This window comes from Cupriavidus sp. OTU4054, assembly GCF_038440175.1.
Lineage (GTDB): Bacteria > Pseudomonadota > Gammaproteobacteria > Burkholderiales > Burkholderiaceae > Cupriavidus > Cupriavidus pauculus_D.
The window spans coordinates 1-187,021 of the sequence record NZ_JASATF010000013.1 but is presented as its reverse complement, the minus strand read 5'-3'; the positions used below and the strand labels follow the sequence as shown (position 1 = coordinate 187,021).

Here is a 187,021-nt window from a genome sequence, read left to right as displayed (position 1 = left end):
TACGCTTCTGATTCACGCACCGCATGACGACCGAAGACGACCCGTGCTGGTATCTGTACATGCTCGAATGCGAAGGCAATTCGATCTATACCGGTATTACGACGGACGTGAAACGGCGCTATGCCGCGCATGTCGCGGGAATCGGCGCGAAATACACGCGTGCGCGCAAGCCCGTGCGATTGCTCGGGTGGATGCGGTTTGCCACGAAGTCGGAAGCGCTGCGCGCGGAGATCGCTACCAAGCGAATGACGGCCGCGCAAAAGCGCGCCTTCTGCGCGCAACTCGAGCCGCCTGAACCCGAACAGACATAAAAAAACGCCGGCTTGCGCCGGCGTTTTTGCTTTCTGCTGCTGCGTCGCTCAGACCAGGGTCAGCGTGACGTCGATATTGCCGCGCGTCGCGTTCGAGTACGGGCACACCTGGTGTGCGGCCTCGACCAGCTTCTGGGCCGCTTCGCGCTCGATGCCGGGCAGCGAGATCTTCAGTTCGGCCTGGATGCCGAAGCCGGCCGGGATCTGGCCGATACCGACCGAGCCGTCGATCTTGGCGTCGGCGGGAATCGCGATCTTCTGCTGGCCGGCCACGAAGCGGATCGCGCCCAGGAAGCAAGCGGAGTAGCCTGCGGCAAACAGCTGCTCGGGATTCAGGCCGTTGCCGGCACCGCCCATTTCCTTCGGTACGGCGAGCTTGACGTCGAGCTGGCCGTCGGACGTGACGGCGCGGCCGTCGCGGCCACCGGTGGCAGATGCATGGGCGGTGTAAAGGACTTTGTCCAGCTTGGTCATTTCTTGCTCCTGGTTCGTCGCCTAAAAAGGGCAGGTTGAAGTCAAAGATTTCATCGACGCCGCACACGCGGCGTTCATCCATCGGTCCGCGCGTTCTCCAGCGTAGACCGCAATGCCTGCAAACGCAGTGTCAGCGTCTGAATTTCTTCAATCGAGCACTGTGTTGCACATAACAACTTCTCCGGAATTCCCCGCGCACGCTGGCGAAGCTGCCAGCCCGCGCCGGTAAGGGTCACGAGCACGCGGCGTTCGTCCGCGGGATCCCGCTCCCGGGTGACCAGCGACATCGACTCGAGCCGCTTGAGAAGCGGGGTCAGCGTGCCGGAGTCCAGCGACAGGCGATGGCCCAGTTCCGATACGCTCAGCTTCTCGCGCTCCCACAACACCATCATGACCAGATACTGCGGGTAAGTAAGTCCAAGCTCACCGAGAATGGGCTTATATACCTTGGTCATGGCCAGCGAGCTCGAATACAGTGCGAAGCAGAGCTGCTGATCCAGCAGCAGCAGCGAATCGGGCTCGGAGGGGCGGGTGTCGATGTCCATGTGAGATATCTTATACGCAATTCAATTGTGTGCAAGATAAATTTTGCGATGCCCGCATCGCGCGCAGGGTTGTTTGGGCCCGCATCCGTTCTTTAAGTGTGATTTAAGTCTGCGTCCCTAGGATGACACTGTCGCGCCGGAATCCCCCGCGCAAAGGACATCAGAAAGGAAGAAGACCATGATCCGCCAGACGCTTGCTCGCTCTGCCTTCGGTATCGCAGCACTCGCCGCCATTGCCGGGGGCTACACGTATCTGCAGAAGGAAGTCATCACGCCGGGATATGCCGCGCCGGCGCCCATCGTTGCGTCGTCGTCGCCCGTGGCCGTCGCTACGCCGACGGACTTTTCGTCGATCGTTGACCAGTACGGTCCCGCGGTCGTGAACATCAGCGTGACGGCGCGCGCCCAGCGCACCTCGGCACAGGGCGCGAACATCGACCCCGACGATCCGCTTGCCCAGTTCTTCAAGCGCTTCGGTCCGCAGTTCCAGGCACCACAGCAACAGCAGCCGCAGCTCGTGCGCGGGCTGGGCTCGGGCTTTATCGTGAGCCCCGACGGCCTGATCCTGACGAATGCCCACGTGGTCGACAACGCCACCGAGGTGACCGTGAAGCTGACCGATCGCCGCGAGTTCAAGGCGAAGGTACTGGGCTCCGACCCGCAGACCGATATTGCCGTGATCAGGATCGACGCGAAGGATCTGCCGACCGTGCGTCTGGGCGATCCGTCGAAGGTGCGCGTCGGCGAGCCTGTGGTGGCGATCGGCTCGCCCTACGGTTTCGAGAACACGGTGACGGCCGGCATCGTCAGCGCGAAATCGCGCTCGCTGCCCGACGACACCTATGTGCCGTTTATCCAGACCGACGTGGCCGTGAACCCCGGTAACTCGGGCGGTCCGCTGTTCAACCAGCGCGGCGAGGTGATCGGCATCAACTCGCAGATCTATAGCCAGACCGGCGGCTACCAGGGCCTGTCGTTCGCGATTCCCATCAACGTCGCGACGAAGGTCGAGGAACAGCTGGTGGCGCATGGCAAGGTCACGCGCGGTCGTCTCGGCATCTCGGTGCAGGAAGTCAACCAGGCGCTGGCGCAGTCGTTCAACCTGCCGAAGCCCGCGGGCGCGCTCGTCAATTCGGTGGAGCCGGACAGCCCCGCGGCGAAGGCTGGCCTCAAGCCGGGCGACGTGATCGTGCAGCTCGGCAACGACGTGATCGACCATTCCGGCGATCTGCCCGAGCATGTGGCCGATATCAAGCCCGGTACCGAGACGCAGCTCAAGGTCATCCGCAAGGGCGAGCCGATGACGCTGTCGGTAAAGGTGGGCACGGCCAAGGACTCCGCGGTCGCGCAGAAGTCGAACCAGAACGACGCCGGTGGCAAGCTGGGCCTGGCCGTCCGTCCGCTGACGCCGAACGAGAAGCGTGACAGCGGCATCGATGGCGGGCTCGTCGTCGAGGACGTGGCGGGCCCCGCGGCGCGGGTCGGCATTCAGCCGGGCGACGTCATCCTGTCGCTGAACGGCACGCCGATCAACTCGGCGGATCAGCTGAAGTCGCTCGTGTCGAAGGCGGGCAAGCAGGTGGCGCTGCTGGTCCAGCGCGACGATGCGCGCATCTTCATCCCGCTCGATCTCGGCTGATCGGGACGCCTCGGGTGACGCGGTTTACGCTGCACCCGAGGCAGGTATACGTCCCGTATACGCTGACGTATACGGGACGTATACATACCCGCAAAGCCTTGCCAGAGGCCGATTCCAAGGCAACAAAACACACCCGAAGCGCGCGCGAACAGGTATGATCTCGACTGCGATGCATGAAGCGTGTGGTGATTTCGGTCACCACGTCTGGTTCCTGCTGAATCGACAGAAGAAGGAAGTCTATGCAGTTGGATTTCAACCGCGCCCCCCTGACGTCCGGAACCACTCCAGGTACCGAGCGTGCCCGGCAGTCGTCGGGCAAGTCAGCGGGCAGCGCAGCGTCTCCGCGCAGACGCAGGAAGGTCGAGCCGCCTCATTGGGAGCGCGGCTATCGTTCCCACTACTACCGTAACGATCGTGGCGAGAAGCTCGGCGAGGTCCGGCTGTCCGATCGCGGTGAATTGCCTGTTGTCTATCGATGGGCCGCCGGCAACTACTCGGGTGCCGAGGGTTCGCTCGTCCATGCGCGTGCGCGCGTCGAGGAAACCGTTGGCTTCGGCATGCGGCAACTGTCGCTGTTCTGATCCACCCCGCAGGCCCAAGCGGACTCGCCTAGTCGAGCCGCCGTTGTAAGAGCATGAACACTGCCGCGACCAGCGACAGTGCGGCAATCAGCCGGTAGAGATCTCCGCAGGCCACCAGACGCGCCTGTTGTTCCACGATCATGCCGAGCTCCGCCAGCGCGCCCGCATGCGCCTGACCCGTACCGAAGCCGCGCGCCATCAGCGCGGACTGCGCCGACTGTACCCATTGCGCGGTTTCCGCCGGTCTCTGTCCCAATGCATGCATCAGTTGGTCACTGACCGCGAACTGCCGGTTCTGCAGCAGTACCGCTCCCAGCGCCGACGCAAATGAACTTGCCACCTGCCGCAACAGGTTCTTGCTGCGATAGCCATGGCCGAAGTCGTCCGCGCTCAGTGAACGGAACGTCAGGCCCGCGATCGGGATGATGACCATCACGCCGAACAGGCCCTTGCCCAGCAGCCCCCACAGGATGGCCGACGGGCCGACCTCCGGGGACAGGCGCGAGAAATACCAGGCCGAGGCGGCCATCACGATCAGGCCCGCGACCATGACGGGCTTTTTGCGCGGCAGCCGCCGCGAGACCTGCAGGTAGATCAGGATTCCCATGAGGCTGATGCCGGCCGAGAACGTGTTGAGCCATCCCGTGGTCGCCAGCGGGATGCGCAACGCCTGCTCGGCCAGGACCGGGAACACGTAGCTGCTGAGATTGCTGATCAGGTAATAGACGAAATACATGGCGAGCCCGGTCAGGTAGACCGGGTCGCGCAGGCCACGCAGGCGTAACAGGGGTGCGGCGTGGTGCCATTGCCGCCAGAGGAACGTCCCGAGCAGCAGAAGGGCGAGGCTGGCCACGGCGGCGAGCCGCAGCGGATGCGAGAACAGATCGAACCGGGCGACCGCCAGTGCGGACTGGAGTGCCACGATGGCGGCACCGAACAGCAGCAGCGGACCCAGCGCGAGGCCTTCGTTGTCGCTTTTGGTCTCCGCATCGGGGAGCAACCGCCACGCACCGATCGCGGCGACGATGGCAAACGGCAGCACGCCGAAGAACACGTCCTGCCAGACGCCGCGCTCGATGAGCTCGGCCGCGAACGCCGGCGCAAGCGCCGATGCGGTAAAGATTCCGAGCATGAAGATCTTCAGCGCGCGCGGTCGGTCCGCGGCGCCGAACAGCACGTTCACGAGAATGCGGCAGCTGGTGAACAGCGCGCCGCCACCGAAGCCCTGGACGAAGCGTGCCATGACCATTTGCGGCAGCGACACGCTGGTGCCGGCCCCGATCGTGCCCGCGATAAACACGAGCAGCGCGCCGGTCAGGTAGCGGCGATAGCCGAAGCGCCGCGCGAACCAGTTCTGCTTGAGGATCATCAGCATGCTGCCGATGGCGTACGCGGCCTGCACGAGCGCGAAGCTGCGCGGGTCCGCGTTGATCCCGCCGACGATATGCGTCGACGCGAAGACGAACATGATGTTCTCGAGGAACTCGACGCCCGTGGCAAGCCCGAGCAGGATCATCAGCAGCGTCTGCCGCCGACGGTGGGTCAGCCACGGCATCACGACTGTCCGGCGTCGGCTTCCAGCGCGGCGAGGGTCTGGTGGAGCTTGTTGAGCGAGCGCGTGGCGGCGGCCAGTCCGCTATCGCCGAACGGCGCCCAGGCCTGGCCATAGGCCGCATGCACGGCGGGAATCGCGCGATCGAGCAGGCGCTGCCCCGCTGCCGTGAGGCTGAGTTCGAGGCTGCGCCGGTCCTGCGTGGAGGCCGTGCGGCGTACCAGCCCGCGTGCCTCGAGGCGGTCCACGAGGCGGGTCATCTGGGTGCGTGTGGCATCGATCGCGACGCCGAGTTCGGACGGAATGGTCGGCTCGCCGGCATCGATGGCGAGCATGCTGAGCACCAGATACTGGCCGAGGTCGAGATCGAACTGCGCCAGTGCGCGCTCGATGTGATTGCGCAACAGCCGGGCGGACCGGAGCAGCAGGCGAGAAGCGAGGATAAGGTCGCGTGGCGCCTCCGGGTGCTGCTCGCAGAAGCGGTCGATGCGGCGTTCGAACGACATGATTTTATTTCATCCGATATAATTACGGATGAAATTATATGCATCCCCACGCGGCATTGCAATCCGCGATGGCGTCAGCGTTGCCGGAGGGAACGGATGACATCGCGCAACGCACGATGGAGCGCGGCCAGACTGCCTCGCCCCACCGCGGGCGGCGCGCCGTAGCGCAATCGCACGTACTCGGCCGTGAACGCATGGAGCGCGGGCGCGGCCTGCGGCATGGCCGCGGCGGCACGCCGAGCATAGTCCTGGGGGCCTTCCGCCGCGCCACGCTCGTAGCCACGTTTCGCGAGTTCGCGGCAGAAGCGTGCGTAGAGGGCCTGGAGCGGGTCCAGGCGCTGGCGGCGCAGCCACAGCGGGATCAGCCCGAGCAACGTGAGCGCGGCCAGCCCGACCATCAGGATCTGCGGCAGGCGGTCGTCCATGCCGAACTGCCGCAGCAGCGACATCTGGCGCGCGCGGTCGTAGTCGAGGATCCAGCGCTGCCATGTGTACATCAGTCCATCGAGACCCCAGCGCAGGTCGCGCAGCCAGCCCGGCGCGCGCAGCGAACGGACCGCGTCCGCTTCATCGCCGGCCAGTGCCGCATCCACGCCCTGTTCCACGCGGCTTGGCGCCACCGCGCTGGTCGGGTCCACGCGCACCCAGCCGCGGCCATCGATCCAGACTTCGGCCCACGCATGGGCATCCGACTGCCGCACGATGTAATGCCGCCCGATCGTGTTGTACTCGCCGCCCTGGTAGCCCGTGACCACGCGCGCGGGGACGCCGGCCGCGCGCATCAGGAACACGAAGCTGCTGGAATAGTGCTCGCAGAATCCGCGATGGGTATCGAACACGAACGAATCGACCTGCTGGCTGCCGAGCGGCGGCGGGGACAGCGTGTAGTAGAACGCCTCGCCCGCGAAGACGCGCAGCGCGGCCTGCACGCGTTGCCACGGGTCGGGAAACTGCTCGGCCCATCGTGCGGCGAGCGCGCGGCTGCGCGGGTTGCCGTCGGGCAGTTCCAGGGCCAGGGCGCGGATGCGCGGGGGCAGTGTCGCGGGCGGCTCGGTGCCACGGTCGAACGCCGAGCGCGCACGGTAGCGGACGGGGCGGTCGATGGGTGCGCGCGCGAAGAACTCGCCGTCGTAGGAGATCCGCGCCTCGGGCATGCCCGATAGCGCGACGCCACGGTCGAGCAGATAGAGCCACGATTGCTGGCTCGCCTCGAGCGTCACCGAGTAGTCGCGCATGCCCGGCGGCGCGGCCGCATCGAGGGCATCGTCGCGCAGCGCGGGCGCGGCGCGCATCAACCGCTGCTGCTCCAGCGTCCGCCATTGCTGGCCATCGTAGCGCCACAGCACGAGGGCGCGCCAGTACAGCGCGCTTGGCGGCAGCGGGTCGCCGGCCATGTCCGCGCGAAACGCGATCTCGGTGGAGCGGATCAGCTCGCCGATACTGCCGGGGCGCATCGTATCCGTAATGCCGGTCTTCCCCGTCGACTCCGATTGCGGCAGGCGCCAGAGCGGATGATCGAGGCGCGGGAACAGTACGAACAGGAAGAGCGCCCACGGCAGGCCGATCAGCGCCATGCGCCCGAGCAGCGGCCAGATCGCGAGCCGGCCGCGTGCCTCGGGATGGTGAAGCAGGAGCCAGTTGCGCAGGACCCATGCGCCGATGGCCATGCTGTACAGCGCGAGCCAGAACGGCTGGTCCGATAGATAGAGCGTCAGCAGCAGATAGAACGAGAGCTGCGTGACCATCGTGGCATCGGATAGCGCCCGGCATTCGAGCAGCTTGAGAATGACGAACGCGCCGAGCAGCGCGACGCAGAGATCGCGCCCGAGGCTCCCGCCTGCCTGCCAGACCAGCGCGGCGGCGGTGGCGAGCACGAGCATGGCGATGACCGCGAGCATCGTGCGCGACGGCAATGGCGCGCGCTGGCGCCACAGCAGCCAGCGCCAGGCCATGAGCACGACCAGAAGCAGGCTGACCGAGACCGGCAGCGTACGCGCCTGCGGCGCAAGCACCAGAGCGAGCTGCCCCATCAGCATGCCGTGTTCCTGATGCGCGAGCGGCCGAAGGCGGGCAGTGGTCATGATGCCGGACGCTCGGGCCAGAGCGCGAGTGCTTCGAGGCAGGCGCGTCGATGCGCGGCACCGTGGCCCGGCGGGATTTCCACGGCGGGCAGGCGCAGGCCGACGTCGAGGTCGTCGCCCGCGGCCAGCACCCACGCGCAGAGGCGGGACAGGCGAGCCTCCGTGTCGAGCCCATCGGGCAGGGCATGCCAGTCCAGCCAGCAGGCGGGGTCGCGCGGCGTCTGTCCCGTGCGGCTCATCCAGCGTCCCGTGCGCGCGCTGTGCTTCCACGCGATACGGTGCAACGGATCGCCGGTGCGGTAGCGGCGCAGCTGGTCGATGCCGTCGTCCGACGCAACGGAGAGTGTGCCGTCCTCGGCGTCGTCGGCGCGCGCGAGCAGTGGTAGCGGAGGCGCGCCGGCTTCCGGGGCGGGATACACGAGCGTGGCGAGCGGCAGGTCCGCATAGCTCCAGACGCGGAACAGGCCGAACGGAAAACGGCTTTCGAGGGTGACGCGGGGCAGGGACAAGCGGCCCCTGCGCGTTGCCGGAAGGCGCAACGCCAGCGCGCCGCTGGCCTGCGCATCGAGCGTCAGCGAGGCGGCTTCCGTCGGCACGGTGGATGCGGTGGAGATTGCGGACGGTGCGGCCGATGGTGACAATTTCCCGCGCGGCAATTTCGCGCGAGGCGTCCGGGCGGCGTTGGCGCGCGCCTCCACGCCGATGCGCGCGGTGTCGTCGCGGTTATCGACCTGCAGCGCAAACACGGCCGCATCGCCGACGAACGCGGGCGCAACCGCGCCGGCGCCGACTTCGAGATCGAGCAGATTGCGATATGCGGTCCACATGCAGGCCATGACGATTCCGATGAGCAGAAACGTCAGGGCAAAGCCAAGGCTGATGTTGTAGTTCAGCGAGGTCATCAGCATGGCGAGCAGCAGCACCGCGAATGCCATGCCGCCGCGCGTCGGCAGGATATAGAGCTGGCGGCGATGCAGCGTGACGACGCCGTTGACGGGCCCATGCGAACGGCGCAGCCAGTCGCCGGGGCTGCGGGGGCGACGCGGGCGCGCGGACGTGTTGGGAGATGTCGACGTGGACATGGCAGCGGCGGCGCGGGCGGAATGGAAAACGCGTTGGCGTTCGCGCGCGCTCAGGGAATCGATACCGATGCGAGCAGACGGTCGACGACCGCGGCCTGATTCGCGCCCTTGCCGGCGCCCGAGGGCAGCAGGCGATGGCCGGCCACGGCCGCGAACACGGCCTGCACGTCTTCGGGCACGACCATTTCACGCTGATCGAGCAGCGCCCATGCGCGCGCGCAGGCCAGCAGCGCAAGACCGCCGCGCGGCGACAGGCCGGCCGCGAAGCTGCCTTCCGCGCGCGTGGCATGCACCAGCGCCAGCACGTAGTCCACGAGCGCGGGCGCGGCATAGACCTTCGCGGCCGCGGCCTGCAGCGCAATCACCTGCTCGGCATTCATGATCGGCGCGGCCTCGTTGGCCGATGCCCCGCCGAGGTAGAGCACGCGCTCGAACGACGGGTCGGGATAGCCGAGCGAGATGCGCATGGTGAAGCGGTCGAGCTGCGATTCGGGCAGCGCGTGAGTGCCGATCTGCTCGAGCGGGTTTTGCGTGGCGATGACGAAGAACGGCGCCGGCAGCGCGTGCGTGGCGCCGTCGTGCGTGACCTGATGTTCGGCCATCGCCTCGAGCAGTGCGCTCTGCGTCTTGGGCGGCGCGCGATTGATTTCATCGGCGAGCACGAGTTGCGCGAAGACGGGGCCGCGATGGAAACGGAACTCGCCAGCATCGCGCATAAAGACCGAGACGCCGATGAGGTCCGCGGGCAGCAGGTCGCTCGTGAACTGCACGCGCTGATACTGGAGGCCGAGCGTACGGGCCAGCGCATGCGCAAGCGTGGTCTTGCCAACGCCCGGTACGTCCTCGAGCAGCAGGTGACCGCCGGCCAGCATGCAGGCCAGGGCGAGCCGGACCTGGCGCGGTTTGCCCAGCACGATGCGGCCGAGTTGCTGTTGGGCCTCGGCGAGCGAGGCGAGAATCCTTGGGCGGGCAGTCACGTTGGCCTGTCTTCTGACGGTCGGGACGTCGATCGGAATAGCGGGCGGTTTAAAACATACCCGCCCATTGTAGCGGCGGCCCGAGCCGGGCGAACGGTCTGCTTCCGCACGCATGGTGCAATTGCCACAACGACGCTCCGGGCCGCCTCGCGGCCCAGGAATGCGAAGGCGGGATGACCGCAATTTGCGCGTGCGCACGCTGGTTCTGGCATCATCGGTGTGTTGGCGCCCGCCAGCTTTTTCAGATTGCTCTTATCCGCTGCAATGACTCTTCCGTTAGAGGACGCTTCTGACGCGTCCGTGTCCCTGGAATTCGACTCTTCCGCGCCGCTGGCCGATCGCGCTGGTCTGGCGAGTCTCGCGCGTGCCTTTCATGCGGGCGGTTATGTGATCCTGCGCGGTTTCGCGAGCGAGGCGCAATGCGCCGGCCTCGAAGCCGTGACGCGCGAACACCTGGCGGCCGCGGTGCCGCCCGTGGAGTTCGAGGCCGATCTCGGCTATCCGGGCGCGCCGGCCACGCGCCAGGCGACGGGCGGCGCGACCGTGCGCCGGCTGCGACAGGCCTACGGACGGGACGAGGCCTATCGCCGCTGGGCCGCGGATCCACGCATCGTGGCAACGGTGGAGGCGCTGCTGGGCGAGCCCGCGCGGCTGACCCTCGCGCACCACAACAGCGTGATGACGAAGCATCCGTACTACGGCAGCCAGACCGGCTGGCACCGCGACACGCGCTACTGGTCGTTCGTGAGTCCGGAACTGGTCACGGTATGGCTGGCACTCGGCGACGAGGATGAACGGAATGGCGTGCTGCGCGTGATTCCGGGCTCGCACAAGGCGAAGCTCGAACCGGCACAGCTGGATCCGGCCGAGTTTCTCGTGGAGGCACATCCGGCCAGCCAGCAGCTGCTGCGTGGCACCGTGCCGCTCGCGCTGCATCGCGGCGACGTGCTGATCTTCGACAGCCGGCTGTTCCATAGCGCCGGACGCAACGAGTCGGATGCGGTCAAACTGTCGATAGCGTTTGCTTACTTCGGCGCAAGCAACCGCCCGGTGGCCGGCTCGCGTTCGGCGGAGTTCGGCAGCGTGGAGCTGCCCCCGGCCGCTTACTGAGGCCCGCGACGGGGTCAGGTCCGCAGCTGGACCAGCCCCGAGATCTTTTCCGAGGCCTCGAGCAGCGGTGGCAGGAAGCGCTCGACCATTTCCTGCGCGCTCGTCCGGTTGGCCTGCCCGCTGATATTGATGGCGGCGATGACCTGGCCCGACCGGTTGCGGATCGGCGCGGCCACGGATACCAGTCCTTCCTCGAGTTCCTGATCGTTCTGCGCCCAGCCGCGCGCGCGAATGCCCGCGATCAGCGTCTTCAGGGCGTCGATATCGGTGACCGTGCGACGCGTGCGCTGGCGCAGGTCCGACGCGCGCAGTACCCGGTCGAGTTCCGCTTCGTCGAGGCCCGCGAGCAGGACGCGGCCCATCGACGAGCAGTAGGCGGGCAGCCGGCTGCCGATCGACAGGTTGATCGTCATGATCTTGCGCGCGGGTACACGCAGGACGTAGACGACCTCGGTACCGTCGAGCACGGAGATGGAGCAGCTTTCGTGGACCGACTGGGACAGCGCCTCCATGATGGGCTCGGCCAGATTCCAGAACGGCATGGAGGTCAGGTAGGCAAAGCCCAGGTCCAGGATCTTGGGCGTCAGGCGGAACAGTCTGCCGTCCGCCTGCACATAGCCGAGTCCGGCCAGCGTCAGCAGGATGCGGCGGGCGCCCGCCCGCGTCAGCCCGCTGGCCTGGGCAATTTCGGTCAGCGTCTGCGCGGGATGCTGGGCGTTGAAGGCGCGAATGACGGATAGCCCACGCGCAAACGATTGCACGTAGCTGTCGCTGGGTTTCTCGGTGGCGGCGCCCTGCGGCGCGCCCGGTTCGTGGTCGGCTTGGCTCGCCATCGATCGGAAAGTCGGGTCAGAAGGTGGATTCGCAAGCGAACCGCCGCGCCGGCATGGCACGGAAAGGCCGAAATCGTAGTGGAAATATGCGCGACTCGCCAGTCTCGGCTGTCCGCATCGTCCCGCATTGTGCCCCCGGCGCTTGCGCGCGTATCGCTCTCCCTCATAATGTGCGTTTGCACAACGTTGGTAGCACCCGGTGAACGAAACAATCCAGTGGAATGATTGGGAGGCGTTCTGCTGCGTGGTCGAGCAAGGCACCTTTACCGCGGCCGCCGCGCAACTGGACTGCCCGAAGTCCCGCGTCTCGGCGGCGGTGGCACGGCTGGAAACGGCAATCGGCGCCAAGCTGCTCGAGCGCACGACGCGCCGCATGCGGCTGACCGACGCGGGCGGCGCCGTCTATCGCGACGTGGCGCCCTTGTTCGCGCGATTACGCGAGATCCGTCAGGAAACGCTCGCACGCGAGGAACGCGTGCAGGGCATGCTCCGCATCGCCACGCCTTACGAGTTCGGGGCTCAGCAGCTGGGCGGCGTTATCTGCCGCACGCTGGCCGCCCATCCGGCACTCGATATCACGGTGGAAATTTCCCAGGGTCTGGTCGATCCGATTCGCGAGGGGTTCGATATTGCCTTCGTCACCGTGGAGTCGGACCTGCCCGACTCGGGCACGATCGCCCGCCGCATCTGGCACGTGGAGCGCGGCCTCGTGGCGGCGCCGTCGCTGGCGGCAAGCCTGCCCGCGCAGATGCAGCCCGAAGACCTCTCCAATATGCCGACGCTGGCCACGCCGGGCGCGACCTTCTGGGAGTTCACGCGCGATGGCGAGCGGGTCTCCGTGCCGATTCGCCCGCGCATGCAGACTTACAACGCCGAACTGCGGCTGCAGGCCGCGCTGTCCGGCCTAGGCATCGCGCGCGTGCCGATGACTTACGCGGAGACCGAGATTTCGCAGGGACGACTCGTTCGGGTGATGCCCGATGTGCCGTTACCGCCACTACGAGTATTCGCACTACTGCCCGACCGCCGGCTCCAGCCGCGCAAGGTGCGCGCATTCATGGAAGCGATCGAATCGATGATGGGGGAAGAAGAGGACGGTGCCGCGGTGAATCCGGGACTGACCTGATAGGGGGACGGAGGATGCGGGGGAGGGGATGCTGGGGGGAGGCGGGCTGCCGAGCCGTGCTGCACTCGCTGTCCGCCTCTCACCGTGGCCCGCTCCGGGCAGGGAGCGGTCAAGCAGGCCTCGGACGCTGTCGCGTCCTCGGCGTGGCGCGGTCAGGCGCCTTCGGAAAACGCGTCGCGACGTTCCGTGACGGTGCGGGCACCGTCGCTGTACGGGCTGCGCGGCTCGCTGACCGAACGTGCGCCATCGGTGAAGGTGCTGCGGGGTTCGTTGACGCCACGCGCGCCGTCGGTGTACGGATCGCGGGTGCCAACGTGGCCGATGCTGCCGTCGAGACGGGCGAGATCGGTCAGGGGTTGGGCGGCGTTGGCAGCGGCGCCCATGGTGAGGCCTAGAGTAACGAGCACAGCCGCGGCCGTGCCCTGGAGCTTGGAGAGAGTCTTCATTGTCGTGCTGGTCCTACTGTATTTTTGTGGAAGCATCGTGGTTGGGTGCCACGGTGGCTGTAATGTAGGCGCCAGCACGCGCGGGAAAAAGGGGTAATCCTCGACAGTCTGTCCAGCTCCCTGAACAATCAGTAAAAACCCTAAAAGTCTTTAATGTATGTGCTTTTTAGGGCGCTTTAACGGCTTCCCGGGAGCTGCCTCAGACACTTCCCAAACTCAGGCGCGCGAGGACCATCAGCAGGATCTGCGCGATCACGAACAGGATCAGCGGCGAGATATCGAATCCGCCCAGACGCGGCACCACGCGGCGCAGCGGACGCAGCAGCGGCTCGGTCAGGTGGTAGATGGCCGGCGCCACCGGCGACTGCGGGTTCACCCACGACAGGATCGCCATCAGCAGCGTGACCCACATGATGAGGCTGATGCCCCACTTGAGCACGTGCAGGACGGCAATGGCGAGGATCACGGGCAGGAAGCCCAGCGGATCGCCCTCGTACACGAGCGTGCGGCAGACCAGATAGACCACGGCGGTAAGCCAGGCCGCGATCAGCGTGGCCCAGTCGATGCCGCCGAAGCCGGGGATGATCCGGCGCAGCGGCCGAACGAGCCAGTCCGTGATCTGGAACACACCCTGCGAGACAGGATTGCGCGAAGGCAGGCGGGTCAGCTGCATCCACAGGCGCAGCAGCAGCGCCATGCCGAACAGCGTGAAGACGATATCGAGCAGGAACGTGACGATTTCCGTGAACATTCGGCGGATTTCCGGTGGGTAGTGAAGGTGTCTACGACCGCACAGATTCTGCCACACCTCGCTATGCGCGCGACCGCACCGGACGTAGCAAATGCGCCCCCTATAATGGGCGACCTCTACAACGCCACGCCGTCTGGTGGCGCACATCCGCCGACACATGACACGCAAGACCGCCGCACCGCTCACCAAGCAGGAATTCGAGGCATTGTCTGACTTCCGCTATCAGCTGCGGCGCTTTCTGCGCTTTTCGGAAGATGCCGCGCGGGGCGAGGGGATGACGGTACAGCAATATCTGCTGATGCTCCATATCCGCGGCTTTCCGGATCGGAACTGGGCCTCGGTGGGCGAACTGGCCGAGCGGCTGCAGACGCAGCAGCACGGCGTGGTCGCGCTGGTCAATCGCTGCGAGGCCGCGGGCCTGGTCACGCGGAAGGTGAATGCCGACGATCGGCGCATCGTCGAGGTGCATCTGCTGCCCAAGGGCGAACGCAGTCTGAATCGTCTTGCCATGCGTCACCGCGCCGAGCTCGAATCGCTGCGTAACACGTTCCGGGTGGCGCGGATTACCGCATTCAACGACGAGGGCGAGGAGGGGGACGCCTGACGGCATCGCGCTCCTCGCCCTCGTGCGCCCGATCGGAAGGCTCCTAGCTCAGGTGCTGGGACAGGAAGGCCAATGCGCGCCCGTGGGCCAGTGCGGCCGAGGGTTGGTGATAGGACCCGCGCGCCCAGCAGTTGAAGCCGTGATCGGCCTTTTCGTAGACGAACACTTCCGTGTCCGGCTTGCCTTCGACGGCGGCGCGGATGTCGGCGACCTGGTCGAGCGTGATATGCGCGTCCAGTGCGCCGAAGTGGAACTGGGCCGGCACGCTCAGCTTGGGCGCTTCCGCGAGGTTCGCGTGGATGCCGCCACCGTAGTAGGGCACCGCGGCATCGACGAGACCGCGCGCGGCCGACAGATACGACAGCAGGCCGCCGAAGCAGTAGCCCACCGCCGCGACCTTGCCGCTGCCACCTAGTTCGGCGCGCAACGCGCGCACCGTGGCCGCGATGTCCGACACGGCCGCGTCGACGTCGGTGGCCTTGCGCAGCGCGAATGCCTGTTCCATGTCGGCGCCGGCATAGCCGAGCTCGATGCGCGGGGCCTGGCGCCAGAAAATGTCCGGTGCGAGGACGACGTATCCATCGGACGCGTACTGGTCCGCAACCGAGCGGATATGTTCGTTGACGCCAAAGATTTCCTGGATCAGCACGATGCCTGGGCCATTGGCCTGCTTGCCCGCGGGGGGCAGGCTCAGATAGGCGTCGAAGCCGCCATCGTTCGTTTCCACTCGAATCCAGCGGCTATTGGGCGTGGTTGCCATGTGTCAGTACTCCGGGGTTTGAACAGGACTGCAGGGACGAGTGCGCAAGTGTGCCACGTCATGTCGCATGCATGTTTGGACGTATTCCGAGAGGCAAGACGCGACGTCTATGAGATTGTGACGACCCGTTACATTCATCGATGTCTTGCTCATGCCGCTCATGTTGAATCGTCAGTGCATCTCGCCGTTTGCCACGCTGCTCGGCGCAGCTTGTGTATTGCCCGGTTTTTCCACGCAGGCCCACGCACAGCAGTCGGGCCAGCCGCAGGTGTCCCCCGGTAACGGCTCCGCGTCGCGGCTGCTGCGGCGCGACCAGCTGATCGAGAATCAGCAACAGGAACGTCTGCAGGAAGATCAGGAGCGCGCGCTTCGCGCATTGCCGGAACCGGAAGGGGCCGACCTCGACGCGATGTCCGGGCAGACCGAAGCCAGTCGGCCCGACGATGCGGGGACATGCCGCGAGGTCACGCGCATCGCGCTCACCGGCGATGTGGAGCGGGTGGACGCAGCGGCGCTGACGCGGATGCGGCAGACGTACGAGAACCGATGCCTGAGCGCTGCGGATCTGAATGCGATGATCGTGGAGCTGACGCGGTCTTTCATCCTGCGCGGCGAGGTGACCACGCGTGCGTATCTGCCCGAGCAGATCGCCGACGACGGCACGCTCGAGATCAACGTGATCCCGGGCGTCATCGAACGGTACGACGTGGACAGCGACCGCGCGAATGCGGTCTGGCCGCCGGGCGTGTTTGCGGCGCGGCCGGGCGAATTGCTCAACCTGCGCGACGTGGAGCAGGCCGTCGAGCAGATGAACCGGCTGTCTTCGAACGATGCGCGCGTGGGGCTGTACCCGGGTAGCGAGCCCGGGCAGACCATCGTGAAGGTGACCAACCGCGGCACGCGGCCCGTGCACCTGTACACATCGTTCGACAATATGGGTACCAAGGCGACGGGCCGCAACACGTTGTCGGCGACGATCACGGCGGACAGTCCCTTCGGCTTCAACGAGCTGTTCGCGCTGACGCGCCGGCAGTCGGTGTTTCCGCTCGAAGGCAGCCATCGGTCGGAAGCCACGGCGTTCCAGATGCAGGTGCCATACGGCTATCACACGGCATCGATGCAATGGAGCCGCAGCAATTACCTGAACACGGTGACGTTACCGCGCAGCGGACGCAGGATTCAGGTCGAGGGCCGTACCGATGTGTTCGGCGTGAGCGACGACTGGATTGTCTACCGCGACGCGATGTCGCGGGTCTCGGTATCGGGGCGGCTGGCCCTGCAATCGGGCCAGACGTGGATCGCGGGGCTGCCGATCGGCGTCAGCGATCGGGATTTCACGTTTGCCGATCTCGGCGTCGGCGTGACGACGCGGCGGTTCGGCGGCATCTCCACGGCGCGTGTGGGCGCCGTACGCGGATTGGCGATGATCGGTGCGTATCACGATCCCGCGGGACTGCCGGACGACGCGCCCCATGCGCAGTTCCAGAAATTCACGCTGTCGATGACCCATGCGCGACGGCTGCAGCTGGGCAGGCAGGCGCTGGTGCTGTCCGCGCAGTTCAGCGGACAGTATTCGCTGAACACGCTCTACGGGTCGCAGCAACTGCTGATCGGCGGTCCCGGTACCGTGCGAGGTTTCATGGACCATTCGCTTGGCGGGGATCACGGCTACTACGTGCGGACCGAGGCAAGCGTGCCGTGGCAGGTCCTGCAAGGAACGCATAACGTGCGGGGACGCGTCTATGCGGGGCTGGACTGGGGCAACGTGATCAACCGCAATCCCGCCGCGCGCTCGGGCGCGCTGACGGGCGTGGCCATTGGCGTGGGCGCGACGTGGGGACGACGTGGGAGCGTACTCGGTATCGATGCGTCGCTGTCGCGCGCGCTGCGGGCGCCGTCGTCGAGGATGCGTGAAGGGACGCTGCTTGGCGTCCGGGTCAGCTGCTCGATCTGAGGCCGGCAAAAAAAAATGCCGGAACCCGACGGGGACGGGTTTCCGGCATCGGACCGCCCAGGGCGGTCGCAGTACTGCTGATCGTTGCTAGCGGGTGAAGCTTGTCGGTGAAGCTCGTTAACAGCGCAATGTCGTTACCAGCGCAATGTCGCTACCAACGCAATTGCACGTTCCTGGCGCCCGGGCTCAGCGTGGCTCGCTTGGAGGCGCCTTCATAGGTCGCCACGACCTGATACGACGCGCGGGGTCCCTTGATCAGGCAACGCGGGCCGTCCGAGGTGAACTCGGCGACCTGCTTGCCGTTGCGCAGCAGCTTGACGTTGACATCGGCCAGGTACTCGCCATTGCTGCCCTTGGTGAAGAGCAGCCCCATGTCGTAGTGACTGGCTTCCGAACGCAGCTGTTGCTGTTCGTCCTGTGCGACACCGCCGCACACATAGGTAAACGGCCCCGATGTGGCCGTCGTGAGATCGGCTTGCGCCGCGACAGGGAGCGTGAGTGCGCTAGCGGCCGCCGCAGCCAGCGCCACGCGCTTGAAAACGGTTTTCATCTGCAATGTCCTCTCGCGGTGTACGCACCGTAGTACGCCGGGCCGCTGATGATCATGGCTCTAGTAGATAACGGCGGGCACAGCTCGTATGTCGGTGTTTCGCTGAATTTTTCGAGGGCGCACGGCGTTGGCGTCGTGCGTTTTCGCACGATCCGTGTCGGGTCGGCAAGACCTGACGCCGGGATTCGCTTCCCGGCGGGCATGGGCCCTCGGCCGAGGGTGCGGCGGGGAGGGGACGTCAGTATTCGGACGACTGGCGGAAGCGCGTGTTCCAGTTGTCCGTGTAGGCGCGCACGATTGCCGCGTCGCCGCGGATGAGCATGCCGTTCTCGGCGTTGCGCTGCTGCGCGGCCTTCGTGAAATTGAAGGAGCCCGTGAATACGGCCTGGTCGTCGAACACCATGACCTTGTTGTGGGCGATGGCGGGCTTGGTGTCCACCACGACGGGAATGCCCGCGTGCTTGAGGAACGTGGCGCTCGTGTAGCGCTCGGAGGTCTGGCTCTTGTCCACGATCACGCGCACATCGACGCCGCGGCGGTGCGCGTCGGCGACGGCTTCGGCGATGGCCGCGTTGGTGAACGAGTACGCCTGGATCAGCAGCTTGCGGCGCGTCTTGCCGATGGCATCGACGATCATGTCCTGGCAGCTTGGGCCGTCCGGGACGAAGCACAGCGTGTAGCTGCTGCCCGTGGCGAACGGCGCGGGGCGCGCGGCGGGCGTGCCGAGGGCATCGGCCAGGCTCTCGAGCGACGAGGCGAGTCGGGCCTGGGCGGTGGTGGCGCAGGCCAGCAGTGCGACGGTGACGAGGAGGCGGGAACGCAGGCGGGGCTTGAGGAAGCTGAGGGATCTGAGGGAGCTGAGAGTTGCGGGCACGGCGATTGAGTCGATTGGCAGGATGTTCGAAAACCGGCCCGCAGGGTAGCAGGCCGTGTCTGCCTGGGCAATATCGATCACACCTGCTTACGTGTTGCCTATGATGGAAAGACATCCAACCAGATAGGAGTTCTCATGTCGAACCACACGTACAAGCTCGTCGAGATCGTCGGAACGGCGCCCGATGGCACGGACGCGGCGATTCGCAGTGCCCTGGCGAAGGCCAATGAGACGATCAAGCATATCGACTGGTTCGAGGTCATCGAGACGCGCGGGCATGTAGTCAATGGCGCGGTGGCGCACTTTCAGGTGACCCTGAAGATTGGGTTCCGTGTGAATTGATTGGCCTGGGGAGAGGCGGGCCCTCCCGGCCGCTCTCCCTCAATCAAACTGATACGACCACAGCAAATTGATCCGCGGTGACCGGTGGCTCGCGTTGACCGGTTTGTCGCCGACCGGCTGAGCCAGCGAGATATCCATCGAGTAGAAGCGGCGGTCAGAGAAGCGCAGGCCGAGGGCGACCGAGGCGAGGCTGCGGTGGGACAGCGAGAAGCTGTTGGAGAACACGCGCGCCATGTCGTACGCGATGAACGGCTGCAGCGTCTTCAGGTACACGAAGTCCACCGCGAACATGCGGTTGATTTCCGCGGAGGCACCGAACCCCTTGTCGCCCGCGACCTCGCCGGCCGGATAGCCGAGGCCGAAAAAGCGGCCGCCGAAGCTGATCTGCTCGCTCGACGCGAGCTTCTGCGCGCTGTACTGGCCGGCCGCCGAGAACGCGACGCCGAAGCCGAGCGGCAGGTCGTTGGCCTGCGAGACCAGCAGGCGCGTGCGCACGAAGCTCAGATCGTTCTGATTGTTCTCGCGATTGGCGCCAAGGCCGTCGATGCCCTTGAACACGCCGAGCGTGGCGCTGCGCGTCACCCCTTCCCCACGAAACTGGTAGGCGAGCTCCGCGCTGGCCACGCGCACGTTGGTGCCCAGCGTGACCTCGCGCCCGGCGCCGGGCTGCACGGCCTGGGTATAGCGCTCGAACTGTTCGTTGAGGTAGAAGCCACCGGTGCCCGTGAGCGTGTGGCGGTTGCTGAGGATGAACGGATAGCTCAGCGAGGTGCCGACGCGCTTGCTGTCGTTGACGTAGCGCGATTCGAAGCCGATGGGCGCAAGCGTGGAATTCTGCGGGTTGCCGCGATAGTGCGAGGCGTACAGCTTGGCGAGCATCCCCTCCGTGCCGATCGGCTGCGCATAGCTGGCCGCGTAGTACTCCTCGCCGTTGGGCCCCTTCGGATAGAGCGCCGACACCGAAATCTGTTCGCCGAGCGGCGTCAGGCTGTTGGTGGTCGCCGTGGCGATGCCGCGGATACCGGGCGACACGTATTCCAGGCCCGTGCCAAACGTGAACGGCTTGCGCTTGACGTCGAGCACCATCTCCGAGGCACCATCGGTGGTGGTCGGCGGCTGCACGGTGGCGGCCACCTGCATGCCGGGCTGCTGCGCAAGCACGTTCACATAGTGTTCGAAGCTTTCGCTGCGCAGCGGACGATCCTTCTTGAGCTGTTCCGCGATCTTGCGCAGGCGGCCCTCGGACGGGCCAGGCTTGCCCTGCACCGTGACGTTGGAGACGTAGCCTTCGACCACGGTGACGAGCACATTGCCGTTCTCGAACGCCTGGGCCGGCACGAAGGCGAACGAGAGCGGGTAGCCCGCTTCCTTGTACATCGCGGTGACCTCTTCCGCGGCCTTGAGCAGTTCCGCGACGGTGATCTCGTGATTGGCGAGCGGCGCGAACTTGGCGGCGATCTGGTCGAACGGCAGCGTCTTGACGCCTTCGATCTGGAAGCGGCGCGGCGTGAGGCGCGCGGCGAGCAGGTTCTGCAACGCGTTATCGGGCCGTTCGACCTGGACGGTCACGTTGCTTTGCGGCGGCTTCGCGGGTGCAATGCTCGGCAGAGTTTGGGTGGGATCGCCCTGGACAGGGCTGCGTTCGGCGAACGCGGGCAGGTGATGGCAAGCACCGACGCCGATGATGAGCGCGGCGACGCGATGGCGTGTACGCATGGTAATACCCCAGAAAAAATAGACTGCATGCCGGCTGTGGATTGGCCACGTGTCGTGTGGCCCAGCCGCGGACTTCGCCCGGCAGGGGTGCCGTTCCCTCCTGCCGGTTCTGCGAAGCCGCTGCCGTGCTGCGGAGTTGCCGTGCTGTGGATTGCCGCGGATCAGCGCTTGCCGCCGAGTGCGCCGGTCACGCCGCCGACGAGACCGCCGACGAGGCCGGTCACGGGTGCCAGCGGGTTGGCGGTGCTGCCCGAGCCCGATCCGCCGGTGCCGCCCGCGGGCGCGTTGCCGCCGGTAAGCGCGCTGGTCACGCCGCTGACGAGGCCGGTGACCGGTGCGAGCGGACCGCTGGCCGCGCCACCGTTTGCGCCGCCGGTGAGCGCGCTGGTCACGCCGCTGACGAGGCCGGTGACCGGTGCGAGCGGACCGCTGGTCGCGCCGCCGTTTGCGCCACCGGTCAGGCCGCTGGTGAGACCGCTGACGAGGCCGGTGACCGGTGCAAGCGGACCGCTGGCCGCGCCGCCGTTTGCGCCACCGGTCAGGCCGCTGGTGAGACCGCTGACGAGGCCGGTGACCGGTGCAAGCGGGCCGCTGGCCGCGCCGCCGTTGGCGCCACCGGTCAGTCCGCCGGTGAGACCGCTGACGAGGCCGGTGACCGGTGCAAGCGGGCCGCTGGCCGCGCCACCGTTCGCACCACCGGTCAGACCGCCGAGCAGGCCCGTGATCGGGGCGAGGGGATTGCCGCCGCTGCCGGTACCGCCGGGGTTGTTGACGATGCCGCCGACCGACGCGACCGTGTTGCCCGCGCTGGTCACGATGCCGCCCACGCTCGAGACCACCGGCGTATTGGTATGGGTGATGGTGTTGCCGCCATTGGCGAGCGCGCCGCCCAGCGCGCCAAGCAGCGTGCTGACGGGAACGCCGAGGCCGGTGGCGGCGCCGACGTTCTGCGTGGTGCTGGTCAAGGCCGAGGTCAGCGGCACGATCGCCTTGCTGACGCTGCTCGTGATCTGCTCGACCGGCCCCGTGGAGAGCGCGGTACCGAGCTTGTCGCCGACCTTGTCGACCACGCCACCGACTTGCGTGACCAGGCTGCCCACAGGCGTGGTGACCGCGCCGAGCGGCGCGAGCGCGCCGGTGCCGAGTCCGGCCACCGCGCCACCCGCATTGCTGACCGCGCCGCCGAGGTTGCTGACGACGTTGCCGGTGCTGGCAACGGTCGTGCCCAGCGGGTTCGCATTGTTGGGCATGTTGCCGAGGCCGTTCTTCACGCCCGTGCCGAGCGCATCGACCGCGCCGCCGACGGAGGTCAGTACGCCGCCGAGACCTTCCTTGGTCTGCGTCGAGACGACGGGCAACGGTGCGTTCTTGACCTGATTGCCGATATCGGTGACGGCGTTGCCGATGCTATTGACGATGTTGCCCGCGTTGTCGGCGACGGTGCTGGTCGGCGTCTTGACGACGGTTTCACCGCCGTTGTTGCCGCCGTTGTTGCCACCGTTATTGCCGCCGTTGTTCCCACCGTTGTTGCCGCCATTGTTGCCACCGTTATTGCCACCGTTGTTGGCGCTGTCGGTGCCGCCACCGGTGCCGCCGTTGCCGCCACCGATGGTGCCGGTCGAACCGTTGCTGCCGGACGTGCCCGCGGTGCCCATCGAGGTGGAACCGCTGCCGCTCGCGCAGCCGCCCAGTGCGAGCAGCGCGCCGACCAGCGCGGCCAGCGCCACCTTGTTGGCGATGGGGTGACGGATCTCGTTGTGATTGACCTGGTTTGCTGCGTGCTTCGAAGCACGACGTTGTGCGTTGCGCATGACCGTATTCCTTTTTTGATTTACCCGACAAAGGACTCACGACGCTCGTTGCCGCTGTTGTGCCCTGCATATGGCGGCGCGCCGTACCCGTATGCCATTAGCGCAAGCGATGTGCCAGTGGACGGTGTCCGTACCGCTTCTGTGGGGGGTGGTCGCTGGAAGCCGCCTGCGACAAGGCTTTGCGCGGCATCGGTCAAACGCGCGCATCAAGCGGACGGTGCCGGCGCGGCCCGCGCATCGCGTTACGCGTTACGTAACGGCGCGGTGACGGCGAAACACGTTTCGTGACACGTAACGTCCGCGCGGCGGCCATCGCGATGCGGCGGCACGCGGTGGCGATATGCCAGAGAGCCGCCTGTCACAAGGGCTGGCGACCCGCGGCACAGGATCGTTTGAGACAAGCGTCAGCGCTTGGCACGCGCTTTGCGGAACAGGGTCCGCGAAATTCGACAGCGCATCGATGAATGCAGCGTCGCCGATCCGAACGGGTGGTCGGCCACGTAGATGTCGATCGAGCATTAAAGCCGCGCGGGATCCATAGCGAAAGAACACCAAAGGAGAACAATCATGAAGGTCACGACCCACCGTCCGATGAATGTGATGGCCGTCGCCAGCGCGGCGGCTCTGCTCATGCTGGCTGGCTGCTCCTCGAGCGGCAATGGCAGCGGTGCGAATCCGGGTAATCCGAACCAGCCCTCGACGCCTTCCAATCCCACGCCCCCCGCGCAGACGCCGCAGACCACGCCTGTCGGCCAGGTCGGCAACGGTGTGGGCAATACCGTGGTGGCCACGGGCAATGCCGTGAGCGAGATCGGCAAGCAGTTGCAGGATGCGAACCTCCCGCTGCTGCCCGATGCCACGCAGGACGCGACCGGTGGCGTGTTGATCAAGGCAGGCGAGACCGTGGCCACGCTGGGCGGTGGCGTGCGCGATGGACTCGGCAAGATCGGTGCGGTGGATAACCCCGTGGGCGTGACCGTCGGCAATACGGGCAACGTGGTCGTGAAGGCCGGCGAGACGGTATCGAGCGTCGGCGATGTCGTGAAGTCGCTCGGCAGCGATCAGCTCGCTCCGCTCGCGCCGGTGGTGAATCCCGTGGGCGGCGTCGTGCAGAAGGTCGGCGACGTGGTCCAGACCGCTGGCGGCAAGCTCGGCGACGCGCTGAGCAACGGCCCCGTGGCACAGGTCACGACGCAGGTAAGCAAGGTGATCGTACCGCTGACCACGCAGGTCACGAACGGGACGCAGACGGTGGGGGCGGCCACGGGACTCGGCGCGCCGGTGAACACGTTGCTTGCCACGCTCGGCGGCACCGTTGCGAGCGGCGGCAGCATGCTGACGAATACGCATGCGCCCGTCGTATCGCCGCTCGGCGGTGTGGTGACCGAACTGGGCAAGACCGTGGCGGTGGCCGGTGTGGTCCTGCACGGCAATGGCAGCGTCGGCGGTAATCCGCTTGGCGGCCTGTTCAATAACCTGCCGCTTTCCGGTTTGACGGGTGGCCTCGGCGGCCTCGGTGGTTCGGGCAGCGGGAGCGCCAGCCCGCTCGCGCCGGTCACGGGTCTGCTGGGCGGATTGACGGGCGGTCTCGGGAACGTGACGGGCGGTGCGACGGGTGGAAGCGGGAGCGCCAGCCCGCTTGCGCCGGTCACCGGTCTGCTCGCGCCCGTGACGGGCCTGGTTGGAGGCCTGACGGGCGGGCTCAAGGGTGCCGCGGGCAGTGCGACGGGTACGGGCACGAGCGGACAGACGGCACTCGGGTTGCCGAATCTGCTCGGCCTTGCGCGCTGAGTGGCATTTCGCTCATCAGGATTTTCCCTTAACGACTACTTTACGGTGCGCTGTCGTCCTTACCCCGCGCGGCGCATCCTTTTATTCGCAGCATGCAGCGTTCCGGCTCTTAAAGTCCGGACGCTGCACTTTCTCCATGTCTCAGCCCCGTTCTTTAACAAAATGAGTATTCAGCGAGGGCTTACTCTCGCGCGTACTCCGTGCTTCAAACGCTTGTCTGTGCGTATGCTCACACTCGCATAGCTCGAATGGGGGGTATGTCTACGACAATGCATGTTTTATAAATTCTCCACCAGCGAGAAAAACGTCAAAAGTAACTAACCAATTAGAGTTAGTACGGGACTTACGGGGTAAATAACAGCAGCGCTGGGGTCGCGAGTTGTGTTTTTTCACGTCGGGAGTGAAATCATGAAAAAAGTGCTGGCGCGCTTTCAACGACAACAACGCGGTGCTACCGCGATCGAATACGCCCTCATCGTGGGTCTCGTGGCGCTGGGCATCGCCGTCGGCGCGAAGCAATTGGGCACCGATATCAGTTCGGGCTTCACCACGCTGGGCACCACCGTCAAGAATATGATGACTGGTACGTCGACCGGTTCTGGTTCTGGCAGTTGACCACACGGGCCCCTCGCGTGAACGCATGAGCGTCACGCACACCTTGTCGCGCTTCTGATCTTCCGACAGACGTTCGCACGTTTCGCGTGCGAGTGCGGGGGGGCGTGCGTCCTGCGTGTGCGTTACGTCCATGCCTTCACGTCGATCCGCAAGAACGTTTTCTCATTCAGGGTCCGCGCCACCGGTTTGGCGCGCGGCGGTCTTACGACCGGGTGAAGCATGTCACGAGTTGGAAACCGGAACCGGGAAAACCGGAGCCGGCGCCGCACCGCGGGGGTTGCGGCGCTGGAGTTCGCCATCGTGCTGCCGATGCTGATATCGGTAGTGCTGGGCATTGTCTATTACGGCGTTGTATTTGCTCTGCAGCAGGCGCTGACGCTCGCTGCGGCGGAAGGCGCGCGCGCTGCGCTGCGCTACCCGCTGGCATCGAACGGCGGCAACGCGGGGTCGACGGTGGGGCCACGCGTGCTCGCCGCCGCGCAGACTGCACAGGCAACGCTGCCGGTTTCCATTCGTTCGCTCGTCAATAGCGCAGATATCGCGCAGGCCATTGCATGTACAGCGCCTGCCGGAGCCGTCTGCGTGCGCGTGACCCTGAACCTGCCTACTAGGACGTTGTTGCCGACGCTGCCGCTGGTCCCAGTACCGGCGACGCTCACTGGCAGCGCGACCGTGCAGCTTTCGCCGGATACATGACAACAACGCCGGGTCTCAAAAGGGTCGATGCATGAGCAGCAATACCATCCGAATCATCGCGGTCTGCCTGCTCGTGCTGGCGGGCCTGTTGGCGCTGCTGGCGTGGCAGGTGGGCCGCCAGAGCACGCCCGTGGCGCCGCAGACGGGGACCGTGGCCATGCATCCCGTGGTGGTCACTACGCGCGCGGTCGAGGCCGGCAAGCCGATTACCGCCGATGCCGTGCGGATCGAACAGTTGCCGATCGATCCCGGCGGCGCCTATCGCGACACCACGCGCGTCGTGGGACAGGTGCCGCTCGTGGCGCTGGGCGCGAATGCGCCCGTGCTCGAAAGTCAGCTGCTGGCCGGTCTCGCGCGCCAGGTGCCGGAGGGCGAGCGCGCGGTGGCCGTGGCGGTCGATGAGGTGATCGGCGTGGGCCATCAGGTCCAGCCCGGCGACTACGTCGATGTGTTCGTGGTGATGCGCCGCGACTCTCAGGAGATCGCGGAAAGCCAGGCGCGCATGCTGCTGTCCCGGCTGCGCGTGCTGGCCTACGGTCACGGTGCGGTCAACGAAGCGCCGCCACACGAGGCGGAGCAGATGATGACGCGCCGCGACGGCGCGAAGACGGCGGTACTGTCCGTGCCCCTCGCCGCGGTGAGCCAGCTCGCGCTGGCCCAGCAGGCGGGGCGTCTGATGCTGGCCCTGCGCAATCCGAAAGATCCGGAGATGCCGAGCGACGGGATGTTCCCCGAGCCCGCGGGGGTGCTGAAGGCGCGCGCCGGCGTGCCCGCGGAAGCGACGCATGCCCCCGCCGATCGCGCGATTGCGGGGGTGGCGCTGGCCGGCATGATCGGCAGCCCGCCGGCCGCGGTCCGCCCCGTGCCACCCGCTGCGCAACCGGTGCCGGTTGCCGCCCCGGTGCGCCGCGAGGCCGCAACGACGACCCGGACTTCCGGCGTGGAAGTCATCCGCGCCGGCAAGCGGGATATCGAATAACACGAGTCGCACGGTATGCCTACTCATCCTTTCGTTGCCTTGCGATCCGGTGCTTCGACGCTCGTTGCCGCATCGCTGGCGCTATCGCTGTGGTTGTCGCTGTCGTTCCCGTTGTCGCTCGCGCTCGCGGCATCCGCTCGCGCGCAGGAAGCCGCTACCGGCACGCGCTCGATGCGCATGCTCGCCGGGGCGCAACAGGAAATTCGTCCCGGCCCCGCGCTCGAACGCGTGGCCGTGAGCAATCCGGCCGTGGCCGATGCCCTGCTGCTCAAGCACCGCAGCGGTCCGCCCTCCGTGCTCGTCGTCGCCAAGTCGCCCGGTATCACCGACCTGATGATCTGGGCCGGCGGCACACCGATCAGTTATTCGGTACAGGTGGATGCGGTAGCGCCCGACCGGGGTGGCGCCGATGTGAGCATCTCCACCGCTGGCGCCACCATCAGCGGGCAGTCTCCCGACGCGGCCGCGGCGGCGCGCGCGCAGGGCGCGGCACGCATGGCCACGTCGAATGGCAAGGCGGCGGACGGCAAGGCCGATGCGAAGGGCGGACTCATCGTCGATCGCTCGACGGTACCGGTCTCCGGCACGGTGCAGGTCGACGTGAAGGTCGTGGAGATCAGCAAGACCATCATCAAGGAAGTGGGCCTGAACTTCTTCAAGCAGAACGGCGGCTTTGCATTCGGCTCGTTCAGTCCGACCAGCATCACCAAGATCACGCCGAGCGGGCAGGGTACGGATATCGAGGGCACGGTGCCGATTGCCAGCGCGTTCAACCTGATTGCGGCCTCGGCGTCGCGCGGCCTCTTTGCCAACCTGAGCATTCTCGAGGCCAACGGGCTCGTGCGCGTGCTGGCGGAGCCGACGCTGGTCACGCTGTCCGGACAGAGCGCGAGCTTTCTCGCGGGTGGCGAGATTCCGATTCCGGTGCCGCAGGCGCTCGGGACCACGACGATCCAGTTCAAGCCGTTCGGTATCGGGCTGACGGTGTCGCCGACGGTGATCTCGAACCAGCGCATCGCGCTGAAGGTGGCGCCCGAAGCGAGCGACCTCGATCCGTCGCGCGGCATCCAGATCAACGGCGCCTCGGTGCCGGCGATCGTCACCCGGCGCGCGGACACGATGATCGAGCTCGGCGATGGCGAGAGTTTCGTGATCGGCGGGCTCGTGAGCCGCAACACCGTGAGCAATGTGAGCAAGGTGCCGTTCCTCGGCGACCTGCCCGTGATCGGCGCATTCTTCAAGAACCTGAACTTCCATCAGGAGGATCGCGAACTGGTCATCATCGTGACGCCGCACCTCGTGAAGCCGATGGCCAGGGATGCGCCCGCGGTGGCAGCCGTCGGCAACGATGGCACCACGAAGGCGAACCCGAACGTGTGGGGGCGCTTCATGGCCGGGGAATACGTCGATCCGACGTTGCCCGGCTTCTCGCGATAAGGATCGGGCACCGATGATGCAGCGAGACGTGGAGATCGATTACTTCCTGATGAACACGCGGCGCGACGATGTGCGCCAGTGGCTCGGGGGCGCGCTGACGGGACTGGGCGCGCTCGTGGCCGAAGACGGTTCGCACGAGTCGTTCGTGGAACAGGTGAGCGCGATTCGCCCGGGCCTCGTATTCCTCGACTTCTCGGGGGCGCATGCGCAGGTGTCGGGACGGCTGGCCGAGCATGTGGTGCGCCTGTTCCCCACGCTGCCGCTCGTTGCCGTGGGACACGCGACCGAACCGGAAGCCATGCTCGTGGCGCTGCGCGCGGGCGTGCGCGACTTTATCGACCTGCGCGGGAATCCGGCCGATGCCACGGCCGTGGTCAAGCGCCTGATGTTGCCGCGCTCGCAGGTGAAGGCCGCGGAGCCGACGCGGCGGGGCGGCATCGTGGCCGTGCTCGGCGCAAGGGCCGGCGTCGGCGCGACGACGCTGGCCGTGAACCTGGCCGCCACAGCACGCCGCGGCGCGTCGTCGGAAGTCCTGCTGCTGGACCTCGGCCTGCCCGTGCGCGATGCGGCGCTGTACTGCAACGTCACGCCCGAGTTTCATTTCGTCGAGGCGGTGCGCAACCTGCGGCGATTCGATCAGGTGTTCGTGCAGACCGCGCTCGCGCATCAGGCCAACGGCGTCTCGCTGCTGCCGCTGCCGGCCACGCTGGGCGAGCTGCGCGATATCTCGTACTCGGAAGCGCTCGCCCTGCTCGAACGGCTGCGCGCCTTTTTCGATCTGCAGGTGATCGATCTCGGCGGCTTTACGAATATCGACTTCATGGCGCAGATCGTCAATGCGGCGGATCACGTGATGATCGTCGTGGAGCAGAGCCTCGGCGCGATCGTGTCCGCCGCGGAGCTGCTGCAGGAACTGAAGAAGCGCGAGATCGAGCGCGACGACCTGCGGCTCGTGGTCTCGCGTTTCGACGCGCGTCTGGGCGTGGATGCGGCGCAGATTGCCGATCGCGTGGGGGTGCACGCCGTGGACACGCTGCCCGAGCGGCGCGAAGCGCTGCTGCTGGCGACCAACCGCGGCGTGGTGCTCGCGGACGACTTGCCCGCCGACCCGTATGTACGCGCCGTGGAGGCGCTCGCGGTACGGCTGGGCTATCAGGCGGGGCATGCGGCCGATCGCGGACTGCTGGCCCGGATGAAGGAGAAACTGCCCGATGGTTGGCGCGCGCCGCGCGGCAAGCGGGCTGGGAACTGACATGACGCAAGCGATCGAATTCTCGGACAACGCCGCTGCCCCGTTTCCTGCTTCGCAGGAATTCCATACGATCAAGGAGGCCGCGCACGAGCATCTGCTGACGCGCATCGAGGAACTCGGTGCGGAGTTCGGCCGGTGGTCGCGCGTGGCGATCCAGCGCTTTGTCGACCTGGAGCTGGAGAGCTTCACGCGGCTGCGCCGCATTCCGATCAACGAAGTGGAACTGCGCCAGATTTCCGAAGCGCTGACCAAGGAGCTGGCCGGCTTCGGGCCGATCGAGGATCTGCTCAACGACCCCGCCGTGGAGGACATCCTCGTCAACGGCGCGATGGACGTGTATGTGTCGCGCCATGGGGTGCTGGAACGCATTCCCGTGCGCTTTGCCGATGGCGGGCATCTGCTGCGCATCGTGCGCCGGATTCTCGCGCCGATCGGCCGCCGGCTCGACGAGTCGAATCCGATGGTCGATGCGCGCCTGCCCGACGGGGGCCGCATCAACGTCATCATTCCGCCGCTCGCGCTCGAAGGGCCCGTGGTGTCCATCCGGAAATTCCGCAAGGACCCGCTGACGCCGGCCGACCTGCAATCGCTCGGCACGATGAACCCCGAGATCTGCGAGCTGCTGGAAGCCGCGGTCAAGGCGCGCTGCAATATTCTCGTCAGCGGCGGCACGAGTTCGGGCAAGACGTCGCTGCTCAACGCGCTGGCGACGTTCGTGCCCGTGACCGAACGCGTGATCACGATCGAGGACACCGCGGAACTGGCGCTCAATCACCCGCACGTGGTCCGGCTGGAGAGCCGGCCCGGCGGGTTCGAGGGCACGGGCGTGGTGACCATTCGCGATCTGCTGCGCAACAGCCTGCGAATGCGGCCGGACCGCATCATCGTCGGGGAAGTGCGCGGCGGCGAGGTGCTGGAGATGCTGCAGGCGATGAGCACGGGCCACGATGGCTCGATGGGGACGATCCACGCGAGCAGCCCGCGCGAGTGCCTGTACCGTCTGGAGATGCTGGCGGGCTTCGCTGGGTTTCAGGGTAGCGAGATCAGCCTGCGGCGGCAGATTGCCAACGCCATCGACTTCATCGTGCAGATCGGCCGGCTGTCCAACGGCAAGCGCCGCATCCTGTCGATTACAGAAGTCACCGGGCTTGGCGACAACATCATCTCCACGCAGGAGCTGTGGCGCCACGAGCCCGTGCAGGGACCGGACGGCAGCGAGACCGACCGCTGGCTCTCGCTCGGCCTGATGCCCCATTCGCCGAAGCTGGCGCGCATGCGTCCGGCCGGCTTCATGCTCGACGACCGCTTCGATGTCTAGCGCCAGCCTCCTGCTCGCGGCCATCGCGCTGGTGATTCTCGGCGCGGGCCTGCTCATGCTCGCGACGGCACGCGCACGCGCGCAGGCCGAGGGGGCGCGCGCGCATTTGCAGGCGCAGACCGAGCAGGTGCGCGCGCGTTACGCCACGCCGGTGGAGCCGGGTCCGCAGGCCAGCGCGCGCGATCTCAAGCGGCGCTGGACCGAGCTGCTGCGGCGCGCCGATCTTGCCGATACGCGGCGCACATATCTGCGCTTCGGCGTGCCCGCGGGCGTCGCGATCCTCGTCGGCGCGATGCTGGGCGGCACGATCGGCGCGGTGGCGATGCTCGTCGTATCGGGCGCGCTGATCGCGTTTTTCGTATCGCTGCGCATTCGGCGCATCAAGCACCGCATGCTGCGCCAGTTGCCGGGCTTTCTCGATGGCGTGGTGCGGCTGATGGCGATTGGCAGCAGCGTGCCCGCCGCATTCCAGAACACGGTGGTCAACACGGAAGCGCCACTGCGCCAGTGCCTCGTGCAGGCGATTCATCTGCAACGCGCGGGCAAGGAGCTCGACCAGGCGGTGCAGCAGGTGGGGCGCGTGTATCGCCTCGACGAACTCGTGATGGTGGCGGCCGTGCTGCGGCTGGCCACGCGTTATGGCGGGCGCGCGGACGTGGTGATGGAGCGCACGGCGACCTTCATGCGCGATCACGAGGAAGCGCAGCGCGAGCTGCTGGCGCTGTCGGCGGAGACGCGGATGTCGGCATGGGTGCTCGGGCTGCTCCCGCTCGTGATGGCCGGCGCCCTGTTCGTGATCAATGCGGGCTACATCCTGTCGATGTGGCAGGACCCCGCGGGCCGCGCCATGCTGATTGCCGCGGGGGGCCTCGAGATCGCGGGCGTCGCGCTGCTGTATCGGCTGGCCCGATCGATTTAGGGAGCACGACCATGACGATGACGACACTGGTCTCGCTCAGCCTGCTGATGGTCGCATGCGCGGCGGGGCTGCTCGCATGGCCGCTGTTGCGGCAGTGGCGGCAGCGCTCGCGCGCGACGCGCACGATCGACTCGGCGCTGCAGCGGCAGGCCGGTGCTGCAGCGCCGGCGGCGTCCGCCACGGCGGCCGGCGTTGCGGCCGCTGCCAATGCAGCCGCCGCCACGAGCGCCACGGGCGCCACGAGCGTCGCGGGCACGGCGCTCGGCGGCAAGCTCGGCAACTCGCTCGGGAAGACGATCCAGACGCGCTTCAACCAGCGCTGGCTGGAGTCGCGCATCGGCCGCGCGGTGGTGACCGAGGAAGAGCAGGCGCTGCTCGAGCAGTGCGGCTACTACGGCGTGCGCGCGCGTGCCGTGTTTGGCGGGCTGCGCGTGGCGCTGCCCATCGTGGCGGCGATCGTTGCCGTGATCTGGCAGCTGCCACGCGGTAGCGATGCGGCGCTGACGTGGGGATTCGTTGCATTCGCTTTCGGGTTCTTCGCGCCCAAGCTCTGGCTGCGCCGGCGTGCCAAGGCGCGGCTCGCGCAGGTCGACGAGGAACTGCCGGTCCTGATCGACATGCTGCGATTGCTGCAGGGCGTGGGCATGTCGATCGACCAGAGCCTGCAGATCATCGTGGTGGAGTTCGGCAATCTGCTGCGCGTGCTCGGCCCCGAGCTGCATCGCGCGAACCAGCAGTTCGCCTCGGGCCGCTCGCGCGAGCAGACGCTGCTGCGCATCGGCCGGCTGTTCGATAGCGAGGACCTGAAGGGCTTGATCACCCTGCTGACGCAGGTGGACCGCCATGGCGGTGGCGTGCAGGAGCCGCTGCGCCAGTTCGGCGAACGTTTGCAGGTCGCGCGCAAGGCGCGCATGAAGGCAAAAATCGGCCAGTTGACCGTGAAGATGACGGGCGTGATGGTGGTGAGTCTGCTGCCGGTACTGCTGATCATCACCGCGGGACCGGGCTTTCTTGGCGCCATTCGGTTATTGGCACAGATGGGTGCGGCACGATGACGATGAAGAGCATGGCACGCGCGATGGCCGCGATGACGACAATGGCCCTGCTGGGCGGCTGCGCCGGGCTGGGGGCCGGTTCCAACAGCGCCGAGCGGATGGCCCAGCAGGCCGAGGCACAGATCGAGCTCGCGAAGCTGCGCGACAAGGAGGAGCGTGCCGAGTACAGCGACAAGGCCGTGTACCTGGGCCTGATCGGCCGCATGCAGCAGGAGGGGCTGTATTACGCGTCGCTGGCGCATATCGACGCCTATCAGCAGCGCTTTGGCGCGACGCCGGAACTCAGGTTGCTGCGCGCCGATGCATTGCGCGAGACGGGCCAGGACGATGCGGCCACGCAGGCCTATCGCGATCTGACCGGCACCGATCGGGCGGCGCGGGCCTACCACGGGCTGGGATTGCTTGCGGGACGCCAGGGCGATTTCACGCGGGCGGTGATGGCGTTGCGGCAGGCCGCGACGCTGGATCCCGTGAATGCGCCCATCGCGAACGACCTTGGCTATGCGTTGATGCGCGGGGGCGCGTTGCAGGAAGCGAAGGTGCCCGTGATGCAGGCGCTTCAGCTCGACGGGACGAACCCGCGCATCGTCAGCAATGCCGCGGTCTGGATGATGGCGGACGGCAAGCGCGCGCAGGCCACCGCGATGATGCAGCAGGCGAACCTGCCCGAGAACACGCGTGCGGCGATTCGAAAGGAAGCCGATCGTATCGCGCGCGCGGCACAGGCGCGGGCCAATGCCATGAGTGGCCCGGCGGGCAAGGTCGCGGCGGGGAAGCCGCTGGCCATGACCGACGCGCGCGGCGCGCTATCGGGAATACAACCGGGAATGCAACCGGGGATCCAACCGGGGGCACAACCCTGATGCCCGGCCTCCATCGCAACAGGACATCCGCCATGAACCTTGCCACCCGCCTCCGAACCTTTGCCGCCCCGGCCGTTGGGCTAGCACTTGGCGCGGCGCTTTGCCTGCCCGCCACGCCGGCATTCGCGCAGCAGCCGGCGGCCGATGCCGCGCCCCCGCCGGTGCGGATGGCGCCCATCGCCGAGCGCAACGATACGCGCGCGCTGCTGCAGATCCAGCGCTCGGGCGCGCAGGCGGGCCCCGGCCTGCCGATGACGGGCGAGCAGGCCGCGCTTGGCTACGAGCGCTATCTGGAAAGCTTCCGCTACGCGATACCCGAGTACTTCACGAGCCAGGCGACGGGCAGTCCGCTGCGCGGCGGGTCGGGCAGTCAGTCGTTCGGGCAGGCGTTGGGACAGTAAGGACGGCCGGTCATGCACGCCACGTTCGCCTCCAGGACCTTCTCCGCTCGCGGGAGCGGCGCATGTTGCGCGCGTGCGCGGCAGCGTGGCGCCGTGAGCGCGATGGCGGTGATCCTGATGGCGACCATCGGGGTGGCGGCGCTGGTGTCGATCGATATCGGGTATGTGTTCTATGGGCAGCGGCAGCTGCAGAAGATAGCGGATCTGGCGGCGGTGTCGGGCGCGCAGCAACTCAAGCGCGCGGCGGATCTTGCGACGACCAGCGCCAGCGTGATGGCGGCCGTGCAGGGCACGGCGACGCAGAACGGCTACAAGCCTGCGGTGACGACGTCGTGCGGCGATGTGGCGAGCGGCGCGGCGGATGGCATGCGCGCGTGCCTCGGGCTCTGGGATCCGGGCAATCCAGCGAATGGCGACAGCAGGCGGCATTTCAATTCGGGCTACAACCCGGCGACGGTCTCGGCCAACGCGGTGCGGGTGCAGGCGACGATGACGTTGCCGGTGTTGTTTGTGTTTCCGGGGTCGAGTGGGCGGCAATTGCGGGCGGAGGCGATTGCGGCGGGGAGTCCGCCGGTGGCGTCGTTCTCGCTGGGGAGCGGGCTTGTGGATGTCAACACGGCCAACGGCCTGCTGGGCACATTGCTCGGCCCGAATGTCGTCGTGAAGTTCTCCGCGGCCGACTGGTCCGGACTGGTCGGCTCGCAGATTTCGCTCGAGCAACTGCGTATCGCGGCGGGCGTGGGCACGATCAACCAGCTGCTGGGTCTCCAGCTTTCGCTGCGCGACTTTTATGCGCTGGTGCTGAAGGCCGCCAACCGCGACGCGCTGCTGAGCACGGCGCTGGGCACGCCGGCGACGACACTGGGTGTCGGGGGGGTGGGGGCGGCCGTGAGCCTGGCGAAGCTGCTGGACCTGGGCGTGCTGGCCCCGGCGGCCTCATCGGCGGCCGAGGTGGGGCTGAACGTTGCGTCGCTGATCGCGCTGGCGGCGCAGATTGCGCGCGGCGATTCTTCGGTGGCGTTGAATCTTCCGACCCTGAACGTTCCGGGCATCCTGTCTGCCAGCACGCGGCTGCTGGTCATTGAACCGCCACAGGTAGCGGTCGGACCTGTCAGGCAGACATCGGGCTCCACGCAATGGATCACGACGGCCTCCACCGGGCAGCTTGGCCTGGACGTCAATGTGCAGGCCACGACGATCAAGCTTGGCACGCTGGTCGATGTCTCGGTGCAACTGCCGTTGCGCGTGCGGGCGGCGACAGCGACTGCCGATCTCACCGCGCTGCAGTGCGCCGCAGATGCCACGCAACGCCGCGCAACCGTCGACCTTGCCCCGCGCGTGGCCGACCTCTGCATTGCCGACCCTGATGGCGGCAAGGGTTGCGCTGCCGTGGGCAAACCGGTGACGCTCGGCTCGGTGAAGGTGCTGGGCATTCCGCTCGCGGCGCTGACTGGATACGTGAACACCGTGAGCGGTGCCCCCCCGACGAAATCATCGGTAACGCTGGCACCGGGTGGCACCCAGACCATGCAGGCACCGATCCCCGTGGCGACCCTCGTAAAAGGGTTGCTCGATAGCCTCGAATTGAACCTGGCCGTTCTGAGCCTGCCTTTGCCGGTGGTGAAGACCGACATCCTGTCGCCGCTGCTGGCGCCGGTCGGGAGCCTGCTGGACCAGCTTTTGTCCGCGACGTTGCCGGCGCTAGGCATTCGCCTTGGCAATGCCGACCTCTGGATGAATGGCATCGATTGCAACAACGCCGAACTGGTGTACTGAAACGAAAACGAAATCATGAAAGCCGACCGCTGGGCCTACGAGAGCCTCGAAGTCTATGTCTGGGAAGGCAAGTACGAGATTGCCGACCGCGTCGCGCGCTTTCTCACGCCGCTTGGGGTCGATGTGATTCGCGCTGGCGCGCTCGAGTCGTTTCCTGCCGAGCCGCGTACGAAACCCTGCGTGGCCGTGATCAGTGCATCGGCGATCGGTACCGCGAAATTCACGCTCGAGTGGGAAGCCGCGCATGGCATGCCCGTCGTGTGGGTCGCCGCGCCCGATCGCGAGGTCGACCCGGGTCGCTTCCCGGCCGAATACGCCCATATCCTGCCGCACGATTTCTCGGGGCCGGACCTGCGCACGCAGATCGGCAAGCTGATGCCCCAGCTGCTGGCCGCATCGGAGACGGGGCCCGACGTCGCGGACCTCGTGGCCGGATCGCCCGCGATGCTGCAACTGCTGCAGCAGGTGGACACGTTCGCCGACTTCGACAGCAACGTGATGCTCTATGGCGAGACCGGCGCGGGCAAGGAGCGCATTGCGCGCCTGTTCCACGATCGCAATCGCACGTACGGCAAGGGACCGTTCATCGCGGTGAACTGCGGCGCGATTCCCGATGGACTGTTCGAATCGCAGTTCTTCGGCCACGCCAAGGGCGCGTTCACGGGCGCGATGTTCGCGCATCGCGGGTATTTCGAGCAGGCCAACGGCGGCACGCTGTTCCTCGACGAAATCGGCGACCTGCCGCTGTTCCAGCAGGTCAAGCTGCTGCGCGTGCTCGAGGAGAACGCATTGACGCGGCTGGGATCGGCGCTGCCGGTGAAGCTCGACTTCCGCCTCGTCGCGGCGACCAACAAGGACCTGCGCGAGGCGGTAGGGCAGGGCAAGTTCCGCGCGGACCTGTACTTTCGGCTGGCGGTGATCGAGCTGCGCATTCCGAGCCTCGAGGAGCGCGGTGCCGCGGACAAGGTGGCGCTGCTGCAATCGTTCATGCGCCATATGATGGGCGCCAAGCGGTTCGACGTGCTGCCGCCGATGCCGGACTGGCTCAAGGGCGCGGTGGGCACCGCGTTCTTCAACGGCAACGTGCGCGAGCTGCGCAACCTCGCCGAGCGCGTGGGGATCACCGTGCAGCAGTGCGGTGCCTGGGACGAGGATCGCATCCGGCCGTTGTTCCGGGGCCTGCGTCCCGGCGCGTTCGATGGCGGCGAGCGTCCGGCCGAGTCGCGCGGCGATGCCGAGGAGCGGCGCCGCATCATCGCGGCGCTGGACGCGAACGGATGGCGCCGGCAGGACACCGCGACCTGCCTCGGCATCAGCCGCAAGGTGCTGTGGGAGAAGATGCGCAAGTATCAGATCGTCGACAGCGAAGCCGCGGACAACGAAGTGGAATCCGCCTGAGCCGCGGCGTGACGTTATGATGCGGCACTCGTGTCGCGAATGACGTTGCCCAAGGAATCAGATTGCGCTTTCTCCACACCGCCGACTGGCATCTCGGTCGGCTGTTCCATGCCCGTAGCCTGATCGAGGATCAGGCCCATGTGCTCGACCAGTTCGTCGCCCTTGTCCGCGACGCACGGCCAGACGCCGTGCTGATCGCGGGCGACGTGTACGACCGCGCGGTGCCCCCGCCGGACGCGGTGGCACTGCTCGACGATGTGCTGGCGCGCATTGTCGTCGGCGAGCGTGTGCCCGTCGTGATGATCGCCGGCAACCACGACAGCGCCCAGCGGCTGGACTTCGGCGCGCGGCTCATGACCGGACAGGGTCTGCATGTGGCGGGACGCGTGGGCGCGCAGGCCAGCAGCCTCACGCTGCGCGACGCGCATGGCGACGTCCGCATCTATGCGATCCCCTACGCGGAACCGGCCGTCGTGCGCGACGCGCTGGGCCTCGAACTCCCGCATCACGAGGCGGCGCTGGGTGCCCAGCTGGCTGCCATTCGCGCCGCGCATCCGGCGAACACGCGATCGGTGGCCGTGGCGCACGCGTTTGTCGTGGGTGGCGCGGCCAGCGAATCGGAGCGTCCGCTCTCGGTCGGCGGCAGCGGTGCCGTCGCGGCCGGCGTGTTCGACGGCTTCGACTATGTCGCGCTCGGCCACCTGCATCGCCCGCAGACGCTGGGCACGAATGTCCATTACTCGGGGTCGCTGCTCAAGTATTCGCTGTCGGAGGCGGGCCACGCCAAGAGCGTGTCGCTGGTGGAACTCGACGGGGCAGGCGCGGTGCGCATCGAGCCGATCGCCCTGCGTCCGATGCGCGATCTGCGGCTGTTGCGTGGCGAACTGGCCACGCTTATCGCCAGCGCGGCGGATGACCCTTGCCGCGACGACTACATTCATGCGGTACTGACGGATGCCGGCGCGCTCCTCGATCCGATGGCGCGGCTGCGGCAGGCCTATCCGAACGCGCTGGCCATGGAGCGCGCGGTGCTCGCGCGCAGCGGCAGCGCACGCGAGGCGGGACGCCGCCTGCGCGAACTCGATACCGGCGCGTTGTTCGCCAGCTTCTTCCGCGAGGTGGCCGACGCCGACCTCGACGTGGACCAGCGCCGTACGCTGGACGACCTGCTTGCCGCAATGGCGGCATCGGAAAGGGAATCGGCATGAAACCGCTGCACCTGAAATTGCAGGCGTTCGGTCCGTTCGCAACCAGCGAGTCGATCGATTTCACCCAATTGGGGGACCAGGCGTTCTTCCTCATTCATGGCCCTACCGGCGCTGGCAAGACGACGCTGCTCGATGCGATCTGCTTTGCGCTGTATGGCGACACGTCCGGTGGCGAGCGGGATCCGCGCGATATGCGCAATGCCAATGCCGATCCGGCGCTGCGCACCGAAGTCACGCTCGAGTTCGCGCTGGGTTCGCAGCGCTACCGCGTCACGCGTTCGCCCGCGCAGGAGCGTCCGAGCCTTCGTGCGTCGGGCACGCTCGTGCGCGAGATTCCCAAGGCGCAGCTCGACGCGCTGGCCGAGGAGCGCTGGGTCAGCAAGGCGACCCAGCCTGGCCGCGTCAGCGATGCGGTGCGCGAACTGCTTGGGTTCGACAGCGCGCAGTTCCGGCAGGTCATCGTGCTGCCGCAGGGGCGGTTCCGCGAACTGCTGACCGCGAAGTCGCAGGAACGGCAGGCGATTCTCGAGCGCCTGTTCCAGACCGAACTCTATCGGCGCGTCGAGGAACTGCTGAAGGAGCAGGCGGCGGGCATCCGCCGCGAGGCCGATGCGATTTCGCTGCGCCGGAAGACGCTGCTCGATCAGCATGCGCTGGCAACGCCGGAGGCGCTGGCCGCGCGGATCGCGGGGCAGCAGGATGCACTGGCGATGCTCGACCGGCAGGAGCAGCTTGCGCGTGCCGATAGCGATGCGGCACGGGCTGCGTTGAGCAAGGCCGAGATCGAGGCGCAGCAGCTCAAGCGCTGGAAGGACGCGGAGGAAGCGTTCGGCAGGCTCTCCGCGCGGCGAGAGGCGATGGTTGCGGAGCGCGCGCGGCTGCGCACGGCGCAGCGGGCGGCGCAGGTGTCGCCAATGGCCGAACATCTGGCGGCGATGGCGCGCGATCAGGCCGAGGCGCGGGAAGCGCTGGCCCAGCGCGAGCAGGAGGTGGCGACTCATTCGACGGCCGCGCGCGCGGCGGCCGAGGTGCTGGCCGGCGAGCAGGGCCGTGGCGAGATGCGCGTGGCGCTGCAACGCGAGATTGCGGCGCGGGAGGCGATGCTGCCGCGCGCGCGGCAGATGAGTGCGCTGCAGGCGCGGCTGGCCGATGCCACGAAGGCGCTGGTGGGCGCGACGCGTGCGCGCGATACGGCGACGGCGGCGGTGGCGAAGCATCTGGAGCGTCAGCAGACGGTCTCGGTCGATCTGGAGCGTGCGCGGGCGGAGGCGATACCGATGGCCACGCTGACGTTGCAGCGCGATCAGGCGGTCGAGCAGCAGACGCGGCTGGCGCAGTACGCGGCCGCGCGTGCGCGCATGCCCGGGTTGCGTGAGGCGCTGGCGGCGGCCGAGCATGCGCATGTTCGCGCGGTGAGCGCGCGCGATGGCGCGCGGCAGGCGCTGGTGCACGATGAACGGGCCTGGCGCGCGGGACAGGCCGCGCGGCTGGCGAGCGACCTGGCGCGCGGCGCGCCATGCCCCGTATGTGGCGGCACCGAGCATCCGTCGCCGGCGGCGCATGCGGAGCTGTTGTCGATCGGCGACGCGCAACTCGATGCGAGCCGGGATGCGCTGCATCGGGCGGACGAGCAGGTACAGGCGACCGCTACGCGCCGGCATGCTGCGTATGGAGAGCTGGCGCAGGCCGAGGCACGGCTTGCGGATCTCGCGGAACTGGCACGGCTGCAGCCGGCGCCGGCTGTGGCCCGGATGGACGATGCACCCAGCGCGCCCAACGCGTCCGATGACGACATTGCCGCCGCCGCGCGGGCGATCGATGGGGAGGTGGCGCGGCTGACGGACGCGCTCAAGGTCGCGGCGCAAGCGGCCGCGCGGTTGCCGAACCTCGAGGCTGCGCATGCCGATGCGCGTGGCGCGCACGAAGCCGCCGTCGCGCAGGCGCGCGAGGCCGAGCACGTCGCGCAGCAGCTTGCGCAGGCCGCCGCGCAACTCGAAGGCGAATGGCGTGGCGCTTGCGAGCAGGTGCCCGAGGACTCGCGCGACCCGGTCGCGCTCGAAGCCGCGCTCGCCAAAGCGCGCGAGCGTGCGCTGGCGCTCGAGCAGGCATTGCAACGCGCGCAGATGACCGAACGCGATGCCGCGTCGCAGCTGGCCGCCGCCGTGGCCGCGCTAGACGCCGCGCGTACGCAGCTGACGCAGACCGACGCGCGCCACGTGCAGGCGCAGGCGTCGTTCGTCAACGCGATTGCCGCCGCGGGCTTCGACAGTCTCGAAGCCTGGCAGACCGCATGCCTGCCCCCGGCCGCGATGGTCGCCCTCGACGAGGCAGTACGCGATTTCGAGCTCGAGATCGCCCGTGCCGCAGACCGCCGCGAACGTGCCGAGGCCGAAGCGAAATCGCTGCAACCGCCCGACCTCCCGGCCCTGCAGGCCGCACGCGACACCGCCGCCGCCAACCTCGAGGCCGCAATCCGCCAGCGCAGCGAACTCGCCGCCGCGCGGGAGACGCTGCTGCAATGCCAGCGCCTGCTCGACGCGCTGGAAGCGGACGGCCGCGATATCGAGACACGCTACGCGGTGCTCGGACGCCTGTCGGAAGTGGCCAATGGCAACAATCCGCGCCGCATCACGTTCCAGCGCTTCGTGCTCGCCTCGCTGCTGGACGAAGTGCTCGAGGCCGCGTCGCAGCGCCTCATGCGCATGAGCCGCGGCCGCTATACGCTGCAACGCGTGCGCGAGCAGGTGGACCAGCGCAGCGCGGGCGGCCTCGACCTCGAAGTGTTCGACCATGACACCGGCGGCACGCGTCCGGCCAATACGCTCTCCGGCGGCGAAGGATTCCTCGCCTCGCTGTCGCTGGCGCTCGGCCTTGCCGACGTCGTGCAATCGCGCGCGGGCGGCATCCAGCTCGACACGCTGTTCGTGGATGAAGGCTTTGGCACGCTCGACCCGGAGAGCCTCGACTTCGCCATCCGCACGCTGCTGGATCTCCAGCAGGCGGGCCGGCTGGTCGGCATCATTTCGCACGTGAGCGAGCTCCGCGAACGCATCGACGTGCGGCTGGAAGTCCGCCCCGGCGCGGCCGGCAGCCACGCGGTGCTTCAACTACCCTAAGCTCACGGAAGCCCGGCGCGCGGGGCGGCAAGTGCCGTCCCGCCGGCTTGACCGGGCAATGGTCGCAGGTGTAATCTCCTTCTCACTGTTCATTGTGCGAATTCAAGTTCGATAGGCGAACAAATCGGTTCCACAAGGAGGCAGCCTGCGGCGCCACCGTGCCGCTTGTACCAGACAACACAAGATTGTCGGACCCTGTTCCGCTGCCGCCGCGCCCAGCCGCGACGCAGCGGATAAATCGTCCAGCAAGAATTATCCGGAGACCTCCTTTGCGCGCCGCCCCATGCGGCCCGGGCCCGGACCTCTGCCGGACCCTTCCGTGATTGGAACGCAAGTGATCAACAAGCTTTATGACTCGGTGGAATCGGCGGTCGCCGACATCCACGATGGCGCCACGATCATGATCGGCGGCTTCGGTCTTGCGGGCATGCCCGCGGAACTGATCGACGCACTGATCGCCCAGGGCGCGCGCGACCTCACCATCGTCAACAACAACGCCGGCAACGGCGACACCGGTCTGGCCGCGCTGCTCAAGGCCCGTCAGGTGCGCAAGATCATCTGCTCGTTCCCGCGCCAGGCCGACTCGTACGTCTTCGACTCGCTCTACCATGCGGGCGATATCGAACTGGAACTGGTGCCGCAGGGCAACCTGGCCGAGCGCATTCGCGCGGCCGGTGCCGGCATCGGCGGCTTCTTCACGCGCACGGCCTACGGCACGCCGCTGGCCGAGGGCAAGGAAACGCGGATCATCGACGGCAAGGGCTACGTGTTCGAGAAGCCGATCTACGCGGACTTCGCGCTGATCAAGGCCGACACGGCCGACCGCTGGGGTAACCTGACGTACCGCAAGACCGCGCGCAACTTCGGCCCGATCATGGCCACCGCCGCCAAATGCGCGATCGTGCAGGTCAGCCATATCGCCGAGCTCGGCGAGATCGACCCCGAACGTGTCGTCACGCCTGGCCTTTTCGTCAAGCGCGTGGTGAAGATCGAAGGCGCCGCCGCCAAGGCCGCCTGACGCGCGACAAGGAGAACAGACATGCAACGCCTGACCCGCGATCAAATGGCCGCCCGTGTGGCCAACGACATTCCCGAAGGTGCCGTGGTGAACCTCGGCATCGGCCTGCCCACGCTGGTGGCCAACCACCTGCCCGCCGACCGCGAAATCCTGCTGCATAGCGAGAACGGCGTTCTGGGCATGGGCCCGGCGCCCGCGCCCGGCGAGGAAGACGGCGACCTGATCAACGCCGGCAAGCAGCCCGTGACGCTGAAGGCCGGTGGCTCGTTCTTCCATCATGCGGACTCGTTCGCGATGATGCGCGGCGGCCACCTCGACTTCTGCGTGCTGGGCGCGTTCCAGGTGTCCGCGAAGGGCGACCTCGCGAACTGGCACACCGGCGCGCCGGGTGCGATTCCCGCCGTGGGCGGCGCGATGGACCTCGCCATCGGCGCCAAGGAAGTGTTCGTGATGATGGAACACCAGACCAAGCAGGGCGAGAGCAAGGTCGTGGCGGAATGCACGTACCCGCTGACCGGCATCGGCTGCGTGACGCGCATCTATACGGACCTCGCCACGATCGACGTGACCCCCGACGGCCTCGTCGCGCGCGACCTCGTGGAAGGCCTGACCTTCGAGGAACTGCAGCGCGTCACCGGCGTGACCCTCAAGCAGGCAGTGGCCGCCTGATTGGCCGCCTGATTGGCCGCCCGACCGTTCGATACGCAACGACATAGCACCGAGAGAGACAGACCATGACCGAAGCCTTTATCTGCGACGCCATCCGTACCCCCATCGGCCGTTACGGCGGCAGCCTGTCGGCGGTTCGCCCCGACGATCTGGGCGCCGTGCCGCTGCGCGCGCTGCTCGCGCGCAACACGGGTCTGGACGCGGCCGCGATCGACGACGTGATCTTCGGTAACGCCAACCAGGCGGGTGAAGACAATCGCAACGTCGCGCGCATGTCGCTGCTGCTGGCCGGCCTGCCGGAAGCGGTGCCGGGCTCGACGATCAACCGCCTGTGCGGCTCGGGCATGGACGCGACCGGCACGGCCGCGCGCGCCATCAAGTCGGGCGAAGCCAACCTGATGATCGCCGGCGGCGTGGAAAGCATGAGCCGCGCGCCGTTCGTGATGGGCAAGGCCACCTCGGCCTTCTCGCGCGATGCGCAGATCTTCGACACGACCATCGGCTGGCGCTTCGTCAACCCGGCGATGCGTGCCGCGTACGGCGTGGACTCGATGCCCGAGACCGCGGAGAACGTGGCCACCGATTACAAGATCAGCCGTGAAGACCAGGATCTGATGGCGCTGCGCAGCCAGGAGAAGGCTTCGCGCGCGCAGGCCGACGGTACGCTGGCGCAAGAGATCACCGCGGTCACCATTCCGCAGAAGAAGGGCGACGCGATCGTCGTCGAGCGCGACGAACATCCGCGTGCCACCAGCATGGAAGCGCTGGCCAAGCTGCGCGGCGTGGTGCGTCCGGACGGTACCGTGACGGCCGGCAATGCCTCGGGCGTGAACGACGGCGCCTGCGCCATCCTGCTCGCCAGCGAAGCCGGCATCAAGCAGCACGGCCTGACGCCGCGCGCACGCATCGTGGGCATGGCCACCGCCGGCGTGGCGCCGCGCGTGATGGGCATCGGCCCCGTTCCCGCTTCGCAGAAGGTGCTCAGGCAGGTCGGCCTGACCATCGACCAGATGGACGTGATCGAGCTGAACGAGGCATTCGCCGCGCAAGGCCTGGCCGTGCTGCGTCAGCTTGGCGTGGCCGACGACGACAAGCGCGTGAACCCCAACGGCGGCGCAATCGCGCTGGGCCACCCGCTCGGCATGAGCGGCGCGCGCCTGGTGACCACGGCCATGTACCAGCTGCACCGTACCGGCGGCCGTTACGCGCTGTGCACGATGTGCATCGGCGTGGGCCAGGGTATCGCGATGGTGATCGAGCGCGTGTAACCCTTCGCGCTCAACCTTCTGTCCTTCCTGCCGTTAACCCTGAGTGGGAAGGTTCAGTGCTGTCTCTTCCCCAACGAGGTAGAGCAAATGCGGCCGGGCCGACAGGCTCGCCGGCCTTGCCGCATCTTTTTCTGATGGAACCGGCGTCGTTAGCCGGTGCGGAGTATTGAGATGTCCCTTCCCGTTGCCACGCTCGTTACCGGTGCCAGTTCCGGCATTGGCCGCGCCATCAGCGAAATGCTGCTGGCCGATGGCGTCACCAGGGTGATCAACGTCGATTACGTTGCCCCCACCTGGTCCCATCCCAACATGACCTTCTTCCAGGCCGACCTGACCAATGCCGAGGCGACCCGCGCCGTGGCGGAGCAGGTGACCTCGCAATTCGCCGTTACGCGGCTCGTGAACAATGCGGGCGCCACGCGCCCCGGCACGGCCGACACGGCGACCGTCGCGGATCTGAACTACGTCGTCGGCCTGCACCTGCAGGCGTCGATGCTGCTGACCCAGGCCTGCCTGCCCGCGATGCGCGCGGCCGGCTATGGCCGCATCGTCAACATGGCCTCGCGCGCGGCGCTCGGCAAGCCGGATCGCGTGGTGTATGCCGCGACCAAGGCCGGCCTCGTTGGCATGACCCGTACGCTGGCGATGGAGCTGGGCGGAGACGGTATCACCGTCAATGCCGTGGCACCGGGTCCTATCGCCACCGAGCTGTTCCGAAAGAGCAATCCGGAAGGCAGCGAACAGACCAAGCGCATTCTCGCGAGCATCACGGTGAAGCGCATGGGAACGCCGGAAGACGTGGCACGTGCCTCGCTCTTCTTCCTGTCGCCCGACAACGGTTTCGTGACCGGTCAGGTGTTGTACGTCTGCGGCGGCACTACCCTGGGCGTCGCGCCCATTTGATGACAAGAATCAGCATAACCCGGCGGTCCCACGAGGGTCGCACGGTCCCATCGATATAGTGGAGTCAAGCATGAGCATTACCAAACAACCTTCGAAGGTGCGCAGACACCTGCTGGCAGCCGGCGTGGCACTCGCCGCCGGTATCGCGGCCATGGGCGGCGCGCAGGCACAGCCGGCGTACCCGAGCAAGCCGATCACGCTGATCGTGCCGTTCTCGGCTGGCGGCACCACCGACATCCTCGCGCGCATCGTGGGTCTGGAACTGGGCAAGTCGCTCGGCCAGCCCGTGGTGATCGACAACCGTCCGGGCGCGGGCGGCAACATCGGCGCAAGCCTGGCCGCCAAGGCGCCGGCCGACGGCTACACGCTGTTCATGGGCACGATCGGCACGCACGCGATCAACCAGTCGCTGTACTCGAAGCTGCCGTTCGACCCGGTCAAGGATTTCGCGCCGATCTCGCGCGTGGCCATGGTGCCGAACGTCGTGGTCGTGAACCCGAAGGTGCCGGTCAACAACATCAAGGAACTGATCGCCTACGTGAAGGCGAACCCGGACAAGCTGTCGTTCGGCTCGTCGGGTAGCGGTTCGTCGATCCATCTGTCGGGCGAACTGTTCAACATGATGACGAACCTGCATATCCAGCACATTCCGTACAAGGGCAGCGCCCCGGCCGTGAATGACCTGCTGGGCAACCAGATCGGCCTGATGTTCGACAACCTGCCGTCGTCGTACCCGCACGTGAAGGCCGGCAAGCTGCGCGCGATCGCCGTGACCTCGGCCAAGCGCTCGCCTGCGCTGCCGGACGTGCCGACCGTGGCCGAAGCCGGTGTGCCGGGCTACGAGGCGACCTCGTGGTTCGCGCTGTACGCCACGGGCGGTACGCCGCAACCGATCGTCGATCGCCTGAACGCCGAAGTCGTGAAGATCCTCGCGATGCCGGAGGTGAAGAAGAAGCTGGCCGAGCAGGGCGCCGAACCGAATCCGGAAAAGCCGGCGCAACTGGCTGCCTTCATGAAGACCGAGGCCGCCAAGTGGGCCAAGGTGGTGAAGGCCTCGGGCGCGACGGTGGACTGATCGATCCGCTCCAGCACCATAAAAAAGCCGGCGCTACGCCGGCTTTTTTTCGTTTGGGGCCAGCAGCCTTCAAAAAAAACCGCGACATGTATGCAGTCGCGGATGAATCCCAGGCCCCAGCCTTCGGGGCGGGAGGAGACAACGGTGCATCAGGACAGGCTGTACTTGACCACCTGCTCCTCGACGCCGACGAAGCGCACGAGCTGGCGCAGGCCGCTCGCGTACTCCTTGATATGGTGGCCTTCCGGCGTGTCGGGCAGCCGGTAGTAGATCGGTGCGGACGTGGCGCGACGCTGGATCGGACCGGGACGATCGCTCGGCGGAATCGAAATCTCGGGCGCGTCGGTGGACGACTCGGCGGACAATTCCGACAATTCGGCGAGCGCGGACAGGGTTGCAGTGTCCGGTCTTGCATTCATGACAGACTCCCAGGGTGCCGTTGGATGCGGGTTGCAATGTCTGGAATGTATTGCAGACGAACGAGAATTGCCATTTCGACTTTTTTAATTCTGTATCGGAACAACTGCTTAAATTGTCAGAAATGGATGAAGGTGACATTTGTCACATTCTGGTGAATGTCTTCTCCAGATCCGGGCACGGTCTCACCGGTTAACGGCATGACTTGCCCCGACTTGCGCGCTACCATTACGCGATCGTCACGGGCGACCCCCCATCTTGCAAGCTCCGTGCCCGTCGGAAACTCCCAACGAACGCATGTCCACTCCGCACGCACTGTTGATCTCGCTGATCGAGAAGCCGTCGTCCGGCTATGACCTTGCACGCCGCTTCGACCGGTCCATCGGCTACTTCTGGCACGCCACGCACCAGCAGATCTACCGCGAGCTCGGACGCATGGCGGAGCAGGGCTGGATCGCCGTGGAAGAGCCCGCAAGCGTGTCAGAAGGCGACGAAGCGGAAAAAAGGAATCGTAAAAAGGTATATCGCGTGCTGCCCGCGGGCCGGGAGGAGCTCGCGCGCTGGGTCCGTTCGCCGGGGCACGGGCTCGACCAGCGTGAGGAAATTCTGGTCAAGCTGCGTGCGGATGCGGCCATCGGCCCGCTCGGGCTGGGCGAGGAAATGGCGCGCCTGATCGCGTTGCACGAGGCGCGCCTGGAGACCTATCGCAATATCGAGCGCAAGGATTTTGGCGCCGCGCGCATGGATCGCGCGCAGCAGCTGCAGTACGCGCTGCTCCAGCGCGGTATCCGTTTCGAGGAAGACTGGGTGGCCTGGGGCCGCGAACTGTTGCCGCTGCTCGCGGCGCCCATGCCGTCCTAGGCGGCCACGGCGGCGGCGCGGGCCTCCGCAAGGCCGAGGCGACGGCGCGCCAGCGCGTATTCCTCGATGAAACGATGCACGAGATCGGCCGCGGGTACCACGCGCTTGATCGCCCCGACGCCCTGGCCGGCCCCCCAGATCTCCTTCCACGGCTTGACGCGCGTCGAGCCGAAATTCATCGACGTGGGATCCGACACCGGCAGCGCGTCCGGGTCGAGGCCCGCGCGCACGACGCTCTCGCGCAGGTAATTGCCATGCACGCCCGTGAACAGGTTCGAGTAGATGATGTCGTCGGCGCCGCTGTCCACGATCATCTGCTTGTAGGCGGCGTCGGCGTTCGCTTCGACCGTGGCGATAAAGGCGGAGCCGATATAGGCGAGGTCGGCACCGGCCGCCTGGGCCGCCAGCACGGCGTTCCCGCTCGCGATGGCGCCGGACAGCAGCAGCGGACCGTCGAACCACTCGCGGATTTCATGCAGCAGCGCGAACGGCGAGATCGTGCCCGCGTGGCCGCCGGCACCGGCCGCCACGGCGATCAGGCCGTCGGCGCCTTTCTCGATGGCCTTGCGCGCGAAGCGGTTGTTGATCACGTCGTGCAGCACGATGCCGCCATAGCTGTGGACGGCGTCGTTGACCTCGGCGCGCGCGCCAAGCGACGTGATGACGATGGGCACCTTGTACCGCACGCACAGTTCGAGGTCGTGTTCGAGCCGGTCGTTCGAGCGATGGACGATCTGGTTCACCGCGAACGGCGCCGACGGGCGATCGGGATGCCGCGCGTCGTGCTCGGCCAGCTCGGTCGTGATGCGGTCCAGCCAGACTTCGAGCTGTTCGGCCGGACGGGCGTTCAGCGCGGGGAACGATCCCACGACGCCAGCCTTGCACTGCGCGATCACGAGGTCGGGGTTCGAGATGATGAACAGCGGCGAGCACACCGCGGGCAGGGACAGGCGGTCTTGCAGCAGGGGAGGCAGGGCCATGGCAGGAAGTCTCCGGCGAAGGTTATCGACAGGTAACGGGCAATGTGCAACTAGTTGCATAGTGTGTGCATAGTATAGAGGAGCCTGCCGCCGTCGCAAGTGGATGTTCCTGTGGCGCGTTGTCTACAATGAGCGCATCGCCTGCCAGCATGACGGAATCGTCAGTGACCACCCCTTCCAGCGCCGACCCCCTGGCCATGCACGCCGAAGCCCTCTTCGACGCCGACCTCGACAGCTGGCGCGCCCACCCCGAACGCGCGTTCGATGGCTGGCTCTCGCAACATGGCTTCCGGCACGGTACGGCGGTGGTCTATCGCTCGATGTGGGGCAAGCTGCTCCGCTGGTCCGGCGAGCAGGGCCTGGCGCCGCTGACGTGGTCGGCGGCGCAGATCGGCGAATTTCTGGACGCGCAAAAGCTGCACAAGTCGCATCGGTATCGCTACGCGCGTCTGATCGAGCGCGTGTTCCAGCACCTCTCGCTCGCGCGGCAGGATCTCCAGAATCCCGCGAGCCTGGCCGTTCGCGCGAAGCTCGCGGATGGGGAGAACGATCCCACCGCATTTCTGCTGCCGGGCGAGCGCGATCTGCTCGTCGCGCGCGTGCTGGCGCCCGCCGGCGACAACCCCCTCGATATCGGGGATGGACGCGGGGACGGTCGCGGGAGTGGGGAAGCGCGCGTCTCCCCCACGCAGTGGAAGCGCGCGCGTGACGTCGCGCTCGTGGCGGTGCTGCTCGGCGCGGGCCTCAAGGTGGCGGAGATCCGCGCACTGCGGCTCGATGCCATTGACGGGCTCGCGGATCGCGACGACCATGGCATGCCCGCCCTGCAGATGGTGCGTGCAGACAACGGGCGCGCCTACACCGCGACGCTGTTCGGGTTTGCGCACGCGCCGTTGCGGCAGTGGCTCGCGCTGCGCGCCGCGGCGGGGACGCTGGGCGATCTCGTCTTTCCGGCGATGGCATCGGGGCGGCCGATGCATGCCGCGTCCGTCTATCGCCGGGTGGAAATGCTGCTCGACGAAGCGGGTGTGCTGGCTGGCCGCAGTGAGCGCGCCTCCCCACAGACACTGCGCAATACCTGTGGCGCAATGCATTTCGACGCGGGCATGCCGCCCGCGGCAGTGGCGCAATTGCTGGGCATGCGCGACCTCGAATCCGGCTGGCGGCTCCATGCGGCGTATCAGGCATGGCAGGCACGTGCCGGATTGCCGGTCGCCCTGACCGGTAACCGGGCCGCGGATGTATCTTCGGCGTAACCTTCGGCAGGTATGATGGCCGACCGCTCAACGACTTCCATCCAGAAAACGATCACATGTCCGAGACCTTACTGCTGACAGGAGCCACCGGCTATATCGCTTCCCATACCTGGGTCGCGCTGCACAATGCCGGATACAACGTCATCGGCCTCGATAATCTGTGCAACAGCAATCGCGCGGTCGTGGAGCGGCTGGCGCGGATTACCGGATCGAATCCGCATTTCGTGGAAGGCGACGTGCGCGACCGCGCGTTGCTGGACAAGCTTTTCCGCGAACACCGGATCACGGGGGCGATTCACTTCGCCGCGCTGAAGGCGGTGGGCGAATCGGTGGCCAAGCCGCTCGCGTATTACGACAACAACCTGAACGGCCTGCTCACGCTTTGCGCGGCAATGGACGCTGCCAATGTGCGCCAGCTGGTTTTCAGCTCGTCGGCGACCGTATATGGCAATCCGCACACGGTGCCGATCCTCGAGAATTTTCCGCTTTCGGCGACGAATCCTTATGGGCAGACGAAACTCATGGGCGAGCAGATTTTGCGCGACCTCGAGTTGTCGAATCCCGACTGGAAAATCGGCTATCTGCGCTATTTCAATCCGGTCGGCGCGCACGACAGCGGCCTGATCGGTGAAGACCCGGGCGGCGTGCCCAACAACCTGATGCCATATGTCGCGCAGGTGGCCGGCGGCCGCCGTGAAAAGCTCATGGTATTCGGGGGTGACTACCCGACCGTCGATGGCACGGGCGTGCGCGACTATATCCATGTGAGCGACCTCGCCGATGGCCACCTTGCCGCGCTGGTGTACCTGCGCGACAAGAACGAGGGTTTTACCGTGAATCTGGGTACCGGCCGCGGCTACAGCGTGCTCGAGGTCGTCAAGGCGTACGAACGTGCGAGCGGCAGGCCCGTTCCATATCAGATCGTGGATCGCCGCCCCGGCGATATCGCCTCGTGCTACGCCGATCCCGCGCTCGCGCAGCGCCTGATCGGCTGGCGCGCGCAGCATGACATCGATCGCATGTGCGAGGACTCGTGGCGCTGGCAGTCGATGAATCCGCTGGGCTTTGCAGGTTAGCCGGCCCGGCTGGCCGTCACGGTCATAAGAAAAAACCGGGCAATGCCCGGTTTTTTATTTGTCGCCGAAACTGGCCCGCTTTAGCGGATCAGGAAATCCTCGACGGTCTTGCCGTTGGCCAGCGCCTGCGTCAGCCAGCCCGGGCGCTTGCCGCGGCCGGTCCAGGTATTGCCAGCGGTATCGCGATACCGAACCGGCACCTTGCGGCTGGCCTTCTTGCCGGCCGCCGGCTTGGCGCCGAACCCGAGATCGTCAGCCGTCAGGCCATATTGTTCGATTTTCTCGCGAATATCGGCAATCACTGCAGCTTGCTCGCGAGACTTGATCTCCTCGGCCTGCTTCTGCAGTTCGTTGATTTTCTGAACGATTTCCTGATAGGTCGCCATGGTTGCCTCGATCGCTGAATTGACGACGGGAATTATAACCATTTATTGCGTGACTGCAAATCCGCGTATCGGCCTGTGCCCGAGAAATGAAGAATGTCCTCATTTCAAATTGCGCACTGAACTTTCGCGCGGAATGCGGGTCGCCAGGTATTTTCGCCGTAGCGATGCAGACGGTGCCGAAGATGCAGAATTTTCTCATCGGCATTCTGTGCCGGATTCGTGAAAATCGACCGAATGTACCGCGATCCCGCGCCAGCACTACCACTGGGAAAATTCCGAGCGTGTGCCGAGGCCTCGACAATTACCGATCCGATGCCGAAGTGCGCGAATCTGCATTCGCGTTTGCGATTTACCGCAATGCCTCAAGGATGTATCGGGGTCGCCGTTATTGCCCAAGAGCGGATCACCACGCAGTGATCCGCCGGAACGGGGGTAAGGAGAACCTTCGTCGCATCCAACCTAATGGCTTCGGCGCATCATGTCCTTTCAGAATATTCAGATCAGAACGCTCCTTAGAGGGGCGATGGCTTCGTTGACGGCAATTCTGTTGCTGGTCGGCGGTGCCGGGCTGCATGGCATTTCGCAGTCCAACGATGCGCTCAAGGAAACTTATTCAAATCAGCTGGCGTCGGCGCAGGCGCTCAGCGAGGCGATGCTCGGTACGACGCGCCTGCGCCTGGCGCTGGACCGCGGCGTCATGCCGGGCTCGGAAAACGACGATCCGAAGAAGCATGTCGATCGTTCGAAGGTGTTCGTGGATGCTTCCGATACCGCCTGGAAGCGCTATCTGGCGCTTCCGCAGGGCGACGAGGAAAAGGCGCTGGCGACCGAGCTCGGGCGCAAGCGGCAGGACTTCTTCGAGAAGGGCATCGGCCCGCTTCAGAACGCGCTGCTGTCGCAGAACCGTGACGAAGCGCTGCGCCTCGCACGCGACACGATGCCGGAACTGCAACGCGCGCTGGGCAGCGCGCACGAAGCCCTGGAGAAATTCCAGCTGCGGACGGGCAAGGACAACTTCGAGGGCGCGCAGGCGCGCTTCGAACGGCTGCGTGTCATGGCCGTCGCCCTGATCGCGCTGGGCATGCTGATCGCCGTCGCCGGCACCATCACGCTGCATCGCGCGATCGTGCGGCCGGTGGAAGAGGCGCTGGGCGTGTTCGAGCGCATTGCGCGCGGCGACCTGACCTCGCGGATCGTCAGCGTGTCCCGCAACGAGATCGGCCGCATGATGCAGGCGCTCGCAGCGATGCAGGAGAGCCTGTCCGGCATTGTCGCGGAAGTGCGCGGCGGCACCGATTCGATCGCCTCGGCCACGCAGCAGATCTCGGCCGGCAACACGGACCTGTCGCAACGCACCGAGGAACAGGCGTCGTCGCTGGAACAAACCGCCGCGAGCATGGAAGAACTGACCACCGTGGTGCGCCAGAACGCCGACAACGCTCGCCAGGCCGGCATGCTGGCCGGCGAGGCGTCGCAGATCGCGCTCAAGGGCGGCGACGTGGTGGGCCGCGTGGTCGATACGATGAACGAGATCAACGGCGCGTCGCGCAAGGTGGTCGAAATCATCGGCGTGATCGAGGGCATCGCGTTCCAGACCAATATCCTGGCGCTCAACGCCGCGGTGGAAGCGGCGCGCGCCGGCGAGCAGGGCCGCGGCTTCGCGGTCGTGGCCGGCGAGGTGCGCAGCCTCGCGCAACGCTCGGCCAATGCGGCCAAGGAAATCGAATCGCTGATCAGCGAGTCCGGACAGCGCGTGGAGTCGGGGACGCGCCTCGTGGCCGAGGCGGGCCAGACCATGGGCGAGATCGTCCAGGCCGTACGCCGCGTGACGGACATCATGAACGAGATCGGCGCGGCCACGCAGGAACAGACCACGGGCATCGAACAGGTCAATCAGGCCGTGAGCCAGATGGACGAAGTGACCCAGCAGAACGCGGCACTGGTGGAGGAAGCCGCGGCCGCGGCGGGCGCGCTCGAAGAGCAGGCACAAAAGCTCAAGAACGTGGTGTCGGTGTTCACGCTCGCGGCCAGCGGCACGCGGCCGGCGCCGATGGTCGCCGCCGCCGTGGCGCGCGTGGCGCCCGATCTGGCACCCAGCCCGGCTGCCTTGCCGGCCGTGGCGCGCACGCAGGCCGCGCGCCAGCCGGTCAAGCCGTCGGGGGCGCGCGCGCCCGTTGTACGCAAGCCACGCGAGACGCGTTTGTTGCGGCCCAGCGTTGCCGCGGCAGGCCCTGCTGCGTCCGCCGACGACAACTGGAGCGCGTTCTGACGTTCTGAATGAAAGGAATTGAGCGAACGGCTGTTCACACGGCGTCGGCAAAATGCCATGATGCGGGCTTTTGTGCCCGCCTCGTCGGTGTGAGTCGCGCAAGCGCTCCCAGGATTCACCTTTCCGGACTCGCGCAAGCCCGCAGCCTGTAAGCCCCAGCTTGTTAAGCCCCGAATGATTGCCTCGACTTCCAGTCTCCTGCTGTTCGCTGTGCTGCTCGGTGCCGCCGCCGCGCTTGGCATGCGCTCAGCCAGGCCGGACGCGGGCCGGGACGGCAAGCTGCTGCGCCGCTTGTCGTGGTCGGCCGCCGTGATGTCGCAGGCGTCGATCGGCTTGCCGCTATGGGTAGCCATCGGTTCCGGTTCGCTCTCGGCGCTCGAGGATCCGGTGCGCGCGGTGTCGGCGTTCGCCTCCGCGACCGCTGCCGCCATCGCGTCCGCCCACGTCTTCACGGTATTGAAACAATGGCTGCGCGGTGCCACGCGTGCCTGGCGCGTGGTGGCCGTGATGTCGATGCTCGGCGGTGCCGGCATGGTCGCCGTGGCCGGTGCGCGCATGGGCCGGCTGTGCGGTAACGGTTCGCTGACCGCGCGCGCCTGCCTCGACGCGGCCGTGCTGCCCGACCCGGGCTGGCTCGGCGGCGGCATCGCGCTGCTGTGCTTCGCGATGTTCGCGTTCCATCGCGCGCAATCGCGCGGCTGGCTCCCCGCCCCGATGCGTCCCGAGGCCACGCTGATCGAAGACACCCCGGACGACTTCCCGTCGGCCGCGTCGCTGCCCCGCGCGGCCGGTATGCGCGGCGGCCGGAAGCAGGTCGGGCGGATTCCGGGCCTGACCGTGCGGCCGTCCGGACGCGGCGGCGAGGCCGTGGGCGAGTACAGCGTCTCAACCGATCTGCCGGACCGCATCGCGTTCGGCCGCTGGCTCGACCAGACCCTTGCGCAGGCGCGGTTGACCGAGACCGGCTGCGCGGTGCTGCTGATCCATATCGCCGACTTCCGCGAGGTCGACGAGGTATTCGAAGTCCGCGCCGACGATATCCTCGCGCAGGACGCGGGTGCGCTCGCGCAGGCCGCGCTGGAACCGCACGACTTCCTGGCGCGGCTGGCCCGCGACGAGTTCGCGGTGGGCGTGCCCGAGCTCGTGCACCACGGGCGCGCGCACGAGCTGGGCTCGCGCGTGCTGGGTTCGCTGGCCGAATTCGTGGCCGCGCGCGGACTGCAGATGCAGATCGGCGTGAATATCGGCATCGCGATCTATCCGCGCGATGCGCAGACGTCGGAGGGCCTGATGCAGGCCGCCCGCGTCAGCCTGTCCGAGGCGCGCGAGAGCGGGTCGAACCAGGTGCGCGTGTTCAACTCCGCCGCGGGCGAGCGCGCGCGCCGCATGCGCGTGATCCGGCGCGACCTGTGGCTCGCGATCCAGGACGACGGGCTGTCGCTGCAATACCAGCCCAAGTTCGACGTGAAGCATCGCACCGTAGTGGGCGCCGAAGCGCTTTGCCGCTGGCGCCACCCGACGCTCGGCGTGGTCAATCCCGCCGAGTTCATCATGGTGGCCGAGCAGTCCGGCCAGATCGACAAGCTCGACGACTGGGTCATTGCCAGCGTGTGCGCGCAGGTCCGGCTCTGGCAGGACGCGGGACTGCCCGTGGTTCCCGTGGCGATCAACGTGTCGGGACTGCGTTTCGCGAGCCGCAACTTCCCGCAGTACCTGCTCGAGCAGATCCACCAGCACGACATTCCGCCGTCGGCGATCACGCTCGAGATCACCGAGACCGCGGCGATGAAGGACATCGGCAAGTCGCTGGAGACGCTGGCGGAGCTGCAATCGCTCGGTATCCACGTGGCGCTCGACGACTTCGGCAGCGGATATTCGAGCCTCGGCTACCTGAAGCGCCTGCGCGTCGGCACGCTGAAGATCGACCGGACGCTGATCGGCGGGCTCGATGCGGACCCGCAGGGCCGCGCCATCGTCGGCTCGATGGTCGCGCTCGCGCACGAGCTGCGCATGAAGGTCGTGGCCGAGGGCGTCGAATCGCACTCGCAGCTCGACATCCTCAATGCCATGGGGTGTGACGAGGTGCAGGGCTACCTCATGGCCCAGCCACTCGACGCGTCGTCGTTCGCCGAGATTCTGCGCGACACGCAACCTGTTCGCGTCTGAACCCGCGCGCGGTGGCGTAACCGTGCAACGCGCAATGAGACCGTTTCGCATTGCCGGGTTTGCGGGAAATTTAGCGCCAGAGTTAGAGCTTTTGCTCTAACCCCCCCTTCACCGCGCTAAAGCAGGCGGCTGCGCGGACGATAAGACCAAGAGACCGAGCGTCAAATGGGTGCGCCTTTGCCGCCCTTGCCCTCGCTATCCGGAGCCCGCCATGTCCCTGCCAACCATCCTCGTCGTCGACGATTCGCCGTCCATCCGCCGCATGATCGGGGCATGTCTGCGCGCCGCCGGTTACACGGTCACGGAGGCCGCCGACGGCAAGGAGGCGCACGAGGTCGCCCGCGAAGGCGCGTTCGGCATGCTCGTGACCGATCAGGTCATGCCCGGCATGGACGGATTGACGCTGATCCGCGCGCTGCGCGAGACGCCGCACTATGCTGCGACCCCGATTCTGATGCTCACCACGGAAGCCGACGGTCAGATCCGCGCGCAGGCGCGCGAGGCCGGCGCGTCGGGCTTTCTCGCCAAGCCGTTCGACCCCGACCAGCTGATCGCATCGGTCGAAGCGCTTTTGCCCCCTCCCACGGTGGGGTGACCGGCGTAGCAAAGTCGCCCTTCAGCCACCCGATCCGCCGCCGTTAACACTGTGGGGCCATCCCCCACCAACACTGCAGCGGGGCAACATGACTATCCAGACGAAGGCTGACGGCGCCGGGGAAGAATTCCTGGCCTTCCGGCTCGGCCGCGAAGAGTACGGCATCGACATCCTCAAGGTGCAGGAGATTCGTGGTTACGAATCGGTGACGCAGATCGCCAATGCACCGGCCTATCTCAAGGGCGTGATCAACCTGCGCGGCACGATCGTGCCGATCATCGATCTGCGCATCAAGTTCCGTCAGGAAAAAATCAGCTACGACCAGTACACGGTCGTGATCATCGTCGACCTCAATCGACGTACGACGGGCATCGTGGTCGACGGCGTGTCCGACGTGCTGACGTTGTCCCAGTCGCAGATCAAGCCGACGCCGCAGTTGTCCGGCGGCATGGAAACCGACTACATCCGGGGTCTGGGTTCGGTGGAGAACCGCATGCTGATCCTGGCCGATATCGAAAAGCTGATGGGCGTGGAAGAACTCGCGGCCATCGACGCGGCGGCTGGCGCCGCCTGAGGGAACCCGTAGGGGAGCGCGGATGCGGGCGTCGCGGCCCGGTCCGCCTTGCTGCCGGCATCAGAACCTAACAGGGCTGGCGGCGGGAACGGGCAAGAGTGGCCGGTACGGCCACGACAACAATGCGGGAGAGCGCAGCGATGCCACTCCCGGTCTTTTCTGACAGAAGGGGGTAGTTCTATGCAGTGGTTCAATCAACTACGCGTTACGACCAGGCTCATAGCCGGCTTCCTGGTCGTATCCGTCATCGGCGCCATCATGGGCCTGCTTGGCGTGATCAACATGGGGCGCATGGCGGAATGGACCGGCAAGATCTACAACGAGGACCTGCAGGCGCTGAAGGCCGTGCAGGACGGCAACATCAACCTCGTGTATGCGAGCCGCGCGCAGATCGCGCTGCTGTCGGCCTCCACGATGGGCGAGCGCGCGACCGAGAAGGAGCGCATCGAGAAGTCGCTGGCGACCATGGAAGAGCGCGTGAAGGCGGCCAAGGGCTCGTTCACGCAGCCGGAAGGCCAGGCGATGGTGAAGCAGTACGAGACCCTCGTGCCGCCGTTCCGCGAGCGCATGACGAAGTACGTTGAACTCGTGAACAAGCAGCCGCTGGATACGTCGCAGTTCGAGAGCACGGTGTTCACGGAAAGCTCGGATCTGCTCAAGGACAGCCGCGCGCTGGAGGACGTGCTGTTCAAGATGGTGAAGCGCCGCGACGAGCGTGCGCGCGCCAACATGGACGAATCGGACGGCGTGTACAAGAGCTCGCGCGTGGTCATGCTGGTGCTGGTGCTGGGCGGGTTGGTCGTATCCGTGCTGCTGGGGATGTTCCTCGCGCGCGGCCTGTCGCGCCAGCTTGGCGGCGAACCGGGCTACGCGGCCCGCATTGCCTCGCGCATCGCGGACGGCGATTTCTCCGCCGCGGTATCGCTGCGCAAGGGCGACAAGTCGAGCCTGCTGCACGCCATGAGCGAGATGCAGCATCACCTGTCGCGGATGGTGCGCGATTTCAAGGAATCGGCCGAGTCGATCGGTACGGCATCGCGTGAAATCGCCGCCGGCAACAACGATCTGTCGCAGCGTACGGAACAGCAGGCCGCCTCGCTCGAGGAAACCGCTTCGAGCATGGAAGAACTGACCAGCACGGTCCGCCAGAACGCGGACAACGCGCGTCAGGCCAGCGGCCTTGCCGCCAACGCGTCCGAAACCGCCGTGCGCGGCGGCGAAGTAGTGGGCCGCGTGGTGCAGACGATGGACGAGATCAACGAGGCCTCGCGCAAGATCGTCGACATCATCGGCGTGATCGAAGGCATCGCGTTCCAGACCAACATCCTTGCACTGAACGCGGCCGTGGAAGCGGCACGCGCGGGCGAGCAGGGCCGCGGCTTCGCGGTGGTGGCCGGCGAAGTGCGCAGCCTGGCGCAACGCTCCGCCAATGCGGCAAAGGAAATCAAGGGCCTGATCGGCGATACCGTGGCGCGCGTGGACAATGGTTCCGTGCTCGTGGGCGAAGCCGGCCAGACCATGGGCGAGATCGTGCAGGCGGTCAAGCGCGTGACCGACATCATGGGCGAGATCAGCGCGGCGTCGGCCGAGCAGAGCTCGGGCATCGAGCAGGTCAACCAGGCCGTGGCGCAGATGGACGAAGTGACGCAGCAGAACGCGGCACTCGTGGAACAGGCAGCCGCTGCCGCCAGCTCGCTCCAGGAGCAGGCCGGCCGTCTGCAGGATTCGGTGGCCACGTTCCGCCTGTCGCAGGACGACGAAGCCGGCAGCGGTCCGTCGCTGGGTTCCGCCGTCGTACCGGCGGTGCGCTCGGTGACCAAGCCCGCGCTCTCGGCATCGGCGGCATCGAAGGCACCGCGTCTCGCGGCAGCCAAGACGCGCGCCACCCGTGGCGGCAAGGCAGCGGCGGCCGGCGCGGGCGCTGCCGCGGCAGCCAGTGCAGCGGATTTCGAGGAAGTGGCAGCAAGCGATGCGCCGGCACTGCGCCCGGCCACCGCTGGCGGTGCTTCCGACAATGGCGACTGGAGCGCGTTCTGAGGGCCCTGTGCCCGTCGTGAACCTGATCCGGGGTACCCACGTGCCACGCGCGTCCCACGCATGCCTGCCCCCCGCTGCCGCGGGGACGTGCGTGCCGGGACGCGCTTTTGTTCCATGACATCATGACCACCGACATCAATCTGTCCCTGTCGGCCGAGGCGACGGCCAGACTCAGAGCGGACTTCGACGCTTTTGTAAGGGTCTCGACGGGGCTCGATGCCGAGTTCGTGCCGCCCGCCTTCGACGACTTCCTGCGCGCGCGTCTGCTGCAGCAGGACGGCCCGCTGACCGAACGCGCCGTCATGCGGCTGCTGGCCAGCGGCGAGTACGGATGGGCGCGGAAGGTCTTCGACAAGCAATTGCCGAACGCGTTGTCGGCGCTGATGCGCGACGCGCAGCGCTTTGGCTTCGGCCTCGCCGTACAGCCCGAATGGACGCCCGCGCAGCGCGTCGAACACGCGCGCGAGTGGGCGCAGCAGATTCTCAGCGAAGCCGGGGCCGATGCGGCCTTCACGGAAGCGCTGGCCGCGCAGATCGCCGCCAGCGCCGTCGATGTCCGCACGATAGAGGAACGCATGCGCACGCCGGCGTGGCGCATCGCGGACAGCCTGCGCCAGCGGGCCTACGACCTCATGTACGCGTTGCAGACCGAACAGAGCGAGGCGCTGGGGCGCAGCAAGGTGGGCGAGATGCGCGCGCTGCTGGGTCTCGCGCTCGAATACGGTTCTGTCAGCGCGGATGAGGCCGCGCGCGTTCTGGAGCAGGTGGAACGTGCGCGGCCGCATCTGTTCCGCGAGGCACCGGACGACATCTTTTCGCGCCTCGCGGCCTGGTTGCGGCAGCTCTTTAGTCAAGCCGCACCCTTGCGTCAATAGTGGAATGCATCGGCGCGGACAAGGCCTGTATCTCATCCGTCACAACCAGTTGTCGGCGGTGATACCGCCTTATACGTAAACGCGCGTTAACTACATGTCTGACATCTGTGCTGTTACAAATTAGCGGGGCTATGTCTTTCCATACGACATTTGTTCCCCCCCAACCTAAGTAGGGATTGGCATTGCGGGCCGATTGCCGATATAAACGTAACAGTTTCACTTACACTCTGTAACATCTGTAACGCTTCAGAGATGTAGGTGATACCGGGCGTAGTTCCTATTGTCGTACGTCGTACCCATCGCACACGCACAGCAACGATCTGGTCGCCGACACAGCTTCAAACGTGTCGGTAAGCGCCGGACAAGCGGTCGAAGGGTTTTTTGGTAGCGGGGAAAAATTGGAAAGCAGTGAAGTTCTCCAGGAGATCAGGGAGGTTAACCTCGCCTATCTGCTGCTCGCGCAACGACTGGTGCGCGAAAACCAGGTGGAAGCCATGTTCAGGCTTGGCGTCAGCAAGGAAATTGCTGAGATTCTTGCCAAACTGACATCGGCGCAGCTCGTCAAGCTGGCGGCATCGAATATGGTGCTGTGCAGGTTCCGTTTCGACGATCATGCGCTGCTATCCACGCTCACTCACACGGCCAAGAGCCATGATATGCAGCAGATCCATGCTGCAATCCTGCTTGCCCGGCAACCTGTGGAGCAGCTCAATTGACCGCTCTCCTTCAGGCCCAGCCGGCCCGCAGTTTCACGGCGACTCCCGTACCCAACCGAAAAAGTGTCCTGCAGGATGCCAACCAGACCCAGCTCGCCATCGAGCTGATCGGCCTGGGTGCGCGTCTTCAGGTGCTCGAAGCCGAGACCACGCTCTCGCGCGACCGGTTGATCCGTCTCTACAAGGAGCTCCGCGGCGCCTCGCCGCCCAAGGGCATGCTCCCGTTCTCGACAGACTGGTTCACGACCTGGCTGCCGAATATCCATTCGTCCCTGTTCTTCTCCGCTTACCAGTTCATGGTGCAGGAAGGCGAGACGTCGGGTATCCGCGCCGTGGTGGCGAGCTATCGCCTGTACCTCGAGCACGTTTCGCTGCTGGGCGGCGAAATTGTCTTAAGTTTCACCCGTGCCTGGACGTTAGTACGGTTTTTCGAGAGCAATATGCTGCAGCTTTCCACGTGCACATGCTGCGGCGGACAGTTCGTGACGCATGCCTATGAGCCGCACGCGAACTTTGTCTGCAGCCTGTGCCGTCCGCCCTCACGGGCAGGGAAAGTCAAGAAGCTCTCGAAGGACGCCGTAGCCGCGCAGACCCACGCCTGATTCCCAGGCGACGTCCGCGGCGGCAAGGCGGGCCCCGAGATCGGGGCGCGCGGTGACCCCGCGCGCCTGTACGAAGGGCCCTTGTGCGCTGACGCGTGTTTTCTAGACGGGGATCCGATCGTGCTTGTAGTTCTTGGCTATGTCGTCGTGCTTGGTGCGGTGCTGGGCGGGTATGCCATCACCGGCGGCCACATGGGCGCGCTTTACCAACCGGCGGAACTCATCATCATCGGTGGTGCAGCGGTCGGCGCATTCATCAGTACCAACAGCGGCAAGGCCATCAAGGGGACCATGAAGGCCCTGCCCAAGCTGTTGCGCGGCTCCAAGTACAACAAGGAGCTTTACCTGGACGTGATGGCACTGCTGTACGTGCTGCTGTCCAAGGCGCGCCGCGAGGGCATCCTGTTCCTCGAGAAGGAAATCGCCGACCCTGCCGCGAGCAGCGTGTTCAGCCAGTACCCACGTATCCTGGCCGACGCGGTGATGATGGAATTCCTCACCGACTATCTGCGCATGATGGTCAACGGCAACATGAACGCGTTCGAGATCGAGGCGCTCATGGACCACGAAATCGAAACGTATCGCCACGAGGCCGAGGTCCCCGCCCATGCGCTGTCGCGCGTCGGCGACGGCCTGCCGGCCTTCGGTATCGTCGCCGCGGTGATGGGCGTGGTGCATGCACTGGCCTCCGCCGATCTGCCGCCGGCCGAACTCGGCGCACTGATCGCCCACGCGATGGTCGGTACGTTCCTCGGTATTTTGCTCGCTTACGGTTTTGTCTCGCCGCTGGCCGCTCGCATCGAGCAGCAGGTGGACGAGAGCGTGAAGATGTACGAGTGCATCAAGGTCACGCTGCTTGCCTCGCTCAACGGTTATGCGCCGCTGGTTGCCGTGGAGTTCGGCCGCAAGGTCCTGTACTCCACCGTGCGTCCGTCCTTCCTTGAACTCGACGACCACGTTCGCGAAGTCAAGAGCCTGACCTGACGGGAGAGCAGTCATGAGCAGCGCCCAGGATCTGCGCCCCATCGTCATCAAGAAGGCGAAGTCGCGCGCCAAGCCGCACGGCAACCACAGCTGGAAGATCGCTTACGCCGACTTCATGACGGCCATGATGGCCTTCTTCCTCGTGCTCTGGCTGCTGAGCTCGGCATCGCCGAAGGCCCTCGTCGGCGTGGCGGAGTACTTCCGCACGCCGCTGAAGGTGGCGATCGCGGGTGGCGACAAGAGCAGCATGTCGAAGAGCGTCGTGCCCGGTGGCGGCAAGGATCCGATGGCCAAGGATGGCGAGGTGATGCGCGCGCAGACCAACGATCCGTCGGATGCGCGCCGCCGCGAGCAGCAGGAATCCGAACGCCTGCGCCAGCTCAAGACCCGCCTCGAGACGACCATCGAGAACAACCCCGTGCTGCGCGCGTTTCGCCCGCAGCTACTGCTGGACATCACGAGCGAAGGCCTGCGCATCCAGATTCTCGATACGCAAAACCGCCCGATGTTCCGCACCGGCAGCGCCGCGGTGGAACCGTACATGCGCACCATCCTGCGCGAGATCGGTCCGGTGCTCAACGAGATGCCGAACAAGGTGAGCCTGTCGGGTCATACCGACTCGCAGACCTATATGGCGGGCGAGCGGGCGTACAGCAACTGGGAGCTGTCGGCCGATCGCGCCAACGCTTCGCGTCAGGAGCTGATCGCGGGCGGCATGAACGAAGGCAAGGTGCTGCGCGTGCTGGGCCTGGCCGACACGATGCCGCTGGACAAGAACGACCGTCTGGCGCCCGTCAACCGGCGTATCAGCATCGTCGTGCTGAACAAGAAGGCTCAGGCGCAGTTCGAGTCCGAGAACGCGAGTGCCGCCGAAGTATCGGTGGCCGCGCAGAAGGGCAAGGCCGCACAGGAGCTGCAGGCTGGCGTGGCGGCGGCGGAAACGCCGGCGGCCAAGGCACCGGCAGCGACAGGCGCGCCAGCACCGGCGGCAACGCCGGCAGCGGGCGCGGCGGCAACCGCGGCGCCGGCGGCAGCAGGCAAGCGCGAATGAGGCGCGCCGCGCGTGAAAGCGCGGCGCATCCAAAGGCAATTTAGCGGACCAGGACGGCCATGTCTGTCGATATCGATATTACGCAGTTCTATCAGACCTTCTTCGAAGAGGCGGAAGAGCTGCTCGTAGAAATGGAGCAACTGCTGCTCGGGCTGGATCTCGACGCCCCCGATGCGGAAGAGCTCAATGCGATCTTTCGCGCGGCGCACTCGATCAAGGGCGGCGCCGCCACGTTCGGGTTCTCGGCGCTGACCGAGACCACGCACATCTTCGAGAACCTGCTCGACCGCGCACGTCGGCAGGAAATCGCGCTCACGCGGGCCATCATCGACACTTTTCTGGAAACCAAGGACGTGTTGCAAGACCAGCTCAACGCCTATCGCAACGGGACCGAACCCGATCCGGAAACTCTGGCGCGAATCTGCGCGGTCCTGCAGCAGCTTGCGCAGGAAGCCGGTGGTGACGCTGGGGCGCATGCGCCCGCGGCCGCACCGGCACCCGTCGCCGCGTCTGCACCGGCCGCGGCTGCCGCGCCGGCGGGCGGCAATCTCAAGATTCGCCTGATCAAGGTATCGCCGGCGGACCAGGCGCTGCTGCGCGAAGAGATTGCCAACCTCGGCGAGATCACCGGACAGCAGGAAGCCGAGGGCGACCTGACGATCTGGCTGAATAGCGCATGCAGCGCCGATGACATCATCGCGGTCTGCTGCTTCGTGATCGACGGCGACCAGATCGTGGTGGAGGCGTCCGATGGCGCCGCGCCGCCGGCGGCCGCTCCGGCGCCCGCTCCGGCACCGGTAGCCGCCGCCCCTGCGCCGGCTCCCGCGTCGGCCCCGGCCGCGCCGGCCGCCGCGAAGGAAAAAGCCAAGCCCGCGGCCGCCGCGGCGCACAGCCCCGACGCGGGTTCGATCCGTGTGCCGACCGAGAAGGTCGACCAGATCATCAACCTGGTCGGCGAACTGGTCATCACGCAATCGATGCTCGCACAGACCGCGTCCTCGCTGGACCCGGTGCTGTTCGACCGGCTCTTCTCCGGCATGGGCCAGCTGGAACGCAACGCGCGCGACCTGCAGGAAGCGGTGATGTCGATCCGCATGATGCCGATGGACTACGTGTTCTCGCGCTTCCCGCGCCTGGTTCGCGACCTGGCCAGCAAGCTCGGCAAGCAGATCGACCTCGTGACGTTCGGCAAGGCGACCGAGCTGGACAAGGGCCTGATCGAACGGATCATCGACCCGCTGACCCACCTCGTGCGGAACAGCCTCGACCATGGCATCGAGACGCCCGAGAAGCGTATCGCCGCCGGCAAGGAGCCGACGGGCCAGTTGATCCTCTCCGCGCAGCACCACGGCGGCAATATCGTGATCGAGGTGAGCGACGACGGCGGTGGCCTGAACCGCGAGCGCATTCTCGCCAAGGCGATCCAGAACGGCCTGCCGGTGTCGGAAAACATCAGCGACGAGGAAGTGTGGCAGCTGATCTTCGCGCCGGGCTTCTCGACCGCCGAAGTGGTGACGGACGTGTCCGGCCGCGGCGTCGGCATGGACGTGGTGAAGCGAAACATCCAGGAAATGGGCGGCCACGTGGAAATCGCGTCGCGCCCGGGCAATGGCACCACGACGCGCATCGTGCTGCCGCTGACGCTCGCGATTCTCGACGGCATGTCGGTGCGTGTGGGTGAGGAAACCTTCATCCTGCCGCTGAACTGCGTGATGGAGTCCCTGCAGCCGAAGGCCGAGGACGTGCATACCGCCGCCAACGCCGAGCGCGTGATGAACGTGCGGGGCGAGTACCTGCCGCTGCTGGAGCTGCACCGCGTGTTCAACGTGGACGGCGCGCTGCAGGAACCGACGCAGGGCATCGCCGTGATCCTGCAGGCCGAAGGCAAGCGCTTCGCGCTGCTGGTGGACCAGCTGATCGGTCAGCACCAGGTAGTGCTGAAGAATCTGGAAACGAACTATCGCAAGGTGCCGTGCATCTCCGCCGCCACGATTCTGGGCGACGGTAGCGTGGCGCTGATCGTGGACGTCGCGGCGCTGCAGCGCACCGGCGTGCGCCGTCAGGATCCGGTGCTCGCCTGATCGGGCGGACGCGCGCAACACTCAGACAAGGAGAGCAAACATGGCCGGCATCGGACACATCGATACCCAGGGGAGCGAGGCCTCGGGCCAGGAGTTCCTGGTCTTCACGCTCGGCACCGAGGAATATGGCATCGACATCCTCAAGGTGCAGGAGATTCGCAGCTACGAGACGGTGACCCGCATCGCCAACGCGCCCGATTTCATCAAGGGCGTGACGAACCTGCGCGGCGTGATCGTCCCGATCGTCGATCTGCGGCTGAAGTTCCGCCTCGGCAACGTGCGTTACGACCATCAGACCGTCGTCATCATCCTCAACGTCGCGGGCCGCGTGGTCGGCATCGTCGTGGATGGCGTGTCGGACGTGCTGACGCTGACGGGCGACGATATTCGTCCCGCACCGGAGTTCGGCGTGTCGGTGTCCAACGAGCACCTGACGGGTCTGGGCTCCGTGGAAGGCCGCATGCTGATTCTGATCGATATCGAACGCATGATGACCAGCCCGGAAATGGCGTTGATCGAGGCCGAACTGGCCTGATCCCGTCCTCGCAAGCAACGACGCAAGCCTGCTCGCCCTTCGGGGCGGGCTTCTACCAAGACATTCATCATGACGCAGCTCCGTTCTTCCGCCAGTGCCATCGGGAAGCCAGCGGGGGCTGTTTCGCCCACGATGCCCGTGATCACGCCGCTGCGTGACGATATGCGCGACTTCCTGCTCACCGAGCGGGACTTCGAGAAGGTGCGCGCATTGATTCACAAGCGGGCCGGCATCTCGCTGGGCAGCCACAAGCGCGAGATGGTCTACAGCCGCCTCGCGCGCCGGCTCCGCGCGCTGCAGCTCACCGACTTCGGCAGCTATCTTGCGATGCTCGAGGCCGAAGAAGGTTCGGTGGAGTGGGAATACTTCACGAACGCGCTGACCACGAACCTGACCTCGTTCTTCCGCGAGGCACATCACTTTCCGCTGCTGGCCGAGCACGCGAGGAAGACCGGACGTCCGTACAGCGTGTGGTGCGCGGCCGCATCGACCGGCGAGGAGCCGTACTCGATTGCGATCACGCTCGCGGAGGCGCTTGGCGATCGTGCCGGCACCGTGCTGGCCACGGACATCGACACGCAGGTCCTGGCCAAGGCGCGGAACGGTGTCTACACGACCGAACAGGTGGCGCGCCTGTCGCAGGAACGGCTCAAACGCTTCTTCCTCAAGGGCACGGGCTCGCGCGCCGGCGCGGTCAAGGTCAAGCCAGACCTCGCCTCGACCATCACTTTCGACGCGCTAAACCTGCTCGCGCCGGACTGGGGCATTCGCGAGCAGTTCGACGCAATCTTCTGCCGCAACGTGATGATCTACTTCGACAAGCCGACGCAGGGCCGCATCCTCGAGCGGTTTGCGCCGCTGCTGAAGCCGAACGGCCTGCTCTTCGCGGGGCACTCGGAGAACTTCTCGTACGTCACGCGCGCGTTCCAGCTGCGCGGGCAGACCGTGTACGAACTCGCCGGCCGCGCCGGCGCGGGAGGTGCGTGATGCGAACTCCGCAGATGCCCGAGGCCATCGCCACGCGCAAGTATTTCGATCGCGAGTTCGGCAAGCAGGCCATCAAGCTGCTGCCGAACGAGTACTACGTGACCGGTGACGACGTGGTGCTGACCACCGTGCTGGGCTCGTGCGTCGCGGCGTGCATCCGCGACGAGGTCGCCGGCGTCGGCGGCATGAACCATTTCATGCTGCCCGACGACGAGAACGCCGGACCCGACCGCGTGCTCTCGGCATCGATGCGCTACGGCTGCTACGCGCTGGAAGTGCTGATCAACGAACTGCTGAAGATGGGCGCGCGCCGCGAACGGCTGGAAGCGAAGGTTTTTGGCGGTGGCGCGGTGCTCGCGAACATGACGACCCTCAATATTGGGGATCGAAATGCCGATTTCGTATTGAAGTACCTGAGAACGGAAGAGATACGCGTGGCGGCACAGGACTTGCGCGGTCCGCATGCCCGGCGTGTGAGTTATTTCCCGCTGACGGGGCTGGCGCTGGTACGCCGGCTGACCCGCCAGGACGACACGGTCGTCGTGGAGCGCGACGAACGGGCATTGGCCCGCGCGCTGTCCACGTCCACGAAAACGCCCGCGCGAGGCGCCGTGGAATTGTTTACGCGGCAGGCGACGTCGAAGACGTCGTCGTGAAGACTACAAGAGACGCAGAACTATGACCGCCGCAAAGATCAAGGTGCTGTGCGTGGATGACTCCGCGCTGATACGCAGCCTGATGACGGAGATCATCAACAGCCAGCCCGACATGGAGGTCGTGGGCACGGCACCGGACCCGCTGGTCGCACGCGATGCGATCAAGCGTCTGAATCCGGACGTGCTGACGCTGGACGTGGAAATGCCGCGCATGGACGGGCTCGACTTTCTCGAGCGCCTGATGCGCCTGCGGCCGATGCCGGTGCTCATGGTGTCGTCGCTGACCGAACGCGGTTCCGAAATCACGATGCGGGCGCTGGAGCTCGGTGCCGTGGACTTCGTGACCAAGCCGAAGCTCGGCATCCGCGACGGCCTCATCGACTATACGGACACCATCGCCGACAAGATCCGCGCGGCATCGCGCGCGCGCGTGCGTTCCACGGCCACGGCACCCACCACCGCCGCGGCGGCACCGATCCTGCGCAGCCCGTTGCTGGGCACCGAAAAGCTGATCATCGTCGGTGCATCGACGGGCGGCACCGAGGCAATCAAGGAATTCCTGATGCCGCTGCCGCCGGATTGTCCCGCGGTCATGATCGTGCAACACATGCCGGCCGGATTCACACGCTCGTTTGCACAGCGCCTGAACGGCCTGTGCCGCATTACGGTCAAGGAAGCCGAACATGGCGAACGTGTGCTGCCCGGTTACGCGTATATTGCGCCCGGTGATTCGCACCTGATGCTCGCGCGCAGCGGCGCGAACTATGTCGCGCACCTGTCGCAGGATCCGCCCGTGAACCGCCACCGGCCCTCCGTGGACGTGCTGTTCGATTCGGCGGCCGTGCATGGCGGCAAGAACGTGACGGGCGTGATCCTGACCGGCATGGGCAAGGACGGCGCTCAGGGCATGTTACGGATGCGCGATGCCGGCGCGTACAACCTTGCGCAGGACGAGCAGTCCTGCATCGTGTTTGGCATGCCGAAGGAGGCGATAGCCGCCGGTGGCGTGCATGAAGTGGTGCCTCTGCAGTCGATGAGCCAGCGCGTAATGGCGCATCTGGCGACATTCGGTGCACGGGCGCAGCGCGTTTAAATTTATCCACAACTGTTTTGGAGCCGTAGAGTGGACAAGAACATCAAGATCCTGGTGGTCGACGACTTCCCGACCATGCGTCGGATCATCCGTAACCTGCTCAAGGAGTTGGGCTTCAACAACGTCGACGAAGCCGAAGATGGCGCCGCCGGCCTGGAGAAGGTCAAGGACGGCAGCTTCAACTTCGTCGTGTCGGACTGGAACATGCCTAACATGGATGGCCTGACGATGCTGCAGTCGATCCGCGCGATTCCCGCGATCGCCAAGACGCCGGTGCTGATGGTCACGGCCGAGGCGAAGAAGGAAAACATCATTGCCGCCGCGCAGGCCGGTGCCAACGGCTACGTGGTCAAGCCGTTTACCGCCGCCACGCTCGACGAGAAGATCACCAAGATCTTCGAGAAGCTGGGCAAGGAGTAAGGTGCTGCCATGTCGACGACTCAGACTTCTGCCATTGATTCGGCCGAGCAGATCATCCATCGTATCGGCAACCTCACAAGGATGCTGCGCGACAACATGCGGGAGCTGGGGCTCGACAAGGAAATCGAGCGTGCCGCCCAGGCCATTCCCGACGCACGCGATCGCCTGAGCTACATCGCGACGATGACCGAGAAGGCGGCCGAGCGCAGCCTCAACGCGGTCGAGATCGCCCAGCCGCTGCAGTCCGCGCTCGAAACGCAAGCCGAGGCGCTGGACAAGCGCTGGGAAGAGTGGTTCGCCAAGCCGGTGGAACTGCAGGACGCACGCGCGCTCGTGCTGGACACGCGCGAGTTCCTCGCCGATGTTCCGGTGAAGACGCGCGCGACCGGTAGCCAGCTGCTCGAGATCATGATGGCCCAGGACTTCCAGGATCTGACGGGCCAGGTCATCAAGAAGATGATGGACATGATCCGTTCGCTCGAGCAGGAACTGCTGCAGGTGCTGATCGACAACGTGCCCGCCGATCGCCGCGTGGATACGCAAGCCACGCAGGCCACGCTGCTCAACGGCCCGCAGATCAACCCCGAAGGCAAGGCGGACGTGGTGGCGGATCAGTCGCAGGTGGACGACTTGCTGGCAAGCCTCGGCTTCTGATCGGCCTTGCGGGCACACGCGCCCGCGTGTTCGTGGCGATGATTTCCCGGATCAGCGATGGTCCGGGGAAATCCGCCATCACGATGCCGACATAGCGTGGCTGCCATCTGTACAGGTATGCGAGGGTCAGGTAGTTGATGCCCTCGAACGCGATGGTGCAGATGCCCAGAAAACAGTTCACGCGCGGAAAGTCCGGATACGCGTACTGGAACGCCGGCGACGTGAGTCCCGTCGCCAGACGGCTCGCGCCTTCGTTGGCGGCAATCTGCCCGCTCGCGGCGAAGTAAGGAAAGGCGCCCCCCGATGCCGACAGGTAGGTGACCTGCCCCCACGGTCGCGTGGCGTCGAACACGTCGCTGGCGCGCGCCTTGTCGAGCGCGCGCCGCACCCGCTCCCATTTCTCGTATAGATCCCAGTTCGTGCGCAGATACCACGCGTCGAAGACGTCGTGGTGCGTGAAGTACAGCCGCTCCGGAAACAGCACGATGCGGCCGCGCACGCGGCCGAGCCGGGGCACGGCAGGCGAGGCGATCTCTATCGCGTCGCGGTGCGGCGCGGTCTCCATGGCCACGGCCGCGTCGATCGACACGGTGCTCCATACCGGCGCGCTTTCCAGCCGCACGCGCACCAGCAGCACTTCGCAGGGATGCCTGCGGAGGAACTGCCGCATGATGCCGAGGATCCGGCGCAGCGTCGCATATTGCCGTATCGGGCCGTGATACGCGTGCAGATGGTTGTCGACCAGCCGGACGCGAATGTCGAACGCGCGCACGCCCGCGTACAGCTGCGCGCGAAGCGGCATCGCCTGCGTGGCGACGGCATCGCCGCCGAAGCGGCTCATCGAGTTATGGGTGCCCGGTATCGAGATATCGTTGAGAAAGCGATCGTCCGGCAGGCGGGACATCCAGTCCGGATGCAGCCGGATCGGGTGCGGATGCTGCGAATAGGCGCCGGTGGGCCGGGCCTGCACCGGCGGCGCCGGGGCCGTGCAGGCAACGGCGAGCCAGAGGGCCAGCCAGCGGCCACGGTGATGGGAATCTTGCATGACCATGCGCTCCTGTCTTCGTGGATCGGAGCTGTCATGCTGGAATGCGCGGCGCGCGATTTCCTTGACCAGGATTCAATCGCGCCCCGATATCGGCGAATGGCGGCCCTGTCAGCGCCGCACGAGCGCGACCACGTAAACGCAGGGCGTCTTGCCGGGATTCACGAACGTGCACGGCGCGGGCGCGCCGAGCTGCAGACAGTCGCCGGGCGCCAGCGTGTGCACGAGTTCGCCTTCCTCGAACACGAGCGTACCCTCGCGGACCCAGATTTGCTGGTGCTGGAAGGTGAAGGCGGAGGACGGGTAGGACACGCGCGCATTGCCCGGCAGCGTGACTTCGATCAGCTCGATCATGCCGCCATTGCGGGGCGACACCGCGCGTCGCGTATAGCCCGTTTCGGGATCCTGCCAGACCGGCTGGTCGTCGTGGCGGCTCAGCCGCTCCCCCGCCTGCTCGGCGAGCGCGAGCAGCATCGACAATTGCAGCCCGAAGGCGCCGGAGAGCTTGCCGAGGATCGTGGCGGTGGGACTTGCCTCGCCGCGCTCGATCTTGCTGATCATCGCCTTCGATACCCCGGACCGGTCGGCCAGTTCGGCAAGCGACCAGCCCCGCGATTCGCGCTCGATGCGGACACGGGCGGAGATGGCGTGGGTGGGGTCGGCGGCGAGTCGGCTATCCATGCGAGGGTCCTTGCTGGCGGAACGGCGAATTATAGGGTGCGCTGTGGCCCGGGCCCCACTCAAGGGTTAACCCTGCTATGAGATCGGATTGATTGGTAGTCGCGCGTCCACTATAGTAGACGAATATTCCAATTGGCCGGAGCCCCCACGATGCCGCGCGAGATTCGCCTCAATGCCTTCGACATGAACTGTGTCGGTCATATCCAGCAGGGGCTGTGGACCCATCCGCGCGACGAGTCGGCGCGTTACACCGAACTCCAGTACTGGACCGAGTACGCGCGCAAGCTCGAGGCCGGGCTATTCGACGGCGTGTTCTTCGCGGACGTCGCCGGCGTCTACGATGTCAATGGCGCCACCGCCGACGCCGCGCTGCGCGGCGGCGTGCAGGTGCCCGTCAACGACCCCACGCTGGTCATTCCCGCGATGGCCGCCGTGACGCGCCATCTGGGCTTCGGCGTGACCTGCAACCTCACTTACGAGCAGCCGTTCCTGTTCGCGCGCCGCATGTCGACGCTCGATCATCTGACCGGTGGCCGCGTGGGCTGGAATATCGTGACCGGGTATCTCGACAGCGCCGCGCGCGCGATTGGCATCGACGGACAGATGGCGCACGACGATCGCTATGACCTCGCCGACGAGTACATGTCCGTGGTCTACAAGCTCTGGGAAGGCAGCTGGGACGACGACGCGGTGCTGGCCGACCGCGCGCGCGGCGTGTATGCCGATCCGGAAAAGGTGCGCGTGATCCATCATCACGGCAAGCAGTACAAGGTCGATGCGATGCATCTGTGTGCGCCGTCGCCGCAGCGTACGCCGGTGCTGTACCAGGCCGGATCTTCGACGCGCGGGCGCGAGTTCGCGGCCACGCACGCCGAATGCGTGTTCGTGAACGGCCAGAAGAAGGAAGCGGTGAAAGAGATCGTCGATGACATTCGCGCGCGCGCCGTCGGGCTCGGCCGCGGTGCGGACGACGTCAAGGTGTTCATGGGCGCGACGCTGATCGTCGGGCGTACGGACGACGAGGCTCGCGAGAAGTTCGAGGCGTACAGGCGCTACGTGAGCGACGAAGCGGCGCTCGTGCATGCGGCCGCGTCGCTCGGCATCGACTTTTCGAAGTACGACCTCGACGAGCCGATTCAGACTGGAAAGAGCCAGGCGATCGTCTCCAACGTGGAGGCGATGAATCGCAGCGCGGGGCCGCAATGGACGCGCCGCAAGCTGCTCGAACAGATGGTGCTGGGCAGCCGGCAGGCGCCGTGGGTGGGGTCGGCGGATCGCCTGGCCGACATGCTCGTGGCATGGAGCGAGGAGACCGGCGTGGACGGCTTCAACCTGTCGCGCACGGTCGTGCCGGAATGCTTCGACGACGTGGTCGAGCTGCTGGTGCCGCGGCTGCAGGCGCGCGGTGTGTACAAGACCGCGTATCGGGACGGAACCTATCGCGAGAAGCTGTTCGGCCATGCGCGCCTGCCGGCGTCGCATACGGCCGCGCAGTATCGCAACGTGCGGTGAGTGGGTGATGGACATTGACAAGACTGCTTTCCGCGATGCCATGGCCGGCCTCGGTGCCGCCGTCAATATCGTGACGACCGATGGTGATGCGGGGCTCGCGGGCTGCACGGCATCGGCCGTGTGCGCGGTGACGGACGACCCGCCCACGTTGCTCGTCTGCATCAACCGCGCGAGCCGTAATAACGCGGCGATGCGCGAGAACGGCCGCCTGTGCGTGAATGTGCTGTCCGCCGACCAGCGCGATATCGCCACGCATTTCTCCACGCGCGACCTGACGATTGCCGAGCGCTTTGCCTGCGCCGAGTGGGATCGGCTGGCCACGGGCGCGCCCGTGCTCCATGGCGCGGTCAGCGCGCTCGACTGCGAGATTGCTTCGGTGACCGAGGTCGGCACGCATACGGTGTTCTTCTGCGCGATCAAGGCCGCACGCACGGCCAGCGATCGTGACGGGCTGATCTACTTCGCGCGCGATTTCCATCGGGTGGCCGCACCCATGGCGTCGCCGGTCGCGTCGATCGCGTGATGGACGGTGGCGTGATCGATAGCCACACGATGCGTGGCAAGTTTGCCTCGCTCGTCATTCTGCTCGTGTCGCAGGTGGCGGCGATGGGCGTCTGGTTCTCGTCGAGCTCGGTCGTGGCCGTGATCAAGCACACGCATGCGATCGCCGCGTTCGACGAAGCACTGCTGACGAGTGCCGTGCAGTTCGGCTTCGTGATCGGCACGATCGGCTCGGCCCTGCTGTCGCTGCCGGACCGCTATGACCTGCGGCGGCTGTTCGCGGCATCCGCGCTGATTGCGGCGCTGGCCACGGGCTTGCTCGCGTTCCTCCCTCCCACGGGCCCCATCGTCGTCTTGCTGCGCTGCCTGACCGGCATGTGCATGGCGGGCGTCTATCCGGTGGGCATGCGGCTTGCGGCCACGTGGGCGCGCGGCGACCTCGGTTTGCTGATCGGCCTGCTGGTCGGCGCGCTGACGCTCGGCTCCGCGAGTCCCCATCTGCTGGCGGCGACCGGTGGCCTCGAATGGCGCACGATCTACGGCATCGCGGCAGGATGCGCGGCGGTGGCGGCGGTTCTGATCGCGTTTGCGGGCATCGGTCCCAATATCCGGCGCGCCACGCGCATCGACGTCGCGAAGATGGCGCAGGCGTGGCGGCAGCCGTCGCTCCGGCTAGCGAACCTCGGCTACCTCGGGCACATGTGGGAGCTCTACGCGATGTGGGCGTGGCTCGCGCTGTTCCTGCAGCAGACCTTCAGCGCGCGCGGCATGCCCGATGCGCGGCTGCAGGCGGAGTGGCTGACGTTCATCGTGATCGCGGTGGGCGCCGTGGGTGCCTGGTTCGGCGGCTGGCTTGCGGACCGCGTGGGCCGCACGGCCGTCACCATCGGCGCGATGGCGACCAGCGCCTGCTGCGCGGCGGCGATGGGATGGCTTGCACAGGCACCGATCGCGGTGCTCGTGATCGTCGCGCTGGTCTGGGGTGTCTCCGTGATTGCCGATTCCGCGCAGTTCTCGGCCAGCGTCACGGAGCTGGCCGAACCCACATCGGTGGGGACGCTGCTGACCGCGCAGACCTGCGCGGGCTTCCTGCTCACGCTTGTGAGCATCCATCTTGTTCCCGATATCGTCGCCGCGCTGGGCTGGCGCGGCGGGTTCGGGATGCTGGCGATCGGGCCGGCGCTGGGATGCATCGCGATGTGGCGGCTGCGAAACCATCCCGACGCCGTGCGGCTGGCCGGCGGCAAACGCTAGCCGCCGCCTGCGTCAGGCGGCTTCGGCGTGGTCGGTCGAGGCCGACAGTTCGCGCCACTGGGCCAGCTCGCGCTCGACGTAAGCGTGCTTCTGCTCGATACGCGCGATCGCGTCGGTGCCGAGCGGCAGGCGCAGCGGCGGGGTGTCGGCGTCGGCCAGCTGCAGAATCGCCTTCGAGAGCTTTCGCGGATCGCCGGGCTGCTTGTGGTTGAGATCGGCGGCAACGTCGCGCATCTTGCCGACGGTCTCCGCATAGTCTCCGATGCGCTCGACGGTGGAGACCAGCGAGTTGTCGTTGAGGAAGTCCGTGCGGAAGAAGCCGGGCTCGACCACCGTCACGCGGATGCCCAGCGGCGTCAGTTCCTGCGACATCGCCTCGGTGATGCCTTCCACGGCGAACTTGGTCGAGCCGTACACGCCCCAGCCGAAGTACGCGCCGTAGCCGCCCAGCGACGAGATATTGATGACATGGCCGCTCCGCTGGCGGCGCATCTGCGGCAGCACCGCGCGCGAGACGGCCAGCACGCCGAACACGTTGGTCTCGAACAGCCGGCGCGCTTCGGCGAGGCTGGTTTCCTCCACCGCGCCCAGCACGCCGAAGCCGGCGTTGTTCACGAGCACGTCGATCCGGCCGAAGCGGGCCACGCCTTGCCCGACCGCCGCCGCTGCTTCAGCCTCGTCGGTCACGTCGAGCTTTACCGCCAGCAGGTTCGGATGCTCGCCCAGCGCGTCGATGATCTGCCGCGGATTGCGCGCCGTGGCGACCACCCGATCGCCACGTGCCAGCGCATCGCGCACGATCAGCGCGCCAAAGCCGCGCGAGGCACCGGTCACAAACCAGACTTTTGCGTTGTTCGATTGCGCCATGATCCAACTCCTTTGCTTTGTTCGTTGAGGGTCGGTGCCGAGGTGTCGGTCACCGTTGACAGCAATGGTAGGCAGCGGTCGATCCACAAACAATGGTGGTTTGAATTGGATGAATCACAACAGATGGTTGTGAATCATGGCAACAAAAAGGCCCGGAATATCCGGGCCTCTGTGGTGCTTGCGGTGGCGACGATCAGAAGTCTTCCGCGTCCACGTCGTAGTTCGCGGGCTCCCAGCGGATGGCCAGCAGCGAGAGCAAGCCGGCCAGCGGCGCCAGCGCGATGACCCAGAACACCTTGGTGCTCAGGGCGGCGGCAAGCACCGGGAACAGGAACAGCGACACCGTGGAGCTGGCGCGCATCAGCGTCTGGTTCAGGCCCACGCCCACGCCGCGCAGCGAGGTCGGGTAGCTCAGCGACGCGTAGGTCATCGTATGCGCGCCGGGACCGAAGCCCTGGCCGAGCAGGAATACCGCCAGGCAGCCGATCGCCGCCACTACCTCGCCGCCGCCGTGCGGCTTCCCGATGATGGCCAGCCCGATCAGCGCGGCCAGCTGGAACGCGTAACCGACCGTGGTCAGCTTCCACGCGCCGGTCTTCGGCACGAGGTGCACGCCGATAAGGCCGCCGACGAACGCGAACAGCAGGTTCAGCGCCAGCGAGACCAGGATCGTGGTCAGCATCGACTGTGCGAGGAAGCTCGCAATGATGACCGGGAGGCCGAAGGCCACCGCGTTGTAGGCGAACGACGAGGCAATCGACATGATCGTGGCCAGCGCCGTGCGGCGGGCGTAGACGCCCTTGAGCAATACCGCGTAGTTGCTCCACGCGGCCTTGCGTTTGGCCGGCGCGGCTACCGCGTCGGGCGCGACCACGGCATCGATGCCGTAGGACCGCTTGAGGATGGCCGCGGCACTCTTGAGGTCGCCCTGATTGGCCGCCCATACCGGCGATTCGCTCATATAGCGGCTGCGCACGGCGATGATGACCAGCGCGGGGACCGCGCCGAAGCCGAGGATGATGCGCCACAGCAGGCCGCCATGTCCTTCGGGCAGTGCCGCATAGCAGAGCAGCACGAGCAGATAGGACACGCAAATGGCCGCATACCAGGTGGGGCACCACATGGCCACCCGCGCGGCCTTGTTGCCCTTGCCCTGCAGCTTGGAGAACTCGGCCAGGAACGCCATGGCCACGGGCAGGTCGATGCCGACGCCGAGGCCCATCACGAAACGGGCGCCCGCCAGCACGTACTCGTTCGGGGCCAGCGCGCACGCGATGGCCGCAACCACGAAGAACAGCATGTCGGCCATGAACACGCGGTAGCGGCCGATGCGGTCGGTGAAGTAGCCGCCGAGGAACGCGCCGACGATCGCGCCGAATGTGATGGCGGAGGCGACCATGCCGGTGCCGGCCGGCGTCAGGTTGAATTCCTTCGCGACATCCTTGAGGCCGAAGGCCAGCGCGCCGAGGTCATAGGCGTCCAGGAACACCCCGCCCAGCGCGATGGCCACGACCATGCGGGCATTGCTGACCTTGGCGCCGCCTTCGTTGACGAGCCGTGCCACGTCGGCGGCGGAACGGATGGTGGCCTTGCTGCTGGAGGATGCGGCGGCATTGGCCGCGGTGCCCGGAGGGAGGGCGAGATCGACTGACATGTGATGGTGATGAGGGCAGGTTTTCCCTGTCTGGCGAAGCGCCGCATGCTACGCGGACATGGCGGGACAACAAAATGGTTTGTCGTTATATGTTTATCGCCTGCGGATCGTTGACGTTTTTACATCACACCTTGGGATGTCCATTGCCGTAAAGTGATCTGAATTATCATGGCGTGGCATTTCCGACAGATATCCGAATAACAGGAAAGTCCATGCACATGATGATGGCGGGGTCGGCCACCAGGGAGGCAAGACAACGGGAGAGGGCATTGTTTCTGGGGCGCGTGCTGGTCGGCGCCGGGCAAGGGATTCTTCTGTACTCGCTGTACCGCGCCGCGCAGGATCATTCCGCGCTCGCGCGCGATTATGTTTTCGCTCCGATGCTGCTGGCGGCGCTGATGATTCCGCCCGTCGCGATTCTCGGTTTCTCGCAGCTGCGCGCGCCGCGCCTCGTTTTCTGGTGCGTGCTGCTGGCGGCCGTGGTGGCCATGCTCGGTTTTCACGATGCCTGGCGCCATATCGATCCGGCCGGCGTGGAACTGGCCCGCGCGCGCTATCCGTCCACGCACGTGGCATTTATCGCGGCCACGATCATGTTCATCGCCTATGCGATCGTGGTGGCCGCCGATACCGCGGGGACCTATCTCGCGCCCTATCCGGCCTATTTCCGCATCGGCTGGAAGATCGGTATCCAGGGCCACCTCGCGGCCCTGTTCGCGGCGGTGCTGTACCTCGTGCTGTGGATCGGCGCCGAACTGTTCGAGTTGCTCGGCCTGCGCTTTCTCGAAACCCTGCTGCGACAGGCGTGGTTCAACATTCCCGTGCTGACCATGGCGTTCGCGGCGGGCCTGCACATTACCGATGTGCGCGACGAATTCGTGCGCGGCGTACGGACCCTCGTGCTCACGCTGCTGTCCTGGGTGCTGCCGCTGCTGGTGGCGCTGCTGCTGGGCTTCCTGGTGACGCTCGCGGTCAGGGGGCTGGCGCCGCTGTGGGCCACGCGCTCGGCGGCGACGCTGCTGCTGGGCGCCGCGGCGCTGCTCGTCGTGCTGATCAATGCGGTGTACAAGAGCGGCCTTGCCGAAGGGCCGGTGCCGCGCGTGCTGCGGCTCGCGACGTCGGCTGCCTGCCTGATCCTCGTCCCGCTCGTGTGCATCGCGGGCTATGCCCTGTTCCTGCGCATCCAGCAGTACGGCCTGACCGAGCGCCGCGTGCTGACCGCCGCGGCATTGCTGCTGGCCGGCTGCTATGCGGTCGGCTATGCGTGGGCCGCGCTCGAACGCAATGCCGGCATGCTCCGTATCGCCTCCACCAACGTGCTGACCGCGTGCCTCACGGTCGTGGTACTCGTCGCGCTCTACACGCCCGTGGCGGATCCCGCGCGGCTGTCGGTCAAGAGTCAGGTCGCGCGGCTGGAGGCCGGCCGCATCGCGCCCGACAAATTCGACTTCCACTACCTGAAAGCGCATGCCGGGCGCTATGGCCGCGAGGCACTGGCCCGGCTGGTCGCGGAGGGCGGTGGCCCGAACGCCGAGGCGATCCGGCGGCATGCCGCCAGCGCGACCCGTCCGCCCGCGTCGGGCGAGCTGCCCGACGCGAAGGCGATTGCCAGCCTGATCGACCAGCGCACGCCCGGGCGTCCCGTGCCGGCGTCCTTTTTCGACAATGCATGGGGCGATGCCGCCGCGCGGCAGTTTCTGCCGGGCTGCCTCATGGCGCGGACGAAGCGCTGCGACGCCTTCGTGGTGGATTTCCTGCCCGGCAGCGGCGGCAACGTGGTGCTGATGGAGGTCAACCGGCAGGACGCGCAGGTGTTCGCGCGGGAGGCAGACGGCATATGGCGCCGCGCCGCGCGGTTCCAGGTGCGCGCGGAATGCGCGGATGCCGTGCGCGAGAGCATGGCGAGGGGGACGTACGCGCAGGTGCCGCAGGCCCTCCCGCAGATCGACATGGGCGATCAGGTCGTCCGGCTGCTGCCGGCCGAGTCCGGCCCGCCGCCGTGCCATATGCCGGTGCCCCGGCCCTCGGCACTGCTCGATGCGTCGCCGTCGGAAGCGGCCGCGCCGGCGTCGGCCCCTTCGACGTCCACTGGCGGATAATCACCGGCACGGCATTTCCGTATCGGACACCGTATTACCGACACAGGACAACTTGGCATCCGCAACAGGAGACATAGGCATGGCACAGGCAGGAAAGGTGGCACTGGTCACGGGCGCGGCCCGGGGCATTGGCAAGGCAACGGCGCTGGCGCTGGCCGAGGCGGGTTACCGCGTGGTATTCGCGGGCCGCACCGCGGAAACCGTCGAGGCGGTCGCGGCGGAAGCCCGCGCGGCGGGGCACGATGCGCTGGCCGTGCAATGCGACGTTGCCGACGAGGCTTCGGTGGACCAGCTGTTCGCGCGGATCCGCGAGACCTACGGGCGACTGGACCTGTTGTTCAACAACGCGGGCATCAACGCGCCGGGCATCCCCATCGACGAACTGACCGTCGCGCAATGGAAGGCGGTGGTCGATATCAACCTGACGGGTTCGTTCCTGTGCGCGCGCGCCGCGTTCGCGCTGATGAAGTCGCAGGACCCGCGCGGCGGCCGCATCATCAACAACGGATCGATTTCCGCTCACGCGCCGCGGCCCAACACGGCGCCGTACACGTCGACCAAGCACGCGATCACGGGTTTGACCAAGGCGCTCTCGCTCGATGGGCGTGCCTTCGACATCGCGTGCGGGCAGATCGATATCGGCAATGCGGGGACCGATCTCGCCTCGCGCATGGCGCGCGGTGTGCCGCAGGCCAACGGCGAGATTCGCCCCGAGCCGCTGATGGATGTCGCGCATGTGGCCAATGCCGTGGTGCATATGGCCAACCTGCCGCTCGAGACCAACGTCCAGTTCATGACCGTGATGGCCACGAAGATGCCCTTTGTCGGGCGCGGATAAGGCCGCCCGCGGTTGAGAAGGGTGGAGGCCGATCAGCGCTGGCGATCGGCCAGCCGGTCCAGCAGGTCGTCGCAAACCGGCACCGCCGCGAGCAGGAACACGAGCAGCGCGAGCGGCACCGTGGCGGCGAACCCTACGTGCTTGAACCCGAGCGCGCCCAGCACGCCGCCGAGGAAGAACATGGCCAGCAGCGAACCCAGCAGCCGTAATCGCGCGCGGTTGGCCAGAACCTTTTCGCCATTGGCATCCACGTTCCAGTAGAAGAGCTTGCCGAGTTCGATGCCAAGGTCCGTCACGATGCCCGTGACGTGCGTGGTGCGGATTTCCGCACGCGAGACCTTCGTGACCAGCGCGTTCTGCAGGCCCATGATGAAGCAGAGCACGGCCACCGTGGCCGGCACGAACATCCAGTTGTGGCCGACGAAGGCATGCCCGAGCAGGCCGAAGCAGAGCAGCAGCAGCGACTCGAGCATCAGCGGCGCGGCGAATTCGCTGCGCAGATGCTGGCGCCGTGCCCAGTTGACGAGCACCGCGCAGGCCGAGGCCCCGACCAGAAAGCACACCACGGCGCCGATGCCGGCCGAGACCGCGACCAGCTCGCCCAGGGCGAGTTCGTCCGCGATATGCGAGACGATGCCCGTCATATGGGATGTGTACTGCTGCACGGCCAGGAAGCCCCCGGCATTGGTCGCGCCTGCGACGAACGCCAGCAGCAGGCCCAGGTGCTGGTTCGCACTCGGCGAGCGTTCGCGGGCGGAAAGTCCGCGAAGGTAATGTATCGGCATGACCAACCCCTCAAGTCGGCGGGACGATGCACGATGGCATTTTTGCGAGGTTGTGTAAAGACGCGACGCCTGAACGTGTCGCGCCGTCACCGCGTCAGTGCAGCGGCCCCAGCTGGACGCCACCGCGGCCTGCCATGAAGGCCGCCGCGTCCGCCGCCGTCATGCCGCGGCTGTCGCGGGCGTCGGGGTTGGCGCCGTGGGCGATCAGCAGTTCGACGATCTCGGTACGGTTGAACATTGCCGCGGTCATCAGCGCCGTGCGGCCGTCGGGCGACGCGCCCTCGACATCGGCGCCATGCGTCAGGAGCAGTTCGACGATATCGCGAAAGCCCTTGAAGGCCGCGCCCGCCAGCGGCGTCTGGCCGGCCTCGTTGCGCAGGTCCGGATTGGCGCCATGGTCGAGCAGCGCGCGCACGGCGTCCGCGTGACCGTAATAGCTGGCCAGCATCAGCAGGCTGTCGCCCTTCTCGTTGCGCAGGTTGGGCGGCAGGCCACGCTCGATCAGTGCCGCGAGGCTCTCGCCGTCCCCACTGCGCGCCAGCGTGAACACTTCCTGCATGGCTTCGAGCAGCCGTTCCTCGTCGCCCGGTGCCGGCGATTGTTGTGCGTCACTCATGATCGGTATTCCTGAAGGATGGCCCCGCTCCCCCCGAGGGGGAGTGGGGCACAGCGCGAACAGCTTGCTTTTTCGTCTTACTTTTTCGTCTTGCTTCTTCGTGTTACTTCTTCGCGTCGAACGCCTCGATGGCCGCGGCCACGCCGGCACCGTAGGCCGGATCGGCCTGCGTGCAGTGCTTGATGTGCAGGTCCTTGATCGGCCGCGAGACACCGGCCATCGCGCGCGCGGTATTCTCGAACAGGCGCTGTTGCGCATCGGGCGGCATCAGGCGGAACAGGTCGCCAGGCTGCGAGAAGTAGTCGTCGTCCACGCGATGGTTCCAGTGGTCGGCGGCGCCTTCCAGCGACAGCGGCGGCTCGCGGAAGTCGGCCTGCTCCTGCCATTCGCCACGCGTGTTCGGCTCGTAGCCGATGCGGCCGCCGAAGTTGCCATCCACGCGCATTACGCCATCGCGATGGTAGAAGTTCACGTTCTTGGCCGCGCGCGGCGCGTTGACCGGAATCTGGAAGTGATTGACGGTCAGGCGGTAGCGTGCCGCATCGCCGTACGAGAACAGACGGCCCTGCAGCATCTTGTCGGGCGAGAAGCCGATACCCGGCACGATGGTGGACGGCGCGAACGCGGCCTGTTCGACATCGGCGAAGAAGTTTTCCGGGTTGCGGTTCAGTTCCATCACGCCGACTTCGATCAGCGGATAGTCCTTGTGCGGCCACACCTTGGTCAGGTCGAACGGGTTGATGCGATAGGAACCGGCCTCCTTCTCGGGCATGATCTGCACGAACAGCTTCCAGCTCGGGAATTCACGGCGTTCGATGGCTTCGTACAGATCGCGCTGGTTCGACTCGCGGTCGCGGCCCACCACCTCGGCGGCTTCCGCGTCGGTCAGGTTCTCGATGCCCTGCTGCGAGACGAAGTGGAACTTCACCCAGAAACGTTCCTGCTGCGCGCTGATAAAGCTGTACGTGTGGCTGCCAAAGCCGTGCATATGGCGGAACGAACGCGGAATGCCGCGATCGCCCATCACGTACGTCACCTGGTGGAACGACTCCGGCGACTGCGTCCACCAGTCCCAGTTGCTTTCGGCGCTGCGCAGGCCGGTGCGCGGATCGCGCTTGACCACGTGATTCAGGTCCGGGAACTTCAGCGGGTCCTTGATAAAGAACACGGGCGTGTTGTTGCCGACCAGATCCCAGTTGCCTTCCTCGGTATAGAACTTCACCGCGAAGCCGCGGATATCGCGTTCCGCATCGGCCGCGCCACGCTCGCCAGCCACGCTCGAGAAGCGCACGAACAGCTCGGTCTTCTTGCCCACTTCCGAAAACAGCTTGGCGCGGGTGTACTTCGTGATGTCATGCGTGACGGTGAACGTGCCGAAAGCGCCCGCGCCCTTGGCGTGCATGCGCCGCTCGGGAATCACCTCGCGGTCGAAGTGCGCCATCTTTTCGAGGAACCAGACGTCCTGCAGCAGCGCGGGGCCACGGGGGCCGGCGGTCTGGATGTTCTGGTTATCGGGTACGGGTGCGCCGAAGGCGGTGGTCAATTTGCTCATGACGATATCCTTGATGCGGGCTGGCATGCCATCGGTGAGTCATGCCTTGTCGTTGTGGAACACCACGGGGGGTGGCCCCGCGGCGGGTTCCGGGACCCCTGCGTTCCCGGTGAAGTTCGAATGCACTATGGCAGAAGGCCGCCGCGGCGTCATATCGAATTGTTCAATTGTTTCGATAGCGGCCGCCGCCGTCTTTCTGCCAATCCGTAAATCTCCGTTAAGGTTTCGAATTCGCACGGTGGCATCGGCGCAACAAGCGTTCGGCGTTTTATGACGCGATGGCCGATAGAATGGCGGCATGGAACCGATTTCTTTCGAGTTTGTGAGTGTCGCCGAAGCCAGGCGGATCCTCGACGGGGAACCGCGCAAGCGCGAAGGCGCGGACTGGACCGAATTGCGCGACCCGCAGACGATGGTCCCGCAGAAGCTTTCGGCCGGCGCACTGCGGTGGCTGCGCGAACTGCCGCCGCTGGCGCGGCCGCTCGAGCTGTTCCATGGATACCCGCGCATTGCGAACCAGCTGGCGGTGCTGGCCACGAACGAGGCCGCGCTGCTGGCCTATCTGGCGGATCTGCTGATCGACCGGCGCGGCGACCGGCAGGGGTTTCCCGGCAATATCGCGCAGGAACTGTCGCGGCTCAACGCGCATCTGATGGGGATGTTGCCGACGGAGGAGGACGCCGTCCCACCTCCGCGCCCCGTTGACGAGTAACCGGATCAATGGCTGCCGGCCGCGGTCTCGTGCTCGGCCGCCGCGAATTCGTAGCGTCCCTTGCCCTGCGCCTTGGCCATATACAGCGCCCGGTCGGCCATATTGAGAATGGCGTCGGCGTTCTGGCCCTCGGGCCGGACGTGCGCGATGCCGATGCTCACGCCGAGCCGTACCTGCAATCCTCCGGATAGCTCGTACCCTTCGCCGATCTCTCTCAGCAACTGCTGCGCCAGCGCCTGCACGCTCTCGCGGCTTTCGTTACGCAGCATGATCACGAACTCGTCGCCGCCGATCCGGTAGACCTGGCCGCGCCCCGGCACCGCGTCGCGCAGCCGGGCGCCCACGCGTACGAGCAGTTCGTCGCCGCAGCCGTGGCCGTACGAGTCGTTGACCGGCTTGAAACCGTCCAGATCGAGATAGAGCAGTGTCAGGTAGCGCCCCGCGGCCATGCGCGCGGCGCTCGCCTCGCGGATCTCGGCGATCAGGCTCGCGCGGTTGAGCAGCCCCGTCAGCGAGTCGTGCCGCGCGCGATGCGCGTTTTCGCGTTCCGAACGCATCGTGGCCACGACCATCGCGTTCATGCGGAACGACGCGCTCGACATGCTGACGACATACACCGGCAACTGCAGCAGCGTCAGCAGGAACAGCGGCTCGCCGACGACGATCGCCCCCACGCAGGTCGGCCCCAGGCTCAGCAGGATCATCAGCGTGGTCATGCGCGGCGCGCCGTAGTTGCGGAAGCAGATGCCGCCGCACATTGCCGCCGCGGAGAGGCATGCCATCGCGGCGGAGAGCCAGTCGCCCCGCGTGACGCAGAAGTACGTGCCGAGGCCCACGCTGCCTGCCCACGCCAGCGCGAGCGCGATATGGATATCGGTGGGCGTGGGCTGCCTTGCCAGGCCCGCGCGGCGCGCGATGGTCATCACGACGATGCGCGCGACGCAGATCGCCACCTCGATGCCCAGCCACCCATAGAACGGCGCGGTACGCATATGCAGCGTGATGACGACCGCCACCAGCACGGTGTTGAGCATGCCGCCATAGAAGATGGACAGCGTGCCGAACAGGCTGCCGACCAGCGCTTCGCGGATTTCAGGCGTGACGTCGCGGCCCGGATCCGCAATCCAGCGAATTGGGCGCCACCGCGGGGACGAATAGACCCGGGGTGACAGGAACATGGGCGAGTACGGTTGCGTCATCTGCCGGCATTCTGCCAGACCGGGTGGAAAATTCCGCGCGCCCGAAGGGGGGGTATCGGGCGGTTCGATGCCGTGCCCGGGACCCCGGCCAGTGCCCCGGAACGCCGCCGCACCGCATCAATTGTCGGCGGTACACCGACAGCCAGGCGCGGACACGCGCGGTAGGATGGAGCGCCTTGCGCCCGGCTCGCCGCCTGCCCACCGCCTCTGGCAAACGGTCCGGACGCCCGACCACTTCCGTCGACCTTCATGACCGGTTTGCTACAAACCTCGTTTCAACGTTTCCTGATTGGCACGATCGTGGTGCCCGTCGCACTCGCGGTTGTGTTCGTCGCGGACGCCCTGACGCCGCTGGGCGTCACTGCATGGCTGTTCTACCTCGTGCCGGTCTGCCTGGCACTGTTCTCGGACAGCCCGCGCCTGCCGTTGCTGACCGCCGCCAGCACGTCGATCCTGCTCGTGGCGGGCTATTACCTGTCGCCGCCGGGGGCCAGCCCCATCGTTGCCATCGTCAACCGCAGCTTTGGCTTCGCGGTCATCTGGTTCCTCGCGGTGGTGATCTATCGCTATACCGTCTCGCGGCTGGCGGTGCAACGGAGCGCCTGGCTGCACCAGTCGCAGGTCCGGATCCACCAGGCCGTGCGCAACCCGCAGTCGGCCGGCAATGTGGGCGATGCGCTGGTGCGCGCGCTGGCGCAGACGCTGGGCGCGCATGTCGGCGCCGTCTACGAGTGCGAAGGCGGCACGCTGCGGCGGCTCGCGGGCTGGGCCTTGCCGCAATCGACACCCGAGGTGCTGGTGTCGGGGCAGACCATCGCGGGTCAGGCGGCGGCCGAAGGCAGGGTGATCGCCATCGGCGGGCTGCCCGCCGACTATCTGCCCGTGTCGTCGGCGCTGGGCCGCACCGGCGCGGGCGAGATCGTTGCCGCGCCGCTGACCGCGGAAGGCGAGACCGTCGGCGTGGTCGAGCTTGGCTTTGTCGGCACGCAGCGCGAGACCGCGGACGTGGTCGAACTGTTTGAACGCATCGGCGAGCCGATCGGCATGCTGCTGCGCGCCGCGCTCTACCGGCACCGGCTGGAGGCCCTGCTTACCGAGACGCAGCGCCAAAGCGAGGAAATGCAGGTTCAGCAGGAAGAGTTGCGCGTCTCCAACGAGGAACTCGAGGAGCGCGGCCGCGCGCTCATGGAATCGCAGGCGCGTCTCGAGTCGCAGCAGGCCGAGCTCGAGCAGACCAATGTCCAGCTCGAGGAACACGCGCAGCGGCTGGAAACGCAAAAACGCGAGATGCTCGCGTTCCAGGCGGAACTGGCCGCCAACGCGCGCGCGCTCGAACGCTCGAACCAGTACAAGAGCGAGTTCCTCGCCAATATGTCGCACGAGCTGCGCACGCCGCTGAACAGCGCGCTGATTCTTGCCAAGCTGCTGCAGGAGAACAAGCCCGGCACGCTCAATGAAGAGCAGGTGCGTTATGCCGCGACGATCCATGCGGCCAACACCGACCTGCTGAACCTGATCAACGACATTCTCGACCTGTCGAAGATCGAGGCCGGCCACCTGACCATCGAGCCGGAACCGGTCGACGTCGAGACGTTCGCGCGCACGCTCGAGCAGATGTTCCAGCCCGTGGCCACGCAGAAACGCCTGGCCATGCGCGTGGAGGTGATGCCGGGCACGCCGCCGGCGATCGTCACAGACGGCCAGCGCCTGCAGCAGGTGCTCAAGAACCTGCTGTCCAACGCGTTCAAGTTCACCGAACAGGGCGCCGTGACGCTTGCCATCGCCGCGCAGGGCGACGACGCGGTCCGGTTCGAGGTACGCGACACCGGGATCGGTATTCCGCGCGAGAAGCAACAGGTCATCTTCGAGGCATTCCAGCAGGCGGACGGCACCACGAGCCGGCGCTTCGGCGGCACGGGGCTGGGGCTGTCGATCTCGCGCGAGCTGACGCGGTTGCTCGGCGGGTCGATCGCGGTGGCCAGCGAACCGGGGCAAGGCAGCGTGTTCTCGCTGACGGTGCCGCGCGTACTCGGTGCCGACGAGGCCGCGCGCGCGGGGTTCGTGACGACGGGCGTACCGTTCCCGCAGGCGGCGCAGGTCGCCCGTGCGGTGCCCGCACCCGCCGCACCGGCCGCCACGCCGCCATCGTCACCGTCGCGCGCGCCGGCCCCCGAGCGGTCCGCGCACGTCAATGGCACCCCGGCAGGCTCACCGGCAGGCACCCCCCATTGGCCCGCGCCGATCGCCGACGATCGCGCGAAACGGTCGCGGGGCAGCCGCCTGATCCTCGTGGTCGAGGACGACATCGCGTTTGCCAATATCCTGTACAACCTCGCGCACGAACTGGACTTCGACTGCATTCACGCAACGACGTCCGGCGCGGGCCTGGAACTGGCGCGCGAGCATCAGCCGTGCGGGATCCTGCTCGACGTGGCGCTGCCGGACCAATCGGGCCTGACGCTGCTCGACTGGCTCAAGCACGACCCCGCGACGCGCCATATCCCGACGCACCTGATCTCGGTGAGCGATCATGCGGAAGCCGCGCTCCATCGCGGCGCCATCGGCTACACGTTCAAGCCGAGCGGCCGCGACCAGCTGGCCGCCGCCATCCGCGGACTCGAGGCCCGCATGGTGCAGGGCATGCGGCGCGTGCTCGTGGTGGAGGACGATGCGGTGCTGCGCGAGAGCATCCGCGCGCTGCTGCGCTCGCTCGACGTGGAGATCGTCACGGCGGACAGCATCGCCGAGGGCGTCGCCGCGCTTTCGGGCCAGCGCTTCGACTGCGTGGTCATGGACATGGCCCTGCCCGATGGCACGGGCCACGATCTGCTCGCCCGCATGGCGGCGGATGCCGGCAACGGCGGACAGGCCATGCCGCCGGTCATCGTCTACACGGGACGCCAGTTGTCCGCCGAGGACGAGCAGCGCCTGCGCCGGCATTCGAAGTCGATCATCATCAAGGGCGCGCGCTCGCCGGAGCGATTGCTCGACGAGGTGACGCTGTTTCTGCATAGTGTCGAGTCCGCGCTGCCGCCCGAGCAACAGCGCATGCTGCGCGACGCGCGCAGCCGCGACGATGCGTTCGACGGGCGCAAGGTGCTGCTGGCCGAGGACGATGCGCGCAATATCTTCGCGCTGTCCCGCGTGCTGGAGCCGCTCGGCGCGACCGTGGAGATCGCGCGCAGCGGCCGCGAGGCGCTCGACAAGCTCGCCGAGCACGACGATGTCGACCTCGTGTTGATGGACATCATGATGCCGGAGATGGACGGCATTACCGCGATGCGCGCCATTCGCGCGATGCCGCAGCATGGTCGGCTGCCGATCATCGCGCTGACCGCCAAGGCCATGCCGTCGGACCGCGAGGCCTGCCTGCAGGCCGGCGCCAACGACTACATCGCCAAGCCCATCGACGTCGATAAACTTCTTTCCCTCTGCCGCGTATGGCTACACGCAAGCTGAAACCCCAGATGACGCTGCCGGAAGATGCCGACGGCGATATTCGTCTGCCCGATGCGACGTTCGAGATCGAGCTGGACCTGTTGCTGGAAGCCATCTTCCGCAAGTACCAGCACGACTTCCGCAGCTACGCGCGCGCGTCGCTGCGGCGCCGGTTGAGCCAGGCCACGCAGGACTTCGGACTGGACACGCTGTCGCAGCTGCAGGACCGCATGCTGCGCGACAGCGCGGTGTTCGCGCGGCTGCTGCAGTACCTCACCGTGCAGGTCAGCGAGATGTTCCGGGACCCGAGCTACTTCCGCGCGATTCGCGAACACGTGGTGCCCGTGCTGCAGACGTATCCGTCCGTCAACGTCTGGGTGGCCGGCTGCAGCAGCGGCGAGGAGCTGTGGTCGCTCGCGATCCTCTTCGAAGAAGAAGGCCTGGCCGAGCGCACGGTGTTCTATGCCACCGATATCAACCCGGAAGCGCTTGTCGCCGCGCGCGCGGGCGTCTACGATGCGGGCCGGTTGCGCGTGTTCGGCGAGAACTACCTCGCGGCCGGCGGGCGCCGTTCGTTGTCGGACTACTATCACGCGGCGTACGGCAAGGCGAAGTTCAGCGCCAACCTGATCCGGCAGTCGGTCTTCGCGGACCATAGCCTGGCCACCGACAGCGTGTTTCAGGAAGCGCAGCTGATCTCGTGCCGCAATGTGCTGATCTACTTCGATCGCGCGTTGCAGGATCGCGCGATCGGCCTGTTCCGCGATGCGCTCGCGCGGCGCGGTTTCCTTGGGCTCGGCAGCAAGGAGAGCCTGCAGTTCACCACCCATGCGGGCGACTTCGAGACCGTCGATGCGCGCGAACGGCTGTATCGCAAAGTCTGAGGCACAGCGATGAGCGCACGCCAGCCTTCGCCCATCGCCGCGCGGTCCACGACAGTGGCCGGCAGGCGGCCGGCCGCGATCGTGATCGGTGCGTCGGCGGGGGGCATCGAGGCGCTGGGCATGCTGCTGCCGCAATTGCCTGCGGACTTCGCGCCGCCGGTGATCGTGGTCGTGCATCTCCGGCCCGATGTGCCGAGCCTGTTGCCCGAGGTGTTCGGCGAACGTTGTGCGCTGCCGGTGCGCGAGGCGGAGGACAAGATGCCCGTGCTGCCGCGACATATCTACACGGCACCGTCGGACTACCATCTGCTGGTCGAGCGGGCGGGGATCGACGATGCATCGTTCTCGCTGTCGGTCGAGCCGCCGGTGCGCTTCTCGCGGCCGTCCATCGACGTGCTGTTCGAATCGGCCGCCGTCGCCTGGCGCGAGCGCGTGCTGGGCATCCTGCTGTCCGGCGCCAACGACGACGGTGCCCGCGGGCTGAGCGCGATTCGCGCGGGCGGCGGTATTACCTGGGTGCAGTCCCCCGCGAGCGCGGCGGTGGCGACGATGCCCGAACACGCGATCGCGCGCGGCGCCGCCGATCGTATCCTGCCATTGGCCGATATGGGCGAGGCATTGCGCCGCGAGTTCAGCGAATGAAGCGGTAACAGAGCAACAGACGATCACGATCACTATGTCCACACCCATCAAGATCCTTGCAGTCGACGACATCGCCAGCAACCTGACGGCGCTCGATGCCGTGCTGGCCAAGCCCGATGTCGAGATCGTCCATGCCAACTCGGGCGCACAGGCGCTCGAACTGCTGCTCGAGCACGAATTCGGCCTTGCCATTCTCGACGTGCACATGCCGGAGATGGACGGGTTCGAACTGGCCGAGCTCATGCGGGGCAGCAAGCGCACGAGCCATATCCCGATCCTGTTTCTGACTGCCGCGGGCGAAGACAGCCAGCGCGCGTTCCGTGGCTACGCGAGCGGTGCGGTGGACTTCCTGTTCAAGCCGATCGACGCGCGCGTGCTCGCGGCCAAGGTCGATGTGTTCGTGCAGCTCGCGCGCAACAAGCAACAGATGGCGGAGCAGCTCAAGACGGCCGAACAGCTGCTCAAGACCAACGAGATGCTCATGGCGGTGCTCGCGCACGACCTGCGCACGCCGCTGTCCGCGATCATCGCGTCGGCGTCCTTCCTCGGACGTTTCGGTGGCGAAGAGAAGCTGCGGCCCGCGACGGACCGTATCCAGCGCAGCAGCGAGCGCATGGCGCGCATGGTCGACCAGCTGCTGCACGTGGCGCGGCTGCATGGCGGCCGCGTGCACCTGAATCCGCTAAAGGAGGATGTCCACGCGATCTGCACGGCCATCGTCGACGAGTACGAGGTGGCTTACGGCAAGGGCCGTATCGTCATCGCCTCGCAGGGCAACACGATGGCGCAGATCGATCCGGACCTGATCGCGCAGGTCATGACCAACCTGATCGGCAATGCGCTGCATCACGGCGATGCGGAGACACCGATCGCCGTGCATGTGGATGGAGGCGATCGCTCGCGCGTCGTCATTACCGTGCGCAATGGCGGCACGATCGATCCCGCCGTGCTGCCGCATATCTTCGAGGCGTTCCGTTCGGGGTCCTCGACCAACGGGAACCAGGGTGCGCTCGGTGGCGTCGCCAATAGCGGCATGTCGCAGGGACTCGGTCTCGGCCTCTACATCACGCGCGAGCTCGTGACGCTGCATGGCGGCAGTGTGGACGCGCAGTCGGGGGACGGGGAGACGATCTTTGTGGTGACGCTGCCGCGCGAGTGTTCCGCGGGCGAATGAGCGGGCGGACGAACGACTCGGGCAGCAGGTGACTGGCGTGGTACGTGAGGCGGTGTCAGGCAGGCATGCTGCGGGCGCTGACTTCGCCGTTGCTGCCGTGTACGAGCAGCTCGACCTTCGTCAGTCGCGCGCGGCGCGTACCCGCGGCAATTGCCTCGTCGAGCGTGGCGTGATGGGACTCGGCATAGCGCGAACCTTCGTGAATAACGTCCCAGCCGGCACCGTACGGCATGACATGAAGCGTGGCTTCCATCGTGATCTCCTTCTGTGTTTCAGTCTGGTGGCATCAATCTTGCGCGCCGCGGCGATGGTGGACTATCCGGCGCTGTCTGACACGTTTGTCAGTTTCGAGCGACGCAAGGCCCGTGCCAGTTGATGCGATCTGGCGCCGAAAGTGACGCAGGCGCGGGCACGATATGCGGCCAATATGGCGTGAAGACGCCCGTCGCGCACTTCATTATGCGAATCGGCGACGCGATCCTATCCTTCAGAAATACGAGATTCGACGCGCAGGAGTTGACCATGCAAGCGAGGTTCGCACGCGGCATCGCGCAGATGCCTCTGACGGTGGCGGCCCGGGAAGTCCCCATGGCGGAAGAGGCCGCCATGCCCGAGGTGGGCGATCTGGTAACCGTCTGCAGCCGTGACCAGGAGACCGAATTCAGCATTCGCCTGACGGGTGTGGCAGGGCCAGATCTCTGGTACGGCAAGATCTATGCGATCAGCCGCGGCGCCGAGATGCTCGTGGTGGCGGAGGGGCTCGAGCTCGACGACTGCGTCAGCGTGCGTCGCGCCGAGATCGCGTCGGTCATTCCCGCGGAGCGTCCGCACTGATCTCCGGAACCCAGGCTTTGGCAAATCCGTTCGCACGCGCCGTTGCAGCGCGGGGCGCGCTGCGGGTATGCTGCGTTTGCACATCGCACGCATTCATCTCCCAATGGCTTCGTCCTCCCCTTCCTCATCCCCGTCCACGCTGTCCACGCCTTCCGCCGCTGTCGCACCCACCCGCAGGGAATCGTTCCCCGGTCCCGCGGGCGCCCTCGAGGTTCTGATCGATGCGCCCGCCGGCGCGCCGGCCGGCATCGCCGTGGTCGCGCATCCGCACCCGAGCCAGGGCGGTACCGCCGAGCACAAGATTCCACAGGTCCTCGCGCGCGCGCTGCAGGCCCACGGCTTCCTGGTCGCGCGCCCCAACTATCGCGGTGTCGGCGCGAGCGAAGGCACCTACGACGGCGGCCCCGGCGAAGCGCAGGACGTGCTGGCCGTGGTGCGCGAGCTGCGCGCGCAATACCCGGGTCTGCCGCTCGCGCTGGCCGGATTTTCGTTCGGCGCCTATGTGCTGACGCTCGGCATCGGCGAACTCGGGGACAGCGGCGAGTCGATCGCGCACCTGATCCTGTCCGGCATGCCCGATGGGCGCCTGTCGGAAACGCTGGCTTATGAAACGCCCGCGGTCGCGGCGATCGCGCCGGGCGCGCTGGTCATCCATGGCGAACGCGACGAGCGCGTGCCGCTGGTCAACGTCTTCGAGTGGGCCCGGCCGCAGGAACTGCCGGTGGTCGTCATTCCGGGCGCCGGGCATTTCTTCACGGGCAAGCTGCCGGCCCTGCGCACCGTGGTGGAGGGATACCTGCGCCGGCCGCCGCCCGCGGATCAGAACTGATAGTTGACGGAGATATCGCCGGTCAGGTTGGTCGAGCGCTGCACGATGGGGCTGTTGCGCGCATCGCCGACCAGGGCCGACACGCCGAAGTCGGCGGTGGCGAACCAGTGCTTGCTGAACATCCAGATCGCCGACACACCGCCGCCATACGACTTGATGCCGCCGCTAGGGTGATATTCCGCGTATTGGGAACGTGCCGCCTGCTGGGCGTTCACGCCGAACCATGTCTGCATATAGCGAGAGTCGGCAAAGGACATGGTCGGGCCCAGGAACCAGAAGAATTTCTCCGAGCTGCCGGGCATTGGCATATACGCCCCCACGTCGCCGATCCAGCCGTCGGAGCCGCCGAGCTGACGCCGGATATTCGCGCGAATCACGAGCGGAAACTCTTTCGAGACCACGTATTCGGCGAAGATCTTCGTCTCGGGCACGATGCCGATATTGCCCATGCCGGCCAGATGATCGTGGTCCTTCTTCTCGCGGCGCCCCATGTCATAGGTGATGGCCAGGCCCATGCGGACGCGCTCGGTATGAATCGCGTTGAAGCCGATGCCCTCGCCCGTGGAGGCAAACGCGAGGTCCTTGTAGCGGACGTCGATGCTGGGGCCGCCAAGGATGTAGTAGTCGTTTGCCCCCTCATAGCGCGGCCGCACGGTCATCGCGGCGCCGACGCGGACTTCCCAGGTCGGGATATCGGGTGCATAGAGCTTGCGCAGCGGGACGCCGACCGAATACTGCCACTCGGGCAGCGGGGACGGCGTCTGGGCATGCGCCTGCGAGGTGTAGAACGTCGCGAAAAGGGTCGCGAGAAGGGGCACGAAAAGGGGCGCAAAAAGGGCCAGCAGCATGCCAAGCCGTGCGCGCAAGGGCGCGGATTTTTTCTTGTTGGTGGTCGGCACGATTCCCTCCGAAGGTGAGCAGACAGCGCCGTGGATGACGGCAACTTATCTTTTCATCGAACGCCTAGCCGTCGCAACTTCCTCGAATCTCACAAGTTTGTAGGAGGGACGCCGATTTCGTGCGTGGCCCCCAATGCTTATGATCGCCTCCGGTAATGTCGCCGTCATTGTCACTTCGGCGATCTCAGGCGCTGTCGTCCACCTCGTCCGCGCGCCAGTCGCGCCGCATCTGGAGAAAGGTGAACGACGTCGACCAGCCGATCAGCATCAGGCCGACGACCGGTTCCACCGCAGCCACGAGCCGCAGGGGACCCACCGGAAAGATGTCGCCGATACTCTGCGTCGTAAAGGTTTCGAGCGAGAAGTAGATGTACGCGGCGGTACCGTGGTCGGGCATGCCCTTGAGGGAGCCCAGATGCAGGATGTCGGTACCGAGCCAGTACCCCAGGCCGAACACCATGGCTTCGGCGCAATGGGCCGCGATGATCAGCACGATCATCGCGCCGATATTGACCTTGCCGCTCCAGCGGCGGGGATGCATGGCGGAGATCAGTCGCAGCGCTTCATAGTGCAGCGCCACGGTAATGATGGTGAGCACCGCCGTCATGGCAATGGCGATCAGGTAGGAACCCGTGGTGTCTTGCATGGCAGGCAGGTGCGGGAGGAGTCGGGGACACTATACGCCGGAGTCGGCGCGCGCTGGTCGGGCATTTGTACCGGTTGCGTTACCGCGCGTACGCGGCGATGATCACAATCACGCCCTTTTGGGCGCGGAGGATGCGATGTCGATGGTGCTGTCGCGGGGCGGGAGACAGGGATGACCAACTCCGAGATGACCAACTCCGGAATGACCCACTCGGGGACCACCACGTCCTCCGGCACCGGGATGTCCGGTGACGACAGTTCGCCCGCGTTTCTCGCCGGCGGCGGGGAGATGGGTGCGCTCATCCGTGCGTTCGACTGGACCGGCACGCCGCTCGGCGCTCCCGCGCAATGGCCGCAGAGCCTCAAGACCGCGATCCGCATCATGCTGACCTCGCGGCAGCCGATCTGGATCGGCTGGGGCGAAGATCTCCTCTTCTTCTACAACGACGCATACAAGGCCATTATCGGCGGCCGCCATCCCGCGGCGCTCGGGCAGCCGACGAGGTCGGTATGGCGCGAGATCTGGGACGACATCGGGCCGCTGCTCGCGACGGCGATGTCCGGCGTCGAAGGGATCTTCGTCGAGCAGAAGCTCCTGATCATGGAGCGCAACGGGTATCCCGAGGAAACCTATTACACGTTCTCGTACAGCCCGGTGCCCGACGATCAAGGCGGGACCGGCGGCATCATCTGCGCGAACAGCGACGGCACCGAACGCGTGCTGGCCGAGCGGCAACTGACGCTGCTGCGCGAGCTGGGCGCCTCCACCGCGGAAGCGCGCACGCGCGACGAGGTCTGCAGGGTGGCCATGCAGTCGCTGCGAACCAATCCGCACGATGTCACGTTCGCACTGCTCTACCTTGGGGATCGCGGTGCCGGCGAACTTGCGCTGGCCGGCAGCGAAGGCATTGCGGCCGATCATGCGATGGCGCCGGGCACTTTGCGTTGCGATGCGCCAGATTCCCCCGCGGCATGGCCCGCTTACGACGCGCTCCAGCAGGGCCGCGTGGTGGTCGTCGATTCGCCCGCCGAGGGCGAGCGGCTGCCCGGTGGCGCATGGAGCGTGCCGCCGAAGCAGGTCGCCATCGTGCCGGTGTCTCCGTCGGGCGAGACATCCCAGCACGGGGTGCTGGTGCTCGGCCTGAACCCGTACCGTCTCGTCGGCGACCGCTATCGCAGCTTTCTCGGGCTTGTCGCGGGGCAGATCAGCGGCGCGTTCGGCTACGTCGATGCCTACGAGGAGGAGCGCCGGCGCGCGGAGGCGCTGGCCGAGATCGATCGCGTCAAGACGACGTTCTTCTCGAATATCAGTCACGAGTTCCGCACGCCGCTGACGCTGATGCTCGGGCCGCTCGAGGAGATGCTGAACCGTCCCGGCGCCGACGACGACCGTGCGCTGCTGGAGATCACGCATCGCAACGGCATGCGATTGCTCAAGCTCGTCAATGCGCTGCTCGACTTCTCGCGCATCGAGGCGGGCCGGCTGCAGATGCAGCCGCAACCGACCGACCTCCCTGCGTTCACGGCGGAACTGGCCTCGCTGTTTCGCTCCGCCATCGAGTCGGCGGGCCTGCAGCTCGTCGTGGACTGCCCGCCGATGCCGGCACCGGTTGCGATCGATCGGACGATCTGGGAGACCGTCGTCCTGAACCTGCTGTCGAACGCGTACAAGTTCACGTTCCAGGGAACGATCGAAGTCGCGGTGAACGCCACCTCCGAAGGCGACGTCGAGCTCAGCGTGCGCGATACGGGTATCGGCATTCCGGAGGCCGAGCTGCCGCGGCTGTTCGAACGCTTTCACCGCGTGGCCGGCGCAATGGGCCGTTCCATCGAAGGCAGCGGCATCGGGCTCGCCCTGGTGCAGGAACTCGTGAAGCAGCACGGCGGCGTCATCGCGGTGGAAAGCCGGCTCGGCGAAGGCACGCGCGTCGTCGTGCGCCTGCCGCGCGCGTCGCAGCAGACGCCGCTGCCGGCGCCCGCGCCCGTGGAGATGAGCACGCAGGCACGCGCCTATGCGGAGACCGCAACGCGCTGGGGTGCCATGGCCGAAGCGGTGGCCACACCGGCTGCCGCCGCGGGGGATGCCGCCGCCAACGACGCCATGGACGACAGTGCGCGAGCGACCATGATCGTCGCGGACGACAACGCCGATCTGCGCGAGTACATGCGGCGGCTGCTCGAGGGTGCGGGGCACGAGGTGCGCCTGGCCAACGATGGCGGCGAAGCGCTGGCCCTCGCCCGCGCGCAGGCGCCCGACCTGATCGTCTCCGACGTGATGATGCCCGGCATGGACGGTGTGGAACTGGTGCGCATGTTGCGCGAGGATGCCACGCTGCGGGACACGCCCGTGCTGTTGCTCTCGGCTCGCGCAGGAGAAGAAGCCCGCGTGAGCGGCCTCGCGAGCGGCGCCGACGATTACCTGATCAAGCCGTTCTCCGCGCGCGAGTTGCTGGCACGCGTGGCGAGCAACCTGCAGCTGTCGCGCTTGCGGCGCGAGACCGAACGCCGGCTGCGCGACGAGTCGCGGGTGCTGGAAGTGCTCAATGCCGTCGGTACGACGGTCGCGGCCGAACTCGACCTCGGCCGCGCGGTGCAGGTGGTCACCGATGCCGCGACCGAGCTGACCGGCGCGGCGTTCGGCGCGTTCTTCTACAACGTGCTCGACGAGAAGGGCGGCTCCTACATGCTGTATTCGCTGTCGGGCGTGCCGAAGGAAGCGTTCGACAAGTTCCCGATGCCGCGCAATACCGCCGTATTCGCGCCGACGTTTCTCGGGCAGGGCATCGTGCGGTCCGACGATATCACCCGCGATCCGCGCTTCGGCCGCAATCCGCCGCACCGCGGCATGCCGGAAGGGCATCTGCAGGTGTGCAGCTATCTGGCCGCGCCCGTGATTTCACGCAACGGCGATGTGCTGGGGGGCCTGTTCTTCGGTCATCCGCAAGCCGGCATGTTCACCGAGCGCGCGGAGCGCGTGCTCGTGGGGATTGCCGCGCAGGCCGCGGTCGCTATCGACAATGCGCGGCTCTATCAGGCCGCGCAGGCCGAGATCGCCAAGCGCACCAAGGCGCAGGATGCACTGCGCGAACTCAACACGACGCTGGAGCGCCGGGTCAACGAGGCCGTGGCCGATCGTGACCGGCTGTGGGACCTCAGCGAAGACCTGCTGATGGTGGCGGCCGCGGACGGGACGCTCGAGCGCGTGAGTCCGTCGTGGCAGCGCACGCTGGGCTTGTCGCCCGACGTGCTCCTCGGACGCTCGTGCCTCGTGTTCATTCATCCCGACGATCTCGTGTCGATGACCGAGCAGATGATCGCGCTGCGCCGCGAGGGCAGCGCTGTCCGGCACGAATGCCGGTTCGGGCGGCAGGATGGGCAGTGGCGGTGGATCGCGTGGACGCTCACACTGGATCCGTCGTCGAGCCGCATCCATGGCGTGGGACGCGATGTGACGGGCGATCGCGAGGCGGCCGAGGCGTTGCGGCAGGCGGACGAGGCGCTGCGCATGGCGCAGAAAATGGAAGCCATCGGCAAGCTCACCGGTGGCGTGGCTCATGACTTCAACAACCTGTTGCAGGTGATTGGCGGCAACCTCCAGCTGCTTGCCACCGATGTCGCCACCGAGGCGCGTCCGACACAGCGCGTGCGCAATGCGCTGGCCGGTGTGGCACGCGGCGCCAAGCTCGCCGCGCAATTGCTCGCGTTCGGCCGGCGGCAGCCGCTCGCGCCGAAGGTGGTCAATCTTGGACGCTTTATCCGCGGGCTCGACGACATGCTGCGGCGCGCGCTCGGCGATGGCGTCGAGATCGAGACCATCGTCGCGGGCGGCCTGTGGAACACGCTCGTCGATCCGTTCCAGGTCGAGAACGCGCTGCTCAACCTGGCCATCAACGCGCGCGACGCGATGGCGGGCCATGGCAGGCTGACGATCGAGGCCGGCAATGCGTCGCTCGACGAAGCGTACGCGCAGCGCCATGCCGACGTGACACCGGGCCAGTACGTGATGGTGGCCGTAACCGATACGGGCATGGGCATGACGCCGGACGTGCAGGAACACGTATTCGAGCCGTTCTTCACGACCAAGCCGGAAGGGCAGGGCACGGGACTCGGGCTGTCGATGGTCTATGGCTTCGTCAAGCAGTCGGGCGGGCATGTGAAGATCTACAGCGAGTCGGGCCTCGGCACGACCGTGCGGCTGTACCTGCCGCGCGAACGTCAGGAAGAAGATCTCGAGACCGATGTCGATGTGGGCGCCGCCACGGGCGGCACCGAGACCGTGCTCGTGGTCGAGGACGACGAGGACGTGCGCAATACCGTGGTCGATATGCTGTCGAATCTCGGCTACCGCGTGCTCAAGGCCAAGGATGCGCTGAGCGCGCTCGCCATCGTCGAGAGCGGGGTATCCGTGGACGTGCTGTTCAGCGACGTCGTGATGCCGGGACCCATGCGCAGTCCCGAGATGGCGCGCAAGGTGCGCGAGCGGCTGCCCGGTATCGCGGTGCTGTTCACCTCCGGCTATACGGACAATGCGATCGTGCATTCGGGACGGCTCGATGCGGGTATCGAACTGCTGTCCAAGCCGTATTCGCACGAGGCGCTGGCGCGCAAGATCCGCTATGTGATCGCGTGCGGCGGCGCCGTGCTCCATCCCGTACCGGTGCCGGAAGCGCACAAGCAGGCGGGGCCGGTGCCGCGGCTTGCCGAGATGCGGCTGCTGTTCGTCGATGACGACGACCTTGTGCGCACGAGTTCGGCCGAACTGCTGCGCAGCTTCGGCATCGAGGTCATCGAGGCCAGCAACGAAGAGGAAGCCATGCGTGCCATGCGCGCGAACCGCATCGACGTGCTGTTGACCGATGTGGGGCTCGGGAGCGCGTCGGGGATCGACCTTGCGATGGAAGCGGCTCTCGAATGGCCGGCATTGCAGATCGTTTTCGTCAGCGGTTATGACGTGACGCTGACACCGGAACAGCATCGGATACTGCCGCACGCGATCTCGCTGCGCAAACCGTATGCGCTCGATACGTTTATCGGCGCGCTACAGGGCGTGATGTCGCGAGATCGGTAAACGGGAAACCGACGGCCATGGGGGCCGCCGGTTTCTTCTTGCACCCCTCGTTTGCGGTGGGAGGGTCCGCTTGCGAGGGGACGGAGCAACCTGGCTACCGATCAGACGAGGGCGCCGTCGGTGAAGGGGTCGGCCTTGCCGACGCGGGCGCCGTCCTTGTACGGATCGACGGTGCGGCTCGGTTCGGCGGAGACACCCACGCGGTCCAGACCGGCGACCGTCTGGGTACCCACCCGCGCACCGTCGGTGAAGGGGTCGGCCTTGCCGACGCGGGCGCCGTCCTTGTACGGATCGACGGTGCGGCTCGGTTCGGCGGAGACACCCACGCGGTCCAGACCGGCGACCGTCTGGGTACCCACCCGCGCTCCGTCGGTGAAGGGGTCGGCCTTGCCAACACGGGCACCATCCAGATACGGGTCGGCGGTACGAGCACCGTCGGTGAAGCCATCGCGATTGCCGATACGGGCGCCATCGGTAAAGGTGCTGCGCGGCTCGCTGATGGTACGCGCGCCGTCGAGGTACGGGTCACGCGAACCCTGGGCGGCTTGGGCGGCACCACCGATGAAAGCAACGGCGAGGGCGGCGGCGGTAAGGATGGTCTTGGCGGTCATGATTGGCTCCTGGGTCTGTTCGGTTTCTGCATCTACTACTAGGTAGGTGCGTCGATGGACTGAATATTATCTACTACTAGATAGATAAGCAAGGGGAAAGTTTAGAAACGTCGCTCTAACCGCAAACGACGTTCTAAAAGAGATTTATGCGTAACTTAATCGCGGTCAGAAGCGACGAATAGCGCGCCTAGCGATACCAACGCGAGCCCGCTGCCGGTCGCGACCACGCCGTGCCAGCCGGCATGCGCATACAGCGCGCTCGCCACGGCCGACCCCAGCGCCCCGCCGGCAAAGATCGCGGTCATATACAGCGCGTTCAGCCGACCGCGGCTCGCGGGATCGAGCGCATAGATCGCGCGCTGGCCCAGCACCATGTTCATCTGCACGGCGAAGTCGAGCACGATGCCGGTCAGCGCCAGCGCATAGAGCCCAACCGCCCCACCGGCCAGCCCGGGCAGAAAGCTCAGAGCCGCCAGGATCATCGCGACGTATGAGGCGACGCGAGTGTGCCCGGCATCGGCAAGCCGCCCCGCAATGGGCGCGGCCACCGCGCCCAGCGCCCCGACCAGCGCAAAGATGCCGATCTGCGATTGCGACAGCCCGTAGTGCGCGGCCAGCTCCAGCGGTGCGGCGGTCCAGAACAGGCTGAACGCGGCGAACAGCAGCGCCTGGTACAGGGCGCGCCGGCGCAGCACGGCATGGCGGGTGAACAGATGCCACAGCGACACCAGCAGTTCCCCATAGCTGGCCCGATGGCCGGGCACGCGGCGGGGCAGCGTGAGCGCGATGATGGCGACGGTCGCCAGCGTCATGGCCGCGGCAATCAGGAACACCGCGCGCCAGCCCAGGTATTGCGCGAGCATGCTCGAGAGCGGCCGCGCCAGCAGGATGCCGGTGAGCAGCCCACCCATGATCGTACCGACCGTCCGCCCGCGCTGCGCTTCCGGCGCGAGATGCGCGGCCAGCGGAATCAGGATCTGCACGCTGACCGAACTCAGGCCGAGCAGCAGCGAGACCAGCAGGAACGGCCCCGGATGGGAGGACACCGCCGCGCCGAGCAGGCTCGCGGCGGTGGCGATGCCGCTGATGACGAGCAGGCGCCGGTTCTCGAGCAGATCCGCGAGCGGCACGAGGAAGAACAGCCCGATCGCGTAGCCGATCTGCGTCAGCGACACGATAAAGCTCGCGCTCGGGACGGACAGGCCCACTGCGGGTGCGATCAGTTCGATGATCGGCTGCGCGTAGTACAGGTTGGCGACGAGCAGGCCCGCGCAGAGCGCGAACAGTGCGACCAGCGTGCCGGACATGCCGGCGTGGTCGGCGGTGGGTGAGGACGTGTGCATGATTCCGATCCGAAAGACGAGGGAGGACGATGGACGGATCGTAGAGGCTTGTATGCGCGCGGGGAAGCGCAACGCCGGACAAATCAGCGTTGCGGGCGACGCAATGCGCGCGCGACGGCCCTAGGCCGCGGGCGAAGGACGCAGCGTGGGCAACGTCTGCAGGAATGCGAGAAACGCGGCGACGCGGCGCGAGCCTCGCTGATTGGGCAGATATAGCGCAGAGACCACAGACATCGACTGGTCGGGATGAATGTCCCAGTCGCCGAACAATGCCGTTACGCGTCCACTGGCGATATCGTCATCGACGAGCCAGTCCGGCAGCAGCGCGATGCCGCCGTCGGCGCGCAATACCTCGAGCAGCACCTCGGTATTGTTGCTGCGGAAATGGCCGGCGATCGGCACCGTCTCGCTTGCGTCGTCCCGCCGGAAGGTCCAGACCTGATCGCGCGTGCCGTAGCTGAAGCGCAGGCATCGATGCTCGACGAGATCCATCGGCGCCGCGGGCGTGCCGTGACGGGCCAGATAGGCGGGCGTGGCGACCACGCGCCGGTGAAAGCGGCCGATCTCGCGCGCGATCACGTTGTCGTACGCGGCCGCGCCGCCCAGCCGCACCGATACGTCGATGCGCGCGGTGAGCAGATCGACGATATCGTCCGTGAGCGTGACTTCGAGTTCGAGCTGCGGATGGGCGGCGAGCCACGCGCCGAGATAGGGCGCGATGCAGCGGCGCCCGAAGGCCACCGGTATCGAGACGCGCAACTGTCCGACGGGCGGGTGCGATGCGTCGCCGCGATCGGCGATCATCGCATCGGCTTCCTCTACCGCTTCGAGAATGCCACGTGCCTGCCGGTAGTACGCGGCGCCGGCCTCGGTGACGGTGACCTGCCGCGTCGAGCGGTTGAGCAGCACCGCGCCGAGCGACGCCTCCAGTCCGTCCAGCGCGCGCGTGACCGACGAAGTGGCCAGTTGCAGGCGCCGCGCGGCCGCGGAGAAGCCCTTGGCGTCGACGGTCTCGACGAACATCTTCAGCGCGAGCAGTTTGTCCATCGACTTACTTGCCGGTGTCGCGCAGCTTGCGCATCGCGGCCGGCGCGCCGTGCAGGAACATATCGACCTTCTGGCGGATGACCGCGTCGAGGTCGGTCGGCACTTTCAGCCCGTAGATCCATTTGCGCACGCCAATATAGAAGATCGCGGCATGCAGGCTCCAGATCATCTCGATCTCGGCATCGGTCTCGGCCGCGCCGCGCGGCGGCCCAATCTCGTATGCCTCGCGCACTTCGGCCAGTACCGGCAGGAAGACCTTGCTGCGCAGCTTGCTCAGGTACTTGTTGTTGATGCCTTCGTGCGTCAGGCCAGCGAAGATGAACAGGCGAATCCACTCCTCGCGCAGGATCACGGACGAATAGTCGACATAGAACGCATGGAGCCGCTCCGTCAGCGGGACCGACCGATCCGCGATCTGGCGCTCCCAGACCGGACGCCACTGGAACACTTCGTTGTACACGCGTTCGATCAGCGCTTCCTTGCTGTCGAAGTAGCGGTACAGCAGGGGCTGCGTGACGCCGATCTGCCGCGCAAGCTCACGCGTGCTGCCCGCGAACCCGTTGCGCGTGAAGTGCTCGATCGCCTTTTCCACGATCTGCTGCTCGCGCTCTTCGGGCAGAAGCCGCCGCGTGGTCTTCGCGGTGCCGTCGTCGCGGGCGGGCGCGTTGCTGGACTCCATGGATGTGGACCTCTGGCGATGGGATGGCGGATGACGTACGGATTCTACCGTCCGCCATCCCGCTGCGTCATTCCCGCGTGTGTCATCCCGCGGCATCGAGCTTGCCGAGTTCGCAATCGACGCGCTGGTTCTGGTAGGCCGTGCGTTCCCACGCGCCGCGCGCCGAACGATCTGTCACCGAAAACAGGAAGATGCCGGCGAAAGCGACCGCCATCGAGAACAGCGCGGGATACTCGTACGGATAGATCGCCGTCGCGTGACCGAGCACCTGCACCCAGACCGTCGGACTCAGCACCGTCAGGACCACGGCCGTGACGAGCCCCAGCGTGCCGCCCGCCACCGCGCCGCGCGTGGTGAGGCCGCGCCAGTAGATCGACAGCAGCAGCACCGGAAAGTTGGAGCTGGCGGCGATCGAGAACGTCAGGCTGACGATAAACGCGATGGTCTGCTTCTCGAACAGAATGCCGAGCAGGATCGACAGTACGCCGAGCACGAGCGTGGTCAGGCGCGAGACGCGCATTTCGTCGCGGTCCGAGGCTTTGCCGCCGCGCATCACGGTGGCATAGAGATCGTGCGACACCGCCGAGGCGCCCGCGAGCGTCAGGCCCGCGACCACGGCGAGGATCGTCGAGAACGCCACCGCGCAGATAAAGCCGAGGAACACGTTGCCGCCGACGGCATGGGCGAGATGCACCGCCACCATGTTCACGCCGCCGATGACCTTGCCCGCGCCGTCGTGATAGCTCGCATCGTTGGCCACGAGCGCGATGGTGCCGAAGCCGATCACGATGATCAGCGCGTAGCCGGTGCCGACGATGCCCGTCGCGTACAGCACGCTCTTGCGCGCGGCCTTGACGTCGCCGACCGTGAAGAAGCGCATGAGGATGTGCGGCAGGCCCGCGGTACCGAAAATCAGCGCAAGCCCGAGCGACACCGCGGACACGGGATCGGAGACGAGCCCGCCGGGCCGCATGATGCCGTCGTGCTTCGCATGCGCGGCGATTGCGCTCGAAAACAGGCTGTCCAGGCTGAAGCCGAAGCGGCTCAGCACCATGAAGGCCATGAACGCGGCGCCGGCCAGCAGCATCACGGCCTTGATGATCTGGATCCACGTGGTGGCGAGCATGCCGCCAAAGAACACGTAGACGACCATCAGCACGCCGACGATGACCACGGCGGACGTATAGCTGAAGCCGAACAGCAGTTCGACCAGCTTGCCGGCGCCGACCATCTGGGAGACGAGGTACAGCAGCACGATCACGATCGAGCTCGATGCCGAGAACGCGCGGATCGGCCGCTGGCGCAGGCGGTACGAGAGCACGTCCGCGAGCGTGTAGCGTCCGAGATTGCGCAGCGGTTCGGCAATCAGGAACAGGATGATCGGCCAGCTCGCGAGGAAGCCGATGGAGTAGATCAGGCCGTCGTAGCCGCTCGTGAACACGAGTGCGGAGATGCCGAGCAGCGAGGCCGCGGACATATAGTCGCCGGCGATGGCCCAGCCGTTCTGCATCGCGGTGATCCTGCCGCCCGCCGCGTAATGGTCGGCCACGCTATGGTTGCGGCGCGCGGCCCAGCGCGTGACCGCGAGTGTCGCGATCACGAACACGAGGAACATGCCGATGGCAATGGTGTTGAGTCCCTGGCCGATGCTCATGATGATGCTCCTTCGCGCAGCGCCGCGATCTGGCGGTCGTACACCGTGTTGGTCCGATACACGTAGACCGCGACGAGCGCGAACGTGAACACGAACATGCCGAAGCCGATGGGAATGCCGACCGTCGTCGGGTATCCGGCCGCGACGGGCGTGGCCAGCCAGGCGGGCCGGAACGCGAGCGTGAGGATGAAGCCGAAGTAGACGGCCAGCATCGTGGCTGTGAGGGTCCACGAAAAGCGGCGGCGCGCGCGTTGCAGGCGCTCGAAGGCGGGCTGGCCGAGCATCGGGTGCGGCGCCACCGGCGGGGGCGCCGCATCGTGCGGATGCCGCGCGGCGGCGGACATCGTGGGGGCGGTATGGGTCATCGATTGTCTCCGTCCGTATGACGTGTCTTCAGAAGCGGCGCGAAATCGCGGTTTCGCGCATCACGGCTTCCGGCGTGCGATAGCGTTCGGCCATGGCGCGGTCGGTATCGCTCTTGAGTTGTGCCTGCATATAGGCGCCAAGGTGCCGCGCGTGCTCGACGATCGCGTGGCCGATGGGCACGCGCGTGGCCTCGTACGCCTGCAGCGCGTCGGCGATCGACGGCGTGCCGCGCAGTGCCTGCGCGAGTGCCATCGCGTCGCCGGCCGCCTTGGTCACGCCCATGCCGCAGTGCGGTCGCGCGACAAACGCCGCATCGCCGAGCAGGGCCACGCGGCCGAACGCCATGCGCGGAACCGCAAGGTCGAAGATCGGCTGGAATAGCGGCTGGGGTGTGCGCGTGACGACTTCCGCGAATTGCGGGGCGAGCAGCGCCGTGGCGGCATCTTCCATCTCGTCGAGCACGTCGCGGCGGATCAGGCCCGGCGGAATGCCGTGCGCCCAGTACTTGCCGCCCGCATCGGTAAGCAGGTCCGGCAACTGGTCTTCCTCGCGCGTGGCGCGGTACCACACGAAGTTGTAGCGGCGCTGGCCCGGGACGATGCTGTTGGCATCGCCGGCGACCGGATAGCCAAGGATCTGCTCGCGCGGCGGCAGGCAGAATGCGAACTTGCCGAAGATATCGGCGTGCGTGCGCGGGGACAGGCGCGACTCGTCCACGAGGCCGCGCCAGGCGATATAGCCCGCATATTGCAGATCGACATCGGGCAGCAACTGGGCGCGTACGCAGGATCGAAAGCCGTCCGCCGCGATGACCATGTCCGCATGGTGGCGCGTGCCGTCCTGCAGCGTGACGGTGGCCTGCGCGGCATCGCTATCGACGCGCGCGACCACCGCGCCCGAACGATAGCTGCCGGTGTAGCCGCGGCGCAGCACTTCATACATCTTGCCCCAGGCCGTCAGCGTCTGCGGCAACTGGCGTTCCGACAGCACCGTGCCGTCGCGCGAGAGCGTAACGCGCGCATCGACCTGTACGCCGATGCCGTCATCGACGGCGATGCCCGCCGCCGCGAGCGCCTCGAACAGCTCGGGGTGCGTCACGATACCGGCGCCACGGCCGGCGAGGGCCTCGGGCGTGCGTTCGAAGACTTCCACGTTCCAGCCGTCGCGAGACAGCATGTTGGCGGCAAAGAGGCCGCCGAGCGAGCCGCCGACGACGATGGCGGTCTTGCGGCCGGCCGCGTGGGTTGACGAGGCGGCGTTCATGCGTGCGCTCCCGTCGCGCTTGCTTGCGTCTTTTCGGGCAGCGTCAGTCCCGCGACTTCCGCTGCGGGGTAGTTCAACTCGATGGTGACGCCCGAGGGGTCTTCGATGAAGACCTGATGCAGGCCGAGGCTTGGTACCGTGCGGTCGCGCCAGGCGATCCCTTCCGCACGCAGCCGCGCCCACATTTCCGTGACGCCTGTGGCGAGGAACGCGATATGGTCGAGCGTGCCCGTGCCCGTTGCGGGGGTCCCGCGGTCGCCGAGATAACGCGCGAGGCCGGCGCTGTCGTTCGGATCGACGCCGATGATGTGGACCGTGCCGAACTCGCGCTCGTCGTCGCCGAGGTAGAGCCATGCGCCCGGGAAGTCGAACGGTGGCCGGTAGCCACGGCGGAACCCGAGCACGCGCTCGTAGAATGCGCACGACCGTTCGAGGTCGGTCGTGCGGATGGAGTAATGGGCCAGTTTCGTGAGGGCCATCGCTGCCTCCTTTAATTTATCAATCGATTAGTGATCGTCTGATAAATATAGGTGGATGCAGCAGGAACGCCAAGCCGCATCGGGTGAGTAGTTTCCCCGATGGCGGTTTTATTTTTCGATCGATAAATGGAAAAGTGGTGGCTTACTTCTCTATCGGGACGTCGCTGGGCACAACGGCGGTCGGGCGCGCGTCGTCGCCCGTCGCCAGCGGCAGCCGTACGATCAGCGTGGCACCGCCGCCCGGCGGGGACTCGGCCTCGATCGTGCCGCCATGGCGTTCGACGATGCCGCGGCAGATCGACAGTCCCAGACCCATGCCGTTGGTCTTGGTGGTGTGGAACGCGTGGAACAGGCGGGTCATTTGCTCGGCGGGGATGCCCGGACCCGTATCGCTGACGATCACGGTCACGGCGTCGTCCGGCGCGGTACGGCTGGATACCGTGAGCTGCCTGCGGCCGGGCACCGCGGTCATGGCCTGCACGGCGTTGACCATCAGGTTGACGAGCACCTGCTGCAGTTGCGTCCAGTCGCCGCGAATGGTGGCGGACCTGGCGGCCAGATCGATGTCGGCGGCCACGCGATGGTCGTGCAGTTCCCTCCGTACCACCTCGAGCGCGCCGACCACGAGCCGGTTCACGTCGATCTGTTCGTACTTCGGCGTCGATTTGCGCGCCATTGCGCGAATGCGCTGGATGATCTCCGTGGCGCGGCTCGCATCGCGCACGATCTGCTCGACGGACTCAGCGGCTTCCTCGAGGTTCGGCTGCGGCCGGCGCAGCCAGCGCAGCGCCGAATTGCCGCAGGCGATCACGGCGGCCATCGGCTGCGTGACCTCGTGCGCGATCGATGCCGCGAGCTGGCCCAGCGTGGCCACGCGCGCGGCATGCGCGAGCTCGGCCATCGTGCCCTGCAATGCCTGTTGCGTGCGCACCGTTTCCGTCACGTCCATCAGCGCGCCCACGTACTCATGGCGATCGCCATCGCTGACCGTGCGCCGCGCCACGACGTGCACGTGCAGGATCTCGTCGTCCGGCATGCGCAGCCGGTGCTTGATCTCGATGAGCGGCGCGCCCCCGAGCATCGCGGCATGGGTGCGCTGCACATCCGCGAGATCGTCGGGATGCACGCGCGGCATGATGCGGTTCAGATGCGCGTCTTCGGTGGTCGGATAGCCGAGGATGCGATACGACTCCGTGGACCACACCATCGAGCCCTCGGGCAAGCGGATGAAGATACTGCCGGTCTTGCTGAGCTTCTGCGCTTCCGCGAGGAACGCCTCGCTGCGCGCGAGCGCGGCCTCGGCGACGCGCCGTTGCGCCATGTCGGCGAGCATGCGCAGCGCGAGCAGCGTGGTGGTGCAGATGGCCAGCAGCGCGAACAGGCAGCGCACGAGGTGGCCATGATCGTCCATATGCGGCGGCGCCACGCCATAGGCGGTCAGCGTGAGCACGGCCGACGCACCGCCCGCGAGCCGCGTGGCCGGCATCGAACCGGTGAGCGCCACCATCAGGATGACGAGCACATAGAGCACCGCGATCGCGAAGTCGAGCGTGGTCAGCGCGTCGATCAGGAAGATGGCTACCGCCAGCACGCATGCGGCGCTTATCAGTAGTCGGTTGGTCGTCTCGTTACGCATGCGGCAGGAAGTCGTCTGTGTATGGCGTGAATACCATGACCCGACCGTGATACTAAGCCAATGTCTCGGCTGTTGTAATCATATGAAAGTATGACTGCCTGTCTACATGGCAAGGCATGGCCGGGGCGGTGTGCGGGCAATTGCGAAAACCGCCGTTCCGATGCAAAGCGCGAGTCACGGTCGGGGCGCACTATGAGCATGCACCCCCGAACCACTCCCTGGAGCCAACATGCTAGATCCATCGCGCGCCGCCGATCCCGGCCTTGCCGTCACCGAAATCTCCGATTCGCTCAACCGCCTGCTGGCGGATGTCTTCGCGCTGTACCTGAAAACCAAGAATTTCCACTGGCACATGTCCGGTCCGCATTTCCGCGACTATCACCTGATGCTCGACGAGCAGTCGGAGCAGATCTTCGCGATCACCGACGATATCGCCGAGCGCGTGCGCAAGATCGGCGGCACCACGCTGCGGTCCATCGGGAATATTGCCCGCCTGCAGCGCCTGCGCGACAACGATGAGGAATCGGTCACGCCGCATGCAATGCTACGCGAACTGCATGCCGACAATCTCGCGATTGTCGCCGCGATGCTGGAATCGCACGATCTTTGCGACGACCATGCCGACGTCGCCACGGCGAGCCTGCTCGAGAACTGGATCGACGAGGCGCAGCGCCGTGCGTGGTTCCTGGCCGAGGCGGCAAAGTAATTGGCGATGTCCGTCACGGAACTGTCACGTGACACGGCCCGCGGACGGGCGGGCCATGCTTCGCAGATTCCGATACAGCGTATAGCCGATCATGATCGGCAACAGTACGGCAACGCCGGCGAGCATCAGGGCAAGGACGCGATCTTCCGACGCCGCTTCGGCAAGCGTGAGGTGTCCGGGCACGATATAGGGAAACACGCTCGACGCGAGCGCCGCCAGCGATACCAGAAACAGCAGCACTGCCATGACGAACGGTGTGCGCCGCGCGCCGGCATGGCCCGTCTGCGCCACACCGCGCAGCGAGGCGACGACCTGGGCCAGATACAACGCGAGCGCGAGCGCGACCGCCCCCAGCGCGAGCGGCAGCAGCGGCAACGCCTGCACCGTTTCGCGCCGATGCCACAGCAGATCGCCGGCCAGCAGCAGCGCGCCCGATACGGCCAGCAGCAGCGCGCACAGCGTCCATCGTCGCGCACGGCGATCCACGGACGCCAGGCCCTTCGACGCCATATCGTGGCCGATCGCGCGGCCGATCAGATATGTGGAACCCAGCAGCGCGTACCCCGCGGTGACGCCGACCATGGCGGCCACCACGAGCAGGCCATGCCACGTGCCGGGACGCATCCCGGTGAGGATGCGGCCAAGAATCGCGCCCTGCGACACGGCCGCCACCAGGCTGCCGGCGCCAAGCAGACCGTCCCACGTGGTGCGTCCCCACCGGGCCCGGCGTTGCGTATCGGGCAGCCCCGGTAGCTGCGGACCCAGCTCGGGTGCGGTACCGCGCAGTTCGACGGCCGCGCCGCGGACGATCAGGCCGAGGATCATCGTGATCACCGGCACATACAACTGCGGCAACAGCATCGCGTACGCGGCGGGAAACGCGCCGAACAGACCGCCCCCGAGCACGACCAGCCAGGTCTCGTTGGCGTCGCGCACGTGCAGGATCGTGTCGATCATCACCTCGCGCGCGGCGCGGTCCGGCGCCAGCAGGCTCAGGATGCCGATGCCGAGATCGAATCCGTCGGAGACCACATAGCACGCGGCCATGAGCGCGAGGATGCAGAACCAGACGTCGACGAGCAACGAATGGGGAAGGGAGTCCATCGAGTGCTTCCGGTATGGCCCGTATCAGCGTCCGTGTGCGCGATAGCGGAATACCGGACGCGGCTCGTCGCGCACGGGCTCGTTGACGTGGCATGCCTGCTCGAGCGCCGCCGCGAGAATCATCGCGCCGGCATTGAGCGCGGCGGGCCGCGAACGCTGCGGGCGGAAGATCGCCTCGCCGCGCGCGATGGGCCGGCCCGTGAGCGCGCACGTTCCCGACGAACGCGCCGACGCGGCGGTCCAGATCTGCTCGCCGTAGCGGCAATGCGTCGCATCGCGCCAGCTCACGATCGCCAGCGTCGGGCTCGGCCGTTCGATGACGGTGACCATCGGCGCATGCGGACGCTGGACCCGCTGTGCGCGGTGAGCGTCCGCATCGGCCGCGTGGGCCGTCATCGATGCCAGCGAGCCGGGCGGAATGCGTTGGGGGGCGAGCAGCGCGACGGTGCGCGACCACGTGTCGTGCGCGGTGCTCCGATGGCTGTCATGCATCTCTTGCGGGTCGGACGACTCGCGATTGGCGTCGAGGGCGGTGTACGCGGAATCAAGCATGGGAGCTCCCGGTGGATGCTGCCTTGACGCGCCAGCAATGCGGCGTATCGCCAACGAAGCGTTTGAAGACCGTGGTGAAGTGCGCCTGCGAGCGGAAGCCGCAGCGCAGCGCGACGTCGAGCACGCTGCCCTCGGTCTGCCGCAGCAGATCCTGCGCGTGTTCGATACGGCGGCGCAGCAGGTACTCGTGCGGGCGCATGCCCGTGGTGCGGCGGAACTGCGCCGCAAAATGCATACGTGTCATACCCGTGCTCTCCGCGATATCGGCGAGGCCGATCGGTGTGTCGAGGTTGGCATCGATATATTCGAGCGCGCGGCGCAGGCGCCATTGGGGCAGCTTGGCGCGTGTGCGCTGGCCCGTGGCCGCGCGGTGGAAGTGCGCTGCCACCACGCGGGAGACGATTGCCAGCGCCACGCTGTCCGCGAACATGCGGCCGAGCCCCGGGTCCTGCGTCTGCGCCACCGCGAGTGCCTGGCCGAGCCGTTCGAGCGCCGGGTCCGTGTGCAAGAACGGATCGTCGAGAATCACATCGCCGTCCGGCGCATGGCCGAACTGGTCGGTATGGCACCGTGCCAGCACCGCTTGCGGCACGAACAGATGCAGCACGTCGCACGCGCCTTCGTAGGTCGCGGTGGCGGCCACGCCGGGCGCCGTGATCTGTACCGCGCCCGGTGCCAGGCGGCCGTCGAAGATCGGCTTGCCGCCGCAGAGCAGACGTACCGACGCGGTGCGCAGGTTCAGGCTGATGCAGTGCCAGCGCGCATCGCCGGGATGGGACACGGTCTGCGTTTCGCCGACTTCGCACTTCCAGCGCGAGACGAGGATGGTATCGAGCTCGCTCGGCGCGGCCTGCGGGGGATAACGCCATGCCCGTTCCGGCTGGACCGGGTCCGGCATCCGCGCGGCGCGCGTCAGGTCCAGCAAGGGCGCCGCGTCGCGCTGCATGGGCAGGGCTGCCGGGTGGGGCAGGTATGCGGGCGACACAGGCACCGGCATCGAAACGTCTTTCATGGGAAAAACTCCGTAATTTCGGTGGTGGACGTCAGTCCGTGTACTGGATGAACGCAACGGCAATCAGCACCAGATTCATCACGGCGAGGGCGATCCATCCGTACATCAGCAACAGGCTCTCGTTCTCGTTCATCACAATGACTCCTTGCTTCCTTCCTGCGGCATCGAGCGGGCTCATGCTGGCTGTGCCACGTCCATGATCCGGCGCCCGAGTGCAATGCCCCAGCGCACCAGGCGCCGGTCGGCGGGCAGCTGCGCGAGCTCCCAGCCGGCCAGCGCGCTATCGATGTCCTCGACGTCATGCATCACGTTCTGCAGGGCGCGCGCCAGCGCGAGCGCGTTGCCCGCGGCCTTGCCAGCGCCGGCACCGGTGTGCGGACGCGCGACGAATGCGGCATCGCCGAGCAGCGCCACGCGCCCAAACACCATGCGCGGCGCTTCGTAGTCGTGAATCAGCTGCACGAACGGATCGGGCGTCGCGGTGACGAGGCTCGCGAGCGCCGGCGCGAGCATGTGGCGCGCGTCGCGCTGCAGCGCATGCATTTCGGTTTCGCGCAGCGCGCCGGGCGGCAGCGAATGGGTGTGACGGTGGCCGGTTCGGTCCTCGAGCAGCGCCTCGAGTGCGGGACCCTGGGCGACGCGGCGATACCAGACCCAGTTCTGGCGACGTTCTCCGGCCCGCACGCTGCCGTCCTCGCCCGGAATGCGATAGGTGAGGAACTGATGGCCCGGACCATCCTGGAAGGCGAAAGCGTCGTCGAGCAGCGTGCGGCTGGATTCGCCGAGCGCGTCTTCGGGCAGCACGCCGCGCCACGCGACATAGCCGGCGTAAGTCGGCGTATCGGCCGGGAGCAGCTGCGCGCGGACGCTCGACAGCGGCCCGTCGGCGCCGATCAGCAGGTCGCCCTGCGCGCTGCGGCCCGAGGCAAAGTGGGCGGTGACACGAGCGGCTGCCGGCGGCGAAGCGGGGTCTTGCGTGAACGATACGAAGGTCTCGCCCGCATGGACCAGCGGTCCGAGGGCTTCTCGCATCCGCAGGTACAGGCCATTCCACGCGATCTGCACCTGCGGCATATACATGCGGCGCACGGTGCCGTCACGCGAGACGAAGATGCGGTCCCGCGAGGGCACACCGAAGCCGGGGCCATAACTGACACCGGAGAAATCCAGTGCATCGGTGACATCGGGCTGCACGACAAGTCCGCCGCCGCGGCTGTCGAGATCGCGCGGCGAGCGCTCGAAGACTTCGACGTCCCAGCCGATCGCGCGGAGGCAGATCGCGGTGAAGAGCCCGCCGAGCGAGCCGCCGACGATGATGGCGCGAGGACGCTGGAAGAGAGGCATGTCGGTATCCGTGGATCAGCGTGGCTGGTGCGTGGGCGTCGTGTTGACATAGACGCGCAGGTCGGCCGGACGCAGGCCGCGCATGTCGCGGTCCATGTCCGGATTGACGTTGCGATCGGTGGCGAGGCTCGCCCGGCCCGCGCGGTTCGCGTATTCACCATTCCGGTGCGAAGCGCCGAGCGTGCTCGTGCCGATCGAGGACTCCGTCGTCAGGCATGCGGCAAGTGCCATCGATACGATTGCCGCGCCGCCGAACGCGATCAGGAGCTGGAGCCAAAGATGCCGGTACGTCATGTTCGGACCTCCATTGCGATATGTGTGCTTGTTGTACGGAATCGTAGGAGCCAGGGCATGGTGGTAACAATTGGCGCGTGGTCGGTGAGGCGTTACACGAAGGTATGAGTCAAGGGAAACCTCGTGCAGTTGACTTGGCACCAATGGTCCAAAGTCGTTCCATTTGGAAATGGCGTCGGGATCGCGAAGATGGCGGCCGGCCGCGCGACCGGACAATGGCGGGGACGTTGCAGGGCGCACTGTCCCGCACGAATGGGTTGCACTTCCGATACACCTTTCGCGATGTTTCGCGGACCACTGGAGTCGGTCATGGCCTCGCTGGCATTCGCGGCCTTTCCTGTATCCCGCATGCGCGACGCACCACGATGGACCGCGTCGATGCTTGCCGCCGTCACCATGGCGGCGCTCGGCGGCTGTGCGGACTTTGGCGCCGGGCACACGACGCAGACCCTCGCGCCGGTGGCCGCGACGGCCCGCAGCCTGCCCGCCGAGCATGGGGCATGGCCCGATGCGGGATGGGTGGACCGCTTCGGCGATCCGCAGTTGCGCACGCTCGTCGATGAGGCCGTGGCGGGCAGTCCCACGCTGCAGGCCGCGGTCGCGCGGGTGGAGATGGCGCGAGCGATGGCGCAGGGCGCGCGCAGCGGGTTGTATCCCCACGCGGATATCCAGGGCGGTATCGCGCGCGAGCGCATTTCCGAGACGGATGTCTTGCGTGGCACGTCGCTGGCGGGCAAGTGGTTCGATCAGGTGCACCTCAGCGCGGGGCTGACCTACGACCTCGATTTCTGGGGCAAGCACCGCTCGGCGTTGCAATCGGCGCTGTCCACCGTGCGCGAGGCCGATGCGGAGCAACAGTCCGCGCGGCTGCTGCTGACCACGAGCGTCGCGCGCGTGTATGCCCGGCTGGCCACGCTGTATGCGCTGCGCGACGTGACCGCGACGACCGTCGCGCAGCGGCGCGACCTGGCGTCGCTGGAGCAGGCGCGGCATGCGGCCGGGCTCGATACGCAGGTGGGCATCACGCTGCAGAGCGCCGGTGTGGCGAGCATCGAGGCCGAGCTCACGCAGCTCGACGATGCGATCGACGTCACCCGGCACCAGATTGCCGCGTTGATGGGGGAAGGGCCGGATCGGGGGCTGAACATTGCGCGGCCCACATTGTTCGCTTCGCACGATGGGCCGGGCGCGGGGCCGTTCGACAGGCTGCCGGACGACGCGCGCATCGGTCTGCTGTCGCGCCGGCCCGATCTCGTGGCCGCGCGCTGGCGGGTCGAGGCGGCGTCGCAGGATATCGATGTCGCAAAGGCGGAGTTCCTGCCCGATATCAGCGTGTCGGCGATGGGCGGCTTGACCACCATCACCCCGTCGGATTTCCTGCTTGGCGCGAGCCGCGCGTTTTCGTTCGGCCCTTCGGTCACGCTGCCGGTCTTCGAGGGTGGGAAGCTGCGTGCGGATCTCCACGGGCGGTACGCGCAATACGATCTGGCCGTGGCGGACTACAACCAGACGCTCGCCGACGCGTTGCGCCAGACCGCGGACACGGTGGGGAGCCTGCATGCGGTGGCTACCGAGCGGACGCAGCAGGCGCAGGCCCTGGACCTGTCGCGGCGGGCGTGGCAGCTGGCGACGGATCGCTGGCATGTGGGACTGCTGGACCAGCTTGCGGTGCTCGATGCGCAGACGGCGGTGCTGGAGCAGCAGCGGCAGGCGGCGCAATTGCGGGGGCAGCAAGTGGATTTGCTGATGGCGCTGGTTTGGGATCTGGGTGGGGGATATTTGGAAAAGGGCGTGCCATGACAGTGCAGAACTCCGGTCCCGCGACCAGTCCGACTCCGATCGGCACACCTCCGCACCTCTCGCGCCGCAAGATCGCCGCCATCGCCGCGGCAATTGCCGTCGCCGGTATCGCGGGTGGGCTCTACTGGTGGCATGACGTCCACGACTTCGCCTCCACCGAGGACGCTTACGTCGGTGGCAACGTGGTGCAGGTGACCCCGCTCACCACCGGCACGGTCGTTTCCATCGCCGGCGACGACACGCAATACGTGCGCGAAGGGCAGCCGCTGGTCGAGCTCGACCGCGCGGATAGCGAAGTCGCGATGGAGCAGGCGGCGGCGCAGCTGGCCGCGACCGTGCGGCAGGTACGCACGCTCTACGTCAACAACGCGACGCTGTCGGCCAATATCGCCCAGCGCGCGGCGGACCTCGCGCGTGCGCAGGACGATCTGCGGCGACGCCAGGCGGTCACGAACCCGGGCGCCGTGTCGGGGGAGGAAGTCGAGCATGCGCAGACCGCCGTGCGCACGGCTGCCGCCGCTTTGCGCGCGGCGCAGGAGCAACTGGTATCCAACCGTGCGCTGACGGACCGCACGACGCTGGCCGCGCATCCCGACGTCGCCCGTGCGGCGGCTACCTACCGCGCCGCGTACCTCGCGTTTGCGCGCTCGGCTTTGCCTGCTCCCGTCGATGGCTTTATCGCGCGCCGCGCCGTGCAGGTGGGGCAGCGCGTGGCACCGGGCACCCCGCTGATGGCCGTGGTGCCGCTGAACCAGGTATGGGTGGACGCCAACTTCAAGGAAAACCAGCTACGGCGCGTGCGCGTGGGCCAGCCGGTTGCGCTGTACGCGGACCTGTACGGCAATCGTGTGCGCTACGACGGCAAGGTGGCGGGGTTCTCGGCGGGTACCGGCGCGGCGTTCTCGCTGCTGCCCGCGCAGAATGCGACGGGTAACTGGATCAAGGTCGTGCAGCGGCTGCCGGTGCGCATCGCCCTGGAGCCCGCGCAGCTGGCCGCGCATCCGCTGCGGATTGGACTGTCGATGAGTGTGTCGGTGGATACGCGCGACGATCGGGGCGCGTCGCTCGCCACGCTGCCGCCGCTCACGCCGTTGCGTACCGACGTTTATGCCGAAGTTGCGCGCGAGGCCGACGCGCATATCGCGCGGATCATCGCGGCCAATGCGGGATAGGGCTACCGCAGCCAGCGCTGCCAGCCGGCAAAGACCGCCACCAACAGGCACCCGCATCCGACGATCGCCAGCAGGTTGGCCGTCGCCACCAGCGTGGCCTGCTGGTCGATCTGCTGCGACAGCGTGGCCAGGGCCGTCGCCGACGGCACGCCACCCAGGCGGAACGGATCCACGCGATCGACAAGCTGCGTGCGCGCAACGGCCTCGCCGAACTGCAATCCCTGCGCGGCCAGCCCCGTCCCCGCCGCGGTCGCCAGTTGCCGCACGATGTTCTTGAACTGGTAGGCATGCGGAAAATCCTCGAGCGACGTCTCGAGGAACGACAACCGCGCCACCAACAGCAGCGTGAACGGTAGCGAAGCCGCCTGAAGCAGCAGCACCGGCATGATGCGCGCCATCGACAGATCGGTCTCGATACGCGTGGAGAACAGCCACGCGGCGGCGGCCGTCATCAGGTAGCCCAGCGCGAGGTAACGGCGCGTGCCCGGCAACTGCATGCCATACCAGACGAACAGGATGGCCATGCAGACGCCGAACGCCTCGGTCAGCGTGAGAATGCGTCCGCTGGACTCGAACGTGAAGCCGAACCCCAGCTGCAGCAGGTTGGGAATCAGATAGTTCCACAGCCCCGCGAAGACCGCATAGATGGCATAGAACAGGACGCCGGTCTGGTATCGCCTGCCGCCAAGACGGCGCGGGCTGAGCCACGCATCTGGCCGCCGGCGCAGGCGCGCGAAGGCCAGCACCATGAGCACCGCGCCCGTGAGCGGCCATAGCAATACCTCGGGCGTATCGAGCGCGGTATAGATCCGCAGGTTGGCGAGCCCATGGATCAGGATCAGCGCCCCCGCGCCCAGCACGATCACGGTCAGCCAGTCCAGCGCCGCCAGCGTATCGAGGTCCGGCAGCACCGGCGGCCGCACGCGCCGCGGATAGGTGCAGGCAACGAGCAGCCATGTACATGCGATGACGACGGCCTGCAGCACGAAGATCATGCGCCAGCCCGCATCGAGCATCAGGATGGCCGTGGTCCACGGCGCGGTCGCATTGAGTCCGAGCGCGCCGATGACGAATGGCCAGAGCAGTTTCGCACGCTCCTGCGGGGCCGCCAGCAACTGGATGAGCGTGCGCGAGGCCGCGAACAGCCCACCCGCGCCAAGGCCCTGCACGGCCAGCGCCAGCGAGAGCTGCACCACGTTGTCGGAGAGCGCGCATAGCACGCTGCCCGCGATGGCGATGGCCAGCCCGAGCAGCGTAGCGCCGCGATAGCTGATGAAGTCCGCCACACCGCGCAGGATCAGGTTGGCGACGACGGCCGCGCCCGCGTAGGCGGCAAGGCACCACAGAAAATCGTCCGGCGTCGCATAGACCCCGGCACGGATATGCACGGCTCCCGTCGCCAGCATCGACGTCGCGATGAAGTCGACGCCGGTCGCGCACCCGAGGGCGAGACCGAGCGTAAAGACGGCGGGGCGCCCCAGCGTGGGCAGCGCGCTCAGTGGGACGGCCGGCATCCGTGGCTCCTGAAACCTGGTTCATGGAGCATATCGATGCCGCGCCGGCGCGTCAGTCGTCCGGTGGTCGCAGCGTTCCTACCTGATCGTATGGGTCTCGCCGTCAGGTGGCGGGTGCGTGCAGCGGAATCGTGAAGGAGAAGGTGCTGCCGTACGGGACCAGCGCGGCCGCGCGCAGCTGGCCGCGATGTGCCTCGATGATCGAGCGGCAGATTGCGAGGCCCATCCCCATACCGTTGACCTTGGTCGTGTAGAACGGCTCGAACACCTGCTCGGCCGCCTCCGCGCCGATCCCCACGCCGGTGTCGCCGACGCTCACCTCGATCGCATCGCCATCGACAATGCGCGTCGCGATGCGCAGGATGCGCGCGCGGCCCTCGATATCGCCCATTGCCTCGATCGCGTTGACGACGAGGTTGAGAATGACCTGCTGCAGCTGCACGCTGTCGCCGAACGCATGCGACGGCTCCGCGCCGAGTTCCAGCTGCACCGTCACGTTGCGCCGCGCGATCTCGCTGCGGGAGATCGCGAGGATATGGCGAATGGCTTCGTGGATATCCACGGAGGCCAGTACCGGCGCGGCGTTGCGCGTCAGGCCCTGCAGGCTGCGGATCATGTCGCCCGCGCGCTGGCCTTCGCTCGCGATGGCCACGAGCCCCTCGCGCGCATTGTCGATATCGGGCGTGGCGCGCGCGAGCCAGCGCAGGCTCGCCCCGGCGTTGGAGACGATCGACATCAGCGGCTGATTGATCTCATGCGCGATGGACGCGGTGAGCTGCCCCACCGTGGTCGCGCGTGCAACGCGGGCCAGGTCCGCCTGCGCGTTGCGCACGGCATCTTCCGCCTGGCGGCGCGCGGTGATGTCCGTTACCGTGCCGAAATACCGCAGCGGTTCCTCGTCGCCCGACATTGTGGCGTCGGGCGCGGCGTTTTCCGGCGGCATCGGCTTGCCGATCACCGCCACGTGCACGATCGACCCGTCGCGGCGCACGATGCGATGCTCCACCTGCACGGGCAGCCGCTGCGCGGTATTGATCTCGACCAGCCGCTGTATCGCGGGCCGGTCCTCGGGATGCATGCGCGACAGGAACACCTCGAATGGCGAATCGCGCTCGGTCGGGTCGAGGTCGTAGATGCGCAGAAGCTCGTCAGAGCAATAGAAGCGATCTTCGCGCAGGTCCCATCGCCAGCTGCCGGTATGGCTCACGCTCTCGCCCATCGCCAGCGTGGCCTCGCTCGTGCGGAGCTCGCGCTCCACGCGCTGGCGCCGTTCGTTCTCGACGAGCAGATCGTCATAGAGGCGGGCGGTGCGCAGGGAGATCGCGGCCTGCGCGGCCACGAGCTCCAGCAGGCGGGTTTGATCGAGCGTGAAGGCATCGCGCACGAGCCGGTTCTCGAGGTAGAGCGCGCCGATGACCTCGTTGTGCCGCACCATCGGAATGCAGATGGCCGAACAGTCCGGCTGCTGGGCGAGATACGGATCGATCGCGAACGGACTGGCGCGCGTCGACGCCCCAACCATTGCCACCTGTCCCGTGCGCGTGGCGGTATGGAACATCGACAGCGGCAGCATGTCGGCGCGCAGCTGGTCCTGCGCGATGCGGACGCGCACGCCATCGACCGCGGTATCGGCACACGCTTCCACGAGCGGCCCTTCCGGGTAGATGCGGATGAGCAGGCCGCGCTGCGCGGCCGCATACTCGAGCGCGATCGTCATCAGCTTGTCGATGAGCCCCTCGATCCGGATCTCCTCGGTCAGCGCGCGGGAGGCCTTGATCACGCTCTCGATATCGACGGTGTGAAAGCCTTCGCCAAGCTGCCACGTGCGCGGCTGCTTCGGATCGACGAGTTCCGGGAAGCGCGCCTCGAGCTGCCGCGCCTTCGTCATCGCGCCCCAGCGCACATAGGCATCGCGCGCGTCGCGGCGGTGCGCGTGCGCGGCGGCGGCAAGGCCCAGCGTGGCGCAGTGCTGGGCCGCGCGTTCGTGGGCGAGGGCCACGGTCTGCACGAACCCGTGCGCCGTCGCATGCGCGATCGCCTGCTCGTACTGGGTCATCGCGCGCATGGCGTCGCCTTCGCGCCGCGCGATCTCCGCCTCCACGAGCAGCGCCTTGTCCGTGAACGTGACCGGATTGACCGTGGCCCAGCCGCGAATCTTGCGCGCGTCGGCGCGCAGCGTATTCCATGCCTCGTGGTCGGGCTCATCGGGCACGGCCGCGATGGTCAGCGCGCGCAGCAGGCGGAAGTCGAGCTGATGGATATGCGCCGGTGCGGACCACGCGAACGTGGCGGCGCGATCGAGGCACATCGCGGCCGCCTCGTGGCGGTCCGCGAGCAGCAGCATCGTCGCGCGGTAGAGCCAGTGCCAGAACTGGAACGTCGAGAGCCGCTCCCCGCGCGGCATGCCTTCGCCGTCGGGGCCCACCTCGTCGATCCAGCGCTGCGCGGCGGTGTCGTGCGCATCCACGCCCGCGCGCAGGCCATCGACGAAGCGCTGCTGTGCAAGCAGGATCGACTCGACATCGTGGAATCCCGCGCGCCGCACGAACTCGAGGCCGCGCGCGATCTCCACCGCGACGTCGTCGAGGCGGTCGCCACGGACCAGCATCGCGGCGACGACATGGCAGCACGCATAGCACGCGCTGGTCACGTCGCCGTGAGCAACGCCCGTCGCGAAACCCGCGCGCGCGCATTCGATCGAATACGACAGCGGCTGCGTCCATACGCTGAGCTGGTCGAGCGGCAGCTGCACGCGCGCCATATGGGCCGCGTAGCCATGATGATTGACGAGCCGCCGGGCCATCTCGCCATAGCGGAAGCCGTCCGCGTAGGCATCGAAGCGATGGCAGACCTGCACGCCGAGCCAGGCGAGCGCGGACGTGGCCGCGGCCGTCATGCCGTGCCGCAGCGTCAGCCGCAGCATCTGGCACAGGCTCAGGAACGCGAGGTTTTCGTCCGTGAAGCTGGCCGGGACCATCAGCGCGGCCAGCAGGCTCATCGCGGCTTCGGTATCGGCATCGTCCATCACGGGCAACGCCAGCATCGCGTTCAGCGTGGCGGCCGCGAGCATGGGCTGGATAGTTGCGTACAGCGTATTGCAGGCGGTGGCGGACGGATGCGCGTGCAATTCGATGCCGAACAGGCGCAGACCCGCGATCGCGGTTTCCACCGCGAGCATGTTCTCGGACCGGCGCGAATGCATTTCCACCTTGAGCCGGTACACGCTCGCGCGCTGCAGCACGTCGCCAGGACCGTCGATCAGCTGCGTGACCAGCGCGAGCGCCGCGTCGAGGCGGCCCTGCAGGAACCAGCACGTCGCCTGTTCCTCGCGCAGCGCGTGGTACAGGCCCTTGCCGTCCACGGAGGCTGCCGCCTGCTGCAGATAATCGAGGCCGTTGCTCACGTAGCGGAGCGCCGCGTCGTACGCGGCCGCACGCCGCGCGCGCTGTGCGGCGGCCAGAAGCAGCAGGGCCGTATCGAACGCCTCGGCATCCGACGATGCCATCGCCTTGGCCTGCGCCAGCAGGCCGGCCGCGCGAAACAGCACGTCGTCCCGCATGCCGTCGCCGCGCGCGTGGTCGCGGATATCGCCCGCGTACCCGGTGCCTTCGCCGGCAGAGAGCGCACGCGCGAGCAGCCGCCCGGCGCGCAGGCTCACGCGCGCGCGGGCGTCATCGTCGAGCCATGCATGCGCGGCCTCGAGGATGCGGTCATGCGCAAAAAGGTAATCGTGCCGCGTCGGTACCAGCAGACCCGCCGCGCAGGCCGGTGCGAGCCGCGCATGCAATGCCGCTTCGTCGATCGCGAAGGTGTCGCACAGCAGCGCGAACGACGAGACGCTGCCGAGGCAGGCCATGCCACCGATCAGCCGGCGCGTGTCGTCGGGCAGTTGCTGCAGATGCTGGAGGCTGTATTCGGCGACGTTGTCCGTGCACGTCCGCGCATCGATCTCGGCAAGGTCGTAGCGCCATCCGCTCGTCTCGGCCCCGGCGTCCGCGGCATAGGCGATCAACCGTTCGTCGGCCATCGTCTTGAAGAACTGCCGGACGAAGAACGGATTGCCGAGCGTTTTCGCATGGACGACCTCCGCAAGCGGACGCATGGCGGCATCGGGCGCGCGCAGCGTCTGCGCAAGCATCGCCGCCACGGTATCGACGGGCAGGCCGGAGACGGGAATATCGTGCACCGCGACGCGCTCGCGCAATGCAGCCAGCGACGTGGCATCGGCGGTCCGCGCGGTGCAGACGAGCAGCAGGCGCAGCGGTCCCGTGCCGCCCGCGAGGCGCGAGAGCAGTTCGAGTGTCGGCCGGTCGAGCCATTCGATGTCGTCGATCAGCAGCACGAAGGGCCGGTCCGGTTGCGCGAACGCATGGATCAGGCACCGCATCGCCAGATCGACGTGCATGTCCGGTTCGACCGGCTCGGCGGAGGGCAACTCCGGAAACTCGTCCACGAGCAGCCGCAGCGCGGGCGCGATGCTCGACGCCACGCGGCCATAGGCGCCCAGTGCCTGCTGCAGCCGCATGCGCCACATGCGGACCGCGTCCTCGGGCAGGCCCACGATCTGGTGCACGAGGCCGCGGAACGCGTCGGCGAGAACGGCATAGGGAACGTCGCGCCGGATCGGATCGGCCTTGCCGGCCGCGCACCATACGCGCCGCTGCGGCATGCCCTGCGCGAACGTGCGCATCAGCGCGGACTTGCCGATGCCGGACGGCCCCGTCAGCGCCACGGCGATGGGCCGCGAGTTCGCGGCCACGCGCGTGCAGAGGTCGGCCATCCGCGCGAGTTCGGGCTCGCGCGCGAACAACTGGTCCGGCAACTCGAGGGCACCCGGCCGGTCGCGCGTGCCAGGCTCGAATGGATCGATGCGGCCGTCGCGGGCCAAGGCTTCGGCGCAGCGCGCGAGGTCGGCTTCGAGGCCGGCCGCGGACTGATAGCGGTGTGCGGGACGCTTGTCGAGCAGCTTCAGCGCGATGTTCGCCAGCATCTCGGGCACATCGGGCGCGATCTCGTGCGGCGGTGCGGGCGTGCCCGCGACATGGCTGTGTATCCACTCGGTCAGGTCCGACGGATTCCGCGCGCTGAACGGCAATTGCCCGGTGAGCAGCTGGTAGAGGACCACGCCGAACGAGTACAGGTCGCTGCGGACGTCGATCGCATGGTGCGTGCGCCCCGTATGCTCGGGCGACATGTAGGCCGGCGCCTGGTCCGCGATCGTGATCATCGGGCCCGCGTTGAAGCCGCCCTGATAGTGGGTGCCGTTGCGGCTGCCGTTCTGGCTCGTGCTGCCATCGACCGCGTGCTGCGCGAAATCGAAGCGTCCCAGGCGACAGCGGCCGCCGGGCTCGACAAGCAGGCTGCAGGGCGTGAGCGAGCAGTGGACCAGGCCCGACTCGTGCGCGGCGCGCAGCGCGGCGCTGGCGCTGACGGCAATGGCCAGCACGCGCGCAAGCGGCTGGCGTTCGGCCATCAAGAGGGTCAGCGGGGTGCCGGCATGGTCGTCGTAGATCGCGGCCACGCCGTTGCGATAGCGCGCGAGTCCGCGTGGCTTGATGGCCCACTCTGGGCGCAGCAGCGCGCGGAGGCCGAACTCGTTCTCGAGCCGGCGCGCGGCCTCCGCTTCCACCTGTGCCGAAGCCGCATGGGCGAGCACGATCGTATGGCCGGTGCCGGGATGCACGCCGCGCGCGAACGCGACGATGCCATCCTGATGGATGGTCTCGAAGCGGTACTCAGGTAACGCGATGGCGTCGGGCGGGGTGACGGGGGTAACGTCAGGCAGGCCTCGCTCCGGTAAGCCAATTCGTTCGCTCGTCATGATGCGGCGCAGGGCGTCAGGCGGTCGGTGGTCTCAGGCGTGGCAGCAAGGCACTTTCGATGCAGCGGATGATATCAGTGTCCTGGAACGGCTTGTTCAGAAAGCACGAAGCGCCCGCGTCGCGGGCGCGCTGCTCGTAACCTTCCTGGGCAAAAGCGGTCATGAAGACCACCGGCATGTCGTAGCCGCGCGCGCGCAGCGCTTCGCACAATGCGAAACCGTTCATCGCGGGCATCTGGATATCGGTGATCAGGCATGCAATGTGGTCGATCGACGCGGACTGCAGCAATTCGGGGCCACTGCTGAAGAGTTCCACATCCAGGTCGAACGAGCGCACCAATCGTCCCATGGCATGCCTGACGGAAGCGTCGTCGTCGACGATGGCAATCACGGGGGTGGCAGTCACACAAAATCCTTCGAGTCGTCTTGAGCGATGACGAGGGGTCCGACGCCCTCCACCGCTTGCTGACAGGATAGTCCCGACGGCCTGCGGCCCATATCATACGGTGGTATTGTCGTCGTCCCGCCGACACACCGCGCAATCCGCCACACTCCACGCGGGTCGCAGAGACCCTGTCCCGGGGCACCGCCGCCACTCGCCCCAGAAGGGTGGCCGCTAATACCTTGGTATTACCCGTAACCATCTCGTTTCCCGCCCTCACGCGTCAGAAATTGTGCCGCATACCGAGTGCCACGGTCTGCGGATCCGCCCCCGCGCTGACGCCCAGTTCGTTGATCGCGAAGTCATAAATGGCCCGGCTGCGGTTGTTGATGCGGCTGTAATACGCGAACAATGCCGTGCGCTTGGAAAGCGGGTAATCGTAGCCGACCGTGAACTGCGTCGCGCCCGTGTCCGGACCGCTGCGGAAGAACCCGATCGTGTCCGTGGAGGAGCCGGTGCCATTGGCGGCCAGCGCGAAGCCGATGCGCACGCTGCCCACGCCGACCTGCTGGACCAGCGAGGCGTAGTAGGCGTTGCGCTGCAGATCGCCGGTGTCGGTCCGATAGTGCAGATGCTCGTAGACGGCGGCCACGCGCGTGCCCGTCAGAATCTGCCATGCCACGCCGAACTTGATGGCGTCGTCGTTGCGGCTGGCGGCCTGGTAATGCTGGTGCACTTCGTAGGCGACGGTCGCGTTCAGCGAACCCGAGTCGTAGACGACGGCCGCCGAGTACAGCGCCGGATTGCGCGCGACGATGGTCTTTTCCTCGGGCAGGCCCGCGCCGAGCCAGACGCTGACCGGACCGAACGATGGCGAACGGTACTGGACGATGTTCCTCTGCCGGCGGTCGAACGAGCTCGTGTCGTCGATATTGTTCGACGTCGAGGTGGACCCGTTCCCGATCAGGGCCATGTAGCCGGCCGTGGTCGGATAGTACGGGTCGTAGCCCATCGTCGATTCGGTATAGGGCGTGTGCCAGTGGCCCGCGAAGATCAGGCCATAGTCGCCCTGCAGACCCACGCGCGAGTTGCGGCTCGCGATGACGCCCTGGCCCGTGTCCAGCGACAGGTTGCTTTCGATCTGCCAGACCGCCTTGAAGGTGCCGCCGAGGTCCTCCTCGCCGCGCAGCCCGAAGACCGAGCGGTAATTGGTCTGGCGCACCACGCTGCCGAGCGCGGTGCCATCGGTTGCCGTAGTCGCCCGCGAATATTCGATCGCGGTGTTCAGGCGGCCGTAGACGGTCAGCGAACCGGCCATCGCGGACCCCGTGAACACCGCGGTGCCGCCGGCTGCCGCGAACACCAGCGCCTTCCTCACCTTTGTCGCCATCATCGCAGGGCGCTACCGGTCATGTCGGATGCCGCGGCGGCGCCGTGTCTGGCTTTGCGCTGGCGCAGGTCTTCCCATGCGATCAGCAGGAACGCGCCACACAGGCCGAGGTGCTCGTAGAACGCGTTCATCAGCATGAAGCGCGCCTCGGGCGGCGCATCCCAATATCGATTGGCCATGAAGGTCGCGCCCAGCGTGAAGACGCCCAGCGCGAGCGCGCCGAGCCAGCGCCACACGCCGAGCACGATCATGAGCGGCGCCACCAGCTCCAGCGCGATGACGGCCGCTGCGGCCGGCACGGCGGGCGACACGCCGAAGTGCTGCATCTCGGCCACCGCCCCGCCGAAGTCGAACAGCTTGACGAGCCCGCCCTGCAGGTAGGCCGCGCAGATCAGCAGGAGCGCTAGCGTGCGCACCCAGTTGGGCAGGGAGACGCCGCGCATCAGAAGGCCCAGCACGAGCAGCCGAGGGCGCCCCAGAACGAGCTTTCGTCGCTCGCGGGCACACTCGATGTCCAGGCGCGCGCATGCGCGTGGCCGTGCACGCCGCACGAGGAGGCGCAGCCGCAGGCCGTGTTCAGCGCCAGCTTCGTCTGCGCCGTCGGGCGCGGCTGATAGCGGCTGCCATGGCGCGCGGGCGACCAGTCGGGCATCGCCGGGGGCAGTTCCGGCGAGAACTTGCCGAACTCGCCATCACCGTACACGACCTTGCCACCGAGGATCGTCATCACCGAGGTAATGTCCTGGATGTCGTCGCCGGGCACGGAGAAGTAGTCGGCCGACAATACCGCGAGGTCGGCGAGCTGGCCCACGGCGATGCGGCCCTTCTTGCCTTCCTCGGACGAGAACCACGTATTGGCTTCCGTCCACAGGCGCAGCGCCGTCTCGCGGTCGAGCAGGTTGGCCTGCGGGTACATCGACATGCCGCCGACGGTCTTGCCTGTCGTGAGCCAGTACAGCGATACCCACGGGTTGTACGATGCCACGCGCGTGGCATCGGTACCGGCCCCGACCTTGACGCCGCGCTCGAGCATCTTCTTCACGGGCGGCGTGGCCTCGGCGGCCTTCGCGCCGTAGCGTTCGACGAAATACTCGCCCTGATAGGCCATGCGGTGCTGCACGGCGATACCGCCGCCGAGCGCCGCGATCCGGTCGATATTGCGGTCCGTGATGGTTTCCGCGTGATCGAAGAACCAGTTCAGGCCCGTGAACGGGATGTCCTTGGCCACCTTCTCGTACACGTCCAGCGCGCGCGAGATGGTCTCGTTGTACGTGGCATGCAGGCGCCACGGCCAGCGCTTTTCGGCCAGCAGGCGGATCACGGGCTCGAGGTCCGCTTCCATCGACGGCGGCATGTCGGGCCGTTCGACACGGAAGTCCTCGAAGTCCGCCGCGGTGTAGACGAGCATTTCGCCCGCGCCGTTGTGACGGTACAGGTCGTCGCCCTGGCCCGGCTTCACCGTGGACGTCCACGTCTTGAAGTCGCTGAGCTCTTCCTTCGGCTTCTGCGTAAAGAGGTTGTAGGCGAGGCGCACCGTGAGCTGCCCTTCGTCGTGCAGTTCCTCGATGATGTTGTAATCCTCTGGGTAGTTCTGATACCCGCCGCCGGCGTCGATCACGCCCGTCACGCCCAGCCGGTTCACCTCGCGCATGAAATGGCGCGTGGAGTTCTTCTGGTATTCGGGCGGCAGCTTCGGGCCCTTGGCCAGCGTTGCGTAGAGGATCGTCGCGTTCGGCTTGGCCAGCAGCAGGCCCGTGGGATTGCCGTGCGCATCGTGCACGATCTCGCCGCCCGGCGGGTTCGGCGTGTCCTTGTTATAGCCCACCGCGCGCAGCGCCGCGCCGTTGAGGATCGCGCGGTCGTACAGATGCAGGATGAACACGGGCGTGTCGGGCGCCACGGCGTTCAGTTCCTCGATGGTCGGCAGCCGCTTCTCGGCAAACTGGTGCTCGGTGAAGCCGCCTACCACGCGCACCCATTGTGGGGCGGGCGTGCGGTCCACCTGCGCCTTGAGCATGCGCATCGCGTCGGCGAGCGAGCGCACGCCGTCCCAGCGCAGCTCCATGTTGTAGTTCAGACCGCCCCGGATGATGTGCATGTGGCTGTCGATCAGCCCGGGAATCGCGCGGCGGCCGTTGAGGTCGATCACGCGCGTCTGCGGGCCGGCGAGCTTCATGATGTCCTCGCGCGTGCCCACGCCGGCAAAGCGCCCGTCTTGAATGGCCACCGCGTCCGCCTGCGGGCGCGAGCGGTCGAGCGTGGCGAACTTGCCGTTGACGAGGATCAGATCTGGCGTCTGGGACGAGGACATGGCAAAGATCTCCGAGGAAGCCGCCGCGCCGAGCGCGGCAGCCGAAGCAAGGAACTGGCGACGACGCATCAGCGCTCGATCACCGGTGCGTGCACGGGCGCGATCGACTCGTGCGGGGTGGCGGTGCGCTGGGCTGCCTTGTGTACCATCGTGTAGGCATAGTCCACGCCCATGCCGTACGCGCCCGAGTGTTCCTTGGCCACGGCCATCACGGCGTCGTACGTGTCGCGGTTCTTCCAGTCGCGCTGCCATTCCAGCAACACCTGTTGCCAGGTCACGGGCACCACGCCGGCCTGCACCATGCGCTGCATCGCGTAGTCGTGCGCATCCTTGGTGGTGCCGCCCGAGGCGTCGGCCACCATATAGATCTCGTAGTTGCCCTCGAGCATCGCGCACAGCGCGAACGTCGTGTTGCAAACCTCCGTCCAGAGACCGGCCACGACGACCTTGCGGCGGCCGTTCGCGGCCAGCGCGTCGCGGACCTTCTGGTCGTCCCACGAGTTCATCGAGGTGCGCTCCAGCGTCTTCGCGTTCGGGAACACGTCGAGCAGTTCCGGGTACGTGTAGCCGGAGAACGAATCGCTTTCCACGGTCGTGATCGTGGTCGGAACGTTGAAAATCTTTGCTGCCTTGGCGAGGCCGACCACGTTGTTCTTGAGCGTCTGGCGGTCCATCGACTGCACGCCGAATGCCATCTGCGGCTGGTGGTCGATGATGATCAGCTGGCTGTTGTGCGGGGTCAGCACTTCGAGCTTGGGATTGGACATGGTGTCACTCCTTGCGACGGGTTGGGCAGGAACCGGAAGACTATGTGCGAGCCTCCTTCGCGACCATCCCCTCATCGTATTAGCGCCTTCCACTATCAGGAGGAGCGGCACACGTTTGTACAAAAACCGCACAGCCGTCCTATCGATGCCGCGGTGCGGCATGTACATTGCCAACGGGATCGCCAGTCGCGGTTCCGGGAAGATTCGCCGTCGCATCGACGGTTGCATAAGGAAAGGTGCTGTCATGACCCGCTCGAACCGCACGGACCCGGCCTCACGCCGGGACCCGCTGGCAGCGCTTGCCGCGTCGATCGCGCACGCCATGCGCGAACCGCTGACCGTGATCGGGCTCGAGGCGGGCGCCGCGCAGCGCGCGCTGCGTGGGGGTGAGGGCCAGACGGCGGGCCAGACGGCGGGCCAGATCGGCGACGACGAGGTCGCGGCGAACCTGCGGGAAGGCTTGCGCCGTATTCAGGAGCAGGCCGCGCGCGCGGAAGCACAGATCCGTTGCCTGCACGCCCTGATGCTGGCGGAGGGCGGACTGTCCGGTGGTGTGCCGGGGGACTGTCTCGCCCTGTTCGATCTCGGCCGTGCCATCGACGACGTGGTGCCCCTCGCGCGTGCCGCGGTATACAACGCGGGGTTCGACCTGCATGTCGAAGTCGAGCCATCGCTGGCGCGTGTGCAGGGCGAGCACGCGCGCGTCCAGCATGCGGTGCTGGGCCTGCTGGCGGAGACACTGGACGGTCTCGGCTCATGGACATCGGCGCCGCCGGGCGCGGGGCGGCTGGAGCTGGCCGCGCGCCGGGATGCGCATGGCAGCGTGACCATGGCGCTGACCCTCGATGGCGCGACACTCCGCAGTGCGGAGCTTCCGGTCATGCCAGTCTCGCCCGTCGGTGCGCGCGCGCATGCATGACTTCGCTGCATCCTGCTATCCTCTGGTGGTCTTATGCCGCACGACTTCCAGATTCTCATGCCCGCGATCGCTCCTCGAACGGCGCCCCCGCCGTTGCCTCAGGCGCCCGCCGCTGCCAGCGTGGACACTTTCGGCTGCACGGCCGACCGGCTTAGCGACGATCAGGCGCTGATCGGCAAGGACGTCCAGTTCTACCGCAAGAGTTCGCTCGGCAAGCGCGCGACGCAGGTCGTCATGCCCGCCACGGACCGCGGCGTGCTGCTTGGCGTATCGTTGCGCGGCGGCCACCGTCGCCGCATCTTCGATGGCCGGCATGCGAACACGCACGACTTCGACAACGGCGCGATCTACCTCCGCAGTCTCGCGGTGGAGTACAAGGCCGATTTCTGCAGCGACTTCGATTTCATGCTCGTGGAGATCTCGCGCGCGTTTATCGAGCGCGTGGCCCTCGAGCGCGGCGCGGGGACGGGCAATCTCCAGCCGATGGCCGCCCATGCCGATCCGGTGCTTGCGCATCTGGCCCACGCGATGGTGCCACTGCTGCAGCACCCGGAGCAGGCGTGCCAGCTGTTCGTCGATCAACTGAGCCTCGCCATCGGCGCGCATCTGGTGCATCGCTATGGCGGCGGCGCGGCATTGCCCGAGGATGGCGGCAAGGCGCTCAGGCGGCTGCCCCAGCGCAGCGTGGAGCGCGCCAAGGAAATGCTGGCCGCGCGCATGGACGGTAACCTGTCCGTCGGCGAGGTGGCCGACGCGTGCCAGCTCTCGCGCAGCCATTTCACGCGCGCGTTTCGCGAATCGACGGGACAGACACCCCACCAGTGGCTGATCGAGCGCCGGCTCGAGCGCGCCTATGGCCTGCTACGCAATACCGAACTGGCGCTGGCCGACGTGGCCGTGGCATGCGGCTTCTGCGATCAGAGCCACTTCACCCGCGTGTTCTCGCGCGCCACGGGCGTCACCCCCGGAGTCTGGCGCCGCGAGGCGGTTGGCAGGGAAATGCCCTGATCGGCGTCGGATCAGTCCGGCTGCGCCGTGACGAGGTCCAGCGCGCGCGCCATCGTGACGAGTTCCGCGAACGAACGCGCCTGCATCTTCTTCATCGTCTGCGCGCGGTAGGTCTTGACCGTCGCGGGGCTGATATCGAGCATGTCCGCCACCTGCTTGTTCGACAAACCGCGCGCGAGCAGCGTCATCGCATCGCGTTCGCGCGGGGTCAGGCTCGCGAAGCCGATCCGCAGGGCCGCCGTGCGCGCCAGTTCCGCGCGGCGCTGGACGTCGAGGTGCAGCGCTTCGAATACCGCATCGATCAGTTCCTGGTCGCGGAACGGCTTGGCGATGAAGTTGATCGCGCCTGCCTTCATCGCGGACACCGTCATCGGCACGTCGCCGACGCCGGACAGGAAGACGATGGGGGTATGAATGCCATCTTTGCGCAGGCGTGTCTGCAGCTCCAGGCCGCTGAGTCCGCCGAGCGAGATATCGAGCACGATGCAGCTAGGCTGTTCCGGCAGGGGCGCAGCCAGCAAGGCTTCGGCCGTCGTGTGCTGCACCACGCGCAGGCCTATCGATGCGAACAGACCGGACACCGCTTCGCGCACGGCCGCGTCGTCGTCCACGACGAGCACCAGGAACTCGTTCGCGGCGTCTTCGGTCCAGTCTGAGAATCGGTAGGTGGCTTCCATGTGTCGATACTTAAAGCTTTCGATGAAACTTTTCAAGAGTGATGAGTGGGGGAATCGATATTCGATACGTCGGCCGGGATGACGAACTGGAAGATCGCGCCCGCCGGGTGATTCGGCGAGGCCCACAGGCGGCCCGCATGCGACTCGACGATCGACCGGCAGATTGCAAGGCCCATGCCCAGTCCCTGCTCCTTGGTCGTGTAGAACGCTTCGAACAGTTGCTCGGCCTGGTCCGGCCGCAGTCCGACGCCCTCGTCGTGGACGGCCACGAGTACGCCCCCGGCCTCCGCCCGCGCGGTACGCACGAGGATCTCGCGGCGGCGCGGTCTGGCAACGCCTTCCGGCTCGGCGCTGGCCTCGATGGCGTTCATCAGCAGGTTGAGCACCACCTGCTGCAGCTGCACGCGGTCGCCGGCCACGTGTGGCAGGCCCGTCGCCAGCGTCATGGCGATCGCGCAACGGCGCCGCGCGGCTTCGCCGCGCACCAGCGGCAGCGTGTCCCCGATGACAGCGTTCAGGTCCACGCGCTCGTATGCGGTAGCCGTCTTCTTGAGTAGCGCGCGCATGCCCACGATGACGGCGCTCGCGCGTTCACCCTGCGCGGCCACGCCCTGCAGGGCGGCCTGCGCCTCGTCGAGGTTCGGCGGCGCGCGGCGCAGCCAGCGCATGGCCGCGCTCGTGTTGGCGATGATCGCGGCAAGGGGCTGGCTGACCTCGTGCGCGATGGACGAGGCCAGCGCGCTGAGCGTCATCACGCGCGAGACGTGCGCAAGCTCGCACTGCGCCTGCATTCGCGCGGCATCGGCGCGCCGGCGCTCGTGGTACAGGCGGCTGTTCTCGAGCGCGACGGCGGCCTGCGAGGCGAGCAGCTTGAGCATCGCGGCGCGGGCCGGCATGAACACGCGTGGCGCGAGCCGGTTCTCCACATACAAAATGCCGACCAGCGTGGCCTGGTTGAACAGCGGGAGGCCCAGCATCGAGCGGGGCCGATGCCGCTGCACGTACGGATCGTTCATATAGGCGGACAGATTGGGCGCGTTGTCCACGGCCACGCTCTCGCCCGAGGCGAGCACCTGCTCGATCAGCGGGATCGGCGCGGTGTCCGCTCCCAGCGGTGCGAGCGGTGCGACCGATGCAGTGGGGGCGCCGGCCTGGATACCCGCCTCGGCCTCCGCCTCGGGCGTCCGCACGACGATGCCGTTCTCGTCGGCGACGGCATCGGCCGCGAGACGCGGGCGGCCATCGCGCAGCAGGATCAGCATGCCGCGCGTGGCGCCGGCCTGCTCCAGCGCGGTGCGCATGAGCGTGTCCACAAGCTTGTCGAGGTGGATCTCGCGCGAGATCGCCTGCGATACCTCGAGCACGGTCGCGAGGTCCAGATGCTCCAGCGGGGCGCCGATGGTGCCGCCGAGCGGGCTCCCGATAGCGCCCGTCAGCGCGGGCGGGCGGTCCTCATCGGCCAGGCGCGGATACAGCGCATCGAGTTGCCAGACCTTGGCATCGGCGCCCCAGTGGCTATAGCAGCGTCGTGCTTCCCGCAGATACATCCGCGCGACCTTGGGCAATCCGCGCGAGAGATAGAAGCGCGCGGCCAGCTCGTTCGCAAGCGCCTGCAGGTGGATGTGTCCCTGATCGCGCGCGGCCTCGATCGCGGATTCGTAGCGCCGCATGGCCTCCATATCGCGACCGTCGCGGCCATCGAGCCGCGCGATCTCCGCCCCGACCAGCGCGGCGCGGTCGGCGAAGGTCGCCGGACAATGCGCGGCCCAGCTCTGGAGCTGGCGATGGTAGACGGCCAGCGACTCCCGCCGTTGCTGCGCGTCCGTGGCGTTGTCGCGCTGGGCGGCGAGCGCGAGGGCGGCGTAGAAGCAGTGCTCCACCTGTTCCAGGAACGACGGGCAGGACCAGAGCAGACGCTCGGCCTGGTCGGCCGCATGGACGGCGGCATCGATGTCGCCCGAGAAGAAACGCGCCTGCAGCCGGCGAATCCAGTACCAGCACGCGGCGAGCGCGAGACCAGCGTCGCCGGTGACACGCCCCGCGAAAGCGCTTTCATTGAAACCGCTCTGCCCGAATCCGCCCGCTTCGCCGGCTCCCTTGTCGGTGCCGGGCTCGTCGAACGAACCGAACACCGGCGTCAGGCCGCGCAGCGTGCGAATCAACTGCAGCTGCGGGGCAATGCGATCGGTCGCCAGACCAAAGCGTGCGTGGCGCGCATAGGCCAGGCCGGCCTCGGCCTCGGGCTGAACCGTCGCCAGCGCATCGCCGCCGACCAGCGCATGCGTGATCAGATTGTTGTGGATAAACGAAGCGTGGGTCACGTCGCCGATGCGGCTCATCACATCGAGCGCGCGGCGCAGCACCCCGGTCGCCACCGGCAACGGGTCGCGCCACGGCAGCACATGCGCGCCCACCACCTGATAGACGCGCGCCTGCACATTGGCTATGCCGCGCCGGTCCGCAAGCGCCATGGCCAGTTGCGCGAACGCGACATTCTCGGCATTGCCCGCGGCCGGCTCGAGGATCATCGCCAGCCACGCATAGCAGAGGGACGACGTATCGGCATTGCCGTGCGCAAGACTCAGGTTGACCATGCGCAGGATCACGCGCGTGCGCAGATACTCGTCGGTGTACCAGGCCGGCGGCATCAGGGCCGTGAGCACGTCCATGGTGCCCAGGGCCACGCGGTCGGTCATCGGCGGCAGGTCGAGCAGGTCGGCGACCGGCCGCTCCCCCAGCCGTTCGCGCAACCGCTGCCGCAGCAGGCGGAACTCATGCTGTACGTCCTCCGCGCGCGGATGCGCGGCCCATCCGCCCTCGGCGCGCTGGAGGTACTGCACGCCTACGGCGGCCGCGCGTTCGCGCTGGTCGCTCGACATCAGCAGTTCGAGCAGCATGCGCGTTGCCGCGGCGAGTTCGAACAGGTTGGCGTTGGCATCGATCAGCGCGGCGAACCGGCGTTCGGCCTCCGGAATGTCGCGCGGCGGCGCGGCATCGTTGCGCCGCATGCGGCCGGCCCGGTCGGCATGCGGCACGGCGCGGTATGCGGGATCGCGCGCGGCGCGCTCATAGCGGCCCAGCGGAAACGGGGCGATATCGCGCGCCTGCCGCCAGGCCTCGAGGCAATGCCGCAGGTCCGCGGCGAGACCCGCGGCGCTTTGATAGCGATCTTCGGGCGCCTTGGCCAGCAGCTTCATCACGATCTGCGCCACCGCGGCGGGAATCCATCGCCGGCCCTGATCGACGGGGGCGGGCTGGCGCGCCATATGGTTGTAGACCCAATCCTTCGCGTCGTGCGCGCGGAACGGCAGCGTACCGGCAAGCATCTCGTAGAACGTGATCCCCAGCGCGTACAGATCGCTGCGCGCATCCACGGGCAGGTCCATGCATCCCGTTTGTTCGGGTGCCATATAGGCGAGCGTGCCGGCAATCTCGTGGAGCGGGGCGGGCGCGTCGCCGCGGTCGGCCTCGTGCGTGGCGATGCCGAAGCCGGTCAGCCACGCACGGGCCTCGGCGGCGCCGTCAGCGGCATCCCGCTCCGTATCCACGAGGATATGCGCGGGCTTGATATTGCGGTGGAGCAGACCGGCGGCATGAAATCCGGCCAGGGCGGACGCGATCGGTACCGCGAGCCGCAGGAACCGGTCCACGTCCATCGACGTGCCGGTCAGGCGGCAGAGCGGCGTGGCGCCCGGGTCCTCGAGCAACAGCACGCCATGGCCGCGCTCGCGATGCGAGGCCAGCGGGCGCGCCGCCCAGGCGCTGTCCAGCACGTCGCGCAGCGCGTATTCGCGCGCCAGCCGGCACAGCGTCGCGGGCGCCGGATTGTCGCTGTGCGTCCAGACCGCGAGCATGGGGTGCCAGCGTCCCTCCGCGTCGGGACGGCGGAACTTGCCGAAGATGACGTCGGCATCTTCCCAGAAGATCTCGAAGCCAGATTCGCGGCGTGCGTCCAGAAATGAAGAGGCGTACATCGTCCAAGCGTCAGCTACCCACACAACATCCGTCACTCGCGGATGGAACCGAGGCAATCGCCTGCAAAACTTTTACTTCGCAAGCTTTTAACAGGGGTCAGGGTTGTCCGATGACTTTCCCCTGATGCCAGCGCGGTCTTTCGGCGCGTCCGGCAACGGTGCGACTGCTTTTGCAATGGTAGTCGTTGGGCAAACTTTTAATTCAAAAATATTGAACATTGACTTCGACACGAACTGGGCTCGATTCGGTGGTATCAGCCTATATTGCATCCCTGGTCGCTCAGATTATGCAAGCACGCATTGAGCCGAATTGAATAACATTGCACGGAGCCAGCATGCCATCCGCCAGCCAGCCACCTTCCCCGAAATACCACCTGCCCGCGTTCGCGTTCGTCGCGGGGTTCATTGACGTCATCGGCTTTATCGCGCTCGCGGGTTTGTTTACAGCACACGTGACCGGCAACCTGATCATGATCGGCGTCGCCTCGGTCGGCCATGCGGAGTCCCTCGCGCTCAAGGTCCTCGCGCTGCCGACGTTCGTCGTGGCGGTGGCGCTCGTGCGCATCACGGAAAAGCGCCTTGCGGCGCGGCAGCCCCATGCGGTGGCGATGCTGGTCGCCATCGAATGCCTGCTGCTGGCGCTGTTTGCCGTTGCCGGCATCGCGCTGACCGGCAGCACGGGGACGGCTGCCGTCTGGCTCGGCACCGCGACCGGACTGCTCGCGGTCACTGCGATGGCCGTGCAGAACGCACTCTCGCGCACGGCGCTGGCCGAGCTCGGTCCCACGACGATCATGACGGGCAATACGACGCAGGTGGTGATCGATGTCGTGGACCTGCTGTCCGCGGCGCCGGAAGAGCGTGCCGCGATTCGCGGGCGGCTGGCGAAGATGGTGCCGGGCGTGCTCGCGTTCGCGGCGGGAGCGATTCTCGGGGCGCGGCTGTATTTGTGGGTCGGTTACTGGGCCGCCTGGGTGCCGGTGGTCGTGCTGGCCACACTGAGCGGCACGCGCGTGCGGGCGGTCGGCGCGGCGAAATCTATTGCATGAAGCGATTGCATGAAGACAAGGCACGGTTGCCGGATTCGCATCGTTCGATGCGGTCCGGTCCGGTCAATCCGACGCTCAGCCGACGCTCAGCCGCCGCTCAGCGCGCGCTCGATGCAATGGATCAGATCGTCCTCGTCGAAAGGCTTCGAGAGGAACTGCGTCGCACCCGCGGCGCGCGCATTCTGTTCCATGTTGTCGCCAGCGAAGGCGGTCATCAGGATCACCGGCACTTCGCAGCCACGCGCACGCAACGCCTGGCACACGGCAAATCCGCTCATCGCGGGCATCTGTACGTCGCTGATGATGCAAGAGAGCGTATCGATACACGGCGCATCGAGCAGGTCTGGACCGCTCGCGTAGAGTTCCACGCGAAAGTCGAACGAGCGCAGCAGACGGCCAACCGCCACACGAACGGCCTCATCGTCATCGACGATGGCAATGGCATGCGTAGTAGCGGAAGCGGTCGGTGACATGGCACCGGAGACAGCAATCACACGGAATCCTTAAGGCTCCTCAGGGCGATAGCAGCGTTGTCGTGTCGTGACGGCTGCTATCTGAGGTGAGCATACTGGCACGCGACATATCTGGGTATCCCACAATTGGGTACTGTTCGCTCGTGGAACGAAGCCCCTGCCACCGTAACGTGCCACATGCGACACCGGTGCACAGCATCCGATCAGTGCGCTTCGTCCTTCGCGGGCGACTCGCGCGAGGCCAGCGGACCGGGCGTGCCCGTGATCTTCGGCACGCACTCCGCGTGGAACCACGCGACCGTAACCGGCTCGCCCGCCAGCATGCGTTTGATAGGCGGAACCACCTGTTCGCCGATCAGCATGCCGAGCAGCCCGATAAGCGCCACTGCGGGCGGCGCCGGCGAACGCACCTGCATCAGGGCATAGATGATGCCGACGAGCACGCCGGCACCGAGGGAGACGAGATAGAGTTTCATGGTTCGAATGCGAATAGTGTGAATGCGAATGACGCGCTGTAACGAACACTTGCTCAGGCAGCGGGCAGACCCACGCCGAGCAGATGCCGCACGCGCGGCGGCTCACTACCCGAGTGGAACTGTGCGATATCGCGCTGCACGTCGGCATCGGCGTTCGGCACACGCCGGTGCTGGCGCAGATGCTCGGCCCACGATTCCACGAGGAACCATTCGGTCATGAGGTCGGGGTCCGCGGGGTCTTCCATCACGCCCCAGTTGAACGCCCCGTCCCGCAGGCGTTCCTCGGATAGTTTGTAGACCGCGCGCAGGAAGTCGTCGCGATTGGCGGGCGTGACGCGGTATTCGATCAGGATCATCACCGGTCCGCGATCGTGCGTGATCCGGTCGGCCATGCCATCGGCCATTTCCGGTTCGGGCCAGTGCTGCGCGGGAACCAGGTCCTCCTCGCCGCGCGGCAGGCGCACGCGATGGAGCAGCGAGGCGGCGATCGCAAGGCCGATCGCGGCCATCAGCAGCGCGTGCGGCGTACCGAGCGCCTGCGCGACGAAGCCCCACAGCAGGCTGCCGCCCGCCATCGCGCCATTGAACACCATCTGGTAGACCGCGAGCGCGCGGCCCCGCACCCAGTTGGGCAGGATCGCCTGCGCGGCGCCGCCGAGCGTGGTGAGCGCCATGATCCACGCGGCACCGAGCAGCAACAGCAGCGGCAGCGCGAGCCATACGGGCGGCGCGAACGACAGCACGGCCATGACCACGGCGGTGACGGCGGCGGAGAGCAGCACCATGCCGTCGGCATCGAGCCGCTTCTGCAGCGGCGGCATGATCAGCGCGCCGGCAATCGCGCCCGCGCCCACCGCGCCCAGCAGCACGCCATACAGGCCCGCGCCGCCATGCAGAAGTTGCCGTGCGACGAGCGGAAGCAGGGCCCAGATGCTGCTGCCGAACGCGAAATGCACGGCCGCGCGCAGCAGCACGATATGAAGCTTGCTGTGCGCCCGCGTGAAGCGCAGGCCCGCGCGGAACGCGCTGAAGAAATGCTCGCGCAGCGGATCGGGCGGCTGCACGGGGCGCCGCCACCAGATCAGCGCGCCGATCACGAAGAGATAGCTGAGCAGGTCTGCCCCATACGTCGCCGATGCGCCGAATGCGGCCAGCAGCAGGCCGCCGGTGGCGGGACCGATCGCACGCGCGATATTCACGCCGAGCGCGTTCAGCGCCACGGCCTGCCGCAGGGTGCTCGGCGGGACCAGTTCGGGCACGATGGACTGCCACGTCGGTCCCATCATCGCGGCACCGATGCCGCCCACGAATGCGAGGCCGATCAGCAGTTCGATGGTCAGCGCGCCGCGCCACGCGAGCATCATCAGCGAGCCGCTGACGATCGCGAGACCGATCTGGATGACGATGAGAAAGCGGCGGCGGTCGAGGATATCGGACAGCACGCCGGCGGGAATCGCGAGCAGGAATACCGGCAGCGTGGCCGCGGCCTGGATCGTGGCGACTGCCGCGGGCGAGGTCGACAGGTCGGTGGCGAGCCACGCGCTGGCAACATCGCGCATGAAACTGCCGATGTTGCCGAGAATGGTGGCCACCCACAGGATGGCGAACGTCGGTTGCGCGAGCGGTGCGAAAGAGCCCGCGGCAGGTCTGGCGGTCGTCGAGGTCATGTATGCGGGTGGCGTCTTGGTTGCAATCAGGTGTTGAGGAATGCCAGCAGTTCGGCGTTGATTTCGTCGGCGCGCACCACGCACATGCCGTGCGCACCGCCCTTGACGACCTTGAACGTCGCGTTCTTGACGATCTTGGCGGACAGCGCGCCAGCGTCGTCGATCGGCACGATCTGATCGTCGTCGCCGTGCAGGATCAGCGTCGGCACGTCGATCTTCTTCAGGTCCTCGGTGTAGTCCACTTCCGAGAACTCCTTCACGCACAGGTAGTGGCCCAGCACGCCGCCGGTCATGCCCTGTGCCCAGAAGTTGTCGATGGTGCCTTGCGACACCTTGGCGCCCGGGCGGTTGAAGCCGAAGAACGGCAGCGCGAGTTCCTGATAGAACTGCGAGCGGTTGTCGGCGACGCCCTTGCGAATGCCGTCGAACACCTCCATCGGCAGGCCGCCGGGGTTCGCTTCGGTCTTGAGCATGATGGGCGGCACCGCGCCGATCAGCACGGCCTTGGCGACGCGCTTCGTGCCGTGGCGGCCGATGTAGTGCGCGACTTCGCCGCCGCCGGTCGAGTGGCCGACGAGCGTGGCGCCCTGGATATCCAGCGCGTCGAGTACGGCGCCGAGGTCATCGGCGTACGTATCCATGTCGTTGCCCTGCGCGGGCTGGTCCGAGCGGCCGTGGCCCCGGCGATCGTGCGCGATCACGCGGAAACCCTTCTGCACGAGGAACAGCATCTGCGCGTCCCAGGCGTCGGCGTTGAGGGGCCAGCCGTGGGAGAAGACGACCGGGCGGCCGCTGCCCCAGTCCTTGTAGAAAATGCGGGTACCGTCCTTGGTGGTGATGTAGCTCATGGCGATGGATCCATTGAAGTCATGGGAGGGGATGGTCAGACTAGACCTCGGACTGGGCCGCAACCATTGGCCCTTCGTATTAGTCGGTCGACCCATAATCGAGGTTCGTGAAGCCTCCGCCGCGAGAGCGGCGGACTCAGCCAATGGTATGGGTGGCAGTGACGGCGGCAGTGTGTTGAAATGCACGCCGGACGGTCGGGGTGGCCGTCCCTGGCGGCTGCATTGTGCCGCCCGCACCGCTGTATATAATCCGCACACGACGCCCACGAGCGGAACGGAGAGAAATCGTGACATCGCAGAGCGGGGAGCCTGCCGTCGCCAACGAAGACGCGATGGTGTTGATCGTCGACGACGACGCCATGCTGCGCGCGGGACTGGGCAACCTGTTCCGGTCGGTCGGCATGCAGGTCATGCTGTTCGGCTCGGCGGCCGAGCTGCTCGAATACAAGATGCCGGACGTGCCCTGCTGCCTCGTGCTCGACGTACGGCTGCGCGGCCCCAGCGGCCTCGACCTGCAGACCCGCCTCGGCCAGATGGGCATTCATATCCCGATCATCTTCATGACGGGCTACGGCGATATCGCGATGACGGTGGCGGCCATGAAGGCCGGCGCCGAGGATTTCATGGCCAAGCCGTTCCGGGACCAGGATCTGCTGGACGCGGTATCGGCGGCGCTCGAGAAAGACCGGCTGCGCCGCCGCGGCCTGCGCAAGGTGGAAGAGATCCGCACGAATTACGCCACGCTGACGCCGCGCGAGTCGGAGGTCATGGGCATGGCGGTGGCCGGGCTGCTGAACAAGCAGATCGCCGGCGAGATCGGCATCAGCGAGGTCACGGTAAAGATCCACCGCGGCCAGGCCATGCGCAAGATGAAGGCCCGCACGTTCGCGGACCTCGTGCTGATGGCCCAGCAGATCGGGATCTGCAAGACCGAGTAAGCTCCCCCGGGTAGGCTCCTACTTTCCTGCGTCGCGCTCGAGCACGAGCGCGCGCAGCAGCATCCGCGTCTGTTCCAGTATCACGCGCTGAATCCTGGTCGCCTCGTCGGGACCGATCGTTTCCCATCCCATTGCGCGCAATACGTTGCGCTTCTTCGTCGGAAACGCCGCGCCCTGGCCGTCGATCGCGATCGTGCGGATGCGCGTGATCTCGTCCGTCGCCGGGCGTCCGGTCAGCCGGCCGATCAGCGAGCTCGTGACGCCGAACAGCCGCTGGTTGAGGCCGCGGTCGAACAGGTCGAACGCGGCCGGCGGCCCTAGGCCCGCGCGTTCGCGCGCGAGAAACTGCCGCCACGGCGTGGTATCGCCACAGTCCGCCGCGAACGACACGAATACCGACTGGATGGCGAGGTAGGCGTCCATCAACGCGTCGTCGCCGGCCTCGCCCGCATCCGCCCGCGCCAGCACGGCCTCCGCCGCCGAGACCGTCGGCTCCAGCCGCGCCCAGACCCGGTCGATGATGAACTGGATGCAGGCGAGGTACACCCCTTCCTTGTTGTCGAAGTAGTACTGGAGCGCCGGCGCGTTGACGCCCGCGTGCCGGGCGATGTCGCGCGTGGACGCGCCCTCGAAGCCGTGCGTGCCGAACAGTTCCAGGGCTGCCTCGATGATCCGCGCGCGGGTTTCTTCCCCACGCTGGTAGCCGCCTTCCGCCGCGGGCCGGTGTCGCGCCATGTGTCCTTTCCTTTTGTGGTGTTTCGCTACAGGCCGAAATATAACAGTTGACACATTTTTTCCAAGTGGAATAATTGTGCGCTCCTATCGCAATTGCACGACGCATCCCTCATGTCGGCCTCCTCCTCCCCGTCCGTACCCGCGTCCTCCGTGGACACTCCGGCCAAGGCCGCGCCCGCACGGGCGTCCGGCCGCCGCCGTTTCCTGATCGTCGCCGGCGTGGTCGTGCTGGTCGCCGCCGCGGTCTACGGCGTGCGCTGGTGGACCTATGGCCGCTTTATCGAAAGCACCGACGACGCCTATCTCCAGGCGGACAGCATGGCCGTGGCGCCGAAGGTGACGGGCTATGTCGCCGAGGTGTACGTGCGCGACAACCAGCAGGTGACGGTGGGCCAGCCGCTCGTGCGCCTCGACAATCGCCAGTACCAGGCGGCGTTCGACGAGGCACAGGCCACCGTCAACGCGCGCCAGGCCGATGTCGCGCGGGCCGAGGCAGATCTCGCGCAGCAGAAGGCCCGCATTGCCCAGGCCGGCGCGCAGGTCGAGGGGGCGCGTGCCGACGCAACGTACGCGGCCTCGCAGGTGGCACGTTACGCGCCGCTCGTGAAGTCGGGCGCCGAGACCGAAGAGCGCAGCGCCGAGCTGCGCAACGCCCAGACGCGCGCGACCACGACGCTCAATGCCAACGAGGCATCGCTGAAGGTCGAACAGACGCAGGTCACGACGTTGCAGGCGCGCCTGCAACAGGCGCACGCGCAGCTTGAAGTGGCCGAAGCCAGCGCGCGTCAGGCCAGGCTCGATCTCGACGATACGGTCGTGCGGGCCACGCAGGCCGGGCGCGTGGGCGATCGCGGCGTGCGCGTGGGCCAGCTCGTACAGCCGGGCACGCGCCTGCTGACCGTGGTGCCCGTGCAGGAGCTCTATCTCACCGCCAACTTCAAGGAAACGCAGGTGGGTCGCATGCGTGCCGGGCAGACCGTGACCATCCACGTCGATGCGCTGCCGGGCGAGCCGCTGCACGGCACCGTGGATAGCCTGTCGCCGGGAACCGGCTCGCAGTTCGCGCTGCTGCCCGCGCAGAACGCCACGGGCAACTTCACGAAGATCGTGCAGCGCGTGCCCGTGCGTATCCACGTGGATGTGCCGAACGACGCGCGTCCGGTGCTCGTGCCGGGGCTGTCGGTCGTGGTCGATGTCGACACGCGGGCGCATGAGTCAAGCACGACCGCGGCCACCGGAGCCGCGCATGGCTGAGGCCGCCGCGGCCGCGGGCGCCGCGGGCAACCCTGCCACGCCGGCGCGGCAGCCCAACGCGAGCACGGGCGACTGGATCGCGGTCGCGGCGGGCTCGCTCGGCGCGCTGCTCGCGACGCTCGATATCTCCATCACGAACTCCGCGCTGCCCCAGATCCAGGGGCAGATCGGTGCGGCCGGCACCGAGGGCACGTGGGTGTCCACGGGCTACCTGATGGCCGAGATCGTGATCATTCCGCTGACCGCATGGCTCACGCGCGTGTTCGGCCTGCGCCGTTTCCTGCTGTGGAACGCGGTGCTGTTCACCGCGTTCTCGATCATGTGCGGGATGTCGCATTCGCTCACCGAGATGGTCATCGGCCGTATCGGGCAGGGCTTTGCCGGCGGCGCGATGATCCCGACCGCGCAGACGATCGTGCGCACGCGGCTGCCGCGGCATCAGATGCCCATCGGCATGTCGATGTTCGGGCTGATCGTGCTGCTCGGTCCGTTGCTCGGCCCCGTGGTGGGCGGCTGGCTGGCGGAGAACGCGAGCTGGCGCTGGTGCTTCTTCCTCAATCTGCCGATCACGATGGTGCTCGTGCCGCTGCTGTATTTCGGTCTGGAATCCGAGAAGCCCAACTACCGCAGGTTCGTCGACGCGGACTGGCTTGGCATCGTCGGCCTCGCCATCGGCCTCAGTTCGCTGACCGTGGTGCTGGAGGAAGGGCAGCGAGAGCGCTGGTTCGAGTCGCACCTGATCGTGTGGCTGTCGGTGGTCTCGGCAGTGGGCATCGGCATGATGATCGTGGGCCAGTTCACCGCGAAGCAGCCGATCGTACGGCTGCGCCTGCTGCTCAACCGCAGCTACGCGAGCGTGATCCTCATCGTATCGACGGTCGGCGCCGGGCTGTACGGCGTGGCCTATCTGCTCCCGCAGTTCCTGTCGACGATCTCCGGCTACAACGCCGAACAGGCCGGCGGCATCATGCTGCTATCGGGGCTGCCGGCGTTCCTGATGATGCCCGTATTGCCGCGCCTGCTCGGCAAGGTCGATAGCCGCTGGCTCGTGATCACGGGCCTCGTGCTGTACTTTGCCAGTTGCATGCTCGATATCTCGCTGACGACGGACAGTGTCGGGCACGACTTCGCGCTGTCGCAGATCCTGCGCGGTTTCGGGCAGATTCTGGCGATGATGCCGCTGAACCAGGCGTCGATGGCGGCCGTGGCCGCCGAGGAGGCCGGCGATGCGGCGGGCCTCTACAACATGGCGCGCAATCTCGGCGGCTCCATCGGCCTGGCGCTGCTCGGCACGCTGATCGACCGCCGCAACGCCTATCACGATGCCGTCATTCGCGAGTCGGTCACCGCGAACAGCACGATCGGCCAGGAACATATGGCGCAGAGCATCGGCGGCTTTATCGCGCAGCACGGCGATGCCGCGCACGCCAAGCTGCAGGCCGTGGCGCAACTGTCGGGCGAGATCGCGCGGCAGGCCGCGGTGATGACGTTCTCCGAAACCTTCTACGCACTCGGTGTCGCGTTGCTGCTCTGCATTCCGCTGGCACTGATGCTCAAGTCGCCGCGCGCGGGCGCGCCGCTTTCTTCCGGCCATTGATGCCGGCTCCGGACATGACACGTATTCCCTTTGCCCACCGCACGCTGGCCGCGCTGACTGCAATTGCCGCTGCATTGGCGGCCGCGGGCTGCACCGTCGGCCCCGACTACCATGGTGCGCCCGACGTTGCCGGCAACGCGCTGACCGCACCCGCGTTTCCGCATGCGCCGGTGCGCACCACCCCCGCGCCCGGCGTGGCCGACTGGTGGCACGCGCTTGGCGACACGCAGCTCGACGGCCTGATCGCCACGGCGCTGGCCAACAGCCCCGATATCCGCGCGGCGCAGGCTCGCGTGCGTCAGGCTCGTGCCGGCCTGCGCGGCAAGGAGGCCAACCTTCTGCCCAAGGCCAGCGTCGATGCGGCCATGCTGCGCACGCGCTCGCCGGACCTGTCGGCGCTCTCGTCCCAATCGGGCGATGGCAATGCGGGCGGCGGCGGTGGCCGGGGTCCGCTCACGCTCTATATCGCGGGCTTCGACGCCAGCTGGGAGCTCGACCTGTTCGGCGGCACGCGGCGCGCGGTACAGGCCGCCTCCGCCGAAGCGGAGGCTTCGTCGGAGGAGCTGGCCGATGCGCATGTGCAGCTGGCCGCCGATGTCGCGCAGGCCTACGTGAACCTGCGCGAGCAGCAGGCCAGCCTTGCGCATCTGCGCGCTTCGGAAAAACTGGAAGCGGACATCCTCGACCTCACGGAGCAACGCCGCGCGCGCGGCGTGGCGTCGCAGCTCGAGGTGGAGCGGCTGCTCACCCAACTGGAGAACACGCGCGCGCGCATCGCGCCCGTGGAGGCGGCGATCGTCGAAGCCAGCGATCAGCTTGCGCAATTGACCGGCCGCGGTCCGGGCACGCTCGATGCCGAACTCACGGACGCCAGGCCGCTGCCGCAACTGCCGGAAACCGTCGCCGTGGGCGATCCGGCCGCGCTGCTGAAGTCGCGGCCCGATATTCGCGCGGCGGAGCGGCGGCTCGCGTCGCGTACCGCGCAGATCGGATCGGCCAAAGCCGACTGGTTCCCCAAGGTGTCGCTGCTGGGATCGCTCGGTTATTCGGCGGCCGTGCCGGGCCACCTCGTGCGCAAGGACAACGCGACATGGCTCACGCTGCCGCGCCTGCAATGGAACGCGCTCGACTTCGGCCGCGTGGCCGCCAACGTCGATAGTGCCGAAGCCGGCCGCGACGAGGCACAGGCCACGTACGAGAGCACGGTGCTCAAGGCACTGCGCGATGCCGACATCGCGCTCTCCCGCTATGGCTATCAGCGCGAGAACGTCGTGACGCTGCGTCGCGTGGAGGCGTCGGCCGAGCGAGCCGCCACCCTGCAGCAGCAGCGCTATCGCGCGGGCACGGCGAGCTTGCTCGAGTGGCTCGACGTCGAACGCACGCGCGTGGTGGCACAGCAAGATCGCATCTCGGGCGATGCGGGATTGCTGCGCGACTACGTCTCGCTGCAGAAGTCGCTCGGTCTGGGCTGGACCAACGGCGGCTGACCCTATAACTCGTCATGGCGCGGGGGCCGGAATCCGTTGCGATAGGCCAGCGCGGCGTCTGCCTCGCCGTGGACCGGGAACGTGACGGTGCGGTGCCCGTCGTCCCGCGCCAGATCGAGGTACGCCTGTATGGCAAAGCTGTCGATGTCGATCAATCGAGGCTGCCCGGGTAGCGCCAGCACGGAGTCGGGGGCAAGGAGCAGATCTTCGATGTCCGAGTGCGGCATGGCATCGGCCTCCTCGGGATCCTCGCTGACCGTTGCGCGGAGGATGCCCAGGGGCGCGCCGTGGCGGGTCACATACAGATAGATCTCGCTGGGATCGCGATTCGAAATTTGCTCGCGCACGACGTAGGCATGCCAGCGCGCGGCGCGGGCGGCGTCGCGCAGGTGAGCCGGCAGCGTGGCATCGTCCGCGGCCGCGGCGTAGCGCTCATGCCAGCGCGTCGCGACACCGAGCACCGTTTGCCAGTCCCGATCCGAGGCGCCGCGCCATCCTCCCATCGCCGTCTGCTGAAAGTGGATGACCGCAAGATCGATATTCGCCAGCATCGTCGGGGCGCCATGCTGCCCGGCCAGATGCGGGGTCACGGCGTGGGACCCGCGCCGTAGCGTGACGGGATAGACATAGTGCAGTGCCGCATGGGCGTTGCCGGCCGCGGCGATCGCGGCGGTTGCGGCGTCGCGAAACGCATCGTCGAGAACCCGGCGCCACGACGGACCCATTGCGTGCGCGTGGTCGCGGACGTGACGCTCGAACTGCGGTGTCCAGGTGCCGTGGAGACCCGATGGCTGACCCAGGCCGGCCCGATCGATCGCCGTGCCGAAGGCTGCCGTATCCCAGCGGCTGCCCGTCAACAGGCGGTAGAGCGCGATGACCAGTTGCACGCGGACCGTGCAGGGGTCGATCTGGCGCCGGGTACGACGGTCGCCGGGCCCGTCCCGCGCCTGCGCCGCGCACGCGCGCGACGCGGCGTATCTCGCCACCGGATCGGCCCCGGGATCGGCGCCGGGGTTGGCCGCAGGGTCGTCTTGCGGCGCCACGCACCGCTCCGCGAGCGTGCGGCCGCGGGTCGGATCCGACAGGGCCCGCAGGCATTGCGCGACGTTGGATCGCCGCGTGCCGGGGTCCGGCGACGGCTGCGCATAGGTGGCGGCGAGCATCAGCATCAGGATATCCATGGGGTTTGTCCAGGAGCGCGTGGCGCCGGAAAGATGACGGTAGCGTGGGCGCCCGCATTCGCTCAATCGCCGAGCCGCCAATTGCGTCGCGCCGACGGGGTTAAACTGCGGGGCTTCTCCCCCGATCCCGGTGACTCATGCATTTCAACGCGAACGACAGCATCCTTGTCAATATCGTGGCAAGCGCGATCATCGTGCTGGTTGGCACGCTGATCATGAAGCTCGTCAACCGCTTCTTCCAGGCGCGGCTGCAGGCGGACAACCGTGGCAGCTATCGCGCATGGACCGTTGCCACGCGGAACATCGTGGCGGCCATCATGTTCATGCTGCTGCTCGGCATCTGGGTGTCGGAACTCAAGAGCGTGGCCATTTCGCTGGCGGCGTTCGCGGCGGCCATGCTGCTGGTCGGCAAGGAACTCGTGATGTGTTTCCTTGGCGCCTTCATGCGCATGATCTCGCGCCCGTTCCAGCTTGGAGACCTCGTCGAGATCGGGCCGTTTTCGGGCGAGGTCATCGATATGGACGTGCTGTCCACGACGCTCGTGGAGGTTGCGCCCGCGCGCCAGTACACAGGTTTCACGGTGCTCGTGCCCAACAGCATGTTGCTGACCACGGCCGTGCGCAATCACTCCAAGGCCGGCGGCTACGCGCTGGACATGGTGCGCATTCCGCTGCCGGTCGGCACCGATCCCGATGCGGTGGAGGCCGGCCTCCTCGCGGCCGCGCGCGAGGCATGCGCGGCGTTCATGGACGAGGCCGGCCGCGAACTGCGGCGGTATGGCGACATGCGCTTCGTCGATCTGTCGCAGTTCGAGCCGCGCGTGGTGTTCGACCCCGTGGACGCCGGCCGCTACGACGCCGTGGTACGGTTTCCGGTCCCCATCGGCTCCCGCCTGCCCGTGGCGCAGAAGATTGTGCGCGCTTACTACCGGCACAGTGCCCAACAGAAAGAAACGCCCGTGTCAGACGCTGGATGACTTCCCAAAATCACGCGCCGGTGTAGTGTTCGGGTAGCCACGCCCGCGACGTGGCACCGGACAAGAGCGGATGACTGGCAGGTGTCGAGGGAGAGTGGATCATGGCGTCACGGGTTGCGCGGTCATGCGTCGGGCAGTCATGGGTGGGGCGGTCATGGGTAGCGGTATGGCTTGCGGCCGCCATGATGGCCGTGCTGCTGGGGGGATGCGCGGGCCTGCCCCCCAACGAGGGCCGCACCCGGACCACCGCGATCACGGACAACGCCGACACGGCGCTCGGCAAGGCGCTGGCGCCCCGACTGGCCCGCAATCCCGGGCAATCGATCTTCTATCCGCTGGGCACCGGGCCCGATGCGCTGGCCGCGCGCCTGGCGCTGGCCCGGGCGGCCACGAAATCGCTCGATCTCCAGTATTACATCTTCGACGCCGACCACACGGGCAAGGCGCTGATCGGTGACATCATCGATGCCGCCGACCGCGGCGTGCGCGTGCGCATCCTCGTCGATGACCTGCACGCGGACAAGTCCGACAAGGTCTGGGCCGCGGTGGATTCCCACCCCAATATCGAGGTCCGGCTGTTCAATCCGTTTGCCCAGCGCGGCGGGCGGTGGCTCCAGCTGCTGGTCGATTACGGCCGGCTCAACCGCCGGATGCACAACAAGCAGATGACGATCGACAACCTCGTGACGATCGTCGGCGGCCGCAATATCGGCGATGCCTATTTCTCGGCACGGCCCGACGTCGATTTCTCGGACCTCGACGTCATGGTCGCCGGCCCGGTGGTCCCGGCGGTTTCGGCCACCTTCGATCAGTACTGGAACGACGAGAGCGCCTATGCCGTGGCGACCCTCGTGCCCGAAGGGAAGGAAGCGCCGGCCGAGATGCGGGCGATGCGCAAGCAGATTCAGGAAGAGGGCGAGGCGGCACGGGCCAGCCCCTATGTACAGGAGCTGCTCGACTCCGGTCTGGCCAAGGGCATCGAGGCGGGCCGGCTGCCCGGCTACGTCGGCGGCGGAAGCGTGATTGCGGACCGCCCCGAGAAGATCAGGGAGGATCCGGACGACGCGTCGTCGCACGGCAGTCCGCAGCTGCGCAAGCTGCTGGAGCAGGCGAAATCGGATCTGGTGCTGGTCTCGCCGTATTTCGTGCCCAACGAAGACGGCATCGACTGGTTCAAGGCGCAGATTCAGCGGGGCGTTCATATCCTCGTGCTGACGAATTCGTTCGAGGCGACCGACGTCGCGGCCGTGCATGCCGGCTACGCGCCCTGGCGGAAGAAGCTGCTGCATGCCGGCGTGGAGTTGTACGAGCTCAAGGCGACCGCCTTCGGCGACCTGACCCGCACGACCAAGAAACCGCGCATGTTCGCTTCCTCGCGCGCGAGCCTGCATGCCAAAGCCTATATGGTCGACCGTCAGCGGCTCTATATCGGCTCGCTGAACCTCGACCCTCGCTCCATCCGGCTCAACACGGAGATGGGCGTGGTCGTGGAAAGTCCCACGCTGAGCCAGCGCTTTGCCGACAACATGGACAAGACCCTGCTCGACGTCGCCTACAAGGTGGGGCTCAGGAAGGACGAGAACGGCAGCGAAACGCTCACGTGGACGACGCGCGAGCAGGGCGGCGCGATGGTAACCGTGGACAAGGAACCCGGCATGAGCGCGTTCCAGCATATCGGCGTCAATCTGCTGCGCCTGCTGCCGATCGAGGACGAGCTCTGATCAATCGGCGTCGCCGAGCAGGCCATTCGCCTTGGCGTATTCGTAGAGCTCGTAGTCGTTGCTGAGCCCGAGTTTCTTCATGGCCACGCTCTTCTGCGCGCTGATGGTCTTGGCGCTGCGGTTGGCCACGCGCGCGATCTCCACGAGCGGAATCCCCTGCGCGCAACGGCGCAGTACCTCGAGCTCGCGGCGGCTCAGGCGCGGGCCCGGTTCGGGACGGTCGGGGTGGGCGAGGGACAGCATCGACTGCACGAGCGGCGTGACGTAGTGCTGGCCGCGGAATGCGGCGCGGATGGCCGGAAACAGCTGCTCGACTTCGTCGGCCTTGTTGATGATCGACGACACGCCGACTTTCCAGATATTGCGGATAAGCGCGGGATTGTCGAGCATCGTCATGACGACGATGCGCGTGGTCGGGTACCTGCGGCGCAGCAGTTGCAGCATCGGCAGGCCGTCGCCGAACTGGCCGCCCGGCATCGCATAGTCCGTCACGATGACGTCGCACGCGGCGGTATCGAGCCGCCGCACGAGTTCCGTGGAATTGGCTGCATGACCGACGATCTCGACGCCGTTGCCCTGCGCAAGCGCGCGGGCGATGCCATCGAGGACAACGGGATGGTCGTCGGCAACGATAACCTTGATCATGACAGTCGGGTTCCAGCGCAGCGAAAGCAGGGGGCGACAAGCGGCCCCAGATAATAGGATTTCTCCTAGGCTGCGGGGCTAGGCCTGTACTTAAATCGCGCTGTGAATATTAGCCAAACTGCGGTGTTACAGGGGACGACTCCGCCTATGCAGACTCTGCGCGCGCGGGGTCGTGCCGGCATTCCGCCTAATTGGCAAACTGCTCGAGGACCGTCGTCATCGTCTGCAGGCCCGCTTCGATCAGATGCTGCATGTACGCGCTCATCTGCGGCATTACCAGCATCAGCACGAGCATGCCGCCGGCCAGCGTGATCGGAAAGCCGACCGCGTAGATCGACAACTGCGGCGACGCGCGGTTCAGGATGCCCAGGGCCAGGTTCAGCGTGAGCAGCGTGGCGATCATCGGCAGGGCCAGCAGCGTGCCCCAGGCGAAGACCAGCGATCCCGCGCGTGCGATCGCACCCCAGCCGTGGCCCGAAAGCGGCGAGGCCGCGATCGGCAGCCCGTTGAAACTGTCCACCACGGTGGCGAGCATGGTCAGGTGGCCGTCCACCGCCAGAAACATCAGCGTCGCCACAAGGTTCATGAAGCGCGACAGGACCATCGTCTGGCCGCCCGAATTGCGGTCGTAGAACGACGCGAACGACAGGCCCATCTGCAGGCCGGTGTATTCGCCGGCCACCTGCACCGCGGCGAACACGAGCCGCATCGTGAAACCCATCGCCACGCCAATGCCGACCTCGTTGACGATGATCAGCAGCCCTTCGTACGAATACGCGGGCACGGCGGGGATATTGGAGAGGGTGGGCGAGACGACTGCCGCCAGCAGGCCGGCCAGGGCAACCTTGGCGCGGCGAGGGATGCTCGACTCACCGAACAGCGGCGCCGTGGCGATCAGGGCAAGCAGCCTGAACATGGGCCACAGGAACGCGGCGATCCAGCCGTAGAGCTGGTCGGTGGTGACGTCTAGCATGGAAGGCCGCTCAGCGCGCCATCGCGGGAATGCTTTCGAACACTTCCCGCATGTAGTCGACGTAGGTGTTGATCATCCACGGACCGACCAGCACCATCGTGATGAACAGTGCGAGCAGCTTGGGGATGAACGTCAGCGTCATTTCGTTGATCTGCGTCGCGGCCTGGAACAGGCTCACGACGAGGCCGGCCACGAGCGCGACCAGCAGCAGCGGCGCGGACAGCATCAGCGTCATCTTCATCGCCTGCGTGGCGATGGTCATCACTATCTCTGGCGTCATGGCGGCTTCCGGTCAGTTCATGAAGCTCTGCGCGAGCGAGCCGAGCAACAGCTGCCATCCATCGACGAGCACGAACAGCATGAGCTTGAACGGCAGCGAGATCGTCGCGGGCGGCACCATCATCATACCCATCGCCATCAGCACGCTGGCGACGACGAGGTCGATGATGAGGAACGGGATGAAGATCGTGAAGCCGATCTGGAACGCGGTCTTCAGTTCGCTGGTCACGAAGGCGGGCACGAGGATCGACATCGGCACGTCTTCGGGACCCTGCATCTCGGGCGCCTTGGCCATCTGCGCGAACATGGCGAGATCTTTCTCGCGCGTCTGGCGCAGCATGAACGCGCGCAACGGCGCGGCGGCCTTGCCGGCGGCGGCCTCGAGGCTGATCTTGTTTTCGGACAGCGGCTTGTAGGCGTCGGTGTAGATCTTGTCGAACACCGGCGACATCACGAAGAACGTCAGGAACAGCGACAGGCCGACGAGCACCTGGTTGGGCGGCGAGGACGCCGTGCCGAGCGCGTTCCGCAGCAGGCCGAGCACGATGATGATGCGCGTGAAGCCCGTCATCATCAGCATCGCCGCCGGCAGGAACGACAGCGACGTCATCAGGATCAGCGTCTGGATCGACAGCGACCAGATCTGACCGCCACCCGGCGCAGGCTTGCTGATTACGCCGGGCAGGCCCTGTGCCGACGCGAGGGACGGCGACAGCAGCGCGAGCGAGAGCAGCGCGAGGGCGGCAAGGGGCCCCACGGCCTTGGGCAAGCGCCGCGCAATCGCGGCACGCACGTTGTTCATGACTTCTTCAGGTTTTCCTGCATCGACCGCAGCAGCCGTTCGGCGAACGAGCCGGACATGCCGTGCGGCGGCTGGGTGCCGGTGCCGGACGTACTGCCGTACACATGCGCGGCGCGGTCTGCCGGTGCCGGCATCGTATGGAGCGGACGGATCTCGCCGGCGGAGACGCCGAGCACGATCCAGGTGTCACCCACCTCGACCATCACCAGACGCTGGCGCGCGCCGAGCATCAGGCTGCCGACGACCTTCATCGCGCCGCCGCCGTTGGTATGGCGGACGAGGCCGGTACGCCGCGCGATCCATGCAATGGCAAGGATCAGCGCGATGACGCCGAACAGGCCAAGGCCGGCCTGCGCGAGGCTGCCGCCAGTGCTGATGGCCGGTGCCGCGCCGTGGTTGGCGGGGCTGGCCGCCACACTGCTGGCGGCGCTGGCCGTGCTGAGCACGAGCGCGTCGGCGGCATGAGCGGCCACCGAGGCCATCGACAACGCGCCGGCGCACACGCGGCGAATGAAAGGCCGGCGCACGAACGGCCGGCCCGTTACGGCTGTCATTTGTTGAGCTTCCGGATACGTTCCGACGGCGTGATGATGTCCGTCAGGCGAATGCCGAACTTGTCGTTGACCACCACCACTTCGCCCTGGGCGATCAGGTAGCCGTTGACGAGCACGTCCATCGGTTCGCCGGCCAGGCCGTCGAGTTCCACCACCGAACCCTGCGCGAGTTGCAGCAGGTTCTTGATGGGCACCTTGGTGCGGCCGAGTTCCACCGTCAGTTGCACCGGAATATCGAGAATCATCCCGATATCGTTGTGGAAGCCGGTCGGAGCGTCCTGCGCCAGCGGCGGGAACACGGCGGCTGCCGCAGGAGTTGCCACGGGCGATGCCGCGGTAGGTGCTGGCGTGGCGGCAGGTTCTGCCTCGGCACTGGTCTGCTCCGCGAGGGCGCTGGCCCAATCGTCCATCGGATCGACCGGCTTGTCCTCTTTGCCGTCAGTCATGATCGGTTTCCTTGTTGGAATCGGTGTCTTGGTAATTGATCATCCGTTCTACGCGCAACGCGTACTGGCCGTTCATCGTGCCAAAACCGCATTGCATGACGGGCACGCCATCGACCTTGCCGAACAGATGTTCCGGCAGTTCGATCGGCAGCACGTCGCCGGCGCGCAGCGCGAGCACATCGCCCACGGTGCTTTCGAGATGGGTGAACTCGGCCACGAGCTCGACTTCCGCCGAGCGAAGCTGGTCGGAGAGCTGGCCGAGCCAGCGCTTGTCGACCTCGACCTCATCCTGCAGCGGGTTGGTCAGCAGCTCGCGGACCGGCTCGATCATCGAATAGGGGAAGCACACATGGAGCTGGCCGCCCACGGCGCCGAGCTCGATATGGAACGCGGTGGTCACCACGACCTCGGTCGGGATCGCGATGTTGGCGAACTTGGTATGCATCTCCGACCGGACGAACTCCAGGTCGATCGGATGCACGGTGCGCCAGGCTTGTCCGTAGCTGTTGAGCGTCAGGTCCAGCATGCGCCGGATGATGCGCTGCTCGGTCTGCGTGAAGTCGCGGCCTTCCACACGCGTGTGGAAACGGCCATCGCCGCCGAACAGGTTGTCGACGACGAGGAAGACCAGGTTCGGGTCGTACACGAAGAGCGCGGTGCCCCGCAGCGGCTTCATGTGGACCAGGTTCAGGTTGGTCGGGACCGGCAGGTTGCGCACGAAGTCGCCGTACTTCTCGATGCGCACGGTGCCCACCGAAATGTCGGCGCCGCGGCGGATGAAGTTGAACAGCGCCGACCGCAACGAACGCGCGAAACGCTCGTTGATGATCTCGAGCGTGTGCAGACGGCCGCGGACGATGCGTTCCTGCGTCGCGAGGTTGTAGGGACGGATCCCGGTCTCGTCGGCCGCGGGTGCGCTGCTGGCTTCGGGCGTATCGGCTTCTCCCGATACACCTTTCAGTAGTTCGTCAACCTCGTCCTGCGAGAGGAACTTGTCGTAGGCCATCTAGTGTCCTGCCCCATGAACGGCTGTGTAAATATCAAATTGCTTGGGTTCGCGGGGCGGCCCTGCCTTACTGCACCACGAACGATGTAAACAAGACATCCAGGATCTTCTGCGGCGGCAGACCCGTCGCGAACGGCTGGCTCACCGCCTGCTGGATGTCCTGCGCCAGCTTGCGCTTGCCTTCCACGGTCGCGAGATCGGCCGGCTGGCGCGCCGACAGGATCAGCAGGATGCGGCTGCGCGCTTCCGGCTGGTACTGCTGGAGACGCGCCTGCGTTTCGCTATCCGCCACCTTCAGCGACAGACCGGTGTGCAGGAAGCGATCGCCGTCCTCGCTCTTGAGGTTGACGGTGAACGCATCCAGCGGCACGAAGATCGGCGGCGGCACGACCGGAGCGGCCGGAGCCGCCGGAGTGTGGCTGCCACCGAAGACGCTGCCGAGCACGAAGCCGCCAACGCCCAACGCTGCCACCAGCACGCCGCCGCCAATCAGCAGCAGTCGGCCGCGCTTGCTGGGGTTGCCGCCAGTCTGGGAGGGGGAAAGCGTGTTCGCCATGAGAAGCCTGTGTCGAATTGCCTGCCATTCTTCCGGAATCGCAGACAAGCAAAGGGCCGATAAAAAGGGGGAAACCCGCTCAGCTTGGCCGTTTGAGCCGAACGGGCGTGGCAAGGCGCTGGCGTGTGCATGCCAATCGCCCCTGCATGCATTGGTTAACGAATCGCCCGGGCGGAACTTAAGACACCCGTGTCGCGAAAACAACGGACGTGCGGCGCTGCTCGGGTCTTCTATGTCGATTTCAGGGGACGGGCTAGGCTGGACAAGGCTTCGCGGTCGTTACTCTTATATAAGATATAAGACATTTGATCTCTCTCCCACTTCGGATTACAATCACGGCGGCACGGTCGGCTACGCCGATCGCTGCGACGAGACAGAAAAGAACTGAAAACCCTATTACCAGCAGGTTCCCATGCTTGATAACTATCGTGCCCATGTCGCCGAACGCGCCGCGCTTGGCATCCCTCCGCTGCCGCTGACCGCGCAGCAGACCGCCGACCTGATCGAACTGATCAAGAATCCGCCGGCCGGCGAAGAGCAGACCCTGCTGGATCTGATTACCTATCGTGTGCCGGCTGGCGTGGATGACGCCGCCAAGGTCAAGGCTTCGTACCTGGCCGCCGTGGCACTCGGCAGCGAGAAGACGCCGCTGATTTCGCGCGCTCGCGCTACCGAACTGCTGGGCACGATGCTCGGCGGTTACAACATCTCGCCGCTGATCGAGCTGCTCGACGACGCCGAAGTGGGTGCCGTGGCCGCCAACGGCCTGAAGACCACGCTGCTGATGTTCGATGCCTTCCACGACGTCAAGGAAAAGGCCGACAAGGGCAACGCCCACGCCGCCGCCGTGATCAAGAGCTGGGCCGAGGGCGAGTGGTTCACGAGCCGTCCGGAAGTGCCGCAAAGCCTCACGATCACCGTGTTCAAGGTGACCGGCGAAACCAACACCGACGATCTGTCGCCGGCCCCGGACGCCTTCTCGCGCCCCGACATTCCGATGCACGCGCTGGCGATGCTGAAGAACGCGCGCCCCGGCATCACGCCGGAAGAAGACGGCAAGCGCGGCCCGATCAAGTTCATCGAAGACCTGAAGGGCAAGGGCAACCTGGTCGCCTACGTCGGCGACGTGGTGGGTACGGGCTCGAGCCGCAAGTCGGCCACGAACTCGGTGCTGTGGTTCACGGGCGAAGACATCCCCTACGTGCCGAACAAGCGCTTCGGCGGCGTGTGCCTGGGCAGCAAGATCGCTCCGATCTTCTACAACACGATGGAAGATGCCGGCGCGCTGCCGATCGAACTCGACGTGTCGCAGATGGAAATGGGCGACGTGATCGAACTGCGTCCGTACGATGGCAAGGCGCTGAAGAACGGCCAGGTCATCTCCGAATTCAAGGTCAAGTCCGACGTGCTGTTCGACGAAGTGCGCGCCGGTGGCCGTATTCCGCTGATCATCGGCCGTGGCCTGACCGCCAAGGCACGAGAGGCGCTGGGCCTGGCCCCGTCCACGCTGTTCCGTCTGCCGCAGAACCCGGTCGACTCCGGCAAGGGCTTCACGCTGGCGCAGAAGATGGTCGGCCGTGCGGTTGGCCTGCCCGAAGGCAAGGGCGTGCGTCCGGGTACGTACTGCGAGCCGAAGATGACTTCGGTGGGTTCGCAGGACACCACGGGCCCGATGACGCGCGACGAACTGAAGGACCTCGCGTGCCTCGGCTTCTCCGCGGACCTCGTGATGCAGTCGTTCTGCCACACCTCGGCCTATCCGAAGCCTGTGGACGTGAAGACGCACCACACGCTGCCGAAGTTCATGAGCACGCGCGGCGGTATCTCGCTGCGTCCGGGCGACGGCGTCATTCACTCGTGGCTGAACCGCATGCTGCTGCCCGATACCGTGGGCACCGGTGGCGACTCGCACACGCGTTTCCCGATCGGCATCAGCTTCCCGGCAGGTTCGGGTCTGGTGGCGTTTGCCGCGGCCACCGGCGTGATGCCGCTGGATATGCCGGAATCGGTGCTGGTCCGCTTCAAGGGCAAGATGCAGCCCGGCGTGACGCTGCGCGATCTGGTCAATGCGATTCCGCTGTACGCGATCAAGCAGGACATGCTGACCGTGGCCAAGCAGGGCAAGAAGAACATCTTCTCGGGCCGTATCCTCGAAATCGAAGGTCTGCCCGACCTGAAGGTGGAGCAGGCATTCGAGCTGTCCGACGCATCGGCCGAGCGTTCGGCTGCCGGTTGCACGGTGCGCCTGAACAAGGAACCGATCATCGAATACATCAACAGCAACATCACGCTGCTGAAGTGGATGATCGCGCAGGGCTATGAAGATGCACGCAGCCTGCAACGCCGTATCAAGGCGATGGAAGCGTGGCTGGCCAAGCCGGAACTGCTCGCGCCCGATGCGGACGCCGAGTACGCCGCCGTGATCGAGATCGACCTGGCCGACGTGCACGAGCCGATCGTGGCCTGCCCGAACGACCCGGATGACGTGAAGACGCTGTCCGACGTGGCCGGCGCCAAGATCGACGAAGTGTTTATCGGCAGCTGCATGACCAACATCGGCCACTTCCGCGCCGCGTCGAAGCTGCTCGAGGGCAAGCGCGACATTCCGGTGAAGCTGTGGGTGGCACCGCCGACCAAGATGGACCAGAAGCAACTGACCGAGGAAGGCCACTACGGCGTGTTCGGCCAGGCCGGCGCCCGCACGGAATCCCCGGGCTGCTCGCTGTGCATGGGCAACCAGGCACAGGTCCGCGAAGGGGCAACGGTGATGTCGACGAGCACGCGTAACTTCCCGAACCGTTTGGGCAAGAACACGAACGTGTACCTCGGCTCCGCCGAACTCGCCGCCATCTGCTCGCGCCTCGGCCGCATCCCGACCAAGGAAGAGTACATGACCGACATTGGCGTGATCAACGCCAACGGCGACAAGATCTATCAGTACATGAACTTCGACAAGATCGAAGACTTCAAGGAAGTGGCGGACACCGTCACGGCCTAAGCTCTCGGGCTTATTGAAAACCCCACGCGCAGTGATGCGCGTGGGGTTTTTTTGTTACGTGCAGTGCGATTCGCGCCTGGACCTAAAAAGCAGAAAGGGCGCTCGCGCGCCCTTTCTTAAGAGATGCCTTTGGGGCATCGAGTAAATGGGTGCCATTTGGGACACCAAGTAACCCGAGCATCGGGGCATTCGCCGCCGCAGTTGTCAAGCGCGACTGCGGACTTGCGAACGACTGAAGCATTCGGCATGGATTGCGATGCCACGAGGCTGCTGTGACCTCAGTCATCCGGAAGGCCCCAAGTGATTTCGAGTGGGCGATGTTAGATGAGTCGGAGGTGGGCATCCATCGCACTTGTGCGATTTCATTTATGGCGACCGCCTCACGCACGCTGACTAGCGCTTGTGCCTTCGCCAGCCGTGAGATCTGCCTCGAATGTCGCAGTTGCCAGAAATCATAATTGGCTTGCAGGCCAAGCCATGTTTCGGCAGTCGGACCGCCAACCCACTGCTCAAGTCGAACGGCCACCTCGGTGCTTACGCTTGCGCGCGCGTTGATCACGCGCGACAACGGTCCGGAGTTCGCTGGTAAGGTGCTGGATGCGTGGGCCTACGAGGCAGGCGTTACGCTTTCGTTCATTCGACCGGGCAAGCCTGTGGAGAATGCCTATATCCAGAGCTTCAACGGTCGGTTCCGCGACGAATGCCTGAACTAACACTGGTTTGTTTCGATGCGTCACGCCAAGACGCTGATTGTCTAATCGCATGCCGTACTAAAACCGGGGGCAGGTCAGAACGGTCCACGCGCGCGTACGCGGATCCTTCACCGCTATTCAGTCCTCTTATGATCGGGCATGAAGGCGACGCTCGGCGTTGTTCTGCGGAAGCTCGTGACGGGCGTGGCGTATTCAGACGGAGCTGAAAAAAGCCCCGCATCGGCAGGGCTTCTCAAACCTTGGAAGTGGTGCATTCAGCGGAGAATTCCAACGTAAGCGCCGCCTTTGAAGTTTGTTTCCTCTTCCCATTTCCGGAGTTCTTCCGCCCTGGCCCTCAACGCCTCAACGCTCATGTCGGGTCTTGCGAAAAGGGCACGCACGCGAGCGAGTGCCGCGCGTTCCTCATCAGCTTCGGTGAGGCGGGGCTTGGCGACAAGTCGAGGTTTAGCAGTAGCTCTATTAGCCATGACATCGTCCCGGGTTGGGAATCAGCAAAACAACATTGTTCAATCTTACTAGCTTCTCACCGGGCGCGTCATGGTGCGGGCGCTTCGGCCTCTGATGCGCGCGACGCGAAACCCATGTGAGGAGTAATACTCTATCGTTTCCTTGAGAGGTGCGTCGAGCACAATGTACGCCGAACCAAAAACTGCAGCGACGGCTTCGAGAACCGCTTCGATGGCCAAGAATCCCTTCCCCTTTGATTGGTCTTGATGCTCGTCGCGCTCGATGAACAGCAGCTTCGTATGAAGCCCTGCCTTTGAAACGCGGATCAGAGAAAGAATGCAAACGATCTCCGCTGTGCGTATCCCGACGAAGCAGCTTTTCGTGGTGGAACCGCACTTGCGCCGAGCGGCGTCCCAGTTAAGCTTTGCCACGGATCTCCATTTGCCGATGATGTCTGGGACCTGTCGGCTATGCACAATTTCGGCCTGAGCCGTAAGGTCGTTCATCAAACCTCGAATTCTGTCCTGTGCCACGTCGAGTGCGAGTTGAACTCTCTTTATAAAGCGCATACGCGCTTCCGAACGTACCGACATTTTTCACCGTGGGGTTGTTCTACGAGGCGGCCGCCGCTGGAGCCGCATGTTTGTGAGCGGTGATAGTAGAAGAGTCGATAGTGGGCATCCATCGGCGTTATGCGAAATATTCCTTCCGAACGTAAAAGCCCACGCGCAGCGATGCGCGTGGGCTTTTGCTAGGCGTGCAGACTTACGCCGCGAAGCCGCCATCGATGTTCAGGTTGGCGCCCGTCACGAACGCCGCTTCCGGGCTCGCGAGGTAGGCGACCATGCCCGCGATTTCTTCGGGGCGGCCGTGGCGGGGCAGGGCCATCAGGCCGTGGAGGGACGTTGCGAAGTCGCTGTTCTCCGGATTCATGTCGGTGTTCACAGGTCCCGGCTGGACGTTGTTCACCGTGATGCCCTTCGGACCGAGGTCGCGGGACATGCCCTGCACCAGGCCCTTGAGCGCGGACTTGCTCATCGCGTAGGCGGCGCCGCCGGCGAACGGCATGCGGTCGGCGTTGGTGCTGCCGATGTTGATGATCCGGCCGCCTTCGCCCATGTACGGCAGCGCTGCCTTCGCGGCGACGAATACTGCGCGGACGTTCACCGCCAGCGTCAGGTCGAAGTCCTCGAGCGAGAACGCCTCGACGGGGCCGAGGCGCAGCACGCCTGCATTGTTGACGAGGATGTCGATCTTGCCGAATTCGCGTGCGGCCTCGTCGATGGCCCTGGCCAGTGCGGCCGTGTCGGCGGCATCGGCCTTGTAGGCCTGGGCGCGGCCGCCCTCGGCGCGGATGGCGTCGGCCAGTGCTTCGGCGCCCGCGGCCGACTGCTGGTACGTGAAGGCGACCGCCGCGCCCGCGTTGGCCAGCCGGCGGACGATGGCGGCGCCGATGCCGCGTGCGCCGCCCGTGACGAAGGCGACCTTGCCGGTCAGGTTGCGGGCGATCGTGTCGTTCAGCGTGTTGTCGAGGTTCGTGCTCATGTTCAACTCCAGTTCGAAATCAGTAGAAGGTGAACGGAGTATGGTCGCCGCACTCCCGTACCGGTAGTAATGAAAAAGCAGAAACTTCTTCAACCAAAGGTATAAGACTGGTATAAGCTGCTTTCCATATGGAAGCGCTCAACCTTCTCGAATCCTTTGTGCAGTCGGCCGATACGGGCAGCTTCTCGGCCGCCGCGCGCCGCCTGGGCCTTACGCCGGCCGCAGTCAGCAAGAACGTCGCGCGGCTGGAGTCGCACCTTGGGCTGCGCCTGTTCCAGCGGAGCACGCGGCGGCTCACGCTCACGCAGGGGGGCGAACAGTTCTTCCGGCAGGTGTCCGATCCCTATGCCACGCTGCGCGACGCATTCGCGGGCGCCGCGCAGGATGCCGGTAACCCGACCGGCGTGCTCAAGGTGGGCATGGGCCTCGCGTTCGGCCGCGAGCATCTGTTGCCGTTGCTCAACGATTTCCTCGACCGGTATCCGGCGATCGTGCTGGACTGGCACTTCGACAACCGCGCCGTTGACCTCATCCGCGACGGATTCGACGCGGCGATCGGCGGCGGTATCGAGCTGACCGAAGGCGTGGTCGCGCGCGAGCTCGCGCGCACGCATGTCGTGGTCACCGCCTCCCCCGCCTTCATGAAGGGTCGCCCCATGCCGCGGCACCCGTCCGACCTCGCCGAGCTCGATGGCATTACACGGCGGTCCGCTTCGACCGGACGCGTGCGCGCATGGACGCTGCGGAGCGCGGTAGGCGAGGAAGCCCTCGCCGTGCATCGCACGCGCGCGATCTTCGACGATCCCGAGGCGATGGCACACGCCGCGATGCAAGGGCTGGGCATTGCACTGCTGCCCATGCCTCACGCGGCGCGGTGGCTGGAGTCCGGCGCGCTGCAGCGCCTGTTGCCGGGCTGGTGCGCCGACAACGGACCGATCTCGCTCTACTACCCGAACAAGACCCTGCTGCCCGCCCGCACGCGCGTGTTCATCGACTTCGTGATCGATGCCTTCCGCGCACGCGGCATCGCCCGGCGCTTTGACGGTCGCTGAGCCATCTATACTCGTCACATCCCATTCGCGCGGCCTGCCCCATGACCGAACCCGCCGACGAGCGTCCCGTGCCTCCGCCCCCGCCACCGACCGTGCCAGCGGGATTCCGGCAGGGCATTATCACCGCCATCACGGTACTGCTCGGCTTCTCCCTCGCGTTCTGGCGTTTCTGGGGATTCGAGAGCACGGGCCGATGGAGTTCGCTCTCGATCCTTGCCGGTGCCTGCCTGCTGCTGGCCGTTGCGCTGCAGATCGTCGCGCTGTTCCGCGCGCTGCGCATCGAGGACGATGCCGTACCCGAGTATCGCCGCACCGTACGCTGGTTCATTGCGTCCGCCTTCGCGCTGCTTATCGGCCTGGCCGGCGCGATGATCGACGCCGCGCTGGGCGACTAACCTGTGAAGCAAGTATTTTTGTAATGACTGTCTCCGCGATCTAAGCTGGCTGAGCGACCTGCCCCGCGATTCGTTCCACAACGAGATTGGAGACACTCATGAACGCGTCCAGAAAATGGTGCAGCGCCGCGCTCGCCGGCATGCTGGCCATCGGCCTTGCATCCTGCGGCGGAAGCGACGATGACGATCCGGGCGTGGCGCCCACGGTCCAGTTGCTTTCGTCGCAACCCGACTACGTGACAGGCGGCACCGCATTGATCGACGTCGCGGTACCGACCACCGTCACCGACAAACGTCCGCTGCAGATCACGCTCAACGGCAACGACGTCACCAGCCAGTTCCAGCCGAGTCCGGCCAACGGTTCGCATCGCCAGGCCGTGGTAACCGGACTGACCAATGGGCTCAACAGCGTGGTCGCGCGCGTCGGCAAGGCGTCGTCGACGATCACGATGACCAACTATCCGATCACGGGCCCCGTGATCTCCGGACCGTGGCAGACACCGTTCATCTGCCAGACATCCACGTTCCTGTTGCCCGACGGCTCGACGCTCGGCGCCGCGCTCGACGCCAACTGCTCGGCGGCCACACGCGTCACCTACATGTACCAGTCGACGACGGACGGTACGCTCAAGCCGATGACGAGCACCGCCGCGCGTCCGGCCGACGTTGCCACCGTCACCACGCTCGCGGGGCAGCAGGTGCCGTTCATCGTGCGCGTGGAAACGGGCACCGTCGATCGCGGCATCTACCAGAACGCGGTGCTGCACGATCCGACGACCGAGAGCGCGCCCACGCCGCTGAAACCGCCCAAGGCCTGGAACCGGCGCATGATCGCCATCGAAGGGTTCGGTTGCCCCGGCGGATGGTACGTTCAGGGCGGCGCGCAGGGCAACCTGCAGAGCGCGGGCTTCGACTTCAGCCTGCTCAACGTGCAGCGGCTCGCGGAAGGCTATGCGATGTTCGCCAACACGCTCCAGCATGCGTCGAACAACTGCAATGCCGTGCTGGCAAGCGAGGCCGCGATGATGTCGAAGGAAGCCGCGATCAAGACGTTCGGCGTGCCCGACTTCACGGTCAGCGCCGGATGCTCGGGCGGGTCCTACGGTAGCGCGCAGCCGGCCGACCGCATCCCCGGCCTGTTCGATGGCGTGATGCTGCTCTGCACGTTCCCCGATCCGCTCGGCATCGCGTTCTCGGGGTCGGACGGCCATCTGATCACGCACTACATCACGGTCAATCCAACCGCGTTCACGGACGCGCAGATCGCCGCGGTCACGGGATACAAGAGCCGCAAGGCATTCGAGGATGCCGCGAACCAGGCAGGCCGCACGGACCCCGTGCCGAATCGCGTGGACTATGCCGGGTATGTGTCGGCGCCGTTCAACGCGATCGTGCCCACCGCACAGCGGTATGACCCGGTCTCCAATCCAACGGGTATTCGCGGTACGGTCTACGACGCGTCGAAGAACATCTACGGCGTGAATCCCGCAACGGGTTTCGCACTGCGGCCGTTCGACAACGTCGGCGTGCAATACGGGCTCGCGGCGCTCAATGCGGGATCGATCACGACCACGCAGTTCCTTGATCTCAACGAACGGATCGGCGGCTACGACCAGGATGCGAACTACGTTCCCGCACGTACGGTGGGCGACGCGGGCGCGATCCTGCGCGCGCAGCAGAGCGGCTTGCAGCTCGGCACCAATGGCGGCCTTGCCAGCATTCCGGTGTTCGACGTCACGGGTATCTACAACGACGACTCCGGCTATCACTACCAGTGGTTCCACTTCGCCGTGCGCGAGCGCATGGTGCAGGCCAATGGCGATAGCCGCAATCACGTGATGTGGCGCGGCAATCCGGTGCCATCGGCCAACGCGTGGAACACCTTCATTCAATGGGTGGCCGCGTACAAGGCCGACAAGACCGGCACGGCGCAGAAGGACAAGGTGGTGGCGTACAAGCCGGCGGCGGCCGTGGATGGATGCTGGAGCGACGCGAACACGTTCGTCACGGAGACGCAGACGCTGAGCCCCATCGCCAACACCACCTGCAACGGCCTGTTCCCGTCGTGGACGGCGCCGCGCATCGTGGCCGGCGGCCCTGTTGCGGCCAATATCATCAAGTGCACGCTCAAGCCGATAGCCGCCACCGACTACACGGTGATGTTCTCGGGGGCCGAGATGACGCGGCTCCAGCAGATCTTCCCGAACGGCGTATGCGACTGGAGCAAGCCCGGTATCAACCAGACCGGCGTGGTGCCGAACGGCTCGTTCGGCCCGTCGCCGGTCAACGTGGTATTCGATATCACCAAGACCTGACGCGCCGGCTCAGCGCCGGCTCAGCTCCGCGTCGGCTCCACGGCCTGCTGTACGGGCCGTGTGGCCGGCGTGTCGGTGGGGCTGACCACCGCGTAGAAGTAGCGCCCCTGACGCCAGTACTGCGCAAGCAGGTTGCCATCCTTGCGATTGCCGTTGTCGAAGTGCAGCACGTCGCCGGGCGGCCGCACATAGAACACGATCGACTGCCCCTGCGCATTGCGGTAGAGCACCATCGCGGCCGTGCCCTGCTGCGCGGACATCAGCCGCCCGCTCACGGGTTTGAAGCCATATGCGCTGAAGTCGGGCAGCGTTTCCGGCTGCACGAAATGATGGTTGAGCCAGGCCTGCAACTCGCGCGGATCGCTGGCCTTGATATCGACCATCATGCCGTCGTCGCCGGCGTTGGCCACCGCGTTCGCGGACACGGGCTGTATATCGTTCGACGCGAACATGCGATACGCCTGCACGGCATCGGCCATCGGCAGATACGTCTGGCGCATCGCGTACTCGCGCGACTGCCAGCCGCCAAAGCCGCCCACGACGAGCGCCATCATGACGGAAGCGGCAATCGACATGCGCTGGCGCGTGCGATCGCGCAGCGTGCGGCGAATGCGGAACGGATCGAGCCGCGCGGGCGTATCGGCCGGCGGCGGCTCCAGGCTCGCGCGCAATCGTTGCGAGGCCAGGCGGATCTGCTCGATCTCGCGCGCGATCTCGGGGTGCGTCGGCAGCAGGGCTTCGATCTGGCCGCGCCGCGTCTCGTCGAGCTCGCCATCCACGTAGGCGTGCAGTTCGGGTTCGGTGGGCATCAGGGCATTCATTTCATCACCTGCAGGGAAGGTTGGGCAACGACCTGGCCTTCGGTCAGATCGCGGAGCGCCTTGCGCGCGCGCGAGATACGCGACATCACCGTGCCGATGGGCACGCCGAGCGTATCCGCGGCCTCCTGATAACTGAGTCCTTCGACGGAGACGAGCAGCAGCAACGCGCGCGCATCGACGGGCAACCGGTGAAAGCCGTCGAGCGCCGAGCGCGCGAGCACCACGTCTTCGGTCGAGGGCGCCATGTCCTCGTCCTGGCCCACGCCGAACAGCGACAGCAGGCCCGCATAACGCTTGGCGCGCCGCTGGCCGTCGAGGAACACGCGATAGAGAATCGAGAACAGCCACGCGCGCAGATCGCCCTCGTCGCGCCGCGTCTCGCGACGCGACAGCGCGCGCTCGAGGCAACTCTGCACGAGGTCGTCGGCGCTGGACTCCTGGCGCGTCAGCGACAGCGCAAAACGGCGCAGCCGCGGAATCACCTCGCGCAGTTCGTCATCGGTAAAGTCCTTGCTCATGTCGGTCAGCCCAGTGGGCTTTCGGGTTCAACTGCAGGGAAGACGAACGGCATCGGGGATTATTCCACGCGTCCGCGAAAAAAATGGACGCACGTGCGGCGCGAGGCTTAAAGTGCCTTGCCCGAGTCCGGGCGAGACCCTCAGAAGAAGGAGACATTATGTACAAGTTCCGTGCGGCCGCATGGCTGCTCGCCGCGACGTTCGTCCCCGCGTTCCTGCCCACCGCGCAGGTCGATGCCGCCACGCTGCGCGTGATGACGTCGGGCGGATTCACGGCCGCCTACAAGATCCTCGGTCCGCAATACAGCGCGCAAAGCGGCAACCCCATCGAGACCGAACTCGGACCGTCGATGGGACAGTCGCGGGAGGCCATTCCGAATCGCCTCGCGCGCGGCGAGCAGGCCGACGTGGTGATCATGGTCGGCTATGCGCTGGACGATCTGATCCGCAAGGGCGTGGTCGATCCGGCATCGCGTGTGGAGCTCGCGGACTCGCGTATCGGCATGGTCGTGCGCCAGGGCCAGACCGTTCCCGACATCCGCACCGAGAATGCCTTGCGCGAGACGCTGCTGCGTGCGAAGTCGGTGGCTTACTCGGACAGCGCGAGCGGCGTGTATGTGGAGAAGGAACTGTTCGCGCGTCTGGGCATTACCGCGCAGATGCGCGGCAAGGCCAGCAAGATCGAGAAGATTCCGGTCGCGACGGTCGTAGCCGATGGCCAGTACGAGCTCGGCTTCCAGCAGGTGAGCGAACTGCTGCCCGTGCCGGGCGTGTCGTTCGCGGGGCGCATTCCGGAGTCCGTGCAATCGGTCACACGCTTCGCGGCGGGCATTCCCGTGAATGCGCCACATCCGGCGGAAGCGCGCGCACTGCTCGAGTTTCTCTCGGCGCCGGCCGCACAGACGGTCGTCAAGGATTCGGGCCTCGATAGCGTCGAAAAATAGCGTCGAAAATAAGTGTGGGAATTGTCTTACGTACATTTCGGAAGGGGGCCGCTGCTTCATCCCGGTGCAGGAACGTAACCTTCAACTACGGTGTGGCCACGGCGCAAGACGCCGGGCCCGGAGAAAAAATCCACTTAAGAGAAGGAGCACGACATGACGATGAAGAAACTGTTCTGCGCCGCAGTCTGTTCGATGATGGTTGCCGCCCCCGCTGGCTTTGCGTATGCGCAAGCCGGTTCCAAAGCCGACTACGACGCCGCCGTGAAGACGGCCGACGCCGACTACAAGACCGCGAACACGAAGTGCGACGCGATGAAGGACAACGCCAAGGACGTCTGCAAGGCAGAAGCCAAGCGTGACCGCGATGTGGCGAAGGCCAATGCCGAAGCCCGCCGCGACGGCACGGACAAGGCGCATGCCAAGGCCATGAAGACCAAGGCCGATCGCGACTACGACGTGTCGAAGGAAATGTGCGACGACAAGTCGGGTAACGACAAGGACGTGTGCGTGAAGCAGGCCAAGGCTGCCCATGAGCAGGCCCTGGGCGCTGCGAAGGTGACCAAGGCTGCGGCCACGGGTACCAGCACCGATGTCGCCGAGGCGCGTGCGGACGCCCGCAAGGACACCACGGACGCCGCCTACAAGGCCGACAAGGAAAAGTGTGACGCCATGACCGGCGACGCCAAGGACAAGTGCCAGGCTAACGTGAAGGCCAAGTACGCACGCTAATCCGGCGAGCGACCTCCGACACCAATCGACACACCAACCCGCAAGGAGTCCGACATGAACTGGGACCAAATGGAAGGCAAGTGGGAACAGGCCAAGGGCAAGATCAAGGAGAAGTGGGGCAAGCTGACCGACGATGACATGACCGTCATCAACGGCAAGCGCGACCAGCTCGCGGGCCGCATCCAGGAGCGCTATGGCTACACCAAGGAGCGCGCCGAGGAAGAGATGAAGGCGTGGGAACGCGACGCTCGCTGGTAAGCAGCGATCGATCGCCAAAGTCGATGCGCGGACGGTGCATCGCACACAACGGGGCTTCGGCCCCGTTGTCGTTTCCCGAACCCCGACTCAAGTGGGGACGATCCCCCGGGCCGTCTGTGCGTGGTGCGTGTTTTGTGGCGTAAACGCCGCGCTATACCTGCCGTGCGTGACGAATTAAGCATTAATTAGGACTGAATATCGCCGAATTTAGTACGGACCCCATCGATCGCGACTTAACATTGCGGCTCCCAATGGCGTCTCAACCTGCTTCGGCGCCGCGCGAAATTCTCCAAGGCGCGGCATTGCATGTACGCGATCCTGCCCGCCTTCGTCTCGTCGATCTTCCTCGGTTACGGCCTCTATGTGCTGGTGACCCAGGGCGTCACGCGCGTATCGACGTCGTTCTTCCTGCTCTGCGCGACGACGTTCGCGTGGCAGGGCACGTGGGCATTCCTGTTCCAGTCCGAACATCCAGACGTCGCGTTGCTGCTCGCGCGCGTGGGCTATCTGTTCATCCTGTTCCTGCCCACGACGTTCTACCACTTCATCTGCGAAGCGACCGAGTGCCGCAGGGAACGTCCCGCGCTGCTCGTGTCGTACGGCATGAGCCTGATCCTGTCGGTGCTGCTGCTGACCACGCATCAGGTGGTGTCGGGCTACTACACGCTGTTCTTCGGCGAGTATCCGAAAGCCGGGCCGCTGCATCCGCTGCACGTGCTGCAGACGGTCGTGCTGGCGGCGCGCTGCGCGTGGCTGCTGGTCAAGGCGCGCACCAATGCGACGGCCGAACGCCGCCGGCGCTTCAACCTGTGCCTGCTCGCGCTGGGGTTGTACTCGGTCGCCGCCGTCGACTACGGCGTCAACTACGGCCTCGCGTTCTATCCGCCGGGCGCGATCTTTATCGCGATGAGTCTCGGCATTCTCGCGCTCAGCGTCGTGCGTTACGACCTGATGCACCCGTACTCGCTCGCGGCCACCGTCGCGCATGAAGTCCGCACGCCGCTCGCGACCATCCGCATGCAGGTGCAGGAAATCGCGCTGGCATGGCCGCGGCTGCTGCAGGGGTATCGCCTGGCCGTCGAGCACGGGCTGATGGAGGACCGCATGCGGCCCGGACAGATCGAGCGCATGAGCCAGCTCATCGGCGGCATTACGCGCGAGGTCGATGGGACGAGCACCGTCATCGACATGGCGCTGGCTTCCGTGACGCTCGAGCGGCTGGACCGCAGCACGTTCGCGCCGTACGGTGTGGCCGCATGCGTGGAGGCGGCGATGGAACGCTATCCGTTCCAGCCCGAGGAGCGCGAGCGTGTGCGCGTGCATGGCTTCGAGCCGGACTGGCGATTCGTCGGCTCCGATACGCTGCTGGTGTATGTGCTGTTCAACCTGCTCAAGAACGGCCTCTACGCAATTCGCGCGCATGGCAGCGGCGAGATCCGCATCGAAGGCGGCATCGAGGGCAACTTCTACCTGCTGCGCTTCAGCGACTCCGGCCCCGGCATTCCCGCGGACGTGCTGCCGCGGATCTTCGAGCCGTTCTTCTCGACGAAGGCGCATGGCCGTGGCAACGGTCTGGGCCTCGCGTTCTGCCGGCGTGTGATGGAAGCCTTTGGCGGCCGTATCGAATGCGCGTCGCGCCCCGGGGTGCATACCACCTTCACGCTGCGCCTGCCGCGCTTCCATCCGCTCGGCGATCGTCCCGACGAACGGCTGCGCACGCGCACCGCCGGCTGACCGCTCCGGCGGCACGCACTTTTAGCTATACCCTCTCAACTACACACTTCCGACAAGATGGGAGGAGGGCTCAGTTCGCGAACGGCGGCAGCACGAGCTCGTATTCCTTGACCCGTTCGATGATCTCGCGCGGAAAGCGCGAGATACGCTTTTCCCGGTCTGCAAAGACGATCTGCTGATAGCCCAGCGACACGGGGCGGCCTTCGACGCTGAAGCGGAACAGCAGGTACGCCGAGCATTGCCGCACCTGGAACGTGTTGAGGTAGCAATCGACGCGTTGGAACGGGAACGTTTCCTCGACGTATTCCTGATGGGCACGCTTCGTCACGAACACGCCACCGGCGGCAAGCAGGTTACCGTGGATGCATTCATGGAACCAGCGCTCGCGGCAGATGCCCTGCCATTCGAAGTACCGGGCGAAATAGGTGTTCATGAAGGCATTGGAGTCCTTGAGATAGATATCGATGGCATGGTGGAAGGTCTTCTGCGGGGTGGTTTCCAGCGCGTCCTGATCGAGCAGGGCGGTACCGCGGTTCAGCACTTGGGGAATCACGTCACGCATCAACATGGAAAAGCTCCTGAAGGGTTCTGACTGCAACGCGGCAGCCGGCGCGTGCCCCGGGAGACGTGCGGGGCATGACGCATTCTGGCTTGACGGGAGGAACGGCGGGGGCCCGCCGTGGAGGGGAGATTACTTCTGCGGCTGGGGCGCGGGCAGCTCGCGCATCGGCAGGTCGGTGACCTTCAGCGCCTTGTCGAAGTTGCATTGGAACGCGTAGCGCTTGTCGCCGTCGGTGATTTCACCGACCACGGCCATGCTGGTCCGGCCTTCCATCGCGTTGATGGTGTCGAATCTGGCGTTCTCGTGACCCTGCTGCTTGACCGCCTTCCTGCACTCCGCGGTGGCGCGCGTGCGGGCGTCTGCCAGCGCATGTCCCGCGAGCGTCATCAGGCAGCAACCGGCCAGGACGAGGTGAGCGGCTGATTGGCGCATCGTGCGGCGCATCGTGGACTCCCGGAAGTCGGATCGGACACATTCCAAGCTTATCAGCCGCGCAGCCCGGCGCACGTTTCAATATGTTTCGTAGTGTGGGTTGCCGCATGCTGCCCTTATCCCCTGAAAAGTGCGCTAATAGGCGCTGACTTTCCTCGTCTCCCCTGTCAACGCAGGAATATTTCAATCCGTTACCGATCATTACGAGCCAGCAGTGAGACAGGCGAAAGTAGGCAGGGCAAGACAGGGGAGCAGTGAGTCGTGCAGGAATTCGTTCCGATGTGGCAGGGACTCGTGCGAGTCCGGGAGGGCAGGGGACCGTGGGGAACCGGGCCGCTGCGTTATCTCAAATATCTGAGCGCCATGGCGATGCTGTCGGCGGCGTGCTATCCCGCCGGGACGCGCCGCTGCTGGACGCGTCGCATGCGCATGGTGGCGTTGTCGGCATTGCGGGAAGGCGCGGTGCGGCCGTGGCTGCGGTCCGTCGGGTCGTGCACGCTGTTGCAACGTGTGATCGCGAAGCGGCCCGGCCTGCTCGAGCGTCCGTATCGGCCGCTCGGCGAACTCGGCATGACGTTCCACGAGCGCGCCAGCCTCGTGGCCGATCACTACGGCGTCATGCATGCCACGCTGCCGCTCCCCGTCTGCGAGCGTATCTACCTCGACGGCGGTCTCACGTGGAAGTTTGGTGACGACGGGGAAGGTGAGACCGGCCGCTACACGCTGCGCCTCGGTGACTCCGGCCCGAACCCGAAGGAAGGCGAACTCGCGTTCTACTGGGTCGATAGCGCGACCGACACCTGTCTGGCGCAACTGAGCTTCTACCTGACGCATGGCTACGACGGTCCCGCCGTGTTTATCGGCGGGCTCCAGGGCCCGAAGGGCGAGGCGAGCCGCGAGTACATTCGCGCTTCCACGAAGGCCTGCGAGGGCGTGCGCCCGAAGGACGCCGTCATGGAAGCGCTGCTCGCGCTGGCGGGCCATATCGGCGCGCGCCGCATCGTCGCCGTTTCGCGCGCGAACCACGTTGGACGCCAGCGCAATACGCCGCGCGAGATTCAGGCGGACTACGAAACGTTCTGGCGGGAATCGCACGCGGTCGACCTGCCGGACGGCAATATGGCGATTCCCGTGCTGCAGCCCGTGCGCGATATCGCGGACATCCCCTCGAAGAAGCGTTCTGCCTGGCGGCGCAAGCAGGCCATGGCCGAGGGCATTCGCGCCAGCGTGGCCTGCGCGCTGCGTGAGGAATCGGATACCGCGGACACCGGGCTTCGCGCCGCCTGACTTCGTCCGGCATTCGCACGCAATGCGCTGGCGGCGCGCCCCACGGGTGCGCCGGGCCCGCATCGATGCCGCTACACTATGCGTCTCCCCCCTCGACCGTGACGGATCACCGCAATGGAGACGAAGACCGTGAGTGAGAACGAAGGCGTGACCAGTGGCCGCACAACGATGAACGGGGCCGAGAGCCTCGTCAAGACGTTGCTCGCGTGCGGTGTGGATACCTGCTTTGCCAACCCCGGCACGAGCGAAATGCATTTCGTCGCGGCGCTCGACCGCATTCCTGGCATGCACTGCGTGCTGGGCCTGTTCGAGGGCGTGGTCACCGGCGCCGCCGACGGCTATGCGCGCATGGCCGGCAAGCCCGCCGCCACGCTGCTCCACTGCGGGCCCGGCCTCGCCAACGGCCTCGCCAATCTGCACAATGCGCGCCGCGCGCAGACGCCGATCGTCAATATCATCGGCGACCAGGCCACCTACCATCGTCCGTTCGACGCACCGCTCACGGCCGATACCGAAGGCTGGGCACGCCCCGTTTCCGTCTGGACCCGCACCGCGACCACGGCTGCCTCCGTGGGCGCCGATGCCGCGATTGCCGTGCAGGCAGCCATGGGCGCGCCCGGTGGGGTCGCCAGCCTGATCCTGCCGTCCGATGTGTGCTGGGACGAAGGCGGCCAGGTGGCCGCGCCGCTGCCCCCGCTGCCCGTTCCGCAGGTCTCGCCCGATGCCATCGAGCATGCCGCGCGCGTGCTGCGCAGCGGCGAGCCGACGCTGATCGTGCTGGCCGGCAGCGCGCTGCTCGAGGGCGCGCTGACCCATGCGCATCGCATCGCTGCCGCCACCGACGCGCGGCTCATCACGCCGATGTCCAACGCGCGTGTGACGCGTGGCCGCGGACGTCTGGCGATCGACCGCATTCCGTACTCGGGCGACGTGGCCCGCACCAAGCTTGCCGGTATCCGCCATGTGGTGCTCGTGGGCGCGCCGCCGCCCGTGACGTTCTTCGCGTATCCGGGCAAGTCGCCGCGTCCCTATCCGGAAGACGCGACCATCCACGTGCTTGCACGTCCGGAACAGGATCTCGGCGACGCCCTGGCGCGGCTGGCCGAAGCACTCGGCGCGCGCAATGCCGAGCTGCCGCCGACCGCCTCGCTGACGCACTCGCCGGCATCGGGTGCGATCACCTCGGAAGCCGTGGCGCAGTCGCTGACCGCGCTGCTGCCCGAGCAGGCCGTGGTGATCGAGGAGAGCGTGAGCTTCGGCCGCGCGTTCTATCCGGGCACCGTGCACGCCGCGCCGCACGACTGGCTGCAACTGACGGGCGGTGCGATCGGCGAGGGGTTGCCGCTCGCGACCGGTGCCGCCATCGCCGCGCCGGGCCGCCGCGTGGTCTCGTTGCAGGCCGACGGCTCGGGCATGTACACGCTGCAGTCGCTCTGGACCATGGCGCGGGAGAAGCTCGACGTCACGATCGTGCTGCTGGCCAACCGCAAGTACGCGATCCTGCTGGGCGAACTCGCGGGTGTGGGCGCCAACGCGGGCAAGACCGCGCTCGATATGCTCGATATCGGCAATCCGGATCTCGACTGGGTCAAGCTGGCGAACGGCATGGGCGTGGAAGGCGCGCGCGCGACGGACATGGATACGTTCAACGATCTGTTCCGGATGGCGAACCAGCGCAAGGGCCCGTTCCTGATCGAGCTGGTTATCTGACGGTCATCTGAGCGCGAAGGAGGCGATCATGCTCCAACTCCGGCCCGGCTGTGAATGCTGTGACAGGGATTTGCCGCCCGACAGCGCCGATGCGCGCATCTGCACGTTCGAATGCACGTTTTGCGTGGACTGTGCGACGGACAAGCTGCATGGCGTGTGCCCGAACTGCGGCGGCGAGCTCGTGGCGCGGCCAAGGCGCCCCGCCGCAAAGCTCGCGAAGTTTCCGCCCTCGACGGAGCGGGTGTTCAAGCCGGCGGGGTGCGGGGGCGCCTGAGCGCCTGCCCCCACCCCGCGATTTGCGTCAGCCGAGCGTCGCCCAGCCCTGCATGGCCTGGCCGCCGGCATCGTCGCCGGTCCACAGCAGCACGCGGCCCGGTGTAGCCGGATCGGGTGCCCCACCCACGGTGACGGTATCGATATGGAACAACGGCGCCAGCCCGCGGAAGCCGAACGTCTTCACGCGTGCGCCGGGCTGTTCCTGCCGCAGCAATTCCAGCATGAGCGTGGCCTGCAACGGGCCATGCACGATCAGTCCCGGGTAGCCCTCCACATCGCGCACGTACTCCAGATCGTAGTGAATGCGGTGGCCGTTGAACGTCAGCGCCGAATAGCGGAACAGCAGCACCGGGTCGGCCTGCAGCGTGCGCTGCCATTGCGCGCGGTGCTCCAGGCGCGGACGCGGCGGCATCGGCAGGCCCGGTTCGGCTGCCGCGCGGTAGACGATATCGTGGCGCTCGTCGATCGCCGTCTTGCCGTTGACGGTCAGCGCATGATCGACCGTCACGAAATACAGCTCGCCCGATCGGCCGCTCTTGTGCGTGACATCGCGGATCGTTGACGTGCGCGTGACCGTATCGCCGACGCGCAGCGGCGCGTGGAACGCGATCTCGCTGCCCGCCCACATGCGGCGCGGCAGCGGCACGGGCGGCAGAAAGCCGCCGAGGCGGGTATGGCCATCGGGGCCCAGCGTCTCCTGCGGCGCGCGCGGCAGGAAATAGAGCCAGTGCCACAGCGGCGGCAGCGGCCCCGCGACCAGCGCGTCGCCATCTAGGTTGAACGTGGCGGCCAGCGACAGCACCGGTTCGGGGGCAAGGGTCTCGGTGCGCGATTCGCTGCGGCCGATCCATTCGCGGAGGTGGGCCAGCGTTTTCTCTTCAGTCATGGTCATCGTGTCTGGTAGTCGATATCAGCGGGCGGCAGGCAGCCAGTTGCGGACATCGGCCTCGGCGTCGAGGCGCCATGTCCGCGCAATGATCGCGCGCATCTCGGCCTCGCTGGCACCGTGACGGAACGCGCCGAGCTGAATGGCCTTGGCCTCGAGCTCGGGGCGCGACAGCGTGTTGTCGGGGTCGCCCTTGGGTACATCCACGCGCGCCTCGAGCGTGCGGCCATCGGTGGTGTGCACGGTCACGCGGCCGATCCACTGGCGCGGATATGCGGCATTGATCTCCTCGTCGAGCACCATCTCCACCTTGTCGCGGAATGCCGCCACGCGTGCGTCCTGCAGGGCCTGGGTCTCGAACTCGCCGAGGCCCGCGTGCGCATGCACGGCCACAAGCCCGAGCACCGTCCCCATCGAGAACTTGGCCTGATGGATCGTGGTGGGATTGACGACGGGGCCCAGTACGTCGATCGCGCCCTGATGCACGTGCGCGGTGACCTTTGCGATCTGCTCCGCGGCAATGCCGTCGCGGCGCACGAGCGCGGCCAGCGCGTCGGCGGCCGGATGGGTATGGCGGCACGAGGCGAAGTACTTGAACGAGGTTTCCGCCGTGGCCCAGCGCGTGCCGAGGCCATCGGTCAGCGCCGCCGGGTTGGCGTCGCTCGACATGCCGGCCGCCATGCCCTGCGCGCCTTCGAGAATGCGTCTGGCGCCCGTGAAGCCCGCGCGCGCGAGCCATGCGGATTGCAGGCCGTCGGCCGCGGCCTTCGCCGTATGTAACTGCTTGGAGTCGGCGGCGTCGCGCAGGAACTCCCATAAGCCCGCGGCCTGCGTGCCGGCGGTGCCGAGCGCCTGGTTGATACCCTCGGCATCGAGGCCGAACAGCTTGGCCACGGCGGCCGCCGCGGCGAGCGTGCCGACGGTGCCGGTGGTATGGAACACGCGATAGTGGGAGCGGCCCATGAATTCGCCGATACGGATGCCGGCCTCGTAGCCCGCGATCGAGGCGAGCAGCACGTCCCTGCCGCTGCGCCCTTCGGCTTGCGCGGCGGCGAGCACGGCCGGAAACACCACGGCGGCAGGATGCAGCACGGAGCCGTTGTGCACGTCGTCCTGCTCGACCACGTGCGACGACGCGCCGTTGATCAGCGCCGCGAAGTAGGGCGAGGTCCGGCGTCGGTCAACGAGGACCTCGGCGTCGCCGGTGCCGGGTCCCATCGCGCCCGCGAACTCCTGCAGGCGGCGGATCGCGGGCGCATCCTTGCCCGCGATGGCCGAGGCGATCCAGTCGAGATACAGGTCCTTGGTGCGCTCGACTACGGGAGCCGGCACGTCGGAGAGCTTCAGGTTCGCCAGGAATTCGCAGAGCTGGCGCGTGGGGTAGGTGGCCTCGCTGGAGGACAGGGTCATGGCGGGTGTCTCCTCGGAATCTCAGAACGATCAATCTCAGAACGATCGCGGCAGTTCCAGCACGTGTTCGGCCACGTACGACAGGATCAGATTGGTGGAGATCGGCGCCACCTGATACAGGCGCGTCTCGCGGAACTTGCGCTCGATGTCGTACTCGGCGGCAAAACCGAACCCGCCATGCGTCTGGAGGCAGACATTGGCAGCCTCCCACGAGGCATCGGCCGCGAGCAGCTTGGCCATATTGGCTTCCTTGCCGCAGGGTTTGCCCGCATCGAATAGCTGCGCGGCACGATAGCGCATCAGGCTGGCCGCCTCGACGTTCACGAACGAACGCGCGATCGGGAACTGCACGCCCTGGTTCTGGCCGATGGGCCGGTCGAACACGATGCGCTCGCGGGCGTAGCCGCTGGCGCGATCGACGAACCAGTAGCCGTCGCCGATGCACTCGGCCGCGATCAGGATGCGCTCGGCGTTCAGGCCGTCGAGGATGTACTTGAGGCCGCGGCCTTCCTCGCCGATCAGGTTCTCGGCCGGAATCTCCAGATTATCGAAGAACAGCTCGTTCGTCTCGTGGTTGACCATATTGCGGATCGGCCGGACCGTCAGGCCATTGCCGATGGCATCGCGCAGATCGACGACGAACACCGAGAGTCCTTCGGACTTGCGCTTGACCTGATCGAGCGGCGTCGTGCGGGCGAGCAGCAGCATCAGGTCCGAGTGCTGGACCCGCGAGATCCATACCTTCTGCCCGTTGACAACGTAGCGGTCGCCCTTGCGCACCGCGGTGGTCTTGAGCTTGGTGGTATCGGTGCCGGTGGTCGGCTCGGTCACGGCCATCGACTGCATGCGCAGCTCGCCCGAAGCGATGCCGGGCAGCCAGCGTGCCTTCTGTTCCTCCGAACCATGGCGCAGCAGGCAGCCCATCACGTACATCTGGCCGTGGCACGCGCCCGAATTGCCGCCGCTGCGGTTGATCTCTTCCATGATCACCGATGCCGCGGTCAGGGGCAGGCCGGAGCCGCCATAGGCCTCCGGGATCAGCGCGGACAGCCAGCCCGCCTGGGTCAGCGCCTGCACGAATTCCTCGGGAAACGCACTTTGTTCCTCCACGCGCTGCCAGTAGGCGGAGTCGAACCCCTGGCAGAGGTCGCGGACGGCTTCCCGGATTTCGGGGTAGATCTGGTCGTGGTCCTGGGTTTGTTCCGGATTCGCTTGCATTGGGGGCCTGTGTTGGCGTTGGGTCGTTCGGATTATTCCCGAGCCCCCGTCTCGCGAAAATTCGGATTTGCGAAAGCACGGCTTAGGGATGAATTTAGGGGGGGGCGCTGGGGACAACCCTAGGTTTCCGCGCCGACGTGCGCAGCCTTCGGCAAATCGGAATTGCGTGAGCCGGCGATTCCTTTCACGCTCGCTCGATATGTCATAACAACCGTAGGAGACTTCATGACCGCTTCGCGCATCCCTGCCATGCCCCCCTTCACCGCCATGACTTGCGCCCTGGCCGTCGCCGCGGCGGCCGCCTTGCCCGCGACCGGCCATGCGGCAGACCCCTTCCCGTCGCGCCCGATCACGATGGTCGTGCCGTTCGCGGCGGGCGGTCCCACCGACGTGGTGGCGCGGTCCGTCGCCGCCGCCATGTCCAGGTCGCTGGGCCAGAGCGTGGTCGTCGAGAACCGGCTCGGGGCGGGCGGCACGGTGTCGGCGGCCTATGTGGCCAAGGCCGCGCCCGACGGCTACACGATCCTGATCCACCATAACGGCATGGCCACGGCGCCGGCGCTCTATTCGAAGCTGCCGTACAAGCCGCTGACGGACTTCTCGTTCGTCGGCCAGGTGGCCGACGTGCCGATGACGCTGCTGGGCCGGCACGACCTCCCCGCCAACACGCTGCCCGAGCTCGTCAGCTATATCCAGAAGAACCAGAGCAAGGTGAACCTCGCCAATGCGGGCCTGGGCGCGGTGTCGCAGCTGTGCGGCATGCTGTTCCAGAAGGCGATCGGGGTGGAGCTGCAGACCATTCCCTATCAGGGTACCGCGCCGGCGCTGACCGCGCTGCTGGGCGGGCAGGTGGACGTCCTGTGCGACCAGACCACGCAGACGCTGCCGCACATCAAGGCGGAGAAGGTCAAGCTGTATGGCGTGACCACGGCCCAGCGCATCGCGGCGCTCCCCAATACGCCGACGCTGCGCGAGGGTGGCCTCAAGGACTTCGAGGTCAAGGTGTGGCACGGCATCTATGCGCCCAAGGGCACGCCGCCGGCGGTCATCGACAAGCTCGACGGCGCGCTCAAGACCGCGCTGAAGGACCCTGCGGTGGTCACGCGCATGCAGGAGCTCGGCGCGGTGATCGTGCCCGAGGACAAGCAGACCCCCGAGGGACTGCGGACATGGCTGGCCTCCGAGATCGACAAATGGTCGCCGATCATCAAGGCAGCAGGCGTGAAAGCGGACTGACGGCCGACCGCGGGCACCGCAGGCCGAGCGCGGCGCGGACCGGGATCAGACCGGTTCGCGCGCCGCCTCCGCCAGATATTTCACGAGGGTCTCCGCGAACTGCGGCAGTTCGCGGCCCGGACGGCGGCACAGGCGCAGTTCACGCCGCGCCCATTCGTCCTCCAGCGGGATGAAACGCAGCACCTTGCGGCTCGCGTAACGCCGGGCACAACTGTTCGGCACGATCGCGATGCCCGCCCCGGCTTCGACCATACGGCACACCGCGTCGAAGCTGCCCACCTGGATGCGCAGGCTGATGCGCTTGCCCATACCGCTCGCAATGCGGTCCAGAAAGCTCTGGATCGCCGAGAACTGGTTGAGACCCACGAACCGGCACGTATCGAGCAGATCGGCGAAATGCAGCCGCTTGAAGTCCCGCAGCGGGTGGTTGACCGGCGCGATGACGATCAGTTCGTCGCTGCACAGCTGCATGACGTCGAGGTCGGCCGTGGCCACCTCGCCCGCCACGATGCCGAGGTCCGCCGCTCCCGCGCTCACCGCCGACACGATCTCCGCCGACAGGTGCTCCTCCAGTTCGATATCGACATCGGCGTTCTCCGAAAGAAAGCGCGAGAGGGCGGTGGCAAGGAACGAGTTGGTCGCCGTGGTATTGGCCAGCAGGCGCACGCGGCCCTTCACGCCCTTGGCATACGGGCGCAGGTCCGAGTGCAGGCACTCGAGCTGCCGGAACACCTCGCGCGCATGGCGCAGCAGTTCGTCGCCGGCCGGCGTCAGCCGCACGCCCTTGACCTGCCGGATCAGCAGCTGGGTCTGGAAACTCTCCTCCAGCTGTTTGATACGCGTGCTGGCAGCGGGCAGCGAGAGAAAGCTGCGCTCGGCCGCGCGCGTGAGGTTCTCGGTCTCGCCCACGTTCAGGAACAGCCGCAGGTCGGTAAGGTCGTAGTGCATGGGCGGATATCGTTATGACCGAAGTCGCTATTTGGCTATGCGGCGATGTTGCGTTGCAGCGTCGCCACGCATTGATCCACTGCGGGCCCATTTGGCATGCAACCTGCTGTAGCGCAGACAGGATTCTGCCTGACGTTGCGCGCGCACCCTACCGGTGCGTGATTCCACATGACGATCATGGGTTAATGCATCGACGCACCGTGCATGCGCACGTCGTGCGTTTTCGCAAAGCGGGATGGTAGCGCGCGAGACTCCACCATTCGCATTGCATTGGCATGAGCGCACTCAACCTTATGGCGTTCATGCTTGTAGGGAATTGGCTGACAGCGATGTAGGCGGGGAACGTTTTTCGCGCAGGCGTTACAAACCGTTAGCCTTCCCGGATATGCATCTTGTGCTGGAAAGGTGTAAGGTGTGTCACAAGCATGGTCAATGGCCCGTCGCGTGCGAGTCAGGATCGCGAGTGTCAGTTTTCATCGATGCTCATGAGCGAAGCGCGCAGCGTGATGTCGTTATGCATTTCATCACGTTGCAGGCGTCAACTCCGATCTCACCTCTGCCGTTATTTGACTATGATGAAGTAAAGACTTCGCAACATGGCAAGTCCGTCAAGCCGGGGTGATGGAGTCAGCGTTGCCGCGAAGTCTGCTGGGGGAGTAGAACATCTTCTTCGCCTCGGAGGTGGACTCTGGTGGGACTCTGACGGGAGTGAGGTATGGACATTTTTGGCCACTACGCCACGCGGTTCGAAGCACGCAAGGAAGAGGAATACACGATCCAGGAGTACCTGGAGATCTGCAAGAAGGACACCTCTGCCTATGCCACTGCGGCGGAACGCATGCTCGCCGCAATAGGACAACCCGAACTCGTGGACACACACCACGACCCGCGGTTGTCGCGACTGTTCTTCAACAAGGTCATCCGGGTTTATCCGGCGTTCCGCGACTTCTACGGAATGGAGGACACGATCGAACAGATCGTCTCCTTCTTCAAGCACGCGGCGCAGGGCCTCGAAGAACGCAAGCAGATCCTCTATCTGTTGGGCCCTCCCGGAGGCGGCAAATCGTCGCTGGCCGAGAAGCTCAAGGCGCTGATGGAGGAGGTTCCCATCTACGCGCTCAAGGGCTCGCCCATCCATGAATCGCCGCTCGGGCTGTTCTCGCCCGACGAAGACGGCAAGATTCTGGAGGAGGACTATGGCATTCCGGTGCGCTACCTGAATACCATTCCCTCGCCGTGGGCCGTCAAGCGTCTGCACGAGTTCAACGGCGACATCACGAAGTTCCGCGTGGTGAAGCTGCGTCCCTCTGTGCTGGCGCAGATCGCGATCGCGAAAACGGAGCCTGGCGATGAAAACAACCAGGATATCTCCTCGCTGGTCGGCAAGGTTGACATTCGCAAGCTGGAGGACTTCCCGCAGGACGATCCGGATGCCTATTCCTATTCCGGCGGACTTTGCCTGGCCAACCGTGGCCTTCTCGAGTTCGTCGAAATGTTCAAGGCGCCCATCAAGGTCCTGCACCCGCTGCTGACTGCCACGCAGGAAGGCAACTACAAGGGTACGGAAGGCTTCGGCGCGATTCCGTTCGATGGCGTCATCCTCGCGCACTCGAACGAAGCCGAATGGCAGAGCTTCAAGGCCGACAAGAACAACGAGGCATTCCTCGACCGGATCTATATCGTGAAGGTGCCGTACTGCCTGCGCGTGTCCGACGAGGTGAAGATCTACGACAAGCTCTTGCGTAGCAGCTCGCTGTCCGCGGCGCCCAACGCGCCGAACACGCTGAAGATGATGGCGCAGTTCGCGGTGCTCACGCGTATCAAGGAGCCCGAGAACTCGAACGTCTTCTCCAAGATGCGCGTGTACGACGGCGAGAGCCTGAAAGACGTGGATCCGAAAGCGAAGTCGTATCAGGAGTATCGCGACTACGCTGGCATCGACGAAGGCATGAACGGCTTGTCGACGCGCTTCGCGTTCAAGGTACTGTCCAAGGTCTTCAACTTCGACAATACCGAGGTGGCGGCCAATCCGGTGCACCTGCTCTACGTGCTCGAGCAACAGATCGAACGCGAGCAGTTCCCGCCGGAACAGGAAGCCAAGCTGCTGTCGTATATCAAGGAGTACCTGACCACGCCGTTCGTGGAGTTCATCGGCAAGGAAATCCAGACCGCTTATCTGGAGTCCTATTCCGAGTATGGCCAGAACATCTTCGACCGCTACGTGGTGTTTGCCGATCTGTGGATCCAGGACCAGGAGTACCGCGATCCGAATACCGGCGAAATCCTTGACCGCAATGCGCTGAACGACGAGCTCGAGAAGGTGGAGAAGCCCGCGGGGATTTCGAATCCCAAGGACTTCCGCAACGAGATCGTGAACTTCGTGCTGCGCGCGCGGGCGAACAACGGCGGCAAGAATCCGGTGTGGACCAGCTACGAGAAGCTGAGGATGGTGATCGAGAAGCGGATGTTCTCCACCACGGAGGATCTGCTGCCCGTGATCTCGTTCAATGCCAAGTCGTCGCGCGAGGACCAGGACAAGCACGAGAACTTCGTCAACCGCATGGTGGAGAAAGGATATACGCCGAAGCAGGTGCGTTTGCTGGTCGAGTGGTATCTGCGAGTCAGGAAATCGTCGTAATACACTTCACGAGACCGTCTGGAAATGAAGCGAAGCAGTTCTGAACTCACCAGATGCTTTTCCGGGCGGTCTCCATAAAGGCGGCTTATGGCTACGGTCATCGACAGACGCGAAAACGGCGGCAACAAAAGCGCCGTCAATCAGCAACGCTTCATCAAGCGGTACCGGGAGCAGATTCGGCAAGCGGTGGCGAAGGCGGTGTCCGGCCGCAAGATCATGGACATCGAGCAGAGCGGCCAGGTCTCGATCCCGGTCAAGGATATTTCCGAGCCCATCTTCCACCACGGTCAGGGCGGTCGGCGGGAATGGATTCATCCCGGCAACAAGAAGTTCGTCCGCGGCGATAGCTTCGATCGCCAGCAGCAGGGCAGCGGCGGTGGTGGCTCCCGCGCGAGCGACAGCGGCGAGGGCGAGGACGATTTCGTCTTCACGCTATCGCGCGAGGACTTCCTGAACTTCTTCTTCGAGGACATGGCGCTGCCGGACCTGGCCAAGCGTCACCTCGCCAAGATTACCGACGTGCGCAAGGTGCGCGCCGGCTACTCCATCGATGGCACGCCGTCCAATCTGTCGATCCTGCGCACGATGCGCAGTTCGCTGGGACGCCGTATCGCGCTGTCGAGCCCCTACCAGAAACGCCTGCGCGATCTCGAGCTCGAGTATTCGGAAGAACTCGAGAAGGGCGAGCCGTACTCCGAGTACGCGCTGGCGCTGCAGGAGAAGATGAAGCATCTGCGCGCGCAGGTCGATCGCGTGCCGTTCATCGAGAAGCTGGACCTGCGCTACAACAACCGCGTGCTGAAGAAGCGTCCGCAGGCGCAGGCGGTGATGTTCTGCCTCATGGACGTCTCCGGCTCCATGGACGAGAGCCGCAAGGATCTCGCCAAGCGGTTCTTCATGCTGCTTTATCTCTTCCTCAAGCGGAACTACGAACGCATCGACGTCGTGTTCATTCGCCACCATACCGTGGCGAAGGAAGTCGAGGAGGAAGACTTCTTCCACTCGCGCGAGTCGGGCGGCACCGTGGTGTCGAGCGCGCTCAAGCTGATGGTCGAGGTGATCCACGATCGCTATCCGCCGGGGCAGTGGAATATCTACTGCGCGCAGGCATCGGACGGCGACAACTGGGCCGGCGATTCGGAGCTGTGCGGCCGCCTGCTGCGCGAGTCGATCCTGCCGCTGGTGCAGTACTACGCGTACGTGGAGGTGGCATCGGAGGAACCACAGAACCTCTGGGAGGAGTACATGACCGTGAAGGGCCAGTTCGAGCACTTCGCGATGCAACGGATCATCGGCGCCGACGAGATCTATCCGGTGCTGCACGATCTCTTCCAGAAGCGCGCGGCCTGGCCGGCGCGGTAGCTTTTATCGGGGAAGCATATGGCCTACCTCTCCACGGGTTCCGAATGGACCTTCGAACTGGTTCAGCGTTATGACCGCGAGATCGCGCGAATCGCGGGCGAGTTCGGTCTCGACACGTATCCGAACCAGATCGAGATCATCACGGCCGAGCAGATGCTCGACGCGTATGCGTCGTCGGGGTTGCCCGTCGGCTACAACCACTGGTCGTACGGCAAGCATTTCCTCGCGTCCGAGCGCAGCTACCAGCGTGGCTACATGGGGCTGGCGTACGAGATCGTGATCAACTCGAACCCGTGCATCGCGTATCTGATGGAAGAGAACACGATGCCGATGCAGGCGCTGACGATCGCGCATGCCTGCTACGGGCACAACTCGTTCTTCAAGGGCAACTACCTGTTCCGCACGTGGACCAACGCGGACGCGATCATCGACTACCTGCTGTTCGCGAAGAACTACGTGGCCGAATGCGAGCAACGTTATGGCGAGCAGGAGGTCGAGGTGCTGCTCGACTCGTGCCACGCGCTGCAGAACTACGGTGTGGACCGCTACAAGCGGCCCAAGAAACTGTCGATCACGGAAGAGGCCGCGCGGCAGGCCGAGCGCGAGAACTACCTGCAGATGCAGGTCAACGACCTGTGGCGCACGCTGCCGAAGCATCGGCATCCGCATCTGCGGCTCGAGGAGGAGGACAACTTCGAACCGGAGATCGCGTTCCCGCCCGAGCCGCAGGAGAACCTGCTGTACTTCATCGAGAAGAACGCGCCGAAGCTTCAGCCGTGGCAGCGCGAGATCGTGCGCATCGTGCGCAAGATCGCGCAGTACTTCTATCCGCAGCGTCAGACGAAGGTCATGAACGAGGGCTGGGCCACGTTCTGGCACTACACGATCCTGCATCAGCTGTACGAAGAGAAACTCGTCAACGACGCGTTCATGCTGGAGCTGCTGCAGGCGCACACCAACGTCATCTACCAGCCCCCGTACCACAGCCCGTATTACAGCGGTCTGAACCCGTACACGCTGGGCTTCCTCATCTTCCAGGACCTGCGCCGCATGTGCGAGAACCCCGACGAGGAAGACCGCCGCTGGGCGCCGGAAATCGCGGGCAGCAACTGGCGCGAGACGCTGGACTTCGCGATGCGCAACTTCAAGGACGAGAGCTTCATCCTCCAGTTCCTGTCGCCACGCGTGATCCGCGAACTCAAGCTGTTCTCGGTACTGGACGATGACCGCGAAGGCAAGCTGCGCGTCACGGCCATCCACGACGACGAAGGCTATCGCGCGATCCGCCAGTTGCTGGCGAACCAGTACGATTTGTCGAACATGGAGCCGAACATCCAGGTCACGGGCGTGGACATCGGCGGCGACCGCTCGCTGACGCTGCGGCATATGCAGAACGAACGCCGCCCGCTCGCGCAAAACTTCGACGAGGTGATCCGCCACGTGACGCGGCTGTGGGGCTTCACGGTCCGGCTGGAGGTCGGTTACGAGGATGGCCGCAGCGAGATGAAATACGAGTGCAAGCCGGAACGGCGGCATGGGCAGCAGAGGAAGGCTGCCTGAAATTGAACCCCGGCCCGTGCCTTCTCGCCAGGGAAGGTATCGGCCGGCGATCGTTCGTGAGTTCGTGACAATCCCACTTCAGTAGGGCCGCGGCCGTATCGATAGGAAGCATCCGATGCAATGTCGAGATGCGGGCGAATGCGCCCTTATCGAAGATTAACGGCGCAATTTTCCACAGCTTTAGCACGCCAATATCGGGCACTGGCCGGAGGGCGGTGCTGCGTCTCGAATACAGCATTGCTGCAGTCTCCATGCGGCTGCCTACGCCGTCAATACCGCAGGCTCGGCACATTCCCGAATAAATATTCAAATCACTGTCCGACGAAAGTTGCGGCGTTTTGACAAATGCCAAACGTGTTTCGATTAACGCTTTTCGACGAATTTCTCGTTTGCTATCGTGCGCGGCAATAGATCAGAGAAGAAGATCAGATAAGAGGGGTGGGTCGTTGTATCGAGTTCGGGTTGTACGGGTCCGGCCACGCGCGCCAGTGGTCGGCCGCCGCACGCGCGGGGCGGCGGTGGCATGTCTGCTTGGCGTCATGGCCGCGCATTGTTTCGCGGCGGGTGTCGTTGCCGATGGCAGCACGCCGACGACAGTCACGACCGGTGCGGGCGGCCACATTACCGTGGGCGTCGCGGCTGCCATGGGTGGCGTTTCCACCAATAACTATCGCGAGTTCAATGTCCCGCGAGCGGGCGTCGATCTGGACAACAGCTCGGCACGCGCGCGGACGATCCTGAATCAGGTCACGGGTACGAACCCTTCGCTGCTGGAGGGCCCGCTCAGCGTGCTGGGGCCACGCGCCAATGTCGTGATTGCCAACCCCAACGGTATCAGCGTCGACCACGACCGGCAGTCGAACCGCCGTGACTTTGGGCGGGGACAAAAGCAGTAGCGTTGGCTTCGATACGTCAAACCTAGAAAGCAAACTAAGCGGATATTTGCTTGTCGCCGCACATCCGCAGAATCAGACCAAAGCTAACTGGTTTAGCCAAGCCCTTGGTTTTGACCGGAGCAACTGGCAGGATCTTGCATCGCAGTTGCGTTTCGACCCCGCTACGGCCGTAGCGACGAAGACTACACGGTACGGGCAAACCTATGAGCAGGTCATCCCAATCACGGGTGCAAACGGAAAGACGATTAATACGACGTTTGTGTTCATGAAGGACAATTCGGGTACTGTTCGATTTGTGACGGGAATTTCGACGAAAAAATGAGAGCGATGAAAGAGAATGATGTGTTTTCGTTGTCGAAGGCAGTCGAGGCCACGATGATCGGCGAACACAACGTTGTCGTATTACCGATTGGAACAGTTGTGTCAGTTGTGGTCGTATTCGGCGATCCCGGCGCACCGGTTGCCTATGAAGTGGAGGCATTTTTGGAGGGCAGCGGTGGATATGCGCTTGCGACGATAGACGCCCTCGACATTCAGTGATTTGTTGCTAGGCGGTGCCGACAATCGCACGGCACGGGCTGACCTGTTGGCCGAGCTGGACGCCGAGGCCGACTCCGAAGGCGGACCAACGTCGCCAGGCTGGCAAGGCTCTCTAGCGGCATGTTCGGCTGGCCCTTTCCTGGCCCGCCCATCGAGGTGGCATTTCCCTCAGCCTACGATCGAGCGCCCGGCCGCCCCTCCGGAAGGCTGAGCGGCCGCACGTTCGTGTGGACGCGCCTTGCTCGTCAATGAAACGGGCGACTGGTCAAGCTGGAGCCAAATACTTCGGCCCTGGCGGTGTATCGGCAAAGATTTCTCCTAAGCCGCAATAGGCGAGGGAGTTGATGAAATGGTGAAGATGGATAATTGCGCGCGATTGGCGGCATTCGAAAATGTCAAGAAATCGATCAATTTCGACGCCTTGCTCCCAGAGTTCGTCTTCTCTGGAGCTTGGCGCAGATTTCTTTTCTGTGAATCAGATCGCATCTTCGGCAAGCACTTTATCGATGCTGTTACGGAACTCATGTGCTTAGAAGATGGGACAGTTTCTTGCATCGTTAATCTTGACGCAACACCCGTCTTGGAGTTTGAGAGCGTCGCAGCAATCTACATAGATCGAGTCACAACCGTCGATGAATACAACGAGGCGCTACGTTCAGGTGGGCCGGGTAAGGGCTGGCTCTATAGGGTAGACCGATATGTCTACGTTTCCGACGCTGGT

The 187,021-nt window shown here is 66.3% G+C and carries 168 protein-coding genes and 2 pseudogenes; 94 read left to right on the top strand and 76 right to left on the bottom strand.

From position 1 onward, the window contains the following. Positions 1 to 23 precede the first annotated feature (23 nt). A complete protein-coding gene (locus AAHB16_RS17230) occupies positions 24 to 311 on the top strand; it encodes a GIY-YIG nuclease family protein (protein ID WP_150376102.1) in 288 nt (95 codons plus the stop codon). 48 nt (positions 312 to 359) lie between these two features. Here the strand turns inward: AAHB16_RS17230 and AAHB16_RS17225 are convergent, their stop codons facing one another. Together AAHB16_RS17225 and AAHB16_RS17220 are read right to left on the bottom strand one after the other, a co-directional pair. Then, positions 360 to 785 (bottom strand): organic hydroperoxide resistance protein, encoded by a 426-nt coding sequence (locus AAHB16_RS17225; RefSeq protein WP_342051540.1) that lies wholly within the window; start codon positions 783 to 785, stop codon positions 360 to 362. 74 nt (positions 786 to 859) lie between these two features. Next, entirely contained in the window at positions 860 to 1,330 is a 471-nt protein-coding gene (locus AAHB16_RS17220) for a MarR family winged helix-turn-helix transcriptional regulator (RefSeq protein ID WP_150376106.1), read from the bottom strand. A 178-nt stretch (positions 1,331 to 1,508) separates the two neighbouring features. Here AAHB16_RS17220 and AAHB16_RS17215 point away from each other — a divergent pair, with 178 nt between their 5' ends. Further along, positions 1,509 to 2,969 carry a DegQ family serine endoprotease gene (locus tag AAHB16_RS17215; protein WP_150376108.1) on the top strand — a complete coding sequence of 487 codons (1,461 nt, stop codon included), beginning with the start codon at positions 1,509 to 1,511 and terminating at the stop codon, positions 2,967 to 2,969. A gap of 239 nt (positions 2,970 to 3,208) precedes the next feature. Next, a complete protein-coding gene (locus AAHB16_RS17210; protein ID WP_150376110.1) occupies positions 3,209 to 3,550 on the top strand; it encodes a hypothetical protein in 342 nt (113 codons plus the stop codon). Between the two features lie 28 nt (positions 3,551 to 3,578). On the opposite strand, the gene AAHB16_RS17205 is transcribed toward AAHB16_RS17210, so the two are convergent. From AAHB16_RS17205 to AAHB16_RS17185, 5 genes are all read right to left on the bottom strand, one after another. Continuing rightward, entirely contained in the window at positions 3,579 to 5,105 is a 1,527-nt protein-coding gene (locus AAHB16_RS17205) for an MFS transporter (RefSeq protein WP_342051539.1), read from the bottom strand. Beyond that, entirely contained in the window at positions 5,105 to 5,608 is a 504-nt protein-coding gene (locus tag AAHB16_RS17200; protein WP_150376114.1) for a MarR family winged helix-turn-helix transcriptional regulator, read from the bottom strand. Before AAHB16_RS17200 ends, AAHB16_RS17205 begins: the two co-directional genes overlap by 1 nt. Before the next feature lie 74 nt (positions 5,609 to 5,682). Continuing rightward, the gene (locus AAHB16_RS17195) at positions 5,683 to 7,689 is read right to left on the bottom strand and encodes a transglutaminase TgpA family protein (RefSeq protein ID WP_342051538.1); all 2,007 of its coding nucleotides are present in this window, start codon (positions 7,687 to 7,689) and stop codon (positions 5,683 to 5,685) included. Further along, positions 7,686 to 8,771, bottom strand: coding sequence for a DUF58 domain-containing protein (locus tag AAHB16_RS17190; RefSeq protein WP_342051537.1), 1,086 nt, complete (start codon positions 8,769 to 8,771; stop codon positions 7,686 to 7,688). Before AAHB16_RS17190 ends, AAHB16_RS17195 begins: the two co-directional genes overlap by 4 nt. Before the next feature lie 50 nt (positions 8,772 to 8,821). Beyond that, positions 8,822 to 9,748, bottom strand: a complete 927-nt coding sequence (locus AAHB16_RS17185; RefSeq protein ID WP_150376120.1) for an AAA family ATPase — start codon at positions 9,746 to 9,748, stop codon at positions 8,822 to 8,824. Between the two features lie 264 nt (positions 9,749 to 10,012). Between AAHB16_RS17185 and AAHB16_RS17180 the strand changes: the two genes are divergently transcribed. Beyond that, complete coding sequence (locus tag AAHB16_RS17180; protein WP_150376122.1) at positions 10,013 to 10,858, top strand: phytanoyl-CoA dioxygenase family protein; 846 nt, start codon at positions 10,013 to 10,015, stop codon at positions 10,856 to 10,858. A 14-nt stretch (positions 10,859 to 10,872) separates the two neighbouring features. On the opposite strand, the gene AAHB16_RS17175 is transcribed toward AAHB16_RS17180, so the two are convergent. Next, positions 10,873 to 11,691, bottom strand: coding sequence for an IclR family transcriptional regulator (locus tag AAHB16_RS17175; RefSeq protein WP_342051536.1), 819 nt, complete (start codon positions 11,689 to 11,691; stop codon positions 10,873 to 10,875). A gap of 199 nt (positions 11,692 to 11,890) precedes the next feature. On the opposite strand from AAHB16_RS17175, the gene AAHB16_RS17170 reads away from it, so the two are divergent. Beyond that, positions 11,891 to 12,817 carry a LysR family transcriptional regulator gene (locus tag AAHB16_RS17170; RefSeq protein WP_342051535.1) on the top strand — a complete coding sequence of 309 codons (927 nt, stop codon included), beginning with the start codon at positions 11,891 to 11,893 and terminating at the stop codon, positions 12,815 to 12,817. Positions 12,818 to 12,969: 152 nt separating this feature from the next. On the opposite strand, the gene AAHB16_RS17165 is transcribed toward AAHB16_RS17170, so the two are convergent. Then, entirely contained in the window at positions 12,970 to 13,263 is a 294-nt protein-coding gene (locus AAHB16_RS17165; protein WP_150376128.1) for a hypothetical protein, read from the bottom strand. A gap of 199 nt (positions 13,264 to 13,462) precedes the next feature. Then, complete coding sequence (locus AAHB16_RS17160; RefSeq protein ID WP_150376130.1) at positions 13,463 to 14,014, bottom strand: YggT family protein; 552 nt, start codon at positions 14,012 to 14,014, stop codon at positions 13,463 to 13,465. A 157-nt stretch (positions 14,015 to 14,171) separates the two neighbouring features. Here AAHB16_RS17160 and AAHB16_RS17155 point away from each other — a divergent pair, with 157 nt between their 5' ends. After that, positions 14,172 to 14,618 (top strand): MarR family winged helix-turn-helix transcriptional regulator, encoded by a 447-nt coding sequence (locus AAHB16_RS17155; protein ID WP_150376132.1) that lies wholly within the window; start codon positions 14,172 to 14,174, stop codon positions 14,616 to 14,618. A 43-nt stretch (positions 14,619 to 14,661) separates the two neighbouring features. On the opposite strand, the gene AAHB16_RS17150 is transcribed toward AAHB16_RS17155, so the two are convergent. Beyond that, positions 14,662 to 15,378 carry a dienelactone hydrolase family protein gene (locus AAHB16_RS17150; protein WP_150376134.1) on the bottom strand — a complete coding sequence of 239 codons (717 nt, stop codon included), beginning with the start codon at positions 15,376 to 15,378 and terminating at the stop codon, positions 14,662 to 14,664. Positions 15,379 to 15,529: 151 nt separating this feature from the next. Between AAHB16_RS17150 and AAHB16_RS17145 the strand changes: the two genes are divergently transcribed. Further along, on the top strand, positions 15,530 to 17,332 hold the full coding sequence (locus AAHB16_RS17145) for a ShlB/FhaC/HecB family hemolysin secretion/activation protein (protein ID WP_342051534.1): 1,803 nt from the start codon (positions 15,530 to 15,532) through the stop codon (positions 17,330 to 17,332). 151 nt (positions 17,333 to 17,483) lie between these two features. Here AAHB16_RS17145 and AAHB16_RS17140 read toward each other — a convergent pair whose 3' ends face one another. Next, positions 17,484 to 17,882 carry a hypothetical protein gene (locus tag AAHB16_RS17140; protein ID WP_342051533.1) on the bottom strand — a complete coding sequence of 133 codons (399 nt, stop codon included), beginning with the start codon at positions 17,880 to 17,882 and terminating at the stop codon, positions 17,484 to 17,486. 238 nt (positions 17,883 to 18,120) lie between these two features. Continuing rightward, positions 18,121 to 18,756, bottom strand: coding sequence for a phospholipase D family nuclease (locus AAHB16_RS17135; RefSeq protein WP_342051532.1), 636 nt, complete (start codon positions 18,754 to 18,756; stop codon positions 18,121 to 18,123). A 135-nt stretch (positions 18,757 to 18,891) separates the two neighbouring features. Here AAHB16_RS17135 and AAHB16_RS17130 point away from each other — a divergent pair, with 135 nt between their 5' ends. Continuing rightward, positions 18,892 to 19,098 (top strand): dodecin, encoded by a 207-nt coding sequence (locus AAHB16_RS17130; RefSeq protein ID WP_150376138.1) that lies wholly within the window; start codon positions 18,892 to 18,894, stop codon positions 19,096 to 19,098. 39 nt (positions 19,099 to 19,137) lie between these two features. On the opposite strand, the gene AAHB16_RS17125 is transcribed toward AAHB16_RS17130, so the two are convergent. Both AAHB16_RS17125 and AAHB16_RS17120 read right to left on the bottom strand, forming a co-directional pair. After that, entirely contained in the window at positions 19,138 to 20,814 is a 1,677-nt protein-coding gene (locus AAHB16_RS17125) for a ShlB/FhaC/HecB family hemolysin secretion/activation protein (RefSeq protein ID WP_342051531.1), read from the bottom strand. Between the two features lie 161 nt (positions 20,815 to 20,975). Further along, positions 20,976 to 22,625 (bottom strand): collagen-like triple helix repeat-containing protein, encoded by a 1,650-nt coding sequence (locus AAHB16_RS17120; RefSeq protein WP_342051530.1) that lies wholly within the window; start codon positions 22,623 to 22,625, stop codon positions 20,976 to 20,978. 567 nt (positions 22,626 to 23,192) lie between these two features. On the opposite strand from AAHB16_RS17120, the gene AAHB16_RS17115 reads away from it, so the two are divergent. The 20 genes from AAHB16_RS17115 to AAHB16_RS17020 all read left to right on the top strand — a co-directional run bounded on the left by AAHB16_RS17115 (position 23,193) and on the right by AAHB16_RS17020 (position 46,382). Next, positions 23,193 to 24,416, top strand: coding sequence for a collagen-like triple helix repeat-containing protein (locus AAHB16_RS17115; protein WP_342051529.1), 1,224 nt, complete (start codon positions 23,193 to 23,195; stop codon positions 24,414 to 24,416). Positions 24,417 to 24,824: 408 nt separating this feature from the next. Next, the gene (locus AAHB16_RS17110; RefSeq protein ID WP_150376146.1) at positions 24,825 to 25,031 is read left to right on the top strand and encodes a Flp family type IVb pilin; all 207 of its coding nucleotides are present in this window, start codon (positions 24,825 to 24,827) and stop codon (positions 25,029 to 25,031) included. 219 nt (positions 25,032 to 25,250) lie between these two features. Beyond that, positions 25,251 to 25,727 (top strand): TadE family protein, encoded by a 477-nt coding sequence (locus AAHB16_RS17105; protein ID WP_342051528.1) that lies wholly within the window; start codon positions 25,251 to 25,253, stop codon positions 25,725 to 25,727. 31 nt (positions 25,728 to 25,758) lie between these two features. Then, a complete protein-coding gene (gene cpaB / locus AAHB16_RS17100) occupies positions 25,759 to 26,706 on the top strand; it encodes a Flp pilus assembly protein CpaB (RefSeq protein WP_150376150.1) in 948 nt (315 codons plus the stop codon). Between the two features lie 15 nt (positions 26,707 to 26,721). Next, positions 26,722 to 28,143 (top strand): type II and III secretion system protein family protein, encoded by a 1,422-nt coding sequence (locus AAHB16_RS17095; RefSeq protein WP_446718104.1) that lies wholly within the window; start codon positions 26,722 to 26,724, stop codon positions 28,141 to 28,143. 34 nt (positions 28,144 to 28,177) lie between these two features. Next, on the top strand, positions 28,178 to 29,395 hold the full coding sequence (locus AAHB16_RS17090; RefSeq protein ID WP_411859885.1) for a pilus assembly protein: 1,218 nt from the start codon (positions 28,178 to 28,180) through the stop codon (positions 29,393 to 29,395). Between the two features lies 1 nt (position 29,396). Then, entirely contained in the window at positions 29,397 to 30,713 is a 1,317-nt protein-coding gene (locus AAHB16_RS17085) for a CpaF family protein (protein ID WP_150376154.1), read from the top strand. Then, positions 30,706 to 31,632, top strand: a complete 927-nt coding sequence (locus tag AAHB16_RS17080; protein WP_342051527.1) for a type II secretion system F family protein — start codon at positions 30,706 to 30,708, stop codon at positions 31,630 to 31,632. Before AAHB16_RS17085 ends, AAHB16_RS17080 begins: the two co-directional genes overlap by 8 nt. Before the next feature lie 11 nt (positions 31,633 to 31,643). Next, entirely contained in the window at positions 31,644 to 32,687 is a 1,044-nt protein-coding gene (locus tag AAHB16_RS17075) for a type II secretion system F family protein (protein WP_342051526.1), read from the top strand. Next, a complete protein-coding gene (locus AAHB16_RS17070; protein WP_342051525.1) occupies positions 32,684 to 33,550 on the top strand; it encodes a pilus assembly protein TadD in 867 nt (288 codons plus the stop codon). Before AAHB16_RS17075 ends, AAHB16_RS17070 begins: the two co-directional genes overlap by 4 nt. Positions 33,551 to 33,582: 32 nt before the next feature. Next, positions 33,583 to 33,951 carry a DUF3613 domain-containing protein gene (locus tag AAHB16_RS17065; protein ID WP_150376160.1) on the top strand — a complete coding sequence of 123 codons (369 nt, stop codon included), beginning with the start codon at positions 33,583 to 33,585 and terminating at the stop codon, positions 33,949 to 33,951. Between the two features lie 12 nt (positions 33,952 to 33,963). Continuing rightward, positions 33,964 to 35,727: a TadG family pilus assembly protein gene (locus AAHB16_RS17060; protein WP_342051524.1), complete on the top strand. Its 1,764-nt coding sequence runs from the start codon at positions 33,964 to 33,966 to the stop codon at positions 35,725 to 35,727. 15 nt (positions 35,728 to 35,742) lie between these two features. Continuing rightward, positions 35,743 to 37,125, top strand: a complete 1,383-nt coding sequence (locus tag AAHB16_RS17055; RefSeq protein ID WP_150376162.1) for a sigma 54-interacting transcriptional regulator — start codon at positions 35,743 to 35,745, stop codon at positions 37,123 to 37,125. Between the two features lie 62 nt (positions 37,126 to 37,187). Next, positions 37,188 to 38,333, top strand: coding sequence for an exonuclease SbcCD subunit D (locus AAHB16_RS17050; RefSeq protein WP_342051523.1), 1,146 nt, complete (start codon positions 37,188 to 37,190; stop codon positions 38,331 to 38,333). After that, positions 38,330 to 41,449: an SMC family ATPase gene (locus AAHB16_RS17045; RefSeq protein WP_342051522.1), complete on the top strand. Its 3,120-nt coding sequence runs from the start codon at positions 38,330 to 38,332 to the stop codon at positions 41,447 to 41,449. Before AAHB16_RS17050 ends, AAHB16_RS17045 begins: the two co-directional genes overlap by 4 nt. A gap of 334 nt (positions 41,450 to 41,783) precedes the next feature. Beyond that, positions 41,784 to 42,467: a 3-oxoacid CoA-transferase subunit A gene (locus AAHB16_RS17040; RefSeq protein ID WP_150377472.1), complete on the top strand. Its 684-nt coding sequence runs from the start codon at positions 41,784 to 41,786 to the stop codon at positions 42,465 to 42,467. A 21-nt stretch (positions 42,468 to 42,488) separates the two neighbouring features. Continuing rightward, the gene (locus tag AAHB16_RS17035; RefSeq protein WP_150376168.1) at positions 42,489 to 43,136 is read left to right on the top strand and encodes a 3-oxoacid CoA-transferase subunit B; all 648 of its coding nucleotides are present in this window, start codon (positions 42,489 to 42,491) and stop codon (positions 43,134 to 43,136) included. A gap of 65 nt (positions 43,137 to 43,201) precedes the next feature. Beyond that, complete coding sequence (gene pcaF, locus AAHB16_RS17030) at positions 43,202 to 44,404, top strand: 3-oxoadipyl-CoA thiolase (protein WP_342051521.1); 1,203 nt, start codon at positions 43,202 to 43,204, stop codon at positions 44,402 to 44,404. Between the two features lie 171 nt (positions 44,405 to 44,575). Continuing rightward, positions 44,576 to 45,307 carry an SDR family NAD(P)-dependent oxidoreductase gene (locus AAHB16_RS17025; RefSeq protein ID WP_150376172.1) on the top strand — a complete coding sequence of 244 codons (732 nt, stop codon included), beginning with the start codon at positions 44,576 to 44,578 and terminating at the stop codon, positions 45,305 to 45,307. A gap of 70 nt (positions 45,308 to 45,377) precedes the next feature. After that, positions 45,378 to 46,382 carry a Bug family tripartite tricarboxylate transporter substrate binding protein gene (locus AAHB16_RS17020; protein ID WP_150376174.1) on the top strand — a complete coding sequence of 335 codons (1,005 nt, stop codon included), beginning with the start codon at positions 45,378 to 45,380 and terminating at the stop codon, positions 46,380 to 46,382. 149 nt (positions 46,383 to 46,531) lie between these two features. Here AAHB16_RS17020 and AAHB16_RS17015 read toward each other — a convergent pair whose 3' ends face one another. Further along, positions 46,532 to 46,801, bottom strand: a complete 270-nt coding sequence (locus tag AAHB16_RS17015) for a hypothetical protein (RefSeq protein WP_342051520.1) — start codon at positions 46,799 to 46,801, stop codon at positions 46,532 to 46,534. Between the two features lie 295 nt (positions 46,802 to 47,096). On the opposite strand from AAHB16_RS17015, the gene AAHB16_RS17010 reads away from it, so the two are divergent. After that, positions 47,097 to 47,660 (top strand): PadR family transcriptional regulator, encoded by a 564-nt coding sequence (locus tag AAHB16_RS17010; RefSeq protein ID WP_150376178.1) that lies wholly within the window; start codon positions 47,097 to 47,099, stop codon positions 47,658 to 47,660. Here AAHB16_RS17010 and AAHB16_RS17005 read toward each other — a convergent pair. Beyond that, positions 47,657 to 48,640 (bottom strand): NAD(P)H-dependent flavin oxidoreductase, encoded by a 984-nt coding sequence (locus tag AAHB16_RS17005; protein ID WP_150376180.1) that lies wholly within the window; start codon positions 48,638 to 48,640, stop codon positions 47,657 to 47,659. The genes AAHB16_RS17010 and AAHB16_RS17005 overlap by 4 nt on opposite strands. 197 nt (positions 48,641 to 48,837) lie before the next feature. Between AAHB16_RS17005 and AAHB16_RS17000 the strand changes: the two genes are divergently transcribed. Together AAHB16_RS17000 and galE are read left to right on the top strand one after the other, a co-directional pair. Next, positions 48,838 to 49,896 carry a tyrosine-type recombinase/integrase gene (locus AAHB16_RS17000; protein WP_342051546.1) on the top strand — a complete coding sequence of 353 codons (1,059 nt, stop codon included), beginning with the start codon at positions 48,838 to 48,840 and terminating at the stop codon, positions 49,894 to 49,896. 56 nt (positions 49,897 to 49,952) lie between these two features. Next, positions 49,953 to 50,972, top strand: a complete 1,020-nt coding sequence (galE, locus tag AAHB16_RS16995; protein WP_150376184.1) for a UDP-glucose 4-epimerase GalE — start codon at positions 49,953 to 49,955, stop codon at positions 50,970 to 50,972. An 80-nt stretch (positions 50,973 to 51,052) separates the two neighbouring features. Here the strand turns inward: galE and AAHB16_RS16990 are convergent, their stop codons facing one another. After that, complete coding sequence (locus tag AAHB16_RS16990) at positions 51,053 to 51,358, bottom strand: H-NS histone family protein (RefSeq protein WP_109585511.1); 306 nt, start codon at positions 51,356 to 51,358, stop codon at positions 51,053 to 51,055. Between AAHB16_RS16990 and AAHB16_RS16985 the strand changes: the two genes are divergently transcribed. The 18 genes from AAHB16_RS16985 (at position 51,357) to cheZ (ending at position 69,653) form a co-directional block, all read left to right on the top strand. Beyond that, on the top strand, positions 51,357 to 51,581 hold the full coding sequence (locus AAHB16_RS16985) for a hypothetical protein (protein WP_342051519.1): 225 nt from the start codon (positions 51,357 to 51,359) through the stop codon (positions 51,579 to 51,581). The genes AAHB16_RS16990 and AAHB16_RS16985 overlap by 2 nt on opposite strands. Before the next feature lie 255 nt (positions 51,582 to 51,836). Beyond that, positions 51,837 to 53,627: a methyl-accepting chemotaxis protein gene (locus AAHB16_RS16980; protein WP_150376186.1), complete on the top strand. Its 1,791-nt coding sequence runs from the start codon at positions 51,837 to 51,839 to the stop codon at positions 53,625 to 53,627. Between the two features lie 174 nt (positions 53,628 to 53,801). Beyond that, on the top strand, positions 53,802 to 55,793 hold the full coding sequence (locus tag AAHB16_RS16975) for a putative bifunctional diguanylate cyclase/phosphodiesterase (protein ID WP_342051518.1): 1,992 nt from the start codon (positions 53,802 to 53,804) through the stop codon (positions 55,791 to 55,793). A gap of 211 nt (positions 55,794 to 56,004) precedes the next feature. After that, a complete protein-coding gene (locus AAHB16_RS16970) occupies positions 56,005 to 56,388 on the top strand; it encodes a response regulator (RefSeq protein ID WP_150376190.1) in 384 nt (127 codons plus the stop codon). 88 nt (positions 56,389 to 56,476) lie between these two features. Beyond that, positions 56,477 to 56,962, top strand: coding sequence for a chemotaxis protein CheW (locus AAHB16_RS16965; protein WP_150376192.1), 486 nt, complete (start codon positions 56,477 to 56,479; stop codon positions 56,960 to 56,962). A gap of 180 nt (positions 56,963 to 57,142) precedes the next feature. Next, positions 57,143 to 58,999 carry a methyl-accepting chemotaxis protein gene (locus AAHB16_RS16960; RefSeq protein WP_150376194.1) on the top strand — a complete coding sequence of 619 codons (1,857 nt, stop codon included), beginning with the start codon at positions 57,143 to 57,145 and terminating at the stop codon, positions 58,997 to 58,999. A gap of 122 nt (positions 59,000 to 59,121) precedes the next feature. After that, complete coding sequence (locus AAHB16_RS16955; RefSeq protein WP_150376196.1) at positions 59,122 to 59,874, top strand: DUF4088 family protein; 753 nt, start codon at positions 59,122 to 59,124, stop codon at positions 59,872 to 59,874. A 398-nt stretch (positions 59,875 to 60,272) separates the two neighbouring features. Next, positions 60,273 to 60,590, top strand: a complete 318-nt coding sequence (gene flhD, locus AAHB16_RS16950) for a flagellar transcriptional regulator FlhD (RefSeq protein ID WP_109585504.1) — start codon at positions 60,273 to 60,275, stop codon at positions 60,588 to 60,590. Next, the gene (flhC, locus tag AAHB16_RS16945; protein ID WP_150376198.1) at positions 60,587 to 61,192 is read left to right on the top strand and encodes a flagellar transcriptional regulator FlhC; all 606 of its coding nucleotides are present in this window, start codon (positions 60,587 to 60,589) and stop codon (positions 61,190 to 61,192) included. Before flhD ends, flhC begins: the two co-directional genes overlap by 4 nt. Before the next feature lie 120 nt (positions 61,193 to 61,312). Further along, positions 61,313 to 62,176 carry a flagellar motor stator protein MotA gene (gene motA, locus AAHB16_RS16940; protein WP_150376200.1) on the top strand — a complete coding sequence of 288 codons (864 nt, stop codon included), beginning with the start codon at positions 61,313 to 61,315 and terminating at the stop codon, positions 62,174 to 62,176. 13 nt (positions 62,177 to 62,189) lie between these two features. Further along, the gene (gene motB, locus AAHB16_RS16935) at positions 62,190 to 63,227 is read left to right on the top strand and encodes a flagellar motor protein MotB (protein WP_150376202.1); all 1,038 of its coding nucleotides are present in this window, start codon (positions 62,190 to 62,192) and stop codon (positions 63,225 to 63,227) included. Positions 63,228 to 63,286: 59 nt separating this feature from the next. Further along, the gene (gene cheA, locus AAHB16_RS16930) at positions 63,287 to 65,308 is read left to right on the top strand and encodes a chemotaxis protein CheA (protein ID WP_342051517.1); all 2,022 of its coding nucleotides are present in this window, start codon (positions 63,287 to 63,289) and stop codon (positions 65,306 to 65,308) included. Between the two features lie 40 nt (positions 65,309 to 65,348). Next, a complete protein-coding gene (locus tag AAHB16_RS16925; RefSeq protein WP_150376206.1) occupies positions 65,349 to 65,843 on the top strand; it encodes a chemotaxis protein CheW in 495 nt (164 codons plus the stop codon). Positions 65,844 to 65,912: 69 nt separating this feature from the next. Next, positions 65,913 to 66,830 carry a CheR family methyltransferase gene (locus tag AAHB16_RS16920; RefSeq protein WP_342051516.1) on the top strand — a complete coding sequence of 306 codons (918 nt, stop codon included), beginning with the start codon at positions 65,913 to 65,915 and terminating at the stop codon, positions 66,828 to 66,830. After that, entirely contained in the window at positions 66,830 to 67,486 is a 657-nt protein-coding gene (gene cheD / locus AAHB16_RS16915) for a chemoreceptor glutamine deamidase CheD (protein ID WP_150376210.1), read from the top strand. The genes AAHB16_RS16920 and cheD overlap by 1 nt, the downstream gene beginning before the upstream one ends. 22 nt (positions 67,487 to 67,508) lie before the next feature. Further along, positions 67,509 to 68,579: a protein-glutamate methylesterase/protein-glutamine glutaminase gene (locus AAHB16_RS16910; protein ID WP_150376212.1), complete on the top strand. Its 1,071-nt coding sequence runs from the start codon at positions 67,509 to 67,511 to the stop codon at positions 68,577 to 68,579. A gap of 30 nt (positions 68,580 to 68,609) precedes the next feature. Further along, positions 68,610 to 68,999 (top strand): chemotaxis response regulator CheY, encoded by a 390-nt coding sequence (gene cheY, locus AAHB16_RS16905; RefSeq protein WP_109585495.1) that lies wholly within the window; start codon positions 68,610 to 68,612, stop codon positions 68,997 to 68,999. 9 nt (positions 69,000 to 69,008) lie between these two features. Next, positions 69,009 to 69,653, top strand: coding sequence for a protein phosphatase CheZ (gene cheZ, locus AAHB16_RS16900; RefSeq protein WP_150376214.1), 645 nt, complete (start codon positions 69,009 to 69,011; stop codon positions 69,651 to 69,653). Here the strand turns inward: cheZ and AAHB16_RS16895 are convergent. Together AAHB16_RS16895 and AAHB16_RS16890 are read right to left on the bottom strand one after the other, a co-directional pair. After that, the gene (locus AAHB16_RS16895; RefSeq protein WP_342051515.1) at positions 69,577 to 70,698 is read right to left on the bottom strand and encodes a hypothetical protein; all 1,122 of its coding nucleotides are present in this window, start codon (positions 70,696 to 70,698) and stop codon (positions 69,577 to 69,579) included. The genes cheZ and AAHB16_RS16895 overlap by 77 nt on opposite strands. 111 nt (positions 70,699 to 70,809) lie before the next feature. Further along, on the bottom strand, positions 70,810 to 71,379 hold the full coding sequence (locus AAHB16_RS16890) for a helix-turn-helix domain-containing protein (RefSeq protein ID WP_150376218.1): 570 nt from the start codon (positions 71,377 to 71,379) through the stop codon (positions 70,810 to 70,812). A 150-nt stretch (positions 71,380 to 71,529) separates the two neighbouring features. Here AAHB16_RS16890 and AAHB16_RS16885 point away from each other — a divergent pair, with 150 nt between their 5' ends. The 3 genes from AAHB16_RS16885 to AAHB16_RS16875 are packed head-to-tail and all read left to right on the top strand — an operon-like array spanning position 71,530 to position 74,646. Then, positions 71,530 to 72,891, top strand: coding sequence for an LLM class flavin-dependent oxidoreductase (locus tag AAHB16_RS16885; protein ID WP_342051514.1), 1,362 nt, complete (start codon positions 71,530 to 71,532; stop codon positions 72,889 to 72,891). A gap of 7 nt (positions 72,892 to 72,898) precedes the next feature. Continuing rightward, a complete protein-coding gene (locus AAHB16_RS16880) occupies positions 72,899 to 73,414 on the top strand; it encodes a flavin reductase (RefSeq protein ID WP_342051513.1) in 516 nt (171 codons plus the stop codon). 11 nt (positions 73,415 to 73,425) lie between these two features. Further along, on the top strand, positions 73,426 to 74,646 hold the full coding sequence (locus AAHB16_RS16875; RefSeq protein WP_342051512.1) for an MFS transporter: 1,221 nt from the start codon (positions 73,426 to 73,428) through the stop codon (positions 74,644 to 74,646). 12 nt (positions 74,647 to 74,658) lie between these two features. Here the strand turns inward: AAHB16_RS16875 and AAHB16_RS16870 are convergent, their stop codons facing one another. Beyond that, positions 74,659 to 75,513, bottom strand: a complete 855-nt coding sequence (locus tag AAHB16_RS16870) for an oxidoreductase (protein ID WP_150376224.1) — start codon at positions 75,511 to 75,513, stop codon at positions 74,659 to 74,661. Positions 75,514 to 75,706: 193 nt separating this feature from the next. Then, positions 75,707 to 77,167: an MFS transporter gene (locus AAHB16_RS16865; RefSeq protein ID WP_342051511.1), complete on the bottom strand. Its 1,461-nt coding sequence runs from the start codon at positions 77,165 to 77,167 to the stop codon at positions 75,707 to 75,709. A gap of 212 nt (positions 77,168 to 77,379) precedes the next feature. On the opposite strand from AAHB16_RS16865, the gene AAHB16_RS16860 reads away from it, so the two are divergent. Together AAHB16_RS16860 and AAHB16_RS16855 are read left to right on the top strand one after the other, a co-directional pair. Further along, positions 77,380 to 79,266: a DUF4153 domain-containing protein gene (locus AAHB16_RS16860; protein ID WP_342051510.1), complete on the top strand. Its 1,887-nt coding sequence runs from the start codon at positions 77,380 to 77,382 to the stop codon at positions 79,264 to 79,266. Between the two features lie 79 nt (positions 79,267 to 79,345). Further along, positions 79,346 to 80,104, top strand: a complete 759-nt coding sequence (locus tag AAHB16_RS16855; RefSeq protein WP_150376230.1) for an SDR family oxidoreductase — start codon at positions 79,346 to 79,348, stop codon at positions 80,102 to 80,104. A 35-nt stretch (positions 80,105 to 80,139) separates the two neighbouring features. On the opposite strand, the pseudogene AAHB16_RS16850 reads toward AAHB16_RS16855, so the two are convergent. The 3 genes and pseudogenes from AAHB16_RS16850 to AAHB16_RS16840 all read right to left on the bottom strand — a co-directional run. Next, positions 80,140 to 80,889: pseudogene (locus tag AAHB16_RS16850) on the bottom strand (YoaK family protein); the annotation flags it as partial. A 94-nt stretch (positions 80,890 to 80,983) separates the two neighbouring features. Further along, the gene (locus tag AAHB16_RS16845; RefSeq protein ID WP_150376234.1) at positions 80,984 to 81,505 is read right to left on the bottom strand and encodes an ankyrin repeat domain-containing protein; all 522 of its coding nucleotides are present in this window, start codon (positions 81,503 to 81,505) and stop codon (positions 80,984 to 80,986) included. Positions 81,506 to 81,608: 103 nt separating this feature from the next. Further along, the gene (locus tag AAHB16_RS16840) at positions 81,609 to 83,057 is read right to left on the bottom strand and encodes a catalase (protein ID WP_150376236.1); all 1,449 of its coding nucleotides are present in this window, start codon (positions 83,055 to 83,057) and stop codon (positions 81,609 to 81,611) included. 298 nt (positions 83,058 to 83,355) lie between these two features. On the opposite strand from AAHB16_RS16840, the gene AAHB16_RS16835 reads away from it, so the two are divergent. Then, positions 83,356 to 83,769 (top strand): hypothetical protein, encoded by a 414-nt coding sequence (locus tag AAHB16_RS16835; RefSeq protein ID WP_150376238.1) that lies wholly within the window; start codon positions 83,356 to 83,358, stop codon positions 83,767 to 83,769. A 5-nt stretch (positions 83,770 to 83,774) separates the two neighbouring features. On the opposite strand, the gene AAHB16_RS16830 is transcribed toward AAHB16_RS16835, so the two are convergent. Next, on the bottom strand, positions 83,775 to 84,947 hold the full coding sequence (locus AAHB16_RS16830) for a GGDEF domain-containing protein (protein ID WP_150376240.1): 1,173 nt from the start codon (positions 84,945 to 84,947) through the stop codon (positions 83,775 to 83,777). Between the two features lie 270 nt (positions 84,948 to 85,217). On the opposite strand from AAHB16_RS16830, the gene AAHB16_RS16825 reads away from it, so the two are divergent. From AAHB16_RS16825 to AAHB16_RS16810, 4 genes are read left to right on the top strand one after another with little or no spacing between them, the layout of a single operon-like run. After that, positions 85,218 to 88,427, top strand: coding sequence for a response regulator (locus tag AAHB16_RS16825; protein WP_342051509.1), 3,210 nt, complete (start codon positions 85,218 to 85,220; stop codon positions 88,425 to 88,427). Between the two features lie 8 nt (positions 88,428 to 88,435). Next, positions 88,436 to 89,290 carry a CheR family methyltransferase gene (locus AAHB16_RS16820; protein ID WP_150376244.1) on the top strand — a complete coding sequence of 285 codons (855 nt, stop codon included), beginning with the start codon at positions 88,436 to 88,438 and terminating at the stop codon, positions 89,288 to 89,290. 9 nt (positions 89,291 to 89,299) lie between these two features. Next, on the top strand, positions 89,300 to 89,932 hold the full coding sequence (locus AAHB16_RS16815; protein WP_150376246.1) for a chemotaxis protein CheB: 633 nt from the start codon (positions 89,300 to 89,302) through the stop codon (positions 89,930 to 89,932). 34 nt (positions 89,933 to 89,966) lie between these two features. Continuing rightward, a complete protein-coding gene (locus AAHB16_RS16810) occupies positions 89,967 to 91,106 on the top strand; it encodes a hybrid sensor histidine kinase/response regulator (RefSeq protein ID WP_150376248.1) in 1,140 nt (379 codons plus the stop codon). A gap of 55 nt (positions 91,107 to 91,161) precedes the next feature. Here AAHB16_RS16810 and AAHB16_RS16805 read toward each other — a convergent pair whose 3' ends face one another. Further along, complete coding sequence (locus tag AAHB16_RS16805) at positions 91,162 to 91,359, bottom strand: DUF2188 domain-containing protein (protein WP_150376250.1); 198 nt, start codon at positions 91,357 to 91,359, stop codon at positions 91,162 to 91,164. Between the two features lie 269 nt (positions 91,360 to 91,628). On the opposite strand from AAHB16_RS16805, the gene AAHB16_RS16800 reads away from it, so the two are divergent. Further along, entirely contained in the window at positions 91,629 to 91,940 is a 312-nt protein-coding gene (locus AAHB16_RS16800; RefSeq protein ID WP_150376252.1) for a hypothetical protein, read from the top strand. A 103-nt stretch (positions 91,941 to 92,043) separates the two neighbouring features. After that, positions 92,044 to 92,769: an alpha/beta hydrolase gene (locus AAHB16_RS16795; protein ID WP_342051508.1), complete on the top strand. Its 726-nt coding sequence runs from the start codon at positions 92,044 to 92,046 to the stop codon at positions 92,767 to 92,769. On the opposite strand, the gene AAHB16_RS16790 is transcribed toward AAHB16_RS16795, so the two are convergent. Next, positions 92,760 to 93,617 carry a MipA/OmpV family protein gene (locus tag AAHB16_RS16790; protein WP_446718105.1) on the bottom strand — a complete coding sequence of 286 codons (858 nt, stop codon included), beginning with the start codon at positions 93,615 to 93,617 and terminating at the stop codon, positions 92,760 to 92,762. The genes AAHB16_RS16795 and AAHB16_RS16790 overlap by 10 nt on opposite strands. A gap of 235 nt (positions 93,618 to 93,852) precedes the next feature. Then, positions 93,853 to 94,314 carry an ion channel gene (locus tag AAHB16_RS16785; RefSeq protein ID WP_150376256.1) on the bottom strand — a complete coding sequence of 154 codons (462 nt, stop codon included), beginning with the start codon at positions 94,312 to 94,314 and terminating at the stop codon, positions 93,853 to 93,855. Between the two features lie 201 nt (positions 94,315 to 94,515). Here AAHB16_RS16785 and AAHB16_RS16780 point away from each other — a divergent pair, with 201 nt between their 5' ends. Further along, complete coding sequence (locus AAHB16_RS16780) at positions 94,516 to 99,381, top strand: response regulator (RefSeq protein ID WP_342051545.1); 4,866 nt, start codon at positions 94,516 to 94,518, stop codon at positions 99,379 to 99,381. 101 nt (positions 99,382 to 99,482) lie between these two features. Here the strand turns inward: AAHB16_RS16780 and AAHB16_RS16775 are convergent, their stop codons facing one another. The 9 genes from AAHB16_RS16775 to AAHB16_RS16735 form a co-directional block, all read right to left on the bottom strand. Next, entirely contained in the window at positions 99,483 to 99,992 is a 510-nt protein-coding gene (locus AAHB16_RS16775; RefSeq protein WP_150376258.1) for a copper resistance protein CopQ, read from the bottom strand. A 155-nt stretch (positions 99,993 to 100,147) separates the two neighbouring features. Next, positions 100,148 to 101,335, bottom strand: coding sequence for an MFS transporter (locus tag AAHB16_RS16770; RefSeq protein ID WP_342051506.1), 1,188 nt, complete (start codon positions 101,333 to 101,335; stop codon positions 100,148 to 100,150). Positions 101,336 to 101,455: 120 nt separating this feature from the next. Next, complete coding sequence (locus AAHB16_RS16765; RefSeq protein ID WP_150376260.1) at positions 101,456 to 102,382, bottom strand: LysR family transcriptional regulator; 927 nt, start codon at positions 102,380 to 102,382, stop codon at positions 101,456 to 101,458. A gap of 4 nt (positions 102,383 to 102,386) precedes the next feature. Beyond that, positions 102,387 to 102,974 (bottom strand): TetR/AcrR family transcriptional regulator, encoded by a 588-nt coding sequence (locus tag AAHB16_RS16760; protein ID WP_150377482.1) that lies wholly within the window; start codon positions 102,972 to 102,974, stop codon positions 102,387 to 102,389. A gap of 169 nt (positions 102,975 to 103,143) precedes the next feature. Continuing rightward, on the bottom strand, positions 103,144 to 104,715 hold the full coding sequence (gene actP / locus AAHB16_RS16755; protein WP_342051505.1) for a cation/acetate symporter ActP: 1,572 nt from the start codon (positions 104,713 to 104,715) through the stop codon (positions 103,144 to 103,146). Further along, positions 104,712 to 105,080, bottom strand: a complete 369-nt coding sequence (locus AAHB16_RS16750; protein WP_342051504.1) for a DUF485 domain-containing protein — start codon at positions 105,078 to 105,080, stop codon at positions 104,712 to 104,714. Before AAHB16_RS16750 ends, actP begins: the two co-directional genes overlap by 4 nt. A gap of 28 nt (positions 105,081 to 105,108) precedes the next feature. Further along, positions 105,109 to 106,344, bottom strand: a complete 1,236-nt coding sequence (locus tag AAHB16_RS16745; RefSeq protein WP_342051503.1) for an FAD binding domain-containing protein — start codon at positions 106,342 to 106,344, stop codon at positions 105,109 to 105,111. Then, positions 106,341 to 106,823 (bottom strand): VOC family protein, encoded by a 483-nt coding sequence (locus AAHB16_RS16740; RefSeq protein ID WP_342051502.1) that lies wholly within the window; start codon positions 106,821 to 106,823, stop codon positions 106,341 to 106,343. The genes AAHB16_RS16745 and AAHB16_RS16740 overlap by 4 nt, the downstream gene beginning before the upstream one ends. Positions 106,824 to 106,965: 142 nt before the next feature. Next, positions 106,966 to 108,459, bottom strand: coding sequence for a sensor histidine kinase (locus tag AAHB16_RS16735; protein WP_342051501.1), 1,494 nt, complete (start codon positions 108,457 to 108,459; stop codon positions 106,966 to 106,968). A 229-nt stretch (positions 108,460 to 108,688) separates the two neighbouring features. Between AAHB16_RS16735 and AAHB16_RS16730 the strand changes: the two genes are divergently transcribed. Continuing rightward, complete coding sequence (locus AAHB16_RS16730; protein ID WP_150376272.1) at positions 108,689 to 109,165, top strand: Dps family protein; 477 nt, start codon at positions 108,689 to 108,691, stop codon at positions 109,163 to 109,165. Between the two features lie 24 nt (positions 109,166 to 109,189). Here the strand turns inward: AAHB16_RS16730 and AAHB16_RS16725 are convergent, their stop codons facing one another. The 5 genes from AAHB16_RS16725 to AAHB16_RS16705 form a co-directional block, all read right to left on the bottom strand. Next, the gene (locus AAHB16_RS16725; protein WP_342051500.1) at positions 109,190 to 110,269 is read right to left on the bottom strand and encodes a cytochrome d ubiquinol oxidase subunit II; all 1,080 of its coding nucleotides are present in this window, start codon (positions 110,267 to 110,269) and stop codon (positions 109,190 to 109,192) included. Between the two features lie 24 nt (positions 110,270 to 110,293). After that, positions 110,294 to 110,821: a DUF3331 domain-containing protein gene (locus tag AAHB16_RS16720; RefSeq protein ID WP_150376276.1), complete on the bottom strand. Its 528-nt coding sequence runs from the start codon at positions 110,819 to 110,821 to the stop codon at positions 110,294 to 110,296. After that, entirely contained in the window at positions 110,814 to 111,767 is a 954-nt protein-coding gene (locus AAHB16_RS16715; protein ID WP_150377484.1) for a helix-turn-helix transcriptional regulator, read from the bottom strand. Before AAHB16_RS16715 ends, AAHB16_RS16720 begins: the two co-directional genes overlap by 8 nt. A 240-nt stretch (positions 111,768 to 112,007) precedes the next feature. Then, positions 112,008 to 113,177 (bottom strand): FAD binding domain-containing protein, encoded by a 1,170-nt coding sequence (locus tag AAHB16_RS16710; protein ID WP_342051499.1) that lies wholly within the window; start codon positions 113,175 to 113,177, stop codon positions 112,008 to 112,010. 15 nt (positions 113,178 to 113,192) lie between these two features. Beyond that, positions 113,193 to 113,471 carry a hypothetical protein gene (locus tag AAHB16_RS16705; protein WP_150376280.1) on the bottom strand — a complete coding sequence of 93 codons (279 nt, stop codon included), beginning with the start codon at positions 113,469 to 113,471 and terminating at the stop codon, positions 113,193 to 113,195. 309 nt (positions 113,472 to 113,780) lie between these two features. Here AAHB16_RS16705 and AAHB16_RS16700 point away from each other — a divergent pair, with 309 nt between their 5' ends. Beyond that, the gene (locus AAHB16_RS16700; RefSeq protein ID WP_342051498.1) at positions 113,781 to 115,271 is read left to right on the top strand and encodes an efflux transporter outer membrane subunit; all 1,491 of its coding nucleotides are present in this window, start codon (positions 113,781 to 113,783) and stop codon (positions 115,269 to 115,271) included. Then, positions 115,268 to 116,443, top strand: a complete 1,176-nt coding sequence (locus tag AAHB16_RS16695; protein WP_342051497.1) for an HlyD family secretion protein — start codon at positions 115,268 to 115,270, stop codon at positions 116,441 to 116,443. The genes AAHB16_RS16700 and AAHB16_RS16695 overlap by 4 nt, the downstream gene beginning before the upstream one ends. Positions 116,444 to 116,445: 2 nt before the next feature. Here the strand turns inward: AAHB16_RS16695 and AAHB16_RS16690 are convergent, their stop codons facing one another. The 7 genes from AAHB16_RS16690 to AAHB16_RS16660 form a co-directional block, all read right to left on the bottom strand. Next, a complete protein-coding gene (locus AAHB16_RS16690) occupies positions 116,446 to 117,957 on the bottom strand; it encodes an MFS transporter (RefSeq protein ID WP_150376286.1) in 1,512 nt (503 codons plus the stop codon). Between the two features lie 103 nt (positions 117,958 to 118,060). Next, the gene (locus AAHB16_RS16685) at positions 118,061 to 123,778 is read right to left on the bottom strand and encodes a trifunctional serine/threonine-protein kinase/ATP-binding protein/sensor histidine kinase (RefSeq protein WP_342051496.1); all 5,718 of its coding nucleotides are present in this window, start codon (positions 123,776 to 123,778) and stop codon (positions 118,061 to 118,063) included. Positions 123,779 to 123,794: 16 nt separating this feature from the next. Beyond that, entirely contained in the window at positions 123,795 to 124,184 is a 390-nt protein-coding gene (locus AAHB16_RS16680) for a response regulator transcription factor (RefSeq protein WP_150376290.1), read from the bottom strand. 259 nt (positions 124,185 to 124,443) lie between these two features. Next, positions 124,444 to 125,526: a porin gene (locus tag AAHB16_RS16675; protein WP_342051544.1), complete on the bottom strand. Its 1,083-nt coding sequence runs from the start codon at positions 125,524 to 125,526 to the stop codon at positions 124,444 to 124,446. 23 nt (positions 125,527 to 125,549) lie between these two features. Further along, entirely contained in the window at positions 125,550 to 125,993 is a 444-nt protein-coding gene (locus AAHB16_RS16670; RefSeq protein ID WP_150376294.1) for a DoxX family protein, read from the bottom strand. After that, complete coding sequence (locus AAHB16_RS16665) at positions 125,993 to 127,861, bottom strand: amidohydrolase (RefSeq protein ID WP_191002286.1); 1,869 nt, start codon at positions 127,859 to 127,861, stop codon at positions 125,993 to 125,995. The genes AAHB16_RS16670 and AAHB16_RS16665 overlap by 1 nt, the downstream gene beginning before the upstream one ends. A 68-nt stretch (positions 127,862 to 127,929) precedes the next feature. Beyond that, positions 127,930 to 128,628: a hydrolase gene (locus AAHB16_RS16660; protein ID WP_150376296.1), complete on the bottom strand. Its 699-nt coding sequence runs from the start codon at positions 128,626 to 128,628 to the stop codon at positions 127,930 to 127,932. A 244-nt stretch (positions 128,629 to 128,872) separates the two neighbouring features. Here AAHB16_RS16660 and AAHB16_RS16655 point away from each other — a divergent pair, with 244 nt between their 5' ends. Together AAHB16_RS16655 and AAHB16_RS16650 are read left to right on the top strand one after the other, a co-directional pair. Next, positions 128,873 to 129,547, top strand: a complete 675-nt coding sequence (locus AAHB16_RS16655; protein ID WP_150376298.1) for a hypothetical protein — start codon at positions 128,873 to 128,875, stop codon at positions 129,545 to 129,547. Between the two features lie 57 nt (positions 129,548 to 129,604). Continuing rightward, positions 129,605 to 130,555 carry a helix-turn-helix domain-containing protein gene (locus tag AAHB16_RS16650; protein WP_150376300.1) on the top strand — a complete coding sequence of 317 codons (951 nt, stop codon included), beginning with the start codon at positions 129,605 to 129,607 and terminating at the stop codon, positions 130,553 to 130,555. An 11-nt stretch (positions 130,556 to 130,566) separates the two neighbouring features. Here AAHB16_RS16650 and AAHB16_RS16645 read toward each other — a convergent pair whose 3' ends face one another. Further along, entirely contained in the window at positions 130,567 to 131,232 is a 666-nt protein-coding gene (locus AAHB16_RS16645) for a response regulator transcription factor (protein WP_342051495.1), read from the bottom strand. Positions 131,233 to 131,264: 32 nt separating this feature from the next. Continuing rightward, entirely contained in the window at positions 131,265 to 135,206 is a 3,942-nt protein-coding gene (locus AAHB16_RS16640; RefSeq protein WP_342051494.1) for an ATP-binding protein, read from the bottom strand. A gap of 335 nt (positions 135,207 to 135,541) precedes the next feature. Here AAHB16_RS16640 and AAHB16_RS16635 point away from each other — a divergent pair, with 335 nt between their 5' ends. Then, positions 135,542 to 136,255 carry a YoaK family protein gene (locus tag AAHB16_RS16635; protein WP_150376306.1) on the top strand — a complete coding sequence of 238 codons (714 nt, stop codon included), beginning with the start codon at positions 135,542 to 135,544 and terminating at the stop codon, positions 136,253 to 136,255. 86 nt (positions 136,256 to 136,341) lie between these two features. Here the strand turns inward: AAHB16_RS16635 and AAHB16_RS16630 are convergent, their stop codons facing one another. The 4 genes from AAHB16_RS16630 to AAHB16_RS16615 all read right to left on the bottom strand — a co-directional run bounded on the left by AAHB16_RS16630 (position 136,342) and on the right by AAHB16_RS16615 (position 139,719). Continuing rightward, complete coding sequence (locus tag AAHB16_RS16630) at positions 136,342 to 136,749, bottom strand: response regulator transcription factor (RefSeq protein WP_342051493.1); 408 nt, start codon at positions 136,747 to 136,749, stop codon at positions 136,342 to 136,344. A gap of 182 nt (positions 136,750 to 136,931) precedes the next feature. Further along, positions 136,932 to 137,204 carry a XapX domain-containing protein gene (locus AAHB16_RS16625; protein WP_150376310.1) on the bottom strand — a complete coding sequence of 91 codons (273 nt, stop codon included), beginning with the start codon at positions 137,202 to 137,204 and terminating at the stop codon, positions 136,932 to 136,934. Positions 137,205 to 137,257: 53 nt separating this feature from the next. Next, on the bottom strand, positions 137,258 to 138,871 hold the full coding sequence (locus tag AAHB16_RS16620) for an MFS transporter (RefSeq protein ID WP_150376312.1): 1,614 nt from the start codon (positions 138,869 to 138,871) through the stop codon (positions 137,258 to 137,260). Positions 138,872 to 138,897: 26 nt separating this feature from the next. Then, positions 138,898 to 139,719, bottom strand: a complete 822-nt coding sequence (locus AAHB16_RS16615) for an alpha/beta fold hydrolase (protein ID WP_150376314.1) — start codon at positions 139,717 to 139,719, stop codon at positions 138,898 to 138,900. A gap of 287 nt (positions 139,720 to 140,006) precedes the next feature. Here AAHB16_RS16615 and AAHB16_RS16610 point away from each other — a divergent pair, with 287 nt between their 5' ends. Next, entirely contained in the window at positions 140,007 to 140,657 is a 651-nt protein-coding gene (locus tag AAHB16_RS16610) for a response regulator transcription factor (protein WP_150376316.1), read from the top strand. Positions 140,658 to 140,675: 18 nt separating this feature from the next. Here the strand turns inward: AAHB16_RS16610 and AAHB16_RS16605 are convergent, their stop codons facing one another. Further along, entirely contained in the window at positions 140,676 to 141,392 is a 717-nt protein-coding gene (locus AAHB16_RS16605) for a CerR family C-terminal domain-containing protein (RefSeq protein WP_342051492.1), read from the bottom strand. A gap of 111 nt (positions 141,393 to 141,503) precedes the next feature. Between AAHB16_RS16605 and AAHB16_RS16600 the strand changes: the two genes are divergently transcribed. The 3 genes from AAHB16_RS16600 to AAHB16_RS16590 are packed head-to-tail and all read left to right on the top strand — an operon-like array spanning position 141,504 to position 145,730. Beyond that, positions 141,504 to 142,646, top strand: a complete 1,143-nt coding sequence (locus AAHB16_RS16600; protein ID WP_150376320.1) for an HlyD family secretion protein — start codon at positions 141,504 to 141,506, stop codon at positions 142,644 to 142,646. Further along, positions 142,639 to 144,243 carry a DHA2 family efflux MFS transporter permease subunit gene (locus tag AAHB16_RS16595; RefSeq protein ID WP_342051491.1) on the top strand — a complete coding sequence of 535 codons (1,605 nt, stop codon included), beginning with the start codon at positions 142,639 to 142,641 and terminating at the stop codon, positions 144,241 to 144,243. Before AAHB16_RS16600 ends, AAHB16_RS16595 begins: the two co-directional genes overlap by 8 nt. Positions 144,244 to 144,257: 14 nt before the next feature. Continuing rightward, the gene (locus AAHB16_RS16590) at positions 144,258 to 145,730 is read left to right on the top strand and encodes an efflux transporter outer membrane subunit (RefSeq protein ID WP_342051490.1); all 1,473 of its coding nucleotides are present in this window, start codon (positions 144,258 to 144,260) and stop codon (positions 145,728 to 145,730) included. Positions 145,731 to 145,732: 2 nt separating this feature from the next. Here the strand turns inward: AAHB16_RS16590 and AAHB16_RS16585 are convergent, their stop codons facing one another. Further along, positions 145,733 to 146,911: a hypothetical protein gene (locus AAHB16_RS16585; RefSeq protein WP_342051489.1), complete on the bottom strand. Its 1,179-nt coding sequence runs from the start codon at positions 146,909 to 146,911 to the stop codon at positions 145,733 to 145,735. Positions 146,912 to 147,048: 137 nt separating this feature from the next. Here AAHB16_RS16585 and AAHB16_RS16580 point away from each other — a divergent pair, with 137 nt between their 5' ends. Next, positions 147,049 to 147,888 (top strand): mechanosensitive ion channel family protein, encoded by an 840-nt coding sequence (locus AAHB16_RS16580; RefSeq protein WP_150376328.1) that lies wholly within the window; start codon positions 147,049 to 147,051, stop codon positions 147,886 to 147,888. A gap of 101 nt (positions 147,889 to 147,989) precedes the next feature. Further along, a complete protein-coding gene (locus AAHB16_RS16575; protein WP_342051488.1) occupies positions 147,990 to 149,609 on the top strand; it encodes a phospholipase D family protein in 1,620 nt (539 codons plus the stop codon). Here AAHB16_RS16575 and AAHB16_RS16570 read toward each other — a convergent pair whose 3' ends face one another. From AAHB16_RS16570 to fliL, 8 genes are all read right to left on the bottom strand, one after another. Further along, the gene (locus tag AAHB16_RS16570) at positions 149,610 to 150,254 is read right to left on the bottom strand and encodes a response regulator transcription factor (RefSeq protein WP_342051487.1); all 645 of its coding nucleotides are present in this window, start codon (positions 150,252 to 150,254) and stop codon (positions 149,610 to 149,612) included. A gap of 187 nt (positions 150,255 to 150,441) precedes the next feature. Beyond that, on the bottom strand, positions 150,442 to 151,227 hold the full coding sequence (gene fliR / locus AAHB16_RS16565) for a flagellar biosynthetic protein FliR (protein ID WP_150376334.1): 786 nt from the start codon (positions 151,225 to 151,227) through the stop codon (positions 150,442 to 150,444). A gap of 10 nt (positions 151,228 to 151,237) precedes the next feature. Further along, positions 151,238 to 151,507, bottom strand: coding sequence for a flagellar biosynthesis protein FliQ (gene fliQ, locus AAHB16_RS16560; RefSeq protein WP_150376336.1), 270 nt, complete (start codon positions 151,505 to 151,507; stop codon positions 151,238 to 151,240). A gap of 12 nt (positions 151,508 to 151,519) precedes the next feature. Next, entirely contained in the window at positions 151,520 to 152,308 is a 789-nt protein-coding gene (fliP, locus tag AAHB16_RS16555; RefSeq protein ID WP_223851601.1) for a flagellar type III secretion system pore protein FliP, read from the bottom strand. Beyond that, positions 152,305 to 152,790: a flagellar biosynthetic protein FliO gene (gene fliO, locus AAHB16_RS16550; protein ID WP_342051543.1), complete on the bottom strand. Its 486-nt coding sequence runs from the start codon at positions 152,788 to 152,790 to the stop codon at positions 152,305 to 152,307. The genes fliP and fliO overlap by 4 nt, the downstream gene beginning before the upstream one ends. A gap of 68 nt (positions 152,791 to 152,858) precedes the next feature. Further along, the gene (gene fliN, locus AAHB16_RS16545) at positions 152,859 to 153,308 is read right to left on the bottom strand and encodes a flagellar motor switch protein FliN (RefSeq protein WP_150376338.1); all 450 of its coding nucleotides are present in this window, start codon (positions 153,306 to 153,308) and stop codon (positions 152,859 to 152,861) included. Beyond that, on the bottom strand, positions 153,301 to 154,314 hold the full coding sequence (gene fliM, locus AAHB16_RS16540) for a flagellar motor switch protein FliM (protein ID WP_150376340.1): 1,014 nt from the start codon (positions 154,312 to 154,314) through the stop codon (positions 153,301 to 153,303). The genes fliN and fliM overlap by 8 nt, the downstream gene beginning before the upstream one ends. A 67-nt stretch (positions 154,315 to 154,381) precedes the next feature. After that, positions 154,382 to 154,870 (bottom strand): flagellar basal body-associated protein FliL, encoded by a 489-nt coding sequence (gene fliL / locus AAHB16_RS16535; protein ID WP_150376342.1) that lies wholly within the window; start codon positions 154,868 to 154,870, stop codon positions 154,382 to 154,384. A 412-nt stretch (positions 154,871 to 155,282) separates the two neighbouring features. Between fliL and AAHB16_RS16530 the strand changes: the two genes are divergently transcribed. Then, positions 155,283 to 157,868, top strand: coding sequence for a bifunctional aconitate hydratase 2/2-methylisocitrate dehydratase (locus tag AAHB16_RS16530; RefSeq protein WP_342051486.1), 2,586 nt, complete (start codon positions 155,283 to 155,285; stop codon positions 157,866 to 157,868). Between the two features lie 554 nt (positions 157,869 to 158,422). Next, positions 158,423 to 158,578 (top strand): annotated as a pseudogene (locus AAHB16_RS16525) (integrase core domain-containing protein); the annotation flags it as partial. Between the two features lie 518 nt (positions 158,579 to 159,096). Here AAHB16_RS16525 and AAHB16_RS16520 read toward each other — a convergent pair. Together AAHB16_RS16520 and AAHB16_RS16515 are read right to left on the bottom strand one after the other, a co-directional pair. Next, a complete protein-coding gene (locus tag AAHB16_RS16520) occupies positions 159,097 to 159,534 on the bottom strand; it encodes a hypothetical protein (protein WP_342051485.1) in 438 nt (145 codons plus the stop codon). Between the two features lie 259 nt (positions 159,535 to 159,793). Further along, complete coding sequence (locus tag AAHB16_RS16515) at positions 159,794 to 160,573, bottom strand: SDR family oxidoreductase (protein ID WP_191002287.1); 780 nt, start codon at positions 160,571 to 160,573, stop codon at positions 159,794 to 159,796. 128 nt (positions 160,574 to 160,701) lie between these two features. Here AAHB16_RS16515 and AAHB16_RS16510 point away from each other — a divergent pair, with 128 nt between their 5' ends. The 3 genes from AAHB16_RS16510 (at position 160,702) to AAHB16_RS16500 (ending at position 164,335) form a co-directional block, all read left to right on the top strand. Then, entirely contained in the window at positions 160,702 to 161,625 is a 924-nt protein-coding gene (locus AAHB16_RS16510) for a LysR family transcriptional regulator (protein WP_342051484.1), read from the top strand. A gap of 41 nt (positions 161,626 to 161,666) precedes the next feature. Continuing rightward, the gene (locus AAHB16_RS16505; protein ID WP_342051483.1) at positions 161,667 to 162,020 is read left to right on the top strand and encodes a hypothetical protein; all 354 of its coding nucleotides are present in this window, start codon (positions 161,667 to 161,669) and stop codon (positions 162,018 to 162,020) included. Between the two features lie 98 nt (positions 162,021 to 162,118). Then, positions 162,119 to 164,335 carry a DUF6351 family protein gene (locus AAHB16_RS16500; RefSeq protein ID WP_150376352.1) on the top strand — a complete coding sequence of 739 codons (2,217 nt, stop codon included), beginning with the start codon at positions 162,119 to 162,121 and terminating at the stop codon, positions 164,333 to 164,335. A gap of 20 nt (positions 164,336 to 164,355) precedes the next feature. Here AAHB16_RS16500 and AAHB16_RS16495 read toward each other — a convergent pair whose 3' ends face one another. Together AAHB16_RS16495 and AAHB16_RS16490 are read right to left on the bottom strand one after the other, a co-directional pair. Continuing rightward, positions 164,356 to 165,156 carry an anti-sigma factor family protein gene (locus AAHB16_RS16495; RefSeq protein ID WP_150376354.1) on the bottom strand — a complete coding sequence of 267 codons (801 nt, stop codon included), beginning with the start codon at positions 165,154 to 165,156 and terminating at the stop codon, positions 164,356 to 164,358. Then, the gene (locus AAHB16_RS16490; RefSeq protein ID WP_150376356.1) at positions 165,153 to 165,674 is read right to left on the bottom strand and encodes a sigma-70 family RNA polymerase sigma factor; all 522 of its coding nucleotides are present in this window, start codon (positions 165,672 to 165,674) and stop codon (positions 165,153 to 165,155) included. The genes AAHB16_RS16495 and AAHB16_RS16490 overlap by 4 nt, the downstream gene beginning before the upstream one ends. A gap of 158 nt (positions 165,675 to 165,832) precedes the next feature. Between AAHB16_RS16490 and AAHB16_RS16485 the strand changes: the two genes are divergently transcribed. The 4 genes from AAHB16_RS16485 (at position 165,833) to AAHB16_RS16470 (ending at position 169,339) form a co-directional block, all read left to right on the top strand. Then, the gene (locus tag AAHB16_RS16485) at positions 165,833 to 166,618 is read left to right on the top strand and encodes a substrate-binding domain-containing protein (protein ID WP_150376358.1); all 786 of its coding nucleotides are present in this window, start codon (positions 165,833 to 165,835) and stop codon (positions 166,616 to 166,618) included. 159 nt (positions 166,619 to 166,777) lie between these two features. Beyond that, entirely contained in the window at positions 166,778 to 167,347 is a 570-nt protein-coding gene (locus AAHB16_RS16480; protein ID WP_150377492.1) for a hypothetical protein, read from the top strand. 54 nt (positions 167,348 to 167,401) lie between these two features. Continuing rightward, positions 167,402 to 167,605, top strand: coding sequence for a CsbD family protein (locus AAHB16_RS16475; RefSeq protein WP_150376360.1), 204 nt, complete (start codon positions 167,402 to 167,404; stop codon positions 167,603 to 167,605). 306 nt (positions 167,606 to 167,911) lie between these two features. Then, entirely contained in the window at positions 167,912 to 169,339 is a 1,428-nt protein-coding gene (locus tag AAHB16_RS16470; RefSeq protein WP_150376362.1) for a sensor histidine kinase, read from the top strand. Between the two features lie 70 nt (positions 169,340 to 169,409). Here the strand turns inward: AAHB16_RS16470 and AAHB16_RS16465 are convergent, their stop codons facing one another. Both AAHB16_RS16465 and AAHB16_RS16460 read right to left on the bottom strand, forming a co-directional pair. Beyond that, the gene (locus AAHB16_RS16465) at positions 169,410 to 169,907 is read right to left on the bottom strand and encodes an acyl-CoA thioesterase (RefSeq protein WP_150376364.1); all 498 of its coding nucleotides are present in this window, start codon (positions 169,905 to 169,907) and stop codon (positions 169,410 to 169,412) included. Positions 169,908 to 170,030: 123 nt separating this feature from the next. Further along, entirely contained in the window at positions 170,031 to 170,345 is a 315-nt protein-coding gene (locus AAHB16_RS16460; protein ID WP_150376366.1) for a hypothetical protein, read from the bottom strand. 249 nt (positions 170,346 to 170,594) lie between these two features. Between AAHB16_RS16460 and AAHB16_RS16455 the strand changes: the two genes are divergently transcribed. From AAHB16_RS16455 to AAHB16_RS16445, 3 genes are all read left to right on the top strand, one after another. Continuing rightward, a complete protein-coding gene (locus AAHB16_RS16455; RefSeq protein WP_223851602.1) occupies positions 170,595 to 171,620 on the top strand; it encodes a VirK/YbjX family protein in 1,026 nt (341 codons plus the stop codon). Between the two features lie 168 nt (positions 171,621 to 171,788). Further along, positions 171,789 to 173,330 carry an acetolactate synthase large subunit gene (locus AAHB16_RS16450; RefSeq protein WP_342051542.1) on the top strand — a complete coding sequence of 514 codons (1,542 nt, stop codon included), beginning with the start codon at positions 171,789 to 171,791 and terminating at the stop codon, positions 173,328 to 173,330. A 28-nt stretch (positions 173,331 to 173,358) separates the two neighbouring features. Continuing rightward, on the top strand, positions 173,359 to 173,604 hold the full coding sequence (locus tag AAHB16_RS16445; protein ID WP_150376368.1) for a DUF1272 domain-containing protein: 246 nt from the start codon (positions 173,359 to 173,361) through the stop codon (positions 173,602 to 173,604). 27 nt (positions 173,605 to 173,631) lie between these two features. On the opposite strand, the gene AAHB16_RS16440 is transcribed toward AAHB16_RS16445, so the two are convergent. From AAHB16_RS16440 to AAHB16_RS16430, 3 genes are read right to left on the bottom strand one after another with little or no spacing between them, the layout of a single operon-like run. Then, entirely contained in the window at positions 173,632 to 174,492 is an 861-nt protein-coding gene (locus AAHB16_RS16440; RefSeq protein WP_342051541.1) for an FAS1-like dehydratase domain-containing protein, read from the bottom strand. 24 nt (positions 174,493 to 174,516) lie between these two features. Next, a complete protein-coding gene (locus AAHB16_RS16435) occupies positions 174,517 to 175,902 on the bottom strand; it encodes an MmgE/PrpD family protein (protein ID WP_342051482.1) in 1,386 nt (461 codons plus the stop codon). A gap of 36 nt (positions 175,903 to 175,938) precedes the next feature. Next, the gene (locus AAHB16_RS16430; RefSeq protein WP_150376372.1) at positions 175,939 to 177,120 is read right to left on the bottom strand and encodes an acyl-CoA dehydrogenase family protein; all 1,182 of its coding nucleotides are present in this window, start codon (positions 177,118 to 177,120) and stop codon (positions 175,939 to 175,941) included. A 225-nt stretch (positions 177,121 to 177,345) separates the two neighbouring features. On the opposite strand from AAHB16_RS16430, the gene AAHB16_RS16425 reads away from it, so the two are divergent. Continuing rightward, a complete protein-coding gene (locus tag AAHB16_RS16425; protein WP_342051481.1) occupies positions 177,346 to 178,356 on the top strand; it encodes a tripartite tricarboxylate transporter substrate-binding protein in 1,011 nt (336 codons plus the stop codon). Between the two features lie 45 nt (positions 178,357 to 178,401). Here AAHB16_RS16425 and AAHB16_RS16420 read toward each other — a convergent pair whose 3' ends face one another. After that, positions 178,402 to 179,304 (bottom strand): LysR family transcriptional regulator, encoded by a 903-nt coding sequence (locus AAHB16_RS16420; protein ID WP_150376376.1) that lies wholly within the window; start codon positions 179,302 to 179,304, stop codon positions 178,402 to 178,404. Between the two features lie 715 nt (positions 179,305 to 180,019). On the opposite strand from AAHB16_RS16420, the gene AAHB16_RS16415 reads away from it, so the two are divergent. The 7 genes from AAHB16_RS16415 to AAHB16_RS16385 form a co-directional block, all read left to right on the top strand. Next, positions 180,020 to 181,942, top strand: coding sequence for a PrkA family serine protein kinase (locus tag AAHB16_RS16415; protein ID WP_150376378.1), 1,923 nt, complete (start codon positions 180,020 to 180,022; stop codon positions 181,940 to 181,942). 87 nt (positions 181,943 to 182,029) lie between these two features. Then, positions 182,030 to 183,304: a YeaH/YhbH family protein gene (locus tag AAHB16_RS16410; RefSeq protein ID WP_150376380.1), complete on the top strand. Its 1,275-nt coding sequence runs from the start codon at positions 182,030 to 182,032 to the stop codon at positions 183,302 to 183,304. An 18-nt stretch (positions 183,305 to 183,322) separates the two neighbouring features. After that, positions 183,323 to 184,864 (top strand): SpoVR family protein, encoded by a 1,542-nt coding sequence (locus AAHB16_RS16405; protein WP_150376382.1) that lies wholly within the window; start codon positions 183,323 to 183,325, stop codon positions 184,862 to 184,864. A 518-nt stretch (positions 184,865 to 185,382) separates the two neighbouring features. Further along, positions 185,383 to 185,760: a two-partner secretion domain-containing protein gene (locus AAHB16_RS16400; protein ID WP_446718103.1), complete on the top strand. Its 378-nt coding sequence runs from the start codon at positions 185,383 to 185,385 to the stop codon at positions 185,758 to 185,760. Further along, positions 185,732 to 186,082 (top strand): DUF6883 domain-containing protein, encoded by a 351-nt coding sequence (locus AAHB16_RS16395; RefSeq protein ID WP_342051480.1) that lies wholly within the window; start codon positions 185,732 to 185,734, stop codon positions 186,080 to 186,082. The genes AAHB16_RS16400 and AAHB16_RS16395 overlap by 29 nt, the downstream gene beginning before the upstream one ends. Before the next feature lie 5 nt (positions 186,083 to 186,087). Further along, positions 186,088 to 186,300, top strand: a complete 213-nt coding sequence (locus AAHB16_RS16390) for a hypothetical protein (protein WP_223851603.1) — start codon at positions 186,088 to 186,090, stop codon at positions 186,298 to 186,300. 349 nt (positions 186,301 to 186,649) lie between these two features. After that, positions 186,650 to 187,021 (top strand): hypothetical protein (locus tag AAHB16_RS16385; RefSeq protein WP_342051479.1); only part of this gene is annotated, 372 nt, incomplete at its 3' end.

Excerpts from the sequence above, each read along its gene's own strand:
- AAHB16_RS16845 (WP_150376234.1), bottom strand. The coding sequence starts at position 81,505 with ATGAGTGACGCACAACAATCGCCGGCACCGGGCGACGAGGAACGGCTG.
- AAHB16_RS16820 (WP_150376244.1), top strand. The coding sequence starts at position 88,436 with ATGACGCTGCCGGAAGATGCCGACGGCGATATTCGTCTGCCCGATGCG.
- AAHB16_RS16620 (WP_150376312.1), bottom strand. The coding sequence starts at position 138,871 with ATGACCTCGACGACCGCCAGACCTGCCGCGGGCTCTTTCGCACCGCTC.
- AAHB16_RS16435 (WP_342051482.1), bottom strand. The coding sequence starts at position 175,902 with ATGACCCTGTCCTCCAGCGAGGCCACCTACCCCACGCGCCAGCTCTGC.
- AAHB16_RS16855 (WP_150376230.1), top strand. The coding sequence starts at position 79,346 with ATGGCACAGGCAGGAAAGGTGGCACTGGTCACGGGCGCGGCCCGGGGC.
- AAHB16_RS17150 (WP_150376134.1), bottom strand. The coding sequence starts at position 15,378 with ATGGCAACCACGCCCAATAGCCGCTGGATTCGAGTGGAAACGAACGAT.
- AAHB16_RS16585 (WP_342051489.1), bottom strand. The coding sequence starts at position 146,911 with ATGGATATCCTGATGCTGATGCTCGCCGCCACCTATGCGCAGCCGTCG.
- AAHB16_RS16805 (WP_150376250.1), bottom strand. The coding sequence starts at position 91,359 with ATGGAAGCCACGCTTCATGTCATGCCGTACGGTGCCGGCTGGGACGTT.
- AAHB16_RS17055 (WP_150376162.1), top strand. The coding sequence starts at position 35,743 with ATGAAAGCCGACCGCTGGGCCTACGAGAGCCTCGAAGTCTATGTCTGG.
- AAHB16_RS16655 (WP_150376298.1), top strand. The coding sequence starts at position 128,873 with ATGACCCGCTCGAACCGCACGGACCCGGCCTCACGCCGGGACCCGCTG.
- AAHB16_RS16810 (WP_150376248.1), top strand. The coding sequence starts at position 89,967 with ATGTCCACACCCATCAAGATCCTTGCAGTCGACGACATCGCCAGCAAC.
- AAHB16_RS16705 (WP_150376280.1), bottom strand. The coding sequence starts at position 113,471 with ATGACGTACCGGCATCTTTGGCTCCAGCTCCTGATCGCGTTCGGCGGC.
- AAHB16_RS16470 (WP_150376362.1), top strand. The coding sequence starts at position 167,912 with ATGTACGCGATCCTGCCCGCCTTCGTCTCGTCGATCTTCCTCGGTTAC.
- AAHB16_RS16800 (WP_150376252.1), top strand. The coding sequence starts at position 91,629 with ATGCAAGCGAGGTTCGCACGCGGCATCGCGCAGATGCCTCTGACGGTG.
- AAHB16_RS16615 (WP_150376314.1), bottom strand. The coding sequence starts at position 139,719 with ATGAGCTACATCACCACCAAGGACGGTACCCGCATTTTCTACAAGGAC.
- AAHB16_RS17180 (WP_150376122.1), top strand. The coding sequence starts at position 10,013 with ATGACTCTTCCGTTAGAGGACGCTTCTGACGCGTCCGTGTCCCTGGAA.
- AAHB16_RS16765 (WP_150376260.1), bottom strand. The coding sequence starts at position 102,382 with ATGGACAAACTGCTCGCGCTGAAGATGTTCGTCGAGACCGTCGACGCC.
- AAHB16_RS16425 (WP_342051481.1), top strand. The coding sequence starts at position 177,346 with ATGACCGCTTCGCGCATCCCTGCCATGCCCCCCTTCACCGCCATGACT.
- AAHB16_RS17120 (WP_342051530.1), bottom strand. The coding sequence starts at position 22,625 with ATGCGCAACGCACAACGTCGTGCTTCGAAGCACGCAGCAAACCAGGTC.
- AAHB16_RS16485 (WP_150376358.1), top strand. The coding sequence starts at position 165,833 with ATGTACAAGTTCCGTGCGGCCGCATGGCTGCTCGCCGCGACGTTCGTC.
- cheA (WP_342051517.1), top strand. The coding sequence starts at position 63,287 with ATGTCTGTCGATATCGATATTACGCAGTTCTATCAGACCTTCTTCGAA.
- AAHB16_RS16500 (WP_150376352.1), top strand. The coding sequence starts at position 162,119 with ATGAACGCGTCCAGAAAATGGTGCAGCGCCGCGCTCGCCGGCATGCTG.
- AAHB16_RS16685 (WP_342051496.1), bottom strand. The coding sequence starts at position 123,778 with ATGACGAGCGAACGAATTGGCTTACCGGAGCGAGGCCTGCCTGACGTT.
- AAHB16_RS16885 (WP_342051514.1), top strand. The coding sequence starts at position 71,530 with ATGCCGCGCGAGATTCGCCTCAATGCCTTCGACATGAACTGTGTCGGT.
- AAHB16_RS17175 (WP_342051536.1), bottom strand. The coding sequence starts at position 11,691 with ATGGCGAGCCAAGCCGACCACGAACCGGGCGCGCCGCAGGGCGCCGCC.
- actP (WP_342051505.1), bottom strand. The coding sequence starts at position 104,715 with ATGAGCATCGGCCAGGGACTCAACACCATTGCCATCGGCATGTTCCTC.
- AAHB16_RS16575 (WP_342051488.1), top strand. The coding sequence starts at position 147,990 with ATGGCGTCACGGGTTGCGCGGTCATGCGTCGGGCAGTCATGGGTGGGG.
- AAHB16_RS16645 (WP_342051495.1), bottom strand. The coding sequence starts at position 131,232 with ATGGAAGCCACCTACCGATTCTCAGACTGGACCGAAGACGCCGCGAAC.
- AAHB16_RS16990 (WP_109585511.1), bottom strand. The coding sequence starts at position 51,358 with ATGGCGACCTATCAGGAAATCGTTCAGAAAATCAACGAACTGCAGAAG.
- AAHB16_RS16600 (WP_150376320.1), top strand. The coding sequence starts at position 141,504 with ATGTCGGCCTCCTCCTCCCCGTCCGTACCCGCGTCCTCCGTGGACACT.
- AAHB16_RS16860 (WP_342051510.1), top strand. The coding sequence starts at position 77,380 with ATGCACATGATGATGGCGGGGTCGGCCACCAGGGAGGCAAGACAACGG.
- AAHB16_RS16410 (WP_150376380.1), top strand. The coding sequence starts at position 182,030 with ATGGCTACGGTCATCGACAGACGCGAAAACGGCGGCAACAAAAGCGCC.
- AAHB16_RS17195 (WP_342051538.1), bottom strand. The coding sequence starts at position 7,689 with ATGACCACTGCCCGCCTTCGGCCGCTCGCGCATCAGGAACACGGCATG.
- AAHB16_RS16825 (WP_342051509.1), top strand. The coding sequence starts at position 85,218 with ATGACCGGTTTGCTACAAACCTCGTTTCAACGTTTCCTGATTGGCACG.
- AAHB16_RS16925 (WP_150376206.1), top strand. The coding sequence starts at position 65,349 with ATGGCCGGCATCGGACACATCGATACCCAGGGGAGCGAGGCCTCGGGC.
- AAHB16_RS16785 (WP_150376256.1), bottom strand. The coding sequence starts at position 94,314 with ATGCAAGACACCACGGGTTCCTACCTGATCGCCATTGCCATGACGGCG.
- fliR (WP_150376334.1), bottom strand. The coding sequence starts at position 151,227 with ATGCTAGACGTCACCACCGACCAGCTCTACGGCTGGATCGCCGCGTTC.
- AAHB16_RS16970 (WP_150376190.1), top strand. The coding sequence starts at position 56,005 with ATGTCCCTGCCAACCATCCTCGTCGTCGACGATTCGCCGTCCATCCGC.
- AAHB16_RS16405 (WP_150376382.1), top strand. The coding sequence starts at position 183,323 with ATGGCCTACCTCTCCACGGGTTCCGAATGGACCTTCGAACTGGTTCAG.
- AAHB16_RS17140 (WP_342051533.1), bottom strand. The coding sequence starts at position 17,882 with ATGAAAACCGTTTTCAAGCGCGTGGCGCTGGCTGCGGCGGCCGCTAGC.
- AAHB16_RS17025 (WP_150376172.1), top strand. The coding sequence starts at position 44,576 with ATGTCCCTTCCCGTTGCCACGCTCGTTACCGGTGCCAGTTCCGGCATT.
- AAHB16_RS16530 (WP_342051486.1), top strand. The coding sequence starts at position 155,283 with ATGCTTGATAACTATCGTGCCCATGTCGCCGAACGCGCCGCGCTTGGC.
- AAHB16_RS17125 (WP_342051531.1), bottom strand. The coding sequence starts at position 20,814 with ATGCGTACACGCCATCGCGTCGCCGCGCTCATCATCGGCGTCGGTGCT.
- AAHB16_RS16445 (WP_150376368.1), top strand. The coding sequence starts at position 173,359 with ATGCTCCAACTCCGGCCCGGCTGTGAATGCTGTGACAGGGATTTGCCG.
- AAHB16_RS16775 (WP_150376258.1), bottom strand. The coding sequence starts at position 99,992 with ATGACCGCCAAGACCATCCTTACCGCCGCCGCCCTCGCCGTTGCTTTC.
- AAHB16_RS16815 (WP_150376246.1), top strand. The coding sequence starts at position 89,300 with ATGAGCGCACGCCAGCCTTCGCCCATCGCCGCGCGGTCCACGACAGTG.
- AAHB16_RS16695 (WP_342051497.1), top strand. The coding sequence starts at position 115,268 with ATGACAGTGCAGAACTCCGGTCCCGCGACCAGTCCGACTCCGATCGGC.
- AAHB16_RS16450 (WP_342051542.1), top strand. The coding sequence starts at position 171,789 with ATGAACGGGGCCGAGAGCCTCGTCAAGACGTTGCTCGCGTGCGGTGTG.
- AAHB16_RS16495 (WP_150376354.1), bottom strand. The coding sequence starts at position 165,156 with ATGAATGCCCTGATGCCCACCGAACCCGAACTGCACGCCTACGTGGAT.
- AAHB16_RS17080 (WP_342051527.1), top strand. The coding sequence starts at position 30,706 with ATGTCTAGCGCCAGCCTCCTGCTCGCGGCCATCGCGCTGGTGATTCTC.
- fliM (WP_150376340.1), bottom strand. The coding sequence starts at position 154,314 with ATGGCCTACGACAAGTTCCTCTCGCAGGACGAGGTTGACGAACTACTG.
- AAHB16_RS16570 (WP_342051487.1), bottom strand. The coding sequence starts at position 150,254 with ATGATCAAGGTTATCGTTGCCGACGACCATCCCGTTGTCCTCGATGGC.
- AAHB16_RS16480 (WP_150377492.1), top strand. The coding sequence starts at position 166,778 with ATGAAGAAACTGTTCTGCGCCGCAGTCTGTTCGATGATGGTTGCCGCC.
- AAHB16_RS16640 (WP_342051494.1), bottom strand. The coding sequence starts at position 135,206 with ATGTACGCCTCTTCATTTCTGGACGCACGCCGCGAATCTGGCTTCGAG.
- AAHB16_RS17200 (WP_150376114.1), bottom strand. The coding sequence starts at position 5,608 with ATGTCGTTCGAACGCCGCATCGACCGCTTCTGCGAGCAGCACCCGGAG.
- cheD (WP_150376210.1), top strand. The coding sequence starts at position 66,830 with ATGCGAACTCCGCAGATGCCCGAGGCCATCGCCACGCGCAAGTATTTC.
- AAHB16_RS17035 (WP_150376168.1), top strand. The coding sequence starts at position 42,489 with ATGCAACGCCTGACCCGCGATCAAATGGCCGCCCGTGTGGCCAACGAC.
- AAHB16_RS16735 (WP_342051501.1), bottom strand. The coding sequence starts at position 108,459 with ATGCGTAACGAGACGACCAACCGACTACTGATAAGCGCCGCATGCGTG.
- AAHB16_RS16690 (WP_150376286.1), bottom strand. The coding sequence starts at position 117,957 with ATGCCGGCCGTCCCACTGAGCGCGCTGCCCACGCTGGGGCGCCCCGCC.
- AAHB16_RS16985 (WP_342051519.1), top strand. The coding sequence starts at position 51,357 with ATGGTTGCCTCGATCGCTGAATTGACGACGGGAATTATAACCATTTAT.
- AAHB16_RS16415 (WP_150376378.1), top strand. The coding sequence starts at position 180,020 with ATGGACATTTTTGGCCACTACGCCACGCGGTTCGAAGCACGCAAGGAA.
- AAHB16_RS16475 (WP_150376360.1), top strand. The coding sequence starts at position 167,402 with ATGAACTGGGACCAAATGGAAGGCAAGTGGGAACAGGCCAAGGGCAAG.
- AAHB16_RS17155 (WP_150376132.1), top strand. The coding sequence starts at position 14,172 with ATGACACGCAAGACCGCCGCACCGCTCACCAAGCAGGAATTCGAGGCA.
- AAHB16_RS16920 (WP_342051516.1), top strand. The coding sequence starts at position 65,913 with ATGACGCAGCTCCGTTCTTCCGCCAGTGCCATCGGGAAGCCAGCGGGG.
- AAHB16_RS16955 (WP_150376196.1), top strand. The coding sequence starts at position 59,122 with ATGACCACCGACATCAATCTGTCCCTGTCGGCCGAGGCGACGGCCAGA.
- AAHB16_RS17070 (WP_342051525.1), top strand. The coding sequence starts at position 32,684 with ATGACGATGAAGAGCATGGCACGCGCGATGGCCGCGATGACGACAATG.
- AAHB16_RS17045 (WP_342051522.1), top strand. The coding sequence starts at position 38,330 with ATGAAACCGCTGCACCTGAAATTGCAGGCGTTCGGTCCGTTCGCAACC.
- AAHB16_RS17075 (WP_342051526.1), top strand. The coding sequence starts at position 31,644 with ATGACGATGACGACACTGGTCTCGCTCAGCCTGCTGATGGTCGCATGC.
- AAHB16_RS17060 (WP_342051524.1), top strand. The coding sequence starts at position 33,964 with ATGCACGCCACGTTCGCCTCCAGGACCTTCTCCGCTCGCGGGAGCGGC.
- AAHB16_RS16870 (WP_150376224.1), bottom strand. The coding sequence starts at position 75,513 with ATGGCGCAATCGAACAACGCAAAAGTCTGGTTTGTGACCGGTGCCTCG.
- fliQ (WP_150376336.1), bottom strand. The coding sequence starts at position 151,507 with ATGACGCCAGAGATAGTGATGACCATCGCCACGCAGGCGATGAAGATG.
- fliP (WP_223851601.1), bottom strand. The coding sequence starts at position 152,308 with ATGAACAACGTGCGTGCCGCGATTGCGCGGCGCTTGCCCAAGGCCGTG.
- AAHB16_RS16830 (WP_150376240.1), bottom strand. The coding sequence starts at position 84,947 with ATGTTCCTGTCACCCCGGGTCTATTCGTCCCCGCGGTGGCGCCCAATT.
- AAHB16_RS16790 (WP_446718105.1), bottom strand. The coding sequence starts at position 93,617 with ATGCTGCTGGCCCTTTTTGCGCCCCTTTTCGTGCCCCTTCTCGCGACC.
- AAHB16_RS16865 (WP_342051511.1), bottom strand. The coding sequence starts at position 77,167 with ATGTCAGTCGATCTCGCCCTCCCTCCGGGCACCGCGGCCAATGCCGCC.
- AAHB16_RS17215 (WP_150376108.1), top strand. The coding sequence starts at position 1,509 with ATGATCCGCCAGACGCTTGCTCGCTCTGCCTTCGGTATCGCAGCACTC.
- AAHB16_RS17165 (WP_150376128.1), bottom strand. The coding sequence starts at position 13,263 with ATGAAGACTCTCTCCAAGCTCCAGGGCACGGCCGCGGCTGTGCTCGTT.
- AAHB16_RS16965 (WP_150376192.1), top strand. The coding sequence starts at position 56,477 with ATGACTATCCAGACGAAGGCTGACGGCGCCGGGGAAGAATTCCTGGCC.
- AAHB16_RS16725 (WP_342051500.1), bottom strand. The coding sequence starts at position 110,269 with ATGGACTCCCTTCCCCATTCGTTGCTCGTCGACGTCTGGTTCTGCATC.
- AAHB16_RS16465 (WP_150376364.1), bottom strand. The coding sequence starts at position 169,907 with ATGTTGATGCGTGACGTGATTCCCCAAGTGCTGAACCGCGGTACCGCC.
- galE (WP_150376184.1), top strand. The coding sequence starts at position 49,953 with ATGTCCGAGACCTTACTGCTGACAGGAGCCACCGGCTATATCGCTTCC.
- AAHB16_RS17085 (WP_150376154.1), top strand. The coding sequence starts at position 29,397 with ATGACGCAAGCGATCGAATTCTCGGACAACGCCGCTGCCCCGTTTCCT.
- cpaB (WP_150376150.1), top strand. The coding sequence starts at position 25,759 with ATGAGCAGCAATACCATCCGAATCATCGCGGTCTGCCTGCTCGTGCTG.
- AAHB16_RS17110 (WP_150376146.1), top strand. The coding sequence starts at position 24,825 with ATGAAAAAAGTGCTGGCGCGCTTTCAACGACAACAACGCGGTGCTACC.
- AAHB16_RS16770 (WP_342051506.1), bottom strand. The coding sequence starts at position 101,335 with ATGCACACGTCCTCACCCACCGCCGACCACGCCGGCATGTCCGGCACG.
- AAHB16_RS16665 (WP_191002286.1), bottom strand. The coding sequence starts at position 127,861 with ATGTCCTCGTCCCAGACGCCAGATCTGATCCTCGTCAACGGCAAGTTC.
- AAHB16_RS17230 (WP_150376102.1), top strand. The coding sequence starts at position 24 with ATGACGACCGAAGACGACCCGTGCTGGTATCTGTACATGCTCGAATGC.
- AAHB16_RS17000 (WP_342051546.1), top strand. The coding sequence starts at position 48,838 with ATGCACGCCGAAGCCCTCTTCGACGCCGACCTCGACAGCTGGCGCGCC.
- AAHB16_RS16390 (WP_223851603.1), top strand. The coding sequence starts at position 186,088 with ATGAAAGAGAATGATGTGTTTTCGTTGTCGAAGGCAGTCGAGGCCACG.
- AAHB16_RS16750 (WP_342051504.1), bottom strand. The coding sequence starts at position 105,080 with ATGACCCATACCGCCCCCACGATGTCCGCCGCCGCGCGGCATCCGCAC.
- AAHB16_RS17005 (WP_150376180.1), bottom strand. The coding sequence starts at position 48,640 with ATGGCCCTGCCTCCCCTGCTGCAAGACCGCCTGTCCCTGCCCGCGGTG.
- AAHB16_RS17010 (WP_150376178.1), top strand. The coding sequence starts at position 47,097 with ATGTCCACTCCGCACGCACTGTTGATCTCGCTGATCGAGAAGCCGTCG.
- AAHB16_RS16670 (WP_150376294.1), bottom strand. The coding sequence starts at position 125,993 with ATGCGCGGCGTCTCCCTGCCCAACTGGGTGCGCACGCTAGCGCTCCTG.
- AAHB16_RS17130 (WP_150376138.1), top strand. The coding sequence starts at position 18,892 with ATGTCGAACCACACGTACAAGCTCGTCGAGATCGTCGGAACGGCGCCC.
- AAHB16_RS16650 (WP_150376300.1), top strand. The coding sequence starts at position 129,605 with ATGCCCGCGATCGCTCCTCGAACGGCGCCCCCGCCGTTGCCTCAGGCG.
- AAHB16_RS16745 (WP_342051503.1), bottom strand. The coding sequence starts at position 106,344 with ATGAACGCCGCCTCGTCAACCCACGCGGCCGGCCGCAAGACCGCCATC.
- cheZ (WP_150376214.1), top strand. The coding sequence starts at position 69,009 with ATGTCGACGACTCAGACTTCTGCCATTGATTCGGCCGAGCAGATCATC.
- fliO (WP_342051543.1), bottom strand. The coding sequence starts at position 152,790 with ATGGCCTCGGTGGCCGCTCATGCCGCCGACGCGCTCGTGCTCAGCACG.
- AAHB16_RS17225 (WP_342051540.1), bottom strand. The coding sequence starts at position 785 with ATGACCAAGCTGGACAAAGTCCTTTACACCGCCCATGCATCTGCCACC.
- AAHB16_RS16835 (WP_150376238.1), top strand. The coding sequence starts at position 83,356 with ATGGAACCGATTTCTTTCGAGTTTGTGAGTGTCGCCGAAGCCAGGCGG.
- AAHB16_RS16975 (WP_342051518.1), top strand. The coding sequence starts at position 53,802 with ATGATTGCCTCGACTTCCAGTCTCCTGCTGTTCGCTGTGCTGCTCGGT.
- AAHB16_RS16890 (WP_150376218.1), bottom strand. The coding sequence starts at position 71,379 with ATGGATAGCCGACTCGCCGCCGACCCCACCCACGCCATCTCCGCCCGT.
- AAHB16_RS16710 (WP_342051499.1), bottom strand. The coding sequence starts at position 113,177 with ATGCCTCTCTTCCAGCGTCCTCGCGCCATCATCGTCGGCGGCTCGCTC.
- AAHB16_RS16625 (WP_150376310.1), bottom strand. The coding sequence starts at position 137,204 with ATGAAACTCTATCTCGTCTCCCTCGGTGCCGGCGTGCTCGTCGGCATC.
- AAHB16_RS17205 (WP_342051539.1), bottom strand. The coding sequence starts at position 5,105 with ATGCCGTGGCTGACCCACCGTCGGCGGCAGACGCTGCTGATGATCCTG.
- AAHB16_RS17020 (WP_150376174.1), top strand. The coding sequence starts at position 45,378 with ATGAGCATTACCAAACAACCTTCGAAGGTGCGCAGACACCTGCTGGCA.
- AAHB16_RS16795 (WP_342051508.1), top strand. The coding sequence starts at position 92,044 with ATGGCTTCGTCCTCCCCTTCCTCATCCCCGTCCACGCTGTCCACGCCT.
- AAHB16_RS16700 (WP_342051498.1), top strand. The coding sequence starts at position 113,781 with ATGGCCTCGCTGGCATTCGCGGCCTTTCCTGTATCCCGCATGCGCGAC.
- AAHB16_RS17095 (WP_446718104.1), top strand. The coding sequence starts at position 26,722 with ATGCCTACTCATCCTTTCGTTGCCTTGCGATCCGGTGCTTCGACGCTC.
- AAHB16_RS16420 (WP_150376376.1), bottom strand. The coding sequence starts at position 179,304 with ATGCACTACGACCTTACCGACCTGCGGCTGTTCCTGAACGTGGGCGAG.
- AAHB16_RS16635 (WP_150376306.1), top strand. The coding sequence starts at position 135,542 with ATGCCATCCGCCAGCCAGCCACCTTCCCCGAAATACCACCTGCCCGCG.
- AAHB16_RS17145 (WP_342051534.1), top strand. The coding sequence starts at position 15,530 with ATGCCGCTCATGTTGAATCGTCAGTGCATCTCGCCGTTTGCCACGCTG.
- AAHB16_RS17105 (WP_342051528.1), top strand. The coding sequence starts at position 25,251 with ATGTCACGAGTTGGAAACCGGAACCGGGAAAACCGGAGCCGGCGCCGC.
- AAHB16_RS16660 (WP_150376296.1), bottom strand. The coding sequence starts at position 128,628 with ATGTCCAATCCCAAGCTCGAAGTGCTGACCCCGCACAACAGCCAGCTG.
- AAHB16_RS16720 (WP_150376276.1), bottom strand. The coding sequence starts at position 110,821 with ATGCTTGATTCCGCGTACACCGCCCTCGACGCCAATCGCGAGTCGTCC.
- AAHB16_RS16980 (WP_150376186.1), top strand. The coding sequence starts at position 51,837 with ATGTCCTTTCAGAATATTCAGATCAGAACGCTCCTTAGAGGGGCGATG.
- motB (WP_150376202.1), top strand. The coding sequence starts at position 62,190 with ATGAGCAGCGCCCAGGATCTGCGCCCCATCGTCATCAAGAAGGCGAAG.
- AAHB16_RS16520 (WP_342051485.1), bottom strand. The coding sequence starts at position 159,534 with ATGAACGACCTTACGGCTCAGGCCGAAATTGTGCATAGCCGACAGGTC.
- AAHB16_RS16590 (WP_342051490.1), top strand. The coding sequence starts at position 144,258 with ATGACACGTATTCCCTTTGCCCACCGCACGCTGGCCGCGCTGACTGCA.
- AAHB16_RS16605 (WP_342051492.1), bottom strand. The coding sequence starts at position 141,392 with ATGGCGCGACACCGGCCCGCGGCGGAAGGCGGCTACCAGCGTGGGGAA.
- AAHB16_RS16440 (WP_342051541.1), bottom strand. The coding sequence starts at position 174,492 with ATGACTGAAGAGAAAACGCTGGCCCACCTCCGCGAATGGATCGGCCGC.
- AAHB16_RS16490 (WP_150376356.1), bottom strand. The coding sequence starts at position 165,674 with ATGAGCAAGGACTTTACCGATGACGAACTGCGCGAGGTGATTCCGCGG.
- AAHB16_RS16510 (WP_342051484.1), top strand. The coding sequence starts at position 160,702 with ATGGAAGCGCTCAACCTTCTCGAATCCTTTGTGCAGTCGGCCGATACG.
- AAHB16_RS17220 (WP_150376106.1), bottom strand. The coding sequence starts at position 1,330 with ATGGACATCGACACCCGCCCCTCCGAGCCCGATTCGCTGCTGCTGCTG.
- AAHB16_RS17115 (WP_342051529.1), top strand. The coding sequence starts at position 23,193 with ATGAAGGTCACGACCCACCGTCCGATGAATGTGATGGCCGTCGCCAGC.
- AAHB16_RS16740 (WP_342051502.1), bottom strand. The coding sequence starts at position 106,823 with ATGGCCCTCACGAAACTGGCCCATTACTCCATCCGCACGACCGACCTC.
- AAHB16_RS16715 (WP_150377484.1), bottom strand. The coding sequence starts at position 111,767 with ATGCAGCGCGACGCGGCGCCCTTGCTGGACCTGACGCGCGCCGCGCGG.
- AAHB16_RS16880 (WP_342051513.1), top strand. The coding sequence starts at position 72,899 with ATGGACATTGACAAGACTGCTTTCCGCGATGCCATGGCCGGCCTCGGT.
- AAHB16_RS16460 (WP_150376366.1), bottom strand. The coding sequence starts at position 170,345 with ATGCGCCGCACGATGCGCCAATCAGCCGCTCACCTCGTCCTGGCCGGT.
- AAHB16_RS16515 (WP_191002287.1), bottom strand. The coding sequence starts at position 160,573 with ATGAGCACGAACCTCGACAACACGCTGAACGACACGATCGCCCGCAAC.
- AAHB16_RS16895 (WP_342051515.1), bottom strand. The coding sequence starts at position 70,698 with ATGCAAGATTCCCATCACCGTGGCCGCTGGCTGGCCCTCTGGCTCGCC.
- AAHB16_RS16730 (WP_150376272.1), top strand. The coding sequence starts at position 108,689 with ATGCTAGATCCATCGCGCGCCGCCGATCCCGGCCTTGCCGTCACCGAA.
- AAHB16_RS16960 (WP_150376194.1), top strand. The coding sequence starts at position 57,143 with ATGCAGTGGTTCAATCAACTACGCGTTACGACCAGGCTCATAGCCGGC.
- AAHB16_RS17065 (WP_150376160.1), top strand. The coding sequence starts at position 33,583 with ATGAACCTTGCCACCCGCCTCCGAACCTTTGCCGCCCCGGCCGTTGGG.
- AAHB16_RS17190 (WP_342051537.1), bottom strand. The coding sequence starts at position 8,771 with ATGTCCACGTCGACATCTCCCAACACGTCCGCGCGCCCGCGTCGCCCC.
- pcaF (WP_342051521.1), top strand. The coding sequence starts at position 43,202 with ATGACCGAAGCCTTTATCTGCGACGCCATCCGTACCCCCATCGGCCGT.
- AAHB16_RS16910 (WP_150376212.1), top strand. The coding sequence starts at position 67,509 with ATGACCGCCGCAAAGATCAAGGTGCTGTGCGTGGATGACTCCGCGCTG.
- AAHB16_RS17015 (WP_342051520.1), bottom strand. The coding sequence starts at position 46,801 with ATGAATGCAAGACCGGACACTGCAACCCTGTCCGCGCTCGCCGAATTG.
- AAHB16_RS16840 (WP_150376236.1), bottom strand. The coding sequence starts at position 83,057 with ATGAGCAAATTGACCACCGCCTTCGGCGCACCCGTACCCGATAACCAG.
- AAHB16_RS16595 (WP_342051491.1), top strand. The coding sequence starts at position 142,639 with ATGGCTGAGGCCGCCGCGGCCGCGGGCGCCGCGGGCAACCCTGCCACG.
- AAHB16_RS16430 (WP_150376372.1), bottom strand. The coding sequence starts at position 177,120 with ATGCAAGCGAATCCGGAACAAACCCAGGACCACGACCAGATCTACCCC.
- AAHB16_RS16505 (WP_342051483.1), top strand. The coding sequence starts at position 161,667 with ATGACCGAACCCGCCGACGAGCGTCCCGTGCCTCCGCCCCCGCCACCG.
- AAHB16_RS16580 (WP_150376328.1), top strand. The coding sequence starts at position 147,049 with ATGCATTTCAACGCGAACGACAGCATCCTTGTCAATATCGTGGCAAGC.
- fliL (WP_150376342.1), bottom strand. The coding sequence starts at position 154,870 with ATGGCGAACACGCTTTCCCCCTCCCAGACTGGCGGCAACCCCAGCAAG.
- AAHB16_RS17160 (WP_150376130.1), bottom strand. The coding sequence starts at position 14,014 with ATGTTCACGGAAATCGTCACGTTCCTGCTCGATATCGTCTTCACGCTG.
- AAHB16_RS17210 (WP_150376110.1), top strand. The coding sequence starts at position 3,209 with ATGCAGTTGGATTTCAACCGCGCCCCCCTGACGTCCGGAACCACTCCA.
- AAHB16_RS16780 (WP_342051545.1), top strand. The coding sequence starts at position 94,516 with ATGACCCACTCGGGGACCACCACGTCCTCCGGCACCGGGATGTCCGGT.
- fliN (WP_150376338.1), bottom strand. The coding sequence starts at position 153,308 with ATGACTGACGGCAAAGAGGACAAGCCGGTCGATCCGATGGACGATTGG.